A 230,686-nucleotide genomic window follows, 5' to 3' on the forward strand; every position below is an offset into this window, starting at 1 on the left:
TAGATGGGTGGGATGAACATACCAGCATTCCCGCAACGTTAGATGGGAAAGACCGGTTGCTTTTTAAGCAACATTACGATCGACATCAGGATGCTTGGGTAATGAGGGTAACGTGATTGTTGCAATAAGAAGATCCGTCAACCCATAGCTACAATTTATGAGTGACGGTTTCTTCTGTTGCGACTCGATAATATCTGTAGTGCAAAATCAATCAAATTACTGACCACTAGAAGCCAGCTATCAGAATTTTTCCAATACTTTGAACTGCATACAAATCAGCATCATTTCTGGGGAGAACATCTCGTACTCCTCAAAAAAGCGCTGTTGCGTTTTACGCCAAAACGTCAGCGTTCGATCGCCCTCACCTTCAGCGACAGCATGGGCTTCATCAACCTGATCAAACGTTTTCAATTCTACGTCGGTCAACTCTATCGCACAAACCGGTTCATTGCGGCCATTGACCACAACAAAGATATCCCCCGCCTGCGGCACGCCATCTTCATCCAATGCCGCACAGGTCGCTGTTTTCGTACCGTTCAGTACTAATGCCAATACATCATCTGCCACTTGTTCAGTATCACCAAATGCCCAACGCTCGGCATCTTGATATTTTTGTGGGACTGTAGCCATAGTTTCATTATTCCTATTCGTCATCTTATTGATGCAGCGCATATTACACTTTATCTTAACTGGTACGAACTGACTAACTCTCGCATCAGCATAAATTTTCGCTACTATACCTAAAGTAACCAGCGTCGCAGTAAACAAATGAATTCCGCAGAGCTGACCCCGTCAGACATAATACTAAATTGAATAAGGACCCTATGGTGACCAAACGCTTGCATACGAAACATTGGAAAATGTTTGTGGTGTTACTCTGTATCTGTGGCGCATTAATGCTGCTGCGGTGGGCGTCGATGATTTTTGGCTGATATGACTACCGCTAGCGTTTGTCTTTAGGTAAAAATAAGCAACCACACTTTGGGCAAACCAAGGCCGTATTTTTGTGCACTTTTTCTGAGCTCTGCTCAGAGACTGCGCCACAATCTGGGCACTTGATCTTCACTTTTACACTGCTAACCAATCTTTTGACGCTATCAAGAAATGACATATGCTCGCCTCTCAGTTGTACAACCTCGTTAGATTACGTTAACCAACGGCAATAAACCGTGGAGTGGTCAGCGTTTACTCAGATTATCTGTACCGGGCCAGATTTTTGTTCACGAAAATAGCCGGTTTTGCAGGAGACAACGGGAAAAAAACAAGCGGAAAATGGAAAGTACGGGGAAATCATTCACCACGCAGCATGACTTGCATGCTTGGCGTAGTGATGTGGTAGACGGGTTATTGGAAACCTTTGGTCTGGGGTCAGTGATTCCATAATTCTTGGATCAACCCTCTGACCCGAACCTTGGAAGCACCAGCAACCAAACTGATAACACGGTTAGCACTCAACGTAGAAACGTCGGTATTCCATTCATCAAAAGAATGTTCTGCGTAACTATCGTTGAAAACTTTTTTTATCGAGGATTCAGCTTCGGACATCTCACTGAAACTCTTAGCGTTTATTAAGCACTGAGCAATGATTGAGACTTTTTTCATGTTTTATCCTTGATTATCGGTCGCATAGTGTAGCACAATTACACTCTCTCTGATCATATGCTGCTTAAATTGTTTTCAATTGAAGATAACGTTTTGATATTACAGCATATTCAACCAAGACTGACAGGCAAGATCTGGTCCTAACCTCATTGTTCAGTCACTCTAAAACCCTACTACGCGCTCAGAACTTGCTTGAAAAGCATTCATCATTCTAAATCCACCCCAGCAGATTCATTATTTATTCACTATCAGTGCGTTTTTTAGTCAGCTCACATGCTATATTGTAGTGGCTTTGTCATGACAAAGACCTTATCTGTGTGAGTAATTGAGGTGCCGAATGATCAGCAATTTCTTTCTCTATTCACTATTTATTATCTATATCACCGCGGCGCTTATTGATGGCTCACTCCCACTGCTTGACCTAATGTAACCCAAGTACCAGCCTGACAATGGCATCAACGCCAAAGCGCCCCCTCTAGTTACTGTGCATGGCAGCAGCATCTTGTAGTAAGGAGTTCATCTCAATGGTACCTGGTGGCCGTAGTGACCATTTTGGCCCCTGTAACGCCTCTGCATAACCCGCCTGATACAAACGCTCCATCTTGATGGGATCAAAAATCTCTGCGCCATTGGTATCAACATTTGATGGAATCGTTATCCAGTGGAATCCTGAATTTTCAGCCAAAGAGAATGCATAAATACGATACAAATCCCCGACCAATGCCGCTTTGCTGGTTGAGTCAAGAGTACGCATAGCGATATTACGCACCAACCGTGGGGTCGGTTCTGGTTGTGGGCCAAGCTGTCCATTATGGATGATATAAATATCTTCTTTACTGTCTGCCAGGCCCGCTCTGGTACGTACGACTTTTGAACTGTACACACCACCATTATAGAAGACCCGCGCCGCCACACCGCCGTCAACATGCATTTCATCGTAATGCTTACCCTGAGCCACCACATCAAAAAATACCGGTGAGAACGCGACAGGGACTGAAGAGGAAGCCAGCATCACCTTACGAAATAGCATTAAAGCTTCAGGAGTCCCTTTCATCGCAATCAGCCCCATGTTCCAGACAATAAATCTTTGCGAATCGAGATCCACCGTACCCATATACAACCGCCGACCATGCCGATGTGCCTGGGCGATTTCACTCATTAACTCAGGAGTAATATGCCCATCAATCAATTTAGACAACGGGCTGGTATCCGCTAATGATTCGCGGAAAAAGAGGCGAAATAATAGATTATCCAGATGGAAAATATCACGGGTGGTGGTGGTGGTATAAAAGTCATGTAATGCCTGGTCGTGATCACTCCCTAAAAAGGCGAAAGGTGCGATCAACGCGCCAGTGGAAACCCCACTGACCACCTTAAACACGGGGCGCTTACCTGTTTTCGTCCAGCCGTTCAAAAAACCAGCACCGAAGGCGCCATTTGGGCCACCACCAGATAATGCCAGATGGGGATAAACCAATGTTCCATCCGCGGCTCGGAACATCTCTTTCGATTCATCTTTATAAGATTGCAGTAAATCCGCTTCAAATATCGGGCTAATGTGCCCTGCCCCGGCACGGATATCCGGCATTCCAGGGATTTCGGCCGCTGGCATTAACTCCACTGGCACTGGATTTCTAGGTAATTGGCTACAGGCCACCAATAGAGAAACTCCGGTTAGCAACGCCATGGAACGAACTAATTTCCAGCTTATTATCATTATATGTCCTAGCAGATGCGGCCAAATATTACTGACTAAACGTAGACTAATTTGATGATAGTCTCACAAAATCATCCTGTCTGTTATGCCATTGTTGATGAGAAAGATGATACCAACAGTGTTGGCTTAACTTACTGTCAGGGCTGACAATTGGATGGGGAAAATGGTCTGGCGCGCGCACCATGCCGATTCGTTCCATCAATGCTTGTGAACGCAGGTTAATTAAAGCAGTAAATGAAACAATTTCAGCCAGTTTTAATTGATCGAAACCTACCGTCAATACTGCCAATGCAGCTTCCGTTGCCAGCCCTTGCCCCCAAAATGGAAAAGCAAAACGCCAGCCTATCTCGACACAAGGTGAAAAAGGTAATTTAACGGTAGGAATATGTAACCCCAATGCGCCGACAAACTGCCCGCTAGCTTTCAGCTCAACAGCCCACAACCCCCAGCCACACTGTGCTATCAATAATTGACAACGTGAAGCCATCATATCGCTTGCTTCACGTGTTAGAGGGGCTGGGAAAAATGCCATAACGCGAGGATCTGCGTTAAGCGCTGCAAAAGGTGCCCGGTCTGACGGGAGCCACTGCCGTAGCTGTAAACGCTCAGTTTCAAACTCAATAACGTTTTTCATTCTATCGAAGCTAATCCTACTTTGGTACAAGGTGAAGGATTGCCCCACCCTCAATTTTTCTTACCTCTATTTCTGCGATAATGCTCGCCATTGCTGCACAGAAGGCCGCTGCCATTGGTAATTTGCATACTGACGAAGATACTCAGGTAAGTTGTCGCCATTAAGAACTAACCGGTTAAGCATCAGTGCCAAATCAGTATCTGCGATACACCATTCACTGAATAAATATCTTCTGCCATCCGACAGCAAACGCTCCAACCCAGAAATAAGTTTCTTCGCCGCTTGTTGCGCGCTATCAGACAAAGGAGGCAGCCTTAACCCAGCAAAGACCACTTCAGTTGGCCGTTCAGTGCGGACCGGCATAAAATCACTGCGCAGCCATGCCTGTATTTCACGCGCTCTGGCACGCTCTTGCCTATCTTGCGGATACAGCCGAGCGTAATCTGGCGCCGGGAAACGCTCGTCCAAATATTCAGCAATAGCTGAAGACTCAGAGAGTTGAAAATCATCGATAACCAGTGTCGGCACCCGACGTGTCGCCGACAGACGGGCATAAGCCTGTTGCAGATTCTCCCCAGCAGACAAATTAATGACGCTTAATGAGAAAGGCAGTGCTTTTTCTGTCAATGATACGAATACCGACATCACATAAGGACTAAAAAAATCTGAATCGGTATACAACGTAATAGTTTGCTGGCTCATCGAAACCCCGACTGATTATCACTAAGTAGATTGACGTTAATCGGTTTTAGCCAGATTGAATAGCAGCTTCTGCAAAAAAATATTATCGCTAATAACGCCCTATTTTCTGTTTCAAAAACCGCAGATGATCTTTATATAGCAACATTGCACAGACGAAAGCCAAAGTAATGAAATCTAATCCGCAGGTTGTTGGTCATCTAAAATTGTCAGCAGAATATCCGCATCCGGGGTTGTTATATGCTTCCCTTCGAGAAAACCAGCGAGTTTAGCCTCTGCATCATGTTCATACACTTCATAACCTGTGATTCGATAGCCCGGTACGCCATCCTGGCGGCGAATATACTCATCACCATCAATGTAGTACTCAACAACACCACTGGCATCTTCAATCTCATAACGTTTATCAAAAGGGAACTGTTTCATTACTCATCCTAAAAAAACAACATAGCTCTATGATGCCAATTTATAGCTGTTTTAGGAAGTGTTCGGCGTACCGTCTTCCCCACTAGCGCTCAACAACGTTGCTTTAGCAATGAGAAAGGTTGCCCTGTTAATCAGGCAACCTTTATTACTTTTTATCTATTTTTTTTAGACTTAAAATAACTGAATTAACTAATAATGGTCACTTCTTAAACTTTAAAGAAAGCAGTGCATTCTTGCCAACATCCATATATTTGTCAGCTAAAGCTTCAGTCGTGTTAAACGTAGCAATAACTAGTTTCCCATCAATCGTAGTGAGCAACATCACATTCTTGATGGTTCCATCAGCAGCCGGGGTATCCATAGTGATGATATAAGCTTTACGCCCATCAACATCCTTCTCTTCCAGAGTCGGCTTGAATGGCGCAAATTGTTTCTTCATCATATTAACAACTTCAGCGAGCTTGCCATCGGGTATGGCACTATTGCTATCGCTGAATGCGAAGGACACACTGCCCTGTTCAACGGAATAGGCTTCTTGTGGTGCATTCTGCTGAGGGTATTTAGTTGCCAGCATTTCTTTAGACATTAAAGTGAATTCAGCTGGCATCTCAATGTAAGCTTTGCCACCAAAAACTTTAGTGCCTGTTGGTTCAGGTTCAGAACAACCGGCAAGAACAACGACCATAGCAAATAATAGGAAAACACTTTTTTTTAACAAAATAGACACCCCAGAATAAAATGAATGTAGACTCTGGCTAATAATAGCCAGACCCTGTTTTTGATAAAAATTTATTGCCGTTTAATTATATCCACTGGTATTCTTTTTAGTCCATTTAGATCATCCAAGATATGTCCTAATTAATTATTCCCTTTTATCATAAATAAAATTAGAAACACGATTACTATCAATGATAAGGAAAAAGCAACGAATATCATATGCAATAAACACCCCCATTTACTTAATCAGAGCAATGTCACCTTGGCGTAATCCACCCTTATTTATTGCTTAAGAAAGTAAATAAGATGATACAGATGTTGTTAGTTAGTTATATTTACTCTTGCAATAAATCGGGACATTGAGCTCATTTTTTCATCTTTTCCCTCACTAAGAATCAGCTAGCTGGAACAATTTTTACGTGTTACAGACGTGAAAATAAATGCAATTAAGGTAAACTGAGACGCCTAAGTAAGGGGATAGAATGAGTAGTGAAATATTTCTTGCGGTGCTGGGCGCGGCACTGTTACATGCTTGCTGGAACGCTCTTGTTAAATTTGGCAATGATCGTTTTGTCGCTATCTCTTTGATGGCAATTTTCTCCGGAGTGATTTCACTGTTCGGTATTTTTTTTGTGGCGTTACCCTCGCTGAGCGCGCTTCCTTGGTTACTGTTGTCGGTTGCTTTTCACACAGGTTATTGCCTGTTTCTAAGTAAAGCTTATGAACAAGCCGAGTTTGGTCAAATCTATCCTATCGCACGTGGCGTTGCCCCCCTGTTAAGTGCTCTGCTCTCTTGGTTAATCTTGTCGGAAATCCCCAGGTCGTTAGCCTTAGTAGGGGCGGCTATTTTAGTCTCCGGTGTCATCATGATGACATTTGATGGCCGACGTGGCCCTGACAAAGTCAATGGCAGGGCTATTATCTATGCCTTAATTACTGCGACTTTTACTGCCTGTTACACCCTATCTGATGGGGCTGGTAGCCGCGCCAGCATTGAACCACTTAGTTATATTTTTTGGTTGTTTATGTGCAACGGCATAGCCATGTTTGCATTACTTTGGATAATGCACCGCAATGTGGTTTTTCGTCAAATACGCCAGCACTGGCGACACGGCGTGATTGGTGGTGCGATGCAATTACTGGCTTATGGCATTGTCATTTGGGCCATGAAAAGCACGCCAATCGCCCTCGTTGCCGCTCTACGTGAAACCAGTGTCTTGTTCGCCATGATAATCTCAATCTGGATGCTAAAAGAGAAACCATCGATGTTACGACTCATCGCCAGTGCCATTATTCTGATGGGGGTAGCAGTAACTAAACTTGGCTAATACTTAACCAAAAAATGCAAACTCCATTTCTTAGAAAAGGAGAGCACTACTTCTTCAGCAAACGCGCTATACTCATATAAATCCTATAAATAAGGAGAATATATGCTCATAGGATTTGTTTTATTGGTTAGCACCTGCGGTATGGATGCTTGCGAGGCACTGCCCGTGACCGATGATGTGTATACAACACGCCACGAATGCATGGCTGTAGCTACTCGTCTTCATGAACGCAGACCTGATGTAGTTTTGATTTGCGGTGAAGTATACCGCCAGCCTGACAGCGATCAATCTCATTGAGGGTTTCACTGTATTAATTCGATCTGCTGAACATCTGTTCCGATATTATTTTTAATATTAGAGGATGTGCTTTATTTCCTACATTTAATCTGTAAGAAATTGGCAAGTTAACAAAAAAACAACCAAGGTGACGTTAACCACATTCGCCAATCATTAATGCTAATCACCAAAATAAAGTGTTAAATGGCCTGCTGAGTTAAATGTAATATCACAGAAAACCATTGATAAACACACTGCTGATATTAGTTTCCTGACTAAACTACCGAACCAATGATATAAAATATTAACATACTAGATATCACCACAACCACGATATTGTTAATGAACAAAGCAAACATCACACTGAATAGTGCGCCCCATAAATAGGGATTATCCGAGAATGAGCGTAGTGCACCATCCTGAAATAGATAATTGCCCCACAAATTGTGGTTAATAAACAGGGTGTGGCGTACTTAAGTGCCTGGGCGAACTTCCCTCAATAGCACAGAGGGACGATTGACCATCGGAACAACAATTGAAGCGAAGGTGGCAATAATGGAGAAATCTAGCTGCAAGCGGGCAAGATCAGGCATCATTGTGCCACTACAGGCTATTGTTTTCTCTTACCCGAACAATTAGAGCACATTTTATCGGAACAGTAATAAATATCAGGCAAGCCACCACCAGCCCGATCCCCACCCACCCCGTAATAGGCAGTCTTTCTCCCACGATAATCACTGCCAATATGGCAGCAATAACAGGCTCGATGAGGGTAATGGTCGTCGCCATACTTGCCGTTATACGAGCCAGCCCATATCCATAGCAAATATAGCCAAGAAACATCGGGACCAACGCCATATAGGCACCCACTGCCGCATTACTCCAAGATTCCAGCAGCGGGGCTCCAGTCATAAGGAGTACTGGCATTAGTAAAATGCCGCCAAGACCAAAAATCGCCCCCATCGCGGTGCGAGAAGGAAGTCCTCGCTGCATCAAACGGCGAGCAGCCCACGAATACAGCGCATAAGTAAAACCAGCAAGAAGGCCTAGAATTACTCCTATCGTGACATTGGGTGACTGAACCAGAGTGCCGTGCCCCCCACTTTCAGCCATACAAAGCAACACCATGCCTGCAATGCCAAGAGCAGCCCCCAACATCCAGCGAGTCGTCAACCGCTCGCCCTCCAAGACATATTCAATCAGAGCAGATAACAGAGGGGCAGAACCAATAGAAATGACAGTCCCGACAGTGACACCCGCTAAATGCATAGAGGCATAGAATGCCAGCGGATAGATGGCAACAGCAATGACCCCTATCAGCAGTAAACGCCACTGTTGAAGGAGTTTATCTACATAACTAATGATACTCCCAGCGGCTATCATCGCTTGGAGTAGCCCCCCAAGCCCCATCGCAACAGCGCCTATGGCAACAGCACTAACCGCAGGAGCAAATGTTGCCGCCGTTCCTGTGGTTCCCCACAAGATGGCCGCAATCAATACTCCCACCCTGCCCATCATGCGATCTCTTGGCGTGACAGTCATAGCGACTCCATCATTTCGGCGGCCATTGTCATTGCCTGACGAACGCACTCACCATTCCCTTCCAAGCCTGCGCGAGACATACTCCCCTCGAGTAAAAATGAAAAGTGCCTGGCCATCCGTATGGCACGTTGTTCATCACCAGAGAGAAGCACACAAAGATGTTCAGTCAGAATCGACTCTACCTGCTCCTTGTGCCCGCGCACTGCCTGTCTGCCCGGTGCGCCCGCGGGCAGTTCAGCCGCGGCATTCAATAGTCCGCACCCTCTGAATCCACGTTCATAGGCAAATTCAGCATGGTCTGCATAAGCAAGAAAAACAGCCATCACGCTCTCTTTTGGACTCGCCGTTTGTTGCAGACGATTAGCGTACAGTGCGAGCCACTCTTCATGACGAATCTGTAAGTAAGTAGCAACAAGTTCTGCTTTGGACTCAAAGTTGTTGTAGAGACTTTTCTTGGCAACACCAGCCCTTTTAACAATGGCATCAATACCCGTTGCCGCAATGCCATCGTTATAGAACAACACCCTTGCAGCACTCAGCAGCCGATCTCGGGCACTTTCTGATAATTCGCGTGAGGACATGGCCAATTTCTTCCTGCTTTGGATAATTATAGGTATACCAGTCTACCTACTATTATTGTGACGTCAATACGAGCAAGAAAGTATGCTCTATATTAAATATTGGGAACTAATGCCGTACTCAGGCCATAGCGTCAGGTTTGACAGGACATGAGGAAAAAGACTGATGATTGGTTTCACACCGGGTGTTTCATCAATATAAACTCGGCTATTGCCGAGTTTATATGCTTGAGTACTGAGACCGATGATAATTATGTGAGCTTAGCGCCCTTTCTTCTTACGTCCGGGTTGGGTAAAGCGCTTGCGGGAAGCTGAGTTACCATCGGGTTTTTCGGCCTTTTTCGCCCCACTAACACTCGGTTTTTTATCTGCCACGGGCTTAGCCTTGGCTTTTTTCACCGGTTTTTCGTCAGATGATGAGTTTTCAATCAGCTTAAATAACTCGATTAGCTCATCATCAGTCAAATCTCGCCACTCACCCATTGGCAGTCCTTTCAGGGTGACGTTCATGATACGAGTGCGCTCAAGCTTGGTGACTTCATAGCCAAAATGTTTACACATACGGCGAATTTGACGGTTAAGCCCTTGCACCAGCGTGATATTAAATACAAAGGTCGCGACTTTATTCACTTTGCATTTTTTGGTCACGGTTCCCATCATCGGTACACCAGCACCCAGACCGAGAATAAACTCGTCAGTCACCGGTTTGTTGACCGTAACCACGTACTCTTTTTCGTGGTCGTTCCCGGCGCGCAGGATTTTGTTAACCAAATCACCGTGATTCGTCAAAAAAATCAACCCCTGCGAGTCTTTGTCCAAACGTCCGATAGGGAAGACTCGTTTACTGTGATTAACGAAATCAACGATGTTATCGTTTTCCCCCTCTTCGGTGGTGCTTATGATGCCAACCGGTTTATTCAGTGCGATCAGCACCAAGTCGTTTTCGTCACGCGGTTCGATAAGCTGACCGTTAACTTTGACTACATCCCCGCCATATACTTGATCGCCAACAGCGGCCCGTTTGCCATTAATAAAAACATGTCCTTGTTCAATATAACGATCGGCATCACGACGAGAACAGATACCGCTCTCGCTAATATATTTGTTAAGACGAGTGGATGAGTTGGTCAGCATAAATCTTCCGTAAAAATAAGATTATATCACGTTAGGCTATGAAGCCGGCAGAGCAGCTTAGCAGAGAGAATGCAAAGTCATAAAGACGATTTCGAAGGATATGATGGCCGGTGGCAATATCATCGTGCTGCAACACATCCTCGGCCATTCAGATATTCGGGTCACCATGCGCTACTCTCACGTCGCGGCAGACCACCTGCAAGACGCTATTCACTCAACCCATTAGCCCGATTTAAGCATGGCGACAAAGTGGCGATAGGGATGAAATAACAAGTAACGAGGGGTGATGGTAGTCCTATTAAGCAATTGATATCATCTCAAAAAACACCTTCCATTACCTTACTTCCCTAGTCTTTAAATTCATATAGTTAACTGCTAATTCGGAACCATTCGTAAAAATTTCGATACGTTTAATGCGTTCGGGTTGTGTTCTGTAGCAAGGTACGAACAAGCCTGACTGTCAGCTATGAGCGAGAAGCGGACATTCACGGCCATCAATCTAGCTACTTAATAGCTGTGATATATGGTCAAACTTGCGGAGATTGTTCTTGGTGGTTATCCTCTTTCACCGATTTAAACTTCAGTTGCTATCACTCCTGCATCTTAACGACCACTTTTCCTTTCGCATGTCCCTGAGCAAGATAGGCAAGAGCCTCCTTCGCCTCTGCAAAGGGAAACACCTTATCGATCAGAGGATTGAGTTGTTCAGCTTCTATGAGTTTGCCAATTTGGGTAAGCTGATCGCCATCAGGACGGACAAAAAGAAATGAATAGCTCAGGCCCCGTTTTTTCGTAAGACGCATAATCTTGCGGCTCATCAGCCCGAAAACTAAACGCAGGAGGAAGTTTAATCCCCGCGCCTGGGCGAACGCGGCATCTAACGGGCCGATGAGAGAAACAATCTTTCCCCCAGACTTAAGAATTTGGGTGGATTTTTCAATTAAATCGCCTCTTACAGTGCCGAGAACAATATCGTAGCCGCTCAACACCTTTTCAAATTCTTGTTTCTTATAATCAACCACTTCGTCTGCGCCAAGACGACTCACCCACTCGACGTTGCCTGAACTCGTTGTCGTTCCCACCTTTGCGCCAAGGTGCTTCGCCAGTTGGATAGCAAAACTGCCAATGCCCCCGGAACCTGCCGGGATGAAAACCTTCTGACCAGGCCGCAACTTAGCCCGCTCTGTCAGCGCTTGCCAGGATGTAAGGCTCACCATCGGCAAAGAAGCAGCCTGAACGAAATCCAGATTTGAGGGTTTCATTGCTGCGGCGCTTTCAGGCACCACTGCAAATTCGGCAAGAGATCCCGTTCCCCTGTCGAAAATACTGGCAAAGATTTCGTCACCTGGAGTGAAACGCGTCACACGACTCCCCACGGCAACAACAACCCCGGACAAGTCGCTGCCCAATGTGGCGGGAAGCTTAAAATGCAAAACCGGCTTAAATATTCCGGTTGGGATCATGTTATCTATCGGGTTCAGACCAGCCGCGTAAACTTTAACCAGGATTTCATCAGCATTAATTGCAGGATAACCGACGTCATCCAATCCTGATTCAGGGGATTTACCATAGTGTTTAAATGTAAATGCTTTCATCGTCTTAGTCTTCATTTGTCGTTTACCCTGTCGCGTTTGTGAGTGAAATTTTTCTTAGCGGATCTGTTGCTGAGTAAAAAGGCAATCCCCAGGAATAGCTCGATAAACACGGCAAAAAGGATCTGCCCGTTAACGTGTCCTTCGCGCCATTCAACTATGCCCATTACGGCTAAAATAATAGATATCGTGCTGATACCGGCGGCCAGCGCGTAGCGGGTCAGTGACGGCTCTGCATTTCTGGCGAATAAACACATCACCCCTATTCCCGCAAAAAATGCGGCAGAGCGACGACTCACGACTCCTGTACCACTCGTAGATTCAATTCCCCATTGAGTTAAGAGCTGTTCCGGGAAAAACATCCATACTGTGGCCAGGATGAAAAATAACACTGAGGTCAGAATAGCCAGTTGAGAAAATTTCATTTTTATTCTTTCGCATCAAGCTGAAGACTTTTGCGTACCACCTTATCCAGGAATGATGCAGGCGCGAATCTGAGAATAAAATTCAATTTTCCTGCCAGCGCTCCCGCCGTGTAGCGTACCTTCGGATGTAAAGTCTGAGCCGCTTTAACAACCACATCAGCCACAACCTCCGGACTTTCCGCTTCGGCCATTGCCTTGCTCACCACTTTCGCCAGCTTAGCCCGGATCAGGTCATAATCTTCAAGCTTGGCATCCGGTTCTAAGTTATTGGCTTCAAACTGCGTTTTCGTATAGGCAGGTTCGATGACGGAAACTCTGATGCCCTGCGTGCGCAGTTCATGATCCAGTGCCCCCGTATATCCTTCGACCGCATGCTTACTGGCCGCATAAAGTGCCACATACGGCAACGGAACAATCCCCAGTATCGAACCGATGTTAATGATGCGCCCACTGCCCTGACGACGCATATGAGGGATCACTGCCCGCGTCAACCTGACTATGCCCAGAAAGTTGGTGTCGAAAATACGCCTGGCCTGTTCGATAGAACTTTCTTCCGCAGCCGCCGGAGCGACCCCGAAGCCCGCATTGTTCACCAGAATATCGATCCGCCCCTCCAGACGCAGCAACTCCTCAATAGCAGCCTCGACAGAGGTATCGTCCGTCACATCAAGCGTCAATAACGGAAACGGATGCATACCCGCCAGAGGTCCACGTCGGCTTGTCCCATATACCGTATAACCGGCTGCTAAGAGTTTATAAGCAGACGCTTCACCAATACCTGAGGAAGCGCCGGTAACCAGTGCTACACGTTTTTTTGTCATGCTGAATAAGGCCTTCATGATTTTTTTGATGTTTCTCATCACTGATGAGACGACAGGTTGTAAGGGATTTATGTCGGATTTACCTCTGTGCAGAACAGCCGGAAGACCGTTCTGCACAGTGCACCTCATTGATTACAGTGCTTTATATCGTTCGGCGGCTTCATCTTGTTTGATGTCTGAAAGCAGAGCCTGACGTGAAGCATCGAGGGTGTCCCAGCGGGCGGCATTATGTAAAGGCGGGATGGTGACCAGTTCACGGCGATCAAAGCCCACCAGTGCGGCATCCACTAACTCGCCCACTTCCATGAATTTTGCCGAATTACTGATGTCGATACCCGCACGATCCCAAATTTCCGTGTAAGTGCCGGCAGGGAGCACCGCCTGGATATAAATGCCCTTAGATGACAGCTCTACATTCATTCCCTGAGACAGGAAAAGAACAAAGGCTTTGGTTGCGCCGTAAACCGTCATGGCAAATTCAGGAGCGAGTCCGACGATGGAACTGATATTGACGATCGAGCCTTCTCCGGCTTTTACAAATCGTGGAGCCACCGCACTGGCAAGTCTCGTCAGTGCGGTGACGTTAAGCGCGATAAGGCTTTCTACCGAATCTGGCGTTTGCTCTGTAAAACTGCCGGACTGCGCGATACCCGCGTTATTGATAAGAATGCCAATCTGCGCGTCTTCACGCAGGCGGGCTTCGACCACGGCTAAATCACTCGTTTGCGTAAGGTCGGCAGGCAGAACATCGACAGAAATATCATTTTCTTGTCGCAGACGCTCGGCAAGTGTCTCTAACTTTGCTTTGTCGCGCGCGACCAGAACCAGGTCGTGGCCCCGGCGGGCAAACCGTTCAGCGTAAACAGCACCAATACCCGTGGATGCGCCTGTAATGAGAACTGAAGCTTTAGTCATAAGTTGATCTTCTTTGTTAATATGTAAACAGAATTCGCAATGTGCGACCCAGGTAGAACCGTGACACCGATGCTTTACTTGCTAGCCTCAGCAAGCGAGGGGTAATCGGTATATCCCGCTGCGCCACCGCCATAAAGTGTGTCAGGGTTGAGTGAGGCCAGAGGGGCGCCCGTATTGAGCCTTTCGACCAGATCCGGGTTGGAGATGAACGGGCGACCAAACGCGAACAGATCGGCTTTGCCCTGCGCAAGTTGAGTGGACGCCAACGCCAGGTCATAGCCATTGTTGCCGATGTAGGTGTTTTTAAAGCGCCGGCGCAGGGAGTCGTAATCGAACGGTGATACATCACGCGGGCCGCCCGTAGCACCTTCAACCACATGGATGTACACGATACCTAATGCATCGAGTTGTTCAGCGAGGTAATCATATTGTGGCTGCGGATCACTGCACGCAATCGCATTAGCAGGCGAAACCGGTGAAATGCGCACGCCGGTGCGGTCAGCACCAATCTCCTCTTTAACAGCCGCCGTGACTTCTAACAGCAGGCGCGCCCGATTCTCGACAGAGCCGCCGTACTCATCGGTACGCTGATTGGCACCGTCTTTAAGGAACTGTTCCAGCAGATAACCATTCGCGCCGTGGATCTCTACGCCATCAAACCCGGCGGCAATGGCGTTGGCAGAGGCCTTTCTGAAATCGTCGATAATCCCCGGTATTTCCTGCAACTCCAGCGCACGTGGCTCAGAGACGTCAGCAAATCCGTTGTTCACAAAGGTCTTTGTCTCGGCACGGATGGCGGACGGAGCAACCGGCGCAGCGCCACCAGGTTGTAAATCGACATGCGAAATTCGTCCTACGTGCCACAGCTGTGCAAATATGCGCCCACCTTTGGCATGCACCGCGTCAGTCACTTTGCGCCAGCCATCGATCTGAGCCTGCGTATAGATCCCTGGCGTATCCTGATAGCCCTGCGCCTGTTCTGAGATCTGCGTGGCTTCGGTAATCAGTAATCCTGCGGTGGCGCGCTGGGCATAATAGGTCGCCGCCAGTTCGCCGGGAACCAGACCTGCTCCGGCACGGTTACGCGTCAGCGGTGCCATCACGATATGGTTGGCAAGGGTTATTGTCCCAAGATCATAGGGTTGAAATAGTTGTCGGTTCGTCATGTTTATTCCCTCTGCTTAATGGTGGTTGAAGTCATTAACTTAATGATGATGATCATAATCATTAAAGTCAATTTTTTTGATTATGACCATCATCAATGTATACTTGCCCCTATATTTTTAGAGGATTGAAAAACATGAAAGTGTCGAAAGAGCAGGTTCGGGAAAACCGAATCCGCATTGTTGAAACGGCCTCAGAACTTTTTCGTGAGCGCGGTTACAATGGTGTGGGCGTCGCGGAACTGATGTCAGTGGCAGGTTTAACCCACGGCGGGTTCTACAAGCACTTTGGCTCTAAGGCTGATCTAATGGCGGAGGCAATGAGCTGCGGTTTTACGCGATCCGCAGAAGGTACGGCAGGTGTGAACCGGGAAAAATTCATTCAATACTACCTCTCCCGACAACATCGCGATGACATGGGAAAGGGGTGTGTGATGTCGGCACTGGGCGCGGATACAGCCCGTCAGTCTGAGTCAATCAAGGCGACATTTGCGGCCGGGATTGAACGTCAGCTGGCCGTTTTAGGAAATGAAAATAATGGGGAAGGCGGAACGCGTGCTGAACTCATCGACACCATTGCACATCTTGTTGGTGCCCTAGTGCTGTCCCGTGCCTGCCCTGATGATTCCGCTCTGGCAGATGAGATTCTGGATGTGTGCCGCACACGTCTTCTCAGTCAGGATGCACGTAAGGATTAAATTTGCCGGGCAACAGGGAATTTTTTCTGAGCAGTGCATATTAATAAAGTATCCACGTCCGCTTCTGGCACAGAGCAGCCGAAGCAACATCAGGGGACTGCTATGAGCGAGGAGCGGAAGTTGGCCTTACACCGCATTGATGTATAACTGTGTTTGTAAGTGCGCTGTAGTAGCGACTATCTACGCTTTTCAAGGCTGTCCATGAAAATCCCAGCGCGATGACCCCATTACGTCGTAGACGTGCTGATCCGTAAATGGTGGGAATAATGTACGTTTAGAAGCTTCCACTAAAGCATGACAATAACCTTCATCGCCGCTCTTTATGATGAAATTTTGTAGGGTACCATCAATTTTGAAATCGAGGTGTGCATCACATCTTTTACCACCCCAAGCATGGGGCTCAATGAGGGCTGCATCAAGTGCTTTTTTGATACCCAAGGCCTGGTAACCAAAAAGGTCTTTATCTGATACCTTCCCAGAACGGTTGTAGGTGCAAGAGTTAAGTGCGCTATTTTTATGACAATCTTTAGGAGTTAGTGGTGCGCATCCTGTAACAGTTGCCGCCAGTATCATCAACATCAATATTTTAGTCATGCCTAAATCCGTCCATGGTGATTTGCATTAAGTTGTGCTTGCAAATAGTAGTTTGGGTTATTATACCATTCAATCTAGTCCGTGACCTGCCCCCTAATTTTTAACGCAACGCGATGTTAGCGACGTCCATATGTACTCTTTCAAAACTGGTTACGTCAGCTTCTGGCACCAATGGGACGACCAGAGACGAAAGTCAGTACATTATGCCAGGAACTGGGGATAACCAGGCAAACGCTATACAGGCATATATTTCCTGATGGTCAGCTGCGTTCTGACGGAATAAAACCTCTCAACCGGAGTTAGACCAGTTAATTAATTCTTTTTATTGAAGGTATTATATGATTATGAATGGTAAAAATGGTCATTTATATTATCGAACAAAAGGTAATGGTCCTCTTGTAGTACTATTACATGGCTTACTGATGGATGGAAATTCATGGCTCACTAATGGGTTGGTTGAGGCTCTCAGCCACAAATTTTGTGTCGCATATCCTGACATGTTAGGGCATGGAATGAGTGATAAGCCAGTTGAAATTGGTCTTTATGAGCAGGAAAAACAGGCATTAAATATAAAATTATTAATCAATGCATTAGGGTGCCAACAGGCTCATGTAATAGGCTATTCTTCGGGGGCTTGGCTGGCTGCAGGATTAGTAAAATACCATCAAAAAGCCCTGTCTTCACTGGTTATTGGGGGATGGGATGTTGAAAATGGCCTTCCTGAAGGCCCAAATGGAAAACTGGATTTTGATACATTTTTTGCGTACGCAAAAATTACTGCCCCTGAATTAACCGACTGGATAACACCAGCTACAGAACCAGCAGTACGTGCATATTTCAATGCAATCAGCTCGTACGATGGTTTTTATGATTCGGTACAGCTTACTCAGATCAACACTCCTAAATTATTTTGGGCTGGACTGGAAGATGTTTACTACCGACAACTAAATTACTGGACCGAAGCGAACAAATTTGCGTTCATTTCGGCAACGGGAGATCATGTAAGCGCAATACTCAAGCCTGAACCTGCCATCATCAGTGAAATTTGTAAATTTGTTACACAAGCGGAATATCAAACCTCAGTATAGTTTTAACCGCAGGAAAAATCTGAGATTCCGGCGTAAAACCCTGATCTGTGAAATACGCTCTAACGTTTTATTTTTGCTCATGGCTGCTTAAAGTCTTTGCTACGGCAGCTTCGAGCGAGGTGCGGAAGTTAGAACTGAAAAATACATTCCTGGTATCAGCGGATCGAATGTTTCAGAATAGAACGTGGAGATTTAGTCAATCCAGGCTGGGTGAAATTTTTATTTCAGTGATAATCAAAACCCGGACAGCGTTGTCACACAGGAGCAATACGGGCAGTATGGATGCGATCTGAAACAATAATAAATAAGGGATTTTAATGTTCCGAAAATCGACTCTGATAACTTTACCCCTGCTGATGACGTCTATCTTCCTGCTGACAGGGTGCCCCCCTGCACCGGATCTAACACAGTGGCAACGTCCTGATACGGATATCGACGGCGTGCGCGTCGCGATGGGTAAATGCGGCGTGCAACTCCCCGGCTCCGATATTCCCAAAACGGATAATGAGTCCGTTCTGTATTACCAATGCATGGAGAATATGGGGTTTACCCGTAAAGACGGATTCAAAATTTGCAGCGTTCGTGTTTACCATGATACACCAGCCTGCCTCAAGCAAGAGCAGGGGTATCCCTTAAGTCAGAGTCAGCTAGAAGCGCTGCCTTTTGTCGCAGACAGAGGGTTTCATCCGATTAAGCCGGATTCCGGCGTGAGCAAGTTTTCCTTGATTACCTGGCGTAAAGTGGGAGCCTCGCTGCATTTTTCTCATGAAGTTGAAAACGACAAGCAAGCACTGGCGGTGATGTATCAATGCGGTTATCCGCAACCGTTGGGTTCGACGCCTTACGTGCCGACGCTGCGCAAAGCCGCTAATATTCAACGATGCATGCTGGATAAAGGTTTCGAGCCGAAAAACAAACTCAATCTAGTATGTCGCAATTACCCGCAGGTCACTGACTGCTCAAAACATCACTCCTCCCCCTGAACTAGCCCTGAAGAAGCTGTATAGGCACTGTCGTTATCTCCCCCATATATGATCTCTGAGGAAGTTTTTTGGCCGATGATGGGATTTTCCACGACGACATATTCATAATCAAACCTCCTCCAATGATTATGTTGGTCTCTCAAGAGCGAGGATCGGACATAATTGATCTGCCCCAATCCAGATAGGGGTGCCGTTATTTTCTCTTAGGTTCCCAGACACATGTGATGCCGCAAACCTTTTCGATGAACGCACAAAGAGCTGCCGCACCTTCTTCAATCGTGTTGTAAGGCTCCGAACCGTAAATTTCGTTTTTCCCGTTGAACCAACTACGATGTTCTGGCCGTATATCAGCTGAAGTGAAGCGTTTCAGACAATCTGGACTGGTACGAATCCGAAAACCACCATTTTTGTCGCGCTGAAGCATATGTACACCAGTGGTATTGTTACCTTTAGTGTTAGCAAGATTAACCATTTTCGATTCCTATTTGTATTAAGATGATTCTGAGGATAAACACACCACTAATCGTTGTATTTGCTCAACAGGGACCCGAATTTAACGATATTTAGATAATTTTTATAACCCATCGAGTCGAGAGTTACCAGATAACAGGTTGGTGAATTTTAGCAAAACCAGCACCGCTATAACGAATTACATCACGTGGCCACCAGTTGGGTATATATCCCCGGCCATTGGTCGGGTTCGTATGCGGTTGAGTAGGTAATAGCTCCCGTCGTAGTCACTCGGAGATATGAGGGTGTTTTCAGTAATTGACTGTTTTGACGGGCGCTAAATAAAAAAGGCCACCAAATTGGTAGCCTTAAAATTATTCTGTAGTGATCGGGATGTTCTCTGGCTATATCAGTTTTAATCTATAGATATTAATAACGAGCTAATTATATAAAACACATTTATAAATAATCTATTTTAATTCAATTAATTGAACTTATATATTCATTGACGGGAACGATCCCTTCGGTAAAATGAAATCAACATAACTTTCCCTGGTGTTGGCCGAATTGGCATCCCTTACCAAATAAGATAGAGGTAAGGGCTTTTTTTTTGCGCCTAATAATCATATTGGATTGGTCGATGAAATATAATGCAGTGATAGCTAACTACCACGGGTAGGACGACTGAGCCACAATCATCAAAAAGCAACTGTCACGGCAAGTTATAATTTACACTAGCAACATAAACAATTAGTAAATATCGCTCATTTTTATTGAGCTCCTCGCCCCCCCCCAAAAAAAAGAATAAAAAATCACCGAAGTGAGCCTTAAAAATTGTCGTGAATTGATCGCTTAGCGTTGCATAAAACTAGTGACTAAAATTAAATCTATTACACTATAAAAGCACTCGGTGTAGCCCTGACTATAGCAGTTTCAATTAGCTAAACGTGACAGAGCTCGCAAGCACTCTTATCCGAAAGTTATAACCCTTTCGATGTTAAACGTGCCACGTGCTCGACAAATAGTTGAACAGGGTTGGTACTGCTGGTAACAACCCCCGCAGTTTGATTGATAGCATCCAGGTGATCCATTGAATAATCAGAGCGGATAACTTTGCCGAGATGCATACTATAGCGCCCAACCAACCCATCATTCTGTAAACGTTCTTTTGTGAACAGAAATGAGAGGGCAACCATTGAAATATGCAGCGGATCAAAATTATTGAGTCCCTGCTCAATCGGGTTGTAATTAATCACCCCACCCCAAGAATAATAATAAACGCCATTCTCATATTCTTTACCTTCGCCTCCCCAATTGCTTGGCAAACCCTGCGGATATTTGGCATTGAATTTAGCGACGCCTTCGCTGGTGAGCGAGTTAAGCGCTGCGACACTGTCTTGTGGCAGGGAGGGACGACCAGTCATAATGGAAAGGAATGAGCCAAAAACGTTCATCACTGCGCCCGCAATCGCTTCTGGAAGGGAGCCTGGTTTCATCGCCAAACGGACCAGATCGGCAATTTCCGAGCCAAAGTTTGCCCCATTAACGGAGGTAACAGACGCAACCAGTTCGGGATGAATGGCGGCGACGTAGCGGCAGGCCAAAGGGCCTTGGCTGTGACCAATCAGGTTGACCTTGTGGGCTCCGGTTAATTGGGTGACTTGTTTTACAAAACTGAGTAATTGTTCACCACGAGCTTCATTACTGTTTTCTGCCGATATAGAGGCAGTGAATACAGTAGCTCCGGCTTTTTCCAGTGCTTGCTGAATACCGAAAAAGTAAGGATAGATTCCAGCAATCTTATCGAAACCACTGAAACCGTGAACGAGAATAATGGGATATTTTAATGAATTAGACATGATGAATACCTTTTAGGATTATTTGTCCATGTGGTCGAAATAAATAGTAAATCAAGGTGATGACTCCAATCCGTCATTACTGTTGTGTGGCGAGTAATACAAAGAATGCGTAATGGTGACGCTGTTGAACATTAATAGGACATGTGCTTTTCAATGAAGGTATCCACCCATTCCACAAACCAAAAAGCCCTGACTTATGTCGGGGCTTATCATTTTTGAAGTCGGTTACGGTTCCGGCGTCAACACCTAACGATGTGCTGACCACATACCTTTAAATGTACTTCTGTGGTGGCGGGGAGTTCGCAGATGTCGTTTCACTGGTGTTCCACTTGTATCCCCACATATCGGTGCCGGCTTTCTCCACATTCGGCTGGATACTGTTTCACAACGATTGGATTAACCAATCCAGTACCCATGCGAATGTAGAAATGAAAAAAAGGCCAAAATTAAATAGCACCATAATCATTTCATTATTAACTAGTATACGATTCATCAATGATCCATGTATTTATTTTGACACTCATTAAATATTTCAAGTATATGGACGTGAGCATATAAAAACTCACCTGCAAATTTGGAGAAATCATTATGTTTAAAATTATAAAGTTTGGAGCGGTGGCGTTGTTGTTTACAATAGCAATCCCTACGTTTGCTTGTGTCTCTATGGGTGTTAGTCACACGTGTAATAAAGATTGTAATTCTTGGTCAGAGCCTTGGTACGCACTTTGTATATATGGTGGAGAACAACATCGATAGCTAATAAAAAGCCCCTGAGCAATTAACTCAAGGGCTGGAAAGTTGCCTGTTTTTCCCAACCGTTACTTCACATCAGTAAGGTACACTTAGCTTATTTTGGAAAGTCGATAGTGTGGATCTGCCCAGCGCTCATGCGAATGAGCCCTCCAGTAATTACAGCTCCCACCAATAATTCAACGGCATTGCTGAGAGATACTATCCGTCCCGCGAGGGCATATCTCTGAAGAACTTGGGTACGGCATTGGTATCCAACTCCAAGAACAAGCAGACAATGGTAAACACAAAATAACAGCAATTAACATTCTCATAAATCACATCCCTATCATTTGTTAAGGGAATATATCAAAATATTAATAACCCATTTTTAAACGAACAGTGATTTACTTAAAATAAAAAGCCCCGGCGATTAACCGAGGCTTTGAGTTTGGTGCTGTGATAGCTGACCCTGTAACCGTACCAATGATAATGCAATCCTTGCACCAAGGTAACTATCACAGCACTATATAATATACAGTGCAATTATAAACAAACATTAAACATGACCAGTTTTATAGTGGGCATGACTCACAAAACAGCCCCCCTATAACTATTAACTCAAGGGCTGGAATAGTTGCCAATATCTCATAGATATGATTACCAACAGAGAGGCGCACCGGGCAATTTTCCGTAGGGGTCTACGCATCAATTTATAAGCACGCCATCAGCAAGGTTACTTTTCAGATAATTCAGTCTACTAATGCAAACTCCAGAAAAGACAAAACCCCGCACAAAGGCGAGGTTTATTTGACTGAATAAGCGCTACTTCATAACCAACTATTATCATACTAATACACTTTTTGCGGCCGCACCAACACTTTCATCATAAATTTCTGACTTCATTGTTGCAGGGTCCATTTCTAGGCAAACGTCTATCATCGACAAGCAACCATCAACAAATCCTTCGGCCATCTGCATGCTCACCCTGACGGCTCTTTCATCCCGTTTCTGCTGCCGAGCAATGGCCCGTTTTGACTGATTCAACACATAATGCCGTATAATCAGTTCGTACTCATCAGGTCGATATTGATTTAGTCAGGCAACCCGCTAACTGGAAAGGAATTATCTCTCGGCAAAATTGCCCGGCGAGACGCCATATCCCAAGCCATTGAAGCCAATAATTTCATTGAACAAAACTACACTCCTGTCGCGCTACTAGAAAAGCTCAAAGGCACGCAGGAGTACACACTGGCGGCATGGCTAAAACGATATGACGTCATCTATAAGCGCCGAGAATTGGCCGAAAACACCTATAAAGTTCGCAAGGGACAAATAGCCATGATCAGCGAAAAGATAGGCAACAGGGTGTTAGCTAAAATCAGCACGCGACATATTGCCGAGTTTTTAGAGTTTTGGGTGGCACAGGACAAAAAAACCATGGCCGCCACCATGCGATCAGTGTTGTCTGATATTTTCCGAGAAGCGATTGTCGAGGGCCACATAGAAAATAATCCGGTGACACCGACACGCTCAGCTAAACCAGTTGTTAAACGCGAACGCCTAGAACTGGATCAGTATATCGCCATTCGTAATGTAGCCGGTGCATTACCAGCATGGTTTGGGTTATCGATGGACCTGGCACTGGTGACTGGCCAACGGCGTGAGGATTTAACAATGATGCGCTTTGATCAGATCGTTAATGGCAAATTACAGATAGACCAAGGCAAAACTGGAGCAATGATCTCACTACCCTTAGATCTCGAACTTAAAGTAGTTGGCCTACGCCTTAGTACCGTGATTGACCAATGCAGATTAGCCAGTAAAACAGATTTTATGATAAGTGCAGGCATCAGAAAAAATAGCCCTGATGGATCACTACATCCAGATAGCCTGACAAAGAAATTCGTAACGGCGAGAAAAGGAACAGATTTTTGTTTTGATGAGAGTCCGCCAACATTTCATGAGATCAGAAGTCTGGCTGGGCGATTGTATGAAAAGGAAAAAGGTAAGGAATTTGCGATGAAACTACTGGGGCATAAATCGGAGAAGATGACGAACAAGTATCTTGATACGAGAGGGAAAGAATACGTGATGCTATAAAAGACCGAATATCAGATTTCGATAAAATTTCGATAAACCTAAAATCCACATTTAAAATCAAATAGTTAAAAAGAGACCGAATACGATTCCTATATTCGGTCTAGGGAAATGGCTCTTGGGAGAGAGCCGTGCGCTAAAAGTTGGCATTAACGTAGGCTTATTCAGCCGTACTCCTTAAGCGTAGTCGAGTACATGTGTTTCGCCAACTTGGCAATAGAACTAATTAATTACGGTTGTAAACTAATCTGAATGGCGAAAACTCAAACCTATTACTAGTAATAGTAATCATTTGAAAAATACGGGTTAATATTGGTGAGTCTCACAATTTCAGGTTTAATTTTGACACAATGACATTGCACGCTGCTGGAAAGGCGCCAAGCTCATCTTCTGCCCAGGGTTGTTACTGTCATCTAACAACAAAATATCTAACGGCTTCGCTAATACAAGGCCAGATTTCATCTGCTCGGTAGCAATATCATTGAGGGGATATTGCGCTAACGTACTCGGGTTAATCACAAATAAAGCATTACCTGGGCGGCATTCCAGCATCACTTCTTCTCGGGTAAATGCCCATTGCTTACCAAATTCAAATTTACTGACCGTCACTATCTTTCCAGCAGCAATAGCGTTAATTGATAGCATCAGCAACGATAACGTCAGCACAAAACCTTTCATCTTAATTATCCTCAATTAATTGATTGCTTAGATTTTCTCGCATCCAAAGGCTCCAATGCAAGCTCAGTAGCAATATCTGTTACTTATAGCTTTACCCTATACCGGTGCCATAGTGGCAAAAACACTGACTAAGAGTAATACCGCTACACCGAGGATAATTTCCACACAACTATTTACCACTAGCCAATAGTGAGCTTTAGCGGGTAATTGCTTAAGCAATGGAACGATGAGATAACGATTAATCAGTGCAACAATAATCATAAACATCACCAATAACACTTTGCAGAGCAGAAGTATCTGATAAGTAGATGTCAGCGTCAGCGCGGTATCGCCCAGTATAATGATGCTGTTAATAACACCACTCGCCAGTACCAATGCTACGGCCAGATGTCCCCAGCTTGAGAATCGAATCAACGTAGTGATGGCTTCACGTTTGACATCATTATTGCGGGTATAAACGAGGCAAATCAGCAGCGCTGGTAAGCAACCCAGCCAGTAACCCGCACTGAGCAGATGTATGATTTGATTAGTTTGGTGAATCCATCCCACGACTCCAGCATGCATCGCCGCATGCCCGGTAAAAGCAAGACTCGCGAGTAACAGCGTTGAGCAGCCCGCTATCAGTCGATAGTTGCTACGAGTTGAACCCAGCAACACTATCCACATAATCAAAATGGATAAACCCATATGCCATTGCCACACCTGGCCGAAGCGTGTACCAAATACCGACCACCAAACGGTCAATCGATAAGTATCAGCCCAACCATCACCCATCATTCCAGCCTGAACGGCTAAAAGTCCCACGGCAGAGATAAGCCCCAGAAAAGTACTGAAGATCAGTAGAGGTGACAGACGGGTTTTGAGTATTGAAGAGAATCGATCTGGTGCTAATACAGCGGTGAATATACTGATGCCAAACATCAGCATCACCGCCAGAAAATGCAAGAAGCGACACAGAACGAATAGAGCCGCCAGAGACATATTATTTCACAGTGAAGCTGTATGTGCCTTTGGTTTTATGACCATCGACAGACACCACGTGCCATGAAACATTATATTTCCCTGCTGTTAATGCATGATCAATAGGCAAAATCAACTGTGTGTTATTCACCGGATCCAATTTTAACGCACCAGTTTTCACTACATTGTTATCAGGGCCGGTAACTTTCACGCCACTGAAATTGAGTTCAATACCTTCAGAGAAACCCAGCGTCACTGCTTCTGGTGCTGAACCGATAGTGGTATCGGCAGCTGGCGACTCTATTTTCAGGTGTGCGTGAGCCAGAGCTTGCTGGCTAGATAGCCCAACAAACAACACAATAAGCGCCGAAAGCATGCGGCAAGAAGAACGGACTTTGCGAATAAACATAGTATCCCTTAATCAATGGGGAAAAGAATCAATCTGCTACCAACCATATCCTATATTGGCAGCGCGAACCCCTATCACTTCCAGTCAATTGCACTACCTGTGAGATAGCACACAAAACAAAACGCCAAATTCTGAGTGGTGATTGAAATATCACCAATAATTGGGCAGCAATTCAACTCACTGCCTTGTCGTTATTGCAAATGATAACGATTTGAATATAGCAAGTCGAGAAACCATAGCTAAACAATATGCAATTAGCACGAAAACAATAAGATGGAGGGAGTTGTGTAGCTAAGTTAGCGGGGAAAAACGAAAATCGCAGTTCCTGATTCTGTTGATCGAGAATCAAAAACTGCGTCAATCACTCTAACAATACAGATTAAGCTTGAACGTGGCTTTGGGCCGCCATTGTTTTCAGATCTTTATCAACGAAGAACAATGAATTACCGCTGTTACCCACCAAGGCCAGTTTATCAAGAATGGATTTGAACAGTTTTTCTTCTTCATGCTGCTCAGCCACATACCATTGCAGGAAATTGAACGTGGAATAATCGTGGTTTTCCATTGCTGCATGAGCGAGTTCATTAATTTGAGTAGTAATAAGCTGCTCATGCTCGTAAGTCTGCTTGAATACATCAGCCAGAGAAGCAAAATCAATTGGTGGGGCGCTGATCGTACCCAAAACCGGCATAGAGCCTGTCCCGCTGAGATATTCGAACAAACGCTGCATGTGCTGCATCTCTTCTTGAGAATGCTCTTTTAAAAATGCCGCAGCACCTTCAAAACCTTTATCGCTGCACCAGGCACTCATTTGCAGGTAAAGATTCGCAGAGTAAAACTCCAGATTAAGCTGCTCATTGAGCTTTTTTGCCATTTCTGTTTTCAACATAATAATTCCCTTATTTTTATAATGCAGGTAAGCGATGATTATTTTTCGTATTATGCCAAGATAAATACAAAATAAGAACACCCCATTTACAATAAAAACATTAAAAAGATAAAGACAACTCAACCACTTGATTTAAATCATAAAATAATAAATCCCACAAATTACCGTAATTATTATAAGAATCATTCACATTACCGGCAAAATACTAAAAGGAATGATTATTATTTGATTTTCACCTTAAAATAATAATTAATTACAGTGGGTATTAATATTATCCCAATACAGATAACCGATTAATGTGATGGTTTGGTCACATCCGCTACTTGCCAATCCACGTTACCTGCATTACCTTTTGCGCCATACCCCCACAGCCTAAGAAGGAGAAAACGATGGGATATAATCTGACGGAGCTTTCTGACGAAGAAACGGCAAAAATGAATGTTGATTTAGCCGCTTCAGGTGTGGCGTTTAAAGAGCGTTACAATATGCCAGTGATTGCTGAAATGATCGCCCGGGAACAGCCGGAAGAACTGCGTGAGTATTTTTTACAACGCTTAGCTCACTACCGTGCTGAATCAATTAAATTCTCACGCTTACCGTATGAGCCCAAGATAAAGTAAGCGACTAAAAACTCCCGCAGGTATCAAGTTGCGGGAGTGGACCGAATAAGACAATTATGACTTACGCGCAAATCTATCTGTAGCCAGAATCAACTGGTGCAGAATTCCTGGCTCATCAAAGGAATGCCCCGCACCTTCGACAATATGCAATTCAGCCTCTGGCCAGGCTTGTGCTAAATCCCAGGCATTCTGTGGCTGGCACGCCATATCATATCGACCATGAATAATAACTGCTGGAATATGACGAATACGTGTCACGTTATCCAACAATTGGTTATCACTGTCTAAAAAACCTAGATGGGTAAAATAGTGATTTTCAATACGGGCAAAGGCCAGAGCAAAATCATCTTCGCCAAAGGAAGCAGAGCTTTTGGTCGGTAATAATGTAACAGTTTCACCTTCCCATAAACTCCAAATTTTGGCAGCCTCCAGTTGTACCGCCTTGTCAGGTGATGTCAGCCGCTTACGGTAAGCAGCAGTAATATCACTCCGTTCTTCTGGCGATAAAATGGAAAGTATACGTTGCCATTTATCTGGGAAAAAACGAGAGGCCCCATCCTGGTAGTACCAATTCAACTCTTTTTTGCGTAGTGTGAAAATTCCACGCAGAACCATCTCACTGACCCGTTCGGGGTGTGTTTCACCATAAGCCAATGCGAGTGTTGAGCCCCATGAACCACCAAAGATCAGCCACTTATCTACATCCGCCATTTTGCGTAGCCGTTCGATATCATCGACCAAATGCCAGGTTGTATTATTGTCCAGACTGGCGTGGGGTTTTGAACGACCACATCCACGTTGATCAAACAGCAGCACTTTATATTTTTTAGGGTTAAAAAGTTGCCGGTGATAAGGTGCAATACCCCCTCCCGGTCCACCATGTATAAATACAGCTGGTTTACCTTCTGGGTTGCCACAGAGTTCCCAATAAATCTGATGCCCATCGCCGGTGTCTAATAAACCACTGTCGTAGGGTTCATACGCTGGATAAAGCCCACGTAATTGTTCCATTATTTTTCCATGTTTGTTATTAGACATTAAAGTTATCAAAGCCTATACAGCACGCAGGGTCAACGATAAAACATCACATTTACGCCAATCAGCCAATTAATTCCTCCAACTGGCGATAATTACGCCATATCTCAATGCATTCTGCGCAGTTATATCCTCGGGATAACACGATTTAAACGGTAACAAGATAAATTAAGATTTAATAATACTGTTGTTAAACAATAGATTAATTGCATTGATGCTTTATCTCCTTGCAACTTACCCTCATAAGGTGGTTAATAGGTGGGCGTACCAACCTAACCGAAGGTAAAGAGAGGCAAGCCATGAGTAAGGGAATGGACAGCAAAAAGAACGCGAAGAAAAAGCCACTAAAAACTCCAGCTGAGAAAAAAGCGGAGAAACGCGCTAAGAAGTCATCTTCTACCAGCGCAGAATAAACGGGCTTTTCGTCTCGTCAGTCAACCCGCCATATTAGGCGGGTTTTTTGTTGCTATTATTTAGCAATAGTCGGTGGGAGATAGAAATGTATTTTCGTGTTATCGATACCGAAACCTGTGGTTTAGCCGGTGGGATTGTTGAGGTTGCTTCTATTGATTTAGTTGATGGAGCATTGGCTAACCCTATGAGTGATCTGATTAGTCCAGACCGACCAATCAGCATTGATGCGATGGTAATCCACCATATCACTGAAGAAATGGTAGAAGGCAAACCACGAATTGCGGTGGCGATTAGAAGATATCAAGGCAGCCCATATTATGTTGCCCATAATGCGCCTTTTGATCGTGGGGTATTACCGGAGATGGGCGGCCAATGGATTTGTACGCTTAAGCTGGCACGAATGCTCTATCCTGACATTAAGCACAGTAATCAATATCTGCGTTACGCTTTGCGACTGAATGTTTCAGTACCGGATAATCTATACCCGCATCGTGCTTTATACGACTGCTATGTCACTGCGGCGCTATTACAGCGCATTATGCAAGACTCTGGTTGGAACGCCGAACAAATGGCCGAGATAACACAGCAGCCGCTGTTATTACAGACATTTAAATTTGGGAAATACCGGGGCAAAAGCATTGAACAGATAGCCCGGCAAGACCCGGACTATCTGCGTTGGATGTTAGCTTCAATAACTGACCTTACGCCAGATATGCGCCATACCCTGACCTATTACCTGACGTAATATTCCTGACTAGATTAAGCCAAAGCCAGTATGAATGCATATTCCAAAGCGATGTCTTCATACGCTTTGAAACGGCCTGATTTACCGCCATGACCTGAATCCATATCGGTGTAGAGCAATAATTGGTGGTCATCCGTTTTCATTTCACGCAGCTTGGCGACCCACTTTGCCGGTTCCCAGTATTGAACCTGTGAATCATGTAAGCCGGTAGTCACCAGCATGTGCGGATAATCCTGAGCCTTTACCTGATCATAAGGACTGTATTGCTTAATATAGTCGTAATACGTCTTATCGTTCGGGTTGCCCCATTCATCATACTCGCCAGTGGTGAGAGGAATCGATTCATCCAACATGGTGGTTACCACATCAACAAACGGCACCTGTGCCACTACGCCTTTATATAACCCGGGTTCCTGATTGATGACCGTCCCCATCAACAAGCCACCAGCACTGCCTCCCATGGCAAATACACGGTTAGCATCACCATAACCCTCAGTTATCAATGCTTTGGTAACATCGATAAAATCGTTGAAAGTATTTAACTTGTTGAGCAATTTACCGTCTTCATACCACTGCTGTCCCAATTCTCCGCCGCCCCGAATATGAGCCAGAGCGAAGACAAAACCACGATCCAATAGGCTTAATCGGCTACCACTGAATGCGGGATCCATACTGCTGCCATATGAGCCATAGCCATAAACCAACAGTGGATTACTACCTGAAACAAAGTGATCTTGGTGATAAACCAATGAAACCGGCACTTTTACGCCGTCGGTTGCAGTGACCCATATCCGCTCGCTACGATACTTTTCCGGGGTGAAATTCTTCACTTCTTGCTGTTTCAGTAGCTGGCGCGTACCTGTATCCATATTAAGTTCAAACATTGAACTTGGTGTGGTCATAGAGGAGTAGCCATAGCGCAGCAATTCTGTTTCTGGCTCGGGGTTATAAGCCAGCCAGGTAACATAGGTTGGGTCATCAAAAGTAATGTATTTCTCTTCGTCAGTGGCCCAGTGAATCTGTCGTAAATGCGTCAGCCCTTCACTACGCTCTTCCACTACCAACCAATCACGGAATAGGCTGAAGCCCTCCAACATAACATCAGTTGTTGGCGCGATTAATGACACCCATTGAGATTCATCGGCAAAATCACGTTGTTCCTTACCTTCTTCGGCTATTTTGTACAAACCGAAATTCTTGCCATCTTTATTTGAGCGTAAATAAAAATGTTGCTTATAGTGGTCCAACCCGTATTCATGGTCTTTACGGCGCGGTGCAAACATCTGTGGTGCGGATTCAGGCTTATCAGCATCCAGCAACAAGATTTCAGATGTAGTGGTACTGCTCAGATTAATAACAATGAAACGTTCAGATGTGGTTTTTTCCAGCCCAACATAAAATGTATCGTCAGTTTCCTGATAAATAAGTTGGTCCAATTGAGGGTCGGTTCCTACTACATGGCGATACACTTGATAAGGCAGTAATGTTTTTTCATGTTTGCGCACGTAATAGAGCGTTTTTGAATCATTGGCCCACTCAAAACTACCTGAGGTATTGCTGATAACTTCTTCGTGCCAAACATCACTTTGCAAATGTTTCACCCGAATATCATATTGGCGACGCGATAAGAAATCCTCTGCAACCGCTAATAGATGATTATCTGGGCTAACATCCAACCCACCCAAGGTATAAAACTCACTGTCCGCTGCCCGTTGGTTGCCATCCAATAACGTTTCCCAACTGCTATCAGCCCAAACCGGTTGACGCACGTAAATAGCATATTCATTACCCGGCTCAAAACGCGTCTGATAGCGATAGCCATTGCGGATATAGGGGACTGATTCTTCCTGTGGCGGAATTCGCGAAACCATCTCTTGATACAGGGTTTCTCGCAAAGGTTGTTGTGGCTGCAACACTGCGTTGGTGAAATCATTTTCAGCTTGCAAGTAGTTCAGAACATCGGCGTCAGTACGCTCGTCATCACGTAGCCAATAATAGTCATCTACACGGGTATCGCCGTGCATAGTTATTGGATAAGGGCGTTTATCGGCCTTTGGAGGTATGGTCATTGGTTGAGTTATCCATCTGTGTTCGTTAACGCGAGAGTGACACGATTACCTGTGGATGCCAAGCACCAGCATATGCTTATAATTTAGCTGAAGGGAGCTAATTAAATGATAAATATGATTATAAAAGAGACCTGAGAGAGTATCCGCCGTGAGGGGGGATAAACAGGTACCAGATACGTTTCCTCCAGCACCTGTTTGGCAGCTATTAACTTTATGCAGACGTTATTCTACCCAGACCTATTTGAGTCAATTACTAATGAGAGGTATACCTATTTAGGGCCATTATAGGTAATGCTGCCAGCTTTGCAGTCAAGTACCACTTGGTAGGTTTTGTCACCCTTGTTACCACGAACAGTCATTGGAACCTGCCAGACATCATCCTGGCCTGTAATGTCTACCGCGCTAATCCAAACCACTGGGCTATCAGTACCCAATTGTTTCTTATCCGCTTCCCAACGCGTAATTCTGTTTTGCAGAAAATCTCGCTTAACCTGCGTTGCTACCTGAGATTGGTTTAAACCGGGGCAAGCAGGTAATTTCGCTACTCGCGGCTCTTGGGCCTGTACACCACTGGTGATACCCGCCAATGCAGTGATCAATACCAAGGCTAATCCTGTCTTTCTCATCATTCCTCCAAATATTATTATTTCTATCCTATGGTAGGAACGATGATTGAAAGGTAGGTTACAGAGTGAACAGCGTTGCAGGGTAATAATGATAACGCCGTTTAATTAACACCGCGTAAATTCAATCACATAAAACTGTTCCAGCCCAGGATAGATCTCCTTAATCACCTTTTTCAGCTCATCCAATGACATATTTTCTTGCTCCGCATGACGGTCAGACAGTGCCTCCAGCATGATTGGCGTGACTGATTTGACCATAATGTGGCAGAAGAATACGCCATCTTCATTGCGACATACGCGCAAGGTTTCCCCTGGGCGGAAATCGGATTCACTGCTATCCCGGATGGTGATCGTCTTACGATCTGCCAGAATATCCGCCTCAAATCGGCTAAAGAAGGTGATTTCACGATTCATTTTAGATCCCTTTTTCACTTTCTGCTGAAAGTTGGCAAATTAAGCGGCTTGATTTTCTTCAGATTTGTTTTTTTTCTCTGGTACATTCTTTTCCGCTTTCACTTTTGCTTGCCCATCGACAGGAGTCGCAGGGTTAGCACCTCGAAGAATTTGCCCCAACGCCTCTTTATTTTCTGCCAGGAAGAAACTCAGCGCCTCGCGTTGATCTTCTTCAAGGGTTAAGGGAGCCTGTGACAGCCACTCAGACAAATTGTCAGCCAAATCCAGCATTTTATCGTAAGCATCGGCTTCTTTTTTGGTTGTGAAAGTCATTTTTTCCTCACCCTGTCTTACCACGACGAATTTTATTTCAACGGCCATTGCTGTATGTCCTTTTCATGTCTTTCACGCCCACAAGTAACTGTACATATAAACAGTATAGTGTGAGTTGTCGGGGGGATGCAACAGTCATCTCCCCTTCGTGTAATTATTTCAATAAACGGGCTTTGCAGTTTTTGCCTTTAATCTTGCCTTGTTGTAATTGCTGTAAGGCACGTTTGGCACTGGCTTTACGGATTGCAACATAGGCATGGACTGGGAACATATCAATCTTACCGACGTCAGCAGCGGTCAGACCGGCCTCACCGGTTAAAGCACCCAAAATATCACCTGGGCGAATTTTTGCTTTGCGCCCACCATCAATGCATAACGTGACCATTTCAGGCTCTAGCATCGTGTTAGCACTACGGCTCACCTGTTCCGCCGGGGTCCATTTCAGTTTTATTTGCAGATAATCTTCAATGGCATGCGCGCGGGACATCTCTTGTGGTGTACACAAGCTAACCGCCAGACCACTCATCCCTGCCCGACCAGTACGACCAATACGGTGCACGTGAACCTCTGGGTCAAAGGCCAGCTCAAAGTTAACCACCAGCGCCAGATCTTTAATGTCCAGGCCTCGGGCTGCTACATCGGTTGCCACCAGCACACGACAACTGCGGTTGGCAAAACGCACCAGCACCTGATCACGGTCACGTTGTTCTAAGTCACCATGCAAAGCCAGCACACTGATTCCACGAGATTCCAATGCTTCATAGACACTTTGGCAATCTTTCTTGGTGTTACAGAAAACCACACAAGAACTCGGCTGATAATGACTGAGAACTGATATCAGTAGCGGCAAACGTTTTTCGCGGGTGGTTTCAAAGAACACCTGCTCAATGGCAGGAACTTCATCGCCATCATCAACTTCAACATTGATTGGTTGGCGTTGAACTCGCGCACTGATTCGTTCGATACCGACCGGATAGGTAGCTGAGAACAGTAGGGTTTGGCGCTGTGGCGGGGTATAGGCAATGACATCGTCGATGGCATCGGTAAAGCCCATATCCAGCATGCGATCAGCCTCATCCAATACCAGAATCTTAAGATCTTCCAGTACCAGTGTTTTCTTACGCAAATGCTCCTGAATACGCCCCGGCGTGCCCACAACAATGTGTGGCGCATGTACCAGTGAATCCAATTGATGCCCCATCGGTTGGCCACCGCACAAGGTCAGGATTTTAATGTTTTGCGTGAAACGGGCCAATCGGCGCAACTCTTTGCTGACCTGATCAGCCAATTCACGGGTCGGGCACAGTACCAATGCCTGGGTAACAAACTCACCGACCGCAATTTTATCGAGTAAACCAATACCGAATGCCGCAGTTTTGCCACTGCCGGTTTTGGCTTTCGCCCGGACATCCTGCCCGTTGAGGATTGCCGGTAAAGCCGCAGCCTGTACCGGTGTCATCTCGGTATAGCCAAGTTCATTAAGATTGGACAACTGCTCAGCAGGCAGCGTCAGGGAAGAAAAGGAAGTTGTGCTCACGGCAGTAACTCTTATAACTGGATGGAATGGCAGCGACAGCCTGAAGGCAAGCGCAAGATTTTGGCGCGATAATACCAGAAATGGGGGCATTGCCGGAGTTAAACCGCAAAAAACAAACCAAATACGCAATGCGCTGCGCATATATTGATATCGACTCACTGCCATTCGCCAGATACGCAATCGTTTTCGTTGCCATTTTGCCGTATACTGGCGCCCGTAAAATTGATCGCGCGACAAATAAATGTGCAACTATCCCACTGATGTAGGTACCTAACTATGCTAACTATTGGAACCGCTCTGCGCCCAGGCGCTACCCGTGTCATGTTGCTTGGCTCTGGCGAGTTGGGTAAAGAAGTGGCTATCGAATGCCAAAGACTGGGGCTGGAAGTGATTGCCGTGGATCGCTATGCAGATGCACCCGCCATGCATGTTGCCCATCGCAGCCATGTAATTAATATGCTGGATGGCTCGGCGCTGAAACAGTTGGTCGAACAGGAAAAACCGCACTATATCGTGCCAGAAATAGAAGCTATCGCCACCGATATGCTGGTTGAACTCGAGATGATGGGCCAACGGGTCGTGCCTTGTGCCGAGGCAACCCGGCTGACGATGAACCGTGAAGGCATTCGCCGTTTAGCGGCAGAAACCCTGCAATTGCCAACCTCTAGCTACCGTTTCGCCGACACTGATAGCGCATTCCGTCAGGCCGTTAGTGAAGTGGGTTATCCCTGTATCGTTAAGCCAGTAATGAGTTCTTCCGGTAAAGGCCAAAGTCTGATCCGCAATGCAGGTCAACTGCAAACCGCCTGGGATTATGCCCAACAAGGTGGCCGCGCCGGGGGTGGCAGAGTGATTGTTGAAGGCTTGGTTCGTTTTGATTTTGAAATTACCCTGCTGACAATCAATGCTGTTGATGGCATCCATTTTTGTGCGCCTATTGGCCACCGTCAGGAAGATGGCGACTACCGTGAGTCTTGGCAACCACAGGTGATGAGTGAGACCGCCTTGGCGCGCGCAAAAGCGATCGCGTCTCAGGTGGTGAAAGCTCTCGGCGGTTATGGCTTATTTGGCGTGGAATTATTTGTTTGTGGCGATGAAGTGATTTTCAGTGAAGTGTCACCGCGCCCGCACGATACCGGCATGGTGACGTTAATTTCACAAAATATGTCTGAGTTCGCATTACATGTCCGGGCATTTCTTGGTTTCCCGATTGGCACTATCCGTCAATATGGCGCGGCCGCTTCAGCGGTTATTTTACCTGAATTGACCAGCCAGAATATTGCTTATCATGGCTTAGAAACTGCGTTGACTGGCGATACGCAAATTCGCTTATTTGGTAAACCTGACATTGCCGGCAAACGGCGTTTAGGGGTGGCGCTGGCCGTCGCTGATGATATCACTACCGCCATCGAAGTAGCGAAACGAGCCGCAGCGGCTGTCGTGGTCAGTGGGTAACCCTCAGCCCGTTCATCTGGTTATCCCATAAAAAACCCGCCAATTAACGGCGGGTTTAATCAGTTGCTATCCCGAGCTTATCCCTCGTACGGATCCTCAATGTCATCCGCATCTTGCTCATTATCACGGCGATAATCAGATTCATCATGATCATCAAAATCAGTATCTTCAAAGATAGCCATGGCTTGTGGATCATCTTGGTGCCGCTCACGGATTTCTGCGGCCACCAGTGCGATCGCTTCACCACTGCTCATACCTTCTGACATGAATTTGTGAATACGTTCGACAGCTTCTTGCTGTTCCTCATGGGAAAGTGAAGGCATACCCGCTAGCATTGATTCATCTCCAACATATAATTGATTAAGTATACCTGTTTATTCGGGTCTGCGGTGAATTGACTGCCCCAGACGACCCGCCCGCCAATTTATGCTAATCTTCCCTGCGGCGCGCTGCGAACTGCGTCATCGCGCCCCCAATATGTCCATCCGAAAGAAAAGAATAGTGACTCATGAGTGTGAAATCCCTGACCATCAAAGCCTTGCCTTATCAGCCTGACGCCCTGCTCCAACAATTTGCTCCACTCGCCAATCAAAGCTGGGCAATGCTGCTGCATTCGGGATTCGCAGAACATGCTCATAATCGTTTTGATATATTGGTCGCTGACCCGCAGGTAACACTCACCACTCGGGGCCTGCAAACGGAGATAATCAGCGCGCAAGGCCGAGTCTGCTCCCCGGCAGATCCCTTCTGTTTATTACAGCAGCAGCTCGATAAATTCGCCTTGCCACTGCCATCACACCCTGACCTGCCATTTCTGGGCGGTGCATTGGGGTTATTTGGTTATGACCTGGGCCGTCGAGTTGAGAAGTTGCCGACACTGGCCGAACAAGATATCGCATTACCGGATATGGCGGTCGGCTTGTATGACTGGGCGCTGATTGCCGACCATCATTTGCAGAAGCTGACGCTGGTGTGTCATGGGGATGCCGAGCAGCGCCTACTCTGGCTACAGCAGCAACAGAGTCCTAAAGCTCCCCAGTCATTCACACTGACCAGCCCATGGCAGGCCAATATGTCGCGGGCGGAATATGGCGAAAAATTCCGCCAGATTCAAGAGTACCTGCACAGTGGTGACTGCTATCAAATTAATCTGGCACAGAGATTCAGTGCTGAATATCAAGGTGATGAATGGCAAGCCTTTCTGTCGTTGAGTCGCAGTAATCGCGCACCGTTTTCGGCCTTTATCCGCTTGCCACACAACGCCATACTGAGTGTCTCGCCGGAGCGCTTTTTATGGCTGGAAAACCATCAAATTCAAACCCGCCCGATCAAGGGCACACTGCCACGTTTGGAGCTCCCCGAGCAGGACCGCTTGCAGGCTGAACGGTTAGCTAACTCACCGAAAGATCGGGCTGAAAATCTGATGATAGTGGACCTGCTGCGCAACGATATTGGCCGTGTGGCACAACCAGGTAGCGTGCGGGTGCCTGAGTTATTTGTTGTTGAGCCTTTCCCGGCAGTGCACCATTTAGTTAGCACCATTACCGCGACCCTGCCTGCTGAATGCCCGGCGACGGCGCTGCTTCGAGCCTGCTTCCCCGGTGGTTCAATAACCGGAGCACCGAAGATTCGTGCCATGGAGATCATCGAACAACTGGAGCCACAGCGGCGCAATGCCTATTGCGGTAACATTGGCTATATTAGTTGCTGTGGTACGATGGATACCAACATCACCATCCGCACGCTGTTGACCGAAAACGGCAAAATCTATTGTTCTGCCGGTGGAGGAATTGTGGCTGATAGCCAGGAGCAGGCTGAATATCAGGAAACATTTGATAAAATCGCCCGCATTTTGCCGCAACTGGAAATGCCTGGCGTTGAAAAAGACAGCTTATAAGCGAGCCATTCTGTGAGTGAATTATTTATCGGGCAAACTTTGTCTGAATTTATCAGCCGGTTTCAACTGCAACTGCCCCAAGCTGGCAGCTTTACGGCCAATAGCCACCATGCCGCGGTTTTAATTCCGATAATTTGTCGACCAGAGCCTACTTTACTGCTGACACGGCGCTCTGATCATCTGCGTAAACATGCCGGTCAGGTCGCCTTCCCCGGCGGCAAAGCAGACAGGGAAGACAGTTCACTGATTGATACCGCACTGCGTGAAGCGCAAGAAGAGGTCGCTATTCCTGCTTCGGCGGTACATGTCCTCGGGCAACTGGCGCCATTAGACAGTTCCAGTGGTTATCAGGTCACCCCGATTGTTGGTTTGATCCCCGCTAATATTGCCTTTCATGCTAATGAAGAAGAGGTGGCTGGTCTGTTTGAAATGCCCTTACACGAGGCGCTTAGCCTTTCACGCTACTATTCTCTGGATATCCATCGTGGAGGTGTCAATCACCGGGTCTATCTTTCTTGGTATGAGAGCCAGTTTGTCTGGGGCTTGACGGCGGCAATTATCCGGCGGCTGGCACAACAGGTGAGTATTTAATCTAAAACCATCACTCAAGCATGGGTAATGAGTGACACACCTCACAGCGTTGCCGCTAAAAAAGCTGAATTACAGCATAAAGCGATCCCTATCACCCCATCACATCGATTTTTACTCTACTTTCCTTGCACAACCATTTTAAAAAAACTGTAAACTGGCCTGTCAGCGTTATGAAATATCTGTAAAATAACATTCATCACTATAAACCACTAAAAATGTAAGGTTAAAACCTGATAGTGAGCGCCACTGATGTCATCCTAAGCTGCTCTCGATTTAGTTCGTGGGTGATAACACAGGCAGACACCATATGTAGTTAATTTCATATGGTTTTTGATCGTTTTTTAGCCCTAAATTGATCGTGATATGTAACTGTTGCGGCATCAAATCGATGCGGCTAACACCAGTAGGACCCAAATAAACAAGGGTCTGTGATGGCAATACTTCATGTATAAATATTTATCATGCGAAGTAACCTGCTGCTATCCACAGAACTCTTATACTTAATATAGATATTCTCAGTCACATTCATATGCACTGGGAATAACAAAATGCGTTGTTAAGGAGTTATAGCGTGATTAGCGTTTTTGACATGTTTAAGATTGGTATCGGCCCATCCAGCTCTCATACTGTTGGGCCAATGAAAGCTGGCAAGGAGTTTGCTGATTTGCTGGTGACTCAGGGCTTGATGCCATCTGTCACGCGTGTTGCCGTTGATGTTTACGGCTCACTCTCATTGACAGGGAAAGGTCATCACACCGATATCGCCATTATTATGGGGTTAGCCGGCAATATGCCTGACACCGTGGATATCGACAGCATCCCAGCCTTTATCCGTGATGTGGGATTAAGCCAGAAATTGATGCTTGCCAATGGGTTGCGTGAAGTTGATTTCCCACGGGAAGGCGGAATGGTGTTCCGCAGCGATAATCTGCCACTGCACGAAAATGGCATGCAAATCCACGCCTTTGCCGGTGATGAGAAAGTGCTGAGCAAAACTTATTATTCAATCGGTGGGGGTTTCATCGTTGATGAAGAGCATTTCGGCAAAGCTGCGGTAAATGCCGTCAGCGTGCCCTATCCATTTAATTCTGCTGAAGAAATTCTGGCAAACTGCAAGCAAACCGGCATGTCTATCTCCGGTATGGTGATGCAGAATGAGCTGGCGATGCACAGCAAAGAAGAGATTGAAGCCTATTTCACCGCTATCTGGCAGACCATGCGCGCCTGTATTGATCGCGGTCTGAACACCGAGGGCGTATTACCGGGTCCTCTGCGTGTACCGCGCCGTGCCTCCGCATTGCGCCGCCTGCTAGTCTCTTCCGATAGCCTGTCCAGTGATCCAATGAACGTTATTGATTGGGTCAATATGTTTGCACTGGCAGTTAATGAAGAAAATGCGGCTGGCGGGCGTGTTGTTACCGCGCCAACCAACGGCGCTTGCGGTATCGTCCCCGCAGTGCTGGCATATTACGACCACTTTATTGAGCCGGTCACCCCGGAAATCTTTATCCGCTATTTCCTGTCATCAGGTGCTGTCGGTATTTTGTACAAGATGAATGCCTCTATTTCTGGCGCTGAAGTAGGCTGTCAAGGTGAAGTGGGCGTTGCCTGCTCAATGGCAGCCGCAGGTCTGGCTGAATTACTGGGTGCCAGCCCAGAAAAGGTCTGTATTGCCGCTGAAATTGGCATGGAACACAATTTGGGGCTGACCTGTGACCCGGTTGCCGGCCAGGTACAAGTGCCTTGTATTGAACGTAATGCCATCGCATCAGTAAAAGCCATTAACTCTGCACGTATGGCGATGCGCCGCACCAGTGATCCACGCGTCTCCCTCGATAAAGTTATCGAAACCATGTTTGAGACCGGTAAAGATATGAATGCCAAATATCGCGAAACATCCCGTGGCGGTCTGGCTATCAAAGTACAATGTAATTAATTTATTACATTGAAAAAATCGTGTTCATCAAGGGGATGCCGGTGCGCCCCTTGATGCACAGTAAAAGATTAAAAATAACTGTTATGCCTAGCAACCAAAACATGCGGGAATGCAACATATCTCACAACACACAGACCAATCAATATCTCCTTGAGGTATTTGAGGCTGAGTATCGCACGCTTTTTTATTTACCTCAGCGGCGATGGGTGTCGATAATGCATCACTAAGCGCCCTTGACGCCGTCTCCTGGCCGAATGTACCAAATGAAGACAGCATTAATACAAGAACAAAAACTATCTTTCTCATAGAACCTCCATCACGAGCGGGTAGAATGGTGAAAATATAGGTTATACGGCATCAAAAACAGAAAGTTAATTTCTATTCTGGCATTTTAAAATAGATTAAAACCAATATTTTAAACTATTTTCAATGCCTACTTAAATTCTATTTAGATACCCATATAACTGCTTTGAGCATTGACTTGCTTAAGTGATTTTAAGCATAGTATATATCAATTTATTTGGCGTTATTATTTTAATTAATTATTACTTGTTTCCATTCACACGCAAAATAAACATAACCTGTTGATTGTGAACAACTTAATGAGTAATTGTTTATTTTAATAGTCATCAGTATTTACTGGGGTTTTAGTATTATTGCTTTCGTTATTATATATATCAGTTTTATTTAAATTGCAGGCCTGGAAATTAACAATAAAAAACACAGTTAACTATAATTGTTTCGTCTATTAAAAAACAATTAATAGTGTGATGAGTATTATTTATCAGTCTAATAATTTAAAAATTATCAGACTGATAAATTAAACGAACTAAAAAGCGCTGAAATATCCATTAAAAAATGCGGGTCACCTTAAGATGACCCGCATTAGCCGAAACTCTTTTCGTTGTTAGAGTGTTACTCTTCCAGTTCGTTATTCAGTTTGGTGATTCGCACTAACTCGATACGGTAATCCGAAACCTCCATAATCTCAAAACGCAGGTTATGCAGTTCAACCACATCCCCGGCGGTTGGCATATGGCCTGAGTGAGACAGCAGCATCCCGGCGAGTGAGGCATAATCGGCGGTCGGACTTACCAGTTCGTGACAGTCCAGAGCCTGTTCCAGAGAGTGTAAATCCGCGCCTCCTTTCACCAACCAGCCATCACCGTCAGTGATAATGTCTGGTGTTTCATCTTCATCCGGGAACTCACCGGCAATGGCTTCCAACACATCAAGTGGTGTTACCAGACCCTGTACCACACCAAATTCGTCATTGACCACCACTAAGCGGCCTTTTGCTTTGCGTAATACACCCAACAGATTAATCACGTCCATGGTATCGGGTACCACAATCGGTGGCGTTGTCGCCGCAAACTCACAAATAGAGTCACCTCGCTCAATGGCAACTAACAGATCTTTGGCGCGAACCACGCCGATTATCTGATCCAATGAATCACGACAAACCGGGAACAAACTGTGTGGTGTATCTAAGAGCTGCTCACGGATCTCCTCTTGTGAGCGATTACAATCGACCCAGGATATCTCTGTCCGTGGTGTCATCACACTACGCATCGAGCGGGATGCCAATGTCAACACACCACTTATCATATAGCGCTCTTCTTGTGCAAATGCCTCGGTAGGTATCATCTGTTGCGAGTCACCATTTTGTGGTTCCTGCTGCTGACGCCCCCCCATCAAACGAATGATGGCTTCAGCCGTGCGCTGGCGTCTTGGCAAACGTGACTCATGCTTAATGAAGTTACGGCGCGCAATCTGGTTAAACAGCTCAATCAGAATAGAGAAGCCAATGGCTGCGTACAGATAGCCTTTCGGAATGTGGAAACCAAAGCCTTCAGCAATCAGACTCAGGCCAATCATCAGCAAGAAGCTCAGACACAGCACCACCACCGTAGGGTGGGCATTGACAAATCGGGTCAGTGTTTTCGATGCCAACAACATCACGCCCATGGCGATGACAACCGCAGTCATCATAATCGCCAAGTCATTCACCATCCCCACCGCAGTAATCACTGCATCGAGTGAGAATACAGCATCCAGCACCACAATCTGTGCCACTACTGCCCAGAAGCTGGCATAGCCTCGATTGGCACTGTCATCGTGCTGGTTACCCTCCAGCCGTTCATGTAGCTCGGTGGTGGCTTTAAATAGCAAAAACAGCCCCCCCACCAGCAAAATAAGGTCGCGTCCCGAGAAACTAAAACTGCCGACACTAAACAGTGGTGTCGTCAGCGTGACCATCCAGGAGATGACCGACAACAGCCCCAGGCGCATGATCAGCGCAAGCGACAGCCCGATGATTCGCGCTTTGTCTCTTTGTTTGGGGGGGAGTTTATCAGCCAGAATGGCAATAAAGACCAGGTTATCAATACCCAGAACAATTTCCAGCACCACCAGTGTCAATAACCCTGCCCAGATTGAGGGGTCCATTAGAAATTCCATGTCAGACTCCGAAAATAAGAACACGATTTAGATGATGTGCGCACTGCAACAGATACAGCAAAACGCCGTAGCACGGTTGTCAGTATAGATACGCAGAAAGATTGGGTGAGATTATACGCAGCAAAGGTGCGTGATTGAGTAACCAGATTTAAACCCACTGGTTGGGTATTAACGCTAAATAAACAGTAACTTCGGTGACAGTCCATAGGGAGAGCTGAGGCCCTTAACTCCTGACAATTAATAGAGCCGTTAACTTTATCAGGATTTTTTTTATCAGCATAGGGGGATTTATTACCTGACCCACGATAAACAGTCATCTCATCACCTTAAGGTTCATCATCAGCCGCGATTCTATTTTTCTATACCTGAAATTTATCCCTCACCGAAAAGTGGTTATGAATCAATTTTTATACCGATTACACAAATAGTTAACACAAAAAGTCTAATATGACGCTAGCAGCCCAACTGAATACATCTATGTCGTTTATATAACTGTCGATTAATTACCCAAGTAAGCTAAATCATTCATAACATGTCCGAATAAATGAACAGCGTCACATAATTTATTTTTTCACTGACTAAAATAAATCACATCCAACAACATTAAGCGGCCTACTTGAATCGATTCATTTGTGTTGCGAATAAATCATCAGCAGTACGCTGATATTGTGACTATCATAATAGATTCAATGTATACCGAAATGCTGTGGGTGATTACTGGATTTTCTGTTACGTGCTAGGACTCAATTCTGAGTTAACAGAGGGGGTAGCGAGTGAGTATAGCTATTATCATCGGCACACATGGGGCTGCGGCAGAACAACTGCTGAAAACAGCTGAAATGATTTTAGGCGAACAAGCTAACGTCGCTTATATCGATTTCGTCCCCGGTGAAAATGCCGAAACGTTGATTGAGAAATACAACGGTAAATTGACCGGGCTTGATACCAGCAGTGGTGTTCTATTCCTGGTTGATACCTGGGGTGGTAGCCCGTTTAACGCTGCCAGTCGTATTGTTACTGATAAAGAAAATTATGAGGTCGTTGCCGGGGTTAATATCCCGATGCTGGTTGAAACCTTTATGGCTCGTGATGATAACCCATCATTTGCTGAATTGGTTAAAATCGCGGTGCAAACCGGTCGTGAGGGAGTTAAAGCATTAAAAACCGTCGAACCTGATGTGGCTACCACTCAACCGCAACCCCCTGCCGCTGCACGTAAAGTCGCGGCCCCAGCCGTCGCTTTAGGCCCCAATGATCATATGAAGATTGGGTTGGTGCGTATTGATGACCGCTTAATACATGGTCAGGTTGCCACCCGCTGGACCAAAGAAACTAACGTAAATCGTATTATTGTCGTCAGCGACGAAGTTGCTGCTGACAAAATGCGCAGTACGTTGCTAAAGCAAGTTGCTCCTCCCGGCGTCACCGCGCACGTCGTTGATGTTGAAAAAGCGATTCGCGTCTATGACAACCCGAAATATGCCAAAGACAGGGTCATGCTGTTATTTACTAACCCAACTGACGTCGTCCGTGTGGTTGAGGGTGGTGTAGACATCAAGTCAGTCAATATCGGTGGTATGGCATTCCGTCAGGGTAAAACCCAGGTGAATAATGCGGTCTCCGTTGATGAAAAAGATATTGAAGCTTTTAATAAATTAAATGCCCGTGGTATTGAGCTGGAAGTTCGGAAAGTCTCTTCGGATAGCCGACTCAAGATGATGGATTTAATCAGCAAACTTAATAAATAGCTTTATTAAAAACTACGTAGAAAGGTAATGCCCTGTTCTGTTTGGAACACGGTTATTTTTACTCAGCTTTTTTGGTCATAGGAGAAGTACAATGGAGATCACAACTCTTCAGATTGTGCTGATATTCATAGTTGCATGTATCGCCGGGATGGGTTCCATTCTGGATGAGTTTCAATTTCACCGTCCCCTGGTCGCCTGTACTCTGGTAGGTCTGGTTTTAGGTGATATGAAAACCGGTATTATTATCGGTGGTACTTTAGAGATGATCGCTCTCGGCTGGATGAACATCGGGGCCGCAGTAGCGCCTGATGCCGCGTTAGCCTCGATTATCTCTACTATTCTAGTTATTGCAGGTGGCCAAGACATCGGTGCAGGTATCGCACTGGCTATTCCGCTAGCAGCAGCCGGTCAGGTATTAACCATTATCGTCCGTACCATTACTGTGGCCTTCCAGCACGCCGCCGACGGAGCCGCCGAACGTGGCAGCCTACGAGCGATAACCTGGATCCACATTTCAGCCCTGTTCTTGCAGGCGATGCGTATCGCTATCCCTGCCCTGATCGTTGCCCTGTCTGTTGGGACATCTGAAGTTCAGATGCTGCTCAGTTCGATTCCTGATGTGGTTACCAGTGGCCTGAATATCGCCGGTGGTATGATCGTCGTAGTAGGTTACGCCATGGTTATCAACATGATGCGTGCCGGCTACCTGATGCCATTCTTCTACTTAGGTTTTGTGACCGCCGCATTTACCAACTTCAACCTGGTGGCATTGGGTGTTATTGGTGTGGTTATGGCCCTTCTTTATATCCAGCTCAGTCCTAAATACAACAAGTCTCAGGTTGTACAGTCTGGCCCGTCCAATAATGACCTTGATAACGAATTAGACTAGGAAAAGGTGAGAGAAATGGTTGATACAACAACTGTGCTTGATAAAACCACAGCGACTGGTGAAAAGAAACTCACGCCTGCTGATATTCGCGGGGTGTTTATCCGCTCTAACCTTTTCCAAGGGTCGTGGAACTTCGAACGTATGCAGGCGCTGGGGTTCTGCTTCTCAATGGTGCCGGCGATCCGTCGTTTATACCCTGAGAACTCGGAAGAGCGTAAGCAGGCAATCAAACGTCATTTGGAATTCTTCAACACCCAACCTTTCGTTGCCGCGCCAATTCTGGGCGTAACGCTGGCGATGGAAGAGCAGAAAGCCAATGGTGCCGAGATTGACGATGCGGCAATTAACGGGATAAAAGTCGGTCTGATGGGGCCGCTGGCAGGTGTCGGTGACCCAATATTCTGGGGTACTGTGCGCCCGGTGTTGGCAGCTCTTGGTGCCGGTATCGCAATGAGCGGCAGTTTACTTGGCCCATTACTGTTCTTTGTACTGTTTAACCTGGTACGTTTGCTGACCCGTTATTACGGTGTGGCCTATGGCTATAAAAAAGGCGTCAATATCGTCAGCGATATGGACGGTGGCCTGCTGCAAAAACTGACTGAAGGGGCGTCTATCCTCGGCCTGTTTGTTATGGGGGCCTTGGTTAACAAGTGGACCCACGTCAACATACCGGTGGTGGTTTCCAAGATAACCAATCAGAATGGTCAGACCACAGTAACTACGGTGCAAACCATTCTTGACCAGTTGATGCCAGGTTTGGTGCCATTACTGTTAACGTTCGGCTGTATGTGGCTATTACGTCGTAAAGTTAACGCGTTGTGGATTATTATGGGCTTCTTCGCCATCGGTATCTTCGGTTACTGGATTGGCTTCCTGGCACCTTAATGTTCTGATTAGATTTGGTAAAAACCGGGGGTTTACTCCCGGTTTTTTTTAGGGTAGATACCAATACCCAATAGATTTCAAAGTGCAGGAAGGTGGCAGCAACACACCTGTGGTTTGAAAGATGATGGGGATGTATCTCTTGGGAGTTGTTGCATGTCGGTTACTGATCTCGTTTTAATTGTTTTTATCGCCCTACTGCTCGCTTATGCTATTTATGATGAATTCATCATGAACATGATGAAAGGGAAGACCCGGCTGCAAGTTCACTTAAAACGTAAAAGCAAAATCGACTGCGCCATCTTTGTCGGACTGATAGCTATCCTCATTTACAATAATGTCATGGCGAATGGTGCACCGTTAACCACCTATTTATTAGTGGGTTTAGCGCTCATTGCGGTTTATATCTCTTATATCCGTTGGCCCAAATTATTGTTTAAAAATACCGGTTTCTTCTACGCTAATGCTTTTATTGAATATAGCCGAATAAAAAGTATGAATTTATCTGAAGATGGAATTTTAGTCATTGATTTAGAGCAGCGCAGATTATTAATCCAGGTTAAACAATTAGATGACCTAGAGAAAATCTATAATTTTTTCCTTGAAAATCAATAACAAAACAACATCCTTGGGAAATAGGTCTATTGAGTGCCTACTCAACTGATTAATTTCCCAGCAAGACTCTTGTCTCTTATCCTGCTTATTCCCACATTGTTATCGATGTTTATATGTACTATTTCGCACAAAAATCTCGATAATGAAAATCATTATCAGTAATAGTAATTTGTCTTATTATCTTTGGGGTTGTCGCTATAATAATTTATATGTTAAGGTTGCGCCGTTCATGGGGAGTAGCCGGTTTCTGTGCAATTGTACCTAACGTAATTGAAGGGTATTTATTGATAAGCAGAAACGCCCGTATCAACATACTCGTTTCATCTATTGAAACGTGGTACGGGTAGCCAGGTAAGGTTGGCGAGACCATAGACACGTAGCTCCGTCGTTAGGTTGGGGGTGGGTTACGTGTATATGGAGCCGCCCGGCCGAGTTTATTGCTATGAATCTATCTGCAACTCTTATCCTTGCTTTTGCTATGTCTATGGATGCATTTGCTGCATCTATTGGTAAAGGCGCCAGTCTACACAAACCCCGTTTTCGAGAAGCACTACGTACTGGCCTTATTTTTGGCGTAATAGAAGCTATCACCCCACTCATAGGTTGGTGTATCGGCCTGTTCGCCAGTCAATATATTCTGGAATGGGATCACTGGATTGCTTTCAGTCTGCTGTTTATTCTTGGTTGCCGCATGATTTTTGAGGGTGCGAAACAACAAGTTGCAGAGACTGAAAAAATGCGCAGCCACAGCTTCTGGGTTTTGGTCATGACCGCAATTGCTACCAGCCTTGATGCCATGGCAATTGGTGTCGGTTTAGCCTTCTTACAAGTGAATATTGTCCACACCGCCATGGCGATCGGTCTGGCGACCATGATTATGGCTACCTTAGGTATGCTGATTGGCCGTTATATTGGCCCATTATTGGGTAAGCGTGCCGAAATCATTGGTGGGATAGTCTTGATAGCGATCGGCTTTAATATTCTGTATGAGCACATCTATCGGGTCGCTTAATGGCTAAAACGCGTCTATTCTGCCGATAAAATCATTGGGCAAAAATAAACCCCGCATTCAAAGAATCGCGGGGTTTTTTATGGTTCAGATGCCGCTTAGCAAACGGGCATCAACCTCGGATTAGAAGTCCATGGAAACAGACAGTTTTAGCTCACGCGGATTACCTTGATACATATAAGTACCGGTATCTTCAACCGACTCCCAGTAACGTTCGTTGGTCACGTTCTCGAGATTCGCACGCCAGATCAGATTGGTCTCTTTCAGCGGCATGGTGTAACGCATGCCCAGATCCAGACGGGTCCATGGTTTTAGTTTTAAGGTGTTTTCCTGGTTAGCATACTGCGAACCAGAACGTGTGACAGTACCAGTAGCCGTCAAACCTTCTACTGCTTTAATATCGTACTCACCGCCAAACACTAACTGATAGCGAGCCACACCCACAGCATAATTACCATTATTTTGGCTGCTTTGCGCTTCGGTCAGTATCGGGTCCAACCACACGGCACTACCTAACAGACGAGTACCAAATACCGGTTCACCGAATACGTTCAGTTCAACGCCGCGGTTACGCTGTTCACCACCCAAGGCGTAGATATTGGTTGTTGCATCAATGGCACCGGCAGGTCTGGTGATTTCAAACAGAGCCAAGGTACCGCCATAGCGCTTGTTATCGAATTTCACGCCAACTTCATTCTGTTTAGCATGAATAATACCGGTAACATTACCCGCATTGGCGGTATACCAAGGCGCGACCTTCCCCGGCGATAATGCTTCAATGTGGTTAGCATACAGGGAAACATTTTCCCACGGTTTAACCAGCAAGCCATATACCGGTGTCACTTTCATGGCATCTTGCACGTTTTTACTGTCTGGTACACCACTGTCAAAATTGCGAATAACCACTTCCTGACGGCGCAGCCCCAGCATCAGCTGCACTTTATCATCCATTGCCGACAGGGTATCCGACACCGAGATGCTACTGGCCCGAACCTGACTGTTTAGTGTTGGGTCTTGATTAGGGCTAGCAAAAGCAGTTGGGGGGAATGGGATTACCCCTGGGTTATAGATATTGGTGTCTACTGGTCCTGACATATTCCAGGCAGATTTAGCCGTTCGGTAGTTAGCGGCATAACCGAGATTCATCTTATGGGTTACTGGGCCGGTTTCAAAATGACCACGAATCCCCCCTAAACCAGCAATAGAGTCCGAAACATAAGGCACATACAGACGGGTGATGGTGGCGTTGCCATTATTATCAGTCAGCGTTGGTGAGCCATATTGCCCGGTTTCGTCATTGTGGCTGGCACCGAGGGTACCGTATACCGTCCAGTTCTGGCTTAAATCATACTCACTACGCAGCATACCGAAGGTGGTTGCCATATCGGTATAGACCCACTGCTGACCATAGTTTAAGGTGGCTGCCGGTGGTTCTGGAATCACCGTCGCACTACCAATGGCAACATCAGTACGCATACCGTGAACGGTTTGTTTTTGATATCCAATATCTAAAGAAGTACGGGCGCGGTCACCACGGTAATCTAAACCGGTTGAGAGTGCGGTCGTGCGCTCGTTCTGATCATGAATCGCCGTTTCGCCTTCGCGGTGCAGCACATTAACCCGCACACCGAATTGGTCATTGTCACCAAAGCGGCGACCGACATCCAACGCACCACCAACCTTGGCAGAAGAAGTATAATCCACACTAACACGCGTCAATGGAGTATCACCGGCACGTTTAGGCTCCAGGTTAATCATCCCTCCCACACCGCTGCCGCTCGGCGAAATACCGTTTACAAATACGTTCGGGCCTTTAAACACTTCAACTCGCTCGACCATACTGGTATCAACCACCTGACGTGGCAGTACGCCGAACAGACCGCCGAACGAGATATCATCCCCATCGAGATTAAAACCACGAATACGGAAGTTCTGTGAAGCATTACCGTAGCCGCGCACGTTCTGTACTGAAGCATCGTTTTTGACCACATCAGCCAGTGTCCGCGCTTGCTGGTCTTCTACCAATTTAGATGTGTAGCCAATCACATTAAAAGGTACGTTGCGCGCATCTTGCTGCCCCAGGAAGCCAATACGCCCACCGTTAGCTACCTGACCGTCCAGATAGGTTGGAATAAGATCATTACCACCGGCACGGAAGGTCTCTTGCGTCCCGACCACGGTAATAGTATCCGTTGTTTTGCTGCTATCAACCTGAGTGGCATCAGCTGTTGTGCTAGCCTTTTTGCTGCTTTCAGCCGTATTGTCTGTGGCTGTTGCTGCCCATACAGATGCAGACAAAGTCCCTAATGCCGCACCGATCATCACGCACAAAAGACGTGGTGCAAGCCGCTTCTGATTTGCGCGGGTAGAGATAGTTTGATTCATCGTGTTGATGCCCCTGAAGTTTGCAATTTTGTTAATAATGAGAATGCTTATTATAAGGATTCAGAATTATCCTGATAACAGTTGCCGATGCAAGCATTTCTGCACTTCTGCGGGGTTATTTTTTGTATCGTGAAAAAATTAGATCAGTTATGTAATGAACATGATCTCGGTCGGTAATCTTATGGCCCCAAATGAGGGGAAATGATTGCGTAAATTACTTTTATATACGACCAGACTAATTTCCCCTTCCCTACTTAAGTCAATTTTTATGGGTTATTCACGCCACCCCCTATTATTAATAAGGCGATTTATTCTTTCTCCCTGTTATATTGACATCAGTTCCTTACCTGAAGTCCCGTAGTGACAGGCTTGATAAGCGTAACCCTCATATCCATTACAATTCTTATCGTGTATTTATTTCTGGTAAGAAAATTCTCATTACCTAATTTCATCTGTTAGCGATAGACTGCTACATTACTTTTACCGCAATAACAGATTAACCCTTCTGGCTCTCGATCCGCTCAGCCAAAGGTGGCTGAATATTAATTCAAGGAAATACAGGAATGGCTTTGCATCCAGCATCATTTGACGATCATATTTTCCGACTCTTGATTGAAGCCGTTGATGACTACGCCATATACATCATTGATGCTCAAGGACATATCCTCACTTGGAACAGTGGCGCAGAACGCAATGCCGGTTACGCTAGCGAAGAAGTTATTGGTCAATCTTTTGAACTGTTTTATACCCCAGAGGATTTGGCGAACAAATTACCGACCAAAGGGCTGCAACATGCCAATCAGTTTGGCCACTATGAAACCCAGGGCTGGCGGGTGCGTAAGAATGGTAAACGTTTTTGGGGTAATATTACGCTGAGTGCGCTGCATGATTCAGACCATATTTTGCAGGGATTCGTCCATGTTACCCGCGACTTGACGGATAAATGGCAGCGCGAAAATGCGCTGCGAAAGAGTGAGGAACAGTTTCGTCATCTGATCAGTGAAGTTGAAGACTATGCTATTTACATGATCGATACTCATGGCCGAATTCTCACCTGGAATAAAGGTGGAGAACGGAATGAAGGCTATACCAGCGATGAAATAATCGGTGAACATTTTGCGTTGCTGTTCACACAGGAGGATATTTCTGCTGGGGTGCCGGAGAAATCACTCGCCAAAGCCACCGCAGAAGGTAATTACCAGAGCGAAGGCTGGCATGTGCGCAAAAACGGTATTCGCTATTGGGCCAGTGTAGCAATTAACCCAATGCATGATGACAGTGGCAAACTGTTGGGATTTACCAAAATTGTCCGTGATCTCACCGAGCGTCGTCAACGAGAAGAAGCACTGCGCATCAGTGAAGAGCGTTTTCGCTTAATGGTTGATACTGTTGAGGATTACGCTATTTTAATGCTTGACCCTTGGGGCCGGGTCAGTACCTGGAACCACGGTGCTGAACGGAATATTGGCTATGCCAGTAATGAGATAATTGGTCAGCATTTCGGTTGTTTCTTTTTACCCGAGGATATTGCCGCCGGGTTACCGGAGAAGTTGCTGAAGACCGCAGCATCGACGAGTCGAATGGAGCGTGAGGGCTGGCTGGTTCGCAAAGATATGACGCGCTACTGGGCAGTGACAGTCATAACAGTAGTCCATGACAATAATGGGAAACTTCTCGGTTATGCCGAAATAATCCGTGATATGAGTGAGCGCAAACAACGCGAAGATGCACTGCGCGCCAGTGAGGTCGCGCGTTATGAAGAGCGCGAGCAACTGCATCGGGTGTTGTCATCTATCCAGGAGGGGATTATCTCCCTCGACACAGAAGGCCGTGTGGTACTGATGAACCCCAAAGCCGAAGAGATGACCGGGCGTAGCCAAAATGAATCCTGCGGTTTGCCTATTGAAGACGTTTTTATTTTGTGGTCTCCGTTGCAAGATAAAAATCAGTTACTTGCCTTCAATCAGTGTTTGGCCGAGGGGCGCAATACCTTATTACCAGAAGGCAGCCAGTTATTATCAAGCCAAGGAGAACGGCAAGAGATTCGCTGTTCTGCCTCGCCGATCCGCGATCGTGACAATATACTCACTGGCGCGGTCGTGGTATTTCAGGATGTGACTCGCGCCCGCCATGCACAGCGCGAACTGCAATATCAGGCCAATCATGACATGCTAACTGGCCTGATTAATCGGCGTCGACTGGAAGAGCGGCTCACCCAGTCAATCAGCCAATTGGGGGATAACGAGCAGCATATCCTCTGTTATGTCGATTTAGACTATTTCAAAGATGTTAACGATACCGCAGGTCATGAAGCTGGGGATATGGTGCTGAGAATGGTGGCACAAACCATGCAACAAGCCGTTCGTGAAAATGACATTGTTGCCCGTTTAGGTGGCGATGAGTTTGCTATCGTGTTGTTTAATTGTCAAAACAAGCCTGCAACAGACATTCTGGAATCTGTGGTTGCCGATATTGCCGCCATCCAATTTCATTGGCACGGTCAATCGTATACATTTACCGCAAGTCTGGGCGCCGTCCCGCTAACTCGCCAAACTGAGAATGCCGCACAAGCCATGCGTCAGGCAGATATCGCCTGTTATGCAGCAAAACACGCAGGCCGTAACCGGCTATCACTCTCACTCTAAACCCTTCTTGTCTGGGTGGCGATGACTGCCACCCACTCATCAAATTGACCAATCATCAGAAGCGCATTAACTCAACCGCCCTTAATGACACAATTTTATCAGGGTTATTGGTTTGTATGTCGCGCAATTAGACTTTGGTCAAAATATCGCTGTCAGTGCTGTGCTATATAAAGATAATCATCTTATAGCTTGGAACAAATAGATATGCCGTACTTTACGGTTAGTGTTGTTTTGCATAATGCAGTGGAAGGCGATTACGAGTCACTTAATAAGAAAATGATTGATGCCGGCTTTACCCGCCTTATTGGTCGGGAAAAAGTCTATAAATTGCCTGAAGGGGAATTCAATTATGGCAGTGGCACACTAAACAAACAAGAGGTCGCTGATTTAGCACTAAAAATTGCCGAGGAGGTACGGTTCATACCCTCTATACTGGTGACTGAATCCGGTGGTCGAACCTGGCGAAACTTAGATCTTAAATAAACCACTTCAGTAAAATATAAAAAAACCATGAATTTGACTTAAGTTAATTAATGATTCTACACCAGGGAATGTCACACTATAAATATATTAAAATAATAATGAGAGTTTACCTTAGGGGAGTTAGCTAATATTAAGGTATTGGTGATTTTTAAAAATCAAATCTGGATTGATATAATTTATATAAGACTCGTGGCCCGAACACTGTCAGGCCAACGCTAACAGCATAGACTATTGGTCACTGCTCACGGCTGCAATTTCAGCCGTAGGCTCTTCTCTGCGGCGGTGCAACGCAATGACAAAGTCAGTTTCACAGATAAATGCCTGCCGCGCAGCCAACTCCTGCCCCATTTCGATTGATGCCCGCCAGGCAAAAGGGGTCATCTGCAATAAATTAAAACTCTGCTTACCCGGAAGTTTCATTTCATAAGCCAGTTTTTCGCAACTCAGCAAGTCAAACCCCTCAAGGTGCTCTTGTGCATCACCGTGGAGTTGTACTTCTGGGTAGATCAGTGCTTTTAACTGATAGAGATGACGCGGCCCAGGGGCAACAGTAACCACAATCCCGCCAGGTTTCACGGTACGTGATAACTCCGCCGCTTTGCACGGTGCATAAATCCTTAATACCGCATCAAGCGAGTTATGGGCAAAAGGTAAGCGATGGCTGGAAGCTACACAGAAACTCACCTGTTGATAGCGCTTTGCGCCATACCTTACGGCGACTTTTGCCACATCTAAACCGAAAACAGCCATTTGACGCCGCCGATTTAACCTATCTGCCACAGCGCCGGTGTAATAACCTTCACCACAACCGATATCCAGCAACATGGTGGCATCCAGTGGTAACGCTGCATCCAGAAGCTCGCAGACCCTCTGCTGCAAGGGCTGATAATATCCCGCATCAAGAAATGCCCGCCGGGCCTGCATCATCTCCGGGCTATCTCCTGGTTGTTTCGATCCCTTGTGCTGCACTGGCATCAAATTGACGTAACCCTCTTTGGCGCAATCGAACTGATGATTATTGCTGCAACGCCACTGCTGCACGCTAAGCTGCAAAGCCTGATGACAAAGGGGGCACTGATAAGACATGGTTGATTTCCAGATGACAGACAAATAACCGCCAGAATCGCGGACAGACACGACGTTAGTCTAAAGAAGCACTTCCACCGTTGCAAGCCACTGTTTAACGCCATAAATCGGTCGAATATCAGCTATGGTGTACCATCCCTGCCGGGATAGCGTCAGGTTCAACATTCATGGTGCGCAAAATTTGCCCCATAATATCGCTAAATACCGGGGCAGAAACCGCGCCGCCATAGTATTTGCCGCCTTGCGGATTGTTTATCACGACCACCAATGCAAAACGGGGTTGGCTGGCAGGCGCGACACCCGCGGTATAAGCCACATATTTATCAATATACTGGCCATTTGGCCCAATCTTCTTAGCAGTCCCCGTCTTAACGGCAACCCGGTATCCCCTGACGGCCGCTTTCATTCCGCCACCGCCGGGCAGCGCCACACTTTCCATCATATGTTCCACTTGCCGCACCAGATCCTCGGGGAATACCCGTAGCCCTAACACCGGAGGATCGACCTTAGTAATCGATAATGGCCGATAAATACCGAAACTGCCGATGGTGGCATAGACTCGAGCCAGTTGCAGCGGCGTCACCATCAAGCCGTAACCGAAAGAGAAGGTAGCACGATCCAGATCACTCCAGCGTTGCCGCTGTGGCATTAACCCGCTACTTTCACCGGTAAGGCCTAACTGAGTCGGTTTTCCCAAACCAAACAACGCATAGGTTTCCATTAATGCCGAAGACGGCATTGCCAACGCCAGACGAGAGACGCCAACATCACTTGATTTCTGCAATACGCCGGTCAACGATAGCGCGGGATAAAAACCCACATCTTTAATTTGGTGCCCACTCAGCACATAAGGATGGGTATCCAGTACGCTGTCTGGCTTTACCAGATGATGTTGTAATGCAGTCATTACCACCATCGGTTTGACTGTCGAACCCGGCTCAAAAATATCGCTGATAGCCCGATTACGAAAATTCTCTTCCGCCGTGGCTGCGCGGTTATTCGGATTAAAGGTGGGATAGTTGGCCATCGCCAAGACTTCGCCAGTATTAATATCAATAACCACTGCGGAGCCAGAATCAGCCTTATTAAACATGACAGCATTGGTCAGCGCATGGGATGTTTCAGCCTGCAAACGCTCATCAATACTGAGTTCAACATTCTGTCCCGGGTGGCTATCAGTAGAAGAGATATCCTCAACCACTCGGCCAAAGCGATCTTTACGTACCACTCTACTGCCAGCGGTGCCACTTAATAGCGAGTTAAAGCTCTTTTCTACGCCTTCAATACCCTGGTCATCTATATTAGTGAAACCAATTAAATTGGCCGCCACATCACCGGACGGATAAAAACGCCGTGACTCCGCTTTGGTCGCGATACCGGGCAGTTTCAAGCGTTGAATGTACTCAGCAACATTAGGTTCAACTTGTCGGGCAAGATAGATAAAACGGGCATTGGGGTTTTGATTGATACGGTTGATTAATTGACCTATTGGCATATTGAGTTCCTGTGCCAATGCCTGCCAGCGTTCGGTAGTACCTACCCCGCCTTTTTCCAGTACCGTTTTGGCATCAGCCCAAATGGCCTCGACCGGGACACTGACCGCCAACGGATGCCCGCCACGATCAGTTATCATACCGCGTGTATTGGGTGTTGCCACCACACGCACTGAACGCATGTCCTCTTCTTTTACCAGCGGATCCGGTTCAATAACTTGCAGCCAGGCAACCCGTGCCAGCAGGCCAAAAAGTGACATTAAAATACAACTACACAACAAGCCAAAGCGCCAACGAATAAAGTTATTACTGTCAGTTTTTGGTTTAGGAATCATTAAGATCAACCCTGGAGAATAGCGAGCATCATAGCTGCCATTAAACCCTATCCCAGACACTAACGGGTGCCAAAACAGTGATACAAGATGCATTCTTTTGCAACAATTCACTAACGGCGATTTAAAAGAAAAGGTGACTGGTCAATAACTTAAAAATCGGCTTACACTGAGTGGCGTTCTTTTTCTTCATTAGGTAGGTTCTATGACTGATTTTTCACCACAACTTAGCCGGATCACCACCCTCTGCCATGGTTTTGGCAATAAATCGGCCCTGCTACCTTCCTGCCTCTTGCCAGATCAGGCTTCACAAGCCATTAAAAAGCAGGTTCATGGCACTACGATTATCGATGTGACCGCCCCGGGACAAGAGTGTGGTGAAGCCGATGGTTTCTATACCACTCAAGCAGGCATTTTATTGACCGTTCTGACGGCTGATTGTCTGCCAATCATTTTTAGCCAACAACAAGGGAGAGCCATTGCGGTGGTTCATGCTGGTTGGCGGGGCTTATTTGATGGTATTATCTTAAAGATGGTTGAGCGTATTGCGCGCGATGATGACCCTGTAAATTGGGTTGCAGCCATCGGGCCTGCCGCACAGTCTTGCTGCTATGAAGTCAATGAGGAGTTGGTCGAAAGGTTTACTAATAAATTACCACTGGCTAAAAATATCATTTCACCCCGTTTTCGCCACCTCAACTTAGCGGCCATTGCTGAACACCAATTACGAAGTGCAGGTATTCATCAAGTCGATCATGTGGGCAGTTGTACTATTTGTACGACTATTCAACATGATGATAATAAAAGTCACTTCAAATATACCAGTTTCCGCCGAACCAGCCAGCAGCAAGCGATTGACCCAACCCATCCAGGGATTAAAGGCCGTAATCAACATTCCGGCTTAATTATTTTGCCTTAACGGATAGATAATACTTATCGCACCCTGAATACGAAAAAACCCGCACAAAGGCGGGTTTTTACAGCAAAAGAGCTGATTAGATTGCAGTAACGTTTACTGCAGACGGACCTTTCTGACCGTCTTGGATTTCGAACTCTACGTTCTGGCCTTCAGCCAGGGTTTTGAAACCATTACCCTGGATTGCAGAGAAGTGTACGAACACATCTTTGCTGCCGTCAGCTGGAGTGATGAAACCGAAACCTTTAGACTCGTTGAACCACTTAACTTGACCTTTGATCTTTGCCATCTTGAGTATTTCCTTTGGATTGTTTAACTCGCCCGTAGGCGTTTACATAGACAAACTAGAGTCGTTACTGCTTGAGGCACTAAGATAAGGATCGGCAGAGAAGCGGTATTCAACGCTAACGTCTTTACTCAGAACTTCTTTACTGAAAATGCCACACATATACAGAACTGTACCTCGTTTTACCCATATGCGTTATCACATACTCTGTATTCGATGGCAAGCCATTTTTAATCAAGGGTGAACCTGTCGCACATATTTGAAACGCTTGCTCATAAAGAATGCGTAAATATGCTGAAATTTGTTGAAGGTCATCGTATTTTCTGCTCTATTTTTTTATACTGGCCTATCGCGCTTTCTTACTGGTTTTTAACATTTCAGCTAACACTTTTTATAATACTGCTTACGTGGATATTTACTGTTTTCCATCCCCAGCATCGAACCGAAAATCACAGTGGTATAAATTTTATTAGCATTAAATATATAATAATTGAATATATCCCTCCCCAGCGCTGACGGCTCACTCTCTTCATCTAGTGACTGTCACAGGGGCAAGCTTGCTAGCTAACCCCTTACTTAATATCAGGTTATAGTTTGAATCTTATCTTTGCTCAAAAATCAGAAATAATTTATTGGCGACTTTGTTATGAAGCACAATTGCACAACCTACCCCCAACAGTAAGGAGAGCCCCTTGTTATATAAAAATATAAACTCAAATGCCAAATTTAATACTAAAAGATTGGCTCTCCATATGGACTGGTATTGTGCTATATAGGTGCAATACACGAGAAAAATTAGCTGCATCGCACCAACAAGGTGCGATAGCACTTTATTTAATCTGCATGAATATCGCCTAAAGCACGCATTATTAGTTAATTCACCAGGGTGAAATGTAGCCTAGTCCACCTACATTTAGTGTGAGAAATTCCTCTTGATATATTCTTAACTTTTCTGAAACAGAATTTAATAGCACTGATGTACAGTTGAAAACTCTAAATTACTTTATCGTTATAGTGTGGTTTAGGTTCGAGATTATAAGCTCCACGCAATTATAAATAATCTATTAATCACTCTTATTTTGATAAGTACAAAGATTATCTGATGCACAGATATCTTATTTCGCCTTATGGGCATCAGAGAGCCATGTTATGAATTGTAAATATATTATCAACACCTGTATTCTCAGTAGCTTATGGTGGGGTCAGGCCGCTACTGTATTGGCGGAGGAAGACTATCAGCCAACACCGACATCTATAGGGCAGCATAACCCGCAAACCAGCAATGAAAGCTTGTGGCAACGCCTGACGAGCAACATCTCGCTTACCTGGGATTCACCAAACCAGGAGCTGTATATCCCGCTGAATACCTGGCACAACCGCTGGACCTACGATGATGACAAGATAGAGTCATACAATGAGCGGCCATGGGGTATCGGCTATGGCAAGTATCGCTATGATGAGGATAACAACTGGCACTCTGTGTATGCGATGGCATTTATGGATTCGCACAACCAAATTGAACCCATTATAGGTTATGGCTATCAAAAAATGTGGATACCGGGAGCGATGGACGGCTGGCGTTTTGGCGTAGGCTTTACCGCCAGCATTACCGCACGTCATGAATATTATTACATTCCTGTCCCATTGCCTTTGCCACTTATTTCTATTGAATATAATAAGTTTTCACTACAAAGCACCTATATTCCCGGCACTTATAATAATGGTAATGTTTTGTTTACCTGGATGCGCTGGCAATTCTAATGGACTCTATTATTTAACTATTTAAACCATGCAATTAAAGTGGTTATAGGCGACTATTAAGAATTAATCTCAATTAGCGTTAATTGATCCAAAAAAATACGATAGTTCTCATCAATTAAAACTATGCTGAGTATCCGCTTAGTTTATTGCTGATTATTTAAACACAACAAATAGCGTCTTAGGTGATAACAGCCGGGCTTGATTTTTCATACAGTTAATCGCCCGGCACTTTTATGCTAACACTTCAATCAGGCTGCATCTGAGTCATTTACATCCAGTTTATGCCGCTTATGTTTACGCCGAGTGAGTATAAAACCGCACCACAATAGCGCAACCCAAACTGGCATCATTAGCACTGAGATCTGAATACCATCAGTGAGATACATAATGACCAGAATCAACGACAGAAACACCAGGCACAGATAATTACCGTATGGGTACCATAGCGCCTTAAACCGCGGTTCTACGCCTTCTTGCACCTTCGCAGCCCGGAATTTGAGGTGAGCTAAACAAATCATCACCCAGTTAATGACCAATGTTGAAACAACCAGCGCCATAAGCAGTTCAAACGCTTTGCCCGGCATAACATAGTTAATAACAACACCGGCTGAGGTGGCCAACGCCGAAAGTGCGATTGACAGAATAGGCACGCCACGTTTATTAACTCGGGTCAACAACTTAGGCGCATTCCCCTGCGATGCCAAGCCAAATAACATGCGGCTATTACAATAAACACCGCTGTTGTAAACCGATAGCGCGGCGGTCAAAACCACTACATTCAAGATTGTTGCAACCCAATTGCTATCTAACGCATGGAAAATCATCACAAAGGGGCTACCGCCTTCAACCACTTTGCCCCACGGATATAGGGAAAGCAGTACCGCCAATGAACCGATGTAAAAAATGAGGATGCGATAGACAACCTGATTGGTTGCTTTAGGGATACTGTGATGGGGATCTTCAGCTTCAGCGGCCGTAATGCCAACCATCTCCAAGCCACCAAAAGAAAACATAATCACCGCCATCGCCATCACTAATCCGCTCAAGCCATGGGGCATAAACCCACCTTGTGCCCAGAGGTTAGTAACCGATGCCTCAGGCCCACCAGTACCGGAAGCCAGCAGATATGCACCGAACACAATCATACCGATAATGGCAACAACCTTGATGATTGCGAACCAGAATTCAGTTTCACCATACATTCGTACGTTAATAAGATTGATGGCATTTATTAAGACAAAAAATACAGCAGCGGAAACCCAGGTGGGAATCTCTGGCCACCAGTATTGAATATAAATACCGACGGCGGTCAATTCAGCCATACCAACCAGTATAAACATCGCCCAGTAGTTCCAACCAGATAAGAAGCCAGCGAAATCGCCCCAATATTTATACGCAAAATGACTAAATGAACCTGCAACTGGCTCTTCGACAACCATCTCACCGAGCTGACGCATAATGAGAAAAGCGATAAAACCACCGATGGCGTAGCCGAGTATCACTGAAGGGCCAGCCATCTTAATCGTCTGAGCTATCCCTAAAAATAATCCGGTCCCAATCGCACCACCCAAGGCAATCAGTTGAATATGTCGATTTTTTAAACCGCGTTTTAGTGTTGAATCCTGCAACTGCTGTTCCATCCTATCCTCTGCCGCACCTATTACGCACTAACGTGCTAAACAGCGCTTTCATAAATGAATCTGCGGCGGTTTTTTAACACTTAAACCTAATTGCAGCAAGAATAAAGGTGGTTAGCTGACTATCGGAGAAGGATCAATCAGCCGATGTTTACATGGGAAGGATTTGATTAGAGGACAATGATGCTTTGCCTGTTTAGGGTTGTAACGCAGATATGCCACATAACTTACTCAGATTCCTGGCCCCAATCATCAATGTCGCGACATAAGATTGACGCCGGGTGACAACTTCAACCGCCACGCGATTATTTTTATAGCGGATAAGATAAGTTGAAGGCCAGCCTTGGCGCCGCTCACCATAAGACTTTTGATGGTGGTCAATCGCCGCATGGGCAATGACCAGGTGAGATAAATTTGAATCCCCTTTAATAATACGTTTCATCATCAGCTCCAAGAAGTCAGTCAGAGAATCGCTTACCGTTGGTCACGCCACGCGCTCAGCATATGGGTATCCACGCGGTCGAAAATCATCAATATTTACTCAAATATCTTGGCTGAGCAGGTAACAAATCATCGCGGCACGAAGTGGACTTTGGCTATAGGCTTGCCACTCACCTTGCGGATTGGTAATCCGAGCATTCCACTGATTATTATCATTAACTTCAGGGGAATAGAGGCCAATTTTATTGGCATAGATGATAGGCCAGGCATCAGAAGGGTTTTTGCAGTAGTCCTTACCTTTAACTCCACCGTATGGATACCACTTATCGGGATCTTCCCCTGTCAGCAGCGCAATATTTCGGTTCACTTCAGTGTCACTTTCTTCATACCATTTAATCATTAGAATCACCGTTGTCTTGAAAAGTTCTGGCTACATTACGGCGAAAATAAGACAAATTTATGACAATCAGCGCAGTATATTGGGCTAAATAAAGGGGCAAACTCACATCGCGCAAAAAGATAATGCCGGCTATGCAGGAGAAACCATCACTCTAGCTACGACGATATTCTGATACCGCCTGGTGACAGCATCAGAATCGGGGGGATTTATCGCTCTGGAATAAACCCTTTAAAGTCGAGAGGCGAAACAATATCACTATCGTCTTGCTCATGCCTGACACCCGTAGCATTTTCCAGTAAAGCATTGAGCAATTCGGTTTGCCGTTTTTGTTGTTCGGCAATTTCGTGTAACAAACGGATTTGTTCATTTGCTCGTACACTGGCACGGCTCAAAAAGAACCAGACTATCAAGAAGAAAATGACAGTAAGCAGCGATAAAGCAATTGGGATGACACCCAGTGCCCCCATATTTGTATCTAACATTGACTACCCTATGACATACGTGGCTAAGGCGCTATCTTATCACTCTGCCCACCACAAAGGGGATCTGAATAAGTGATTCATACTTAATAACGATAACTAATAGTAATAGTTATCGTTATTATAGCTAAGCATAATAGGCTATCCTTACCATGGAATAATCGAAGTGATAGCACAAATACCGGTAGAAAAAGTCCCCCCCTGATCGCAATAACTATCAAGGGCTAATAGATAAAACAAGCAGCAAACAGCAATGATCCCTACCGTTGCGACAAGTTTCTTAATGTTCAAATCGGGCACCTTCCGTAATGTTTTTTTTAATTATACTGTATTAAACATCAACCATTTATAGCCAAAATGTAATTACTGATGTGCACTATAGCTCTGTAACAACATTTTTTATAAGAATTTACTGTTTAGTCTTATAAATCAATATGATTTAGGATTTTTACTATTAACTAACTTATCATTACTCGTTAAACTGTTAAATATTTATCCTAAAAAATAAGTAAAACTAATTACATGGAGTGACTACATGAGTTTATTCAGACTGGTTTTGGTGGCAGCAATCATATACTTGGGCCTTCTCTTTTCAGGCTATGGCGTGCTTATTGGCAGTGAGAAAAACGCCGCAGGCATTGGTTTGCAGTGTAAATATCTGACGGCAAGAACTGTTACAACCGCTCAATTTATAAACGGTGAAAATGGTGTCATTGGTGTCAGTAACTGCCCATTAGTGAAAAAGATCGGCAATAACGTTTTTGAATAATTGAACTGCGGGTTTGCTATTCATAACCCGCAGTGCATTTCCCCCACGGCCGCTAGCCTGATACTACCGCCCTACTTGCAGACAGCCTTAAACGGTAGCTGTTATTTTTGGCTAAATTTCATATCAATTAATGCAATGGCTTTCTCAATCGCTCGCTTAGTCACTGGGTCCGCCCCTGCCGGGTGTGTAGAGAAATCAATAGCTTTAAGTTGATGGGACATTTTATCTCGCACCTCCACCGGAGCAATGATATCAATCACATCAAGGATTTGCTTAATCACCAGTTGGCAGGCAACCAAGTCTGACACCAGCTCTTGGTCATTAGTAAACATTTCAGACATGCATAATTCCTTCTCAGTAATATCGTAAAAGGATATCACGCTTGCTGAAATATTTCTTTAACCTGCACTGCTCTTGTCGACTCGAGAGACTAACATTATCCTTGGCTAATGAAATACCTACAACCGATGTCGATGATGTGCTTAATCAATTGCCCCCTCTTTTTGAAAGAAAGAAGCAGATATGAGATGGCAAGAAAGCTAACGTCAGTACGAAGAGGATATAAAAAAACCAGGCATGAAATTATCAATCACCTGGTTCTAGAGGAAACTCATTAGATGTAGATCGATCACAATATTCCTAATCTCACAGTTCATCACCTCCTGCGCCTTTACCTTTATGCAGGACCATTACTGGCATCTTTAAAAAAACGGTTACGCCGACAACCGCTATCAGAGTCATAATCACCGTTATTAACATGCGATCACCTCATCATTTTTAATTTCTATTTTTCCAAACTCAACCCTTTATCCTCGGGATAGACCCCTTCCTGATGACACTACCCTTTTACTATGGCACCAGAAAAATCTTTTGCAAACACTGTCTGAAAAGTCTTTATGGTCTATTTTGTTCAATCGGGAGCAATTTGGTGTTTTGTGTTGTTCGATTCAACTTGTGTATACTGCTCTACTCCTATCCAGAAAAAACAGACTAAATAATGTCACAAGAAAATCATCTCGCGTTAGTCTGCGCTCTCAGTAAATGGGTCGAAACCCATCTAGGGCGGGTCATCTACCTTGAAGAGTTAGCCGTGTATTCAGGCTATTCGCTTTGGCATATGCAGAAAATATTTAAAGAAGTGACCGGGGTATCGCTGGGTAAATACATTCGGGAAAGACGCTTAGCGGGCGCGGTTTATCAACTAAGAAGTAGTGATAGTACGATTTTTGATATCGCATTGGACTTTGGCTTTGGCTCACAGTCACATTTTACTTACATGTTCAGAAAACGTTACGGTATCACTCCGTATGATTTCAGGCAAAATACTGATATTGACCTGAATATCGCGTTGCCCTTGCATGCTATTCATCAGAAGCTGGCATAACACTCCGCAATGCCCACGATTCGCCTGAATGCTTACCACTGCTTTCCGGCGAATAACGCTTTTCAGTTCTTTTTATAGCAATTCTGTACATCAATAGGTTGTGCTTCGTTACGTTGGCGATCCGCCATATAGGTCATCGCAAACATGACACTGACGACAATGAGTGCCGCCAACAGTAAACCGATCAATGCGATGACTTTGTTGTCATCAAACAAGCTCTTATCCATACACTCCCCCTAATTTCTATGGCGTATCATTAGATTAACCATAGGATCGCAATCAATGTTATTGCAATCAGCAAACATGATGTTGTAAGTAAAACCACGAGCGCAAATTGCGCATCGCCAATTCCCGCAGAATAATCACTATTCGGGGTAATATTTTGTTGTTTTTTCAAAGCAATACCTACTGATTGGCGCACACCAATCCTAACTCTATATAAGAAAAATCGCATTTTATAATGGATACATTTCTATCGGATATCAACCTAATCATTAGTTATTCCAACGCGATCCTGTCGTACTCTGTGTTATAGATCAAGCCCATCCATTGTAAAGTTAGGGATAGGCGCAAAATACATTAGCTTTGATTAAGTGTTTGTGGCGATAATATAATGTCATCTCTGTTCAGTGGACAATTACTGTATCACCGACGTTATTATACCGTAATTACCCCTGTGGCGAGGCTATACAGAGCGGCTAAAGCGGTAATAATGGCCACGGCAAAAAGACATTTTTCAATCGGCGCGAATATTGCTCTCTTTTGCTCACGCTTCGCGATGATAAACAGCACAGTTCCCGGACCATATATCACTGCTGACAGTAATATGTATTTCAACCCGCCCGCGTAGACCATTAATATGGCATATAGTGTTGCTATCAAAGCAAAAATAAAATCTTTCTTCAGCTCGACCGAACCTACCGAATAGGTTTCTCGGGTCCAGGCCAATTTCAGCCCATAAGCCGCAACCAGCAAATAGGGGATCAAAACTAATGAGCTGGTGAGTTCCAGTGCCAACTGGAACGCATACTCAGTGAAGAGCGTAACAATTAAGAATAATTGGATAAAAATATTCGACATCCAAACCGCTGCCGATGGCACCCCGCGCTTATTCTCCGTTGCAAATATCTGCGGCATGATATTACTTTTTGCTGCGGAATAGAGTGCTTCAGCCGCCAATAGGGTCCATGACAGATACGCACCCATAACGGAGATAATCAGCCCGATGCTGATAAATATAGCGCCCCATCGACCCACTATATGTTCTAACACCCCAGCCATTGAGGGTTGCCGTAAAGCAGCAAGATCAGGACGAAGCAGCACGCCATAGGAAAGCATTGTCACTAATACCAGTAAACATAAAACACCAATAAAACCGAGAACAGTAGCAATACCAACATGCTTTCTTTCTTTAGCGTAACGGGAATAAACACTCGCCCCTTCAATACCCACAAAAACAAATACGGTGACCAACATAGTACTGCGCACTTGAGCAAATAGTGTCTCTGATGTAGCACCAATATCTAATGCCGCATGACCGGTATAACCATAGTCATCCAAATGGGAGAGATCACCGACACCAGACAAAGATTGGGAACCCCAGAAGTTTAATGCAAACGTATCTGTATGAAATGCAAATGCCAGCACAATAACAAAAATAAATATCGGAATAACTTTAGCAAAGGTGGCAATAGTATTGATTGCTGCGGCTTCTTTGATGCCGCGCAACACCATAAAATGAAAACTCCACAAGATTAATGACGCAATTAAGACTGCGGATAACGTATTACCATCACCAAATAGTGGGAAGAAGGCTCCCAATGTTGATTTGATCAAAACAAAATAGGAAACACTTCCGATACAGGCGCCAGCCCAAAAACCAATGGCTGAGGCAAAACCGGCATAATCACCAAACCCAGTTTTAGCATAAATATAAACACCGGAATCCAAATCTGGCTTACGTTGTGCCAAAGTCTGAAAAACAAAGGCCAGAGTTAACATTCCGCCACCAGCAATAATCCACGCGATGATGGCACCCAATCCTCCGGTTGCTCGGCCGAATGTAGCAGGTAAAGAGAAAATACCAGCACCTATCATTGAACCCACGACCAGCGAGGTTAATGACCACAGCGAGAGCTTTTTATTTGATGAAGCCGCCATATTCATTTCCATTTACATTAACTAATCCAATGTAAAACAGAATAACCTAATAGAAGACCCACGCCTATAGATGCAATTCAGAGAAAATGTGAGCCTCCTTTAAAAGCTGAATATTCACTGTTGAGTGGGCGTGACACTAATATTAAGGCGTATATACACTCACAGCGGTAGCCTCTTTATGTATCAGTGACAAAATAGACCTATTAGACATAGGTCTTGATACCATTTGAATTTAAACTGCGCATAGTCGGTTTGTGCTGCCAAACTAGTTAATCAGATTTTTAGTCAAATAATAACGGTGGTACTCACCCAGTACATTTTCTAGCGTCATTTTCAATTGATAACCCTGTTTTTCATAGAACGGGCGAGCCTGGAAGCTGAATGTATCTACTTGGGCAAACTTGCATCCCCGCTGTATTGCTTCCTGTTCGGCTGCGTTCATCAAGTTAGTACCAGCCCCTGAGTGACGTAATGCATCCGATACCCATAACAACTCAATACTCAGGCAATTACCTAATGTATATCCGGTAATCCCTCCCAACTTTTCGCCACCTTCTCCTGTGATAAATACGGCTAATGGTTTACGACCATTATCACCAACAAATTTACGGTTAAAAGCCTTCAACCCCTCAATGATTTCTGCAATATCTTCAGTCGTTGGGGCATCTGTCATGGTCAAATTCATTGCTACTGCTCCTCGCTATTATCTGACTAACAATACTCGATATAATCTTGGCTTCAATGCATATTCTCACAGATAAGAATTCTATTATCGGATAATAAATAGCAAAATAAATGCTATTAAGAACCATTTACATTTATAATGCAGCGAACAGCTTTTCCGACATTTGTACCGATTTCTCCTCTGTAATTGTAAGGATACCCCAATGCTCCGCCGTTTCTTTTCTTATTATGCCCCGTACAAAGGGCTTTTTTATCTGGACTTTGGCTGTGCCATTTTGGCCGGGCTGCTGGAGCTGAGTTTCCCGATGGCGGTAAAACTGTTCATTGATAAATTACTTCCCAATCAAGATTGGGTGTTGATCGTTTGGGCGGCAACTGGCCTGTTGATGATTTATCTGCTCAATACTGCGCTAATGGCGATTGTTAACTACTGGGGGCACGCATTGGGTGTGGGTATAGAAACCGACATGCGTCGCCAGGCTTTTAGCCATCTGCAAAAATTATCATTTAGCTATTACGACAATATGAAGACCGGCCATATTATCACCCACGTCACCAAAGACCTTGAAGAGGTTGGAGAAATTGCCCACCACGGTCCTGAAGATCTTTTTATTGCCATTATGACCTTTATCGGTGCATTCATTTTGATGGCATCCGTCCATTTACCACTGGCGATGCTCACCATCATCATCGTACCCTTTATGACCTATCTGGTCAGCCGCTACGGTTCACAGATGACCGAAACCTGGCGCAAACTGTTTGGTCAAGTTGGCAATTTTAATGCCCGCATTGAGGAAAGTATCGGCGGTATTCGTGTCGTCAAAGCTTTCGCTAATGAATCTCATGAAAAGAAATTGTTCGCCGCAGATAACGAAAGCTACCGCACCACCAAATTGCGGGCTTACCGCATCATGACCACCAGTATGACTATGAGCTACCTCAGTACCCGTCTGGTGCAGTTAATTGTGATGGTTGCCGGTACCTGGTACGTCGTGCATGACCAGTTGAGTTACGGCGGTTTTGTCGGATTTCTGTTATTAGTTGAAGTGTTTTTTCGCCCGGTGGCGAAAATAACCTCAGTCCTGGAAAGTTATCCGAAAGGAATTGCCGGTTTTAAGCGATTCACTCAATTGATAGATACACTGCCTGATATTGTTGACCAACCAAACGCTCGCCCTGTTGGCCATTTGCATGGCGATATTTGTTATCACAATGTCAGTTTCGGTTATTCACCGCAGAATAAAATTTTCACCCATTTGAACCTGCAAATCCGGGCTGGCGAAACCGTGGCATTCGTCGGGCCATCGGGGGCGGGTAAAACCACGTTATGCTCACTGCTGCCCCGCTTTTATGAACTCGATGAGGGGGCAATCACGATTGATGGTATTGATATCCGTGATATGACTCAGCAATCATTGCGTAATAATATCGGTATTGTTCAGCAGGACGTTTTCTTATTCGGCGGATCTATCCGTGAGAATATTGCTTACGGTAAACTCGATGCCAGCAACGATGAAATAATGGTTGCAGCACAACAAGCCCGGCTAGATGAGTTGATTGAAAGCTTGCCTGATGGACTGGATACCGTTGTTGGTGAGCGCGGAGTGAAATTATCCGGCGGGCAGAAACAGCGCTTGTCAATTGCACGTATTTTCCTGAAAAATCCACCGATTTTGATTCTGGATGAAGCCACCTCCGCGCTTGATACTGCCACTGAACAAGCCATCCAGCTTGCGCTAACGGAATTATCACAAGGCAGAACGACGTTGGTGATTGCCCATCGCTTAGCCACGATTCAAAATGCCGATCGTATCATTGTGGTCGATAAGGAAGGGATTGTGGAACAGGGCGACCATTATGAATTGCTGGCCCGTAAAGGTGCCTATGCAAAATTGCATAATGCCCAGTTCAGTGCTGCCTGATACTCAGTAAAAACCCACCCGCTGATGGGCGCGAATGGTAAACTGAAGGAAAATTCAGCCAAAGCCATTCCATCGCGGGCTTAAATAGGGTACAAGGACGCCATGAAAATTCCAAAACGAATCCAACCGCTGGTTGATGACGGCTTGGTTGACGAAGTCATCCGTCGTTTGAAAAGTGGCAAAGAAGCTGATGTATACGTTGTCCGTTGTGGGCAGGATATCCGCTGCGCTAAAGTCTATAAAGAAGCTGAAAACCGCAGTTTCAAACAGGCTGTTCAGTATCAGGAAGGGCGTAAGGTTCGTAACAGTCGTGACGCACGAGCCATGGCCAAAGGTTCTAAATTTGGCCGCAAGCAACAGGAAGAGACCTGGCAAACTGCCGAGGTGGATGCCTTGTACCTGCTCGCCAATGCCGGTGTTCGGGTACCTCAACCTTATGCATGCCTTGATGGTGTTTTATTGATGGAACTGGTCACCGATGCAGATGGCCTTGCCGCCCCCCGCCTGAGTGATGTGCCATTTAGCAGAGAACAAGCGCTGATTGACCATGCGTTGATGATCCAATATGTGGTACGGATGCTTTGCGCCGGTCTGGTTCATGGCGATTTATCAGAGTTTAATGTCTTAATTGATAAAGAGGGCCCGGTCATTATCGATTTACCGCAAGCCGTCAATGCTGCGGCGAACAATCATGCTAAAGCCATGCTGGAGCGGGATGTCGCAAACATGACACACTATTATGGCCAATACGCACCAGAACTGCTTAATCGTAAGTATGCCAAAGAGATGTGGGCACTTTATGAGGATGGTAAACTGCATCCAGAAACGCAACTGACTGGTGAGTTTGCAGAAAGCACCGAAGCGGCTGATGTTGAGGGTGTACTGGAGGAAATCAAAGCGGTTATAGCTGAAGAGCAAGAACGCCTGCGTGAAGCTCAGGATCACGACAACTAGACATTAACTATCCTAAATCGACTCTCTGTGGGGCAGTAATGACTCTCTTCCCTGCCCCACACGCTCTTTACGTATCAGTTCAGCACCACCGCTTCCACGCGGTTTTTCCCCGTGGTTTTCGCCCGATATAACGCTTTATCCGCAGCATCCGACAAGTCTGTCGCCGAAATAGACTCACCCGGCGCGGATACCGAAGCCACACCAATGCTGATGGTCACCCGCCCCTCTGGCGATATCCCATGGGGAATATCTAACTCCTCAATGGAGTGACGCATGCGCTCGGCAACCGCTTTCGCATCCGCCAGGGTACTGGGTGCTAGCAATACAATAAACTCCTCGCCGCCATAGCGCGCCAAAATGTCTGAACCACCACGAATAGATTTTGACAAAGTTTCGACAATGGATTTCAAACAAACATCCCCCATTGCATGACCATAAAGGTCGTTAAAGCTTTTGAAATTATCAAAATCGATCATCAACACAGACAGAGAACCGCCTTCGATCTGGTTTTTTTGCCAGATGTGCTGATAGATATCATCAAAGTGGCGACGATTGGCTACCCCAGTTAATACATCGGTTTGTGACAACGCCTTGAGGATCGATTCTGACTGTTTAAGTTCAGTAATATCGAAAAACGAGCCATACCAAATAACAGCCCCATCATCCTGAAGCGTCGGGAAAGACTCACCATGGAGCCAGTGTGTACCTTTGCCCGGCAACACCACGCGAAAATCGCAGCGCCAGACAGATAGATTCTGTTGAGAGATGGCTACCGCCTGTTTTAGCATATCCATATCGTCAGTATGCACGCGGCTAAACAGAGGGTTTTCCTCTCTGGGCACATACAAAACATCAGCCGGTGACAGAGCAAATATTTTCCTGACACCCTCGCTACAATATTTAAAATAAGATTTACCCTCTGCATCTAAATAATAAGCATAAATCATTGCTGGTAAATTCTTAGTTAAACGATCCATCATCTGCTTACTTTCTTCCAGCTTCATCAGCAGGAATTTTCTTTCCGAAACATCAGCAATCACACTAATATAACCCACGGTCTGGTTATTATCGGCAGTTATTTCATGGACACTAAGTGCTCCCCAGAAACGTTTCCCATCTTGGCGCTGATAACACCACTCGCTGGCATCACGCCGATTAAGCAATAAATAATCCAGCTCAGCTTGATCCTTACCAAACTCTGGAATGTGCAGTATATCCGAAATAGGGCTTCCCAAGACTTCATCTTTAGAATAGCCAAACATTCGCTCCGCACCCACATTAAATATGGTGATCCGACTATCTAAGTCGGTGGTAATAATCGCGACCTGTTTTTCCGCATTCAACAGTACATCCAGTTGAAGATTAGATAATTTATCTTTCCCATTCTCTCTCTTCACTGGTTCACCTTTACGGTGCTGACCAAATACTTTCCCAGTCAAAGCATTCAGGCAGTTATGATAAAAAGAAAATAAAGACATAAAGTAAATCACCTATAATTTAGAACAAGAAAAAATGAAATTATAACCAGTCTACTGATGGCGCTAATAATAACACTGTGAACTATAACATACACCAATGAATCAGTGTAGGTTTGGAATGATGATACTCTCTAATAGATAACTACAGACACTCAACTTGATAATATCATTACAAATCTCGCCAAGAAAACTGAAAGAACAATCCGTTATGGTGATGATGTATTCCTATTGAATAACTGGAGCGAGAATGAAGAAGTTACTGATGTTTTGTGGTGTATCAATGTTGCTATTGAATGCAGCCTCTAGCTTTGCCACACAACCTATTAATAAAGAAGCACAAAAACAATCGGGGGTGAGATGTAAACGCCCACCTGAACCGCCGAAAGACAAGAGTGGCCGCCCGTTGCCGCCAGCGAAAGAACATCATGATAGCCAACCAGCAAAAAACCAGCCGCAACATGATGGCAAGTATCCATGCCCTCCACCGCTATCAGATAAAAACCACAAAGTTTAAAATGTTATATTTATTAGTATCGCTAATAGTATTGTAGCAACAGATAAATTGAAAGCAGGCATATTTTGTTGCTCTGCTTTTTATTTCAAAATAAATAGCCATGTCATAGTTAATAAAGAAACAAAAAATATAAACAATTACTATTGATAGCTACGTTTACCAATCTTATATAAATCGCTATTAAATCTCTTTCATGCAAATCAGACACATAAGAGGAACGCTAGCAGAAAATAATAATCCGTCTTATCCCTCATCCCGATAATTTAAGCTTGGCGCTGGCAAGATATACCTTTATAGCTCATGCTAAATAACGAGATATAACTCTCATCCATGTAACAATAATATCAGTTGAAATTTAATATATAGATAAGGAAATAGTCATGTTCTATAAATCACTGCTTAAGAGTGTCATTGTGACACTCATGCTCGTAACCGTTAACACAGTATTCGCAGCATCATCACCCACCACCCCAACAGAAATGACCTGCAAAGAATTCCTTGATCTTAATCCGAAAAGTATGACCCCCGTCGCTTTCTGGATCCTAAACCGGGATATCCAGTATAAAAAAGGCGATAGCGTAGATTTCCAGGAAATAGACCAGGTCTACACACCAAAAGTGATTGATGTTTGTAAAAAATCACCGAACAAAAAAATTACTGAGATGAAAAAAGAGATTGAGTGGGCACCTAAGAAACCAATGTAATATAATTCTGAGCCTCACATTATTCAATGTGGGGCTAACATTATCTTTTGACTATTATTTGGGAAAAATAATCATGTTAAAGAAGATCATATTGATATCGCTACTGGCATTACCCGTCGACCAAGCATTGGCACTTGACTGCCAGAACGCACTGACACAACTGGATATAAACCAGTGCGCAAATTTAGATTATAAGAAAGCCGATACCGAACTAAACCGTATTTATAAACAAGTTTTGGCCAAAACCCCAGTTGCCCAAAGAGCATTATTAAAGAGTGCGCAACTTACCTGGATAAAATACCGTGACGCAGATTGTACCTTCCAATCCTCAGCCACCGAAGGCGGTTCAGTGCATCCTATGATTATCTCGGCTTGTTTGACCCACAAAACTGAAGCTCGCTCGGCAGAACTACAGTCATTCCTTGATTGTGCTGAAGGTGACCTAAGTTGCCCCTTATAGCGTGCTGTGATTAGCGTTGCCGAATAGTCGAGGGCGTTAGGCCATAGGCCACTTTAAAACAGTTACTGAAGTGGCTGGCAGAGCTGAAACCACACTCCAGGGCAATGTGAATAAGCGGCATCATGCTATGTCTCAATAGCTGGTCTGCGCGAGATAACCGCGCTTTCAACACAAATTGATGTGGTGACAGCCCAGTGCTCTGCTTAAACATCCGTGCGAAATGGAACTCACTCAACCCTGCCTGTTCAGCAAGATCTGACAACAGCAACGGCTGTGAAAGATGTTCGTCAATATACTCTTTCACCCGTTTTAACACTGCCGGAGACAACCCACCGCGAATTACGGGGATCGCCCACTGCAACTGGGTGTAATTTTTTAATAAATGGGTCATCAACAAGGTAGCAGCACTACTGAGGGCTAAATGATTGGCCTGTTCTTGCCAGTTACAATTCAGTAAAAATTGGCGATATAACAACGTTATTTGCGGATCTTCTGCGAAAATTCGTTCATCAACCTGAATTGACTGGGGGCTGCGCTCCCAAATTTGTTCAGCTAGCTGGCGCAGATGCTTATCGGTGCAATACAAATGTACAAATGACAGGTCATCCCGCACATCCCAACTGGATAAGCTGCCCTTTGGCATAATACAAAAACGATCCGGTCCACCGCCATTTTTCCAGCCAGCGCGCGTTTTGTGATAGCACTCATAGCCATCTGCAACATACAGGCTCAAGGTGTGGTGATCAGGGCTTTCTTGTGTAATACAGTCATCACGGTTAGACCAGGCTGCCAATTGAATACCCGAGCCGAGTTGCACACAATCATGCAAGCGCGCTTTGTGTTCTTTTAGGGTTTCAAAGGCTTGATACCGTTCCAACATTGCGCTGACTTCCTTTGGGTACGCGGATGCAACCAGTTTAATGGCTTGCCAGACGGCAGACTATATTTTCCAGCGATTTATCGTAAAAATGCGCAAGATTTTGCAATTTAAAGCAAGCTGCTGAAAGCGCCTCTCCTTCCTATACCGGATACTGCTGTTTTCTAGCTGTGATGAGAAATAACGATGAACGCGCTGCTATATTTGTTAGTTGTACTGATCTGGGGAACGACCTGGATTGCCATTACCCTACAACAGCAAGGTGATGTTGCTATTACTGTGTCCATTTTTTATCGGTTTTTGCTGGCGGCCGGTGTCATGATGCTCGTTTTACTGCTCGCCCGCCGACTGCACCAGCTCACGGTGCGTGACCACCTTTTTTGTCTGGCACAAGGGGTTTGTGTCTTTGCTTTTAATTTTTACTGTTTTTATCATGCTGCGGCTTATATCAGTAGCGGCCTGGAATCGGTTATTTTCTCAATGGCGGTACTGTTTAATGCCATCAATGGCATGCTTTTCTTTCGCCAACGCCTTAGCCCTAACCTGCTGCCAGCCAGTATCCTCGGCATGATAGGTATTGTTGCTTTGTTCTGGCAAGATCTGACCGCCACACAAATAGCCCCGGAATTACTTAAAGGTATTGGCTTAAGTTTGCTGGGTACCTATGGTTTTTCTCTGGGTAATATGATCAGTAGCCGCCACCAACGCAAGGGATTGGATATTCTGTCAACCAATGCTTATGCCATGACTTATGGTGCGGCAGTGATGGGACTTTTCAGTATGATTCAACAACACTCTTTTACTCTCGAACTCACGCCACGTTACCTTGGCTCATTGTTGTATCTGGCTATCTTCGGTTCCGTGATTGCATTTGCCGCCTATTTCAGCTTGATTGGACGAATCGGAGCCAGTGGTGCGGCTTATAGTACCTTGTTATTTCCGCTGGTGGCCCTAACCATATCAACCTTCTATGAAGGCTATCACTGGCACCTGAATGCCATTATTGGTTTACTGCTCATCCTATTGGGTAATTTAGTGATGTTCTCACGCCCAGGCATGATGCAATCCTGGTTTAAGCGCCGCCATCATTGCCAGCCACAAAGATAACCAAGAAAGGCCGATCGTTATCTCATCGAGAGTTCTGATCGGCCTTGCTCATTTTATTTTGCGGTATCTAAAATGGGTTCACGTACAATGAATATGTAAGACAGAGCCCCGAGGACAGTAACGCAAGAACAGATGGTTAATGCCAGGCTAAATGAGTGAGTGGTATCAACTATCCAACCCGTTATCACCGGTGCAAATGATGCAAATATGAAACTGGCAAAATTCTGTATGCTGCCAACCGATGCAGTCATACGAGAAGAGACCGCGACATGTATAAGCCCCCAGCATGATGTCCCAGCGAAGTGAATACAGAACAGTGCCATGCCTATTAATATAACCGCACTCCCGGTAGTGTCAGCACGGACGACGACAGAGGTAAATGCCGCTGACAGCAACATACCGACCGCAATGCATATTTTGCGGCTTTTTAAAGGAGCCATACCCTGGCGGACCAGAAAATCGGTAACGAATCCATTACATAACATGCCTGCCGCGCCGAAAATAAAGGGAATAGAAGCAAACATGCCAGTGCTAGCAAGATTTAAATGATACGTTGTCTGCAAATAGCCCGGCAGCCATGCCAGATAGAGCCATGCAGTATAATTGACGCCACTGAAGCCCAGCATCATGCCCCACATAGTGCGATTACGGAATAAGCCACGCCATTCTTTAAAATTCATAGGCTTACGACTTACATTAACACTGCCTGCATCAAGATATTTTTGTTCTGCTTCGGTTAAATTGATACTGTCACGATTACGGTAAAGCAGATACCAACCGATAGAAAGTACGATCCCCAAAAGACCAATGGTAATAAACATCCCACGCCAACCGATAACCATCATCATGGCGGCCAGAATAGGTGGACTGATGGCTAAACCGATTGTCGACGCAGAATTAAATATCCCCATAGGCAGGCCACGTTCTTTAATATTGAACCAGTCATTTATCACCTTCACACCGCAAGGATTCATGGGTGCCTCACCGATACCTAACCCAATACGTACCAGAATAAATTGCGTAAAGGTATGAACAGCCCCGGATAGCGCCTGAAAGAATGACCATACAAACATGCCTAGCCCTAACATAATGCGCGGGCCTTTACGGTCTAACAACGGGCCACACGGCAGTTGAGCAATACCGTATGCCAGAGAAAATGCGGAAAGCAGAAAACCAATCTCCGTGGCACTTAGCCCTAGCTCTTCACGAATGGTTAAATTCGCTACAGATAAAGAACTACGGTCAAGAAAGTTAATGACTGCGGCCAAGAATAATAAAACCATCGATACGGTTTGAATTCTTTTAATACGACTAGAACGCTCTGTATGTAGTATAGCCTTGGGGGTTTCATCTGATGTTGGGTTTAATACACCCGCATCATTATTTATCACGACATTATTTTTTTCCACGCCCAGCTCCTGAACTTTATAATATATTCACATTGCGATTCATAAAAAAACCTGTCCGATATGAATCTATTAGGAAATAAAAATCTCAAGAAAAAAGACTTATTACAGCGTCAACTATAGAGAGAAAAGTTAACTGAAATTCAGATTAGTGTGGGCATTCTATATACAGCATATCTTTGTGATGAATACGTGAGATGATTAATAGTTTGCTGGATTTTATCTGTCCTTAATGGTTTTTTATGCGGTTTTTTATCCAGTTTTTTATCTTAGTATGCGCTTTCAGCAATACTCTCTAGGTGGTTAATCATTCGCTGTATTGCGTGATCGAGCGAATCATTGATTGCTTAGCAGTATCCAGATGACGCCGTAACTCGCGCACCGCATCCAAATCATTGCGAAAGATTAACGCACTTAAAATCGCCATATGCTCTTCTATCGCCACGATATTGCGCTGCTTTAAATCGCTCTCATCCCATTGATAATGGAAGTGGAAAATAACTGAAATAATCTCCAGAGATTGATTAAAAAATGGGTTATTAGCGGCAGAAAGTATCAGGGTATGAAAATCACGATCTAACTGTGAAAACATGCGATAGCTGCTGCCAATGGTATCCCGCAATTGCCGATGGCGAGCCAATAGCTCTTTGGCTTGCAGCCAACGTTCATCACTATGTGCAAGATTTAAAAAGCGATTTAGCGCATGCGTTTCCAACATTTCACGTAACTCAAATAATTTTTCAGCATAGTTTTGATCAAATTTTTTCATGCTCCACTGACCACGGCGGATATTAACAATGAGGTCATAACGACAAAAACGCAGTAAGAACTCACGAACCACCACGGCGCTGACATTGGCGGCACGAGCAAGTTGTAACTCTGAAAATGAATCTCCTGCACGAAGCTGACGTTGATTAATCATCTGAAAAAAAGCACGTTCAAATACGTCGGCCTGAGCGTCTGGTGACTGACTGATACAATCAAAACCGTCCTCTGATTGGGGTGTTCTGACAATAATGTAGTAGTCGCCGACCTTCTCCAACACGCCACAGTGATCTAAATGACTCAGGGTATTACGCACAGTTGTCCGGCTGATACTGTACATTTCCGCTAGGGAAGCTTGAGAAGGAAGTGGTGATGTAATATGCCCTTTGGCAATAGCGTCGATCATCTGATTGATGACATTGTGACGAAGATTTTGTGTTCTGCTCATGATTATCCTTAGCTGTTTTTTATTCATTTAAAACCAATTTAAAACAGAATAATTCGTCATCCCTCACAAATATCACATTCGATTTAAACCTGGTTGTGATTTTTAATGAATATCAAACCTCACCTTTTGGAGGAATAGTCATGACCACGATGAATACTTTAGTTTGCCTTGAACCAACCAAACTTATTTATCAAAAACGAACTCAACCGTTACCGAGAATTAATGAAGCCTTAATAAAGGTTTTAAATGTTGGTATTTGTGGCACAGATATACATGCCTGGGCAGGTAATCAACCGTTCTTTAGTTATCCCCGAGTATTGGGTCATGAAATTTGTGGCGAAATAATAGCGCTAGGGGATAACGTCAATAATATGCATGCCGGGCAACGCGTTGCCGTTATTCCTTATGTTGCTTGCCAGCACTGTAATTCCTGTCTCAGCGGTAAAACCAATTGCTGCGAAAACATTTCTGTTATTGGCGTCCATCAAGACGGGGGTTTCAGTGAGTATTTATCCGTCCCAGTCAGTAATTTATTGGTGGTCGACGATGTAGATCCCGTCTCGGCTGCATTGATTGAACCTTTTGCCATCAGCGCCCATGCTGTGCGCCGTGCCGATGTTCATCCTGATGAGCATGTTTTGGTGGTCGGTGCTGGCCCAATTGGCTTGGGTGTGGCCGCCATTGCGCAAGCCGATGGTGCCTATGTAGTGATGGCCGACACCAGTGCACAACGCCGTGAACATGTAGAAAACCTGTTGGATATCCGGACATTAGATCCCAGTGATGCCGGATTTGAGCAAAATTTACGCCAGCAATTTGCTGGCATGTTGCCACTAAAAGTTATTGATGCCACAGGTAACCAACGAGCAATGAATAACACCCTCAACTTTATCCGTCACGGGGGCAGCATTGTATTTGTGGGCTTATTCAAAGGTGATCTCAGTTTCCCTGATCCTGACTTCCATAAGAAAGAGACCACCATGATGGGCAGCAGAAATGCCACCTTTGAGGATTTTGACAAAGTGGGGAAATTAATGGCCGCTGGCAAATTATCGGCGGACATGATCCTGACACATCGTTTTGAATTCAATACCTTGGCAGATATTTATGAACAGCAGGTCGTGAAGAATAAAGATCTTATCAAAGGCGTTATTCAATTCTGATCTCACTCATTTTAAGGATATAACACCATGCTAACGTTAAACCGCGAAAACTTTCCTGGCCGTACTCACCCAGATAAAGTGATTCAATTTGGTGAAGGAAACTTCCTGCGCGCCTTTGTCGATTGGCAATTGGACCGACTAAATGAACATACCGACCTTAATGCCGGTGTCGTAGTGGTCCGCCCGATTAACAGTGATTTCCCCCCATCACTTAATACTCAGGATGGCTTATACACCACAATTATTCGCGGTTTAAACGAACAAGGTGAGAAAGTCAGTGATGCACGCATCATTCGCTCGGTTAACCGCGAAATCAATATTTATCAGGACTTTGACAGCTACCTCGCCCTCGCCCGTAATGAAGATATTCGCTGGGTGTTCTCCAATACTACGGAGGCTGGGATAAGTTATCTGGAAGATGATAAGTTTAGTGATACGCCTCCCGCTAGTTATCCTGCGAAATTAACGCGGCTCATGTTTGAGCGCTTTCAACATTTTTCCGGGGCAGCCGATAAGGGGTGGGTGCTATTGCCATGTGAGTTGATCGATTATAACGGCGAAGCATTGCTGGAGTTAGTCCTACGCTATGCGCAGTGCTGGAATTTAGGCGAAGGTTTCAGTCAATGGTTATTACAGCACAATACGTTTTGCTCTACATTGGTCGATCGTATCGTGACCGGCTATCCCCGTGATGAAGCTGTCGCCCTGGAAAACCACCTGGGTTATCACGATGCATTCCTCGATACCGCAGAACACTTTTACCTGTTGGTGATCCAAGGACCGCAATCATTAGCGCAGGAACTACGTCTGAATCAATACCCACTAAACATTCGAATCGTCGATGATATTAAGCCCTATAAAGAACGCAAAGTGGCAATTCTCAATGGTGCTCATACCGCATTGGTGCCGGTCGCATTTCTGGCGGGTTTAAATACAGTCGGCGAGGCCATGGCCGACACGCAAATCAGTCAATTCGTCGCACAACTGATCAGCGAAGAGATTATTCCAGTCTTGGATTTACCCGCGGATGAGCTACAAACCTTTGCTCAAGCCGTGTTGAGCCGTTTTCGTAACCCGTTTATTCAGCACCAACTGCTGTCTATTGCCCTCAATAGCATGACCAAATTCCGTACCCGTATTTTGCCTCAGTTGCTCTCCAGCCAGCAAAATAACGGGCAGTTACCGCCACGACTCACCTTTGCCTTTGCCGCCTTACTGATGTTTTATCGAGGAAAACGTGACGATGAATGTTTTGCATTACAGGATGATGCCCACTGGCTAAATTGTTTCGCCTCTATGTGGCACGACGTTGACGCCGGTTCACTGCCGATGGAGGGATTAGTGCAATTGGTATTAGCCGACGCCACCCATTGGGGGCAAGACCTCAATCACATCCCGCAGCTCACCAATAGCATTACTGAACAGTTGCAAACAATTAAACGTGTGGGGATGCGAGCTGCTTTAGCCGCTTACCGTTAAATATGTTTATCCGGGCAGATGATTTTATTTTCTGCCCGCCATCTAGTGCAGTCACCGTGCGGTTTAAGCACCATCGTGATGGATAAACTCAATACCATACAACCCACCAATAGCATTGATGGTTTCTAATAGATGCGCACCATCCGCTTGATGCGGGACGGTATCGCTCGCGGCTGAATGCGCTGGCCACCACAGGGGAAGCCCGATAAACCATGCTGTAATCTTAGCCATTGCTACCTCTGCGTTATTTATCTAGCGGGATGAAACTGATGCTTTAAGGGTAGATGCTGCCGCGCGCAAAGGTGAAATAACGATTATGGCTTTGGATATGCCAAATTTATCTATGAAGGCCAAAACTTAAGATAAAAATTAATAATTATGCATTTTAAAGATGCCAGCCATCAGCCAAGGCGTTATCTTAATTAGACATTCGCCCTGAAGGAGTTTCGCATGTTTGTTGTCAGTCTGACTTACCATCAACCTATCGATGTGGTCGAAGCACTCACTGAAAGTCATAAAGAGTGGTTGAAAAAGTACTATACACAAGGTGTTTTTATCGCATCAGGCCGTAAAGTGCCGCGTACCGGTGGCATTATTTTGGCCAAAAGTATTGCCCGTGAAGAGCTGGATAAGATATTGGCCGAAGATCCGTTTAATGCGGTTGCCGATTATAGCGTGACCGAGTTTATCGCCTCCATGGCTATCGAGTCGGTGGAAGCGTTGAAAACTCTGTGATGCTTTTATGCGATAAATCCTAACAGCAGCTATGGTTGATGCCATGGCTGCTGTTACAACGTATTGGTAGTTAATTCTGCCCGCTGTTGTCGTTGCGCCATAATACGGTGCAGATTGGCCTCAAGCCATACAGTCAGCCCTTCCACCTGCTCCTGAATCTCTTTCCCCAACGGCGTTAATTTATATTCCACATGAGGTGGTACTACCGGATAAGCAATACGCTCAACAAAACCATCTTCTTCAAGGTGTTGCAGAGTTTGTGCCAGCATCTTTTCACTAACACCGCCAATCTTTCTGCGCAACGCACTGAAACGCAGAGTCTCATTGCTTAACGCAATCAAGGCTAACACCCCCCAACGGCTGGTTACGCGCTTGAGCACTTCTCTTGAGGGACAATCAGCATTGAGTAATTCACCCCGCCGAACTTGTTCGGGAAACGAAACAGTGTGACTCAAATTTTGCGGCTCTATTATTTTCATACTAACCTTTTGGTGCGTACTTACGTAAAGTTAGTATATTGCATATGATGAACTTAAGGGCAACTTTCTGGCCAATTATGCGGTTTTATTCTTTGCCAACTGTCTGTCATCTTTCTCATAACATCAAATCTGGAGTGTCATTATGATCGCAGTAACCGGTGCCACAGGCCAATTGGGCCGCCTTGTTATCAATGCATTACTTAAAAAAGTGCCAGCCAGTGAGATTATTGCTGCGGTACGTACCCCGGACAAAGCCCACGAGCTGGCGGCGTTAGGTGTTCAAATCCGCAAAGCTGACTATAGCCAGCCAGCCACGCTGGATACCGCCTTTCAAGGTGTTGATAAACTACTGTTAATTTCATCGAGTGAAGTGGGTCAGCGTATTGCCCAACATAGCGCCGTGATCGCGGCGGCCAAGCGTGCAGGTGTTAAATTGTTGGCATATACCAGTTTGTTACATGCGGATAAAAGCCCACTGGGGTTAGGCGAAGAACACCGGGCCACCGAAGCACTATTACGTGAATCAGGTCTGCCCGTGGTGTTATTGCGTAACGGCTGGTATACCGAGAACTATGCAGCAAGTATCGCGCCAGCCCTGGCACACGGCGCATTTATCGGCGCAGTAGCTGAGGGGCGTATCGCCTCTGCCGCACGTGAAGACTATGCCGAAGCGGCCGCTGTGGTGCTAACGCAGGGAAACCAGGCGGGTAAAGTTTACGAATTAGCCGGTGACGATATCTATACACTGGCTGAATTCTCGGCAGAAATTGCCCGCCAGTCAGGTAAAGCTGTGGTGTACCACGATTTGTCTGAAGCCGATTTCAAGCAAGCATTGCTCGATGCCGGTTTACCTGATGTTTTCGCCAGCCTATTAGCAGATTCTGATGCTGGCGCAGCTAAAGGGGGGCTGTTTGATGACAGTCATACATTGAGCAAACTGATTGGCCGACCGACAACGCCTTATGCAGATGTCATTGCTGCAACGCTAGCGACACGTTAAATCTATTCAAATATTCTCGGCCGGTTCCCCTTAAGTTACCGGCCGTTCTCCATTAGAACTTATAATAATGCCGGACTAAGACTTGGCAGCATCCAGTGCCTGAGCAAGATCATTGAGAATGTCATCAATATGCTCAATACCAATCGATAGACGCACCATATCCCGTGGTACGCCCGCCTTGATCAGCTCTTCATCGTTAAGCTGACGGTGGGTGGTTGACGCTGGGTGGCAAGCCAGTGATTTGGCATCACCAATATTCACTAAGCGCACGATCAAATTCAGCGCATCTATAAAACGCCCGCCCGCCTCCTGGCCGCCATGAATACCAAATGACAATATTGAGGCTGGTTTGCCACCTAAATAGCGCTGGGCCAGTTCATGCTCAGGATGATCAGGTAAGCCTGCGTATTTAACCCAACTGACTTGTGGATGGTTTTGCAAATAGTGCGCGACTTTCAGCGCATTTTCAGTATGACGCTCCATACGCAAAGCCAATGTTTCCAGCCCCTGCAAAATCAGGAAAGCATTGAACGGCGATAACGCAGCGCCAGTATTGCGCAATGGCACCACCCGGCAACGGCCAATATAGGCAGCCGCGCCGAATTGCTCGGTATAGGTCACGCCATGATATGACGGATCAGGGGTATTTAATTGAGCAAAACGCTTAGGGTATTGCGTCCAAGGGAACTTACCCGAATCCACCACGATACCGCCAATACTGGAACCATGACCGCCGATATATTTGGTCAATGAATGAACCACAATATCCGCACCGTGTTCAAATGGTCGACACAAGATTGGTGTTGCGACGGTATTATCGACAATCAATGGCACACCATGGCGATGAGCCGCATCAGCCAATTTTTTCAAATCAACAATATTCCCAGCAGGATTACCAATCGATTCACAGAAAACTGCTTTAGTTCGGTCATCGATTAAGGCTTCCAATGCGGCGATATCATCATGATCGGCAAAACGGGTTTCTATCCCATAACGCGGTAACGTATGCGCCAGCAGATTGTAAGTCCCGCCGTACAACTTGGCCACCGACACAATATTATCCCCCACTTCGGCAATGGTTTGGATAGCATAAGTAATCGCCGCCATACCGGAAGCCACGGCCAGAGCGGCAATCCCCCCTTCGAGAGCGGCAACCCGTTTCTCCAGTACATCATTGGTGGGGTTCATGATGCGCGAGTAAATATTGCCGGCGACTTTTAAATCAAACAGATCAGCGCCATGCTGGGTATCGTCAAAAGCAAAGGAGGAAGTCTGGTAAATAGGTACCGCAACGGCTTTGGTGGTGGGGTCCGGTGAATAACCTGCATGAATAGATAATGTTTCTAATTTCATTCTTTATCCCTTGTTATATGACAATAGCCAGCGCCGCTGCCAACACGATGATATAACGTGACTAGTCATATTCTTAACTGGCGACGGAGGTGATGAAGAGAACAACAATAGAGGAATTAATGAGCAGTACCTACCTACAAAAGTAATTATTTAGCTATTAATTATAATTAAACGATATCGACATCCTCTCAGCCGCCATTCAGCCAGGTAGCGCTACGTTTCATCTATTCCATCCTGATAGATAACTTTCTCTTCTTATAAATCAATATACTGAATAAAAATATCTCTTCAGGGCTTTTCTGTCCACACCTCGCCGCATATACTGTATGCATAACCAGTTATTTTGTAAATCAGTCGTTTTTTTGTTATCACGCTCTCCCCTTAGATAACGCATTTGGAGGCTTTATGGGTGCATTCGGCAATGCTGCACAGGACTATATTGAAAAGAGAATCGACCTTAATGAACACTGCATTGAGCACCCAGCCGCCACCTTTTTCATGACCGCCAAGGGTGACGCCCTGAGTGATGCAGGTATTAACAACGGCGCACTGCTGGTGATAGATCGCAGTTTGCAGGCACAGCACGGCGATATTGTCGTTGCAACCATCGGGGGTGAGTTCAATATTAAGCGGCTTTATTTACGACCGGTTCCCCGCCTTGAGGCGCTGAATGCAGCCACTCCCCCACTCATATTATGTGAAGGGGATGAAGAGTGGGTTATCTTTGGCGTCATTGTATTTAGCATCAATAAGTTACGATAATGTTTGCTCTCGTTGACGTGAACTCATTTTATGCCAGTTGTGAAACGGTATTCAGGCCTGATTTGTATGGTCGCCCTGTGGTGGTGTTATCCAATAACGATGGCTGCGTGATTGCCCGTAGCCGGGAGGCTAAGGTCGTGGGTATTCCAATGGGGGCACCCTATTTCAAGATACAGCAAGTTATCCATCAGCATCGTGTTGTCGCGTTTAGCAGTAATTACGCACTCTACAGTGATATGTCTGCGCGGGTCATGACTATTCTTGAACAACTGGCCCCAGGGATTGAAATTTACTCAATCGATGAGGCATTTCTCAATCTTAATGGTGTACAGCATTGCATTACACTAGAAGAGTTTGGTCAGGGCGTGCGTGATAAAGTACGCAAATTGACTGGCCTAAATGTCGGTGTAGGCATCGCCCCAAGCAAGACTCTCGCCAAGCTGGCAAACCATGCTGCTAAGTTATGGCATAAAACGGGCGGTGTAGTCGATTTGTCCAATCCCATACGTCAACGCAAATTGCTGGCGCTGATGCCAGCGGCACAGGTATGGGGCGTGGGCCAGCGTACCGCAAAAAAGCTGGCAGTGATGGGGATAACCACCGCCCTTCAATTATCAGAGGCCAGCCCCGCGCTTATTCGCAAAAACTTTAGCGTCGTACTGGAACGGACAGTGCGAGAATTGCGCGGAGAAGCTTGTCTGGCGGTGGCTGAGTTCGCACCTACAAAACAACAAATAATCTGTTCGCGCTCATTTAGTAAACGCATTACAGAATATCAAAGTATGCATGAAGCCGTTTGTAGCTATGCCGAGAAAGCAGCAGAAAAGCTACGCAAGGAGCACCAATACTGTTGCCATGTATCAACCTTTATCAAAACCAGCCCTTTTGCCCGTAACGAGGTCTATTACAGTAACCTCGCCAGCACTCGCCTCAACTTTCCGACCTTGGATTCAAGGGATATTATTGCCGCAGCTCTCAAATGCCTAGCGGCAATTTGGCGACCCGGTCACCATTACCTGAAAGCAGGTATTATGTTGGGAGATTTTTCAAATCAGGGTATCGCGCAATTGGGTCTATTTGATGAGAGCAAACCGTACATTAACAGTGAATCATTGATGGCGGCTATCGACAAAATTAATCAATCCGGTAAAAGTAAAATTGCGTTTATCGGGCAAGGAGTTAATCAAGAATGGCAGATGAAACGTGAAATGTTATCACCTGCATATACTACCCGAATTCAAGATTGTCCTATCGCGGTTATCCGGTAACATAACTTAACGAATACCTCGGTGTACTGCTTATAGATGAATGTCACGTGAAAACGTTGATGGTTGGCAACAGAGGCTTAGTCCGCCCCGCATATAGAAAGGAATATTATGGGTGAATTTACCGGTTTTACTCAACATGGGCTGACATTCTTACAGCACATTGCTCACAACAATAACAAAGAATGGTTCGAGGAACATCGCGATATCTATGATCAGCATCTACTACAGCCAGTGCGAAAACTGGTTACCGACCTGAGTTCAGATATGCTGACTATTGATGAACTGTTTGAAGTTCGTCCGGCGATTGGCAAGACAATTTCTCGCATGAATCGCGATACCCGTTTCTCTCATGATAAGTCACTCTATCGCAGCAATATTTGGTTAACATTTAAAAGATCGCGTAAAAATTGGACGGATGCTCCAACTTACTTTTTCGAATTTGGCCCAGACTGGTGGCGTTATGGGTTGGGGTATTACAGCGCCTCGCGAGAAACAATGGATCTTTTCAGACAACAACTGCTCCGTGCTCCGGCTGATTTTCTCACCATAGCTGACTGTATTTATCCCAATTTCTCGATTGAGGGAGAGAGTTACAAGCGCCCTTTGATTAAAGATCTACCACCGGCATTGGCGGTCTGGTACAACAAGAAGTCGTGGGCATTAATTAGCCACCGCAGAGATATGGATTTATTATTTTCCAGACAACTGGTTGACCGGTTGAGTAAAGACTTTCTCCGTCTTTCACCTATCTATGATTTTTTGATGAAAATTGAAAGCTTGAAGAAAAGTCATAATCACTTTAGCTAGGCGAGAAGATTTACCCTATCCACGGTGCAAAAGTACAATACTCAAATGGGTTTAATCCATTTACAAGCATCAAAACCTTGCAAGCTGCACAGATGAAACATTAGATTTAGAACAGCTTGCTATTAAACGTCCATACGGTCTTATTCATCTTTTACCCCTGCCTTTCAGGGGTTTTACCTTTGATAGCGACTCAACTAATACCCCCACTACTGTAACAAATAGTTATTCATATATTCATAATCAATGGTCAGTTGTAAATAAAAAACTCATGAGCATCATCTTTTGCAACATTCAAACAGATTTGAACTATGTTTTATCTAAATAATAGACAAACAACTAGATGCAAGAGAACTCATTCACTCTTTTCATCAATTATATTTAATGCAGCCCTACAGTAAAAACCCCATCTAGTTGTTTTTGATGTATTTTTATATAACCTACATCACTTTAAATAATAGAATTATAATTGAATAAAAAAATAAATTTAAATATATTAATCATTTAATAAATACAATCTTGCCCCAGGAAAGTGCAATAGCATGAATAATCAGCACCATTATGGGGAATCAATAATTTAATTAATAAAAGTATAAAGTTTTATCTTATGAGGCCGATTACCGTCTGTAGTTATTGTATTCACCTGTTATCAGGGAACTCCCCCATTTACTGAGGTTATTATGAGAGTGAACAAGCCTGTCAGTCGGCAGGAGTATCCCATTGATCGCGATACCACCTTGCAATCCACCACCGATATTCACGGCAATATCGCCTATGCCAATGCCGCCTTTGTTCGCGCCAGTGGTTTTGAATATCAGGACTTACTGAGTCAACCGCACAATGTTGTTCGGCACCCAGATATGCCACCCGCGGCATTTGCTGACATGTGGCAAACCCTGAATGCTGGCTTATCCTGGTCATCACTGGTTAAGAATCGCCGTAAAAATGGTGACTACTATTGGGTACGCGCTAATGCTACGCCATTACGTCATGATGGCCGTCTGACCGGTTATATTTCGGTACGCATTGCCCCCACTCGCGAAGAAGTTAAACAAGCGGAAGCACTGTATGTCGATTTTAATTCGGGTAAGGCCAGGCAGCGCCGCATAGCACTATATCGAGGGTTAGTTGTTCGTACCGGTTGGTTGTCTTTATTGTCGTTGTTCCAAAAATTACCATTACGCTGGCGCTTGCGCGGGGCATTATTGGGGGCAGCTTTACTCCCTACTGTGGCCGCCGGAGTGATAGGGATAACCGGTTTGCCATTATTCGTTTTGGCCGCAGTTAGCGTTGCCAGCAGCGTGGTGACCTCCTGGTGGTTAGAACGTCAGGTTGCCCACCCTATCGCCGCAATTTTGCAACAAGCGCAAGATGTCTCTTCTGGGCAAGCTGTTGATTACGTACAGCTAAATCGCGTTGATGAAATTGGTTACTTGATGCGGAGTGTCAATCAATTAGGGCTGAATCTCCGTTCTCTGACGGATGATGTTAGCGGCCAGGTTGATGGTATTAACACTGCCAGCAGTGAAATTGCCGCAGGGAATCGTGAGTTAAAAGTTAGAACTGAACAGGCTACCGCCAACTTGCAGCATATCGTCAGCGCCACAGAACAATTAGTGGCCACAGTACAGCACAGTGCTAATAGTGCCAATGAAACCACATCGTTGGCCGCGATGAGCAGCCATGCTGCAGAACAAGGCAGCGAGTTGATGCATCAAGTCATTGAAACTATGGGCACGATTAATGCCTCCAGTCATCGTATTGTAGATATTATCAGTGTCATTGAAGGAATCGCCTTTCAGACCAACATTCTGGCGCTCAATGCGGCGGTTGAAGCGGCACGTGCTGGCGAACAAGGTCGAGGGTTTGCGGTAGTTGCCAGCGAGGTACGCCATCTGGCTCAGCGCTCTTCAACCGCGGCCAAAGAAATAAAACAATTAATTGAAACCAGTGTGGAGCGGGTTCGTGACGGTAGCGCCTTAGTGCAAAATGCTGGGGCCACCATGGATAATATCGTCAAACAAGCGGGTCAAGTTTCTACCCTAATCAGTGAAATCAGCACCTCAACCCATGAACAGACACAGGCACTTGGTCAAATTAACCAATCGATCGGTCAGTTAGATCAAATGACACACCAGAATGCGGCCATGGTTGAACAGTATGCCGGAGCGGCAGAAGAATTGGCGCATCGCACCCTGCGCCTAACAGCGGCTGTTCGAATTTACCGCCCAGTAAAATGAGATAGGTTGTTAGATGACATAACGCTGAAATAGTGCCAGCACTGATACTCCAACGCCCTACTTCGGTAGGCTTTGGCGAGGTGTTTAAGAACAGCATCCAGTAATGTTCATATTAAAATTAACGGAGAGTGTCGCAAGATATTCTCCGCTAATGTCAGATAAGATATGACCCGTCATGACTTAAGGCTATTGGCCTGACATCTCAGATGTAATCCTTTATTTTCAGCATAATATAATATGCCCAGTAGCCATAATACTGCCGCGTTTAACGTCGCCAGAAGGCTGAGTATCATTTTTAAAAAAATCACTTCGCTTTAATAAATAAACATAATTACAACGTTCCATCGTGGGATGAAAATTAATCGCTCCCTAAAAAATGATAATAATCAAAATGATGACCAATTCTTAACTCAGCCAGGTTCGGTAACTGTATAAAATATAATAGCAATGAAGATATACATAATTTACTCATAGAGTAACAATTAAAGGATTTGATAAATGAATTATCACACCACATACTTATAAAAAAATTAAACACAAAATAATATATTAAACGATAATTCCCCACAAAAAACACAATGTCATCATGTGCACCAAACTTAGCATTAACGATATTTATCACAAACAAATTAATAATAAGTTTGATAATTAAATAAACAGTAGAATAAGGTTATTTACAAAATATCAAACTGCAATATTACCAATTAATACTTATATATTGTTGCATAAAAATCTAAAAAAACACTTAACTATCGAGGTAAAAATCATGAGTAACAATAAATTACAACTTCGGCATGGCCGGGTCACTGATCCTCAAACACGAGGCTTGGTAGCAACTGATTTAGGATTGATTGCTGAATGGGAAAATAATGAAATGGAAGGAGGAAAAAACTTCCCTGATTTGACAGGCGGTTCTTTCGTCCCCCCTTACGAAATGGATAGTTGGAGCAACCCACCACCCCCTGATGGCCTTATTCTCAGTGGTGGTCACCGCGGTAATCGAGAGGTGGTGAATTTCACCGATAAAGAAATGCAACACAAGCTACGGTCTATCGGTCACCCTAATGATAACTTTACCTGGCCAACTATCGTGGTTAACCCAGGCAGTGACCTTGATATATATTGGGCCTACACTGTTGCTCATGTTACTCGTGGTTATCGTTGGTTTATTACCAAAGATGATTGGAACCCAGCAGAACGTATTACACGGGCTCAATTAGAGCCAGCACCGTTTTATGAGGATATCTATCCTTATGTTCCTTATTACTCGCACAACGATAAGTTAGTGGCTAAAATCGAGCACAAGGTTCATTTACCTAAAGGTAAAAAAGGCCATCACGTCATTATTCTGGCATGGATTGTTGCAGACTCAGGCAATGCGTTTTATCAAGCATGTGATGTCGACTTTGGTCAATAAATAATTAGGCTTTATCTAATTTAGCCAATCTCACTATGCAGGTGGATAAATTTCACCTGTATTTTTATACGATAGCAATAAATAAAAATCCCGCTATAGTAGTCAGGTAGTTACTCAATTATTAAATAAGGAGTTTTATGTCATCACTTAATCAAACATCTGTCCGCGCTCACAAAGGTGAAACTGATGCAAACTTACCTGGTGAAGATCATCTGATCGCCCATGAAGCTTTGCTTGTCGCGTTAATGGTTGAATGTGCTAATGAGTCAGATAACGATCAGTTCCTGGCCAGTGTCCGAGAGACGCTTAGCGGCATCTTACACTCAGCACGTTATCTGGATGCCAGCAAAATAGCCAAAGGCCTGCTCGATGAGGCTGATGATAAAGCCAACCGTTAGTCTATAGCCCTCATCATTGAGGGCTTTTTATTGGTTCATCCTCAGGGTCGTGCCGGTTGTTCAACAATGGCAATAACATGATAATCAACCAATTAAAACGACAACATGATCCATTAAGGTCACACGGTGGTATCGCGTCAGGCGATTAACCTGATTACCCGCATATACAGCAGCACTGTCGTCCTTACTACTGATATCTCCCATCTGAACACCGTATTTTCTGCATCATTGGCTGAAGTATCTACTGGAACATCGCTATCGTGGCGGCTGTACAGGCCTGTGCTAAGGCAAAGGTGAAGGAAATAATAATTGGGTGATCTAGTGACTAAAAAGTCATTTTCGCTCACTCTGTCCATGATTTTTATATGGTTTTACGTTATCGTTATTGTACTTTGCGTATTCGACCTAAAAGATCAATTCGGCAAGGTTTATGAAGCCAAAAAATACAAGGAGGAAAAGTGCTGCTGGATAAATTCTTGCTAGTTGCCATTATGGTTTTATTATCACTTTTTACCTGGTTGTTTTTCTCACCATACCATATGTATTCAATAGTTTATGAGTTTTTAGAGGTATTTGGTTTTAAAGAGGGATACAACAGTTTAGGCATCACTTCAGCCACGGCAACACCGGAATAAACAGATAAATAACAGGTGCCACATCGGGCACCTGTCTTATTTATTTCACAGCCAACTTTATTGACTACTGATTTCATTTTGCTCTTTCGGCGGCAGAACTGAATAACTGGCAACTATCGCCGTAAGAATAATAAACAGATGCCCTTCTGAAGAGTCGAGTAAGAAGGAATTAAACAAGTGGCAAGCCAAATAGGCACCAAGTAATGCAATCAGCACATTTCTAACCTGAGCAGATAAACGCCATGCGGAGCGGAAATAACACCACATCCATCCCAGGAATAAGGCTAACCCGACCAATCCCGACTGAACTGTCTGCATCAGATATTCATTATGTGGATTGATGCTATACGCACTTTGCGAGAAAGAATACCAAAAACCCCCAGCCCCATGACCCAATATCGGCGCATCCTCAATCAACTTCACTGAGGCGAGCATAAATGCGGTACGTAGCCCCATCGAGCTATCACAGGAAACATTAGCATCACCATTCGAGACGGCCAGACAGGTTTTAACCTCAGTCACGCCCTGCTGCAACCGATCTACCGCCCGGTTAGGCACCATAAGTACAATGGCCGCGACGATAAATGCGCAAACGACCATCGCCAAGCGCTGGCGGATTGACAGTGACAGTAGCCCCCACAGGCCAAATGCCGCGGCCAATGCAACATAGCCGGTGCGGCCTTGCACCATAAACACAATGTTATAGATAGCCAAACACATCAACAGACCATAACCCCAACGCTTCCATCCTTGGCTTCTAAAAGCCAGAGCAAGCCAGATAACGGCGGCCAGTGCCATAAAGAAATTATGCGTAATTTGCAGTTTAAACACAGAGGGATTCAGTGGATCGATATGCCCCAACGGCAGATGGAGAAGGCCAACCCACAGGCTGGCTGCCAGGATAACGGCATTTGCCAGTAAAAAACCTTTGGCAAAATAGCCAGCCAATGAACGTGACAGCACAAAGAACATCGCTAACGGTAAGATATACAGTAATTTGGAGTACTTGCTGACCATCACTTTGCCGTATAGGTTATGCTGCCAGAGCAACGACAGTGCCAGCAGCATGAACATAATGGCAGGCAACCAAATCAACGGATTCTTTGCCAACGTTTTCACATAGCGAGTATCGCGGTTCAGCAGCAAACAGATGACAGCTAACACCATCGACAAATTCATTATGAAATTAGAAGTGGGTAGACCAATACCTAACAGGAATGCCGTAGCACAGGAAAACATGCCAACATATCGATGCACTGGCGCTGAGCCGGGCAAAGAAGTAGAAACCGGAGAAATCATAAGTCACTCACTTCGAATTGATAATCAGTTGAGGCTATCAGATACCTTTTCGCAAAGGATAGCAGCCCCAATTTACACCATAACCAACCATCAGATAACCACTAGCTATGGCAATATTTTGTGGCGAGTGCCGTTATGCTGCCAGTGATCTAAACAAGTAACGGAACCACCATAATGGTCGCCACCAAAGCTTGCGTTCAGGCACCGTTGGCACACGTGAATGCACTTTTTTAATTTCCCAGTTAAAGTTAAGAAATATCCGGCTATGGCCATATTCTGCACCAAACCGTGCAATTTCACTCTTCTTCCGGTCATCAATCGGGGCGTTGTGAGTCAAATCACGATCCAGAGAATGGTAGCTTTTCTTCCTATCTACATTACGCTCAATGCATCGGTACTGCTTAGGCAGATAACGTGGTGTGCTACCATGATCTTTATGGAACTTCACAAACCGATAATCCTCCGAGCCATAATGGCCAGCGAACTCTTCATCATACCCATACAACCTAAAGAACCGTGCTCTGGACATGAAGAACAGGTTAGGATGGCCACGATAGGCTTTACCTGTTTTTTCATCTGTGCGGTAGATACGATATAGGGAACGGCCAGGGTTACGGGCATTCACCAAATAACGCAGGGTGTCTGCCGGTAGCAAGCAATCTAAATCAGTAATGATAATCTTATCTGACTTCGCGTATGTCACCCCCAGATTCCGAGAGCCGGCCTGATTCCACTGAATATCAGTGGTTATTCTTAACCACGTGAAATTCAAATCATAATCCTTTACGTCATACTCTAATGGCGAGCAATCATCGACGATGACAAACTCCACTGCATCTTTAATATCATCAGGGTAAGTTTCATATTCCTTCAACAAAGATTCAACAGAATCCATATTTCCCTGATTACAGTAAAAATGAGTTACATAAGTCAGTTTGATATGCTGCTTATCTAACGGATGCCGTGCTTTAACAATTTCTACATCCTTTGTCACAATGTAAACCTCTGTTTTAAGAGAGAAAATAAAGAATAAGATTTTTATAATATCTTGAAAACTGCGAGCTAAATAAGCTCAGTACAATTCGCCAGCAGCTATATGCCAAATAACTTGCGGTAAAGGATAAAGAGTTACCATAATCAGTCAAATATTTTCTTCATATATTCCTACCGCAAGAACAGTTTGAGAGGTGAATAACAATTTAATAACAAATAAGAGATAAATCTGTACTAGTAGATATTTAAGCAATCAACTTCGTCCCTTCTTGGGATAAAAAAAGCCTCACGGTAGCTTAAACTCCCGCGAGGCTTTGTTCTGCTCAACAATTTACATGTTGTCGATGATATCTTGACCAAACTCGCTACATTTGCGCAGTTTAGCGCCATCCATCAGGCGTTCGAAATCATAAGTCACGGTCTTGGCCTGAATTGCGCCTTCGGTGCCTTTGATAATCAAGTCAGCCGCTTCGAACCAACCCATATGACGTAGCATCATTTCTGCGGACAGAATGATTGAGCCTGGGTTCACTTTATCCTGACCAGCATATTTTGGTGCAGTGCCGTGAGTGGCCTCAAACAAAGCACAATCATCACCAATGTTGGCACCCGGAGCAATACCGATACCGCCAACCTGAGCAGCCAAGGCGTCAGAGATGTAATCACCATTCAGGTTCATACAGGCGATAACATCATATTCAGCAGGACGCAGCAGAATTTGTTGCAGGAAAGCATCAGCAATCACATCTTTGATAATGATCTCTTTGCCATTATTGGGGTTCTTGATTTTAACCCAAGGACCGCCATCGATCAGCTCACCACCAAATTCCTCACGTGCTAACTGGTAACCCCAGTCTTTAAAGGCACCTTCGGTGAATTTCATAATGTTGCCTTTATGAACCAGAGTTACTGATTCACGATCGTTGGTAATTGCATACTCAATTGCCGCACGAACCAAGCGCTTAGTCCCTTCTTCTGAGCAAGGTTTGATACCAATACCGCATTGTTCAGGGAAACGGATTTTCTTCACACCCATCTCTTCACGCAGGAACTTAATCACTTTTTCAGCTTCTGGTGAACCGGCTTTCCATTCGATTCCAGCATAGATATCTTCCGCGTTTTCGCGGAAAATCACCATGTTGGTCAATTCAGGGTGTTTTACCGGGCTTGGGGTCCCTTCGTAATAACGCACCGGACGCAGGCACACATACAGATCAAGTTGTTGGCGCAAAGCAACGTTCAACGAACGAATACCGCCACCGACCGGGGTAGTCAATGGGCCTTTAATCGCCACGCGGTACTCACGAATCAGATCCAATGTTTCTTCTGGCAGCCAAACATCTTTGCCATAAACATGCGTTGACTTCTCACCGGTGTAGATTTCCATCCAGGAGATTTTACGCTCACCTTTATAGGCTTTCTTAACCGCGGCATCTACCACGTGGATCATGGCAGGGGTCACATCAACGCCGATACCATCACCTTCAATAAATGGAATGATCGGATTATGCGGAACAACCAGTTTACCCTGAGCATCGACAGTAATTTTCTTACCTTCTGCCGGAACAACTACTTTGCTTTCCATCAACCTTCTCCTTCAGCGCAATTTTGTTAATGCCTTGTAAGATTCGTGTCAATACTACTTGAATATTCGTTCCACGCCAATCCGAAACGGATTGAGGTATAATGCGCTAATCATTCGGAATCGCAATAAACATGAATAAATTCTCTGTTAAAAATCACAAAGTTAACCGATTCAGCACCAAGACGCCGGCCAAACGGGTAAAGCCTGTCGGCCCAAGGAGAGTGTTGTTATTCAACAAACCTTTCGATGTCTTGCCACAATTTACCGATGAGTCTGGCCGTAGCACATTGAAGGAATTTATCCCCTTTAACGACGTTTATGCCGCAGGCAGACTCGATCGCGACAGTGAAGGTTTACTGGTATTAACCAATGATGGCAAGTTGCAAGCCAAACTCACCCAACCGGGCGAGAAAACAGGTAAAATCTATTTTGTACAAGTAGAAGGAATACCTGGCGATGATGCTCTCGGCCAATTACGCCGTGGTGTCACCTTAAAAGATGGCCCTACCTTACCCGCAGGGGCTGAGTTGGTTAATGAACCTGAGTGGCTATGGCCGCGGGTGCCCCCGATCAGAGAGCGCAAAAATAGTCCTACCTGCTGGCTACAGATCACACTTTACGAAGGTCGTAATCGGCAAGTGCGCAGAATGACGGCCCATATTGGCTTCCCTACCCTGCGTCTGATACGGTTTAGTGTAGGAAATTTAAGCCTTGCCGACCTACAGCCCGGCGAATGGAAGGAGATTAACTATGTTTAAGCCCCATGTAACTGTCGCTTGTGTTGTGCACGCTCAAGGGAAATTCTTAGTTGTCGAAGAGACGATTAATGGCAAAAAACTATGGAATCAACCGGCTGGACATTTGGAAGCCAATGAAACTCTGTTGCAAGCCGCAGAGAGAGAGTTGTGGGAAGAGACCGGAATTCGCGCCACACCGCAATCTTTTCTGCGAATGCATCAATGGATAGCCCCGGACAAGACCCCATTTTTGCGCTTCGCTTTCGTTATTGAACTGCTGGCCCCCTTACCCACCCATCCTCATGATAGTGATATTGATTGCTGTCGGTGGCTCTTGGCTGATGAAATACTGCAATCAGCCAATTTACGTTCACCATTAGTGGCCGAGAGTATCCGCTGTTACCAACAACCCGAACGTTATTCCCTTGATCTGGTTGGTTCTTTTAACTGGCCTTTATAAAAAGTAGCGTTGATTTACTCAGGTAATTTCGTCGAGAGCGCGAATCTAGAATGCAGCCGAGCGGTCAACGTGATAAAATCCGGCGCTTGTTTTTATAATGCCTTGTCCGTGGCGATAAAGTGTTCGGATAGTGCTATCCGCCTTGGTCTCTATCAGAAGCTTAGGTATTTACGTTAGTGAGACTCCCATGTCAGATAATAGCCAGAAAAAAGTAATCGTCGGTATGTCCGGCGGTGTCGACTCTTCCGTTTCCGCCTACCTGCTTCAGCAACAGGGTTACCAAGTTGCCGGTTTGTTCATGAAGAATTGGGAAGAGGATGATGGCGAAGAGTATTGCTCAGCAGCGACCGATTTGGCCGATGCGCAAGCAGTATGCGACAAACTGGGCATGGAGTTGCACACCGTCAATTTTGCCGCAGAATATTGGGATAACGTGTTCGAATTGTTCCTGGAAGAATATAAAGCCGGGCGCACACCTAACCCTGATATTCTGTGTAATAAAGAGATCAAGTTTAAAGCTTTCCTTGAGTTTGCCGCCGAAGACTTAGGGGCTGACTATATTGCCACTGGCCACTATGTTCGCCGCCAGGATGTCGATGGCAAAAGCCGTTTACTACGTGGTCTGGATGGCAATAAAGATCAAAGTTACTTCCTCTATACATTAAGCCACGAACAACTGGCCCAAAGCCTATTCCCGGTCGGCGAACTGGAAAAACCCGAAGTGCGCCGTATCGCCGAGCAACTTGATCTGGTCACCGCCAAGAAAAAAGACTCCACCGGCATCTGCTTTATCGGTGAGCGCAAATTCCGTGATTTCCTGGGGCGTTATCTGCCCGCACAACCCGGCCCTATCATGACTGTTGACGGTCAGCATATGGGCGAGCATCAGGGATTGATGTATCACACCTTGGGGCAACGTAAAGGGCTGGGTATCGGTGGCACCAAAGATGGCGGTGATGACCCATGGTATGTGGTAGATAAAGATGTCGCCAATAATATCTTGCTTGTGGCGCAAGGACATGAACATCCACGGTTAATGTCAGTCGGTCTGATAGCCCAACAGTTGCATTGGGTTGACCGTCAACCGATAACCGCCGCTTTTCAGTGTGTGGTGAAAACACGCTACCGTCAGCAGGATATTCCCTGCACCGTCACCCCGCTGGATGATGAGCGTATCGAGGTCAGATTCGATAGCCCGGTTGCCGCAGTAACCCCGGGTCAGTCCGCTGTATTTTATCAAGGTGAAGTCTGCCTTGGCGGCGGTATCATTGAAGAGCGTTATCCACTGACTGACGTAGTAACAAACTAAATCAGCCCAGCAATGAACCAGAACGTTTACAGGAGTGACCGTGGCGAAGAATTATTATGACATTACGCTGGCACTGGCAGGGATCTGCCAGTCCGCTCGCTTGGTTCAGCAACTGGCTCATGAAGGCCAGTGCGATAATGAGGCATTGAACACCATCTTGGGCGGGCTACTACAGACCGACCCACCGTCAACACTTGCGGTGTACGGCGGTAATGAGCAATCGCTGAAAATGGGATTGGAGACGCTGCAAACGGTCTTAAATGCCAATCGTCAGGGGCCAGCAGCAGAATTGACCCGCTATACCCTCAGCTTAATGGTGTTAGAACGCAAGCTCAATGGCAATAAGCCTGCCATGAATACATTGGGTGACCGAATCAATCAGCTTGATCGCCAACTGGCACATTTCGATCTTGAATCAGAAACAATGATGAGTTCACTGGCATCCATTTATACTGATGTCATCAGCCCTCTCGGCCCACGCATTCAGGTTACCGGTTCACCCGCTATTTTACAAAGCACGTTGGTGCAGGCAAAAGTTCGTGCCGCCCTGCTGGCGGGTATTCGCTCAGCAGTGCTTTGGCAACAAGTCGGTGGAAGCCGCTTGCAGTTAATGTTTTCGCGAAATCGTCTTTTTAAACAGGCACAGAGTATTCTTGCTCATAATTGAACCATACCAAAGTAATTGGAGTTGCCACCGATGGAATTATCCTCACTGACCGCCGTTTCACCTATTGATGGTCGCTACGGCGACAAAGTCAGCGCACTGCGCCCAATCTTTAGCGAATTCGGTTTGCTGAAATTCCGCGTGCAGGTCGAAGTACGTTGGCTGCAAAAACTGGCCGCCTGCGCAGAGATCAAAGAAGTTCCGGCTTTTGATGCCGACGCAAACGCTTACCTTGACAAGATCGTGCAACAGTTCAACGAACAGGATGCACAGCGCATCAAAACCATTGAGCGCACGACCAATCATGATGTGAAAGCTGTTGAGTATTTCCTGAAAGAAAAAGTAGCGAGTGTTCCAGCGTTGCACGCAGTCTCAGAATTTATTCACTTTGCTTGTACTTCAGAAGATATCAATAACTTATCCCACGCCTTAATGTTGCAAACCGCCCGTCAGGATGTGGTATTGCCAATGTGGCGGCAGATTATTGATTCAATTAAAGCGCTGGCCCACCAGTACCGTGATTTGCCACTGCTGTCCCGTACCCATGGTCAGCCAGCCACACCTTCAACCATCGGTAAAGAACTGGCTAACGTTGCTTACCGTATGGAGCGCCAGTTCCGTCAACTGTCACAAGTGGAAATTCTGGGTAAAATCAACGGTGCAGTAGGTAACTATAATGCTCACATCGTTGCTTATCCTGAAGTGGACTGGCATCAGTTCAGCGAAAGTTTTGTCACGTCGCTGGGGATCAACTGGAACCCATACACTACGCAAATTGAACCTCATGATTACATTGCCGAACTGTTTGATTGTGTTGCCCGTTTCAATACTATCCTGATCGATTTTGACCGTGATATTTGGGGTTACGTTGCCCTAAATCATTTCAAACAAAAAACTATCGCCGGTGAAATCGGTTCAAGCACCATGCCCCATAAAGTGAACCCCATTGATTTCGAAAACTCCGAAGGCAATTTGGGCATGTCCAATGCGGTGCTCGGACATCTGGCCAGTAAATTACCGGTTTCCCGCTGGCAGCGCGACCTGACTGACTCCACAGTGCTCCGTAATTTAGGTGTTGGTTTGGGCTATGCGTTAATAGCCTATCAGGCGACAATGAAAGGCATTAGCAAGTTGGAAGTCAACGAAACGCACCTACTGGATGAGCTTGATCACAACTGGGAAGTTCTGGCTGAGCCGATCCAAACCGTAATGCGCCGTTATGGCATTGAAAAACCGTATGAAAAACTCAAAGAACTCACCCGTGGCAAGCGGGTAGATGCCGCAGGCATGCAGGCATTTATCGATGGCCTTGCCTTACCTGAAGAAGAAAAAACCCGGTTGAAAGCAATGACGCCCGCTAATTATATTGGCCGGGCAGCCACTATGGTCGATGAATTAAAGTAATTTTTTAATCCCTAATACAGGTGGTAGCCCTATGCCACCTGTATTATCCTCCTGATTTCTCTTATTTTCCTGCGTACTCTCCCCTCCTGTTTAGCAACGGTTTAGCCGTTATCATCGATAATATCCGCGATGCCAAAAGGACGTTACAATTGCAGGAGCTATTATTATATGTTGAAGCAAACCTTATTATCTCTCGCCCTGATGGGTACCTGTACAGCCGCAATAGCAGGTGATTACACTTATGTAGCGGGTGGCTTGCAATACGGTGCCATCAGCAATAAGGCCCGTTTTGATAAACAGTTTGACCAAAAAAAGTACAGCCAGACTGGTAATCGCGAGATGGGCGGCATTTATCTGAATGGTGGCTATGGATTTGATAATGATCTCTTTATTGATGCCCGCCTGAACAGTATTGCCAATAACGATCGCGGCCTTGCACAAGCAGTGCTCGGCTTGGGGTACCACTTTGCTTTTTCACCTAATATCGATTTTTATAGCTTAGTGGGTGGCAGCCGCCATGCGATGGTATTTGATGCCAGCAAAGACGGTAAAAAAACCAATACCTACAATAGCGCTACCGGTGAAATCGGTATTAAGAGCAAACTCACGCAAAGTATCGGTATGGATGTTGCCTATCGCCTGGCAAATTATGACCACCGGGCATTCCATGAAGCGCGAATTACGACGAGCTACGCCTTAACACAGAGCCTTGCAGCGGAAGTAGGTTACACCTACCATAACTGGAAAGTGAGTGATCAAGCAATGCAAGCAGGTTTACGTTACAACCTCTAAGTCATTGATTTTAATTATTTACTTGCCGGGTAATATTGAGTTGCCCGGTTAAGTCTTATCGAGGAATGTGGTATGCGGGTTCTGGTTGTGGAAGATAATGCTTTATTGCGTCACCATCTTACCGTGCAAATGCGTGAAATGGGCCATCAGGTTGATGCAGCGGAAGATGCTAAAGAAGCAGACTATTTCTTGCAAGAGCATGCCCCGGATATCGCGATTATTGATCTCGGCCTTCCCGGGGAAGATGGCTTAAGTCTTATTCGTCGCTGGCGCAGTCATCAAACAAACTTACCTATTCTGGTGCTCACAGCACGGGAAAGCTGGCAAGATAAAGTCGCCGTGCTGGAAGCGGGTGCCGATGATTACGTGACTAAGCCCTTTCATCTTGAAGAAGTCATCGCACGGATGCAGGCGTTGATGCGCCGCAATATTGGTTTAGCATCTCAGGTAATTGAATTCCCTCCGTTTCAGATTGACCTCTCGCGCCGAGAGTTGTGTGTCAATCAGCAACAGATTAAACTGACGGCCTTTGAATACACTATCATCGAAACCCTTATTCGTAATGCCGGTAAAGTGGTCAGCAAAGATACGCTCATGCTGCAACTCTATCCTGATGCAGAACTACGTGAGAGCCACACCATCGATGTATTAATGGGCCGTTTGCGTAAAAAGCTACTGGCAGAACATGAAGGCGAAGTGATTACGACCATCCGAGGTCAGGGATACCGTTTTGACGCCAGCTAGACACTATGTTCAGGAAAAATAGCAAACCGTTCTCTCTTCGTGCGCGTTTTCTTATGGCGACAGCAGGTGTCATTTTAGCGCTGTCGTTATCTTATGGCATGGTTGCCGTGGTTGGGTACATTGTCAGCTTTGATAAAAATACCTTCAGTGCCCATCGCGGTGAAAGTAACTTATTTTTCAGTTTGGCTCAGTGGCATGATAATAAACTGAGTATTTCGGTTCCCCCTGAACTTGAACTGAACATCCCAACGTTGGTGCTGATTTATGACAAAGACGGCAATATTTTGTGGCGTCAGCGCCATGTGCCCGAGCTTGAATCGCATATCGAAAAAAGTTGGTTACAAAAACCCGGCTTCTACGAACTGGATACCGGGACACACATCAGTAGCATGATGTTGGGTGATAACCCCAAAGCCCAAGACCAGCTAAAAAAATATGACGATACTGATAACAGCGCCCTAACGCACTCAATCTCCGTCAATACTTATCCTGCGACCTCACGCTTACCACAGCTCACCATTGTGGTCGTAGATACCATCCCGCAGGAGTTACAACGTTCTGACTTGGTATGGAACTGGTTTAGCTATGTGTTACTGGCTAATTTGCTGTTGGTGGTTCCCTTACTGTGGCTGGCGGCCTACTGGAGCCTGCGGCCAATTAAAGCACTGGTCAGTCAAATCAGTCAGTTGGAAAAAGGTGAACGCGAACAACTGGATGAAAATCCACCGCGTGAATTACAGAGTTTGGTTCGAAACCTCAATATTTTGCTCACCAATGAGCGTCAACGTTACACCAAGTATCGCACAACCTTGTCGGACCTCACCCACAGCCTTAAGACCCCACTGGCGGTATTACAGACCACCCTGCGTTCTTTACGTACCGGCAAGCAGACGACCATCGAAGAGGTCGAACCTATCATGCTAGAGCAGATAAGCCGTATCTCTCAGCAAATTGGCTATTACCTGCACCGTGCCAGTATGCGTTCCGAACAGAATGTTCTGGTTCGAGAGATTCACTCGGTACCGGCGCTGTTAGATAGCTTGTGCAGCGCACTGAATAAAGTCTATCAGCGTAAAGGGGTGGTACTCACACTGGATATCTCACCTGAAGTCACCTTCCTTGGTGATAAAAATGACTTTATGGAAGTGATGGGCAACGTACTGGATAACGCTTGCAAGTATTGTCTTGAATTCGTTGAAATTACCGCCCTACACTCTGAAAAACAGCTAACTATTGTGGTGGATGATGATGGACCGGGTATTCCTGAAAATAAGCGGTTGCTGATTTTCCAGCGCGGCCAGCGAGTTGACACTTTGCGCCCTGGACAAGGGCTGGGGCTATCCGTGGCCGCCGAAATTATTGAACAGTATCAAGGTGAGATTTCCATCACTGAAAGCCCGTTAGGTGGAGCCAAAATGATGGTGACTTTTGGCCAGCAACATGATTATCACGATGATTAACAAAATTTGCCTGCCAGCCCCTGATACTAAAGGCTGGCTTCCGTTATAATCACAAGCAAATTCCCTCCTATTCTGGAATAAACATGGATTACCAACTCTGTCTCGATTGGCCTGACTTTCTGCAACGTTACTGGCAGAAACGCCCCGTTATCCTCAAACGCGGTTTTAAAAACTTTATAGACCCGCTCTCGCCGGATGAACTTGCTGGGCTAGCGATGGAAAATGAAGTCGACAGCCGCTTGGTAAGCCATGAAGATGGTCGTTGGCAAGTGAGCCACGGCCCGTTTGAGAGTTTTGATCACTTAGGTGAAACCAACTGGTCGCTGCTGGTTCAAGCTGTTGACCATTGGCATGAGCCTGCCGCTGCATTAATGCGCCCCTTCCGCCAGCTATCTGACTGGCGTATGGATGATTTGATGATCTCCTTCTCCGTACCCGGTGGCGGTGTTGGCCCACATTTTGATCAATATGATGTCTTTATCATTCAGGGGACTGGCCGCCGCCGCTGGCGAGTGGGTGAAAAAACTGAAATGAAGCAGCATTGCCCACACCCTGACTTGCTACAAGTCGCTCCCTTTGATGCCATCATTGATGAGGAAATGGAGCCGGGCGATATTCTCTACATTCCACCTGGTTTCCCCCATGAAGGCTATGCACTTGAAAATGCATTAAATTATTCAGTCGGTTTCCGCGCGCCAAATGGCCGTGAATTAGTCAGTGGTTTTGCCGATTATATCCTTTCGCGTGAATTGGGGAGCTACCGTTACAGTGATCCTGATTTGCAACTGCGTGACCAGCCAGCAGATATTTTGCCACATGAAGTCGATAAGCTGCGGGCAATGATGTTGGATTTACTCCAGCAACCCGAGCATTTCCAAAACTGGTTTGGTGAGTTTACTTCTCAATCACGTCATGAGCTGGATGTTGCGCCACCTGAACCACCTTATCAGGCCAGTGAGATCTATGATTTGCTACAACAAGGTGAAGCATTACGCCGCCTTAGTGGCCTGCGCGCTTTACGTATTGGTGATAGCTGCTTTGTTAACGGTGAACTGATTGATACGCCGCATATGAGTGCTGCCAATGCTTTGTGTCAACATTTCAGTGTGGATGCTCAACAACTTGGTGATGCATTGGAAGACCCAGCGTTCCTGGCACTGCTGGCGGAACTGGTTAATAGCGGTTATTGGTATTTCAACGACTAATCTCTGTGATATATGATACCAAACGCCCCATTTACGGGGCGTTTGGTATAGGCGGTTAAGCAGGTAGCAGGCAATTTATGACGCTTTAGCTCGTGCTGCTGTCAGTTCAGAAATCCGCATGATTACTGCAACCGCCTTCTCCATCCCTTCCAGCGTAATAAATTCATGTTTACCATGATAATTATAACCACCAGTAAAGATATTGGGACAAGGTAATCCGAGGAAAGATAACTGCGCGCCATCAGTGCCTCCCCGTATCGGCTTCATGACGGGCGTGATATCGCAATCACGCATCGCCTGTTGTGCTAACTCGATGATATGCGGGTGCTTGATTATATGTTCACGCATATTGTAATAACTGTCATCCATAACGATTTCGATGTAGCAGTCACGATGCAAACCTTTACCAACCCGCTTAGCAATATCCACCATATTCTTCTTACGGGCTTCAAAACCATCACGGTTGAAATCACGTACTATATAGTGCATTTCTGCCCGCTCAACAGTGCCTTTAATACTTTGCAGATGATAGAAACCCTCGTAACCATCTGTACATTCAGGAGTTTCACTTGCAGGAAGTTCCTGATGGAAACGGGTCGCCAGTGATAATGCATTTACCATTACCCCTTTGGCACTGCCGGGATGGACATTATTACCAACAACCTTGATCGTTACTGACGCCGCATTAAAGTTTTCAAACTCTAACTCGCCAACACCACCACCATCAACGGTATAAGCCCACTGGGCATCAAACTCGTCCACATTAAAGAAGCGTGCACCTTTGCCAACCTCTTCATCGGGAGTGAATGCAATGCGGATATCGCCGTGAGGCACATTACTGTGCTTTAACCGCACCATTGCAGTAATAATTTCGGCAATACCGGCTTTATCATCGGCCCCCAGCAAGGTTTTACCATCAGTGGTAATTAATGTGTGGCCGAGTAGCTGGTGTAATACCGGGAACATGACCGGTGACAACACCTCGTCGCCTATCCCCAAGGCAATATCCCCACCACGGTAACTTTCTACAATCTGTGGATTAACATTTTTGCCCGAAAAATCAGGTGACGTATCGAGATGTGCAATAAAACCAATAGTGGGGACCGGCCAAGAGACATTTGCAGGTAATGTTGCCATTACACAACTGTGATCACTCAAGGTAACCTGAGAAAAACCCAGCGCCTGCAACTCATGCTGTAATGCCAGCGCAAGCTTGTGCTGCCCCTCAGTGCTCGGCACGGATTTTACATTGGCTTTTGCTTGTGTATCAAAAGAGACATAGTTGAAAAAGCGGTCGAGTAATTTGTCCATGGTTCCCACCCTCATAATAGTGAATATCATTATGGGGAAGTGATCGTGATCAAATATTGCGTCAAGTCAGCTTTAGGCAAACTTAAGCCAGAATAATAAGGTGGGATGCTAAAACCCTGCTGGGTGATTTATTCATCAACCCGCAGGGACTATCGTTTATTTATACGCCATTTTGGCTAATTACTGCTATCACCCTGACGATTCTCGCCCCGGGTAGTCAAAAACTCACGCACATATTCCGGTACTACTTTACTGGCCAAACCATAATGTTTTTCATCAAACTGGCTTTCTACCTGACTGGGTTCCAGATTCAATTCAACGGTATGAGCACCGTGCAAACGTGACTCATGGACAAACCCAGCCGCTGGATAGACGTGGCCTGAAGTTCCTATCGAGATAAAGAAATCAGCCTCAGCCAGCGCCTGATAGATATCATCCATCCCCATCGGCATTTCACCAAACCACACAATATGAGGTCGCAAAGGGGATGGGAACTGGCAGCAATGACAACGCTCGTCAGCCGAAAGATCCCCCGGCCAATCTAATACCTGACCAGACTGCGTGCAACGCACCTTCAGCAATTCACCGTGCATATGGATAACACGCTTACTGCCTGCCCTTTCATGCAAATTATCAATATTCTGGGTAATCAGAACAAAGTTATCACCCAGCACCGCTTCCAAATCTGCCAGCGCCTGATGCGCCGCATTGGGTGCAATTTCTGGCTGCTGCAATTGACGGCGACGAGCATTATAAAAAGCTTGAACTAACTCAGGGTCGCGACGATACCCTTCCGGCGTTGCAACATCTTCCACCTGATGCTCTTCCCATAGGCCATCTGCGGCACGGAAAGTACGGATGCCTGACTCAGCAGAAATCCCCGCACCAGTAAGCACCACCACAAACGGTTTCTTCATTTCTGCTGTAGCAGCACTGTCCCGATGAAAGATACGGGAGCGAAAACGTTGATGCCGCAAATGCTTATTCTTGCGAAACCGACATAGCCGATGGCGAATACGCATAACTTTTGCCTCTATATTGGATATCGTTATTGTTTGTGACGACTCTATAGCTTGTGACGACTATTATTCACTCAAATGCAGAAACGCAGCGCCACGAACGCCGCCCGCATCACCATAACGCGCTTTTTCAATGCGTGGCAATCGGGCCACTCGCAATAAATGCTGGGGTAAGCGTTTTGGTAGTTCCTGATAAATCTTGTCAAAATTAGATAGCCCGCCACCAATGACAACCAGATGTGGATCAAGCATCGTCAATAGATTACCCAAACATACCGCCAGCACATCCATAAAGCGCTCAATATGGGCTACTGCTTTGGGCTCGCCAGTATTATAGTTGGCGATAATCTCAGTGGCGGGCAGCGATTGTTGGTTAAAGTGCTTATACATCCATTCAAAACCACGCCCTGAGATATAATTCTCTATGCAACCGTTATGGCCGCAACCACAGGGTACGCGCGGAATATCTGCGCCTAAAATATCCAACGCATCTACCGGTAACCGAAAGTGGCCGAATTCGCCGGTAATATGATTCCGCCCGCTAACAATACTGCCATTAACAATCAGGCCACCGCCAACACCGGTGCCAAGAATTAGCCCCAGAACTGTTGGATAAGTGCGAAATTCAGGATCCCACGCTTCGGACAGCGCAAAACAGTTAGCATCGTTATCGATTCGAACTTCACGCTCAATCAGGCGGGAAAGATCACCCTGCAATAATTGCCCCATGGCCGATGGCACATTGGCCGTAAATACTGTGCCATCATCGGCATTGGGTAAACCAGGAATACCAATACCCACACTGCCTTTAACACCACAATATGCATCAGCTTCCAGCGTTAAATCACGCAAAGTTTGCAGTAACTGCTGATAATCTTCACGGGGCGTTGGGACTCGTTTATGCCAGATTCGTTGCAGATTGGCATCAAAAACGCCTAACTCAATCTTGGTGCCGCCCATATCAAAACCGTAATACATAGAATTGTCCTTATATACCCTAAATAATTCGAGCGGTAGGAAGACGGCAACTGAGTAAGTCCCCAGGCGCTTACTGAAGCAAGTGACTGGGGGTAAACGAAAGCAGCCAACGCATATGCGGCTTGAAGTATAACGGGGGGAATTATTGCCCGCTTAATACCCGAGCCGGATCAATACGACTTGCGCGACGTGCAGGATACCAACTGGCAATTAAACTCAGCACCAGCGCGGTGGCTAATACGCAGGCTACATCAAACCAGTGCAATTCTGACGGCAGGAAATCAATGAAATAGATATCGCCAGACAAGAATTGATGGCCAATCAGCCGCTCCAGCCCACGGATAATGTTGGTCAATTGCATTGAGACAATTACCCCCACTATCACCCCGCTGATACTGCCGATAAGTCCGGCTAATAAGCCATACCAGATAAAGATTGCACGGATCAGACCATCTTTGGCCCCTAATGTGCGTAACACGGCTATATCGCTACTTTTATCTTTAACAGCCATAACCAGGGTGGACACAATATTAAAACTGGCAACACCTATCACCAGCACCATGGCCAAATACATGATGGTACGAATCATCTGGATATCGCGGTACATATAGCCATAAGTGCCAATCCAACTGCTGATATAAACATATGCATTGCTCACTTCACCGGCACTTCGCACCAGTTTGTTGGCGTTGTATACATCATTGACCTTGATGGCTATACCCGTGACACTGTCACCCATTTCCAAGTATTGCTGGGCATCAGCTAAAGGGACCAGTGCCAGACTGTGATCCAACTGACCACTGAGTTGAAAAACACCGGCGACCTGTAAGCGAATACGCTTAGGTTGCAGCAGTTTCATTTCAGGATCACTATTCGGGATCATTACTGTCAGCCATGACCCCTGCTTCACACCTAATGCGTCAGCCAGACCTTTACCTAAAATAATCTGCTGCTGACCCGCTTTGAAATTATCCCAAGCATGGTCAAGCACAAAGCTGGGTAATGCGCTAAGACGCTGTTCTGCCTGCGGATCAACACCTTTAACCTGTACTGCACGCAGTTGTGTGGCATTTTCAATCAGACCGGTGAAATTGATATAGGGGGCGCCCGCTACGATACCAGGCACTTTTTCAATACGTTGCAGGGTTTGCGGCCAGCCACTGAACGGCTGATTAACCACCGCAATTTCGCCGTGTGGTACCACGGCCAAAATGCGATCTTTCAGCTCACGTTCGAAGCCATTCATCGCACTTAGACCCACGATCAATACTGCAACACCCAAGGCGATACCCAAGGTAGATATCACTGAAATTAATGACACCATACCGCCACGACGGCGGCCACGGCTAAACCGTAAGCCGATTAAAAGTGAAAGTGGCGACACACCCATTACTCAGCCCCCACCAGTGTCAAGTGCTGCTGTAGCTGGCCATCGCGCATTTCCAACTGGCGGCTCATACGTTTTGCTAACTGCAAATCGTGGGTTACCACTAAAAATGCCGTCCCCTGGCGAACATTCAATTCACCTAACAGATTAAAGATGCTGTCAGCATTACGTTGGTCCAGGTTACCGGTCGGTTCATCTGCCAAAACCAGTGACGGGTTGTTCACCAGCGAACGGGCAATCGCCACCCGCTGACGCTCACCACCAGACAACTCAGACGGCCGATGTTTGCTCCGTTTTTCCAACCCTACCGCGGTCAACATCGCCCGGGCTTTATCCTGCGCCTCTGCGGGTTTGGCTCCACCGATTAACAGTGGCATTGCGACATTCTCCAATGCGGTAAAATCAGGCAGTAAATGGTGGAATTGATAGATAAAACCTAACTCTCGGTTACGTAATTCCGCTTTCGCGGTGGAAGAGAGCTGATTCAGTGAACGGCCCTGATAAATAACCTCGCCGGAGGTTGGGGAATCCAGACCACCCAACAGATGCAATAAGGTACTTTTACCTGAACCGGAACTGCCGACAATCGCCATCAGCTCACCAGCTTCGATAGTGAACGACACATTACGCAATACGTCAGTGTGCAATTGCCCTTCCTGATAGCGTTTGCACAAATCTAAACACTGTAATAATGGATGGTTACTCATAGCGTAAAGCCTCGGCAGGTTGTGCGGCGGCGGCGCGCCAGGAAGGATAAAGCGTGGACAACAAGGCAATCGCCATCGCCAACAGAGCAATCACGGTGACCTGTACCGGGTTAATCTCCACCGGCAAGGTGGCACCATCAATCAATAAACCGAGAATCGGGATAATCGTGTTCAATTGGCTGGCGAGTAAAATACCCAGCCCGGCACCAAGTAATGCGCCAATTACCCCGGCGGTAGCCCCCTGCACCATAAAGACCAGCATGATTTGGCGGCGGCTCAAGCCTTGAGTTTGCAAAATCGCCACTTCACCCTGCTTCTCCATCACTAACAGGCCCAGCGAGGTAATGATATTAAAGGCTGCGACGGCAATAATCAGGCTAAGTAGCAACCCCATCATATTTTTTTCCATACGCACCGCCTGGAACAACTCGCCTTTACGCTCCCGCCAATCTTTCCATACCGTGCCTTCAGGCAACGCCTGTTGGCTCAGGCTATCAACAGACAAAGGTTGTGCAAGGAATAGACGCCAGCCGGTAATATTGCCAGCCGGATAACGCATCAGACGTGATGCATCCTGCTGATTAACCAGCATTTGATAGCCATCAACCTCGCTGTCTGCGGCGAATGTTCCAATGATATTAAACAGCCGCTGGCTAGGAATGCGCCCCATTGGCGTGAACTGACTGGCGCTAGGGACCATCAAACGCAATGTTTCACCACGTTTAACACCCAACTGGCCCGCCAGTTTTTCGCCCAGGATAATATTGTAGCTCCCCGGCTGTAAATCCTTCAGGTGCACGTTAACCAAATAATCAGCCAGTGGTTCATGACGCTCGGGATCAACACCCAGCATCACACCAGCCGCCAGATTGCGGGCACTCTGCAACACCACATCCGCAGTGGTTAGCGGCACAATATCAGTAACGCCAGTCAGCGATTTAAGTGCAGAGGCAGGGATCTTATTCGGGTCAAGAGAGCCTTGTGACGTGGTAATCAGCGCCTGCGGCATCAGCCCCAAAATATTATTCTGCAAATCACGCTCAAAACCATTCATCACCGACAGTACCGTGATCAGCGCCATCACGCCAAGCGTGATGCCAATAGTAGAAAGCCATGAGACGAACCGACCGAAGCGGTCAGATGCACGCCCGCGCATATAACGCAGGCCAATAAATAGTGCGACAGGTTGATACATGAAATCTGTTTAGATCCTGTTGCTAAAGCAAAGTGATCGAGGATAATAAAGGGTACTACGCCTTTATGGAACCATTAACCGCCTATATCCTTCATATTTCAAGTTACAGGTGTGTTGGCCGCGCTCGTTTACCCGAATCACTTACTTTAGTAAGCTCATCGGGATTTTCTCGCTTGCCGCCTTCCTGCACCTTGAGATCTATTGGATATATCTCTGGCTTTTATTCCAAATCAGGGTGCCAGTCTGTGGCTATGCCCCCTCACGTGCTAGGATAGCCGCCGAGATAATTTGTCATCTGTTGTGCTGATACTGTCCTGCTGAACGGCAACATGGGTTAACGCTATCCCTGTTACTTGGTCATGCCGGTAGGCAGCACCCAAGTAAAAAGTCGGTAAGCAACTGATTTTGATATCATTTATGCTAGCCCATAGGGTGAAGGCTCATTAATACTCAAGCGCTTAGATAACTAAGTGATTGGGGTGAGCAAGGGCAGCCAACACCTCTGCCTCTTGAAGGGCGGCGGGTATACAAACTAAGAGACTGTTTAACTGCTTATGTCCCAACAATATCGTTATTCATTGCCGCAGCGGCCTGGTGATACCCGTCAATTAGGTCAGTTGACTGGCTCAGCCTGCGCGGTGGAATGTGCGGAAATCATTGAGCGCCATGATGGCCCGGTAATGTTAATTACCCCTGACATGCAAACGGCCCTGCGCTTGCGTGATGAGGTGCAACAATTCTCACTCCGCCCAGTAAGCACCCTATCCGATTGGGAAACACTGCCTTACGACAGTTTCTCGCCGCATCAGGATATTATTTCAGCGCGCCTTTCATGTTTGTATCATCTGCCCGCAATGGAGCGCGGTGTTATTATTCTCCCGATTAATACCCTGATGCAGCGCGTATGCCCACATGAATTCCTGCACGGCCATGCGCTGGTGATGAAAAAAGGCCAGCATCTGTCGCGCGATAAGCTGCGGGCGCAACTTGAGCAGGCAGGATACCGCAGTGTTGATCAGGTAATGGAACATGGTGAGTTTGCGACCCGTGGGGCATTGCTTGATTTGTATCCGATGGGCAGTGAAGAGCCGTATCGAATTGATTTCTTTGATGATGACATTGACAGTCTGCGCGTGTTTGATGTTGATTCGCAGCGCACGCTGTCTGAAGTTGAACAGATAAACCTCCTGCCTGCGCATGAATTTCCGATAGACAAAACCGCAATCGAGTTATTCCGTAGCCAATGGCGTGAACAATTTGAAGTTCGCCGCGACGCTGAACACATCTATCAGCAAGTCAGTAAAGGCATCTGGCCTGCGGGTATCGAATATTGGCAACCCTTGTTCTTTAGCCAACCGTTGCCCTCACTGTTCAGTTATTTACCTGAAAATACCTTATTGGTAAATACCGGCGATCTGGAAGGTTCTGCTGAGCGTTTCTGGCTAGATGTGAATCAGCGCTTTGAAAGCCGCCGTGTTGACCCAATGCGCCCATTGCTGGCACCCGATACGCTCTGGTTACGGGTTGATTCACTGTTCACTGAGCTAAAAAAGTGGCCTCGGCTGCAGTTCAAGACAGACCCACTGCCGACTAAAGCTGCCAATACCAATTTGCACTATCAGCCCCTGCCTGATGTGGCTGTGCAAGCACAGCAAAAAGCGCCACTGGATAACCTGCGCCGCTTTATCGAAACATTCAGTGGCAGTATCGTGTTTTCAGTCGAAAGCGAAGGCCGACGAGAAACGCTACAAGACCTGTTGGCCCGGATAAAAATCAGCCCGAGCCTGATTACAGCGTTACCACAAGCGGCGGCTCCCGGTCATTATCTGATGATCGGCGCCAGTGAACGCGGCTTCCTCGATACCGATAAACAATTAGCGCTGATTTGTGAAAGTGACCTACTTGGCGAGCGCGTCAGCCGCCGTCGGCAGGATAATCGGCGTACCATCAATACCGATACCCTAATCCGCAATCTGGCCGAGCTGCGCCCCGGTCAGCCAGTGGTTCATCTGGAACATGGTGTCGGCCGCTATCTGGGCTTAACCACGCTCGAAGCTGGCGGCATCAAAGCTGAATACCTGATACTGACCTACGCCGGTGAAGATAAGTTGTATGTGCCAGTCTCATCTTTGCATCTGATTAGCCGTTATTCCGGCGGTGCTGATGAAAATGCGCCACTGCATAAACTGGGCGGAGAAGCCTGGGGTCGGGCACGACAAAAAGCGGCCGAGAAAGTGCGAGACGTGGCAGCCGAACTGCTGGATATCTATGCCCAGCGCGCCGCCAAGTCTGGTTTTAAATTCAAACATGACCGCGAGCAATACCAGTTATTTTGCCAAAGCTTCCCGTTTGAAACCACGCCAGATCAGGAACAGGCCATTAATGCGGTTCTCAGCGATATGTGTCGGCCGCTGGCGATGGATCGCCTGGTATGTGGCGATGTTGGTTTCGGTAAAACCGAAGTGGCAATGCGTGCTGCGTTCCTCGCAGTTGCCAATAATAAGCAAGTAGCCGTATTGGTCCCCACTACACTACTTGCCCAACAGCATTTCGATAACTTCCGTGATCGCTTCGCCACTTGGCCGGTCAGGATAGAAATGATGTCCCGTTTCCGCAGTGCCAAAGAGCAGCAAGTGATTCTGGAGCAAGCCGCTGAAGGTAAAGTCGATATCATTATCGGCACCCATAAGTTGCTGCAAAGTGACCTGCGCTGGCAAGATCTCGGCCTGCTGATTGTCGATGAAGAGCATCGCTTCGGTGTTCGTCATAAAGAGCGGATCAAAGCGATGCGTGCCGATGTGGATATTCTGACCCTAACAGCCACACCGATTCCGCGTACCTTGAATATGGCGATGAGCGGCATGCGCGACTTGTCGATTATTGCCACCCCACCGGCGCGGCGCCTGGCAGTGAAAACCTTTGTACGGGAGTACGACAGCCTGGTTATTCGCGAAGCCATCCTGCGTGAGGTTCTGCGCGGTGGGCAAGTTTATTACCTGTACAACGACGTGGAAAATATTGAGAAGGCCACACAACGTCTGGCGGAGCTGGTTCCTGAGGCGCGTATCGCTATCGGTCACGGCCAGATGCGTGAACGGGATTTGGAGCGGGTGATGAATGATTTCCATCATCAGCGCTTCAACGTTTTGGTCTGTACCACCATTATCGAAACAGGTATTGATATTCCTAGCGCCAATACCATTATCATCGAGCGCGCGGATCACTTTGGCCTGGCGCAGCTACACCAATTGCGCGGCCGGGTTGGGCGTTCACATCATCAAGCTTATGCTTACCTACTGACGCCGAATCCGAAAGCGATGACCACGGACGCTAAAAAGCGGCTGGAAGCGATTGCCTCACTGGAAGATCTTGGTGCCGGCTTTGCGCTGGCAACCCATGATCTGGAGATTCGCGGCGCGGGTGAACTGTTAGGTGAAGACCAAAGCGGCCAGATGACCACCATTGGCTTCTCACTCTATATGGAGCTGCTGGAAAGCGCGGTTGATGCTTTGAAAGAAGGCAGAGAGCCATCTCTGGAAGATTTGACCAGCAATCAGACTGAAATTGAATTGCGCATGCCGGTGCTGCTGCCAGAAGATTTCATTCCAGATGTGAATGTTCGACTTTCATTCTATAAGCGTATCGCCAGTGCCCGCAATGAGACGGAACTTGATGAGCTAAAAGTGGAGTTAATCGATCGTTTTGGCAAACTGCCCGACCCAGCACGTTATCTGTTGCACACCGCAGAGTTACGCCAGCAGGCACAAAAATTGGGCATCAAACGAATTGAAGGTAATGAGCGCGGTGGCTTTATTGAATTTAGTGATAAGAACAAAGTCGATCCTGTCTATCTGATTGGGCTATTACAGCGCCAGCCACAGATATACCGCCTGGAAGGGCCAACCAAGCTAAAGTTTATGCAAGATTTAACTGATCGTTCACAGCGACTGAAATTTATCAGTGAGTTGTTGGCCGCCTTTGCGCAGCATCGGGTAGGTTAATCAGCGAGTTAATGCGGGTTTCTCAGCAATGAGAGACCCGCGTTAATGCTAATGCCACTCGCTTAAATTTTTTGCCGGGTTTGCGGCAAAAACATGTTCTGTTTAAACGATCAGAATTAGCACTAAATCGCGGGTTCTTGGTACCAGGTCTTGGACAACAGATTTTGTATTATGCTCGGTCGTTCAGTATTAGTTGACCATTTTTATCGATCGGGATCTGCGTACCTGGATCACGATCCATACGAATTTTTCCCTGCTGATCACCAATTTTGTAGGTTACGTCATATCCCAGCATTTTTTGTGACTTGTCATAGACAGTCTGGCAACGCTGTTGAGTGGTGGTATAGGTATCACCTTCCTGCATATTACTTTGCACGCGGTTACCGGCATATCCGCCAGCCAACGCACCGGCAACAGTAGCGATATCCTTCCCTCGCCCGCCCCCTACCTGATGTCCCAGAACCCCACCAGCAACCGCACCCAACACTGAGCCAGCAATCTGATTCTCGTCTTGTACGGGTTTACGGTGAGTAACCGTGACATTACGACATTCCTGCCGAGGCGTTTTGACCGTTTCTTTAATCGGTGTCGCCGCAATAACTTGTGCATATTGCGGCGCGCCAGAGAAAACATTCATACTCGCAACTGCGGCAATTCCCAGAGCGGCCGCAATACCGATACCCACGCCTGCTAACATTGATTTGTTCACAGGAAATCCTCCTGAAAGTGTTACCACGCATCTTCTGCCCCAGAATTCCAGCGTAAAAACAGAAAATCTGACAGTTTCCGACACCAAAGGCTGTCTCTGATTAGCGGAATACGGCGTGCGTGACTCGCCGTCTGTAAACACCATGGAGTCTGCACAAAGTCGTTTGAGCTAGCAATAAGACAAATGGACTAAAAACCCAGATAATAGGTGTAAATGAATATGTTTAGGAGGAATCCGACTGTGGGTATTTGCGACCGCGAAATTTTATGCTGCAAATTTCACATTACGGGCGAACATTTTTAACGTTAAGTGCCTGAGATTGAGCAAACAAAAACCGCCACCTTTGACTAACGGCAGCGGTTTGTTTAAGTGAGAAGACGATTAGTGCAACTTCAAGCGCGGGCGAATAACCCGATTAATCCCACCCACCAGCATCATCAGGCCAGTCTTGGTATAACCATGTAATGCCACCTGGTGCATACGATACAGTGAGATATACACCACACGAGCAACACGCCCTTCGACCATCATTGAACCGCGCATCAGGTTGCCCATTAGGCTACCCACAGTGCTGAACTTCGACAGAGAAACCAGTGAACCGTGGTCTTTATAGATATACGGCTTCAACGGTTGCTCATTAAGCAACGCCAGAATATTGCTGTAGCAACGGCTGGCCATCTGGTGAGCCGACTGCGCGCGCGGGGGAACAAAACCGCCACTTGCCTGCGGGCAAGAAGCACAGTCACCAATAGCAAAGATATTCGCATCACGCGTCGTTTGCAGCGTTGGTTCCACCACTAACTGATTAATACGGTTGGTTTCCAGCCCAGCGATATCTTTCATAAAGTCCGGTGCTTTGATCCCCGCCGCCCACACCATCAGGTCAGCGTTAATGAACTCACCCTCTTTGGTGTTCAGACCTTTTTCGTCCGCACTGGTCACCATGGTTTTGGTCAGCACGCGCACGCCGAGTTTAATCAATTCCTGATGCGCGGCCGCTGAAATGCGCGGGGGTAATGCGGGTAGAATCCGCTCGCCAGCTTCCACCAGCGTCACATTCAGTGCTTGATTGTCCAAACCCTCAAAACCGTAGCTATGCAGTTGTTTCACCGCATTGTGCAGTTCCGCAGAGAGTTCCACACCGGTAGCCCCCCCACCGACGATCGCAATGTTAACTTTCCCTTTTTCACCCGGTTGCGCTGAATATTTCAGGAACAGGTTCAGCATTTCATTATGGAAACGGTGTGCCTGATGCGGGTTATCAAGGAAAATGCAGTTCTCTTTTACGCCTGGCGTACCAAAATCGTTAGAGGTACTGCCTAAGGCCATGACCAGAATGTCATAGGTCAATTCACGTTGGGTCACCAGCACATCACCGTGTTCATCGCAAATCTCAGCCAAACTGAGTGTTTTGGTTTCACGGTTAATGTCAGTTAAGGAACCTAACTGGAAGTTAAAGTGATGGTTACGCGCATGAGCCAGATAGCTCAATGCATCGACGCCATCATCAAGAGAACCAGTGGCTACTTCGTGTAACAGTGGTTTCCACAGATGACTGTGATTGCGATCAACCAGAACGATGTCCGCTTTCTTGCTGCGGCCCAGCTTATGGCCCAGACTCGTCGCCAGCTCAAGACCGCCGGCACCACCACCAATAATAACGATTTTCTTCTTCGGCGTTGTCAAAATGACCCCCTAAATGTGAACCAATTGTTAGCTAAGGGTAAAAGAATAATATCCTTAGATAACATAGGGTTCGCTGATGCTGAATCAATAATCTGTAGCCAGAATATCATGCAGGGTTATTTGGTCATACCAAAATTGATATATATCAACTTTTTTTGATTAAAGTGGCAGCATAGGGAATCTTTCTGGAATAGGATTCAAATAGTTAGCGTTTAGTCACAGTTTAGAATTTTTCTATTTGCAGCGAGGAAAAATCTTATTTTGCCGTTTTTAAGCAACAAAACGGCCTGGATAAAGGATTTAAACTCCCTTCCCCAAACCGGTTAGCAGAACGTTATAAGCTTTACAATTAACCAATCTTTAACAAACCGACAGTTTTAGGCTCAGCAGTCACTTTACGCTAGCCAAGAGTTTTAAAGGCTTTAATGCGCTGAAGGTGGGGTGAAAGATCCTTAAACTTGTGGTTTTGTTTCTCGTCCCAAACAATTTCATAATAAGGATGTAGGTCACCCGCAGTTCGCTGGCTATCAAGCATTTCATCATGACGAGACAACACCACCAGGCAACGATCGCGATTTTTCTCGCGAAAGTCATTAATACACTTGCTGGCGATATCAACATACTCTTCTGGGCGGTCGATTTTACCGCCCATATTGTCCTGCGGATACAGATTCGGGTTGAAAGCAACCTGTCGAATACCGCACAGGAAACCAATGCGCTCGGCCCAAAACCCGCCTAAACCAACACCACAAATCAGTGGTTTGACATCACCGCCCTGCTGAATGGCTTTATCCACTTCTTTCAGTAAATGCTGCATATCATGTCGAGGATGCAAGGTGCTGTAACTGATAAAACGCACATCTGGATCGATAAATTGCAGTTGCAGGACTTTCTCGTGATTACCGGGGCTATTGGAATCAAAACCATGTAAATAGACAATCATATTTATCCTCGCGACTTATACTTGTCATACGTCAAGCTGCATGTGCGTTAGCTACACTCAACTACTCGGCCCATCCGTGAGCCTCACCTCGTTGAGGCCGCTGCAACTCGAATTATTTAGAGTATATAACTTATTTCAATTGGCTCTTATGTGCATCCCAACGTGCGCTGAGTGCAGTTAATGCCTTATTCGCCTGTTGCCAGCGTGATGACCCCATCAATGATTGACGCTCAAACTGCCCAGAATGATACAAGCGCGCAACCTGATCCGCTTTGACCGGAGACAGGTTATCTAGCACGCTGATAGCACCCTGGCGGTTATTACACACCAAAATCATATCGCAACCGGCATCCAGCGAAGCCTGCCCGCGCTCGGCGTAACTGCCCATTATCGCAGCACCTTCCATCGATAAATCATCTGAGAAGATAATGCCATCAAAACCTAATTCCTGACGCAATATCTGCTGGAGCCAATACGCCGAGCCGCTGGCCGGGCGCGCATCAGCTTCAGTATAAATCACGTGAGCAGGCATGATGGCATCCAGCAGTCGCCGCTCGATCAACTCGCGAAATATAACCATATCATGAGTACGGATTTCTGCCAGTGGTCGATTATCATGTGGCGTCTCCTTATGGGAATCGGCGGTGACCGCACCATGACCGGGGAAATGCTTACCGGTGGTCTTCATCCCGGCACTATGCATTCCTCGGATAAAGCATTCCGCCATTGCCAGAGCCTGTTGTGGCTCGCTGTGGAAAGAGCGCTCACCAATAGCGGCGCTAACATGGCCGATATCCAGTACTGGCGCAAAACTGATATCGATATCCATCGCTATCATCTCTGCCGCCATCAGCCAACCGGCCTCTTGCGCCAGCTTAGCTGCCGTAGCTGCATCATTAATAGCGGCAAACGACTGGGCCGCAGGCAGGCGAGTAAAGCCATCACGAAAACGCTGCACCCGGCCCCCTTCCTGGTCAACGGCCACCACCAGACGCTCACGAGAGGCCGCCCTGATTTGACGAACTAGCTCACGCAACTGCTCCGCATCATGAAAGTTACGGCTGAACAAAATCAGACCGCCCACCAGTGGGTGTTTTAAAATCTCACGCTCTTCAGCATCCAGCTCATAGCTGGCGACGTCTAACATTACTGGTCCCACAACAACCTCACTTCATTCAATAAAATACCCCTCGGACGGGGCCGCCACAGGGGGTCGATTTGCCTGGCTGCTACGCCAATTTCTTTGGGTAACGCTACGAATTAAAACGATAAATTAAACCGCTGGCGCAGTGGCGACGCCCATTGTAAAAATGTCTCATCACCCGTTTGCTGCCAGCGCACCTCAAACCACATCAGCATCAGGTAATCAATCCACGGTAACCAGCGCTGTATCTGCTGTGATAAGCGTTTGATGTCAGGGTATCCCTGCTCACTCGCGCAGTAGTGCTGTAAAAAGGCATGTTGTTGTGGCAATAACCAGTTATTGCCGCGAAACAGCGCCGCAATATCCAATGCGATATCCCCATCGGCAGCATATTCCCAATCAATCAGTTTCAGCCCGGTTGGGGTCATTAACACATTGCCGGGATGGACATCCATATGCAACGGCGCCAACTTAATAGGCTGCGGTAGCGGGCGGCGCAGAAAGTCATGTTGGCGGCGCAACCAGGCAGGTGAGCGGCGCGTTGAGTCAATCAATTGCCCATAGCGGGTTAACTGACGGCGCAAGTCGAAACGGTTGCCGCTGATGGGCAGATGATGCAGACGGGCCAATAACTGTGGCAACTGCCCATTATCTGATAATTCAATAAACTGCTCATTAGTGACAACGTCACCTTCAAGCCAATTAACCACTAACCAGTACTGATCGGCGGCAATAATGGCCGGTGAGAAATGCTGATTGGCCACGTGTCGTAACAGTTTTCGTTCCCGCCGCCGGTTCACCCCCAACTGACGTTTGGCTAGTGATTGTTGACGTGCCAACCAGTCAATATTGGGTGCTGTAATACGCCAGCTTTCACCGGTTAGCCCCGCGACCGGACTAAAGTGATAATCGGCGATTTTCATCGCCGGATTTATGCTGTCAATGAATGCATACAGAGAGGGATCAGCGCTGAACCGGGCCATTACCTGACCAAATGATTTCGCCTGATTGCGCCTGCATCAATTGCATTTCAATGGTTGGCGACTTCACATCACCACTCACATCGCTGTACAGCACATATTGAGCGCCGACATAGCGGGCCAAACCAATCGCTTTGCTGCGCGACCCCAGGCTATCTTCTTCCGAAAGCCCCAGCGTTTGCTTAGCAACGGCTAATTGTTGCGGCGAGATCAAGACAAACTTTTTATTCGACGCTAGCACTTGATGTAATGCGGCGGTGGCTTTCGCCGTTTGCAATGCACCATTGGTGTTGTTTTTAACGCTATCCAATAGCAGAATGCTGCCATTCGCCACTTCGTTGTTATTCACCATTTTCGCCACCAACGGCTCGACACTGATAGCCCAATCGATAGATTGCACTTTCGGTGGCTGCGGCACGGTGTCTACCGGCGGAGGTGTCTCAACGACAGGGGGGGTTACCGGTTCAATGGTGACGGGCGGTGTCGTTGGTGCAACAGGCGTCCGGGACGGACAACCGGTCAGCACTAGCGCTGCTAAAACCACAAATAAATACCTTTTCATTGCCCTACTCCAATGGTGAAAATCAATCGGTTATAAAAATAAATGAAGGCGTGCACTGCGCGCATTAAAATTATTATTAACTGACTGAATAGTGACATCGTCCCCTGGTGCTATCATCATAAAACGCGGCGCTTCCAGCGGCGGCACATCTAAGCCCTGGGTATCATACCAATAAAAACGGTAGTTGATTCTTACCGGCTTATTCTGGCTATTCGTGATAACTGAACGCGCAACATTATTGCCAGAAGAGAGTGATACTGTGGGTTGAGAAGCCAAAATACCTGCCGTCAGAACCGACGAATCCATTACCACGGTTTGCTGTTTATTTACTGCAATCCCTTTCGGGTTGCTGCACCCCAATAATGTCGCGATACACGCCGACACCATCACCGGTAATAAAAACGCCTTAACACGGCGCATAGGCTTACCTCATTTAGACTCAATCATTATGCCGCTATTGATGCAGCATCATTATTTATGTGACAACAATGAACCCAGATAGCGACCACCAACCAGGTGCATATGAATATGATAGACCACTTGCCCGGCATGTTGGTTGCAGTTGATGATCAGGCGATAACCCTCTTCGGCAATGCCTTCTTGTTGTGCAAGTTTAGCCGCCACGGTAATCATACGACCCAGTGTGGCTTCATGTTCTGCCGTGACATCATTCACAGTTGGAATAAGAATGTTGGGAATGATTAAGATATGGGTGGGTGCCTGTGGGGCAATATCACGAAACGCCGTCACCAGCTCATCCTGGTAGACCACGTCGGCAGGAATTTCACGGCGGATAATTTTGCTGAAAATCGTTTCTTCGGCCATTACGCATTTCCTTTATCATTATAAAACGGAGAATGCGTAGTATGAGCGACAAATTCTATTGATTTCAACCTCAATAATCAGCCTCTGGCATAAGCCGCCGCTTTTTCAAACAAAGCGGGCTCTGGGCGAATCCCCGTATACAGCACAAATTGCTCAACCGCCTGAATAGCAAATACTTCTGCGCCAGTAATAACGGTTTTCTGCTGTGCTTTGGCGTAACGGATAAGTGGGGTGACTGCCGGCAGTGCCACCACATCAAAAATGATATCCGCACTATCTATTTCACCCTGAGTAAATGCCAGAGCATCGGCATCCTTCCCCCCCGACATCCCCACCGGCGTAGCATTAATCAACACATTAGCCCGAACATCCTGCATATCAGGGCGATAAATATAACCTGATTGATCCGCTAACTGCTTACCTGTCACTTCATTTGTCGCAATGATATAACCCTGCTTAAAACCTGCATTTTTTAATGCAAAAGCCACTGCTTTTGCCATGCCACCACTGCCACGTAAAGCAAAAACCTGCTTTGATGACACCTGATATGTCGCAAGCAACATGGCGATGGCGATATAGTCGGTGTTGTACGCCTTAAGGTAGCCTGCGGTATTGACCAGAGTATTTACTGAGTTAATGGCTTTAGCTGATGGGTCCATCTCATCCACCAGCGGAATCACCGTCTCTTTAAAGGGCATTGAGATGGCACAACCACGAAATCCCAGCGCCCGCACACCACCGATGGCGGCAACAAGATCAGTGGTGGTAAAAGCCTTATACAGATAATCGAGGTCTAAGGCATCGTACAAAAAGTTGTGAAAACGGGTACCAAAGTTACTGGGCCTGGCCGCCAGAGAAATACACACTTGGGTGTCTTTATTCAAATACCGGGTCATCTTCTCACCTTAAATAGTCATTACGCCCTGCCCGTACAAGCTTTTCATACCGAAGGACGGTGGGCGATAAGCCCTTGCTGTACTAAAAATTATCGGCTAAAAAGGTGATATTAAAAACTGCTGAGATTCATTCAATAGAGATCCTCTTTTATGGTCAGTCGACGTCTTGAGCAACAATATTTACGCTTATTGGGCGTGGTTGGAGTGCAACAGGTTACGATTACACTGCAAGAATTAGCCGACAAGCTTAGCTGCACTAAGCGCCATATGCGGACATTGTTGGTTAAAATGCAACAGGCTGGCTGGTTAATATGGCAGTCTGAAGCTGGCCGTGGTCGCCGTTCACATTTACAACTATTGCGGAACACTCATCAACTATTGATTGAAAAAGCGGAACAGTTATTGGATTCAGGCGATTTCAACGAGGCCATTGCGCTACTGGGAGAAGATAAGCAGCTTATTACCCCGTTGCTCCGAACCAAGTTGGGGTACCGGATACGTGATGACTATCAAGCCTTGCGAATTCCCTACTACCGCGCCATGGCTAACCTTTATCCTGGAACCCCACTGCGCCGATCTGAATTACATTTAGTTCGGCAGATCTTTAATGGCCTGACGCGGATAAATGAGGAAAACGGCCAAGTTGCCACCGATTTAGCCCATCAATGGCGCATGTTGGACCCATTACACTGGCGCTTTTACTTACGCCCTGGCGTACAGTTTCATGATGGTCGCGAGCTTTCCAGCCATGATGTGGTCAACTCATTGATGCGTTGTACTGACTTGCCGCTATTTTCACATATTCAATACGTCAGCGCATATGGGCCACTGAGTGTCATTATCGAACTGAATCAACCCGACCCGCAGCTTGCGCTATTGCTGACTCACCACGCAGCACTGATTTTGCCGAGCGACCACGCCTCACGACCCGATTTTGCGTCTTATCCGGTAGGCACCGGCCCTTATCGGGTCGCCGAAAATGATGATTGGCATTTGCAGATAAAATCCTTTGACCACTATTTTGGTTTTCGTGGCCTGCTGGATGAAGTTGAAGTCCTTATCTTCCCTGATCTGGCCCGTCAGCATACGCAAACGCCAACTGTACTCGCTGAGCAACTGAGTATTGATCATATTCAGAGTGCAACGTGGCTAAGCTCCAGTATCAGTGATATTGATTATGTCGCTGGATTCGCTGCCAGCCTGACGGGTAAACCTTCAGATTCAACCCAAGAGATGTTTTTGGAACGGGGTGGATATTTTCTGTTATGTGACAGCCGCTCACCCCATTGGCACCACATAGAGCAACGCCGTTGGCTGCGAGAGGTACTCAATCCATATAACGTTACCCAACGGTTGATTGAACCAATTCGCCCGTTCTGGGTACCCGCCAGCAGTGTTTTACCGACATGGTTCCACTCAATGCATTCAGGAGATAAAAGTTCTCCTTTCGCCGCGACGACAATGGCTGATGACAGCCCGGTGTTAACCTTGGCCTATCATGCCCAACACCCAGAATATACGATGCTGGTTACGGAAATGTCGCATATTTTGGCGGCACAGGGGATTAGGCTAGTGGTATCAGAGCTTGATTACGCCACCTGGGCCAAGGGCGATGCCGATGTTGATTTGTGGCTGGGGACGGTGAATTTTGCAGTTCCAGAAGAGTGGAATATCGGGGCATGGTTACTGGGTATGCCGCTATTGCGCCAATCTATTGTAGGTGGTGATGAGATGCGTTTGCAGACATACCTGCACAACTGGCGTAACCAGTCCCTCAGTACCGAGCAATTAGTCAGAGAGGTTATAGCTGACGGCTGGTTACAGCCATTATTCCATCACTGGATGCGCCTGAAAGCCCCACCGCAGGCTCAGGGCGCACATCTGAATAACCTTGGTTGGTTTGATTTCCAGACGACATGGTTAGAACCACAGTAACGTTTTTCCAACAAAAAAAGGGAGGCTTTCGCCTCCCCTTTGCACTCCCCAAACCTGAATTAATGGTTACGAATATACTCGTCCATATCTGTTTTCAGGTTATCTGATTTAGTCCCGAAGATAGCCTGAACACCAGACCCTGCCACCACTACACCCGCAGCACCCAGTCGCTTCAGACCAGGTTGGTCAACCTTGGAGACATCCGCCACGCTGACACGCAGACGGGTAATACAAGCATCCAGGTTAGTGATGTTCTCTTTACCACCAAACGCATTTACCAGTGCCGCTGACATTTCTGTGCCGCCCTGGACAGTTTGCTCAGTGGTTGTCTCTTCACGACCCGGTGTTTTCAGGTCCAGTTTGGTAATCAGCACACGGAAGATGGTGTAGTACACCAGACCGTAGCAAATACCCACCAGAGGGAACAGCCAGATACGGCTACTGTTACCACTGAGAACAATGAAGTCAATCAAACCATGGGAGAAGCTGGTACCGTCACGCATTCCAAGCAGAATACAGATTGGGAACGCCAGACCAGCCAAAATTGCATGGATAACATACAAAATTGGTGCCACGAACATGAAGGAGAATTCAATTGGTTCGGTGATACCCGTCAGGAATGAGGTCAGTGCTGCGGAGATCATGATCCCGCCCACTTTAGCGCGGTTTTCCGGCTTGGCTGAATGCCAAATCGCAATCGCAGCGGCTGGCAGACCGTACATTTTGAACAGGAAGCCACCAGACAGTTTACCGGCAGTTGGGTCACCCGCCATGTAACGTGGAATGTCACCGTGGAACACCTGACCTGCTGCGTTGGTGTATTCACCAATTTGCATTTGGAATGGTACGTTCCAGATATGGTGCAGACCGAATGGTACCAGCGCACGTTCAACTACGCCGTAGATACCAAAAGCAACGACTGAGTTCTGGTAAGCCGCCCATTGGGAGAAGGTCTGGATCGCAGTACCGATAGGTGGCCATACGAAGGACAGGATCACACCAACGAAAATAGCGGTGAAACCAGAAATAATCGGAACAAAGCGTTTGCCCGCAAAGAAACCGAGATATTCAGGTAACTGAATACGGTAGAAGCGGTTGAACATGTAGGCGGCTATAGCACCTGCAATAATCCCGCCCAGTACCCCAGTATCGGCTAAATGTTTGGCCGCAATTTCTTCTGCTGGCAGATGCAAGACCAGAGGCGCTACCACAGCCATGGTTTTCACCATGATGCCGTAAGCAACAACTGCCGCCAACGCGGATACACCGTCGTTATTGGTAAAGCCGAGTGCAACGCCAATAGCAAAGATTAATGCCATGTTAGCAAAGACGGAACCGCCCGCTTCTGCCATTACGTGAGAGACTACTGTTGGTAGCCAGCTAAAATTCGCGGAACCGACACCCAGCAGAATACCTGCGATGGGTAAGACGGATACCGGTAGCATTAGCGATTTACCTACCTTTTGCAGGTTTGCAAATGCGTTCTTAAACATAGTTGAGTGTGCTCCTGAGTAATAGTGCTTTTCTGCTGTTTCTCGCGTTTATTGGCATTACAAAGGGGGGAGTAAGCCTTTGCGAATAAGGGTGTCTAAAGCACCCTTTTAATTTTTACGAAGAGTAAAATAAATAGCCTGCTTAATGTTTGATGGCAGTCACGTTTCTTTCAAGAAAGCGCTTAATTTGCATCAAATCGCGCATTTTTTGTAAAAAAACGTCAACAAGACCTGCCCTCACCCAATAAATCGGGTGAGAACATTACTCGTTCCGGGGATTAATTACGAGCTTAAAAAAAAGTATTATGAAGGAGGCTAACTATTTTCACTGGCGAGCCGGGAAGGGTCCAGATGAAATAACCGGCAGAAGTTGTCAGTCGTCGCCTGCGCCAGTGATTCAAGACTCACGCCTTTCAGCACTGCCATATACTCTGCAACATCACGGACATAGGCTGGTTGATTCTCTTTGCCACGGTGGGGAACCGGGGCCAGATAAGGTGAATCGGTTTCTACTAATATCCGATCCAGCGGAACATAACGGGCCACATCACGCAGTTGTTCCGCATTACGAAAAGTGAGAATCCCCGAAAATGAGATATAAAAACCGAGGTCTAATAGCGTTGCTGCCGTGGCTTTGTCTTCTGTAAAGCAATGTAAAACACCACCACACTCCTGCGCCTGCTCTTCCTGCAAAATTGCGAGTGTATCTTCACGCGCATCGCGGGTATGCACAATCACCGGTTTGTTTAATTCGCGACCAATACGAATATGTTCACGGAAAGAGGCTTGTTGCAGCGGGATATTATCTTGCTGATAAAAATAATCCAGCCCGGTCTCGCCCATCGCCACCACATTATCTGCCGCAGCCAGGCTTCTGAGTTGCTGGAAATCATAGCCACCATCGAGATTCAGCGGATGGACACCACATGAAAATGCCACATTTGGGCGTTCGCCAATAAGGGATGTCATGGCAGAAAAGCCCGGTAACGTAGTGGCTACCGCCAGGACGAAACCGACATCTCGCGCACTTGCTTTGGCTAATACATCATCGACGCTGCTGTGCAACGTCTGGTAATCAAGGCTATCAAGATGGCAGTGTGAATCTACTAACAACATAATATTAAACTCTTCCATACTTTTCATAATTGAAGCCGCAGGGGCGCTCGCTATATTCGTTACTCGGCCCATCCTTCGGCCAGCCGCTGCAACGCCAATTACGTTGAGTGTACAATCAAGGTGAGGTGGAATAGGTGCCGGTGGATAACGCGGTTTCCCAGTTAAGTAACAACTCAGTGAGTAACAATTCACGGTTGACACCGACGACAGATAGTAATTGATGACGGCATTTTGCCAGTTGTTGCGTTGACTGAAGCAACACCAGTGTGGTGGCTACGCGTGCCAACTGTTGTACCAGCGACAATTGATCCTGATTAACAGCAAACTCACCAGCACCTTGTTGCCATTTCAAAGCATCCAGCAGCAGCGAAGAGAGCCATTGGAGGCGTTCAGCTGCATCATCATGGTTCAACTGCACTAACAATGACAGTAGATCCGAACTGTTCAATGCACTACTGAGCGCGCTACACAGCGCAGTTCGTAGAGTCCAGCGCTCCGGTTGCAACAACCGCTCGGCTGCCAAGGGTGCGCCCTCACTCAATTTAAGCGCGGCCAGCGCCGTCACCGGTTCTGCTTGAGTCTGGCGTTGCAGCCATTGCAAACTGAGTGCGGTATCTGGGCAGGCTAAATACCAGTAAAAACAGCGGCTACGCAGCGTAGCTAACAAACTGGCGGGTTGATGGCAGTCCAGCAGGAAATAGGTTTTCTCCGGTGGCTCTTCCAAGGTTTTCAATAAGGCATTTGCCGCCGCATCGGTCAACAGTTCGGCGTGTGGCAACCACACCACCTTAGCCCCACCTTGTTGTGCATGGGAATAGAGCTTATCTATCTGCTGACGCACCAATTCGACCCCAATACTGCTTTTACCTTTTTCCGGTGCCAGTACATACCAGTCCGGGTGGTTACCCGCCAGCATTAAACGGCAGCTATGGCATTCACCACAACTTTTCTCACCTTGCCGCTGCTGGCACATTAGCCAGCGACTGAGGCCATAAATCAACGCCTCTTCGCCATTACCGGGCAAGGAGTGGAGTAATAACGCGTGGTGCCCGCGCCCGGCAGTATGCTGCCCTATCAACTGGCGATAAGGGGCCGTAAGCCACGGATACCATTTCATTATGCGGTTTCCCGGCTGGCCAGCCATTGAGTCAGTACCCGGCTGATTGATGTGCTCACTTGCTCAAGAGATTGGGAGGCATCGATGGTTTTTATGCTGCTATCAGCGGCGGCCAGTTCGAGATAGCGTGCCCGCGTGCGTTCAAAAAAGGCCAGCGACTCTTGTTCAATACGATCCAACTCGCCACGGGCACGAGCGCGTGCTAAACCGACCACAGGCGGCAGATCAAGATACAGCGTTAGATCAGGGCGGAATTCACCCAATACGGTATCACGCAGTGACGTCATCAGTTGGCTATCAATGCCACGCCCTCCTCCCTGATACGCCTGAGATGAGAGATCATGGCGATCACCCACCACCCAACTGCCTCGAGCCAGCGCCGGTTTAATTACATTCTCAACTAATTGTACTCGCGCGGCATACAGCATCAGCACTTCGGCTTTATCTGTCAGGACTTCACCATCAATACCTTGTTTAATCAAATCACGCAGTTTTTCTGCCAATGGTGTCCCACCCGGCTCTCGGGTAAAAACAATATCGTTAATCCCTTGGGCGCGCAGCGTGGCAACCACGGTGTCTCTGGCGGTGGTTTTCCCTGCCCCTTCCAGCCCTTCAATAACGATAAATTTACTGTTCATTTTTATCCTTAAGCGATTGACGATAGACCCGTACCGCTTGGTTATGACTGGCTAAATTGGTGGTAAATGTATGCCCGCCCTTACCATCTGCCACAAAGTAGAGATAGGCGGTTTTGGCCGGATGCGCGGCAGCCGTCAGTGATGCCAGCCCCGGCATGGCTATTGGGGTGGGCGGCAAACCAGAAATCACATAGGTATTATAAGGTGTTGGTGTATCTAAGTCTTTACGACTAATGTTGCCATTATACTTGTCACCCATACCATAAATGACTGTAGGGTCAGTTTGCAGGCGCATACCAATCCGCAGACGGTTAATAAACACCGATGCGACTTTAGTGCGTTCTTCATTTACTGCGGTTTCTTTTTCGATGATAGATGCCATGGTGACCAGCTCACCCGGTGTCTTATAGGGTAAAGATTCCTCTCGCCCTTGCCAAATTTCATCAACCGTCTTTTCCATCTTCGCATGGGCACGTTTGAGTAAGGCCAGATCAGTCGTCCCGGCGGTATAGGAGTAGGTATCAGGATAGAGCCAACCCTCAGGGTGATCACTGTCTTTTAACCCCAGTAACACCGCAATCTCACTATCACTTTTGCCGGCCAAAACATGTTTTACGTATTTCGACTGCTGCAACTCATCCAGCCAGTCACGTAGCCGCTTGCCCTCAATAAAGCGCACGGTAAATTGTGCTTCTTTACCACTGGCGAGTAATTCCAGCATGCCGCGCACCGTCATGCCAGGGGTAAAACGGTAAGTCCCCGCCTTAAATTTTGCCAACTCAGGCTCTATACGTAACAGCCAGGGGAACAAACGGGTGTTTTTAATCACGTGGTCACGTTGCAGTAAATTCTCCAATGCGACCCGCCCCGTACCGGCGGGGAGTTTAAAGATGGTTTCTTGCTGGATAGCCAGCGGCTGGTCCGCAAAGTGTTGTATTTTCTGATAACCCAACAGCACTAATCCCAAACAGATAGCGGCAAAAAGGATTACAACTCGGGTGCTTTTTATTTTCATCGGGTGGCCATCTTCAAATTAAAGGTAGTCATCTACGCTATACATTAAAACCAACATGCTGCTGAGACCATCAGTTATGCATCGCAACAATACTGATTCAGGAAATCAAACAACTGACGCGAGTGATAAAGCCATTTATCGGCGCGGTTCACAGACAGTAGCGGCATCAGCGCGTTGCACACGATAATTTCATCCGCATCAGCCAGTGCCTCCAGTGGCTGCGCCACAATCGCTACCTGCTGCCCATGCCCGGCCAGACAGGTAATAATCATCTGGCGCATGATGCCATCAACACCCGACTGGCTTAAGTCCGGGGTAAATATTGCGCCACCTTTACGCCAGAATAAATTAGCCGCACAGCATTCCACCAGCAGGCCCGCAGTGTCAAGCACCAGTGCCTCATCAGCCTCTGTCTGCTCAAGATGCGCACGAATCAACACTTGTTCAAGGCGATTCAGGTGCTTAACACCCGCCAGCAATGGGCTGCGAGCTAATGTCACCGGGCTTAATGCCAATGAAATACCCCGCTCACGCCAACTATGATAATGCGCCGGATAATCACTAAGCGAAATAATGCGCGTAGGGTGCTGACAAGCAGTACCGCTGTAGCCGCGCCCACCGCTACCCCGGCTAATAATCACTTTCAGTACCCCATCTTCAGTATGGTTTGCCGCCTCGACCATTTCCTTAGTCAAGGCATTCCAGTTTACTGTCGGCATCAACAAGCGTTCGGTTGCCTGTTGCAGGCGCAGTATATGTTTATCAAGCCACACTACCCGACCATGAGATACCCTTGCCGTCGTAAAGCAGCCATCACCAAACTGCACTGAGCGGTCTGACGCTGAAATCAAATTTTGCTCTATACCATTAATCCAGAACATTCAGACTCTCTTTAAATGGGAGGGGTATTGTTTGCCATACATTCAGTTGCTAAATATACCTTGCCAGTAAATATATACTGTACATAAATAAAAATTGTACATGGCGACAGTAGCAGATTTAGTCAATGGCTGTTTTCAGATTTATCTCTTATTAAGACAGTGATTATGGCGGGATGTTATCTCTTTCTTACTTGGCACTGTGGCGCGACGTTAGCGGTGACAGCACTCACGTTGAGCCATTAAGTGATGCGGGGTTAACCTAATAAAAGACCCGGAAAACCGGGCCTTTTTAGCAGCAGAAGCTTAACAGCAGAAGTTAGACCTTGCGGAAAACTAAAGAACCGTTAGTGCCACCGAAGCCGAAGGAGTTACACAAGGTGTACTCCATATCTTTTACCTGACGGGCTTCATGCGGAACAAAATCCAAATCACAACCTTCATCCGGGTTATCCAGATTAATGGTTGGCGGAATAGCTTGATCACGCAACGCCAGCACAGTGAAGATAGACTCAACCGCACCGGCTGCACCTAACAAGTGCCCAGTCATGGATTTGGTGGAACTGACCATCACTTTGCGGGCATCTTCACCAAATACAGACTTAACTGCCTGCGTTTCGGCTTTGTCGCCAGCAGGAGTCGATGTGCCATGGGCATTGATATAGCCGATTTGAGATGCGGTCACACCCGCATCACGTAATGCATTCACCATTGCCAGCGCTGCTCCTGAACCGTCTTCCGGTGGAGAGGTCATGTGATAGGCATCGCTGCTCATCCCAAACCCAACAACTTCAGCATAGATTTTTGCACCACGTTTCTTCGCGTGCTCGTACTCTTCCAGCACCATCATGCCTGCGCCGTCACCCAGAACGAAACCATCACGGTCTTTATCCCACGGGCGGCTTGCGGCTTGCGGATTATCGTTACGAGTAGACAATGCACGAGCGGCACCAAAACCACCGACACCCAGTGGAGTACTGGCTTTTTCAGCGCCACCTGCCAGCATGACATCCGCATCATTGTAAGCAATGATACGTGCCGCTTGACCGATGTTATGCACACCAGAAGTACAGGCAGTCGCGATAGAAATGCTCGGCCCACGCATACCACACATAATGGTCAGATGGCCGGCAATCATGTTAACAATGGTTGATGGCACGAAGAACGGGCTAATTTTACGTGGCCCACCATTCACCAGCGCAGTGTGGTTCTCTTCAATCAGACCCAACCCACCAATACCAGAACCAATAGCGGCACCGATACGAGGAGCATTGGCTTCGGTTATTTCAAGCCCTGAGTCTTGCATGGCTTGCATGCCAGCAACAATGCCGTACTGTATGAATGCATCCATTTTGCGTGCATCTTTACGCGAAATGAACTCTTCACAATTAAAATCTTTTACTAAGCCAGCAAATTTCGTTGCATAGGCACTAGTATCGAAATGGTCGATCAGGCTGATGCCACTCTGCCCGGCAAGAACAGCGTTCCATGTGGATTCTACTGTATTACCGACAGGAGACAACATGCCCAGTCCAGTCACAACAACTCGACGCTTAGACACGGTTGTCCTCCAAGGAGGGAAAATAACACTTAGGACAAAAAAAACTTAGGCGGTCGAGTGACCGCCTAACTATCTAAACTTAAAGCATGTTCGCTTACTGCTGGTTAGCGTTGATAAAATCAATAGCTGCCTGAACAGTAGTGATTTTCTCTGCTTCTTCGTCTGGAATCTCAGTATCAAATTCTTCTTCCAGAGCCATTACCAGCTCAACGGTGTCCAGAGAATCCGCGCCAAGATCTTCAACGAAAGAAGCACTGTTCTTCACTTCGTCTTCTTTAACACCCAGTTGTTCAACGATGATTTTCTTAACGCGTTCTTCGATAGTGCTCATACTCTTAAATTTCCTATCAAAACTCGCTTTCGCGATGGTTTTCGTAGTGTATAAAATGTTGAAAAAGATGCAACTAAATCTCGGCTGGTCAAACCACGATTTTACGCTATTTTGCGGTTTTCACCTCAAATAATGCAAATACTTTCGTGATTTTTAAATCATATACATGCCGCCATTGACATGTAACGTTTCACCAGAGATGTAGCTGGCCTCGTCAGAGGCTAAAAATGCAACAGCGCTGGCGATTTCTTTAGCTTGCCCAAGCCGGTTAGCTGGTACTTGGGCTAAAATGCCTGCGCGTTGTTCATCTGTCAACGCCGTCGTCATGTCCGTCTCAATAAAGCCAGGTGCCACAACGTTGACAGTAATGCCACGTGAAGCAACCTCACGCGCCAAAGACTTGCTAAAACCGATCAGACCCGCTTTAGCTGCCGCGTAGTTAACCTGCCCCGCATTGCCCATTGTCCCAACCACAGACCCGATGGTGATGATACGCCCAAACCGCTTTTTCATCATAGCGCGCATTACCGCTTTTGACAGGCGGAATACAGAAGTCAGATCGGTGTCAATAATATCTTGCCACTCTTCATCCTTCATACGCATCAGCAGGTTATCACGCGTAATACCTGCATTATTCACTAAAATATCAACTTCGCCAAATTCCGCACGAATCGCTGTCAAAACAGCATCGATTGACGCGGGTTCCACGACGTTCAACATATAGCCTTTGCCATTGCTACCCAGATAGGCACTAATCGCTTCTGCACCCTTCTCACTGGTCGCAGTGCCAATAACCCGGGCACCACGTTCGACCAATAATTCTGCAATCGCACGGCCAATCCCACGGCTCGCGCCGGTTACCAGCGCAATTTTTCCTTCGAAGCTCATGTTATCCTCTTTCTTAGTTTTCAAGCGCGCTGGTCAATGTAGCAACATCGTTTACCGGTGCTGCGGTTAAAGTATCCACGATACGCTTGGTCAAGCCAGTCAAGACTTTACCTGGCCCAACTTCTAACAGCAGCTCAATACCTTCTGCTGCCATAAATTCAACACTCTCAGTCCAACGTACCGGGTTGTAGAGTTGGCGCACCAGCGCACTACGGATAGCGTCTGGTGAAACTTCCGTTTTCACATCAACATTATTGACAACCGGGAACAATGGCGCCTGGAATTCAATGTTTTCCAGTGCTTCGGCTAACTTATCAGCCGCCGGCTTCATTAACGCACAATGAGATGGCACACTGACCGGTAAAGGCAAGGCACGCTTGGCTCCGGCCGCTTTACAAGCAACCCCTGCGCGTTCTACCGCTTCTTTGTTGCCGGCAATCACGACCTGGCCTGGCGAGTTAAAATTGACAGGCGAAACAACCTGACCTTGTGCTGATTCTTCACAGGCTTTAGCAATGGATTCATTATCCAGACCTATGATGGCGTACATTGCGCCGGTGCCTGCTGGTACCGCTTCTTGCATCAGTTTGCCGCGCAATTCAACCAGAGTGATCGCCTGTTTGAAATCAATCACACCCGCGCAAACCAGCGCTGAGTATTCACCCAAGCTATGACCTGCCATCATTGTCGGCAGCTTGCCGCCTTGATGTTGCCAGACACGCCAAATTGCAACAGATGCCGCCAGCAATGCCGGTTGTGTCTGCCACGTTTTATTCAATTCGTCTGCCGGGCCTTGCTGCACTAGCTGCCAAAGGGAGTAACCCAGTACCGACGACGCTTCACTGAAAGTCGCTTCAACTATCGGAAATTGTGCCGCCAAATCGGCCAGCATGCCAAGGGATTGAGAACCCTGGCCTGGAAATACCATTGCAAATTTCGACATTCTGCTTTCCTGTTAAATCAAAAAAGGTACTGTTAAATCAAAAGCGAACCAGCGCAGAGCCCCAGGTAAAGCCACCGCCAAACGCTTCCAGCAGCACTAACTGCCCACGTTGAATACGCCCATCTCGCACCGCTTCATCCAGCGCCGCAGGGACAGATGCCGCAGAGGTGTTGCCATGACGATCAAGAGTTATCACCACTCTATCCATCCCCATGCCTAACTTCTTCGCCGTTGCGGTAATAATACGCAGGTTAGCCTGATGCGGCACTAACCAATCCAGCGCACTGCGCTCCAGATTGTTGGCCTGCAATGTCTCATCCACAATGTGGGCAAGCTCAGTCACCGCGACTTTAAATACTTCATTACCGGCCATGGTGACATAGGCTGGTTGCTCTTGTTTTTGGCGATCTTGGTACGGCAGTGCCAGCAACTGACCATAGCTGCCGTCGGCATGCAAATGGGTTGACAGTATGCCAGGCTGTTCAGATGCGCCTAAAACCACAGCACCTGCACCATCACCAAACAGAATAATCGTACCGCGGTCTTCTGGGTCCAGCGCGCGCGATAACATATCGGAGCCAATCACGATGGCATGCTTAACCGCACCACTTTTCACATATTGGTCAGCCACACTCAGAGCATAGGTAAAGCCCGCACAGGCTGCTGCCAAATCGAAAGAGGCTGCATCTTTAATACCCAGCATTTGCTGTACCTGACAGGCCGAGCTTGGGAAAGCATGGCTTGAAGAGGTGGTAGCAACAATAATCAGCCCAATCTGGTCCTTACTAACGCCAGACATCTCCAGTGCTTTTTCAGCCGCATGGAAACCCATGGTTGCGACTGTTTCATCCAGGCCGGCAATACGCCGCTCACGAATACCTGTACGGGTGACAATCCACTCGTCCGAAGTATCCACCATTTTTTCTAAATCAGCATTGCTGCGCACTTGTACGGGCAGATAACTCCCCGTACCGAGAATCTTAGTATACATGTACGATCAGTCACTCTTGGGTAATACCGCTTCAAGGCGCGCGGCTATCCGTTGAGGGACTTGCCGCTGCACCGCCTGCACCGCCTGTTCGATTGCGACTGCGAATGCACGTTGATTCGCCGCGCCATGACTCTTGATTACAATGCCCCGCAATCCTAACAGACATGCACCATTATACTGGTCGGGGTTCAAATGACCGAACCGTTTTGCCACACGTTTTTGCAGCCAGCGCCCAATGAGTTTAAGCCACCAGGACTGTTTACTGCCTTCGCCCGATGATTTGAGCAGTGACAAGAACATTCTTATCACACCTTCCATGGTCTTTAGAGTGACGTTACCCACGAAGCCGTCACAAACCATCACATCGGTCTTACCCGTAAGCAAATCATTGCCTTCCAGATAACCAATATAGTTGATCGCCGGTGTATTTCTTAATACTGCGGCGGCTTCGCGGATATTATCTAACCCCTTGGTTTCTTCTTCGCCGATATTGAGCAAAGCAACACGCGGGTTGGTAATACCGACAACTTCTTCTGCCATCACCGAACCCATGACAGCAAACTGCACCAACATTGTACTATCACATTCAACGTTAGCCCCTAAATCCAGCACCACCGTCTTGCTGCGTTGCTGGTTTGGGATGACAGTCATTAACGCCGGGCGCTCTATTCCATCTAATGGCTTAATCATCATCTTCGCCAGCCCCATCAAGGCTCCTGTATTCCCTGCACTCACACAGGCTGCCGCGTCCCCGTTTTTGACCAACTCCAGCGCTATGCGCATCGAGGTACCACGACTGGCACGAATAGCTTGTGAGGGTTTAGCATCGCTGGCAATAACATGCTCAGCAGGGATGACCTGTAACCTCACCAGCAACAAAGGATCGGCATTAACAAGTAACGGAGTGATGGTGTCGGGATTCCCGACCAGCAGGAGTTTAAGCCGTGGATTAGAGGCCAGTGCCTGCAATGAAGCAGGCACTGTGACGTGGGGACCGAAATCCCCACCCATTGCATCTAACGCTAGGGTTAGACAAGTCAAGGTATCGCCTTGCTAAAGATTAGCAAGTACTACTCAGCCGATAACCTTGCGGCCACGGTAGAAACCGTCGGCTGTGATGTGGTGACGCAGGTGAGTTTCACCGGAAGTTTTGTCCACAGACAGAGTGGCAGTGGTCAGCGCATCGTGTGAACGGCGCATGCCACGTTTGGAACGAGTTGGTTTGTTCTGTTGTACGGCCATTGACCTTACTCCTTAATTACTTTCTTTAAACTGGCTAATACGGCAAATGGATTCGGTTTCTCCACCTCTTCAGGCAGTTTACCAAATACCATGTCCGCCTCGGACACTTCACAGTGTTCAGAATCATGTACCGGAACGACAGGCAGTGAAAGAATAATTTCGTCTTCAATCATAGCCAGCAGATCAACTTCGCCAAATTCGTCGACTTCGATCGGCTCGTACGCTTCCGGTAATGCTTCAGCCTGCTCATCATTGACGACCGGGCTAAAACAATACGTTGTATGAACATGTTGTGCAAACGTGTTACTACAGCGCTGACACATCAATGTTACATCGACGTCCGCGTGACCTGTAATAACCGCCAGGCGCTGATTATCGATATTAAACGATAATGAGGCCACGACATCGCTGTCCACACTTACCACTGAATCGGCTACACGTGTAACCTGCTCAGGAGAATAGATACCTGCGTAATCTAAACGTTTCTGAGCGGTACGAACCGCATCAATGGTCAGGGGTAATTTTACCTTTTGCATAGGGCGCGCATATTAACTTTGTAACGACATAGAGTCAAAGAAAAAGGCCTTTTTACTGCACCTTTCACCAATATTCGCTTCCGAAGCGGCAGACAGTTTAAAATGCCTGATTAAATTACGCTACGGTTTATGGAAAATATTATGCTGCAACTGGTTCTTGCTTCAACCTCATCATATCGTCGGACTTTGCTGGAAAAGCTGCAATTACCTTTTGTTACTGCGGCACCACAGACCGATGAAAGCCCACAGGCAGGTGAAGAAGCCAGCGCGCTAGTGCAGCGGTTGGCGAGTGCAAAAGCACAGGCACTGGCCGGGAGTTTTCCACAACATCTGATAATCGGCTCTGATCAGGTCTGTGTCATTGACGGATTAATCGTCGGGAAACCCCACAATTATGCAAACGCAATGAAGCAATTGCAGCAGGCCAGTGGACAATGTGTCACTTTTTATACCGGTCTGGCCCTATTGAATACAGCAACCAACAGCATTAACTGCCTGTGCGAAACTTTTGACGTTTATTTCCGAACGCTAAGTGAAGCAGAAATAGACGGTTATTTGACGCGAGAGCAACCATGGGATTGTGCCGGCAGTTTTAAAAGTGAGGGATTGGGTATTACCCTATTTGATAGATTATCAGGCCGCGACCCAAATACACTTATCGGTCTGCCGTTAATCGCCCTCACCGAGATGCTGATTGAGCAAGGAGTAAATCCGCTCCTGTAAATACTGCATAACAAAACAGGGCGCAATTGATACTTGCACCCTGTTACTTCAATTATTTATTACGGCAATTTATTTTTCTGCTGCTTTCTTTCGTAATATCAACAAACAGTGGCGTAACTGATTATCCAGTGGCGCTTCAATGCGCATGGTTTCACCGCTATTGGGATGCTCAAAACGTAATGCTGCAGCATGCAAGAATAAACGATGCAGCCCGGTTCCTTGCAATTGTTGATCAAATTCACTGTCGCCATAGCGATCATCAAAAGCAATTGGGTGACCCGCATGGAGCGCATGTACGCGGATCTGGTGAGTACGACCAGTAATCGGGCTGGCCTTGACCAAGGTTGCATGCTCAAAGCGCTCTTCAACTTTAAAACGCGTTTCTGACGGTTTGCCCTCGCTGCTGACTTTCACCACTCGCTCGCCACTTTGTATAATATTCTTCAACAAAGGTGCCTGCACCGCTTTACAGTGAGATTGCCATTGACCACGAACCAATGCCAAATAGTCTTTCTGCATCCCTTTTAACCGCAGTTGCTCATGCAAAGAACGCAGCGCAGAGCGTTTTTTCGCTACCAATAAGACACCGGAGGTATCACGGTCAAGGCGATGAACCAATTCAAGGAAGCGGGCTTCGGGGCGCAATGCACGCAAGGCTTCAATAACACCAAAACTCAAACCACTGCCACCATGAACCGCCGTGCCAGAAGGCTTGTTCAACACCAACAGATAGTCATCTTCAAATAAAATACAGTCGGCCAACGCCGCAACTTTATCAAGTTTGGCAGAGACCTGAACCTCTTCGCGCTCAGCGACGCGCACTGGCGGTATCCGGACCACATCCCCGTCAACCAGTTTATATTCTGGCTTAATGCGCCCTTTATTAACGCGAACCTCACCTTTGCGCACGATGCGGTAGATCATACTCTTTGGCACACCTTTCAATTTAGTGAGCAAAAAGTTATCGATCCGCTGACCGGCTTCGTCGGCAGAAATGGTGATTAATTGTACTACTGGATTATTCGTTTTCATGGTGCGCGATTCTAAATACACCGAGGAATTAGCGCCACCCCTTTTTCTGTGCTTAACTGTCAGTCTGGCTATTTAAAGATAACGTTTGCGCGCATTTATTGTTTAATAAGACAACGATAGCCGCCAACGCTGTGAAAACAGTAAAAGAATCTTTACGTAGACAGGTAAAGTCATCTTGCTATATCAGTGTCAGCAATGGAATAATGTCACTAATTCTGCGTTGATTCTCGTTAGACCAAGAGACTTGTGGAATAATAAACTTTGCCTGATCACACAAAAACGCAGCAATGGCGTAAGACGTAATGTGAAATCAAGCAATTAGCGGGCTGCGGGTTGCAGCTTGGCCGGCAAGTGGGTCTGCTCTGTTGTCTTATATTCAGAAGCGCCCCTTTATATAAAAGCGCTGTTTTTCAGAAAGAAACACAGGCTTACCGAAATAATGCGCCCCTATGCAGGCGACAACCGTGAGGTTGACGGCTTTGCTAGAAGACTCGGGGTCATCGGTTTACCCGGCCATAGAGGTTATTTTGCCCGCAGTTCTAACGCCAATGTAAAAATAACGAGTAAGTTAAAGATGAAAAGAATGTTGATTAACGCAACTCAGCAAGAAGAGTTGCGTGTTGCCCTTGTAGATGGACAGCGGCTGTATGATTTGGATATTGAAAGCCCAGGTCATGAACAGAAAAAAGCGAATATTTACAAAGGCAAAATCACCCGAATAGAACCCAGTCTGGAAGCCGCTTTTGTTGATTACGGCGCTGAACGTCATGGTTTCCTCCCACTAAAAGAAATTTCTCGCGAATATTTCCCTAGTAATTATTCCTCTCATGGCCGCCCAAACATCAAAGATGTGCTGCGCGAAGGCCAAGAAGTTATCGTTCAGGTTGATAAAGAAGAACGTGGCAATAAAGGTGCCGCACTAACAACTTTCATCAGCCTGGCTGGCAGTTATTTGGTTCTGATGCCGAACAACCCACGTGCCGGTGGTATCTCCCGTCGCATTGAGGGTGATGACCGCACCGAACTGAAAGAAGCCCTATCCTCCCTGCAATTGCCTGATGGCATGGGTCTGATTGTCCGTACTGCCGGTGTTGGCAAATCTGCTGATGCACTGCAATGGGACTTGTCATTCCGCCTCAAGCATTGGGATGCGATTAAAAAAGCCGCTGAAGGTCGCCCTGCGCCATTCTTAATCCATCAGGAAAGTAACGTAATTGTCCGCGCTTTCCGTGATTATTTGCGCCCGGATATCGGCGAGATCCTGATCGATAACCCTAAAGTTCTCGAACTGGCAAAAGAGCATATCGCCGCTCTGGGTCGCCCGGATTTCAGTAGCAAAATCAAATTGTATAGTGGTGAAATCCCCTTATTCAGCCACTACCAAATTGAGTCTCAGATTGAGTCAGCGTTCCAGCGTGAAGTACGTCTGCCTTCCGGCGGTTCTATCGTTATTGATACCACCGAAGCCCTGACGGCAATTGATATCAACTCCGCGCGTGCAACACGTGGTGGCGATATCGAAGAAACCGCGTTTAACACCAACCTTGAAGCCGCTGATGAAATTGCCCGCCAGTTACGTTTACGTGACCTCGGTGGCCTGATTGTTATCGACTTCATCGATATGACACCAGTGCGCCATCAGCGTGAAGTTGAAAACCGCCTGCGTGATGCCGTTCGCCAAGACCGTGCCCGCATCCAGATTGGCCGAATCTCTCGCTTCGGATTGCTGGAGATGTCCCGTCAGCGTCTTAGCCCGTCACTGGGTGAGTCAAGCCACCACGTGTGCCCACGCTGTAGCGGTACCGGTACCGTTCGTGACAACGAATCACTGTCACTTTCTATTCTGCGTCTGATTGAAGAAGAAGCGCTGAAAGAAAATACCCATGAAGTTCACGCCATTGTACCGGTACAGATTGCGTCGTATCTGCTTAACGAAAAACGTGAATCCGTCAATGCCATTGAAAAACGTCAAGGTGGTGTACGTGCGGTGATCGTGCCAAACGATCAGATGCAAACACCGCACTATTCTGTTCTTCGGGTACGTAAAGGCGAAGAGGTTCCTTCTCTCAGCTACCTGCTACCACAACTGCATGAAGCAGAAATGACGCAGCCGTTAGAAGAAGCAACGATTGAGCGTAAACGCCCAGAACAACCAGCGTTGGCGACTTTCTCTCTGCCAACCGAAGTACCACCGGAAGCCGCACCTGCTAGCGTCAGTGCTAAACCAAGCGTTGCGCCACAAGTAACCGCATCTGCTGCTACCTCAGAACAGCCTGGCTTCTTTAGCCGTTTGTTCAGTGGCCTAAAAGGTATATTCGGCACATCAGCAGAAGAAGTTAAACCGGTAGAGGTCGAGAAAACCGAAACTACCGAAAACCGCCGTAATGATCGTCGTAATCCTCGTCGCCAGAACAATGGCCGCAAAGAGAGAGGCGACCGTACACCACGTGAAGGCCGTGATAACAGCACACGTGACAACAGTGGCCGTGATAGCAATAGCCGTGACAACAGTGGTCGTGACAATGCGAACCGCGAAGGTCGTGAAGATCAGCGTCGCAACAAGCGTCCAGTGGCGCAAACTACTGCGCCGCAAGCACAAACTGACGTTGTTGAAACGGATAAAGCGCCACGTGACGAGCAGCAACCACAGCGTCGCGGTGATCGTCAGCGCCGTCGTCAGGAAGATAAACGTCAGGCACCACAGGAAGTCAAAGCAGAAGTAGAAGTGGCAGCAGTCAGTGTGGTCGAAGAGGTGCAACCTGAGCAAGAAGAACGTCAACAGGTTATGCAGCGTCGTCAACGCCGCCAATTGAATCAGAAAGTCCGTATTCAATCTGCCAATGATGAGCTGAATGTGCTGGAAAATGCAGCCCAGGAAAATCCTGTTAGTGCACCGCTAGCAAGCATTGCAGCGCCAGTTGTGCAGGAAGAAGTGAAATTACTGCCACAAACGACTGTTCAAGCGGATGATGAAGCTACTCACGATCGCAATGCCAATAATGAAAATGGTATGCCACGTCGTTCACGCCGCTCACCTCGTCATCTGCGCGTCAGTGGCCAGCGTCGTCGTCGCTATCGTGATGAGCGTTACCCGACACAATCTGCTATGCCACTGGCCGGCGCTTTCGCCTCACCAGAAATGGCTTCAGGCAAAGTGTGGGTCCGTTATCCAGTAGCTCAAACAGTTGAACCTGCTTTTGTAGAAAACCCGGTTGAACAACCATTGCCAATAGCAGTTGCAGCAGTAGAGACCCCGGTTAATATTCCGGCCGTGATTGTAGCAGCCCCAGTCGTTGCCGCACCTGTCGTCGTCGCCGTGACTGAAACTGTCACTCCGACACCTGCTGCGCAACATAAACCAGGTGGTTCTTCATCTTCAGCCGCAGCCGTTCCTGGCCGTGCTCCTGTTGTCGTGCCAGTGGTTGTAGAACCTGTTGCCGTTGAGCCAACTGCTGTAGAACCAACCGTTGAAGCTGTCGCTGAGGTGGTGCAAGCTGAAACTACCGCAGCGGTTGAAGCAGTATCCGACGTTGAAGAAACTGGCGTTGCGGAAGCTACCGCTGAACCTGTGGTTCAGGAAACGGTAATTGAGGATACAACTGCTGAAGAAGCGGTGGTGGAAGAAACCATTGTTGCTGAAACTGCTGTTGTTGAAACAACTATTATTGAAACAACTATTGTTGAAACACCGGCGGAAGATGCGGTTGTAGCTGAAACTGTGGTGGAAGACGCTGTAGCTGAAGCACAGGCAGTGACCGAAGTCATTGTTGAAACATCGACAATTGAAGAACCGCTAATTGAAGAAACCGCTGTCGAAGCCAGTGTCAGTGACACGGTTGTGGTTGAGGCTCCTGTTGCTGTTGTGCCACAACAGTCGACTATCGCTCACCCTGAAGGTGTGGTGTTCAAACATTACGCTTCAGCACCGATGACCAAAGCACCGGCACCGGATTACGCGCCAGAGTCACCGACTAAAGGTCAGTGGGAACGTCCAGCCTTTGATTTTGCAGGTAAAGGTTCTGCTGGTGGCCATGCGGCGGCAACTCAGGCAACCGCGCCGGCAACAAAACCGCAATCTGTCGAATAAATGTAATATTATTCCGACCAGACATTGCAAAGACAAAACCCGCCATCAGGCGGGTTTTTTTATATTGGTGATATCTTTAACCAGAGATCACTCTCAGGCTATCTGTTTCAGTTTCTTTATTTCGAGGTTTTCCAGTTTGCCTTCAATAGCTTTGACAAACGCTTTGAAGTGCTCGGTTTTATTATGTCTTTCCAATGCATCATCAGATGCCCAGCGTTCGAAAAACACAAAAGAACCTTTCTGGTCGCTTTCGGCATGGAGATCATATTGCAGATTCCCCTTCTCCTCACGACTCGGTTCTATTACCAAATGAACCGCTTCTTTTACTGCATCAATAAATTCAGGTTTTGCCACTAAACTGGCGATGACACGGACTTCCATAGTTATTCTCCCATGCTGTACATTCAATTAGCGTATTTTACTGCTAATCAATAGCTCACCCTAACGGGCAATTTTATCCCGAGCCCCTCTATAAGATGCCCTTTTTGCCTTGTTTTCAACTTAACCCTAACAATCAGATGCATCCTGCGCACTTTCCGCTTATCCTTAGACCCCGCCGGAAACAGTATAAAAACCCCAATATCTCATCATGACTGCGGAGCTAGTTGAATGACTGCACAACCCCAAACCCTGAAAATTCGCCGCCCGGATGACTGGCATATTCACTTACGTGATGACGAAATGCTCAGTACCGTGCTGCCCTATACCTCCGAGGTGTTCGCCCGGGCCATTGTCATGCCCAATCTGGCTCCACCAATTACGACTGTTGCCAGTGCTATCGCTTATCGGGAACGAATTTTAGCCGCAGTACCTGCCGGGCATAACTTCACGCCGTTGATGACCTGTTATCTGACCAATACACTTGATGTCAAAGAACTGACCACCGGCTTTGAACAAGGCGTATTTACTGCGGCAAAACTGTATCCAGCGAATGCTACGACCAACTCAAATCATGGTGTATCCGATATCCCGGCGATATACCCGTTGTTTGAGCAAATGCAAAAGATAGGTATGCCGCTGCTGATCCACGGTGAAGTAACAGAAGCTGCCGTTGATATTTTTGATCGCGAAGCGCGCTTTATTGAACAGATTCTGGAACCGATACGTCGCCAATTCCCTGAATTGAAAATTGTCTTCGAGCACATAACCACCAAAGATGCGGCCGATTACGTGCTGGCAGGCAATCGTTTCCTTGGTGCAACTATCACCCCACAGCATCTGATGTTTAACCGCAATCACATGCTGGTCGGTGGTATTCGCCCCCACTTGTTCTGTCTGCCAATATTGAAACGCAGCACGCATCAAGAAGCATTGCGCCAGGCCGTTGCTAGTGGTTCAGACCGTTTCTTCCTCGGAACCGATTCCGCTCCCCATACCAAACATCGTAAGGAGTCATCCTGTGGCTGTGCTGGCGTGTTCAACGCACCATCAGCGCTGCCAGCTTATGCTACTGTGTTTGAAGAGATGAATGCGCTACAGCATCTTGAAGCATTCTGTTCATTAAATGGTCCACGCTTCTATGGCTTGCCGATTAACGAAGAGGTTGTTGAATTGGTTAAGGCCCCCTTCCAACAACCAGAAGAGATCCCATTAGGGGATGAATCTGTGATTCCTTTCCTGGCCGGTCAGACTATCAATTGGTCAGTTAAAAGCTGATAAGCGCCGCTGTAGGGGCTAACCCTTTACAGCGACGATTTTTATATCAGTCACTTGCAACCCGAATACTTGTACTGTATAAATAACCAGTATAAATATTCGGAGGGCCAAATATGCGTGTTGAAGTGAGTATTGATAAAAAAAACCCGTTACCCGCAGGTGCTATCGAAGCACTAACCCATGAATTGAGTAAAAGACTCAACACCAAATTCCCGGACACCACCACCGCAGTACAAATACGTTATGCCGGAGCAAATAATCTTTCCGTTTTAGGTGGTGCCAAAACAGATAAAGATTTGATCTCTGAAATATTACAAGAAATATGGGAAAGCGCTGACGACTGGTTCGACGCGGAGTAACCCAATGTAATGCTGTTTTGCCGGGGAGTCGCTCCTCGGCTTTTTTATATAAGCGTCTAAACTTTCTTTACTCACCGACTTCTTTTAACCCATTTATTGTTGATTAAGAAATCATCATAAAATAAATAATTTGTAAAGATCTTGCGATAATCTCCAAATTTATCGGCGGTTGCGTATACTGAAAAAGCTCACTTGATAATGAGCCGCATTGATCCTCATTAGTCACTCCAGTCAGTAACTACTATATAAGGGGTCTTTATGGACAGAAATGATGAAGTTATTCAGACTCACCCGCTTGTAGGCTGGGATATCAGCACTGTAGATGTATACGACGCTATGATGATACGTCTTCATTACCTGTCTTCCATGGATCAACCGCCAGAAGATGCGCTGGTTGATAGAACGCTCTGGTTAACCACCGATGTTGCACGCCAATTAATAAATATCTTAGAAGCAGGCATTGCTAAAATTGAGTCATCGGAATATCAAGATCGCGATCACCGTAAACATTAATTTTTTTCCACCAGAAAACGAGTTTAATGTTCGCCAAAAAAGGCACGAGTGAATATCACTTAGTGCCTTTTTATTAACCATTCCCACCACTCTATGGCTAACAGCGCTTTTTCTCCTCTCAGTCCCGTGCTATTACTATCGTTTTAATTTTTATCAGCACTGTTGCTACCTTTAATTCAAATCGTTCGGGTTATTGCCGCGATAAATACACATTGCTAGCACAAACCCTATTGAAAAAGCCAGGTGGCGATATTCCCCGGGATGCAAAATATGGATTATGATCTAATTGTCATTGGTAGCGGTTCGGTCGGCTCTGCCGCAGGCTACTATGCGTCACAAGCTGGTTTAAACGTACTGATGATTGACAGTGCCATGCCGCCTCATCAAGCAGGCAGTCACCATGGTGATACACGGATCATTCGCCATGCCTATGGCGAAGGTGAGAAATATGTTCCCTTAGTTTTGCGTGCCCAAACATTGTGGGACCAGTTATCAGCTCAAACAGGTGAATCATTATTTCAGGCCAGTGGCGTGCTTAATCTTGGGCCAGATGACTCTATTTTCCTGCAAAATGCGCAGCACAGCGCTCAACAATATAACTTGCCGGTTGAAACCTTAAACGCGGCCCAGATCCGTGAAAAGTGGCCGGTATTTACCGTACCAGATAATTATATTGGTGTGTTCGAACCACAATCAGGTTATCTACGTTCTGAATTGGCGATTAAAACGCTGATTAAAGCCGTCACAGAAGCAGGCTGCGGTATTTTATTCAATTGTCCGGTTACCGCTATCGAACCGCTGGATGGTGGTGTAGATGTCGTGACTATAGATGGTACCTACAGTGCTAAGAAAGTGATTGTCACTGCCGGAACCTGGGTCAAAGAGCTGTTACCCGAATTACCGGTGACCGCCATACGTAAAGTGTTTTCATGGCACCATGCCGATGGCCGCTATAGCGAAGGAAATCATTTCCCGGCATTCACCGTCGAGACACCGGATAATATCCATTATTACGGCTTCCCCTCGCAAAATGACGAGTTAAAACTAGGCAAACATAATGGTGGTCAGCCTATTGAAACAGCGGCACAACGTAAGCCCTTTGGCAGTTATGCCGAGGATGGAACCGAAGTATTTGGTTTTTTACGTAACTTCTTACCGGGAGTGGGTGTCTGTCTGCACGGCGCGGCATGCAGTTATGACATGAGCCCTGATGAAGATTTTATCATCGATACATTACCCGATAACAAAAATATCATGGTGGTAACAGGCTTAAGCGGCCATGGATTTAAGTTTGCAACTGCATTGGGGGAAGTCGCTGCACTCTTCGCACAAGATAAACCCTCACCTATTGATATTTCAGCCTTTTCGCTATCCCGCTTCGCCAAATCGTAATGCTGTAACCCGCTAGTTCAGCACTTGATTGTTACCGATGACTGTTTCTTTTTATTTCAGTCATCGGTATATCTCGCTCTCATTTTCACCTCATTATTAATATAAAACACCGCAAATTTAATAATTAGCAGAGTCTTATATTCGTAAAAGCCGCTAAAAACAATCGTGAATCCCGAATTGACGTTTTAGGCATCAGGGGATTACTTTATCCTTGTATGCGGCCAGGTATGGTTGCTGTTAGACAAGGATGTATGCCACATGAAAATATTAATTATCGATGAATGTTTTTATACCCGATCAGGGGTAAATACTTATTTAAATAACGCTTCATATCTCGATTTAATGGATGTTCCTACGGTGGAACAGGCTACATTAGCTGTTCATGAGTTTGATCCTGAGGTAATTATTGTTAACCTTACCCAATATTGTCGCTATGGTGGACATTGCCCGTTATTAGCACAATTTTTGAGTTGTTGCCTGCGGGCTAAAGTTTATATTTATCTGGATGCGTCATATCCGTTTAGTGAAACGCCGATACCCCTGACAGATTCTGTCTCTATTTTGGCTAAAAAACGCTTACCGGAGTTGTTACAAAGACTATCGGACTTTTCAAGTGAGGGTATCGGTAAGCCACATCCCCCCTGTCCAGCATCCCTATTCAGTCCACAAGAGCATAAAGTCATGTGCTACTGGATGATGGAGATGCCCAATTACCGCATTGCCAGGAAGTTAAATATCAGTGACAGTACAGTTTATTCGCATAAACGGCATATTACCGAAAAAATAAAAGTCAGAAACCGTTTGGAATTATGCTTTATTTACAATGTATTTAAATATTTATACTAAGGCGTTGGTGTATAGAGAGTCGCAATAAAGGGAGTATTCCCTTTCAGTAAATTTTCTGTATATGTGATTTTTGTTCTTAACAAATAATGTAACCGGATTAATATAGTGAGTTATCGCTTGCAGTTAAAGAATCGGTTACATTTCACTTAATATCACCAATACATATCAATCTTTTCCATTCGTACCACAATGCCCATATTATCCAAAGAAATGACTTATTTCATCATGCTGTAACTCAGGAATTTAGCCTGCCAGCTTATTGTTTATAAAAGTTAAAATCCTTATAATGGGCGATAATTCTAGCCTCAGGCACCCTGCATGTTAAATAAATTGCTATCGATGGTTATCAATAATGTACGGGAACATCTACTGCTCTATATCTGCTTGTGGCTGATTCTGTTAGCACTGGATATTTATTTCTTTTTCTATTAACGCGTTTTCTCTACCTTTTCTAGCCGGGCCACCAGATAGCTTCCCACCTGTGGCCCAGCAATAAATACGATATCCGCAGTTTGCACTACTCTACCTTGGCCGGTTTGCCATCACTCAATAACACGGCGATTTTATAACCGGCTGGTGTTAACTCTAATACTATTTTGGCAATAATGGTTAACGGAACGGAAAGCAGCATACCAATTGGCCCGAGTAGCCACCCCCAAAAAATCAAGGATAAGAACACCACCAAGGTTGATAGACCCAAACCACGCCCCATCATCCGTGGATCAATAATATTGCCACCAATCAGGTTAATCAAAATATACCCGCAGGTAACGGCAAAAGCATCAGCAAAACCATTAAACAACAGTGCCTGAACGATGGGTGGGATAGCCGCCAATACGGAGCCGATATTAGGAATGTAATTGAGGACGAAAGCCAGTAGCCCCCAAAGGAAAGCGAATCTGACCCCCATCGCTGCCAGGAATAACCAAATAACAATCCCCGTCGCAATGCTAATAATCGTCTTGATCACCAGATAATGAGTTACACCATTTAGTGCACGCTTGAGAATCGCATTCCCTTGCTCTGGGTTATCAAACATCAACTGCATTTTATAAGGCAGTCGTTCCACTTCAAACAACATAAAGACCACCGTCATCAGCAGCAAGAACATACTAGCCATGGCACCAGAAAGGTGGCTCAGTAGACGGGTCACAAAGTTCATCGCGGTGCTAGGATCGACATGCTTCATAATGTCATCCACCGAGAACTCAATATTAAAGCGCATTGCAAACTCTTGCAGGTCGCGCATTTTTTCCAGCATCATGCCACGATATTGCGGCAACGAGCGGGCAAACTCATTTAATGAAGAACCCAGGCGGCCAAAGAGCAATGCCATGAGTAAAATAATAATGCTAACCAATAAGACAATAGCTAAGGTGCGGGGAATTCTTATTTTCTCCAACAGTTTCACTAAAGGATTTAATACGATAGCAAGAAATATAGCCAACAAGAATGGAACCACGATCGGCGATGCCGCTTTAATTCCCGCCATAATCACCACCAGCATAGCCAGCATCGTGACTAACCGTAGCCCTTGGCTACTCACTCCAGGTATTGTCATTATCAATCCTTGTATTGGAATCGCCATTGCGCTAAAAATGGCATAAAAAAGACGCTATCGAATAAAATAACCGACAACGTCTAACTTTAATAGTACATCCAGTAGGTTAACCCTACGACTATTTTTTATCTGTGCTCTTTTCTGGTATCGGAATGTGCATGGTAGTTTGCAACAATCCTTTCGATTTATTAAAAATCTTGATGCCGTTTTCGCGCCCAGCACGCCGGGAGCGTTGCTCTTCCTGCGGCAACTTCAGCTCTTCCTGACAGATATCACTACAGCAACCAGCAAACTTTGCCGCACAGGTCGGACACTGAATAAATAGTAAGTGGCAGCCATCATTCTTACAGTTGGTATGCGTGTCGCAAGGTGTACCGCACTGATGGCAGTGGGCTATCACATCATCAGAGATCCGCTCCCCCATCCGCTCATCAAAAACAAAGTTTTTACCGATAAATTTCAGCGGCAACCCCTGTTCTTTTGCTTTACGGGCATATTCGATAATACCGCCCTCAACGTGATAAACGTTTTTGAAGCCATTGTGCAGCATATAGGCGCTGGCTTTCTCACAGCGAATCCCACCAGTGCAATACATAACAATATTTTTCTCTTTGTCATGTTGCAGCATATCAACCGCCATTGGCAATTGCTCACGGAAAGTATCAGAAGGGACTTCAATGGCATTTTCGAAATGGCCTACTTCGTACTCATAGTGATTGCGCATATCAACAAACAAAGTATCGGGATCATCAATCATCTGATTAACCTGATCGGCCTTCAGATAATGCCCTATATTACTGGGATCGAAACTCTCGTCATCAATACCGTCCGCCACAATGCGTTCGCGAACTTTCATGCGCAGCACCCAGAATGACTTCCCATCATCTTCATGAGCCACATTCAGCCGCACCTGATCTAGTGCAGAATGTGCGGCAAACAACACGGTTTTGAACTCATCATAACGATTAGCGGGCACACTGATTTGTGCATTGATCCCCTCTTTAGCCACATAAACCCGACCAAACACGCCGAGTTTAACAAATTGACTATAGATGTCGTCACGGAAGGTTTTGGCATCTTCCAGAGTGAAATATTTATAAAAAGAAACTGTGGTGCGCGGTTCGGTTTCAGCCAACATGCGCGCTTTAAGTTCCTCATTAGAAATTCGGTTATGTAACACTGGCATGGTGTACGTTCCTGTCTTTCGAAGAGGTTACTGATAAAAATTTAATTATTGATCAATGGGTTAGGTAATTCATTAGACGGCTAATCACGTTAATTCATTGTACAATAGAACTGATGTTTCACCACGGGACAGCCGTGCGGCGCATATAATACCTGAAACATTACTGCGGAACATCTTTAGCGGTAATCACTATCAGTAAAAGCGGAAAGAACGATCCCAGTGAGTAAGGCAATTCCGGCAGCAATCAGCAAAGAGAGGGTTTGCCAGTAAGCCCCCATATAACCCAATATGCCACCGACGACCAATAAACCCGCACTGAGTCTTGCTACTGCCATCGACGGCTCTCCGATAAGAATGAATGAAACTCATTTATACATCGGGAATATCATAACGTAGAAATAAAAATCCCTCTTCAATTGAGAGGGATTTAAGTCAAAATTGATAGCCTGCTAGCTAATCACTTCCAATCTGGCTGGTAGCCCTTGCCGAACCGCGGCACCACTGACCCAATCCAGCCAGGTATTGGGGACTTCTCGCGTTGGATCAGTAAACCCCAAGTCATTCAGATTGCTCCCCTGACCGATACGCGGGTCTGACGCCATGATCACACCATCCAACGAATGTGTTCTGGCACCCATCTCGCGATGTCCATAACCATGTTCAATAGCAACCACACCAGGCATAACACCATCCAATAAACTTACCTGTACCTTCATCTGACCACCGGGGGTCATCAGGCGTACACTGTCACCGTGCTGTATCCCGTAGCGCTGAGCATCGGTTGGATTAATCGCCACCAAATTGGTGGGTTTGACCGCGCGTAAGCGCTCAATCATCGCAGTAGAACTGCTCATGAGATGAGACTTGAAGGACATCAAGCGCAAAGGCCAGTCAGTTGCCGGATAATGGGTAAAGACATCGGAACCATCGGCCAGACGAGGTGGATACCAAGTCGGACAGCCGCTATAACGCTCGCCGGTTATCGCATGGTGATGTTGCGCGACATTTTCGTTCCAGATTTGCAGTGGCTTTTTCCACTGCGGCCCGGTGGCATCGCCATTCCAACTTTTCTCATAAGGCGCAAAACGCCCACCACGCGCCAACAGGTAAGCCACTCGGCGCTGCTCATCAATATGCAGACTGCGTTGTAAGTCGGGCCATAAGCGATCGACGCCCGTTAATTTCAGTTCTTCATCCGAGGCTGGTGGCAGTGGTTTTTCACCGCCATAAGCAATATTGGCCGCGGCCCGTAAATAGTAATCCTCGGCCCGCTCCAGCGGCAAATTGTTTCCCTGGCTGTCCTGCATCGCATTGGCACCGAACCCCGGTAATTGCAATGCCTTGGCCACTGCAATCAGGAAGCTCTCCATGGCCACAGGCTCGCCTTGAGCCGTGCGGGCAGTACGTGATGTCACCACGGGCCAGCGGGCAGTGCTAGCTTTGACCAGTACCCCGGCCCAGGGCGCACTGAATCCCCAACTCTCAAAATTATGGGTATCCGGTACGATATAATCCGCCAATGCGGTGGTTTCATTCATAAAAGCATCAATGGCAATAAACAGCGGCAATTGACGTGGATCTTGTAGTTTCGCCTCAATCAAGTTGCGCAGCCCCGCGACCCCGTACAGCGGATTAGTCATATGGCTAATCCATGCCTTAAGCGGATAGGGATAACCCGCCAATGCCGGTGCCAATTGTTCGGTCAATTGCCCACCGACAAAGGGATACCATGGGCCACGGGCCGGATAGCCAGGCTGACCCTGCTGAATCTTTTGCTGATACTCTTGCGATTGTTCATAGGGCTGCTTGCTGCGCGATAGCGGTAAGCCTTTTGGTTTTATCATTCCAGCGAAAGTAGCTAACTGATAGCAAGGACCATCAGCAAAACCATCAAACTTACCCCCCCCAACCGAAACTCCCCCCTTAAGATTCAAATTACCAATCAGGGCATTGAGCATCATGACCGCCCAGGTGGTATAAAAACCGTTACCCCCCATCATGCCACCATGGGAGATAACCGCAGCCTGACGCTGGTAAGCCGTAAACTCTTTCGCCAAACCAACCATCGTCTCTGCTGGGACGCCGCATTGCTGGCTGTATTCTTCCAGAGTAAAACGCTCTGCCGCTTGCCGCAAACACGCCATACCTGATTGCACCTGCACAATTTGACCATCATGTAAGGTGACCTCGCGCGTGACAAACAATTGAGCGTGTAATGCTAATGCAGCAGGCTGCAATGTACCGTCAACCCCTTGCACTAATACCGGACTCTCTTCAGCTTCGGCCACTGACTCACCACTTAGCTGACTGGCACGTAGGAACTGGCCTGCCAAGGGATGGGTTTCAGTGGTTATCACCAGATGGCTGGCATTGGTCCAACTGCGCTCACCCGCCGCTTGCATGGCGACCTCACCGGGAACGGACAAATAAGCGTGGTTAAAACGATTCTGTTCGATAATCCAACGAATCATCCCCATTGCCAGTGCCGCATCCGTCCCCGGCAACACCGGAACCCAGCGGTTATGCTGATTAGCCAATGTGGTTGTCAGTGGCAGCGCGGGGGCGACCACCACATAATTGAAATCATCACGCTGGCGAGCATTGGCTAACTGACGCCCTTGCCGCTTAAATGGGTTGCCAGATTGCGCAGGCGACGTCCCCAAAAATAGGGCAAAACGGACGTTATCCCAATCAGGCTTAACATGGGCATTTTTATCTAAATCCCCCATCAACGCACCTGAACCGGCACGATACGCCAAACCACAATATGCCCCGTGGCTACCGAGATTTTTAGTGCCGAACGCTTGATGAGCAAAACGTCGGATAAAAGCATCGCGCCCATCATCACCGGCGTTAGTCACTAGTAACTGATTGGCTTTCGGCCCCAATGAGGGCTGCTGAGTATCAATGGGGGTAATCAGGTCACGGATAGCCCGCAACCCTTCAACCGGCCCCTCGCCAAAGAGATCACCGCCTTCGGTCACTTCCGCCACCAATTGCTCAAAGCTGATACGCTGCCATTTGCCACTGCCCCGTGGCCCGGTGCGCTTCATTGGCTCGGTAATACGATAAGGGCTATCGACCCCTTCTAATAGCGTCGCGCCGCGCGCGCAAGCCGTTGAACGCCCGGCCATGCCTGACTCTCCACCTAAACGTTGCAGCGCTTCACTTAGTGGTAACTGATACGGAAAATGGTGGTCATGAGACAACGGATGATAAGGGTTACCGGCGATGCGCAGGATTTTATTGTGCTGGGTATCGACTCGCACCCGTAAGCCACACAAGGTCCAACAACCAAAACATTGTGTCATTGAAACCGCTTGTTGCGGATTGGCCTGCCACTGCTGCCCAATACGTCCTTCTGGTGCTAATGCGTTGGCACTAACAGGATCGAGTGTAAGCTTTCCGGCACTACCATCAATCAGGCCAGCCAATGTTTTGCGTGCCACAGCATGATAACTGGCAGCAAATGCAACCACGCCACCCAAGGCTAAACTGCCTTTTAACCATTGACGCCGTGTAGACTTAGCCATGATGCATTTCTCCTTCCACTGTTTTCTCGCCTGAAACTGTTTTTTCACTTGAGACTATTTTTTCACTTGAGAATTGTTGTTCAAGCCATCTGACACCTTCACGGATAGCAATAATCACCGCTATCCATAATCCGCATGTACCCACCACGGCCAGCAATCCTTCACTCCCCAGCGGCAACGAATAGGGATTGGTTAACACATTGTATTTAGGCAACGTTTGAGTATGCATCAGCAATAGCCAACGTACCGACCAACACAACGTCAGGGCTGCCAGTGCCTGAGCCACTACCATCCCGCTTGATAAGGTTTTTTTCCTGTTGAACAGCGCCATTGCCAAAAGCAATAGCCACAGCACCACAGGAAATGCTGCCAAAGTCTGGGCATGCATAGCCCAGTAGCGCAGAGCCTGTGCCGAGGCATTATCACCACTGGCCCACAGCACAGTAACCAACGCCAGCATCATTAAATTGATGGGTTGCCAGCGCGCCAATGACACCTGATAGTGCGGCTCACGCCATAGCCAGGTAGCCAGTAAAGGCGGGATCGTCTGCCAGGCAGTCAGGAAGATAAACAGTGGCAACCATAAACTAAACCACAGGGGTTGGGCGCGCAGGATTGACACCTCGCGGCCGGTATAGAGCAAAATAGTGATAGCAGAAAACGCACAGAGTCCGGCTAATCCTGTCAATAATCGCGCTAATGGTTTTGCCCGCAATCGGCTGTAGGTCAGCGCCAGAAAATAGGACAACACCAGCAGGGTAAACAAGGGTAAGAAAAGAGATCCCCATGACATCCACGACCACGGCGTAAAGTGGGCATAGAAGTGCCAGACGCGGGCCGGTTGATGTAGGTCCGCATTGAGCGCCAATGGCGCAACCACCACCGCAGTCACCGCCAACATCAGTGCAGCAAACTCCAATGGATTCTGCTGATGGCGAGAGAACATCCGTTGCCAGCAGGCAAACAACACGCCACTACAAGCCAGCCCGATAAAAAAGAAATACTGCACCGCCCAAGGCAACCAGGCGATATCTTGTGGGCGAGCTAAAATTTCACGGATCATGGGTGTACCTCCTGCCAGAGCGCGGGTTGGCCCTGCAATGGTCGGGTGAAAATGTCATTTAGCCCGAGGTAAAACACTTGAGGGTGAGTGCCTTGCTCCGGTTTCAGCACTTTAATGTCAGCGGCATGTTCTAGTAGCATTTGGCGCAATATACTGTTGCCATCGCGTAAATCACCGATAATCCGCGCCCCGCCGACACAAGACTCCACACAGGCAGGCAGCAATCCAACATCCAGACGATGAACACAAAAAGTACACTTGTCCGCAGTTTGGGTACTGTGATTGATAAAACGAGCTTCATACGGGCAGGCCTGAACACAGTATGCACAACCAACACAACGGGTATTATCGACCACCACAATGCCATCTTGACGCTGATAAGTGGCCTGTACCGGACAGACTGGCACGCAAGGCGGGTTATCGCAGTGGTTACACAGGCGGGGTAGCAATACATTGGTGACACTTTCTGCCCCAGACAGGGCAATTTGATACTGATTAACTGTGGTACGGAACTGGCCTTGTGGCAGTTGGTTTTCAATCGCGCAACTGACAGTACATGCCTGGCAACCAATACAGCGGCGCAAATCAATCAACATGGCGTAGCGCCGTTTGATATCACCTTGTTTGCGTGCCGGTTCCATCCGCCAGCCCGCATCCGCCAATGGTACCAATGCTGCGCCAGCAGTTAAGCCCCCGAGCCGCTGTAGAAATGCTCTTTTTCCTTGATCCATTTTTCTTCTCATCTGCTTAATAACAATGCTCTTAATTCAAGGATTGTAGAAATCGACGAGCAGAAGCCCTATTGTGGTTTTCCACATTCCCTTTAAGGACTTGATCCAGGACAATTGCGCACTGCGACGGGGATCATAAAAAGGAACATGCATGAGTTTCAGAGGGCTGGTGATAGTGCTGTTTTGGTGGTTTTCAACCGCCCATGCCAATGATTGGACCATTGGCGTGCTGGCATTACGCGGTGATGCTCAGGCGCAAGCACATTGGCAACCGTTGGCCGATCGCCTTAATCAGCACTTGCCTGGGCAGCACTTTCAGTTATTACCCTTGGATTTAAATGCGATGAAAAGTGCGGTGCAGCAGAACCGAGTTGATTTTCTGCTGACCAATCCAGCGCAATATGTGCAAATTGATAACCACTATCCTCTGCGTTGGTTGGTCTCTTTGCGTTCCAATCATGAGCCAGACAGCACCAGCCGCAATGTGATCGGTAGTGTTATTCTGGTACGCGCTGACAGTGATATCCATAATCCCCAAGGGTTGATTGGCAAACGCGTTGGTGCCGTCTCTCCCGATGCCTTTGGCGGTTACTTGTTGGGATACAAAGTGCTACGCGATGCGGGGCTGCAACCAGAACGGGATTTTCAATTGCATTTTTCTGGCTTCCCGGTGGATGCGTTAATTTATCTACTGCGTGATCGCGCTATCTCCGCGGCTATTGTGCCCACCTGCCTGCTGGAAGATATGCAGGCAGAAGGATTAGCGCATACCGCTGACTTTAAGCCGCTATTGGCGAAGAGAACCGCCATTCCATGCCTGAGCAGCAGCGAGTTATACCCGAATTGGTCGTTTGCCGCGTTATCACAGGTACCGGATGAATTAGCCGATAATGTTACGCGGATTTTGCTCAGCCCCGATGGGGACAAAACACCACAATGGGGTGCCCCCTCCTCCACCAGTCAGGTCGAAAGTTTATTACGTTCAATTAATCAACATCCCCAACAGCCGCAGTTCTGGCAACAGACTCTTGAGTGGGCACAACAACATCGGCTGTTGATCGTCGCCATCGCGGTGATTCTGTTATTGCTCGCGGCCAATCATATCTGGGTGGCGTTTCTGGTGCGTCGTCGCAGCCAGCAATTGGAGCAACTTCACCAGCAACTTAGGGCTAGGGAAAGTGCGTTGGAACAAGCTCAGCGCCTGAGTATTCTCGGTGAGATGGCCGCGGGATTCGCTCATGAACTAAATCAGCCGCTCAGCGCTATTCAGCATTACGCCGATGGCTGCGCTATTCGCCTGCAACGGGAACAGGCTGATCACTCATTACTGCCCATTTTGAGTCAAATCAGTCATCAGGCCCAACGCGGGGCTGATACCATTGCTAACTTACGGCTGTGGGCAGGAAAACAGCCGGCCATGAACAGCTCTGCCGCCTGCCAACCATTACCTGCCTTGGTTAATCACCTCTGGCAGTTACTGGCAGCCACCAATCCAGCGCCGTGTTGCACGTTGCACACTGATATCGAGGCATCATTAGCGCTGCATTTACCGCCCACGCTGCTCGATCAGGTCTTGTGTAATCTGATCACTAACAGTTTGCAGGCCGGTGCCCACCAGTTATGGTTCAGTGCTTATCAGCAAGCCGATGTGGCAATATTAATTTTGCAAGATGATGCCGGTGGCCTGACGGCCGAACAGCTCAACCAGCCTTTGACCCCATTCCGTTCCACCAAAAGTGATGGCCTCGGTCTCGGCCTGGTCATTTGCCAGCGATTAATCTGTCGCCAGGGCGGAAATCTGGCACTACTTAACCACATGGCCGCCAATGATAAGATTGGACTACGCGTTACCCTGACACTGCCACTTAACCCAAGCAAGGAGCTTACTCTTGTCACTGATTCATCTACTTGATGACGATATTGCCGTCACCGACGCTTGCCGTTTTTTGCTGGAAAGCCTGGATTACAAAGTGAAGGTATGGCATGACGGTGAGCGTTTCCTGGCCCAAGCTGATTTATATCAATCTGGTGTATTACTGCTCGATATTCGTATGCCGCTGCTAGATGGTACGCAAGTCTATAACCAGATGCGCCAGCGAGACAGCACGCTGGCCGTCATATTCCTTACCGCCCATGGAGAAGTGCCGCAGGCGGTTGAGCAGATGAAACTGGGGGCGGTTGATTTCTTACAAAAACCAGTCGCGACTGCGCCGCTGATTACCGCCTTACAACAGGGCTTCCAGCACACAGAGCAGTTGACAGCCCGCCGACAGGTACAACTGCGTTATGCCTCGCTGACGCCACGGGAACAGATGATTGCGCAATGGGTTATGCAGGGTTTGATTAATCGGGATATCGCCGACAAAGCTTGTGTGTCTGTCAGAACCGTAGAAGTGCATCGGGCTAAAGTGATGGAAAAGATGGCAGTTAACAGTCTGGCTGAGTTAGTCAGCTTACTGAATCCGTTCAAATAGCCAAATTCAATCATGGTTATTTAACCATCAGATAGGTGATTTAATCGGCGGGAACTTCAACCGAAAGGCATAAAAATGGCTTTTTGGTGCGGTCTGTTTTCCTGTAAGCCACTAAAAATGTCACAATAGGCTACCTTAAATGACAGATGAATACGTTGGTATGGATGACCGGCAACTGCCTATTGAGGTTCGCTAAAGAACCACATATCCGCTATCAAGAGTAAATAGTTAACTGTCCGACTGAATTACAATAACGCAGAGAACAGATATGCAAGTTCCTTCTTTTGAACGCTCACTGCTACACCCTCGTTATTGGCTGACCTGGCTTGGCCTCGGTATCCTCTACCTATTGGTGTTGCTCCCCTACCCAGTTATCTATGTCCTGGGCACCTCCCTTGGCCGCTTTTCTATGCGTTTTCTCAAACGGCGTAAACGGATAACACAGCGTAATCTCGAGTTGTGCTTTCCTGATATGCCACAGGCTGAACGCGATGAACTGCTGGTTAAGAACTTTGAATCAGTAGGGATGGGGTTATTTGAAACAGGCATGGCTTGGTTTTGGCCGAACTGGCGCATTGAGCGCTGGTGTAGCGTTAGTGGTCTAGAACACATTCAACAAGCACGAGAGGAAGGCAAAGGGGTTTTATTGATCGGCTTGCATTTTCTTACGCTGGAACTGGGTGCCCGCATCTTCGGTATCTACAATCCGGGCATCGGTGTCTATCGCCCGCATGATAATAAAGCCATGGACTGGATGCAGACTTGGGGCCGGATGCGTTCAAATAAAGCCATGTTAGACCGCAAAGATCTGAAAGGAATGATCCGCAGCCTAAAACAAGGCGAAATTATCTGGTATGCGCCGGATCATGATTACGGTCCGCGCAGCAGCGTATTTGTGCCCTTGTTCGCTGTCGATCAAGCGGCAACCACCACTGGGACTTACCTGCTGGTACGTATGGGTAAACCGGCAATTATTCCTTTCACGCCGCGTCGTTTACCTAATGGCAAAGGTTATCAACTGCTGTTGCAACCCGCGGTAGAGAACTTCCCGTTAGATAATGAAGTGGCGGCGGCCGCGTTTATGAATAAAGTGATCGAAAAAGAGATTGCCCAAGCCACAGACCAATATATGTGGCTACACCGGCGTTTTAAGACCCGGCCAGAAGGCGCGCCTTCATTGTATGAATAGCATGACTTATTCAGAAATAGAATATTGCTAATGGTAATGAGAATTAATTTATATCAATTTTTTTGATACACTTCGTCAGATTTATCCGCTAGGCAAATAAGATTTATCTGACGATACTGAGAGTAATTAATCTTAGTTATTATCCGGTTATTTTCTTTTTTAATAAGGATATATATGCTCGCAACACTTAATCTCTGGTTCACTCGATTAACAGACCATCCTAACGGCGGCAAACTATTATTACGCCTAACGTTCGGTGTCTTGATGTTATTTCATGGTGTCGCCAAAATTCAGCATGGCACAAGTTGGATAGCCGCGTCTTTACAGGCGCAAGGCATCCCCAGTTTTGTCGCCTATGGCGTTTACATCGGCGAAATTGTCACCCCGATCCTGATTATTCTTGGTCTGTTTACCCGCCCTGCGGCGTTCGTTTACGCCGTTAACCTGCTGGTTGCAGTATTAATGGTCGGTACGGGGAAATTCTTTACCCTGACCCAAGTCGGTGCTTGGGGTTTGGAAAACGAAGCTATGTATTTCCTCGGTGGTGTCGCTATCATGCTACTGGGTAGTGGCCGTTATTCCGTGACTAAAAATGAAGCTTACCGCTAATCACTGGCGCTAAATAACAAATATCAGACTAACCACTTCGCCTTTGGCGGGGTGGTTTTTCCTGTTTTCTGTGCCAGCTGTAACATCATGCTAATGCCACAACTTCTGTGTTATTACCAAATAGAATAAGCATATCCATCCATTTCAAACCACCTTTCCATTTTATAAAAACTAATATTTATCTCATTGATGTCGCTGCACTATGAGCGCATACTTATCAGGCTAAGTATCTGCTTCTCGTGCTTTGCCGCCCCTTCAAACGCCCTACTGACGAATAAAGAGACGCAAAGCAATCACTTGCTTAATCGGTAATTTATGACCTCGGCGCCACAACCTGTTAACTGGAAAAGAAACCTATTTGTCACCTGGTTAGGCTGTTTTCTAACCGGTGCTGCATTTAGTTTGATCATGCCATTCTTGCCATTGTATGTGGAGGAGTTAGGCGTGAGCGGTCACCAGTCATTGAATATGTGGTCCGGTCTGGTATTCAGTATTACTTTTCTGTTTTCTGCCATTGCCGCCCCCTTCTGGGGGAGCCTGGCTGATCGTAAAGGGCGGAAAATCATGCTATTACGCTCAGCGTTAGGCATGGGGATCGTGATGGTTTTAATGGGTATGGCACAGAATATCTGGCAGTTTCTGGCATTACGTGCACTGCTGGGACTACTGGGTGGTTTTATTCCAAATGCCAATGCACTGATCGCCACTCAAGTACCGCGCAACAAGAGTGGCTGGGCTTTGGGGACGCTCTCAACCGGTGGAGTGAGCGGTGCATTAATCGGGCCACTGATCGGCGGGTTGTTAGCGGATAACTATGGCCTGAGACCGGTATTCTTTATTACCGCGGCGGTGTTGTTGCTCTGTTTTGCTCTAACCTGGCTGTATGTCAGGGAGCAGTTTGCACCGGTACTGAAAAAAGACATGCTTAACGGGCGGCAAGTATTTAACTCCCTGAAGAACCCGAAGTTAATCCTGAGCCTGTTTGTCACCACCATGATAATCCAGATTGCTACTGGCTCAATTGCGCCGATCTTGACGCTGTATGTGCGCGAACTGGCCGGTGATATTCATAATTTGGCTTTCGTCAGCGGCATGATTGCGTCAGTCCCAGGGGTTGCTGCATTGATGAGCGCGCCGAGATTAGGAAAACTGGGTGATAGAATCGGCCCAGAGCGCATTCTGATTGCCATGCTGGCTCTGTCAGTGCTTATCCTGATCCCGATGGCTTTCGTGCAGACTCCATTGCAATTGGGTATTTTGCGCTTCTTGCTGGGGGCAACGGATGGTGCATTGCTCCCAGCGGTACAGACGTTACTGATTTATAACTGCACCAATCAAGTGGCTGGCCGGATTTTCAGTTATAACCAATCGTTTCGTGATGTCGGTAATGTCAGCGGCCCGCTACTCGGGGCTGCGGTTTCTGCCAGCTATGGTTTCCGCGCTGTATTCTGTGTAACTGCCTTGGTGGTGCTATTTAACGCGATCTATTCTTACTGGTGTTTACAGCGCCAGCCCTTAAAAGCACGGCAGCGTGAGGTTCAACAACAGCAAGATAGCTAAAGATTAGAGGGGTAACCCAACCGCCGGATACCAGCATAAACCATCCTAAGTCCCTAAACAAAAGCACGTATATTCCTGCTCTTTTCTGCCCGAATCCTCCTGAGATGCACTGACAAAGACCCCATCAAACGTTAATCCCTCGCCAAGTTGCTGTTTATTGTGTTTTTATGCGAAAATTTTTTATTTCAGCACTCTCTCATGTCAAAATAGCCATAACCTATTGATTTAACTTATTGATAAATAATATTAATAATAAGATTAAATAATGAAACTTAGTCCCTATCTTTTGTAGTGAAATGCACTCAAAGTCAGAAAGATAACCCTGATAAATGCGATGTGTATCGACTTTTCATCTAAAAATACGATATAACCCCGATAGGCAGCAAAAAATGACGTTATTATTGCGTTAAATTCTACTGTAACGAGTGTTAACCCTGATAACTGGCCGTAGTGCCAAAGGGGTGAACATTCGATGATGGCTTATTCGCCCGACTTTAACGGCGATTCTATGGGAAGACTTTATGCAAACCTCTGTTAACTCCGAAGGTGGCCGCACGTTCTTTGGCCATCCTTATCCGCTCAGCGGCCTGTTTCTTTCTGAAATGTGGGAGCGTTTCTCGTTCTACGGCATCCGCCCACTGTTAATTCTGTTTATGGCCGCCACTGTATTTGACGGTGGTATGGGCCTGCCTCGTGAGCAAGCCTCCGCTATCGTCGGGATTTTTGCCGGTAGCATGTATCTGGCAGCATTACCCGGTGGCTGGCTGGCTGATAACTGGCTCGGCCAGCAACGTGCAGTCTGGTATGGTTCTATCCTGATTGCACTGGGTCATCTGTCGATTGCGCTATCAGCGTTCTTCGGCAATGACATGTTCTTTATCGGTTTAGTGTTTATCGTGCTGGGTACCGGTCTGTTCAAGACCTGTATCTCAGTCATGGTCGGCACCCTGTATAAGCCAGGTGATGCCCGCCGCGACGGTGGTTTCTCTCTGTTCTATATGGGTATCAATATGGGGTCATTTATCGCGCCGCTACTGTCAGGTTGGTTGCTGCGATCCCACGGCTGGCACTGGGGTTTTGGTATCGGCGGTATTGGTATGCTGGTCGCACTGGTTATTTTCCGTGGTTTTGCTATCCCAGCGATGAAACGCTATGACGCAGAGGTCGGGCTAGACTCAAGCTGGAATAAACCGACCAATCAGCGTCAAGGGGTTGGCAAGTGGGTTGCAGGTATTATGGTGCTAGTGGCGGTGCTGATTACCCTGATATCACAAGGGGTTATCCCGATAAACCCAGTATTGATTGCCAGCTTATTGGTCTATGTTATTGCGGCCTCAGTAACACTCTATTTCGTTTATCTGTTTGCCTTTGCCAATATGAGCCGTAAAGATCGCGCTCGCCTATTGGTGTGCTTCATTCTGTTAGTGTCTGCGGCGTTCTTCTGGTCAGCCTTCGAGCAGAAACCAACCTCATTCAATCTGTTTGCCAATGATTACACTAACCGTATGGTTATGGGCTTTGAGATCCCAACGGTCTGGTTCCAGTCAATCAATGCGCTGTTTATTATTCTGTTGGCGCCGGTATTCAGTTGGGGCTGGCCTGCATTGGCGAAGAAGAAAATTCAGCCCAGCAGTATCACTAAATTTGTCATCGGTATTTTATGCGCGGCGGCCGGTTTCGCTGTGATGATGTATGCCGCTCAGCATGTGCTTAGCAGTGGTGGTGCCGGTGTTTCACCGCTGTGGCTGGTGATGAGTATACTACTGCTGACACTGGGTGAATTGTGCCTTAGCCCGATCGGTTTGGCCACCATGACCCTACTGGCACCAGACAGAATGCGCGGCCAGGTGATGGGCTTGTGGTTCTGCGCCAGTTCTCTGGGTAATCTGGCAGCAGGCCTGATTGGCGGACATGTTAAAGCTGACCAGCTTGATATGCTGCCGACACTGTTCGCCCGTTGCTCAATTGCACTGGTTATCTGTGCGGCAGTGTTAATATTGCTTATCGTACCGATTCGTCGGCTGATGAATAATACTCAGGGCCAACAAGCGGCCTGATGCATATACTGCAACCACTGTTCACGCAAACCCGCCCTTGTGGCGGGTTTTGTTTTACAACTGCCATTCCTGTTGCTGTAACACCACACGATAACCATCACTATCTTCGAATGTTTTGCCACTGACATCCCAGTAAGGATTATAAGCAGTGACCTTACGAAAACCTGCCGTCACCATCTGCTGGCACTGAAGACTCCATTGCGCTTCATCCGGTATATAAAATACTAATAAGTTGTCCTGCGTCGGTGCCGCCCCTACCCGGACGCCGCGATGATGCGTAAACTCTAAATGGTAAGTGTGGTGTGGATGTCCGAGAATAATACCGTCAAACCCCTGATGATCGACAAAATGACCCAGTTGACTAAATCCTAACCCACGACAGTACATCTCGCTGATTAATTTAAGATTATCGGAGGGTCTGGCAACACGCATTATCGCGGTTTTCGGTAACACTGATGGTGGCTTACTTAAGTGGGTATCGGATAATCTCACTGCTTTTGATGGCATCGGCTCTCTCCTGATAACACATTCTAACCTAGAGATTAAACATGAAAATAAGACCTGCGCAACCTTCAGACTACCCGGCCATCTTACAATTGCAGCGACAAAATACCCCAGAAAATTTAAGCCCGGAGCAGCGCAAACAGGGTTTTATTGTGTCACAAATGGATGAAAAGCAACTGGATTCAATTAACCAAGATTTGGGGATTCTGGTTGCAGTTGATGATGGGCAAGTCGCGGGTTTTGTCTGTCTGGCCCACACGCATAAACAACCACGGCCACCGGTGGTTGATGCCATGCTGGAAGCCATAAGCCATCAACAGTATCAAGGCCAACCATTAGCACAATTGCGGGTATTTCTTTACGGGCCGGTGTGTATCGATAGCCGCTGGCGCGGCAAAGGGGTGCTTAAACAGCTGTTTAGCGCCGTTAAAAATCATACCTGTCATCAATTTGATGTAGGGGCCGCGTTTGTTAACAACAATAATCCACACTCATTGGCAGCCCATGTCAAAGGGTTACATATGACACCGATCAATGAATTCGTTTGTCAGCAACAACACTACCAACTGCTGATTTTTGCTACCAACGAATGATGTTACTCATAAGGACCATGACGAGCATCGATTGGCAGCATAAAAGTATCAACTATCATTGACAGCGGAACGTCTATCACCGTGACATATTTCCATGGTCCCTCACGCATATCCCATTGCACGCCAGGATAGTATTGATGCCCATGGCCCTGCCCCGGCACCGTGCGGCTGATAATGCTGCCACAGCCGGACAACAACATAATACCGATCACCAGCATAACAATGCGGGCCATGCTGGTAGGGCAATGGGTCAGTTTAACGATGGGATTCATACAGTTACTCTTCAGGTTTAGCGCGATACACAGCTTATCATAGCGCCATGTAAACAACGGTTAAGGCCCAGTCGGGATAATGTTAAGAATAGAGGGTGTTAAAGCGCCATTCAGTATTAGCTAATACGTATCACCTTTCAGGCCGTACTAATGGCAATAAAAAACGGGCAATACATAATGTACGCCCGTTTTTACTCAATATTACCGTTACTTCATATCAGCGTTACTTCGCTGCTGGAAACGCCTTTATATTATGCGCGAGTTGGCGATAATACCCGTTCCAAATCTGATACTGCTCCGGCTGCTGCCAGACTTGCTGGTGCAAACGCGAAATCAATACCGGGTCGCTGAGTAATTCCAGACGCTGTAATTTAGCCAATTTATCCGGCCCAGCCTCCAGCGCGAGTGTCAGCCGCTCGCCACGCACCTGCTCGATAATCGCACGGGTATGGTGGCGAGCTGTCGCCATCGCACTGGCCAGCGCGTTATACGATGGGTTCATCACCGCATGCAAGAAACCATTACTGAGCGCCCGCTGATGGTTAAGCTTCAGGTACTCTTCCGTCGCCAGCAATTCTCGTGGTGGATTATACTCTTCCGGGATCAAAAATAATTTAGCCCGTTTACTGGCCATCCCCAATGTCCGACGGCTGGAAACCACAGAGACTAGCGGTGACAGAATCAACGAAAATACAATCGGCGATAACCACCACAAGAAGCGCAGATCCAGCCAGGCCACGCCACCGGCCCAAACCAGACCCAGTAACAATTGCGAGCCGTGACGAACCATAGCTTCACTCCACGGCGTGGCATCATCATCACGTTGTGGTGAGTTCCATTGCACTGACCAACCGAGGAAGGCGCTGACCACAAACACGGTATGGAACAGCATCCGCACAGGGGCCAGTAACACGGAGAACAACATTTCAGCCAGCATCGACAGCAATAGACGCAGCGCCCCACCGTACTCTTTCGCCCCTTTTGCCCAGATCAAAATGATGCTGAGTAATTTTGGCAAGAACAGTAATACCAAAGTGGTGGAGAACAAGCCAATTGCCAGCTCGGGCCGCCACTGGGGCCAGACTGGGAACAGTTGACGCGGTTGCAGGAAATACTGCGGTTCCATCAAGGTATGCACCGCTTGCAAAGCAGTACACAGCACCAGGAACATAAACCACAACGGCGCAGACAGATATGACATCACACCGGTGAGGAACACAGCCCGGTGAACCGGATGCATGCCCTTAACCAGGAACAACCTGAAATTCATCAAATTACCGTGGCACCAACGGCGGTCTCGTTTTAGTTCATCAAGCAAATTAGGTGGCAGTTCTTCATAGCTACCCGGCAAATCATAAGCAATCCACACTCCCCAGCCGGCACGACGCATTAATGCCGCTTCCACAAAGTCATGCGACAAAATGGAACCTGCGAACGAACCTTCACCCGGCAATGGTGCCAGTGCACAATGCTCGATAAAAGGCTTAACCCGAATAATGGCATTGTGGCCCCAGTAATGGGATTCGCCTAACTGCCAGTAATGTAAACCAGCCGTAAACAGCGGACCATAGACTCGCGTGGCAAATTGCTGGATACGGGCATACAGCGTGTCCATACCTGAGGCTTTCGGCGCAGATTGGATAATCCCGGCATTTGGATTGGCTTCCATCAGCCGCACCAGCCCGGTCAAACACTCACCGCTCATCACGCTATCGGCATCCAGAATCACCATATAGCTGTACTGACTGCCCCAACGGCGGCAGAAGTCATCGATATTACCGCTTTTGCGTTTAACCCGACGGCGGCGGCGGCGGTAGAAAATGCGCCCATGCCCATCGACATCACGACACAGCTCCAGCCAGGCTTTCTGCTCTGCCACACAGATATCGGGGTCATAACTGTCACTCAGCACATAAATATCGAAGTGCTCAAGCTGACCCGTGGCGGCGACTGACTCATAAGTAGCACGTAGCCCCGCAAATACCCGCTCCACGTCCTCATTACAAATTGGCATAATCAGCGCGGTCCGGTGAGCTGGATTGAGCGCCTCATCTCCTTTGATAGTAGAGGATATGCTGTATTTATCTTTGCCAATCAGCAATTGCAGGAAGCCCATCAGCGCGGTCCAGAATCCGGCAGAGACCCAACAAAACAGCACGGCAAACAGAATCAGGATGCCGGTTTGTAGCAGGTAAGGCAGCAATTGCATTACCGAAACCTGCCAGTTTTGTTGCCAGATCTCAAAAGGATCGATTAACGCCCACCCCTGGTAGGGCAGAATGGTCTTCATATAACTGGTCGCAATGGTGGTTTGCAACACAATGAGTATCAGCAAAATATAGCGGCGCAGAGAACCTACGCTACGCCATTTCTTCTCGGCGATGGCCTGCTCATGGGTTTGTGCCCGTGACACCGGGTTACGACCCAATAATGAATCCCAAAAACGCCCCACCGGATTGGTCCGCCATGCCTGCGGTGCCATACTGGTGCGTTTGATGGGCGGCATCGCATTAATGATCGTGCGCCCTTCGCAATCTGACTCCAGTTGTTTCCCTTGCGCCAAGGCCTCCGGCCACGCCGCACGCAGACGGGCATTGACTGATGCTAACGCACTGTCTTCCTGGCTAAAAACTCCCGTTGGTGGCGCACTGGCCGCCAGTTGCTGATGCAAATGCTGCATCGCTTCAGGGGGGCTATCGAGTAATACATCTTCAGGTAGAGCATCACGCAGCGCCCCTTGCTGCTGAGCAGTCAGGGGCAAGTCCGCAATATAATCCTGTACAGGAGATTGATTTGACTTATTCATCGGCAGGTAGCTGATAGCTCCAGGTTTCAGTCAGGGTTTTATCACCGTTAACCAGCGCAGCACGCATTTCTATCGGTTTTTTTGCGTCCTTAACTTTCAGCCGCAATGTTAAACGCCAGCCCTTAGTAACCGGGTTGTAGCGCACACTGTTCTCGATCAATTCACCGTTGTCGTCGATACTGACCTGTGAAGCTAGCGGTGTATTTTCATCAAGTGATTTCAACACTGGACCGACAAAATCAACCAGGAATGCCACACTGCCATCAGGCTGACGAATCAGATTCGACTGTTTCACATCACCGGTTGAACGTAAGGTCTGTTTGACATAGGCCACGTCCGGCGAATGCAATTTCTCTTCATCGCGCGTGAAGTGCAGGCGGTAATTCAGATCAAGTGATGTTTTTGCATCCGGCAACACGTCTGGTGACCAGAAGGCCACGATATTGTCGTTGGTTTCATCCGCCGTTGGAATTTCCACCAGCTCAACTTTACCTTTGCCCCAATCACCACGCGGTTCAACCCAGGCACTCGGACGCAAATCGTAGCGGTCGTCTAAATCTTCATACTGCGAGAATTCACGACCCCGTTGTAGCAAACCAAACCCTTTTGGATTTTCCACCGTATAGGTGCTGACCGACAGGTGTTTTGGATTATTCAGTGGTCGCCAAATCCATTCACCATTACCCGCATGAATAGAAAGACCATTGGAATCATGTAATGCCGGACGATAGTTCAACACTGCTGACGGCTGGCTTGGCCCAAACAGGAACATGCTGGTTAATGGTGCAATACCCAGCTTCTCAACCTTGTCGCGCAGGAAGACTTTGGCCTGTACATCAATAGTGGTGTCGCGCCCCGGATAAATGACGAAACGGTAAGCACCGGTGGCACGAGGTGAGTCCAGCAGAGCATAGATAACCAGATGTTTGTCATTTGGTTTAGGCCGCTCAATCCAGAACTCACGAAAACGTGGGAACTCCTCGCCAGAGGCCAATGCAGTATCAATGGCCAGCCCGCGTGCAGAAAGGCCATAAACCTGACCTTTACCAATCACACGAAAATAGCTGGCACCAAGCATACTTACGATTTCGTCTTTCTTATCCGCTTTATTGATCGGATAAAGCACTTTAAAACCAGCAAAACCTAAGTTCTTCACTGACTCGGCATCATGCTTGACCGAACCAAAGTTAAAATAGTCAGGGCTATAATTGATGGGTTTAACACTGGTCGCAGTAACTTCGTTGATCTGCACTGGTGTGTCGAAGTACATGCCTTGGTGATAGAACTCTAACTTAAATGGCGTATCCAGTTTGGTCCAATACGATTTGTCATGGTTAAACTGAATCTGCTGATAGTCGGCAAATTTCATTTCGCGAAATTGCGATGGAAGGTTACTTTTTGGTGCCTCGAAGCTTTTACCCGCCAATGTCTGTGCCTGTTTAGCCACATCATCTAACGAGAAAGCCATTGCCTGAGAAGTGAATAATGACAGCAAGAGAGTTACCCCCAGCCATCTGACGCTGTTCGCGCGTGACCCTTTAGACATTCTATTAACGTTCGAAAAAATATTAACTCGCACATCTCCCCCTGTTCGGGTGCTTAAATCATCACAGCCAAATTATTGACGGTTTATCCCACATACCGTACAGATAAATTCAGGTTAGCGTAAATGCCTGAGTTATGCTGACGGTTGATTGTTTAAACCCGTGGCTAAGCCACAAGACTATCTTGCCCAGCTAAAATACGCTATGGAAAATCATTAGCCCTTATAGTAGTGTTTCTCGCCTTACTGATCCATTGAATAACGTATATTGTTATCAATAAACGTTTAGTATAAAAACAACTCCGTGGGTAAAACTGGCGCGTTATTCTAATTCCGATAACAAATAGTGAATAAGTATGAAAAAAAATACTAACCAACGGGAGTACTTTCTAGACGCTATCCGCGCCTATTTGATGTTACTCGGCATTCCTTTTCATCTTTCTCTTATATACTCCAACCATCATTGGGCAGTGAATAGTACGCATCCTTCACATCTATTTACCTTACTAAACGATTTCATTCACGCCTTTCGCATGCAGGTATTCTTTGTTATTTCCGGCTATTTTTCGTTCATGTTATATCAACGCTATGAGCGCCAGCGCTGGCTTAAGGTCCGCCTGGAGCGGGTGGTTATTCCGTTACTCACCGCCATCCCATTAATAACATTGCCACAATTTTACCTCCTTAAAAATTACACCACCAAATTACAAGATTGGAATTCATTTACAATTTATCAAAAAATAAATATTGCTATTTGGGAAATGGTTTCACACTTATGGTTTTTGTTAACCCTCGCATTGCTGACGACAATCTGTTTTTATCTGTTCAAAAAAATCAAGAATAACCAACAGTCAGTTCCAGTGTTGATAAAGGAAATGAATAATATAGGAAAAATCTCACTATCATTGTTTGGCTTTGTATTAATCTACGCGGTCATTCGTAGAATAATATTTCTTCTTAACCCGGAAATACTCTTTAATAGTGTCTTCAATTTCTTTGTTATGGAGACTTTGTTTTATCTACCGTTCTTTCTATTGGGTGCTTACAGCTTTATCTATCCGCCACTCAAACGGGTATTTCTTACCTTATCACCTGGTGCATTTTTGGCCTCAGTGTTGTTATTCATCGCCTATTCGATAAACCAACATATTAATACTGCTGAGTTTTTTGCCTTTGAGCTGGATCTTATCATCAAGGCATTGATGGGCGTGACCATGACCAATGTGGTCTACTCTATTGGGTACCGGTTATTAAACTACCCCTCACCACGTATCACCTATCTGGTTAATGCCTCACTTTTCATCTACCTGGTGCATCATCCGCTAACCTTGATTTATGGTGCCTTTATTACACCGCTAATTGACAATAATGGCCTTGGCTTTGTAGTGGGCATGGCCTTTGTTTGCCTGATTTCATTCATGTTATATGAGATTCATCGCCGTATTCCATTGCTGAAATTCTTATTTTCTGGCAAGCCGCAGCAGCAAACGGTGTAATCAAATTATTATTCAAACGAATAATGTTATTGCTAAGCGATATGAATATCGGCATACCGCTTAAGCGATAAAACGGCTACACTGTGAAACCATCATGTAGATGGCGGGATGGCTAATGCCTCACTGCTTGCTCTGCTTTCAGAGCAACTATCCTGTTGATTCCTTATCAGGATTTGTTTCACTTGCAGTGACAACAAAAAGAGGAATTGTGATGAAAAAGCAAGAATCTACTGAGAATAATCCCAAGTCTGATGCTGTTGCAGTCACCGAGTTCGCTACCCTGTTTGCCTTGGTTAGCCGCCTTAGCGGAGCGCTGGACAGCGCAATCACCGGAAAAGATCGCAGCGTATTAGTTAACGAACTGTCACAGCTTTCTGTCGATAATCTTCCTGAACAGGAAAAAGCACCGACAGCAGAAGCACTGAGAAGAGCGCTGGTAACACTCAAACGCGACTAGTTCTACTATCCAACGCTCACCCTTGATTCCCCGCTGGGCAATTAAAGGTGAGCGACCCCTCTTTTATCCTCATAATTTTAATCATTATATAGACTTAACGTCTTTTACATTTCAGCAAAGCTGCAAATGATTCCATTCCAAAGAACTGACAAAATCAGTGGTTCAAGTGAGTAAGTACCACAACGCTATGAACTAAAGAAATGCTGATTTAACACATTGAATTAGGTCATCTCTTCGCATTAGATGAGGTAAATCTGTGTATAATAATTTTTTATAACTTTGGCCTGTTATTCATTTATTTTCGCCTTAAATCAGGAGAACTCCCACCTTGGACGCCATCGCAATTAATAGCCTCTTTTTGATCGGCGCAGTGCTGGTGGGAGCCAGTATTTTACTGAGTTCACTCTCTTCCCGGCTGGGTATTCCGATTCTGGTTATCTTTCTGGCCATCGGTATGCTGGCAGGCGGCGACGGTATTGGCGGGATTGCTTTCGATAACTACCCAGTGGCGTATCTGGTCAGTAACCTTGCGTTGGCGGTTATCCTGCTAGATGGCGGGATGCGCACTCGAGCCTCATCATTCCGTGTTGCCCTATGGCCTGCGCTCTCTTTAGCAACCGTCGGTGTGGTGATTACTGCCGGTCTGACGGGCCTGGCTGCGGCCTGGCTGTTCGATTTAGATATTATTCAAGGGCTGCTCATTGGTGCGATTATTGGCTCGACCGATGCCGCTGCGGTATTCTCACTGCTTGGGGGTAAAGGCCTCAACGAGCGCGTCAGTGCCACTTTAGAGATAGAATCAGGCAGCAATGACCCCATGGCGGTGTTTTTAACCGTTACCTTGATTGCCATGATCTCCGCAGGTGAAACCAGCCTCAGTTGGATGTTCCTGGTGCACTTAATCCAACAGTTTGGTCTGGGAATTATCATCGGGTTAGGCGGTGGCGGTTTACTGCTGCTCTTTATAAACCGAATAGAGCTAGCGAATGGTTTATATCCCCTGCTGGCAGTTAGTGGTGGGATTCTGGTTTTCTCATTGGCAACGGCCATGAACGGCAGTGGTATTCTGGCAGTATATCTCTGCGGGCTATTACTGGGTAACCGCCCTATCCGTAACCGCTCCGGTATATTACAAACTTTCGATGGGCTGGCATGGCTGAGTCAGATCGGGATGTTCCTGGTGTTGGGGCTGTTGCTTAATCCAAGTGACCTATTGCCGATAGCGATCCCAGCGCTGCTCCTCTCATTGTGGATGATTTTGTTCGCCCGACCACTGTCGGTGTTCATTGGTTTACTGCCGTTCCCAAGCTTTAATCTGCGTGAACGGATCTTTATTTCCTGGGTGGGTTTACGCGGTGCAGTGCCGGTTATTCTAGCCGTATTCCCGATGATGGCCGGCATTCCCAACGCGAATTTATTTTTCAATGTGGCCTTTTTTGTCGTGCTGGTATCACTGCTGCTACAGGGTACCAGCCTGTCATTTGCCGCACGTAAAACTAAATTGGTGGTGCCTCCAGCACTAGCACCGGTCTCGCGCATTGGGTTAGATATTGATATGAATAACCAATGGGAACAGTTCATTTACCAGTTGAGTTGTGACAAGTGGTGTATCGGTGCTGCGCTGCGCGATTTGAAAATGCCTAAAGGGACACGTATTGCGGCGCTGTTTCGTGGTAAAGACTTATTGCACCCCACCGGCAGTACCCGTCTGAAAGAAGGTGACATCTTGTGTGTTATCGGTCAGGAACACGACCTGCCAGCATTGGGAAAACTGTTTAGTCAGTCGCCCAATATCCAACTGGATGAACGCTTCTTTGGTGACTTTATTCTTGATGCCGATGCCAAGCTCCACGATATCTCTCAGATTTATGGCCTTAATCTGGAACCCGGAATCGATAAACAGCAAACATTGGGCCAATTCGTCCTCTATTTATTTGGTGGAGAGCCTGTTATTGGCGATCAGATTGAGTGGGATGGCTTGACCTGGACGATTGCCGAAATGGAATCGGATCGGGTAAGTCGGGTCGGGGTGAAAATCGTTACCGATAAAGCCTGATGTTATGATGAATAAGTGATAGGGATACCGTACAGGGGAACGCAATGAAATTGTCTATTTATGACCATCTGACAGTATCAATTTTATGAACCTACCTCCTGCTGATTGGGATAACCAGCGTACATTTCTGGCCATTATGCGTGAAGGCAGTTTATCTGCCGCCGCACGGAGTCTGAATGTTTCGCAACCGACAGCCCGCCGGCATATTGAGTCGCTGGAACAATGTCTTGGGCAAAAATTGTTTAACCGCACGTCCACTGGATTAATCCCAACGGAAACAGCGCGGGCACTGTTACCCCATGCCTTGGAAATGGCCACCGCTGCCGACGCTTTTGTACGAGCCGCCTGCGCCGATATTGGGTCAGCTAAAGATACCGTGCGCATTGCCACCAGTGAGTTACTTGGCGTTGAAATCCTGCCGCAACGCTTAGAACCTCTGCGCTTACACTATCCTGAGCTGGTGCTGGAATTAAGTCTGGGTAGCAAGATAGAGGGGTTAACCCGCCAGGAAGCCGATATTGCAGTAAGAACCTTACGCCCCAAAGCGTTGCCAGTTATTGCGCAACGGGCGGGTTATTGCGAAGTTGGGCTGTTTGCTACTGAAGATTACATTGAGCGCCATGGTATGCCGCAGAGTCTCGGAGCATTAGCGTTTCACGCGTTAATCGGTCCGGATCGTAACACCTACGATGTCCAGGTTCTGCGTGAACAGGGAATCGATTTTAAACCGCACCAATACCGCCTACGTACTGATAGCCATTTGGCACAGTTGGCGGCAATACGCAGCGGTTTGGGCATTGGTGCCTGCCATGAACCCATAGCTCGTCAATCTGGGTTAGTGCGGGTGTTAGCACAAGAATTCTCGTATCCACTGGAGTTTTGGCTGGTGATGCATGAAGATCTACGCAATACCCAGCGAGTCCGCGTGGTATTCGATCATTTACTCAATACACTGCGCCAATATCTGGCTGAATAAGCGCTAAGTGCAACAGGGCCTATGCGACCCTGTTTTGATTAATTAAGACAATTTAAAGTGGATAACGCAATATAGCGCTCAACTGATTACCGGCTAAATCGCTTTCCCGCACCGCCAAAACTCGAGCTCCGGTTGCCAATGCACGTCTGGCAATCTCATCGATAACCCCATATGTCAGAGCATCATCTTCTGACGCAAAAGTAATAATACCCTGATCATTGATAGTTCCTGGGACTTGGCTTTCAATATCAACCAGTAATAAATCAATAGCACCGAACGTTGCCGCCCGTGCCGCATCCGACAAATCATGAGTGACTCGACGTTCTCCTGCGCGCTGTTCAAATAACGGCTTCAGCCCCTCTATTTGCGCCCGATAGAAATTATCCAATACCGGGCGCGCTAATGTGGCAAGTTCCGAAATATTAAGATGTTCTGCATTGGTAGATAACGTTTCATCCACCAGATTTGATAATGAATTTGTCGCCCGATAAATTGACGTCAAAGGTTCAGTACTGACTAAAATAAGCGGATAGTTATGACGGGCAAATAATGGCCGCAGGGCATTATCTATTTGCCGGGTATATTGTGCGAGCCTTACTTTTTCATGTACGCCATCATACTTACGTGCATTTAATGAAGCTTTACCTACTGCATTTAACACATTGTCAGGTAGGTTGGGAACAGAAACGATAGCGGGTGGTGCATCGGCAAAAAACTCAATCAAACGCACTTCATTTTCTGATAATGCCAGAATATAAGCGGAGTGTGGAAATGTCAGTGCGCGTAATAACGGTTTGAGGTGGAAACGCTCACTGATCTCTACTTGGTCTTGCAGTTTATTAGCCAAACGGTAGGTTCGCAAAGTATCAGGCGTCGCAAGTATTGCGAGGCTGTAAGCATGCAGATCCCAGAATGACTCATCCTCTAATACGGAATATAACTCTTCTTCCAATAAAGCCAGACGCCGTTTATCAAAGTTTACGGCCTCAAGCTGTTGTAATGCCTCTTTTATTAAGTTCCCCAGCTGGATTTTACTGCCAGCTAACTGTTGATGTAACGGTGATGTTTCAAGATAGATGGAAACGCAGGCATCGGAGCGTACATCAGAAAGACTAAGAAATTCTTCACGACTTGGAATGTCAACATGTAGCATAGGTCACCTTCAAGAAATAATGGACACGATACTTATATCTTTATCAAGTGCATGTTTATTATAGCCAACCAATGCCACTTTGCTTTCTATCGACATCGAAAAAATCGTTGCACGCTAAAATTGTTAAAATACATTTAACTGCTGGTATTAGCCCTAATATCTCAAATTCAATTAAGGCTAGTACATCCCCCACATTGATAACTTTGCACTATTTATTCTTTATTCGTTATTCTGTCTTATTCTGTTTTATTCGATTAACCAAAATGATCCCCGCACAAACCAATACCAGCGCAAGGGCATTCTTCCATTCTAAAATGCTTTCATTGAGGAAAATGGCGGACAGAACCGCACCTGAAACCGGGATGAGAAAATTGAACGGTGCAACCATCCCTACCCGATTATATTTGAGTAGCAAGCTCCAGAGTGCAAAAGCGGCCGATGACAACAGCACCAGGTAGGCCAATAACAATAAAGCCCGCCAGCCAATGTCACTCAAATGGCCACCAAAGAGATAACCGCCAAGCGTCAACACCAACCCTCCGATGGCAAGTTGGTAGCCTGTCATCACCGTGGTATCCATGGTTTGTGAAATACGTTTGCCGTAAATACTGGCGGCAGAAAGGATGAAAGCAGCCAGTACCACACTTCCCTCACCTAACAGTGAAAAATTAAAATCCATCAAATCGGCGCCAAAATTCACCACCATCACGCCAGCAAAACCCAGTGCGCAGCCAATGATTTTATTAAATGATAATCGATCATTTTTATAAATATAATGCGCCAACAAGACACTGAAGAATGTCCCCGTTGCATTCATGATGGAACCTTTCACCCCGGTAGTATATGCCAGCCCAATATAGAAAAAGACATACTGTAACGTGGTCTGTGTTAGACCTAAAATGGCAATCTGCCTATATTGGCCCTTGTTAAGTCGGCCAATAGCTTTACCACTGGCAACAGCAAAAATGAGTAGCACTAACCCGGCCAATAAAAAGCGATAACCCGCAAACACCATCTTGCTCGGAATGTCATCTGGGGCGATATGAAACAGTGCATAACCATTTTTAATCGCAGGGTAGGCACTGCCCCAAAGAAGGCAACAGAAGGTTGCCACGAGGAAAACAAATTTTTTATTGGTAAAAAGCGCAGGACTGCGGTCCACGTGAACATCCTTTTCAATCAAAAAATGAAATGATGTTTCGTTATAACTATTTCCTGTTGAAAAGTCCCGTCTGATGTCACTTTTCTCTTAAAAAGATCCATCAACTCTCCGAGTACCGCACCTATAGCACGTGGCCATCAAAAATAGATTGTCTATCTTTTTGCTATTTGTAGAATAATTGAACGACGATGCTGACATTCATTAGTTATTCATGGCGTTGTCTAACCTCGTTCAATGTTTGCACTAACGGACAGAGATCGTGTACGATGCTGGTTTAATTAAATAACTTTGGTTTTCATCATGTTAAAACTATTTAACGTAAACTTTAACAGTATGCCTGAAAGAAAGTTAGACGAGATCTTCACACTTAGAAAAATAACATTTAAAGATCGCTTAGATTGGAAAGTAACCTGTACTGATGGCAGAGAAAGCGACCAATATGATGATGAGAATACAAACTATATATTAGGAATAATAGAGGACACTATTGTTTGCAGTGTCAGATTTATTGAAATGAAATATCCGACAATGGTGGCAGGGCCATTCGCACCTTATTTTTCCGACATTGACCTTCCGGTCGATGGTTTTATAGAATCCAGCCGTTTCTTTGTTGAAAAAAAACTAGCAAGAGATATGGTAGGCAATAATAGTGCACTCAGCGTATTACTTTTTTTAGCAATGGTTAATTATGCCAGAAGCCGTAATTATAAAGGTATACTGACTGTTGTCAGCCGAGGGATGTATGTATTACTGAAGCGTTCCGGCTGGAATATTACAGTTTTAAACCAAGGTGAGTCAGAGAAAAATGAGGTTATTTATCTTTTACATCTGGGTGTCGACATTGATAGCCAACAACAATTAATAAAGAAGATACGCAGAACGCATCACGTTGAACCTCATATACTTGAAACCTGGCCATTAGCGGTGCCAGATATAGTTAAATAGGTTTAATTAACTTTAACTCTATGCCAAGTCTTATCGCATGCTTGGCATTTAAAACACCAAGTTTTCTGACAACATTACCAATATGAAACTTAACTGTACTTCTTTTTATTCCCAATATTATGGAGATTTCCGAGTATGTTTTGCCGACACTAGCCCAATATAAAATTTCGTTCTCTCTAGGCGAAAAGATTTCCCTTTCGTCACCAGCACAATTCAACTTATTGTTTTTACTGTTATTTTTGTGGTAAAGACCCAACATTTTATCATGAGTCAGAATAAGCAGCATTTGAATTTTCTCTTTATTGGTCTCAATGCTCTCATCAAAAGAAATGCTATCATCACTTCCATTAGAAATATTCAGCGTTGCCATATTATGATTATTATCATGAAGAACAAATGTATAACCATTAATGATATTATATTCTCTGGCAAGGTTAAATACGGCTGAGTCGGTTGACTTTATATTAATCACCGAATTGTCGTCCCAAGCAAACGGAGCAACTTTGTCTTTTGCCGTCAAAATAACAGGATCGATAAGGTGGTAGTTATTTTTTTTATATGTTTGTATCCAATCCATTGGATAGTTTGAAATAATAGTCGGGTGTAAGGGTGTTTTCTTATTCATTACCAAATAGGAATAACGCAGATCACCATAAGCTTTTATTCTTCTTTGAATATAGTTCTTTATATCTTCATTAATACTTTCATTGTCAAAATAATCAATTATCATAACAGACCAAGTTTACTATATATGTTGAGCAACGATACAATTTTATGACATTGTTTTCAATAGAAATCAGTGTATAAAATAGACTTACAGAGTTTCCTCACAAACGCCCTGCTAACATTATATGAACAAACAACCTAGACTAAAGGATAGTTTCCCAAACTAGACTTAAGGCTAGCTATTATTATAGCCCTATGTTTATTAGACTGTTTTTGCTTTAAATAATTAGTTTTAGATATTATAGAACTAATATATTAGCGCACAGACGCTAAGAAAGTTAGTCAAAAAAGAATATATTTTCGCCAACACCAGGGGACTTTTAGTCCCACAAGACCTGCTCTGCCTAGCCATCTGGATGCATTTACATTCAGATGGCCATAATATCGCCCCGCCCCCTTCTCATCGTTTAAAAATCATACAAATAATCAATGTGTGCAGTAAATCCATGCTCCTTGCGATTAATAAATGATTCCTAATACATATAAACATTAACCTTATTTATATAATTTTGATAAACTTGACTTAAGTCATATCACTAACCCGAATTAATTGTATGATTAATAAACGGTTATAATGTTTTCCCTGGTGTTGGCCGAATTGGCATCCCTTACCAAATGAGATTGGTAAGGGTTTTTTTTGTCTATCATTCAGCCTGCTGCATCACCCGAGCTAATGTAATAGCACGGATAATCACCGCACGATCAACCTGTGGGTTACCACTTTCCAATAACTGCTGCCAAATAGCGATGGCCTGCGCGTATCTATCATGGGTAAAGTTATCAGCGGCTTGCAGCATTAGCGCAGTATATTGCATGGGATCTTTAGTCAAAGCCTGCTGTAACCAGTACGTCACATCACCCGTCATTTTTTGCCCTGACCGGTAATAGAACACCGTCGCTCGTGCGGCATCAAAGTGGGCACTGGCCCCCTGCAAACGTTCAGCCTGCTGCAAGGCGATCAATGCATCCTCAAATTCGTTACGATATAAATAATGTTGAGCTAAACTGTACCATCCATCCCCCTTATCGGGAGCCAAACGAATACGTTGTTGTAACCGAGATAGCGTGGGATCACTGCTCTGCTTATCGAGCATATTATTCAACCGCTGGGCTTCCTGTAGCCGCAAAGCCTCTTGCTGCACGGCGGTATAATGGCCCAGTTGCCGGTATCCCAACATAATTAGAATCAGCACCACCAGGCTGAAGCCCAGTGGCCAGCGCCAGCTCAACCGACCATATTGCACCAGCCACGGCCACCACAAACTCACTACCACCAACAGCACCAGTATCGCCAGCCCTATCGATAGCACCATTATCGCGGCCCTCTCACACCTGAGACAGATTGCCGGCGTATCCTAAAAATCAACCCACCTAACACGCAGACCAGCAACCCCCCAGGCCCAAACCATAGCACCAGTGTGGCACTGCGCAACGGAGGACGATACAGAACAAAGTCCCCATAGCGCTGGGTCATTACGGCCATTATCTCCTGAGAGCTGTGTCCTGCTTCTACCAACTGATAGACCTCTAATCGCAAGTCTTGCGCTATCGGCGAGGTCGACTCCAGCAAGTTCTGATTTTGGCATTGGGGACAACGCAACTCCTGCGCCAATGCCAATGCTTGTTGCTGATGTTGCGGCGAACTAAAATGATAGGTATCCACCAGATCAGCCGCAACACCAGATGAAAAAACCAGTGATAACATCAGGAATAAAACTTTCATGGGGTTCCCACCCTCGCCCATTGCGCCAGTAGCGGCATAAACTGTTGTTGCCATATCTCTGTCGTCATTTCACCAGCATAGCGCTGGCGAATAATGCCATTTGCATCAATTAGCCAGGTCTCAGGTGTACCATATACCCCCATCGCCAGTGCTAATGTGCCATGCGGGTCATAAAGGTTCTTCTGATAAGGATTGCTGTAGCGCCGCAGAGTATTTAACGCCGCCTGACGGTCATCGCGGTAATTCAGACCATAGAACTGCACACCATGCAGCGTCCCGGCTATCTGCCCCAGTAGGGCGAGCTCTTGCTTACAACTGGCACACCAACTGGCCCATACATTAATCACCGTCACCTTACCCAACAGTTGCTCTCGCGTTATGTTCTGCCCGGGCTGTTGCAATTCGGATAAAGAAAAAGCGGGAAACGGCAGGTCTTGCTCGGCCAACTCGATACGATGCGGATCCCGCGTTAAGCCGCTATAAAGCAAGCAGCCCAGCAGTAAGGCAACCAGAGGGACAATCAACCAAGGCCAACGTTGTTTCATTTATCCCCCGCGAGGTCGCTAACAGGGTGGATTCTGCGCCATAGCGCCAATAAACCACCAACTACCATCATCAGTGCGCCCCCCCAAATCCAGCTAACCATCGGTTTATGCGACAAACGTACGCTATACTCCCCCGCGCCCAAACTATCCCCCAGAACCACATAAAAGTCGGCCAAGGGGCTACTGGCTATCGCCGGCTCTATCATCAACATTCCCCGCGCTGTATAGTGCCGCCGCTCCGGTAACAACGTGGTTAACGCTTGCCCATTCTGGCTGACCACAATATGCGCCTGCTCACTGGTATAGTTTGGGCCGATCACTAATTCAGTTTGACGATAGGTAAACTGATAACCCGCCAGCGTGACCTGACTGCCTGGTGCCATACGTCGCCCCTGCTCGACGGTGTAATATGAAGCAAACAGCATTCCCAGCAGGCTGACCGCAACGCCACCGTGTATCAACCATAAATAGCCACGTATCTTTGGCGCAAATAATGGCGCGAACAACGTCCAGAGGGCCAGAGTGACACCTATCAGCATCCCCACCTGCCACGGTGATTCGAATAGACCTAAACTGAGCACCCCACCGGAGATAGCTAATACAGCAGGTACGACAAGACGCCAGCCATTGATTTTGCGGCTTTGCCGCCAATAGGCAAACGGCGTTATGCCCATCAGCAATAGCAACAGCAGCACAAAAGGTGTCAGGGTTTGATTAAAATAGGGCGCACCAACAGACAGTGATCCTAACCCCAGCACACTGACAATTAATGGATACAATGTGCCAATCAATACGGTTACCGCAGCAATGCTTAGCAGCACCATTGCCGCCAGCAGTAATGACTCCAGTGAGAAGAGGTTGAAAGCAGCAGAGCGATTGTTGCCCCGCACCCGCAGGGCAAATAGCGTCAATGAACTCAACGTCACCATGCCAAACAGCGCCAGTAAAGCCTCACCGCGCGCCGTATCAACAGCAAAAGCGTGAACTGAGGTCAACACCCCAGAGCGCACGATAAAAGTGCCTAACAAGCAGAGTTGAAATGTCACCAGCGACAGCAAAATGCCCCAATGATGATATAAGCCCCGTTTCTCAATAACAGCCAGAACATGTAACAGTGCAGTTGCGGTGAGCCATGGCAGTAATGACGCATTTTCAACCGGGTCCCAGAACCACCAGCCGCCCCACCCCAATTCGCTGTATGCCCACCATGCCCCCAACAAAATGCCAAACGTGAGAAAACTCCAGGCAGCCAATACCCAGGGACGGCAGTAGTGCACACTATTGTTGCCATTGCGGCCTGCAAGCAACGCCGAAACGGCAAAAGCAAAACTAACGGCAAAACCGCTATACCCCAGATACAACAAGGGTGGATGAAATATCAGCGCCAGATCCTGCAACATTGGATTTAAATCACGCCCCTGCGCCAACGTCGGGAACAATCGCTCAAAAGGATTGGAGAAAAAGAGGATAAAAACGCTCAGGATAAGCAGTAGCCCCCCCATCACTGCCAACGCGCGAGCAAAAAAACGCAGCGGAAAATGACGGCGAAAAAGCGTCAACGCGGAACTCCACAGGCTCAGAGCAAACAGCATAAACAACAAGGAGCCTTCATGCCCGCCCCAGATTGCCGCAACCTTATAAAATAGAGGGAGCTGGCTATTACCGTGTTGTGCTACATAAAGCAGAGAAAAATCATCGCTAACAAAGCACCAACCCAGTAACAACAGTGCCAATGTAATGAATAAGGTCACGGCGTAACTGAACGACGGTAACCAATACAACAAAGCCAATCGCCGCCCATGGAGAGCAATAATAGGCACACCAGTGAGCAGCAGCGCCAATGACGCAGCCACCAACAGTGACAACAGCCCCAACTCACCTACCATACATTTTCACCCATCACCGGTTCGCCTCCTCACACAACCGTCATCTGACCGGCATAAAGAATAAAGAAACGTAAAACCAATACGCCAAACAAACTCAAGCCGGATACCGTCACTAGAAATGAAACCCGATGGCGCATTCCATGGCTACAAAAACGGTTTAAAACTAATGGCAGCACCATGCCGCAACCGATAACCCAGAACCAAAACATCGCGGCCCAAAAACCACCGCCCAACGCGACAGCGACCGCGACTTCTTTCTGACCACCGCCGAACCACAGCCCGGTGAAGAATGCTAGCAGCAGAAATAGCTCCAACCACACCACCGGTTTTTCCAGCCGATGAACAAATGCCAGTGCCGGGCTATCTATGGGTTCTTTAAAAAAGGTCACTGCGCACAACACCATGGCGGCAATACCCGAAGAAACGCCGGAGAACAGAAATAACACCGGCAATACCGGATTATTCAACAAGGGGTAACTCTTCAGGGCCGATAACAGGAAGCCGGTATATGCCCCCAACGCCACAGCCAGAAACATCATCAATGGTTCCAACTTGCGTTCAATCGGTGCCAGTTTATGCAGTACCGTGCCAACCCAATTCAATTTGCGGTAAGGCTGTAATAACGCCGTCAGCCCGTGGCGAAATATCACCGCCAGCCAGACCAACAGCACCACCATATAAATTTGAAACAGCATGACACCCAATGACATCACCGAGCTGGTACTGTAGAAAAACATCAGCTTCCAGAAAGTCCACGGCCGGGTAAGGTGCAGTATCAAAATAAACAACCCCATAATCACCGCTAAGGGCGCCATCATAGCGGTCGATTTAACTAACCCACTGCGCGCCGCCTCACCGCCCAGAACCCGTTGCTTAACCAATAGGCTAACTACCACCATGCCCGCCGATACTCCTATCAAAAACAGATAGATGGCTATCGGCCAATCCCACACTAACGAGGCAAAGTGAAACGGGGTATTCAGTTCAGGATTCATCCGGTTATCTCCCCATACTGAAAGGGAACACGATACAATTTCGGTTGTGTCCCAAGATGTAACTTGGCGCGATACACAGTGCGCTGATGCAATAATTTCACCAGTTCACTGTTAGGGTCGTCCAAATTGCCAAAGGTGAGTGCCTTGGTTGGGCACGACAAGACACAGGCGGGCTGTTTACCCTGCTTTAGATTAGTTTTCCGACAAAAATCGCATTTATCGGCAGTTTTCGTCACCGGATGGATAAAGCGCACCCGGTACGGACAGGCGGCGATACAGTACTGGCACCCTACGCAGAGGTCGGGATCGACATCAACAATCCCAGTCCCGCTATCGCGATACGAGGCTCCGGTTGGGCACACATCGACACAGGGCGCCTTATCGCAATGCTGGCAGGAGTGACGATAGAACTGATATTTTACAGCAGGAAACTCACCGATCGGTTGGCTACGGATGATGTTTAACCGTGAGACCCCAGCGGGTACATGATTAACCTCACGGCAAGCATCCATACAGGCCGTGCAACCAATACAACGGGTTTCATCATGTAGCATCCCGTAACGAATGCCATCAACAGTGCCGCTGAGTGCCAGTGAACGTCCAGCAGAACCGGTCAGGAAAATCAGCGCCCCCATACTGGCGATAAAGTGACGACGGTTCGTATTCATGGTGTTTCCTTCGATATCAGCTCCTGCTGACGGCGATGACAGTCAACACAGAGTTTGACCCGCCCTTTATCGTCAAGGCCATGCATCGGGTCGGTTTTAGGATGCAACTGATGACAACTGACACAAGAAAGCTTCAACATGTGCACATCATGGGGCCAGAACGCCTCGCGTAATTTCTCCGGCAGATGGCAGCTCATGCAGACACTGTTTTGTTGTGAGACGCTGTACATCGCTTTATCGGCATTAAACATATCGCGGTTAAAACGCATCACATCTTTAATACCATTACGGTGCAGCACCGATGCCTGCCCATGGCAGTTGGTACAGGTTAAGGCCAACTGCGTATTCGGATTTACCGCGCCAGCATGTTTGCCATGCAACTCATCTTTTTGTTCTTTATGACATTGGATGCAAGCAGCATCCGGGTTGCGCTGCGGCTCAACAATATGGCGCAACGCGGGCATTTTCGCCGTCGTGTTCGGTGTTGTGGCGAGAGTGGGCAGCGTGCACAGAATCAACACTACCAGCAGCGCGGCTGAACCGAATGAACGTAAAACGCGCATAGTTATTCCACCTTTGCTATGGCCCAATCTGGGGCCGTTTGTCTCTGGAATAGATCCGGTGAGCGTATTGTCACACCGGAACGCCTCTTACTGGCTCAACCGGCCCGCTTTTCTGGCTTGATCATCCCAGGCTGGTACCACTTGTTGCAGAAACTCCTGCTTCTCGCGGTTCAGCTTATCCATATCCATTCCCAGCGCTTTCTGGGCATTGAGTTTGGTCGAAATATCCGGCAGCGGAATTTCGTGGCTAATCCCTTTTGTCGCCAGCAGACGTGCAAGTTTGGTGCGGGCATCGGCAGCTTTATTCAACGCGCCCCCCAATACACGCAGACCAACATCCGGTGCATGCATATGAATACCGTGGGAAGCAATGGCATAATCCCAGCGCCATTGGGCATGGCGGATATCTTGCAGAATAGGTTGCATTTCTTGTTCGGTTGCCCCGGCATTCCAAGCAGCTTTTGCCTCGTAATGCGCGTGAACCAGTTGTTTCTCAACATTCAGTTTTAACTCCTGAATGCTGGCTTTGCGTTCAGCAACAATATCTTGCAAGGTTTTTTTATCCTGGGTATGGCAGTTAACACAGGTAGTTTCAAAGCTATCAAACGGGTTGCGGATCTGGTGGTCGGTATACACCTTACCTGCCGCATTTTGGATTTTCGGCATATGGCAATCGATACAACTGACATTGTTTTTACCGTGGATCCCCGCACGCCAGGTTTCATACTCAGGATGTTGGGCTTTCAACATCGGGGTTTTTGACAGCGGATGAACCCAATCGGAGAAAGCGATTTCATCGTAATACTTCTCCATTGACGCCACATCAGTGCCTTGATCCCATGGGAATTTCACCGCTTTATCTTTACCGGCGAAGTGGTACTCAACATGGCACTGGCTGCACACCATGGATTGTTGATCCAAGCGGCTGGCATGTTCGAAAGGTTTATTGATAGATTGCAAAGCACGCTCAGCATAGGGCCGGGAGAGGACTAAAGCTGGCTTCCCGGCAGCAAAATCAGCAGAAGCGGTATTATGGCAATCGGCACACCCCAACTGATTGACGACTTCCGGGCCACCTCTGGCCCAAGTCCCTTTGAAATACCCTTCTTCACCTTGTTCATTGATCAAGCGGGCAACATCCGGGCTTTTACAGCTCCAGCAGGCCATCGGCAAGGGGCCATCCTCTGCGGTCTTCGGTGCTGCGGTACGTAAGGTTTCCCGCACATCAGTGACAGCATAATAGTGCCCACGAGGTTTGTTATAATCTTTGGCAAACGGATATCCGGCCCAAAGGATCACCAAATTGGGGTCATCCGCCAGCGCATCTTCTCGTGGCCCACTCTCTTTGGTTTTCAGCCATGAGGTGAATTGGTCAACATGCTGTTCAGCGAATTTATCGTTGCGGGCCTCAATCGGCGGCGTAGGTGCCGCCGACAAAGAAAATACCGCGCCTATTGCCAAAAGAGCCATTATCCCTACCAACACCTGTCTTATAAATTTGCTCACAATATTTACTCCAGTGTGTTTTTCCATACCGGACGCTATCAGTGCCCGCACCAGATGGTTTTTTTATTTTTAAACCCGCAATCAGGTGAGAAATAGCGAGCCAGGAGGCGAAGCATGACTGATATCACCCTGTGGGTTAGGCAGATAGTAAGGAGGATTTGCAGCAAATGATTTGTAGTAGTAAGAATGCTTGTTTTAGATCAAACAATTTTTGTGTGGGTATTCGCTTTTATGAACCAGCTCAAAAAAAAAGCATCTCATCGATCAATTTTTACATAAAAGTCAATCATATACCTCTTTGTAGGTATACCAAGACCATTAGAGCTCCTCGCTACGTAAATATAAGGGCTACCAGTTTCACAACTCACTTCAACCGCCAAGATATAGGTAACCAGCAACCACAACACAATCAGGCAAGCGAGTATCACTTGCATCATAACTTTCGATTTATTTCGAATTGCTATTTTATTTGCTATCGATCTCAAATGCCGGATCGCTATCCGGGCTGCAAAAATGGTGCAACCAGGGGTTTCCATCATTCTCGACAGTGGCAGTACCACATTAAATGTTGCGCAAGAGCCGGCAAAACAAGATGGAATAACGGTACTGACCAATAATCTGCCGGCTGCCTGGGCACTTTCCAGCAATAAAGAGATTACGTTAGTGATATGTGGTGGTACTTTTCGCCATAAAACCCGTTCATTCCATGGTTCCCATACTGAATCTGAGTTGATGGTTAATCAATATTCTCGCTAATGGGGCGATTCACACGGGATACGGCATACCAGACGGCATACTGAATAATTTTGTTTGGGATAAGTAACTGGGGGAAAAACAAGAGGATAAAGAGAAATGATGGCGGAGGAGGAGAGATTCGAACTCTCGAACGGTTACCCGTCGACGGTTTTCAAGACCGTTGCCTTCAGCCACTCGGCCACCCCTCCGCAACGAGCCGAACTATAAACAGAGCTCTGCCGCTTGTAAAGCCTGTTTGTGCTTAATTGACCAAAAAATCCGCTAGCTGATTGTCGAGTGCTGAATTTATCGTCATCCCTTATGCTAACTGGCCATTAGGCGTACAGCAGCCGGTTTATTTACTCTCGCACAGATGGCACCTCACCAAATAACAGCAGAGACTTCTTTGGGGTAGTGGCAAATATTTGCTAAATTAGCGGCCGTTTCATTGATTGAATTACCGAGGTTGTATGTTGGAGTTTAAAGGCCAGGTTATTGATACCGATGCACAGGGTTATCTGAAAAATAGCACGGACTGGAGCGAGGCTTTAGCGCCCATACTGGCTGAACAGGAAGGGATTATACTCACTGAACCACATTGGGAAGTGGTGCGCTTTGTGCGTGCATTTTATCAAGAATTCAATACATCACCTGCAATCCGCATGCTGGTAAAGGCCATGGCACAAAAGTATGGTGAAGAGAAAGGTAATAGCCGATATCTGTATCGTTTATTCCCCAAAGGGCCAGCAAAGCAAGCAACCAAAATTGCAGGATTACCCAAACCCGTTAAGTGTATTTAACGACAGATAACAGTATTTAACGACGGATAGCTGTGTTCTGGTACTGCTCGTGAGTTAATAGCGGATGTTAAATTTTTCAAACGCGGTGCTCGGATAAGGTTCCGTCAGCAGGCGATCCACCCGCGCACCGCGTGGCCCCCCCTGCTTAATCCACTCCAGCAGGTGTTCAACCGCATGTTGCTCGCCGTAAGCCACCACTTCCACACTGCCATCATCACAATTTTTAGCGTAACCCGTCACACCCAGCGCTTGTGCCTGACGTTGCGTGCTATAGCGGAAACCCACGCCCTGAACAACGCCATAAACATAGGCGGCAGTGCATACTTTTGGCATATAGACTCCTCATCTACGTGATAATTTGCATTTTCCGGCTCATACTCCGACAATACTGCTCTTTTTTACCTAGCTGGCAGCAACTTAATTATGACCGTAAGCCTGATTCTTGCCAAAGGACGTGAAAAGTCCTTACTTCGTCGCCATCCGTGGATCTTCTCTGGGGCCGTTCAACGCCTTGAGGGGAGTGCCCTGCCCGGTGAAACCCTCGATATCCTTGATAGCCAGGGTAAATGGCTGGCCCGTGCCGCCTACTCTCCTGAATCACAAATTTTGGCACGAGTCTGGACGTTCCAACAAGATGAAGTTATTGACCGCGAGTTCTTCATCCGCCGTCTACAGCAAGCGCAGAGCTGGCGTGATTGGCTGGCAAAGCGTGATGGTTTGAACGGCTATCGCCTGATCGCCGGTGAGTCTGATGGCCTGCCGGGTATCACCATAGACCGCTTCCAGAACTTTCTGGTATTGCAGTTACTGTCGGCCGGCGCTGAATATCAGCGGGAAACGCTGGTTAGTGCCTTACAACATTGTTACCCAGAATGCTCTATTTATGACCGCTCCGATGTTTCCGTACGTAAAAAAGAAGGCTTACCTCTGACGCAAGGTACAATCAGTGGTGAAATGCCGCCTGACCTGCTGCCAATAACCGAAAACGGCATGCAACTGTTGGTTGATATTCAGCACGGCCATAAAACAGGATTTTATTTAGATCAGCGCGATAGCCGCCTGGCGGCGCGTAACTACGCCGATGGTCGCCGTGTTCTGAACTGTTTCTCTTATACCGGTGCCTTTGCTGTCGCAGCGCTGATGGGAAATTGTAAGCAAGTTATCAGCGTTGATACGTCACAAGCTGTACTGGATATAGCCAAACAAAACATTGAACTCAACCAGTTGGATTTGAGCAAAACCGAATTCATTCGGGATGATGTGTTCCAATTGCTGCGTAACTACCGCACGCAAGGGGAAAAGTTTGACATGATCATTATGGACCCACCGAAGTTTGTGGAGAACAAAAGTCAGTTGGCAAGTGCGTGTCGTGGCTACAAAGATATTAATATGTTAGCGATACAATTATTGCGCCCAGGCGGGATCTTGTTAAGTTTCTCCTGCTCTGGTTTGATGCCAACAGATTTATTCCAGAAAATTTTGGCCGATGCTGCGTTAGATGCAGGGCATGATATACAATTTATAGAACAGTTCCGTCAGGCAGCGGATCACCCGGTTATCGCGACATATCCAGAAGGTCTGTACCTGAAAGGGTTCGCGTGCCGGATAGTATGACTTGAAATGCCCTACACTGCCCTCATATAGAAGGCAGAGTAATGTTTCTCAGGAGGTTATCATGATTGCCAGCAAATTTGGTATTGGGCAGCAGGTCCGCCACAGCCTACACGGCTATTTGGGTGTAGTGATTGATATCGATCCTGAATATTCTCTCGAGCCACCGGAACCTGATGAGGTTGCAAACAACGCTATGTTGCGTTCGTCACCTTGGTATCACGTGGTTATTGAGGATGATGAGGGGCAACCGATACACACCTATCTAGCTGAAGCGCAACTAACCTATGAAGATATGGATGCTCACCCAGAGCAACCTTCATTGGATGAACTGGCGGCGTCCATCCGCCATCAGCTACAGGCTCCGCGTCTACGCAACTAAATCTTGAGATTTATCGATAAAACCCGGCGCTTAGTACCGGGTTTTTTATCGCCAAAATTAGCAACGTCGCGTATCACTGTTTTTCTAATCCCAGGCGCGGTATTTCAATCTTCGGACAACGGTCCATCACCACCTTTATTCCCGCATCTGCCGCCAAGGTAGCCGCCAACTCATTAATAACACCAATTTGTAACCACAGAACCTTGGCGCCGATAGCAATAGCATCTTGCGCAACGCCGTATGCAGCCTCGGCATTACGGAAAACATCCACCATATCGATAGCATGAGGAATATCCGCCAGTTCTGCATATGCCTGCTGGCCCAATAATGATTTCCCCGCCAATTTAGGGCTAACAGGCGTGACTTGATACCCCTGCTGTAGCAGATAAGCCATAACACCATAACTTGGCCGCGATGGGTTATCACTCGCCCCGACTAATGCAATTGTTTTTACCTGTTGGAGAATGTCAGCAATATCTTTATCGTGCATTTTTCAGTTCCTCTGATGCGCTAAAAGAATATCCCAATCCATGTGCACCCGGAGGGATACTACCAATATTAGGCGATCCTCTAAGTGTACATCATGGGGAAAATGGATCATAAATGCGGTCAGATTGATTTGGTTTAAGAGATGTCGCAGTAATTACTGTTAGAGTGCCGGCTTTATCCTTATAATTCATCAGGATAAAAACGTTATATTTATACTGATCATTTCAAAAAGTAAATAAATGTGGGCGAACGGAAAGACTTTGACACATAATCTAGCCTGTCTGACAATGTACGCGGATATCACCCTCAGGAGCAGCACATGAAATTTGGTCTGGTGGTCGTAGGGATTTTGGCCGTTTGCTGTAGTGCTTCAGCTATCGCCACGACCTTAAAACTCGCGCCGGAAATTGACCTGTTGGTGGTCGATGGGAAAAATATGTCAGGATCCTTGCTAAAAGGAGCCGATAGCTTGGAATTAAACAGCGGTCAGCATCAAATTCTGTTCAAAGTGGCTAAACCACTGCCAGCCGATCCGAAAGTGTTGTATGCCTCTCCGCCATTAGTGGTGGTGTTTAATACCCGCAATGTTCGTTCAGTCGCCATAAAATTACCGGTCATTGATACCGAACGAGATGGGCATAAGTTTTCTAAAAACCCGGTATATCAGCTTATTGGAGATAATGGCCGCCCATTATCTGTGCGCCACGATGTATTACATCAGGACAATCTCAACACTGCCAGCACACTTGAAACTGCAATGGCCAGTTATAATGTTGGCCAATTTAGTGCTTCAGTTCCCTCTTTTGCCACCATTCCACCGTCAACTGTGAGTGCAGTGCCGGGGACCACTATTGCCGTGGCAGGGACAAATACCGCGCAGAATACCACCAGCCTGCAAGGGGAAAATGTTGCCGAACAGATGCTGCAATATTGGTTCCTGCAAGCCAACGCCGAAACTCAACAACGCTTCCTACTCTGGGCTAAAAAGCAACCGGGCAAATGATCCGTTTACGATAAGGCGGTTCTTAAACATCAGGTTATGCTTGTTTCCTCGCATTTCTTTGCGTTACCGCTATGCACAAAATCTCTGTTTCAGTAATCTGTTAGCAAACCGCTAGCATTTATTGAAGGATATCTTGATGGAACTGACTACCCGCACTATTGCGGTACGCAAGCATATTGCCCTTGTTTCCCACGATCACTGCAAAAAATCGCTGCTCGAATGGGTTATGGAAAATAAACAACTGCTGTCCCAGCACGAACTTTATGCCACAGGTACCACCGGAAACCTGGTACAAAAAGCCACCGGCATTGACGTTAACTGTTTACTAAGTGGTCCGATGGGGGGAGATCAAGAAGTGGGTGCGCTGATATCAGAGAAAAAAATCGATATTTTGATTTTCTTCTGGGACCCACTGAATGCTGTGCCGCATGATCCCGATGTGAAAGCCCTACTACGTCTGGCAACAGTCTGGAATATACCTGTCGCCACCAACCGCTCGACCGCAGACTTCTTAATTGGTTCTAACTTGTTTAGCAGCGAAGTTACCATCGCAATCCCTGATTATGATCATTACTTAAAACAGCGACTGCAATAAGCATTACGCCCGGTGCCACAACCACCGGGCGTAATGTATGCGATAGCTCCGTTAAGGTTTACGCTGAACAGGAACACCTAACTCGCTAAGTTGCTTAACAAAAATAGAGGGTTTTGCTGTATCTTGCAGTAACCAGACCTGGTGCTTCGCACGAGTCATTGCGACATATAATAAACGCCGCTCCTCCGCATCTGGGAAATCTTCCGGTGCCGGTAACAGCACATCTTCCACAATTGATTCCCGCGCTACTGCCGGAAAACCATCATTACCTTCATGCAGCCCTGCAATAATCACATAGTCGGCTTGCTGCCCTTTACTGGCATGGATAGTCATAAAATCAATCGTCAGTTTTGGCCAGCGAGTTGCCGCTTTTTGCAAAATCTCAGGCCGTAAATGGTGATAGCGGGCCAAAATCAAAATGCGCTCATCATCCTTAACAAAACCGCTTAATTTATCCAGCAAGGTGTCAAGCTGTTGGTCCGGTAAAATGATGACTGACTTTTTGTTACCTTTACTCAAGCTGTTAAGTGGCTTTTTCAATTGATGTGGGTTTTGCTGAATAAACCGGTTCGCAATTTCACCGATCCTATCATTAAAGCGGTAAGTGGTATCCAAGGCACATTCAGCCCCTTCACCGAAGTACTGGCTAAAAGCTGTAGTGAGCGAGAGCTGCGCGCCACTAAACCGATAAATCGCCTGCCAATCATCACCCACCGCAAATAAACAGGTTTGCTTATTTTGTTTGCGCAGTGCTGCCAGCACCATAGCGCGTTGCGGTGAGATATCCTGAAACTCATCCACCAAAATATGCTTCCACGGACTAACAAAACGCCCTTTATCCAGTAAGTTAACTGCCTGATGAATCAAGCCGGAGAAATCAACTGCACCTTCTTCTTTCAACGCCGTTTTCCACGCTTTCAATAACGGTGCCATTAACCGTATACGTTTCTGGAAGAGATCACGCACTTCTTCATCGGCCTGCTCAATCATTTCGGCTTGACTACCACCGTGCATTCGCATCAGCCCTACCCAACGCTCCAGCCGCCCCGCCAATCTGCCTGCTAAACGTTTATCTTGCCAAAACTCACCCTCATCAACCTCCCACTCAAGCTCATCAGTTAGCCATTCACGCCACCCTTTTGCCTGCGCTTTTTTCTCACTACACTGCTGTTGCCAATTCTTAATCAATAACGATCTTCTGGCCTGGCTGTCTGATTCTAATTTACTGATTAGTGGTGTTTTACGGCTGCCTTGCTGGATAATCTGCAATGCCAGTGCATGGAAGGTTTTAGCCTGAATATCATCCACAGCTAACCGTTGCTTAATGCGATGATTCATCTCATCAGCCGCCTGACGGCCAAATGCGAGCAGTAAAATCTGCTCCGGTAATGCTTCATTACGGCGTAACAACCAACCGGCACGGGCTACCAGCACCGATGTTTTACCACTGCCGGCACCTGCCAGAACTAATACCGAGTCTTCGCCATTAACCACCGCCCGGCTTTGCGATTCATTCAGAGGGGAGGTTTCTACACTTTGGAAGAAATCTTGATGCTCTTCCAACATTCGGTTGGTCCATTGCTGATTCCGGCGTTCTACACTGCGACTACCTTGCTGCAACCAGCGCAAACAGATCTCATAATCTGCACGACAGGTCTCAAATTCGTTCAACCGCTGCACCGGTATTGGCAATGAGGCGAAAGCCTCGCGAATAGAGTGCTGCACCTGTCCTAACTCACTGCGTTTAAACCATTTATCCTGTTGCTCAATCCGCTTGATTGATTCCACTTGTTTATGTAAAACCTCAACACAAACCAAGCTCATCTCTTCACTCCATTGCTGCCAGATGCCCAGTAAATGTTGATAGAAACGTTGAGTTTCCTGCCATTCGGTGCCATGTAAACGGACAACTTGTTGGTCTGGCAATTCAAATTCCAGTTCGCCCCAGACAATACCGCGCTTACATTCAATGTTAACCAACTGGTTAAAAGGAATTAGGTACTGATGTTTATCACCGCATACTTCGATGCCAGCATTGAGCAAGCGCACCCGGTTGTAAGGGTGCTGAGCCAAATGCTTGCCAAAAGATGTCGCTTTAAGTTCCATATCTGCGCGCCATTACTCGTATTAAGTGAATTGAAATAACACAATGGAGTGTAAATAAAATAATTGAGTTTAAACAACAGGTATCCGATAGTTGACAACGGAAACTAACCCGCCCTATTCATATAGAATGGTTGGCGTTTGTTATCACTCATCCGCGTTGCGGTTTTTTTATTCAGCTAGGCAGATAAATCACTATGCGTACTGTACTGAATATTCTTAATTTTGTTTTAGGTGGTTTCTTCACCACACTGGGCTGGCTATTCGCCACAGTCGTCAGTGTCGTTCTGATTTTTACCTTACCATTAACGCGCTCTTGCTGGGAAATTACCAAATTATCATTTCTTCCATATGGCAATGAGGCGATCCATGTCAATGAATTATACCCAGAAAAAAGTAATGCTCTGATAACTGCAGGCGGCTCGTTACTGAATATTGTCTGGTTCATTTTATTTGGTTGGTGGCTGTGTTTATCCCATATCGCCACAGGGATTGTGCAATGCATAACCATCATTGGTATCCCGGTCGGTATTGCCAATTTTAAAATTGCTGCTATTGCTTTGTGGCCCGTGGGCCGCCGTGTCGTTTCAGTCGAAATGGCACAGCAAGCGAGAATGGCTAACGCTCAACGCCAATATCAGCAACGCTGAATTTTCAGTTTTAGAGGTTTTTTGTGCTCACTTTCGTCACTGGTTTACGCCGTTATGTCTACAATAGTAGCCTGCTTTATCATGCCCGTATTTTTATCGCGTTGGCGGGAGTAACGGCGGTTCCGTGGTGGATTGGTCAGCCCAAACTGACAATTCCGTTAACACTCGGTGTCGTCGCGGCAGCACTTACTGATCTTGATGACCGCCTGACAGGGCGATTACGCAATTTATTCATTACGCTGATCTGTTTTTTTGTCGCCTCCGCATCGATAGAGTTGTTATTTCCTTATCCCTGGTTTTTTGCCCTCGGTCTGACCTTTTCAACCTGTGGTTTTATTCTGCTGGGGGCTTTGGGGCAACGCTATGCAACCATTGCCTTTGGCGCATTGCTAATTGCTATCTACACCATGTTGGGTACCTCGATGTACCATATCTGGTACCAACAGCCGCTACTGCTGCTGCTCGGAGCTGTTTGGTATAACGTACTGACCTTGTGCGGACACCTTATTTTCCCTATCCGCCCCTTGCAGGATAATCTAGCTCGTTGCTACCAGCAGCTTGCTCACTATTTGGAAGCAAAAGCTAATCTCTTCGATCCTGATATCGAATCTGATGTCGACCAGCCTCTTATTGATGTGGCGATGGCCAACGGCACACTGGTATCAACCTTAAATCAGGCCAAAGCCTCACTGGTGACTCGCTTGAAAGGTGATCGGGGCCAGCGTGGGACCAGACGGACACTTCACTACTATTTTGTCGCACAAGATATTCATGAACGCGCCAGCTCGTCACATGTCCAATATCAGGTTCTACGAGAGAAATTCCGTTACAGCGACGTACTATTCCGCTTTCAGCGCTTACTGAGTATGCAAGCCAGAGCCTGCCTGCAACTTTCGCAATCCATTCTGATGAGACAAAAGTATCAGCATGATCCTCGCTTCGAGCGAGCCTTTACGTTTTTAGATGCGGCACTGGCCAGAGAACTCGCGCAAAACGAGAATATCCCGCAAGTTAAAGCCCTTTCCCACTTACTGAGAAATTTACGGGCTATTGATGCCCAATTGGCGGGAATTGAATCCGAACAAGTATTAGCCGAAGGCCCTCAGCCCGAGAGCCGTTTGTCTGACGACCACATTACCGGATGGAGTGATATCAAGCTGCGTATCAGCCGCCATCTCACCCCACAATCTGCACTATTTCGCCACGCAGTTCGCATGTCAGTGGTGCTATGTCTCGGTTATGCGTTTATTCAACTAACAGGCATGCGCCACGGCTATTGGATCCTACTGACCAGTCTTTTTGTCTGCCAACCTAACTATAATGCGACGCGCCGCCGCCTTGCATTGCGTATAATTGGCACGCTAGCGGGTATTCTTATTGGTTTGCCTATCCTGTATTTTGTGCCTTCCATTGAGGGGCAACTCATCCTTATTGTCATTACCGGGGTGCTATTTTTTGCTTTCCGTAATGTTCAGTATGCTCATGCAACGATGTTTATTACCCTGCTGGTTTTGCTCTGTTTTAACCTATTAGGGGAAGGATTTGAGGTTGCCGCACCTCGGGTATTTGATACCCTGCTAGGCTGTGCCATCGCCTGGGTAGCGGTGAGTTTTATCTGGCCGGATTGGAAGTTCCGCCACCTCCCTGCGGTGGTTCATAAAACGCTGAATGCCAACTGCCGCTATTTGGATGCAATTCTGGTGCAATACTATCAAGGCAAAGATAATAGCCTGCCCTACCGTATAGCCCGCCGTGATGCACATAATTGCGACGCGGAGTTAGCCTCAGTGATCTCAAATATGTCTGCCGAACCCAAAAATGACAAAGAAACTCAGGAGGCAGCATTCCGATTGCTCTGTCTGAACCACACGATGCTGAGCTATATATCCGCGCTGGGTGCTCATCGAGAGAAACTGAGCAACACCGCCACCCTGAATCTGCTTAATGATGCGATTTGTTATGTCGAGGGTACACTTGAGCAAGAGCAGCCTGACAGCGCGAAAATGGCCCAGGTGCTAGCCAGCTTATCTACCCGGCTACAGAACTGTAATCCTGAGCCGGAGAGCAAAGACCAATTGGTTTTACAACAAATAGGTTTATTGCTTGAACTGTTACCTGAACTCAGTGAACTGAATAGGCACATCAGCCAGACTAATTAAGATTGGGGCCATTCCCGATGGCCCCGCTATGCTGTTTCAAACTGCGTAATGTTGGGCGAACGGATGTGTATCTCAAACCATTCAATAAGTTCACTACGCATCAATAAAGGCAGCACAGCATAATGGTGGCCACTTATCGCCCCAGCAAGCGCCAATAATACATTAACCCCGAGTGAGCGCCTTAATGCACGTAACTTCAGATAACAGCATTTGGCCCCTTCACGCCGCAGTTCCGCCGCATTCTTGATGCCGGCTTTCCACAATAGTCGTTCAAGGCTGGCACTGAGATTCGGCAAATCTTTCAGACGAACTGTTGGCCCTTTTTTGCTTAAAATCTCAGCTTTCGCCCCTTGATAAGCGCGTGTAGCAAAATGACTTAGTGTGCACTCATCACTCCATAATGCAGAGTCTACCCAATAATAACGCAGCAATACCGGTAACCCGCGTTTAGCGTAGACAAAGTTACTCATCCCCCGACTGCGGAATAGCGTTTCTATCTTATTATTAGCGCGTAAATACAGTTCGCCGTCCGAAATCACCGCAAACATAATGCCGTTCGCCAATAGGCCATAGCCACCAAATTGCGAACGAACTGTGATCTTGCCTAAAAAATCGAAACGATCCTGTGCTTGCATGATTTTGTTTTCTGATGCGTTTTCCATAACTACTCCTTTAGTAAAAATCCAATCCAACGTCCCTATCCAGTTGCAATAAGTGTAAGAGGAACAACCAATTAAAAAATACGCAATATGGATTACCTAGCCAAACACAAAATGAATTTGCACGGATTTACATCACAATTATGCGAAGCGTCTTGTAAAAATTTAGTTGATCTTCGAACAAACAGTGACTACTGTATATGCATACAGCACACTACAGGCGAGGTTCATAATGCGTACTCAATCACTAAAACCTTATAATGCTAATTATCATTCTCTTATTAGCCGTGAAACACCGGAAAGAGCTGATGCTCCAACAGATAGTGGCCTTATCAGTGAACTTGTGTACAGTGAAAACCAGCCTGCGGTAACTCAGTTATTGCTTCCTTTATTGCAACAACTTGGTAAGCAGTCTCGGTGGCTTTTATGGCTGGCCCCACAACAGAAATTAAGTCGTTTATGGTTACAGCATTCAGGCTTACCAATAGATAAAGTCGTTCAGTTACGGCAAATCAATCCATTGTCGACTGTTGATGCAATGGAGAAGGCATTATTGACGGGAAATTACAGTGTCGTTCTTGGTTGGCTACCGGAGTTGTCAGAAAATGATCGAATCAGATTACGTTTGGCAGCAAAGTTAGGGAATGCTTATGGGTTTGTTATGCGTCCGTTGAATGACATAAAACTGAACCAAGGACAGTGCGCAACGTTAAAAATTCATTCTTCTTTGTATCATTAAGTAAATTTAGGATTTATCCCATGAATTATTACAATATTTAGCGCTTACTCCTGTAAAACCGGCATAAAGCGAGTCAGAATGCGGCTTGCAGCAGAAAATAACGTCTAGAAAACGCGGGTTTTTACCGCTAAATCGTTAAAGATAATGCACTATTTCGCTTTTTTTTCAGGCGGTTTATCACATCACACTTGTAACTTTCTCGCCACGTTGTAGACTTTACATCGCCAAGGTTGCTCTAAAACGCCAAATTATACTGGCAGCGTGATTAACGGGAGCGTTAAAACCTTGGCGAAGAATTTTAACCAAGGGCTTAGCTTTTTAAAGCTCATTGCCTATTTGGATGATAACGAGGCGTAAAATGAAAAAGACAGCTATCGCATTAGCAGTGGCACTGGCTGGTTTCGCTACAGTAGCGCAAGCCGCACCGAAAGATAACACCTGGTACACCGGTGGTAAACTGGGTTGGTCCCAGTATCAAGATACTGGCACTGGCGGTATCTATGGCAACGTTGGCAACGACGGTCCTACCCATAAAGACCAACTGGGTGCTGGTGCGTTCTTGGGTTACCAAGCAAACCAATACCTGGGCTTTGAAATGGGATACGACTGGCTTGGCCGTATGCCTTACAAAGGCGACGTAAATAACGGCGCATTCAAAGCACAAGGCGTACAGCTGGCTGCTAAACTGAGCTACCCAATTGCTCAGGACTTGGACCTGTACACCCGTCTGGGTGGTCTGGTTTGGCGCGTAGATTCTAGCGCTTACGATGCTCCTACTGATAGCCGTGCTAGCAACCATGACACCGGTGTTTCTCCACTGGTAGCGCTGGGTGCAGAATATGCATGGACCAAAAACTGGGCAACCCGTATGGAATACCAATGGGTTAGCAACATCGGTGATAAAGCTACCGTTGGTGCTCGTCCAGACAATGGCATGCTGAGCCTGGGTGTTTCTTACCGTTTCGGTCAGGAAGATGCAGTAGCGCCAGTAGTTGCTCCAGCACCAGCTCCAGCTCCAGTTGTTGACACTAAGCGTTTCACACTGAAATCTGACGTGCTGTTCGCTTTCAACAAAGCAACTCTGAAACCAGAAGGCCAGCAAGCTCTGGACCAACTGTATGCACAACTGAGCTCTATCGATCCTAAAGACGGTTCTGTAGTTGTTCTGGGCTTCGCTGACCGTATCGGTCAACCAGCACCGAACTTAGTTCTGTCTCAGCGTCGTGCTGACAGCGTGCGTGATTACCTGGTTTCTAAAGGTATCCCTGCTGACAAAATCACCGCTCGCGGTGAAGGTCAAGCAAACCCAGTTACTGGTAACACCTGTGACAACGTGAAACCACGTGCTGCTCTGATCAATTGCCTGGCACCAGATCGTCGCGTAGAGATCGAAGTTAAAGGCTACAAAGAAGTTGTAACTCAGCCACAGGCTTAAGTTTACTCCTTTCGTAAAAAACCCCGCATTGCGGGGTTTTTTTTGTCATCAATGATAACAAACCAGGCCACATCTCTTTTCTTAATGGCTCTATATCAATATCAACTTTTATCTAATTCATACCAAGACAGGTTAAATCTCTTTACCGAGAATATCCTGTAAGTCCTGTTTCAAAGATGACATCTGGTTGGCATATTTCTCTTTACGCTCAGCATCTTCAATTAACTGCACCACTGTATCTGACAGAGTATTGCCACGGCGCCGGGCTAGAGCTGCCAAACGCTGCCAAACCAGAAATTCCAGATCGATCGACTTTTTGCGCGTATGCTGATGCTCAGCATTGAAATGGCGCTTACGTCTGGCGCGGATAGTCTGCTTCATCCGCGTCGCCAGTTGTACGTTCATATGAGTGTCAATCCACTCCAGCACCTTTACTGGTTCACTTTCCAGTTTCATCAATTGCTCTACTGCGTCTGTAGCTGCACTGTTTTCAATGTGGCGGGTAATGGCTTCACCTTCACGGTGTTTTTTTACCAAATACGCCCATTTCCAACCACTTTCCAGATTTTCCAGTTGTTGATATTTCATCGTGAGCTCTTTAGTGACCGTGTAACTTAAGTCAAGCATAACAGTTTTACGCAGAATTTCACCCTACTAAAAGCCTATGATTAGTTTGTTTTTTGTACGGAATACTGCCGATGTCTTACTCCTTGCTACCAACTGCCACTCTACGTATATGCAGCCTGCTTTATTCTTGTATAATCGCCCTTTCCCTTTTTGACGATTGCATCTATTACTTTGACCAATAACCGACTTGAATGGCAGTCAATGCTGCCGAACGCAACGCCCTATGAAGCGTTATTTACTACTGCCTCCCAGTTGGAGCCGGTTTCTTTCTCGGCGATTCAGCCCCGGTTAGAGAATGGCATGACGCTATTTTGTCATCCACAATCTCAACCGCGTTTTATGCTGATTAAAGCACAGGAGAGTACTGAGTATCTGGCATTGATCGCGCAGGCAGTTAAAGAGCTGCAACCTGAAGCCTCTGCCGTGTTTGGTGGCGATTATCAGATTGATACCAATCTAGTGACCTGGCAGCCGGCACAACGTGGTGACGAGCCTTTTGCGGCACATTCACGCTGTCTCTATCAGGAATGGATAGAACCAGAACAACTGTTTGGTTGTGTTAGATGGCATAAAGATCAAATCAGTCTGCAACCCGGCTTGGTTCATCAGGCTAATGGCGGCATATTGATCCTGTCAGTACGGGCATTACAAGCTCAACCACTGATGTGGCTGCGTCTGAAACAGATGATTGTCCAGCAGCGCTTCGATTGGTTGTCACCTGATGAAACTCGCCCTCTGCCAGTACACATTCCCTCTATGCCACTGGATCTGCGCCTGATTCTCGTTGGCGACCGTCTGGGCCTTGGCGATTTCCACGATATGGAACCCGAGTTAGGTGAATTGGCTATCTATGGCGAGTTCGAAGTCGAGCTGCCGCTGGTCGATATCGATGGCATGACCCTATGGTGTGGCTATATCAATGCGTTATTGCAGGAAAAGCAGTTGCCATCTTTATCTGCCGATGCCTGGCCAGTTCTGTTTCGTCAGGCAGTGCGCTACAGCGGTGATCAGGGCAGTCTGCCGCTGTGCCCAGTATGGCTAACTGGCCAGTTGGCAGAAGCAGCGCTGTATGCTGAAGAAGAGTCAATTACAGCCAATGCGCTGGACATTGCCTTGAATGCCCGTGATTGGCGTAATAGTTATCTTGCTGAGCGGATGCAAGATGAGATTGAACTAGGGCAAATTTTGGTTGATACCGAAGGGTTAGTCGTCGGTCAGATTAATGGTTTGTCGGTACTGGAATACCCAGGTCACCCTTATGCTTTTGGCGAACCTGCACGTATCAGTTGTGTGGTTCACTTGGGTGATGGCGAGTTTGTTGACGTTGAACGTAAAGCAGAACTGGGCGGTAATCTACATGCTAAAGGCATGATGATTATGCAAGCATTCTTGATCTCAGAATTGGAACTTGATCAGCCGCTACCCTTCTCGGCTTCGATTGTTTTTGAGCAATCCTATGGTGAGGTCGATGGTGATAGCGCATCACTGGCCGAGCTTTGCGCCTTGATCAGTGCCCTTTCGCAGCAGCCTATCAACCAGCAAATTGCGGTCACAGGCTCTGTTGATCAGTTTGGTAATGTGCAGCCTATTGGCGGCGTAAATGAAAAGATCGAAGGCTTCTTCGAAGCTTGTCAGCGTCGCGGGTTGACGGGCACTCAAGGGGTGATTCTACCGACGACCAATGTCCGTCATTTATGCCTGAATCAGGCAGTGATTGAGGCGGTACAAAATGGTCAGTTCCATCTCTGGGCGGTTGATAGCGCCGCTGAAGCACTGCCGTTATTGACAGGCATGGTGTATGCCGACGAGCAGCAACCAAGCCTGTTAGGTATAATTCAAGAGCGAATCTCACAGGTTAATCCGCAGGACAGACACCGTTGGCCTTGGCCATTACGCTGGCTAAACTGGTTCAACCAGGGCTGATCGGACTTGCTCAGCGTACAGGTGTACGCTATTCTGCGCACTTCACTAAAATAAGGCTTACTGAGAACATGGTAGATAAACGCGAATCCTATACAAAAGAAGACCTTGAAGCATCAGGCCGTGGCGAACTGTTTGGCGCTGGCGGACCACCATTGCCAGCAGGTAATATGTTAATGATGGACCGTGTCGTCAAGATGACAGAAGACGGCGGTACCTATGGCAAAGGTTATGTGGAAGCGGAACTGGATATCAATCCAGATCTATGGTTCTTCGGTTGCCACTTTATCGGTGATCCTGTAATGCCAGGCTGCCTGGGCCTTGATGCTATGTGGCAATTGGTTGGGTTCTATCTTGGCTGGTTAGGTGGCGAAGGCAAAGGTCGCGCGCTGGGTGTCGGTGAAGTTAAATTCACCGGTCAGGTACTGCCTGAAGCCAAGAAAGTAACATATCGTATTAATTTTAAACGCGTTATTATGCGTAAATTAATTATGGGTGTCGCGGACGGTGAAGTTTTGGTTGATGGCAAAGTGATTTACACTGCCACCGACTTGAAAGTCGGTCTGTTTAAAGACACCAATACTTTCTAATATCTGTTATCCCTGTGCAGGGGCAGTTACTCCCCTGCACCATAATAATGATGCCACGAGGCATTTTTTTTAACCCAGGTGACTACAATAAATGTAGTCACCTGTTGAATGTTAATTTTCAGCCCACGCTCAGCCAAAGCCACAATAATGATGTGAGGAATGGAATGCAAAGAACCCGCCTTGAAGACATGCCTTGCCCGGTTGCCCGCTCTCTTGAACGCGTCGGCGAATGGTGGAGCATATTAATCATCCGCGATGCCTTTCAAGGATTAACGCGGTTTGATGAATTTCAGCAAAGTTTGCAGCTATCACCCACTATCCTCACCCGCCGCCTAAAGTATCTGGTGGAAAGTGGGATCCTTGAAAAGCGGCTCTATAATCCGCGTCCTGCCCGCTATGAGTATTTACTGACTGAGCGTGGCAATGATTTTTTCCCAGTGATGGCGGCACTATTCCAGTGGGGTAATCAGCATTTTGCACCACTTGGTCCTGCGGTAGTACTCGCAGATCGCCGTACGGGTAATCCGGTAGAAACTATTTTACTGGACAGAAATACCGGGCAACCTATTTGTGCACAAGATGTCACTCTTGCGGCAGGCTCCGTCAAGAGCGATATAATTAATAAACGGTTGGCACTGATGCATGGCAAACAGTCAATAGATACCAGGCAACAGTCTCACTCAATTAAGTCTCAAAAGGAAAAACAATGAATACGCGCCGTGTAGTAATTACAGGTATGGGTGTGGTTTCCCCGTTAGGCTGTGGTAGCGAAACTGTTTGGCAACGTTTGCTGGCAGGGCAATCCGGCATCCGTATTCTGCCGGATGAGATTGTCGGTGATTTGTCAGCTAAGATTGGTGGGCAAGTGCCTACACTTGATGCAGACTCAGAGGCAGGCTTTGATCCTGATAAAGCTGTTGCGCCAAAAGATCAGAAGAAAATGGATCGTTTCATTGCGTTTGCGATGGCGGCGGCAGATGAAGCTATTACCCAAGCCGACTGGCATGCTGACGATGTAGAAAAACAGGAACGTACCGCTACCGTGATTGGTTCTGGTATTGGTGGTTTCCCTGCAATTGCCCATGCCGTACGCACCACCGACACTCGCGGGCCAAAACGCCTCTCCCCTTTCACCATACCTTCATTTTTGGTGAATTTGGCTGCGGGTCATGTTTCTATTAAACATCATTTTAAAGGGCCAATTGGCGCGCCCGTCACCGCTTGTGCGGCGGGAGTGCAAGCTATTGGTGATGCGGTGCGGATGATCCGCAACGATGAAGCGGATGTTGCCTTATGTGGTGGCGCTGAAGCCGCGATTGATAAGGTCAGTTTGGCTGGTTTTGCTGCAGCTCGTGCTCTATCAACCGGTTTTAATAGCACACCTGAGAAAGCCTCCCGTCCCTTCGACAGTGCTCGCGATGGTTTTGTGATGGGGGAAGGTGCCGGTTTACTGATTATTGAAGAATTGGAACATGCTCTCGCCCGTGGCGCACAACCGTTAGCTGAGATTGTCGGCTACGGTACCAGTGCCGATGCCTACCATATGACCTCTGGAGCTGAAGATGGTGATGGCGCATATCGCGCAATGAAGATCGCTTTGCGCCAGGCTAAAATTAAGCCAGAACAAGTTCAGCATCTTAATGCGCATGCAACCTCAACTCCGGTGGGGGATCTTGGCGAAATCAATGCGATTAAACACTTATTTGGTGAAGGTAATACCTTAGCCATTACCTCAACCAAGTCAGCCACTGGGCATTTGCTGGGGGCGGCTGGCGGATTGGAAACCATCTTCACGGTACTGGCACTGCGTGATCAAATTGTGCCTGCCACTCTGAATTTGGAGAATCTGGATGCCGCGGCCAAGGGGTTGAATATTGTGGCAGGTAAAGCCCTCCCCCATGAGATAACCTATGCACTGTCAAATGGCTTCGGTTTTGGCGGGGTTAACGCGAGTATCTTGCTAAAACGCTGGGCTGAATAATTTGGTCAGACCTCGATGAGTTGACGCCAGTCAATGATTCGGGTGAGCGAATGCAGCCAACAATGCTGCAGCGACAAGTACCACCTGTATTACTCAAAGTAATTGGTGTTGCAGCTAGGCGGCAAATGAGTGAATCCCGATGAGTTGACACTAGTCAATGATTCGGGTGAGCGAATGCAGCCAACAACGCTGCAGCGACAAGTACCACCTGTATTACTCAAAGTAATTGGTGTTGCAGCTAGGCGGCAAATGAGTGAATCCCGATGAGTTGACGCCAGTCAATGATTCGGGTGAGCGAATACAGCCAACAATGCTGCAGCGACAAGTACCACCTGTATTACTCAAAGTAATTGGTGTTGCAGCTAGGCGGCAAATGAGTGAATCCCGATGAGTTGACACTAGTCAATGATTCGGGTGAGCGAATGCAGCCAACAACGCTGCGGCACCAAGTACGAAGAGTAAAAATGAAAACCTCCGCAATATGCGCATAAAGCGGAGGTGATCCCTTAGTCTGACAGAGAGCCGCTTAAGCGGTCACAGCCCTGTCCTCCATGGCTTGTCGCCAACCTCCTAACCAATGCGATCTGGCGTCTAAAGCTTGATAGGGACAAATTTCCCTTGAACGCCCTGAAATACCTGCTTGATACCCGCGTGACAACGCCCTTTCCAGGCGATCTCTTTTCTGTCTCTTCATGCCTCGTTTCCCTCATCTTTCGGTCTGGTGGAAAGAAAACAGTGACCACTTTATGTGCAGTCACAATTAAGTGATAGACCTTAGGAAACAGAAAAGCAATGCGCAAAATTCACGCCAATGTCATATTTGTGAGCTATGTCCGCTGAATTTGCTAAGTGATTGATTTGGGATAACTGAAAGCAATATATTGATATTAAACAAAAAACCCTCTTTCGCAGTAATTTTTCATTAGCAACGAAAGAGGGTTTGACTGATATTAGACTAAATTAGAACAAAATATTACTTAACGTTTTGTAACTGAGCAGCAATAACCTTGGCTTCCTGCTGCCAGCCCTGCGCCAAGGTTCGGATCAGAGCATCGTAGCCGTCTTCACTCTGTTTAAGCTCGAGATCGAATGGCTGCTTAATCAACTGTCCCTGATGTTTCAGTATCCACACACCACGAATGACGGCGCGACCATCATAGCGGCCATGGAAGCCGGTTACAGTCACATTGAGGACATCCTGATCGCTATCCAGTGGTTGTGAAGAGACCAACCAACCCGGCAGCGCATTACTCAGATTGGTTACCAAGGTTTGCTGCAACTGTTGATCCAGTGGACTGGCCCACAAGTTGTTGCTGGCAATGACATACTGTACATCATTGGTTTGGTATACCACTCCCGTCGCAGCCAGATAATCAGCAACACCAACATGTTCAATCCATAATTGCCTTGAAGCAACACTACTACTGACCGTAGCAGGTGCGCTGAGTGCCGGTAACTGATAGTAGGTTTTGCCGGGTTCGCTACTGCAAGCGCTAAGTAACAGCGCTGCGAGAACTGCCATCCATTTCATCATTTTTTGGCCTTCTTAGGCTGAGGATCCTGACTTCCTGCCGCTTCAAATACCAGCGCGTTACTCTTCTCATTCAGCGTACGCAATACTGGCTGTAATTCACGCAAGACCTGATCTAACCGTTGCATATCACCCACCATCTTGTTGTAGGCCGGTGAACCTGGCTGGAAGCCTTTCATGCTGCGATTCAACTCATTCAGGGTTTTTTGCAGATCTTTGGGGAGATCCTGCATCGCCGGGCTTGAGGTGATTGCAGTCAATGCCGCCAAGGTTTTCTGAGTTTCACGCATCGTTTTCTGACTTTCAGCCAGTGTCTTCGTGACTTCATTCACCATTGGATCCAGAGGTAGACTATTAATCTTATCCAGTGTTTGCATCAATTTCTGCTGAATTTGCGCTAAACCACCACTGACTGTGGGCAGCAATGGATAGCCCGCCACTTCCAACGGCCCTTTCCACGGTTTGGCATCTGGGTAGAAATCCAGATCAATAAACAGCGCCCCCGTCAGCAAGTTACCTGATTTCAATGAGGCACGTAGCCCGCGTTCTTTGGCTGTTTTCAATATTTGCGCAAAGTTGGTATCCGAGCCTAAATCATCGCGGAAACGGCCTGGCTCAATGCGAATAAGCACCGGAATACGGAAATCATTATCAACTCGCTGCCTCATACCTTCGGTGAAGAACGGCACATCGGCCACAGTACCCACACGAATACCACGGAACTCTACCGGCGCACCAGACTGCAAACCACGTACAGAGTCGGAGAAGAACAACAAGAAATCTTCATGTTCAGTGAACAGAGAATTTTGAATGCTGCTGCGATTATCAAACAGTTTGAATTCAGCTTTATCTGCCGTGACCGGTTTGCCCAGATCCAAACCATCAGGCACATCGAAACTTACGCCACCACTGAAAAGGGTTGCCAGCGATGCCATTTCAACTCGCATTCCTTGTGATGATAGATCGACCGCTACACCACTGTCCTTCCAGAAACGGACATTACTGGTGACCAGACTGTCATAAGGCGCACCAATAAATAACTGATAACGCATTAAGCGTGACTTGGCATCGAAGGTGCTGGTTTCTACCGATCCGACCCGGTAGCCACGGAACAATACCGGGTCGCCAGCATTCAACTGCCCAGCCTGTTCGCTGTCCAGAATGATACGCACCCCTTTAGCATCAGGTGAGGCCAGCGGTGGGGAATCCAATAAGGTGAATTCACTTAATGATTTACCTTTGCTACCCGGTTGCAGCTCAATGTAAGCACCGGAAAGTAGTGTTCCCAGGCCAGATACACCCTCACGGCCAATCTGCGGCTTCACCACCCAGAAGACGGTATCGCCATGTAACAGGGTATTCATGCCTGAGCTGAGCCGTGCCTGCACGATAACATGGTTCAGATCCTCACTCAGCGTGACCTGCTCTACGATACCGACATCCACACTACGACTTTTTATTTTTGTTTTACCTGCTTCAATACCTTCGGCATTCAGTGTGGTCAATACCACCTGTGGCCCCTGGTGGCTGAAATGATAAAACAAAATCCATGCGCCAATCAGCACAGTGACAATCGGGATGATCCACACCGGCGACCATCGCTTGATTTTTTCAATTTCCGCCACATTCTGGCTGGGATTATTGTCCGTCACCTTGCGGCTCCTTTTGGGTTGATTCACTGATTCGATCCCAGGTTAAACGAGGATCAAAGGTTAATGCAGCAAACATTGTCAGAACCACTACCATGGCAAATAGCAGTGCACCAATCGCTGGATAAATACTCATCAGTTGCCCAATACGGACTAATGAAGAGAGCACAGCAATAACAAAGACATCGATCATTGACCAACGGCCAACAAATTCCACGATTTCATAGATGAAATGCATCCGTTCAGTATCGCTATTACCTTTACCTTTTGCATCCCAACACAGCCAGGCAATCGCTAACATTTTTAACGATGGCACCATGATACTGGCGATAAAAATCACCATCGCCACCGGATAAGAACCTTCGCTCCACAAGAAAATGACCCCCGCCATAATGGTAGAACCCATTTGACTCCCCAGACTTTCGGTAATCATAATCGGCATCAAATTAGCCGGAATATAGAGCAGAATCGAGGTGATCAATAGGGCCATTGTCCACTGCAAGCTATGGCGACGACGAACATAGCCATGAGTATGGCAGCGCGGGCATTGCACCTGGGATTGCGGCAAAATTGCGGTACAACAAGAACAGGATCGCAACCCCTGACGCAAACCAGTACGGCCCGCAACCAACGGGAGCTTCAGTTCAGGAGCCGGGGCAATATCCTGCCACATCCAATGACGATCGACACATTGGAAGGCGCGGACTTGTAATACACAAAATAGGCAATAGGGGATAAAACTGCTGCCAATACCGATGTCGCCATACGCCATCAGTTTGACAAAGCTCACCAGCACACCGGCGAGGAAGATCTCAACCATGCACCAGCTTTTAAATTGGAATAACGCTTTCGCTATTGCGGCTTTCAAGTGGGCTGGCATCCGCACCCGCAGGCAAAGCAGGATGATGGCTACCATACAGAATGCCGGTATCAACTGAACCAGTACCATAAATAACGTTGCCATGCTGGCATAGTTATCTGACACCATGACTCTGGGTATTTGGAGTAAGGTAATTTCGCTGGTGATCCCGGCCACACGCATGTTGACGAACGGAAACATATTAGCCAGTAATAGCATAAATAATGCGCTAACCGCGTACCCCACAGGGCGCTTGCGTGGCTCATCCCACCTGGTAGTCAGTGTGGTTTTGCAACGCGGACATACCGCTTTAGTGCCATAAGGCAGGGAGGGTAAGGCCACTGACATGTCGCACTGCCGGCACAGGATGACATTCCCTGACTGCCCGCCGTGTTTAGGCTCAATAACAGAATACAATATCTATGTCCTTACGGCTGGCCTGTATATCCCTTCATCTTTCAACATGCAGATGGTTGGCTGTTCCGTTACTCCGCCATCCATGGTTCTCGCCTCTATCAGGCCGCTGCAAGCTACCTTCCTGCACGTTGAAATCTATTGGGTATTGTTGAACACCGTTCTATCAAGAGACTTACTATAACAATAGACATAATATCGTATTGCACGTCATCTGGTAGAACGGCGGTTACACATTTTTAACCGTTTTTCTGAGCTTCCAGCTCTTCCCAACGACCAAATGCTACTTCTAACGCCTGTTCAGCATCAGCTAATGCTTTCAAGACCTGTTGTGTCTCTTCATGCGGGCGTGAGAAAAAATCTGCGTGACCAACTTCAGCCTGTAACTCACTGATTTCATTTTCCAGTTTTTCTAGCTGTTGCGGTAACTGATCCAACTCACGTTGTAAGTTATAGCTCAACTTACCCGGGCGCTTAGCGGCGGGAGCATTACTCTTAACCGGTGTCGCAGTTTTGGTTTCTTCAACTTTAGCCGCTACCTGACGGATAGGTTTTGCCTCAGCACGTTGCTGATGCGCGTCATAATAGCCGCCAACAAAACTATTGATCTGGCCATTACCTTCAAAGATCCAACATTCAGTCACTGAGTTATCAACGAATTGACGGTCATGGCTTACCAACAGCACTGTGCCCTGATAGCTATCAACCATCTCTTCCAACAACTCCAGTGTTTCCACATCCAGATCGTTGGTCGGTTCATCGAGAATCAGCAAGTTGCTAGGCTTAAGGAATAATTTAGCCAATAACAGGCGATTACGCTCACCACCAGACAGCGCTTTCACCGGTGTCATTGCGCGTTTAGGGTGGAACAAGAAGTCTTGCAGGTAACCGAGGACATGGCGCGAGCGGCCATTTACCATCACTTCTTGCTTACCTTCTGCCAGGTTATCCATCACCGTACGTTCGGGATCAAGTTCTGCCCGATGCTGGTCAAAATAAGCCACTTCCAACTTGGTGCCACAATGTACTTTGCCGCTGTCCGCTTTAAGCTGACCGAGCATCAGTTTCAGTAATGTCGTTTTACCGCAACCATTTGGGCCCACCAGCGCGATTTTATCGCCACGCTGTACTTGTGCGGTAAAATCTTTCACTAATACTTTGCCATCAATCTGATAGTTAACATTCTCCAGATCAAAGACAATTTTGCCTGAACGCACAGTCTCTTCGACTTGCATCTTGGCTGTGCCCATCACTTCACGGCGTTCAGAACGCTCCATGCGCAGCGCTTTCAGCGCGCGCACACGGCCCTCGTTACGGGTGCGGCGCGCTTTGATACCTTGGCGTATCCACACTTCTTCCTGCGCCAGTTTGCGGTCAAATTCAGCATTTTGCAGCTCTTCAACCCGCAGTGCTTCTTCTTTGCTGGCAAGATACAGTTCGTAATTCCCTGGCCATGACACCAATTTGCCACGATCAAGGTCGACAATACGGGTCGCCATCGCGCGGATAAAGGAACGGTCATGAGAGATAAACACGATGCTGCCCTGGAATTCTTTCAGGAAGCCTTCCAGCCAATTAATGGTTTCGATGTCCAAATGGTTGGTCGGTTCATCCAGCAGCAGCACTTTCGGCGAGCTTACCAGCGCACGGCCTAGTGCTGCTTTACGCAACCAACCACCTGACAGTGATGAAAGTTCGGCATCAGCAGATAAACCAAGTTGAACCAGCACTTCCTGAATGCGGCTGTCTAATTGCCACAAACCTTGATGGTCCAGAATCTCCTGCAATGCCGCCAGACGATTGAGGTTCTTCTCACTTGGGTCTAACTCAACCTGATGCAAGCTTGCGTGGTAGGCTTTTAAATGTTCAGCCTGTTCTTGCACGCCTTCAGCCACAAAGTCAAACACGGTACCGGCCACATTGCGTGGTGGGTCTTGTTGCAGACGCGCCACAATCAAATCTTGCTCATAAATGATGCGGCCATCATCCAGTGCGACTTCTTTGCTCAAAATTTTCAATAAGGTGGATTTACCTGCGCCATTACGGCCCACCAGACAAACGCGCTCGTTTGCCTCAATATGCAATTCAGTATTATCCAATAAAGGTGCATCGCTGAACGACAGCCAGGCACCGGACATGCTAATTAACGACATAGTTTCTACTTTTCCTCGTGGCTGTGGGTGACCAGCCAACAGTTGTGGATTTGACGATTACGGGCAAAGTCTTCTGATTGTGTCTGAGCTGTTATCTCTTTCGCTTCCAGCCCTAACGCCTTTATCCCGTCCAAATCCATCTGGAAACCGCGCTTATTGTTCGAGAACATGATTGTTCCCTTACGGCGCAGTAACCGTTTAAGTTCTTTCATCAGCACTAAGTGATCGCGCTGAACATCAAAGGTGGTCTCCATACGCTTGGAGTTGGAGAAAGTCGGTGGATCAATGAAGATCACATCGAACTGCTCATCGGTGTTACTGAGCCATGAAAGGCAATCAGCCTGAATCAAGCGGTGTTGTTGGCCAGTTAAGCCATTCACCCGCAAATTCTTCTCGGCCCACTCCAGATAGGTACGCGACATATCAACCGTCGTGGTACTGCGCGCACCACCCAAGCCGGCATGAACACTGGCCGTACCGGTATAGGCAAACAGGTTAAGGAAGTCTTTACCCTGGCTCATTTTACCTAGCATCTGGCGAGCGATACGGTGATCAAGGAACAGGCCGGTATCGAGGTAATCGGTCAGGTTAACCCATAGCTTGGCGTTATATTCACTCACCAGCAGGAATTCACCTTTTTGTGCCAGCTTTTCGTATTGGTTTTTGCCCTTCTGGCGCTCACGGGTTTTTAATACCAATTGATTGGATGGGAGATCCAGTACCGCAAGGGTGGCATTAATCACATCAAATAAGCGCTGGCGGGCCTTTTGCGCATCAATCGTTTTCGGCGGCGCATATTCCTGTACCACCACTTTGCTGCCGTAACGATCGACGGCCACATTATAATCAGGCAAATCGGCATCATACAGACGGTAGCATTCGATACCCTGCTGTTTGGCCCACTTATCCAGCTTTTTCACGTTTTTACGTAGACGGTTGGCATAATCTTCTGCCACCTGAACACCCGCAGCACCCTGTGGATTCGCCGCTAACTGATAGTTTTTCTGCACGCAATCCAGCGGGCCATTTTTCGCTTTAAATTCACGTTCCGCCCGCAGTTGCAGGCAACTCAGCAATTCCGGTGATGCACTGAACAGCGATAAACGCCAGCCACCAAATGCCGATTTCATGATGCGACCGAGCATATTATGCAATGCAATCAATGCCGGCTCGCTTTCCAACCGCTCACCGTAAGGCGGGTTACTGATAACCGTGCCTACCGGCCCTTCCGGCAGGGGGTTCACTAACTTACTGACATCATTGGCATTGAAGCTAATCAGCTCTGATACCCCAGCGCGGCGGGCATTAGCACGCGCCATTTCGATAACTCGTCTGTCGATGTCTGAACCGAAGAAGCGAGAAGTGGTTTCCTGCAAACCATTGCGGGCACGCACTTGCGCCTCGGTGGTCAATTCACGCCATAGCACTTCGTTGAAGGCACTCCAGGCGGTAAAGCCCCAATGGGCGCGATGCAAACCAGGGGCGCGATCAGAGGCTATCATTGCCGCTTCAATCAGCAATGTACCGGAACCACACATCGGATCGACCATCGGTGTACCTGACTGCCAGCCAGAACGCTGGATAATTGCCGCTGCCAGGTTTTCTTTCAGGGGAGCCTGACCGGTCAGATCACGGTAGCCGCGCTGATGCAGCCCTTCACCACTGAGATCCAATGCCACACTGGCCATATCCCGTTGTAGGAAAACATTCACCCGAATATCCGGTTGCTGCTTGGCAACCGTTGGGCGCTGCTCCAACTTACGGGTAAAGCTGTCAACAATGGCATCTTTTACTTTCAATGCACCGTACTGGCTGTTGCGGATTTCATCATTCACGCCGCTAAAGTGCACAGCAAAGGTTTTATCCACACCAAAAATTGACGGCCAGTCGATCGCCTGCACCCCGAGGTACAAGTCCAAATCGCTGTAAACTTTAAATTCGTTAAGCGGTAACAAGATGCGCGAAGCCAGGCGGCTCCACAGCAGGCTTTGGTACATGAGTCGATCGTCACCCTGAAAATGTACCCCACCCTGTACTATTTTACAGTCGTGAGCGCCCAGCGCTTCGAGTTCGCTTTTTAACAGTTCTTCCAGTCCACGCGCCGTGCTGGCAAACAGAGAGTTCATATCGCACTATCACCAAAAAGAAAATTGTTGCGCATTATAGCTAATCCCAGCAGCTTGTCATAAAGTTGCTCCTTCTTATTTAATACTCGCACGGAGGCAATGGTGATTACCCTCTCCCGACTCTACGTTCATCCGGTGAAATCCATGCGCGGCTTGCAGCTTTCTCATGCTCAAGTCAGCAGCAGTGGGCTGGCCTTTGACCGCGTATTTATGATTACCGAACCGGATGGCACTTTTATTACTGCGCGCCAAAATCCGCAGATGGTGTTGTTCACCCCGGCATTAATGCCGAACGGTTTATATCTCACGGCGCCCGATGGCGAGAGTGCCAGTATCCGCTTTAATGATTTTTTAGCCAATGCTGAACCGACGGAAGTCTGGGGAAATCATTTTACGGCGCTAATTGCCCCTGAGACCATCAACAACTGGCTCAGTGGCTATTTTCAGCGTGAAGTGCAATTACGCTGGCTCGGTGCACAGTTAACCCGCAGGGTGAAGCCGATGCCAGAGATTCCACTGTCTTTTGCTGATGGCTTCCCTTACCTGCTCGTTAACGAAGCATCATTTAAAGAACTACAGCAACGCTGCCCTGGCAGTATTAAATTAGAACAGTTTCGCCCGAATTTAGTCGTAACCGGTGCCAGTGCATTTGCCGAAGACAGTTGGCAGGTGATTCGCGTTGGAGATATCACCTTTGATTTGGTTAAGCCATGCAGCCGTTGTGTATTAACCACCGTCAGCGTAGAACGCGGGCGGAAACACCCAACCGGTGAGCCATTACGAACACTACAGACATTCCGAACTGCGGAAAATGGCGATATCGATTTTGGCCAGAATATGGTGGCCAGGAACAGCGGTATTATTCGGATAGGTGATGAAGTAGAAATTCTGTCAACCAAACCACCTCGGCCATACAGTGCAGGTGCCATAGTTGAAAGCCTGGCGGCACCACTTGATCAATCCAAAGCGGTATCGATTGAATATAACGGCATTCGCTTTAATGGTAATAATCAGCAGGTATTGCTGGAACAATTGGAACAACAAAATATCCGCATTCCTTATTCATGCCGGGCTGGGATATGTGGCAGTTGTAGAATTACATTAGTGAATGGCGATGTTGCACCTTTAAAACAGAGTGCCATTGGCAACGACGGAACTATTCTTTGTTGTAGCTGTATTCCCACAGGGGATATTACCCTCAGCGGTAAATAAGATAATCCCGATAAACTTACTCTCTGCACGCAGCTAACCACTTTACTGCGGTATGAAGGGGAATTATACCGCTCGGTCGAAAGCTGGGGCGGTATAAACCTCTGCAATGATAAGGGGCAACAAACGGTCATTCATTATCTTAATGGCATCACCTAATACCATCTGCCGTCCAGCTAATACCACTTGTGATTGTGCTAATAAACACAAACTTGCCGAATCACCCGACTCAACCACTAACAAGCGAACATCTTCACCACTATCCAATACTTTAACTAACGCCAACTCACCATTTTTTGGCATCAGCGCTTTAGGGTATTGTACAAAATACCAACTTTTGGGCATTAGTGGTTTTAGGAAACGAAATGCGACCAATGCATTTAACACTAATTCTGAACGTTGTTCATGGCTCAATTTAATTTGGCGACATTGATCTTCGAATTCAAAATAGAGAGCGGCATCGTCGACACAGAATGCGGATTCATCGAAAGCATCTGGGGTTAGCATTTTAGACGGGAAACGCGAGCGAAATATCATACCATTAGCTAAATCCAACATCAGTCGGTCGTGTTCGGTATCAAAATACCAACGCCATTTATCATCTGGTTTAATTCGCATATTTTTCCTTCCCGCCATGCTGCTAACATCATTGACTCAATAACTGAGTTCTTCGCCCATCAAATGGGATTAATTTCATATATCCGCATCATACTTCAAACAGCATGTGCGTTGGCGGCTCTCGTTACTCAGCCCATCCATGGAGCTCGCCTCTACGAGACCACTATAAGTCGCGTTCAAATCAGTTCACGACCACTTTGTTATTCGATTACCGGCTACCTGCAACTCACATTATTTAGGTATAGGGCTTTCGCTGTATATTTAATCTACTGGAGTAAAATATAGACGAGCCGGAGGAAGAAATAAACCCCCCGGCCAGTAATGAAGTTAAATAATTAGATATGAGTGATGATATTCTTAATCAAACCAGGCCCACGGAAGATAAAGCCGGAATAAATTTGAATCAATGAAGCACCTGCCGCCATTTTTTCGCGAGCGGCAGTAACCGAATCAATTCCACCTACCCCGATAATTGGCAGACGCCCTTGCAGCTCTTGTGATAAGCGACGAATGACTTCCGTGCTGCGTAATTGTAATGGTCGGCCACTTAAACCACCGGCTTGTTCGCAATAATTTAATCCCTGAATGAGAGAGCGATCTAACGTTGTATTAGTGGCAATAACGCCATCTATATTATGGCGAACTAAACTGTCAGCTATTTGGATCAACTCTTCCTCGGTAAGATCCGGCGCGATCTTTACTGCCACAGGAACATATTTATGATGGCGCTGATGTAATTCAGTTTGTTTATTTTTAATTGCTGCCAACAAATCATCTAACGCTTCACCATACTGCAAAGATCGTAACCCTGGGGTATTAGGTGAGGAGATATTAATCGCAATATATCCCGCGTAAGGATAAATTTTATCCATACAAATCAAGTAATCTTCTTTACCTTGCTCTACCGGGGTGTCTTTATTTTTCCCGATATTAATACCTAATATTCCGCCAAAATGTGATTTTTTGACATTTTCAATTAAGTTATCAACTCCGTGATTATTAAATCCCATCCGGTTGATCAAGCCTTCAGCTTCAACGATCCTAAACAACCTTGGCTTATCATTACCTGACTGTGGCCGGGGTGTCACCGTACCCACTTCGATAAAACCGAACCCCATCGCGCCCAGCGCATCAATACACTCACCGTCTTTATCCAGCCCCGCCGCCAAACCTAATGGATTTTTGAATGACAATCCCATACAGCTCACTGGTTTGGTTGGTACCGACTGGCGAACCAGGAATTCGAGTGGTGTGCCAGTAACACGTTTTAACTGCCGGAAAGTGAATTCATGGGCACGTTCTGGATCAAGCTGAAATAGTGCTTTTTTGACGAGTGGGTAGTACATGTGATCTCCTGACCGGCTTTCAACCTATGGATAGACGCGGGAATGGTAAATTTATCTATCAGGAAAGTAAACGATTGCTCAGTAAAGCCACGCAAAGAATCTCTTTGTTTAACTATATTGATAACAAGGTGTTAACTATTTGTAGGTCAAGAACCATAAAAAAGAGGGCATTGCTGCCCTCTGTGCTGTGAAGGTAACGTTAGTGGGCAGCGCTATTGGCTGATTCAGCTATTATGCGGCCAGTGCTTTAGTTATCTTCTCGTATAAATCACCGGACAGATTATCTAGCGTTTTAAGTTGCTCCAGCGCCTGGCGCATTAGAGCCTGACGGCCAGCATCATAACGTTTCAAGCGAATCAACGGCTCAATCAGCCGTGCAGCCACCTGCGGGTTACGGGTATTCAAATCACTGAGAATTTCGACTAGGAATTGATAACCACTGCCATCGCTGGCATGGAATGCCGCCGGATTACCCGAAGCAAAACTACCGACTAACGCACGAGTGCGATTTGGATTGCTCAAACTGAATGCCGGATGCTTAAGCAAAGCCCGCACCTGTGTCAAAACATCAGCCGCCGGACTCGTCGCTTGCAGTGCAAACCATTTATCCATAACCAAACCATCATGATTCCAACGCATATCGAAGGCTGTAAGCAACTCATCACGGCAAGGTAATTGTGCAGAGACTGCCGCCGCCAATGCGGCCAGCGAATCAGTCATATTATCCGCCTGGTGGTATTGTGACGAGACCAGCTTGTTAGCAAAATCTTCATCAGCAAAAGCCAGATAATTCAGGCAGGTATTACGCAATGCACGCTTGGCAATATCACTGTGTTCAATACGATACACAGGTGTCATATTCGCAACATATACGGCTAACAGTTCATCAGACAATGCCTGAGCCAAACAACGAGTAATAGCCTCATGAACCGCACTGATCGCCAGCGGATCAATGGTAGTAAACAGCTCTGCTATTTCATTTTCTGACGGTAAGGTCAAGATCTGCGCTGCCAGAGCCGGATCAAGATTTTCATCGAGTAATACTGCCCGGAAAGCATCCGCAACGTGAGTGGGTAAACTCAGCGGCTGTTTCTGCTGATACTTGGCAACATTAAGTTTGATATAGGTTGCCAGCAAGCTCTGGGCAGCATCCCAACGAGAGAATTCATTACGCGCATGCTGCATCAGGAAAGTGAGCTGCTGATCACTGTAGGTATAATCCAGTTTGACTGGGGCGGAGAATTCGCGCAGCAAAGAGGGGATCGGCGTATGTTCAACATTATCAAAGGTAAATGTCTGCTCAGACTCCGTCACATTCAGGACATGATGGACGGGCAAGCCGTTTTTCTGTAGCGCAATCACATTACCGTTACTGTCATATAGTTCAATATCTAATGGAATATGCAGCGGCAGTTTTTCCGGCTGGTCAGCGGTTGGTAAGGTTTTCTGGCTGACGTGCAGATGGTACTGCTGCTTCTCAGCATCATAGTCATCACGAATGGTCAGAATCGGAGTGCCGGACTGGCTATACCAGCGACGGAATAAAGAGAGATCGACATTCGATGCATCTTCCATTGCTTGTACAAAATCATCGCACGTTGCGGCACTACCATCATGGCGTTCAAAATAGAGCTGCATACCGGCCTGGAATTGTTGTTCACCCAGTAGGGTATGCATCATGCGGATAACTTCTGAACCCTTCTCATACACGGTAAGGGTGTAAAAGTTGTTCATCTCGATAACTTTGTCTGGTCGAATAGCATGGGCCATTGGGCTGGCATCTTCGGCAAACTGTGCGGCACGCATTACGCGTACGTTCTCAATTCGATTAACTGAACGTGAACCTAAATCAGAGCTGAACTCTTGATCACGGAATACCGTCAAGCCCTCTTTCAGGCTTAACTGGAACCAATCACGGCACGTGACTCGATTACCTGTCCAATTATGAAAATATTCATGTCCGATAACCGCTTCAATGTTCAGATAATCTTTATCTGTTGCTGTTTCAGCTTTTGCCAGAACATATTTAGAGTTGAATACATTCAGGCCTTTATTTTCCATCGCACCCATATTGAAGAAATCAACCGCGACAATCATATAGATGTCGAGATCGTATTCCAGACCAAAACGAGTCTCATCCCATTTCATGGAGTTCTTCAACGACGTCATCGCCCAGTCGGCACGATCTAAATTACCGCGGTCAACAAAAAGCTCTAATGCGACTTCACGCCCGGAGCGGGTAATGAACTTATCGCGCAAGACATCAAAATCACCGGCAACCAGAGCAAACAGATAACAAGGCTTAGGGAATGGATCTTGCCATTTTATCCAATGACGACCATCTTCCAGTGTCCCCTGCCCCACAGGGTTACCATTGGAAAGCAAATAAGGATAACGAGATTTGTCAGCCACGATGCGGGTCGTAAAACGGGCCAAAACATCAGGACGGTCTAAATAGTAAGTAATATGGCGGAAACCTTCAGCTTCACACTGGGTGCACAGCGCGTCACCGGAAAGATATAATCCCTCAAGTGCACTGTTGGTCGCAGGATGAATATCATTGACGATTGTCAGTGTGAAATGTGCGGGTAATTGCTCAATGACCAGCGAGTTATCCTGTAGCTGATAATGAGGCCAAACTTGCCCATCAACACTGATACTGACGAGCGTGAGATCCTCACCATTTAGAATCAACGGCGTCACATCTGCTACCTGACGTTTTACTTTACTGACCGCCGTTACCGTCGTTTTTTGCGCATCCAGTGCGAAGTCCAAATCGATATCGGTAATGGTGTAATCCGGCGATTTATAATCGTGACGGTATTTAGCTTGCGGCTGTTGTGTCATAGGAACCCTTTTGACGTCATCAGTGAATATGATTATCAGGTCTGTATTAATAGTCGTATAAGGCCAGTATCACGGCGACCAGAACATTGCTGTCAGCCCATTAGCCTCAGACTCAGATAGCTTTTTAATGTATCACAATTGTAAAAAAAACCTAGGTGAGAGCGAGTGCTATTACGGCAGATAACGCATTGAATGTGCTTTTTTCGAGCCGCCTCGCAGCTCATTTTCCTTCTTGCATTTGGCGAGCAAAATATCCGTTGATTTGTTCGGTATCGTCATTTCTGACAGCAGAATATGCCAATACCATCAGACGAAACCCGACATCATGCACATTGGCCTTCATACATTAATAAGATTGAACATAGATTCAGATCTTTTTGTCGTTGCCCCCCTAACTCATCGTTTTCTTTAACGCAAAATAGCCATCCATTCCATATAACAATAAAAAATAAGCTCAACACACTGAAGATTCAACACTTCATAATACATATTATCGATTTAACAAAAACAATAGAGACGTCGTTTTATTTAAAAAAAATTATGTTCTATTTCAATGGAGGATTGTTAAGATATTCAAATGTAAAAGGAGTTATTATGACCAGCAGAATCAATTCACGTGTCATTCATCAAGCTGCAAGAAACATTTCTCCTGTCGGAGGCTGGGCCGCTGAAGCCGGAGGAACTACCGGAGGCAGCGAAGCCACCAGTGATGATATTTATCTGGTTTTTTCGGTATCAGAACTTAGACGGGCATTATCGGAATCAGGAGAGCGGCCGAAGATAATTCAAGTATATGGTCTGATTGATGTGAGTGAAGGTCTTCCTTATCAGGACCAAGCAGACCAGAAACAGCGTGGTATTGTTTATCTCAATGCCAATACCACGTTAATTGGTGTCACCGAGAATGCGAAATTTATCGAAGGTTCAATCATTATCCAAGATGCCAGTAATGTTATCGTTCATAACATCTATATTGAGAACCCAGTAGATGTCGATCCCCAGTTTGAAGAAGGTGATGGGTGGAATGCTGAATGGGATGGTTTAAATATCATTAATTCACACCATGTCTGGATCGACCATGTCACGTTTAGTGATGGCCGTTTTACGATTGATCAATACACCGAGAAGGATGGCTGGAAGTTTGTTCAGCATGATGGCGCGTTAGATATTAAACGCGGCTCTGACTATGTCACGATTTCTCACTGCCGTTTTGAATTACATGACAAAACTATTTTGATTGGTCATAGCGATAGTAATGCTGAGCAAGATGCAGGAACCATGCACGTTACATTCTTTAATAATTACTTTACGCGGATAATCCAGCGTACTCCGCGAGTTCGTTTCGGCAGCATACATCTCTATAATAATTTATTTGAGCAAGATAAATCAGATCCTATATATCCCTACGAATACAGCTATGGCTTGGGTTATCAGTCTAGTATTTTATCAGAGAAAAATATATTTTTGGTTAATGACCTTACGGCTGAATGTCGGGTAATGAAGGCGTTTAATGGCGGCGATAAAGTTAATGATGACAGCTCGACTTTTAACCATAGCCTTGCTGAACTCAACAATTGTGGGTTTGACGCTGATATCGGCTGGGTCCCACCCTATGCCTATGATGTTGTAGCGCTTAGCCAAGAATTCATCGACCATATCCGCAATCAAGCGGGATCGGGTCTACCCTACGGCCATCTTCCCTGATCGCACTTATCTAAGTCGATGTCTAAACATATAGTATGATGTTTGCTATTTCCCCACATTACTCTGCGTTGATTGTGATATCTCAATGATGGGGAAATACCCGCACCAGGCTGCCAAGGTGACCTCTGATAACTAACAGGAAACAAAGATTTACCTTTTGTTGCCCGGTAGTGCAATTTAATAACCCTATATTTTATAAGTCAATTTATCCTTTATTCGCTAAACAGCTAAAAATCTGACCTTAAGGGCCAACACCACTAAAGAAAATAACCGTTTCACTGATAATGGCACGTTTAATCCTAGACCTGTGATTAGCATTTATGGTGTGATGAGGCTTCAATAACAGGATAATACCGGTATACTCCTGCGACTTTATAGATTATGTCCAAAGTAATTGGTGTTGCCGGTCGGCGGCCAGTGAACGCATTACGATGAGCTTACATAAGTAGGTCATTCGGGTGAGTGAACGAAGCAGCCCTGACAACTTCAAGTACCAAAGGGATATGCTGACTGCGGAAAATGCTCCTACGAGGATGCTGTATAGCGCCATGACCCAAGACGCCTCACCGATTTTGACTTCACTGCTTGATACGGATGCTTATAAGCTCCATATGCAACAAGCCGTGTTCCATCGCTATCGCCATATTACCGTTGCCGCTGAATTCCGCTGCCGTGGTGATGAGTTGCTGGGCGAATATGCCGATGAAATCCGCCATCAGATAGCGCTAATGAAACAATTAGCGTTAACCGATGATGAGTTTACCTACCTCTCGGGGTTACCCTTCTTTCAAGATGATTACCTCAATTGGTTGCGGGATTTTCGTTTTAACCCTGAGCAGGTCACCGTATCCAATAATGACGGTAAATTAGATATTCGGATTGCCGGTTTATGGTGCGAAACGATTTTATGGGAAGTCCCTTTGCTGGCGGTGATCAGTGAAATCGTTCATCGGCGCCGGTCAGTCGGTGTCACAACAGCCGAGGCCGTCACGCAACTGCGCAACAAACTTCAGCAGTTTAAGATTCTCAGCGCGGATATCGATATTAGTCATTTCAAGCTAATGGATTTTGGCACCCGTCGCCGTTTTTCACGCGATATACAGCATGCTATTGTCAGCAGCTTAAAAGATGAGTTCCCCTATATTGTAGGTACCAGCAACTATGATTTAGCCCGCAACCTGGCATTAGCTCCGGTCGGTACTCAAGCCCATGAATGGTTCCAGGCTCATCAGCAGATAAGTCCGATACTGGCCAATAGTCAGCGCGTGGCACTTCAAGTCTGGTTAGATGAGTACCCAAATCAACTTGGTGTCGCACTGACTGACTGTATTACCATGGATGCCTTCTTGCGCGATTTTGATGAGACATTCGCCAATCGCTATCAAGGATTGCGCCATGACTCAGGTGACCCGGTAGAATGGGGTGAAAAAGCTATCGCCCATTATGAAAAGCTGGGTATTGACCCAATGAGTAAAACATTGGTGTTCTCAGATAATTTAGATCTGGAAAAAGCGTTGTCACTCTATCGCCATTTCTATCAACGAATTAAATTGGTGTTCGGTATCGGTACCCGTTTAACTTGTGATATTCCCGGCGTTAAACCGCTCAACATTGTCATTAAACTGGTTGAATGCAACAACAAGCCGGTCGCAAAGCTCTCGGATAGTCCGGGTAAAACTATCTGTCAGGACCCGGCTTTTGTTGATGAGTTACGCGAAGCATTCGCCCTGCCGTTAGTCAAAAAGGCCAGTTAGTATCGGCCTGCATAATGAGGGTTCGTCGGGGCGTTAATATAGCCCGGCGAGCCACTTCACTTAGCCGTTTTTCCCTCACAACCACTTCCCAATTAAACCCAGCTCTGATTTGTGCCGCCTTTATTAAGGATAACGACAGAAATGTTGCACTGATCTGGTGATTTCTACTTGTGTCCTGCACTGCCGCAAGTAACATAGCAACATCCCCATTTGGTTGGGTTGTTAACTATTTCTATATCAAAACTATTAAAGAGAGAAATCTATGAGCGTAGTGCCTGTAGTCGACGTACTGCAAGGCCGTGCTGCGGTTGACAGTGAAGTCACCGTACGCGGTTGGGTGCGTACCCGGAGAGATTCTAAAGCGGGTATCTCCTTCGTTGCCGTTTATGACGGTTCCTGCTTTGACCCGTTACAGGCCGTCGTGAATAATGCTTTGCCTAATTATCAGGATGAAGTACTGCATCTGACTACCGGCTGCTCAGTAGAAGTCACTGGAACAGTGGTGGCATCACCAGGTGAAGGCCAGAGCTTTGAAATTCAGGCAACTGCTATCAAAGTGGTCGGCTGGGTTGATGATCCCGATACCTATCCGATGGCGGCAAAACGTCACAGCATCGAATACTTGCGCGAAGTGGCTCACTTACGCCCACGTACAAACCTGATTGGTGCTGTTGCCCGTGTCCGCCATACCTTAGCGCAGGCAATTCACCGTTTCTTCGATGAAAACGGCTACTTCTGGGTTTCTACCCCACTGATCACCGCTTCAGACACCGAAGGTGCTGGTGAAATGTTCCGTGTGTCGACGCTGGATCTGGAAAACTTGCCACGCACGGATACTGGAGCTGTCGATTTCAGCGAGGATTTCTTCGGTAAAGAAGCATTCCTGACGGTATCCGGTCAGTTGAATGGAGAAACCTACGCCAGTGCATTGTCCAAAGTTTACACTTTCGGCCCCACTTTCCGGGCAGAAAACTCCAACACTAGCCGTCATTTGGCGGAGTTCTGGATGGTTGAACCTGAAGTCGCATTTGCTTCTTTAGATGACGTCGCCGCATTAGCCGAGAAAATGCTGAAATATGTTTTCCAGGCTGTGCTCAATGAACGTGCTGATGACATGAAGTTCTTTGCTGAGCGGGTAGATAAAGACGCGGTAGATCGCCTACAACGTTTTGTCACCTCTGATTTTGCTCAGGTTGATTACACCGACGCTATCGAGATTTTGCTAGCATCGGGCCAGAAATTTGAAAATGACGTGTCATGGGGCATAGATTTGTCTTCTGAACATGAGCGTTATTTGGCTGAGAAACATTTTAAGGCACCGGTAGTGGTTAAAAACTACCCGAAAGACATTAAAGCTTTCTATATGCGGATGAACGAAGATGGCAAAACCGTTGCAGCGATGGATGTATTAGCGCCGGGAATTGGTGAAATCATCGGGGGTTCACAACGTGAAGAGCGCTTAGATGTGTTGGACGCACGTCTGGAAGAGATGGGCCTCAATAAAGAAGATTATTGGTGGTATCGTGATCTGCGTCGCTACGGTACGGTACCGCATTCAGGATTTGGCCTTGGATTTGAACGATTGATCTCCTATGTAACAGGGGTGCAAAACGTTCGGGATGTCATCCCATTCCCACGCACGCCGAGAAATGCCAGCTTCTAAGTTCGTCATTTCGAAAAAAAATGTTTATTTGTATAAATAAAAGCCAGCTCAGCTGGCTTTTGTCATTTTTTAAAGTTCGATCTAAGTCACAAAGTTCCCCAGTATTTACATTTAGTAACACATAGTATCTCAATGAAACACATTCAGGTAATTGGTAGCATTTTCGGTGTGGATTATCAGGTCTGTGAATGGAACACTGCGTTCAGACACAGACGACACCAAACTCTCAACAATAGTTCCAAAAAAATTATTGGCGGCAGTGGCAGGTGTCCGAATAACACCAATGAGGGTAATAATAATGATGAAGCGCAATATTCTTGCAGTAGTAATCCCAGCATTGTTAGTTGCTGGCGCAGCTAATGCAGCAGAAATCTACAACAAAGACGGCAACAAACTTGATCTGTACGGTAAAGTTGATGCGCGTCACCAGTTCTCTGACAACGCTGGCCAAGACGGCGACGAAACTTATGTTCGTTTCGGCTTCAAAGGTGAAACCCAAATTACTGACCAACTGACCGGTTACGGCCAGTGGGAATACAACGTTCAGGCTAACCACGCTGAATCTCAAGGCGACAAAGGCAACAAAACCCGTCTGGGCTTTGCTGGTCTGAAATTTGCTGAGTTCGGTTCATTGGACTACGGCCGTAACTACGGCGTAATCTATGACGTCAACGCATGGACTGACATGCTGCCAGTGTTCGGTGGCGACTCTATCTCTAACTCTGATAACTACATGACTGGTCGTTCTACTGGTCTGGCTACTTATCGTAACACCAACTTCTTCGGTCTGGTTGATGGCCTGAACTTTGCTCTGCAATATCAAGGCAAAAACCAGAATGACCGTGCTGGTTCTATTGACCCAGTTACCGGTGTTTACACTGGCGCTAACCTGAAAGACCAGAATGGCGACGGTTTCGGTATCTCTTCAACTTATGATATCGGTTACGGTGTGAACTTTGGTGCTGGTTTCTCTTCTGCAAACCGCACTAACGAGCAAAAAGCATTCAGCACAGCTAACGGTGAAAAAGCTCAGGCATGGAACGTTGGCGCTAAATACGACGCTAACAACGTATACTTGGCTGTAATGTATGCTGAAACTCAGAACCTGACTCCATACGGTGATTTTAGCAATACTATTGCTAACAAAACTCGTGATATTGAAATCACTGCACAGTATCAGTTTGATTTCGGTCTGCGTCCTTCTTTAGGCTACGTACAGTCTAAAGGTAAAGACCTGGATTACGTAAACTACAACAACCACGACCTGGTTAAATATGTTTCTGTTGGTACTTACTACGCATTCAACAAAAACATGACTACCTATGTAGATTACAAAATCAACTTGCTGGATGAAGACAACTTCACCCGTGATAACAAGCTGAACACTGATGACGTTGTTGGTGTTGGCTTGGTATACCAGTTCTAAGTTAAACTTAATCACGCAGTTTATCTGCTGACATAAGTTGAAAAAAGACAGGGCTTCGGCTCTGTCTTTTTGTTTTTATCCTTAGTCAATAGAGGGATATTACGCTGTCGAATGCACTATTTTGCCGATTTTTCACCCTGAATTCCCCCGCCTAACAACATTCATTTCTTTTTATCGCAAACGGTTGGCAAAGGCTGCAACTGGCGCTACCCTGATAGTTCTGTTTGCTTAACGCTAAGCCATGGAAGCCTCTGACATGTTTGAAAAAATCACTGCTGCACCTGCTGACCCGATTTTGGGCCTGACCGATATTTTCCGCGCGGATGACCGCCCTCATAAAATCAATCTGGGGATTGGTGTCTACAAAGACGAAACCGGTAAAACGCCGGTGCTGACCAGCGTGAAGAAAGCTGAGCAGTATTTGCTGGAAAACGAAGTTACTAAAAACTATCTGGGTATTGATGGCCTGCCGGTTTTCGCCAGTTGCACGCAAGAACTGTTGTTCGGTGCCGATAGCGCTATTATTGCCGATAAGCGTGCGCATACCGCTCAAACCCCAGGTGGTACCGGTGGGTTACGTATTGCTGCTGATTTTATCGCCCATCAGACCAGCGCTAAACGTGTCTGGGTCAGTAATCCTAGCTGGCCGAACCATAAAAATATCTTCGCCGCTGCCGGGCTTGAAGTGGTTGAGTATGCCTATTATGACGCTGCGAACCATTCACTGGACTTCGATGGGCTATTAAAAAGCCTCTCAGAAGCTCAGGCTGGCGACGTAGTGCTATTCCATGGCTGCTGCCATAACCCTACCGGTATCGACCCAACCGAAGCCCAATGGAGCCAATTAGCTGAGCTGTCAGTTGCCAAAGGTTGGCTGCCACTGTTTGACTTCGCCTACCAAGGTTTTGCCAAAGGTTTGGAGGAAGATGCTCAGGGGCTGCGTATTTTCGCTGCTAAACATCAGGAACTGATCGTTTGTAGCTCTTATTCGAAAAACTTTGGTTTGTATAATGAGCGTGTCGGGGCTTGCACCATTGTTGCCGCTAGCAGCGACGTGGCCGATATCGCCTTCAGCCAGGTTAAAGCCGTTATCCGTGCTAACTATTCCAACCCACCAGCCCATGGGGCGTCAGTGGTTGCCACCATCCTGAGCAACGCGACATTGCGCGCCATTTGGGAACAAGAACTGACCGATATGCGCCAGCGCATTCATCGTATGCGTCAGTTGTTTGTGAATACATTGCAGGAAAAAGGTGCGAAGCAGGACTTCAGCTTTATCATTAACCAGAATGGGATGTTTTCATTCAGTGGCCTGACTAAAGAGCAGGTTCTGCGCCTACGCAATGAGTTTGCTGTTTATGCTGTCAACTCTGGCCGAGTAAACGTTGCAGGTATGACACCTGATAACATGGCTCCGCTGTGTGAAGCTATCGTTGCTGTGCTGTGATTAGGCATCAATGACCTACCGTAAAAAGGGTGCATATGCACCCTTTTTATTTTGTTTCAAATGTCAGAATATGAGTCTTAATGGAACATATATTTGGCAAATTCGCTCATCGGCATGGGCCGCCCATACATATAGCCTTGCAGATAGTCGACGTTATGGGTCTGTAAATAGCGCATTTGAGTGTCGTTTTCGACTCCCTCTGCAATGGTCTGCAACCCCAGTCGGGTCGCGAGATCGATAACATTCCCGACAATGTGGCTCGACAATGCATCGGAACCAATCATGCCAACAAAACTTTGGTCAATTTTCAGAAAATCCACTTTAAAGTTCTGCAAATAAGTCAGACTTGAATGCCCGGTACCAAAATCGTCGATAGCAATAAATACCCCCAAAGCATGCAACTCGGCAAATAATCGGTCAGTAATCTCATCGGCAACGATTAATTTCCGTTCGGTTAATTCCAATGTGATATTGATTTTATTACCACCAAAGGCCTGAATAAAACGGCGGCAATCATCTACCAGACTCAGATCACGGCAATGGTTAGCACTGATATTAAAACCAAAGTGAAAACCTTCCGGTAACTGATTTACGTAAGGTGCAAAAGTGGTACTAACTTGCTGCATGATAGCGCGAGTCATCGGAACAATAAGTTCACTGTCCTCGGCCATCGGAATAAATTTATTCGGCTGAATTAAACCATTAACAGGATGCTGCCAACGCATTAGAACTTCACAACCCACCCAGCATTGCTCTTTGCCTGATACTATCGGCTGCATATAAGCAACAAACTCGTTGTTTTCTAACGCCTGTTTTAATACCTGTGTGGGTGATGCCGCCCTACCCGATAACCAGAAAACCAGCGCGGCTGAACCGATGCTCATTAAGATGAAAAATATCAGGCTACCTTGATTATATTGCCAGGCATAGGCCAAATATTGCTGGTTAGAGAGCGTCGTATTTAATGAATAAGCAAACTTGTCTGAGGCCAGATATAACGGTTCGCTTCCCTCGGGGGGGGGGCCTGGATGTACCATACCCACCGCATCCATCCATTTATCACCCACTCTCAGATACAACTGTATATCACCACTTAATAAGTTAAGGATGCTGCGCAGATAATAGCCATCGACCGCAACCAGTATGCTGTAATCACCTCGCGCCAGCCGATACACCATCAAAGCACGATCTGGAGTGACATCATTACCCTGCATTAGCTCCAGTTGACCATCAACGAACACATCTAGATCAAACGGCGTGGAAAGTGGGCCATATATCGAGGAACAATAGATGGTCGTCCCCTTAGCTAAAGAGACTGAACGCACATCCGGTATAATGACAACTTGATCCCGCAGATTTTGAACAACTTGCATGCAAGGTTTGCCTAATCCGGTTTCTACCTGAAGCGCCGCATGCTGCAAATTATTAAATATCTGCTCGAATCGAGCCCTACCTTGTAATAACTTAGCTTCAGCATCCTGATGCATATTGGCTTTGGTTTGCGCATAAATCACTGCCGCCCCTAACAACAGAAATAAGAATAATACCATGAAAGAAAAACTTAGCCGGGACAGGAATTTATTCAGTCTGAAACGACGAAACGGCATAGTGGCTTCCATTGAAAGGCGCTCGTAATATTACGAACTCAAAACGGCAGCAGAAACAGTGCCGGGTCAATAAACGTGACGACTGTTTGTTGGTCAGGCTTTATCCATCTCGCAAAGATAATATAAGCACCGACCGCTATCATCATTATGATCACAGCACCAATAGATAAATAACTATTGCTTCAAAAAATATGTAAATCACTATTCAATATAACGTAAAAAGGCACCAGACGGTGCCTTCTTTGAAATTCTAGCTGTTTATGATGTCGACATCACCAAATAGCCGGTTCTTCACGTATAAACGGGTTAGTCTGCCGTTCATGGCCTAACGTAGACATTGGACCATGACCGGGAATAAACGTTATGTCATCACCTAAAGGCAACAATTTAGTCCGAATGGAGTTAATCAGTTGTTGGTGATCACCGCGTGGGAAATCACTACGCCCAACACCACCGTTAAAGATAACATCACCGACCAGTGCCAGACGCCCCTGTTGGTCAATGAAGACAATGTGACCTGGCGTATGCCCAGGGCAATGCAATACCGATAACTCCACTTCACCAACAGTGATTTTGTCACCCTCGGTCAACCAACGGGTTGGGGTAAAAGCTTCACATTCGCTCAAACCAAACATTCTGCTCTGCGCCGGTAGCCCTTCCAACCAGAACGTATCTTCTTTTTCAGGGCCATAAATCGGGATATCAAAATGAGCGGCTAACTCAGCAGCAGCACCCACATGATCCAGATGGCCGTGAGTCAACAAAATCTGGCTGACCTTTACGCCCTGACGTGCAACTTCAGCAATGATCTTGGCTGCATCACCACCAGGGTCTACCAATGCGGCCTGCTTTGTGGCTTCACACCAGATTAAAGTGCAGTTCTGGCTAAAGGCCGTCACCGGAATAATTTGATATTTCATAAAACTCCACCCCAAATGCAACTGGCAATATACCTATCATCTTTCAACCATACATCTGTATGGGCTGCGGCCGTTTACCCGAATCACTGATAGCATCAGTTTATCGAGCCAGGACTTTGAGGCTCGTCCTGTGGTTGGCAT

Annotated in this window: 219 protein-coding genes, 1 tRNA gene and 4 pseudogenes (1 of these 224 running past the window's edge); 95 read left to right on the plus strand and 129 right to left on the minus strand. The window is 46.7% G+C overall.

Annotation, left to right across the window (positions count from 1 at the left end; translation table 11 throughout):
• Positions 1 to 116: the end of a DUF1480 family protein gene (locus tag Q2T72_RS12510; protein ID WP_083158647.1), read on the plus strand. The gene continues 127 nt to the left of window position 1, outside the view; 116 of the gene's 243 nt are visible here — the last part of the coding sequence; its start codon lies off the left edge, out of view; the stop codon is at positions 114 to 116.
• 124 nt (positions 117 to 240) lie between these two features.
• On the opposite strand, the gene Q2T72_RS12515 is transcribed toward Q2T72_RS12510, so the two are convergent.
• Positions 241 to 630, minus strand: coding sequence for an ASCH domain-containing protein (locus Q2T72_RS12515; RefSeq protein ID WP_083158646.1), 390 nt, complete (start codon positions 628 to 630; stop codon positions 241 to 243).
• Between the two features lie 194 nt (positions 631 to 824).
• On the opposite strand from Q2T72_RS12515, the gene yniD reads away from it, so the two are divergent.
• A complete protein-coding gene (gene yniD / locus Q2T72_RS12520; protein WP_086018937.1) occupies positions 825 to 932 on the plus strand; it encodes a small membrane protein YniD in 108 nt (35 codons plus the stop codon).
• Between the two features lie 11 nt (positions 933 to 943).
• On the opposite strand, the gene Q2T72_RS12525 is transcribed toward yniD, so the two are convergent.
• From Q2T72_RS12525 to Q2T72_RS12555, 7 genes are all read right to left on the minus strand, one after another.
• Positions 944 to 1,111, minus strand: coding sequence for a YnfU family zinc-binding protein (locus Q2T72_RS12525; protein ID WP_227746530.1), 168 nt, complete (start codon positions 1,109 to 1,111; stop codon positions 944 to 946).
• Between the two features lie 257 nt (positions 1,112 to 1,368).
• On the minus strand, positions 1,369 to 1,602 hold the full coding sequence (locus tag Q2T72_RS12530) for a hypothetical protein (protein ID WP_005182969.1): 234 nt from the start codon (positions 1,600 to 1,602) through the stop codon (positions 1,369 to 1,371).
• Between the two features lie 475 nt (positions 1,603 to 2,077).
• A complete protein-coding gene (locus tag Q2T72_RS12535) occupies positions 2,078 to 3,319 on the minus strand; it encodes a patatin-like phospholipase family protein (protein ID WP_083158645.1) in 1,242 nt (413 codons plus the stop codon).
• A gap of 46 nt (positions 3,320 to 3,365) precedes the next feature.
• Positions 3,366 to 3,953: a GNAT family N-acetyltransferase gene (locus tag Q2T72_RS12540; RefSeq protein ID WP_083158644.1), complete on the minus strand. Its 588-nt coding sequence runs from the start codon at positions 3,951 to 3,953 to the stop codon at positions 3,366 to 3,368.
• A gap of 66 nt (positions 3,954 to 4,019) precedes the next feature.
• Entirely contained in the window at positions 4,020 to 4,655 is a 636-nt protein-coding gene (yfcF, locus tag Q2T72_RS12545; RefSeq protein WP_372569251.1) for a glutathione transferase, read from the minus strand.
• Positions 4,656 to 4,829: 174 nt separating this feature from the next.
• Positions 4,830 to 5,078 carry a hypothetical protein gene (locus Q2T72_RS12550; RefSeq protein ID WP_083158642.1) on the minus strand — a complete coding sequence of 83 codons (249 nt, stop codon included), beginning with the start codon at positions 5,076 to 5,078 and terminating at the stop codon, positions 4,830 to 4,832.
• A gap of 199 nt (positions 5,079 to 5,277) precedes the next feature.
• Positions 5,278 to 5,796: a hypothetical protein gene (locus Q2T72_RS12555; RefSeq protein WP_083158641.1), complete on the minus strand. Its 519-nt coding sequence runs from the start codon at positions 5,794 to 5,796 to the stop codon at positions 5,278 to 5,280.
• Positions 5,797 to 6,277: 481 nt separating this feature from the next.
• On the opposite strand from Q2T72_RS12555, the gene Q2T72_RS12560 reads away from it, so the two are divergent.
• Both Q2T72_RS12560 and Q2T72_RS12565 read left to right on the plus strand, forming a co-directional pair.
• A complete protein-coding gene (locus tag Q2T72_RS12560) occupies positions 6,278 to 7,123 on the plus strand; it encodes a DMT family transporter (RefSeq protein WP_083158640.1) in 846 nt (281 codons plus the stop codon).
• A gap of 102 nt (positions 7,124 to 7,225) precedes the next feature.
• Entirely contained in the window at positions 7,226 to 7,420 is a 195-nt protein-coding gene (locus Q2T72_RS12565; RefSeq protein WP_083158639.1) for a hypothetical protein, read from the plus strand.
• A 254-nt stretch (positions 7,421 to 7,674) separates the two neighbouring features.
• On the opposite strand, the gene Q2T72_RS12570 is transcribed toward Q2T72_RS12565, so the two are convergent.
• The 4 genes from Q2T72_RS12570 to rluF all read right to left on the minus strand — a co-directional run bounded on the left by Q2T72_RS12570 (position 7,675) and on the right by rluF (position 10,653).
• On the minus strand, positions 7,675 to 7,842 hold the full coding sequence (locus Q2T72_RS12570) for an AzlD domain-containing protein (protein ID WP_372569252.1): 168 nt from the start codon (positions 7,840 to 7,842) through the stop codon (positions 7,675 to 7,677).
• Between the two features lie 160 nt (positions 7,843 to 8,002).
• Positions 8,003 to 8,941, minus strand: coding sequence for a DMT family transporter (locus Q2T72_RS12575; RefSeq protein ID WP_372569253.1), 939 nt, complete (start codon positions 8,939 to 8,941; stop codon positions 8,003 to 8,005).
• Positions 8,938 to 9,522 (minus strand): TetR/AcrR family transcriptional regulator, encoded by a 585-nt coding sequence (locus Q2T72_RS12580; RefSeq protein WP_083158637.1) that lies wholly within the window; start codon positions 9,520 to 9,522, stop codon positions 8,938 to 8,940. Before Q2T72_RS12580 ends, Q2T72_RS12575 begins: the two co-directional genes overlap by 4 nt.
• A gap of 258 nt (positions 9,523 to 9,780) precedes the next feature.
• Complete coding sequence (gene rluF, locus Q2T72_RS12585) at positions 9,781 to 10,653, minus strand: 23S rRNA pseudouridine(2604) synthase RluF (protein WP_083158636.1); 873 nt, start codon at positions 10,651 to 10,653, stop codon at positions 9,781 to 9,783.
• Between the two features lie 100 nt (positions 10,654 to 10,753).
• Between rluF and Q2T72_RS12590 the strand changes: the two genes are divergently transcribed.
• Positions 10,754 to 10,879 carry a tyrosine-type recombinase/integrase gene (locus tag Q2T72_RS12590; RefSeq protein ID WP_127891197.1) on the plus strand — a complete coding sequence of 42 codons (126 nt, stop codon included), beginning with the start codon at positions 10,754 to 10,756 and terminating at the stop codon, positions 10,877 to 10,879.
• 364 nt (positions 10,880 to 11,243) lie between these two features.
• On the opposite strand, the gene Q2T72_RS12595 is transcribed toward Q2T72_RS12590, so the two are convergent.
• The 5 genes from Q2T72_RS12595 to Q2T72_RS12615 form a co-directional block, all read right to left on the minus strand.
• Positions 11,244 to 12,263 (minus strand): NADP-dependent oxidoreductase, encoded by a 1,020-nt coding sequence (locus tag Q2T72_RS12595; RefSeq protein ID WP_372569254.1) that lies wholly within the window; start codon positions 12,261 to 12,263, stop codon positions 11,244 to 11,246.
• Entirely contained in the window at positions 12,260 to 12,670 is a 411-nt protein-coding gene (locus Q2T72_RS12600; RefSeq protein WP_372569255.1) for a hypothetical protein, read from the minus strand. The genes Q2T72_RS12595 and Q2T72_RS12600 overlap by 4 nt, the downstream gene beginning before the upstream one ends.
• A 2-nt stretch (positions 12,671 to 12,672) precedes the next feature.
• Positions 12,673 to 13,491, minus strand: a complete 819-nt coding sequence (locus Q2T72_RS12605) for an oxidoreductase (protein ID WP_057621284.1) — start codon at positions 13,489 to 13,491, stop codon at positions 12,673 to 12,675.
• A 132-nt stretch (positions 13,492 to 13,623) separates the two neighbouring features.
• Positions 13,624 to 14,406 (minus strand): SDR family oxidoreductase, encoded by a 783-nt coding sequence (locus tag Q2T72_RS12610; protein ID WP_057621277.1) that lies wholly within the window; start codon positions 14,404 to 14,406, stop codon positions 13,624 to 13,626.
• A gap of 74 nt (positions 14,407 to 14,480) precedes the next feature.
• Positions 14,481 to 15,572 carry an alkene reductase gene (locus Q2T72_RS12615; protein WP_372569256.1) on the minus strand — a complete coding sequence of 364 codons (1,092 nt, stop codon included), beginning with the start codon at positions 15,570 to 15,572 and terminating at the stop codon, positions 14,481 to 14,483.
• A gap of 134 nt (positions 15,573 to 15,706) precedes the next feature.
• Between Q2T72_RS12615 and Q2T72_RS12620 the strand changes: the two genes are divergently transcribed.
• Positions 15,707 to 16,267, plus strand: coding sequence for a TetR/AcrR family transcriptional regulator (locus Q2T72_RS12620; protein WP_372569257.1), 561 nt, complete (start codon positions 15,707 to 15,709; stop codon positions 16,265 to 16,267).
• A gap of 189 nt (positions 16,268 to 16,456) precedes the next feature.
• Here the strand turns inward: Q2T72_RS12620 and Q2T72_RS12625 are convergent, their stop codons facing one another.
• Positions 16,457 to 16,861 carry a cell envelope integrity TolA C-terminal domain-containing protein gene (locus Q2T72_RS12625; protein WP_083158633.1) on the minus strand — a complete coding sequence of 135 codons (405 nt, stop codon included), beginning with the start codon at positions 16,859 to 16,861 and terminating at the stop codon, positions 16,457 to 16,459.
• Between the two features lie 150 nt (positions 16,862 to 17,011).
• Here Q2T72_RS12625 and Q2T72_RS12630 point away from each other — a divergent pair.
• From Q2T72_RS12630 to Q2T72_RS12640, 3 genes and pseudogenes are all read left to right on the plus strand, one after another.
• Positions 17,012 to 17,164, plus strand: a pseudogene (locus tag Q2T72_RS12630) (recombinase family protein); the annotation flags it as partial.
• A gap of 41 nt (positions 17,165 to 17,205) precedes the next feature.
• The gene (locus Q2T72_RS12635) at positions 17,206 to 17,949 is read left to right on the plus strand and encodes an alpha/beta fold hydrolase (protein WP_372569258.1); all 744 of its coding nucleotides are present in this window, start codon (positions 17,206 to 17,208) and stop codon (positions 17,947 to 17,949) included.
• A 317-nt stretch (positions 17,950 to 18,266) separates the two neighbouring features.
• On the plus strand, positions 18,267 to 18,932 hold the full coding sequence (locus tag Q2T72_RS12640) for a hypothetical protein (protein ID WP_083158631.1): 666 nt from the start codon (positions 18,267 to 18,269) through the stop codon (positions 18,930 to 18,932).
• Positions 18,933 to 19,125: 193 nt separating this feature from the next.
• On the opposite strand, the gene Q2T72_RS12645 is transcribed toward Q2T72_RS12640, so the two are convergent.
• The 3 genes and pseudogenes from Q2T72_RS12645 to Q2T72_RS12655 all read right to left on the minus strand — a co-directional run.
• Positions 19,126 to 19,404 carry a hypothetical protein gene (locus Q2T72_RS12645; protein ID WP_372569259.1) on the minus strand — a complete coding sequence of 93 codons (279 nt, stop codon included), beginning with the start codon at positions 19,402 to 19,404 and terminating at the stop codon, positions 19,126 to 19,128.
• A 958-nt stretch (positions 19,405 to 20,362) separates the two neighbouring features.
• Positions 20,363 to 21,241, minus strand: a complete 879-nt coding sequence (locus tag Q2T72_RS12650) for a triacylglycerol lipase (protein WP_083158629.1) — start codon at positions 21,239 to 21,241, stop codon at positions 20,363 to 20,365.
• A 1,575-nt stretch (positions 21,242 to 22,816) separates the two neighbouring features.
• A pseudogene (locus tag Q2T72_RS12655) lies at positions 22,817 to 23,068 on the minus strand (antiterminator Q family protein); the annotation flags it as partial.
• A 6-nt stretch (positions 23,069 to 23,074) separates the two neighbouring features.
• On the opposite strand from Q2T72_RS12655, the pseudogene Q2T72_RS12660 reads away from it, so the two are divergent.
• Positions 23,075 to 24,073: pseudogene (locus tag Q2T72_RS12660) on the plus strand (tyrosine-type recombinase/integrase); the annotation flags it as partial.
• 333 nt (positions 24,074 to 24,406) lie between these two features.
• Here the strand turns inward: Q2T72_RS12660 and Q2T72_RS12665 are convergent.
• The 4 genes from Q2T72_RS12665 to ftnA all read right to left on the minus strand — a co-directional run bounded on the left by Q2T72_RS12665 (position 24,407) and on the right by ftnA (position 27,006).
• Entirely contained in the window at positions 24,407 to 24,748 is a 342-nt protein-coding gene (locus tag Q2T72_RS12665) for a YebY family protein (RefSeq protein ID WP_193784646.1), read from the minus strand.
• Positions 24,749 to 24,844: 96 nt separating this feature from the next.
• Positions 24,845 to 25,729, minus strand: coding sequence for a copper homeostasis membrane protein CopD (gene copD / locus Q2T72_RS12670; RefSeq protein ID WP_372569260.1), 885 nt, complete (start codon positions 25,727 to 25,729; stop codon positions 24,845 to 24,847).
• A gap of 1 nt (position 25,730) precedes the next feature.
• A complete protein-coding gene (yobA, locus tag Q2T72_RS12675; protein ID WP_083158610.1) occupies positions 25,731 to 26,117 on the minus strand; it encodes a CopC domain-containing protein YobA in 387 nt (128 codons plus the stop codon).
• A 379-nt stretch (positions 26,118 to 26,496) separates the two neighbouring features.
• Positions 26,497 to 27,006: a non-heme ferritin gene (ftnA, locus tag Q2T72_RS12680; RefSeq protein WP_083158609.1), complete on the minus strand. Its 510-nt coding sequence runs from the start codon at positions 27,004 to 27,006 to the stop codon at positions 26,497 to 26,499.
• 389 nt (positions 27,007 to 27,395) lie between these two features.
• Here ftnA and Q2T72_RS12685 point away from each other — a divergent pair, with 389 nt between their 5' ends.
• Positions 27,396 to 27,626 (plus strand): DNA polymerase III subunit theta, encoded by a 231-nt coding sequence (locus Q2T72_RS12685; RefSeq protein WP_083158608.1) that lies wholly within the window; start codon positions 27,396 to 27,398, stop codon positions 27,624 to 27,626.
• 54 nt (positions 27,627 to 27,680) lie between these two features.
• On the opposite strand, the gene pip is transcribed toward Q2T72_RS12685, so the two are convergent.
• The gene (gene pip, locus Q2T72_RS12690) at positions 27,681 to 28,637 is read right to left on the minus strand and encodes a prolyl aminopeptidase (RefSeq protein ID WP_083158607.1); all 957 of its coding nucleotides are present in this window, start codon (positions 28,635 to 28,637) and stop codon (positions 27,681 to 27,683) included.
• Between the two features lie 523 nt (positions 28,638 to 29,160).
• Here pip and exoX point away from each other — a divergent pair.
• Entirely contained in the window at positions 29,161 to 29,820 is a 660-nt protein-coding gene (gene exoX / locus Q2T72_RS12695) for an exodeoxyribonuclease X (protein ID WP_083158606.1), read from the plus strand.
• Between the two features lie 14 nt (positions 29,821 to 29,834).
• Here exoX and Q2T72_RS12700 read toward each other — a convergent pair whose 3' ends face one another.
• The 5 genes from Q2T72_RS12700 to dbpA all read right to left on the minus strand — a co-directional run bounded on the left by Q2T72_RS12700 (position 29,835) and on the right by dbpA (position 34,778).
• Positions 29,835 to 31,889, minus strand: coding sequence for a S9 family peptidase (locus Q2T72_RS12700; protein WP_372569261.1), 2,055 nt, complete (start codon positions 31,887 to 31,889; stop codon positions 29,835 to 29,837).
• Positions 31,890 to 32,158: 269 nt separating this feature from the next.
• The gene (gene yebF, locus Q2T72_RS12705) at positions 32,159 to 32,515 is read right to left on the minus strand and encodes a protein YebF (protein WP_265331620.1); all 357 of its coding nucleotides are present in this window, start codon (positions 32,513 to 32,515) and stop codon (positions 32,159 to 32,161) included.
• A 105-nt stretch (positions 32,516 to 32,620) separates the two neighbouring features.
• Positions 32,621 to 32,929: a N(4)-acetylcytidine aminohydrolase gene (gene yqfB, locus Q2T72_RS12710; RefSeq protein WP_372569262.1), complete on the minus strand. Its 309-nt coding sequence runs from the start codon at positions 32,927 to 32,929 to the stop codon at positions 32,621 to 32,623.
• A gap of 39 nt (positions 32,930 to 32,968) precedes the next feature.
• On the minus strand, positions 32,969 to 33,289 hold the full coding sequence (locus tag Q2T72_RS12715; RefSeq protein WP_083158602.1) for a YebG family protein: 321 nt from the start codon (positions 33,287 to 33,289) through the stop codon (positions 32,969 to 32,971).
• A gap of 106 nt (positions 33,290 to 33,395) precedes the next feature.
• On the minus strand, positions 33,396 to 34,778 hold the full coding sequence (dbpA, locus tag Q2T72_RS12720; protein WP_083158601.1) for an ATP-dependent RNA helicase DbpA: 1,383 nt from the start codon (positions 34,776 to 34,778) through the stop codon (positions 33,396 to 33,398).
• 276 nt (positions 34,779 to 35,054) lie between these two features.
• Between dbpA and purT the strand changes: the two genes are divergently transcribed.
• Positions 35,055 to 36,233, plus strand: a complete 1,179-nt coding sequence (gene purT, locus Q2T72_RS12725) for a formate-dependent phosphoribosylglycinamide formyltransferase (protein WP_083158599.1) — start codon at positions 35,055 to 35,057, stop codon at positions 36,231 to 36,233.
• A 77-nt stretch (positions 36,234 to 36,310) separates the two neighbouring features.
• Here purT and Q2T72_RS12730 read toward each other — a convergent pair whose 3' ends face one another.
• Positions 36,311 to 36,568 (minus strand): YoaH family protein, encoded by a 258-nt coding sequence (locus Q2T72_RS12730; RefSeq protein ID WP_083158598.1) that lies wholly within the window; start codon positions 36,566 to 36,568, stop codon positions 36,311 to 36,313.
• Between the two features lie 173 nt (positions 36,569 to 36,741).
• On the opposite strand from Q2T72_RS12730, the gene pabB reads away from it, so the two are divergent.
• The 3 genes from pabB (at position 36,742) to Q2T72_RS12745 (ending at position 40,657) form a co-directional block, all read left to right on the plus strand.
• Complete coding sequence (gene pabB / locus Q2T72_RS12735; RefSeq protein ID WP_083158597.1) at positions 36,742 to 38,130, plus strand: aminodeoxychorismate synthase component 1; 1,389 nt, start codon at positions 36,742 to 36,744, stop codon at positions 38,128 to 38,130.
• Between the two features lie 12 nt (positions 38,131 to 38,142).
• Positions 38,143 to 38,721, plus strand: a complete 579-nt coding sequence (locus tag Q2T72_RS12740; protein WP_083158596.1) for a CoA pyrophosphatase — start codon at positions 38,143 to 38,145, stop codon at positions 38,719 to 38,721.
• A gap of 571 nt (positions 38,722 to 39,292) precedes the next feature.
• Positions 39,293 to 40,657 carry an L-serine ammonia-lyase gene (locus Q2T72_RS12745; RefSeq protein ID WP_083158595.1) on the plus strand — a complete coding sequence of 455 codons (1,365 nt, stop codon included), beginning with the start codon at positions 39,293 to 39,295 and terminating at the stop codon, positions 40,655 to 40,657.
• An 87-nt stretch (positions 40,658 to 40,744) separates the two neighbouring features.
• Here Q2T72_RS12745 and Q2T72_RS12750 read toward each other — a convergent pair whose 3' ends face one another.
• Positions 40,745 to 40,963, minus strand: a complete 219-nt coding sequence (locus tag Q2T72_RS12750) for an ST-I family heat-stable enterotoxin (RefSeq protein ID WP_072086298.1) — start codon at positions 40,961 to 40,963, stop codon at positions 40,745 to 40,747.
• A 609-nt stretch (positions 40,964 to 41,572) separates the two neighbouring features.
• Positions 41,573 to 43,117 carry a TerC family protein gene (locus tag Q2T72_RS12755; protein WP_083158594.1) on the minus strand — a complete coding sequence of 515 codons (1,545 nt, stop codon included), beginning with the start codon at positions 43,115 to 43,117 and terminating at the stop codon, positions 41,573 to 41,575.
• Positions 43,118 to 43,890: 773 nt separating this feature from the next.
• Between Q2T72_RS12755 and manX the strand changes: the two genes are divergently transcribed.
• From manX to mntP, 5 genes are all read left to right on the plus strand, one after another.
• Positions 43,891 to 44,865, plus strand: coding sequence for a PTS mannose transporter subunit IIAB (gene manX / locus Q2T72_RS12760; RefSeq protein WP_083158593.1), 975 nt, complete (start codon positions 43,891 to 43,893; stop codon positions 44,863 to 44,865).
• 91 nt (positions 44,866 to 44,956) lie between these two features.
• On the plus strand, positions 44,957 to 45,754 hold the full coding sequence (locus tag Q2T72_RS12765; RefSeq protein WP_004701713.1) for a PTS mannose/fructose/sorbose transporter subunit IIC: 798 nt from the start codon (positions 44,957 to 44,959) through the stop codon (positions 45,752 to 45,754).
• Between the two features lie 15 nt (positions 45,755 to 45,769).
• Entirely contained in the window at positions 45,770 to 46,639 is an 870-nt protein-coding gene (locus Q2T72_RS12770) for a PTS mannose transporter subunit IID (protein ID WP_083158592.1), read from the plus strand.
• Between the two features lie 153 nt (positions 46,640 to 46,792).
• The gene (locus tag Q2T72_RS12775; protein WP_083158591.1) at positions 46,793 to 47,251 is read left to right on the plus strand and encodes a DUF986 family protein; all 459 of its coding nucleotides are present in this window, start codon (positions 46,793 to 46,795) and stop codon (positions 47,249 to 47,251) included.
• Positions 47,252 to 47,693: 442 nt separating this feature from the next.
• Complete coding sequence (mntP, locus tag Q2T72_RS12780) at positions 47,694 to 48,263, plus strand: manganese efflux pump MntP (protein ID WP_083158590.1); 570 nt, start codon at positions 47,694 to 47,696, stop codon at positions 48,261 to 48,263.
• A 120-nt stretch (positions 48,264 to 48,383) separates the two neighbouring features.
• Here the strand turns inward: mntP and Q2T72_RS12785 are convergent, their stop codons facing one another.
• Positions 48,384 to 50,645, minus strand: a complete 2,262-nt coding sequence (locus Q2T72_RS12785) for a TonB-dependent receptor (protein ID WP_372569264.1) — start codon at positions 50,643 to 50,645, stop codon at positions 48,384 to 48,386.
• Positions 50,646 to 51,208: 563 nt separating this feature from the next.
• On the opposite strand from Q2T72_RS12785, the gene Q2T72_RS12790 reads away from it, so the two are divergent.
• Together Q2T72_RS12790 and Q2T72_RS12795 are read left to right on the plus strand one after the other, a co-directional pair.
• A complete protein-coding gene (locus Q2T72_RS12790; RefSeq protein ID WP_372569265.1) occupies positions 51,209 to 53,290 on the plus strand; it encodes a PAS domain S-box protein in 2,082 nt (693 codons plus the stop codon).
• Positions 53,291 to 53,494: 204 nt separating this feature from the next.
• The gene (locus tag Q2T72_RS12795; RefSeq protein WP_083158588.1) at positions 53,495 to 53,773 is read left to right on the plus strand and encodes a hypothetical protein; all 279 of its coding nucleotides are present in this window, start codon (positions 53,495 to 53,497) and stop codon (positions 53,771 to 53,773) included.
• A gap of 228 nt (positions 53,774 to 54,001) precedes the next feature.
• On the opposite strand, the gene rlmA is transcribed toward Q2T72_RS12795, so the two are convergent.
• Both rlmA and ftsI read right to left on the minus strand, forming a co-directional pair.
• The gene (rlmA, locus tag Q2T72_RS12800) at positions 54,002 to 54,859 is read right to left on the minus strand and encodes a 23S rRNA (guanine(745)-N(1))-methyltransferase (RefSeq protein ID WP_083158587.1); all 858 of its coding nucleotides are present in this window, start codon (positions 54,857 to 54,859) and stop codon (positions 54,002 to 54,004) included.
• Between the two features lie 118 nt (positions 54,860 to 54,977).
• On the minus strand, positions 54,978 to 56,687 hold the full coding sequence (gene ftsI / locus Q2T72_RS12805) for a peptidoglycan glycosyltransferase FtsI (RefSeq protein WP_083158586.1): 1,710 nt from the start codon (positions 56,685 to 56,687) through the stop codon (positions 54,978 to 54,980).
• A 202-nt stretch (positions 56,688 to 56,889) separates the two neighbouring features.
• Here ftsI and pgeF point away from each other — a divergent pair, with 202 nt between their 5' ends.
• On the plus strand, positions 56,890 to 57,603 hold the full coding sequence (pgeF, locus tag Q2T72_RS12810; protein WP_372569266.1) for a peptidoglycan editing factor PgeF: 714 nt from the start codon (positions 56,890 to 56,892) through the stop codon (positions 57,601 to 57,603).
• 76 nt (positions 57,604 to 57,679) lie between these two features.
• On the opposite strand, the gene cspE is transcribed toward pgeF, so the two are convergent.
• Positions 57,680 to 57,889: a transcription antiterminator/RNA stability regulator CspE gene (gene cspE / locus Q2T72_RS12815; protein WP_002221949.1), complete on the minus strand. Its 210-nt coding sequence runs from the start codon at positions 57,887 to 57,889 to the stop codon at positions 57,680 to 57,682.
• A 42-nt stretch (positions 57,890 to 57,931) separates the two neighbouring features.
• A complete protein-coding gene (locus tag Q2T72_RS12820; protein ID WP_002211058.1) occupies positions 57,932 to 58,048 on the minus strand; it encodes a DUF2627 domain-containing protein in 117 nt (38 codons plus the stop codon).
• 987 nt (positions 58,049 to 59,035) lie between these two features.
• Between Q2T72_RS12820 and pagP the strand changes: the two genes are divergently transcribed.
• Positions 59,036 to 59,647, plus strand: a complete 612-nt coding sequence (gene pagP, locus Q2T72_RS12825; protein ID WP_083158584.1) for a lipid IV(A) palmitoyltransferase PagP — start codon at positions 59,036 to 59,038, stop codon at positions 59,645 to 59,647.
• Between the two features lie 248 nt (positions 59,648 to 59,895).
• Here the strand turns inward: pagP and Q2T72_RS12830 are convergent, their stop codons facing one another.
• The 5 genes from Q2T72_RS12830 to Q2T72_RS12850 form a co-directional block, all read right to left on the minus strand.
• Complete coding sequence (locus tag Q2T72_RS12830) at positions 59,896 to 61,287, minus strand: amino acid permease (protein WP_372569267.1); 1,392 nt, start codon at positions 61,285 to 61,287, stop codon at positions 59,896 to 59,898.
• Between the two features lie 193 nt (positions 61,288 to 61,480).
• Positions 61,481 to 61,729 (minus strand): DUF4060 family protein, encoded by a 249-nt coding sequence (locus Q2T72_RS12835; protein ID WP_372559219.1) that lies wholly within the window; start codon positions 61,727 to 61,729, stop codon positions 61,481 to 61,483.
• A gap of 96 nt (positions 61,730 to 61,825) precedes the next feature.
• Positions 61,826 to 62,125, minus strand: a complete 300-nt coding sequence (locus Q2T72_RS12840) for a phage protein NinX family protein (RefSeq protein WP_083158581.1) — start codon at positions 62,123 to 62,125, stop codon at positions 61,826 to 61,828.
• Between the two features lie 206 nt (positions 62,126 to 62,331).
• Complete coding sequence (locus tag Q2T72_RS12845) at positions 62,332 to 62,607, minus strand: YebO family protein (protein ID WP_083158580.1); 276 nt, start codon at positions 62,605 to 62,607, stop codon at positions 62,332 to 62,334.
• A 144-nt stretch (positions 62,608 to 62,751) separates the two neighbouring features.
• Positions 62,752 to 62,895, minus strand: a complete 144-nt coding sequence (locus Q2T72_RS12850; RefSeq protein WP_072081862.1) for a PhoP/PhoQ regulator MgrB — start codon at positions 62,893 to 62,895, stop codon at positions 62,752 to 62,754.
• A gap of 244 nt (positions 62,896 to 63,139) precedes the next feature.
• Between Q2T72_RS12850 and Q2T72_RS12855 the strand changes: the two genes are divergently transcribed.
• Positions 63,140 to 63,373 (plus strand): YobH family protein, encoded by a 234-nt coding sequence (locus Q2T72_RS12855; RefSeq protein ID WP_102970397.1) that lies wholly within the window; start codon positions 63,140 to 63,142, stop codon positions 63,371 to 63,373.
• A 101-nt stretch (positions 63,374 to 63,474) separates the two neighbouring features.
• Here Q2T72_RS12855 and Q2T72_RS12860 read toward each other — a convergent pair whose 3' ends face one another.
• The gene (locus Q2T72_RS12860; protein WP_083158579.1) at positions 63,475 to 63,714 is read right to left on the minus strand and encodes a DUF2766 family protein; all 240 of its coding nucleotides are present in this window, start codon (positions 63,712 to 63,714) and stop codon (positions 63,475 to 63,477) included.
• A gap of 656 nt (positions 63,715 to 64,370) precedes the next feature.
• On the opposite strand from Q2T72_RS12860, the gene Q2T72_RS12865 reads away from it, so the two are divergent.
• Complete coding sequence (locus tag Q2T72_RS12865) at positions 64,371 to 64,757, plus strand: helix-turn-helix domain-containing protein (RefSeq protein WP_038632374.1); 387 nt, start codon at positions 64,371 to 64,373, stop codon at positions 64,755 to 64,757.
• A gap of 62 nt (positions 64,758 to 64,819) precedes the next feature.
• Here the strand turns inward: Q2T72_RS12865 and Q2T72_RS12870 are convergent, their stop codons facing one another.
• From Q2T72_RS12870 to Q2T72_RS12885, 4 genes are all read right to left on the minus strand, one after another.
• Positions 64,820 to 64,984, minus strand: a complete 165-nt coding sequence (locus Q2T72_RS12870) for a hypothetical protein (protein ID WP_083158578.1) — start codon at positions 64,982 to 64,984, stop codon at positions 64,820 to 64,822.
• Between the two features lie 29 nt (positions 64,985 to 65,013).
• Positions 65,014 to 65,211, minus strand: a complete 198-nt coding sequence (locus Q2T72_RS12875; RefSeq protein ID WP_083158577.1) for a hypothetical protein — start codon at positions 65,209 to 65,211, stop codon at positions 65,014 to 65,016.
• 203 nt (positions 65,212 to 65,414) lie between these two features.
• Positions 65,415 to 66,917 (minus strand): basic amino acid/polyamine antiporter, encoded by a 1,503-nt coding sequence (locus Q2T72_RS12880; RefSeq protein ID WP_372569268.1) that lies wholly within the window; start codon positions 66,915 to 66,917, stop codon positions 65,415 to 65,417.
• Positions 66,918 to 67,182: 265 nt separating this feature from the next.
• The gene (locus Q2T72_RS12885) at positions 67,183 to 67,602 is read right to left on the minus strand and encodes a GNAT family N-acetyltransferase (RefSeq protein ID WP_083158575.1); all 420 of its coding nucleotides are present in this window, start codon (positions 67,600 to 67,602) and stop codon (positions 67,183 to 67,185) included.
• 202 nt (positions 67,603 to 67,804) lie between these two features.
• Between Q2T72_RS12885 and Q2T72_RS12890 the strand changes: the two genes are divergently transcribed.
• Both Q2T72_RS12890 and Q2T72_RS12895 read left to right on the plus strand, forming a co-directional pair.
• Positions 67,805 to 69,523 carry an ABC transporter ATP-binding protein gene (locus Q2T72_RS12890; RefSeq protein ID WP_372569269.1) on the plus strand — a complete coding sequence of 573 codons (1,719 nt, stop codon included), beginning with the start codon at positions 67,805 to 67,807 and terminating at the stop codon, positions 69,521 to 69,523.
• Between the two features lie 102 nt (positions 69,524 to 69,625).
• Positions 69,626 to 70,477 carry a PA4780 family RIO1-like protein kinase gene (locus tag Q2T72_RS12895; protein WP_083158573.1) on the plus strand — a complete coding sequence of 284 codons (852 nt, stop codon included), beginning with the start codon at positions 69,626 to 69,628 and terminating at the stop codon, positions 70,475 to 70,477.
• A gap of 74 nt (positions 70,478 to 70,551) precedes the next feature.
• Here the strand turns inward: Q2T72_RS12895 and Q2T72_RS12900 are convergent, their stop codons facing one another.
• Positions 70,552 to 71,955 (minus strand): sensor domain-containing diguanylate cyclase, encoded by a 1,404-nt coding sequence (locus Q2T72_RS12900; RefSeq protein WP_193784643.1) that lies wholly within the window; start codon positions 71,953 to 71,955, stop codon positions 70,552 to 70,554.
• Positions 71,956 to 72,202: 247 nt separating this feature from the next.
• Between Q2T72_RS12900 and Q2T72_RS12905 the strand changes: the two genes are divergently transcribed.
• The 3 genes from Q2T72_RS12905 (at position 72,203) to Q2T72_RS12915 (ending at position 73,633) form a co-directional block, all read left to right on the plus strand.
• Positions 72,203 to 72,469, plus strand: coding sequence for a hypothetical protein (locus Q2T72_RS12905; protein ID WP_083158572.1), 267 nt, complete (start codon positions 72,203 to 72,205; stop codon positions 72,467 to 72,469).
• A gap of 380 nt (positions 72,470 to 72,849) precedes the next feature.
• Positions 72,850 to 73,173, plus strand: coding sequence for an acid-activated periplasmic chaperone HdeB (gene hdeB, locus Q2T72_RS12910; protein ID WP_372569270.1), 324 nt, complete (start codon positions 72,850 to 72,852; stop codon positions 73,171 to 73,173).
• Between the two features lie 73 nt (positions 73,174 to 73,246).
• Complete coding sequence (locus tag Q2T72_RS12915) at positions 73,247 to 73,633, plus strand: lysozyme inhibitor LprI family protein (RefSeq protein WP_372569271.1); 387 nt, start codon at positions 73,247 to 73,249, stop codon at positions 73,631 to 73,633.
• A gap of 10 nt (positions 73,634 to 73,643) precedes the next feature.
• Here Q2T72_RS12915 and Q2T72_RS12920 read toward each other — a convergent pair whose 3' ends face one another.
• Positions 73,644 to 74,513 carry a helix-turn-helix domain-containing protein gene (locus Q2T72_RS12920; protein WP_372569272.1) on the minus strand — a complete coding sequence of 290 codons (870 nt, stop codon included), beginning with the start codon at positions 74,511 to 74,513 and terminating at the stop codon, positions 73,644 to 73,646.
• Between the two features lie 183 nt (positions 74,514 to 74,696).
• On the opposite strand from Q2T72_RS12920, the gene Q2T72_RS12925 reads away from it, so the two are divergent.
• The gene (locus tag Q2T72_RS12925; protein ID WP_372569274.1) at positions 74,697 to 75,617 is read left to right on the plus strand and encodes a DMT family transporter; all 921 of its coding nucleotides are present in this window, start codon (positions 74,697 to 74,699) and stop codon (positions 75,615 to 75,617) included.
• A gap of 53 nt (positions 75,618 to 75,670) precedes the next feature.
• Here Q2T72_RS12925 and Q2T72_RS12930 read toward each other — a convergent pair whose 3' ends face one another.
• Entirely contained in the window at positions 75,671 to 76,900 is a 1,230-nt protein-coding gene (locus Q2T72_RS12930) for an MFS transporter (protein WP_372569887.1), read from the minus strand.
• Between the two features lie 430 nt (positions 76,901 to 77,330).
• Positions 77,331 to 78,236 carry a GntR family transcriptional regulator gene (locus Q2T72_RS12935; protein ID WP_083158567.1) on the minus strand — a complete coding sequence of 302 codons (906 nt, stop codon included), beginning with the start codon at positions 78,234 to 78,236 and terminating at the stop codon, positions 77,331 to 77,333.
• Positions 78,237 to 78,376: 140 nt separating this feature from the next.
• On the opposite strand from Q2T72_RS12935, the gene Q2T72_RS12940 reads away from it, so the two are divergent.
• Both Q2T72_RS12940 and Q2T72_RS12945 read left to right on the plus strand, forming a co-directional pair.
• Positions 78,377 to 79,399, plus strand: coding sequence for a zinc-binding alcohol dehydrogenase family protein (locus Q2T72_RS12940; protein ID WP_083158566.1), 1,023 nt, complete (start codon positions 78,377 to 78,379; stop codon positions 79,397 to 79,399).
• A gap of 27 nt (positions 79,400 to 79,426) precedes the next feature.
• Positions 79,427 to 80,878, plus strand: a complete 1,452-nt coding sequence (locus tag Q2T72_RS12945; protein ID WP_372569275.1) for a tagaturonate reductase — start codon at positions 79,427 to 79,429, stop codon at positions 80,876 to 80,878.
• Between the two features lie 63 nt (positions 80,879 to 80,941).
• Here the strand turns inward: Q2T72_RS12945 and Q2T72_RS12950 are convergent, their stop codons facing one another.
• A complete protein-coding gene (locus Q2T72_RS12950) occupies positions 80,942 to 81,109 on the minus strand; it encodes a hypothetical protein (protein WP_193784642.1) in 168 nt (55 codons plus the stop codon).
• A 219-nt stretch (positions 81,110 to 81,328) separates the two neighbouring features.
• Here Q2T72_RS12950 and Q2T72_RS12955 point away from each other — a divergent pair, with 219 nt between their 5' ends.
• Complete coding sequence (locus Q2T72_RS12955; protein WP_083158564.1) at positions 81,329 to 81,613, plus strand: YciI family protein; 285 nt, start codon at positions 81,329 to 81,331, stop codon at positions 81,611 to 81,613.
• A 53-nt stretch (positions 81,614 to 81,666) separates the two neighbouring features.
• Here the strand turns inward: Q2T72_RS12955 and Q2T72_RS12960 are convergent, their stop codons facing one another.
• Entirely contained in the window at positions 81,667 to 82,092 is a 426-nt protein-coding gene (locus tag Q2T72_RS12960; RefSeq protein WP_083158563.1) for a helix-turn-helix domain-containing protein, read from the minus strand.
• A 142-nt stretch (positions 82,093 to 82,234) separates the two neighbouring features.
• Here Q2T72_RS12960 and Q2T72_RS12965 point away from each other — a divergent pair, with 142 nt between their 5' ends.
• A complete protein-coding gene (locus Q2T72_RS12965; protein ID WP_372569276.1) occupies positions 82,235 to 83,092 on the plus strand; it encodes an SDR family oxidoreductase in 858 nt (285 codons plus the stop codon).
• A 75-nt stretch (positions 83,093 to 83,167) separates the two neighbouring features.
• Here the strand turns inward: Q2T72_RS12965 and Q2T72_RS12970 are convergent, their stop codons facing one another.
• Entirely contained in the window at positions 83,168 to 84,445 is a 1,278-nt protein-coding gene (locus Q2T72_RS12970) for a bifunctional O-acetylhomoserine aminocarboxypropyltransferase/cysteine synthase (protein ID WP_372569277.1), read from the minus strand.
• Between the two features lie 405 nt (positions 84,446 to 84,850).
• Here Q2T72_RS12970 and umuD point away from each other — a divergent pair, with 405 nt between their 5' ends.
• The 4 genes from umuD (at position 84,851) to Q2T72_RS12990 (ending at position 89,519) form a co-directional block, all read left to right on the plus strand.
• Complete coding sequence (gene umuD / locus Q2T72_RS12975) at positions 84,851 to 85,207, plus strand: translesion error-prone DNA polymerase V autoproteolytic subunit (protein ID WP_032905840.1); 357 nt, start codon at positions 84,851 to 84,853, stop codon at positions 85,205 to 85,207.
• Positions 85,207 to 86,475: a translesion error-prone DNA polymerase V subunit UmuC gene (gene umuC / locus Q2T72_RS12980; protein ID WP_083158560.1), complete on the plus strand. Its 1,269-nt coding sequence runs from the start codon at positions 85,207 to 85,209 to the stop codon at positions 86,473 to 86,475. Before umuD ends, umuC begins: the two co-directional genes overlap by 1 nt.
• Before the next feature lie 108 nt (positions 86,476 to 86,583).
• Positions 86,584 to 87,282, plus strand: coding sequence for a DUF2461 domain-containing protein (locus Q2T72_RS12985; protein ID WP_083158559.1), 699 nt, complete (start codon positions 86,584 to 86,586; stop codon positions 87,280 to 87,282).
• A 677-nt stretch (positions 87,283 to 87,959) separates the two neighbouring features.
• A complete protein-coding gene (locus Q2T72_RS12990; RefSeq protein WP_372569278.1) occupies positions 87,960 to 89,519 on the plus strand; it encodes a methyl-accepting chemotaxis protein in 1,560 nt (519 codons plus the stop codon).
• Between the two features lie 44 nt (positions 89,520 to 89,563).
• Here the strand turns inward: Q2T72_RS12990 and Q2T72_RS12995 are convergent.
• Positions 89,564 to 89,812: pseudogene (locus Q2T72_RS12995) on the minus strand (IS4/IS5 family transposase); the annotation flags it as partial.
• Between the two features lie 473 nt (positions 89,813 to 90,285).
• Between Q2T72_RS12995 and Q2T72_RS13000 the strand changes: the two are divergent.
• The 3 genes from Q2T72_RS13000 to Q2T72_RS13010 all read left to right on the plus strand — a co-directional run bounded on the left by Q2T72_RS13000 (position 90,286) and on the right by Q2T72_RS13010 (position 91,969).
• Positions 90,286 to 90,936 carry a lytic polysaccharide monooxygenase auxiliary activity family 9 protein gene (locus Q2T72_RS13000; protein ID WP_083158557.1) on the plus strand — a complete coding sequence of 217 codons (651 nt, stop codon included), beginning with the start codon at positions 90,286 to 90,288 and terminating at the stop codon, positions 90,934 to 90,936.
• Positions 90,937 to 91,073: 137 nt separating this feature from the next.
• The gene (locus tag Q2T72_RS13005; protein WP_083158556.1) at positions 91,074 to 91,334 is read left to right on the plus strand and encodes a hypothetical protein; all 261 of its coding nucleotides are present in this window, start codon (positions 91,074 to 91,076) and stop codon (positions 91,332 to 91,334) included.
• A 458-nt stretch (positions 91,335 to 91,792) separates the two neighbouring features.
• Positions 91,793 to 91,969, plus strand: a complete 177-nt coding sequence (locus Q2T72_RS13010) for a hypothetical protein (protein WP_193784641.1) — start codon at positions 91,793 to 91,795, stop codon at positions 91,967 to 91,969.
• Between the two features lie 57 nt (positions 91,970 to 92,026).
• Here the strand turns inward: Q2T72_RS13010 and Q2T72_RS13015 are convergent, their stop codons facing one another.
• The 3 genes from Q2T72_RS13015 to icd form a co-directional block, all read right to left on the minus strand.
• On the minus strand, positions 92,027 to 93,268 hold the full coding sequence (locus tag Q2T72_RS13015; RefSeq protein WP_372569279.1) for an O-antigen ligase family protein: 1,242 nt from the start codon (positions 93,266 to 93,268) through the stop codon (positions 92,027 to 92,029).
• Positions 93,269 to 93,401: 133 nt separating this feature from the next.
• Positions 93,402 to 94,262 (minus strand): glycosyltransferase family A protein, encoded by an 861-nt coding sequence (locus Q2T72_RS13020; RefSeq protein WP_083158555.1) that lies wholly within the window; start codon positions 94,260 to 94,262, stop codon positions 93,402 to 93,404.
• A 330-nt stretch (positions 94,263 to 94,592) separates the two neighbouring features.
• Complete coding sequence (gene icd, locus Q2T72_RS13025) at positions 94,593 to 95,846, minus strand: NADP-dependent isocitrate dehydrogenase (protein ID WP_005183101.1); 1,254 nt, start codon at positions 95,844 to 95,846, stop codon at positions 94,593 to 94,595.
• A gap of 131 nt (positions 95,847 to 95,977) precedes the next feature.
• Between icd and rluE the strand changes: the two genes are divergently transcribed.
• The 9 genes from rluE (at position 95,978) to Q2T72_RS13070 (ending at position 104,621) form a co-directional block, all read left to right on the plus strand.
• Positions 95,978 to 96,604, plus strand: a complete 627-nt coding sequence (gene rluE / locus Q2T72_RS13030; protein WP_083158554.1) for a 23S rRNA pseudouridine(2457) synthase RluE — start codon at positions 95,978 to 95,980, stop codon at positions 96,602 to 96,604.
• Positions 96,597 to 97,043: an NUDIX hydrolase gene (locus Q2T72_RS13035; protein ID WP_083158553.1), complete on the plus strand. Its 447-nt coding sequence runs from the start codon at positions 96,597 to 96,599 to the stop codon at positions 97,041 to 97,043. The genes rluE and Q2T72_RS13035 overlap by 8 nt, the downstream gene beginning before the upstream one ends.
• A gap of 187 nt (positions 97,044 to 97,230) precedes the next feature.
• Positions 97,231 to 98,352: a tRNA 2-thiouridine(34) synthase MnmA gene (gene mnmA, locus Q2T72_RS13040; protein ID WP_372569280.1), complete on the plus strand. Its 1,122-nt coding sequence runs from the start codon at positions 97,231 to 97,233 to the stop codon at positions 98,350 to 98,352.
• A gap of 40 nt (positions 98,353 to 98,392) precedes the next feature.
• Positions 98,393 to 99,019: a high frequency lysogenization protein HflD gene (gene hflD / locus Q2T72_RS13045; RefSeq protein ID WP_083158551.1), complete on the plus strand. Its 627-nt coding sequence runs from the start codon at positions 98,393 to 98,395 to the stop codon at positions 99,017 to 99,019.
• Between the two features lie 30 nt (positions 99,020 to 99,049).
• Positions 99,050 to 100,420 carry an adenylosuccinate lyase gene (gene purB, locus Q2T72_RS13050; protein ID WP_083158550.1) on the plus strand — a complete coding sequence of 457 codons (1,371 nt, stop codon included), beginning with the start codon at positions 99,050 to 99,052 and terminating at the stop codon, positions 100,418 to 100,420.
• 168 nt (positions 100,421 to 100,588) lie between these two features.
• Positions 100,589 to 101,212 carry an outer membrane beta-barrel protein gene (locus Q2T72_RS13055; RefSeq protein WP_372569281.1) on the plus strand — a complete coding sequence of 208 codons (624 nt, stop codon included), beginning with the start codon at positions 100,589 to 100,591 and terminating at the stop codon, positions 101,210 to 101,212.
• Between the two features lie 72 nt (positions 101,213 to 101,284).
• Complete coding sequence (gene phoP, locus Q2T72_RS13060) at positions 101,285 to 101,956, plus strand: two-component system response regulator PhoP (RefSeq protein WP_042569971.1); 672 nt, start codon at positions 101,285 to 101,287, stop codon at positions 101,954 to 101,956.
• Positions 101,957 to 101,961: 5 nt separating this feature from the next.
• Complete coding sequence (gene phoQ / locus Q2T72_RS13065) at positions 101,962 to 103,416, plus strand: two-component system sensor histidine kinase PhoQ (RefSeq protein WP_083158547.1); 1,455 nt, start codon at positions 101,962 to 101,964, stop codon at positions 103,414 to 103,416.
• Between the two features lie 83 nt (positions 103,417 to 103,499).
• Positions 103,500 to 104,621 (plus strand): JmjC domain-containing protein, encoded by a 1,122-nt coding sequence (locus tag Q2T72_RS13070; RefSeq protein WP_372569282.1) that lies wholly within the window; start codon positions 103,500 to 103,502, stop codon positions 104,619 to 104,621.
• Positions 104,622 to 104,696: 75 nt separating this feature from the next.
• Here Q2T72_RS13070 and pepT read toward each other — a convergent pair whose 3' ends face one another.
• The 6 genes from pepT to lolC all read right to left on the minus strand — a co-directional run bounded on the left by pepT (position 104,697) and on the right by lolC (position 111,218).
• Positions 104,697 to 105,932: a peptidase T gene (pepT, locus tag Q2T72_RS13075; RefSeq protein ID WP_083158545.1), complete on the minus strand. Its 1,236-nt coding sequence runs from the start codon at positions 105,930 to 105,932 to the stop codon at positions 104,697 to 104,699.
• Positions 105,933 to 106,108: 176 nt separating this feature from the next.
• On the minus strand, positions 106,109 to 106,954 hold the full coding sequence (gene cobB / locus Q2T72_RS13080) for a Sir2 family NAD+-dependent deacetylase (protein ID WP_372569283.1): 846 nt from the start codon (positions 106,952 to 106,954) through the stop codon (positions 106,109 to 106,111).
• A 63-nt stretch (positions 106,955 to 107,017) separates the two neighbouring features.
• Positions 107,018 to 107,929, minus strand: a complete 912-nt coding sequence (gene nagK / locus Q2T72_RS13085; protein ID WP_083158543.1) for an N-acetylglucosamine kinase — start codon at positions 107,927 to 107,929, stop codon at positions 107,018 to 107,020.
• Positions 107,930 to 108,071: 142 nt separating this feature from the next.
• Positions 108,072 to 109,319 carry a lipoprotein-releasing ABC transporter permease subunit LolE gene (gene lolE, locus Q2T72_RS13090; protein ID WP_372569284.1) on the minus strand — a complete coding sequence of 416 codons (1,248 nt, stop codon included), beginning with the start codon at positions 109,317 to 109,319 and terminating at the stop codon, positions 108,072 to 108,074.
• On the minus strand, positions 109,319 to 110,023 hold the full coding sequence (lolD, locus tag Q2T72_RS13095) for a lipoprotein-releasing ABC transporter ATP-binding protein LolD (RefSeq protein WP_083158541.1): 705 nt from the start codon (positions 110,021 to 110,023) through the stop codon (positions 109,319 to 109,321). Before lolD ends, lolE begins: the two co-directional genes overlap by 1 nt.
• On the minus strand, positions 110,016 to 111,218 hold the full coding sequence (gene lolC, locus Q2T72_RS13100; RefSeq protein ID WP_083158540.1) for a lipoprotein-releasing ABC transporter permease subunit LolC: 1,203 nt from the start codon (positions 111,216 to 111,218) through the stop codon (positions 110,016 to 110,018). The genes lolD and lolC overlap by 8 nt, the downstream gene beginning before the upstream one ends.
• A 554-nt stretch (positions 111,219 to 111,772) precedes the next feature.
• Here lolC and mfd point away from each other — a divergent pair.
• On the plus strand, positions 111,773 to 115,219 hold the full coding sequence (gene mfd, locus Q2T72_RS13105) for a transcription-repair coupling factor (RefSeq protein ID WP_372569285.1): 3,447 nt from the start codon (positions 111,773 to 111,775) through the stop codon (positions 115,217 to 115,219).
• A gap of 169 nt (positions 115,220 to 115,388) precedes the next feature.
• Here mfd and Q2T72_RS13110 read toward each other — a convergent pair whose 3' ends face one another.
• The 9 genes from Q2T72_RS13110 to Q2T72_RS13150 form a co-directional block, all read right to left on the minus strand.
• The gene (locus tag Q2T72_RS13110; protein ID WP_005183154.1) at positions 115,389 to 115,928 is read right to left on the minus strand and encodes a glycine zipper 2TM domain-containing protein; all 540 of its coding nucleotides are present in this window, start codon (positions 115,926 to 115,928) and stop codon (positions 115,389 to 115,391) included.
• Positions 115,929 to 116,309: 381 nt separating this feature from the next.
• Positions 116,310 to 117,614, minus strand: a complete 1,305-nt coding sequence (locus Q2T72_RS13115) for an NAD(P)/FAD-dependent oxidoreductase (protein ID WP_083158537.1) — start codon at positions 117,612 to 117,614, stop codon at positions 116,310 to 116,312.
• 400 nt (positions 117,615 to 118,014) lie between these two features.
• On the minus strand, positions 118,015 to 118,557 hold the full coding sequence (gene ycfP, locus Q2T72_RS13120; RefSeq protein ID WP_083158536.1) for an alpha/beta hydrolase YcfP: 543 nt from the start codon (positions 118,555 to 118,557) through the stop codon (positions 118,015 to 118,017).
• Positions 118,558 to 118,687: 130 nt separating this feature from the next.
• A complete protein-coding gene (gene nagZ / locus Q2T72_RS13125; RefSeq protein ID WP_193784640.1) occupies positions 118,688 to 119,704 on the minus strand; it encodes a beta-N-acetylhexosaminidase in 1,017 nt (338 codons plus the stop codon).
• A gap of 113 nt (positions 119,705 to 119,817) precedes the next feature.
• Positions 119,818 to 120,624 (minus strand): thiamine kinase, encoded by an 807-nt coding sequence (gene thiK / locus Q2T72_RS13130; protein WP_372569888.1) that lies wholly within the window; start codon positions 120,622 to 120,624, stop codon positions 119,818 to 119,820.
• Between the two features lie 40 nt (positions 120,625 to 120,664).
• Positions 120,665 to 121,243: a penicillin-binding protein activator LpoB gene (lpoB, locus tag Q2T72_RS13135; protein ID WP_083158533.1), complete on the minus strand. Its 579-nt coding sequence runs from the start codon at positions 121,241 to 121,243 to the stop codon at positions 120,665 to 120,667.
• 30 nt (positions 121,244 to 121,273) lie between these two features.
• Positions 121,274 to 121,663: a YcfL family protein gene (locus tag Q2T72_RS13140; RefSeq protein WP_083158532.1), complete on the minus strand. Its 390-nt coding sequence runs from the start codon at positions 121,661 to 121,663 to the stop codon at positions 121,274 to 121,276.
• Between the two features lie 51 nt (positions 121,664 to 121,714).
• On the minus strand, positions 121,715 to 122,068 hold the full coding sequence (gene hinT, locus Q2T72_RS13145; RefSeq protein ID WP_083158531.1) for a purine nucleoside phosphoramidase: 354 nt from the start codon (positions 122,066 to 122,068) through the stop codon (positions 121,715 to 121,717).
• Between the two features lie 77 nt (positions 122,069 to 122,145).
• Entirely contained in the window at positions 122,146 to 122,964 is an 819-nt protein-coding gene (locus tag Q2T72_RS13150; RefSeq protein ID WP_083158530.1) for a shikimate 5-dehydrogenase, read from the minus strand.
• A gap of 150 nt (positions 122,965 to 123,114) precedes the next feature.
• Between Q2T72_RS13150 and Q2T72_RS13155 the strand changes: the two genes are divergently transcribed.
• The gene (locus tag Q2T72_RS13155) at positions 123,115 to 124,899 is read left to right on the plus strand and encodes an SgrR family transcriptional regulator (protein ID WP_372569286.1); all 1,785 of its coding nucleotides are present in this window, start codon (positions 123,115 to 123,117) and stop codon (positions 124,897 to 124,899) included.
• Positions 124,900 to 124,958: 59 nt separating this feature from the next.
• Here the strand turns inward: Q2T72_RS13155 and ptsG are convergent, their stop codons facing one another.
• From ptsG to yceD, 14 genes are all read right to left on the minus strand, one after another.
• Positions 124,959 to 126,392 (minus strand): PTS glucose transporter subunit IIBC, encoded by a 1,434-nt coding sequence (gene ptsG / locus Q2T72_RS13160; RefSeq protein WP_083158528.1) that lies wholly within the window; start codon positions 126,390 to 126,392, stop codon positions 124,959 to 124,961.
• A 315-nt stretch (positions 126,393 to 126,707) separates the two neighbouring features.
• A complete protein-coding gene (locus Q2T72_RS13165) occupies positions 126,708 to 127,508 on the minus strand; it encodes a metal-dependent hydrolase (protein ID WP_372569889.1) in 801 nt (266 codons plus the stop codon).
• 115 nt (positions 127,509 to 127,623) lie between these two features.
• Positions 127,624 to 128,625 (minus strand): DNA polymerase III subunit delta', encoded by a 1,002-nt coding sequence (gene holB / locus Q2T72_RS13170; protein ID WP_083158527.1) that lies wholly within the window; start codon positions 128,623 to 128,625, stop codon positions 127,624 to 127,626.
• Positions 128,625 to 129,263 (minus strand): dTMP kinase, encoded by a 639-nt coding sequence (tmk, locus tag Q2T72_RS13175; RefSeq protein ID WP_083158526.1) that lies wholly within the window; start codon positions 129,261 to 129,263, stop codon positions 128,625 to 128,627. Before tmk ends, holB begins: the two co-directional genes overlap by 1 nt.
• Positions 129,253 to 130,278, minus strand: coding sequence for an endolytic transglycosylase MltG (gene mltG, locus Q2T72_RS13180; protein WP_083158525.1), 1,026 nt, complete (start codon positions 130,276 to 130,278; stop codon positions 129,253 to 129,255). Before mltG ends, tmk begins: the two co-directional genes overlap by 11 nt.
• 74 nt (positions 130,279 to 130,352) lie before the next feature.
• Complete coding sequence (gene pabC / locus Q2T72_RS13185) at positions 130,353 to 131,159, minus strand: aminodeoxychorismate lyase (RefSeq protein ID WP_372569287.1); 807 nt, start codon at positions 131,157 to 131,159, stop codon at positions 130,353 to 130,355.
• Positions 131,160 to 131,475: 316 nt separating this feature from the next.
• Entirely contained in the window at positions 131,476 to 132,717 is a 1,242-nt protein-coding gene (gene fabF, locus Q2T72_RS13190; RefSeq protein WP_372569288.1) for a beta-ketoacyl-ACP synthase II, read from the minus strand.
• 94 nt (positions 132,718 to 132,811) lie between these two features.
• The gene (gene acpP / locus Q2T72_RS13195; protein ID WP_002220787.1) at positions 132,812 to 133,048 is read right to left on the minus strand and encodes an acyl carrier protein; all 237 of its coding nucleotides are present in this window, start codon (positions 133,046 to 133,048) and stop codon (positions 132,812 to 132,814) included.
• Between the two features lie 153 nt (positions 133,049 to 133,201).
• Positions 133,202 to 133,936, minus strand: coding sequence for a 3-oxoacyl-ACP reductase FabG (gene fabG / locus Q2T72_RS13200; RefSeq protein ID WP_083158522.1), 735 nt, complete (start codon positions 133,934 to 133,936; stop codon positions 133,202 to 133,204).
• 13 nt (positions 133,937 to 133,949) lie between these two features.
• Positions 133,950 to 134,879 carry an ACP S-malonyltransferase gene (gene fabD, locus Q2T72_RS13205; protein ID WP_083158521.1) on the minus strand — a complete coding sequence of 310 codons (930 nt, stop codon included), beginning with the start codon at positions 134,877 to 134,879 and terminating at the stop codon, positions 133,950 to 133,952.
• Between the two features lie 37 nt (positions 134,880 to 134,916).
• A complete protein-coding gene (locus Q2T72_RS13210; RefSeq protein WP_083158520.1) occupies positions 134,917 to 135,870 on the minus strand; it encodes a beta-ketoacyl-ACP synthase III in 954 nt (317 codons plus the stop codon).
• Between the two features lie 6 nt (positions 135,871 to 135,876).
• A complete protein-coding gene (gene plsX, locus Q2T72_RS13215; RefSeq protein WP_083158519.1) occupies positions 135,877 to 136,911 on the minus strand; it encodes a phosphate acyltransferase PlsX in 1,035 nt (344 codons plus the stop codon).
• Positions 136,912 to 136,944: 33 nt separating this feature from the next.
• The gene (gene rpmF / locus Q2T72_RS13220) at positions 136,945 to 137,112 is read right to left on the minus strand and encodes a 50S ribosomal protein L32 (RefSeq protein ID WP_002210931.1); all 168 of its coding nucleotides are present in this window, start codon (positions 137,110 to 137,112) and stop codon (positions 136,945 to 136,947) included.
• A 5-nt stretch (positions 137,113 to 137,117) separates the two neighbouring features.
• Positions 137,118 to 137,648 carry a 23S rRNA accumulation protein YceD gene (gene yceD / locus Q2T72_RS13225; RefSeq protein ID WP_083158518.1) on the minus strand — a complete coding sequence of 177 codons (531 nt, stop codon included), beginning with the start codon at positions 137,646 to 137,648 and terminating at the stop codon, positions 137,118 to 137,120.
• A 141-nt stretch (positions 137,649 to 137,789) separates the two neighbouring features.
• Between yceD and Q2T72_RS13230 the strand changes: the two genes are divergently transcribed.
• Positions 137,790 to 138,371 (plus strand): nucleoside triphosphate pyrophosphatase, encoded by a 582-nt coding sequence (locus Q2T72_RS13230; RefSeq protein ID WP_083158517.1) that lies wholly within the window; start codon positions 137,790 to 137,792, stop codon positions 138,369 to 138,371.
• Positions 138,372 to 138,440: 69 nt separating this feature from the next.
• On the opposite strand, the gene rluC is transcribed toward Q2T72_RS13230, so the two are convergent.
• The gene (gene rluC / locus Q2T72_RS13235; protein WP_372569289.1) at positions 138,441 to 139,403 is read right to left on the minus strand and encodes a 23S rRNA pseudouridine(955/2504/2580) synthase RluC; all 963 of its coding nucleotides are present in this window, start codon (positions 139,401 to 139,403) and stop codon (positions 138,441 to 138,443) included.
• Between the two features lie 574 nt (positions 139,404 to 139,977).
• Here rluC and rne point away from each other — a divergent pair.
• Positions 139,978 to 143,490, plus strand: coding sequence for a ribonuclease E (gene rne / locus Q2T72_RS13240; RefSeq protein WP_372569290.1), 3,513 nt, complete (start codon positions 139,978 to 139,980; stop codon positions 143,488 to 143,490).
• 93 nt (positions 143,491 to 143,583) lie between these two features.
• Here the strand turns inward: rne and Q2T72_RS13245 are convergent, their stop codons facing one another.
• Positions 143,584 to 143,871 carry a putative quinol monooxygenase gene (locus Q2T72_RS13245; protein WP_372569291.1) on the minus strand — a complete coding sequence of 96 codons (288 nt, stop codon included), beginning with the start codon at positions 143,869 to 143,871 and terminating at the stop codon, positions 143,584 to 143,586.
• A 228-nt stretch (positions 143,872 to 144,099) separates the two neighbouring features.
• Between Q2T72_RS13245 and pyrC the strand changes: the two genes are divergently transcribed.
• The 6 genes from pyrC (at position 144,100) to Q2T72_RS13275 (ending at position 148,688) form a co-directional block, all read left to right on the plus strand.
• Positions 144,100 to 145,146, plus strand: coding sequence for a dihydroorotase (pyrC, locus tag Q2T72_RS13250; RefSeq protein ID WP_083158515.1), 1,047 nt, complete (start codon positions 144,100 to 144,102; stop codon positions 145,144 to 145,146).
• Positions 145,147 to 145,259: 113 nt separating this feature from the next.
• A complete protein-coding gene (gene dinI / locus Q2T72_RS13255; RefSeq protein WP_083158514.1) occupies positions 145,260 to 145,505 on the plus strand; it encodes a DNA damage-inducible protein I in 246 nt (81 codons plus the stop codon).
• 258 nt (positions 145,506 to 145,763) lie between these two features.
• Entirely contained in the window at positions 145,764 to 146,018 is a 255-nt protein-coding gene (gene bssS, locus Q2T72_RS13260; protein WP_083158513.1) for a biofilm formation regulator BssS, read from the plus strand.
• 270 nt (positions 146,019 to 146,288) lie between these two features.
• Complete coding sequence (gene solA, locus Q2T72_RS13265; RefSeq protein WP_083163567.1) at positions 146,289 to 147,410, plus strand: N-methyl-L-tryptophan oxidase; 1,122 nt, start codon at positions 146,289 to 146,291, stop codon at positions 147,408 to 147,410.
• A 258-nt stretch (positions 147,411 to 147,668) separates the two neighbouring features.
• On the plus strand, positions 147,669 to 148,256 hold the full coding sequence (locus tag Q2T72_RS13270) for a LuxR C-terminal-related transcriptional regulator (RefSeq protein WP_083158512.1): 588 nt from the start codon (positions 147,669 to 147,671) through the stop codon (positions 148,254 to 148,256).
• A 318-nt stretch (positions 148,257 to 148,574) separates the two neighbouring features.
• On the plus strand, positions 148,575 to 148,688 hold the full coding sequence (locus Q2T72_RS13275; protein ID WP_005183270.1) for a DUF2770 family protein: 114 nt from the start codon (positions 148,575 to 148,577) through the stop codon (positions 148,686 to 148,688).
• Between the two features lie 85 nt (positions 148,689 to 148,773).
• On the opposite strand, the gene Q2T72_RS13280 is transcribed toward Q2T72_RS13275, so the two are convergent.
• The 6 genes from Q2T72_RS13280 to ttrB form a co-directional block, all read right to left on the minus strand.
• A complete protein-coding gene (locus Q2T72_RS13280) occupies positions 148,774 to 149,817 on the minus strand; it encodes an AI-2E family transporter (RefSeq protein WP_083158511.1) in 1,044 nt (347 codons plus the stop codon).
• 118 nt (positions 149,818 to 149,935) lie between these two features.
• A complete protein-coding gene (locus Q2T72_RS13285; RefSeq protein ID WP_372569292.1) occupies positions 149,936 to 151,003 on the minus strand; it encodes a rhodanese-related sulfurtransferase in 1,068 nt (355 codons plus the stop codon).
• 176 nt (positions 151,004 to 151,179) lie between these two features.
• Positions 151,180 to 151,338 carry a hypothetical protein gene (locus Q2T72_RS13290; protein ID WP_193784639.1) on the minus strand — a complete coding sequence of 53 codons (159 nt, stop codon included), beginning with the start codon at positions 151,336 to 151,338 and terminating at the stop codon, positions 151,180 to 151,182.
• A gap of 114 nt (positions 151,339 to 151,452) precedes the next feature.
• Complete coding sequence (ttrA, locus tag Q2T72_RS13295; protein WP_372569293.1) at positions 151,453 to 154,536, minus strand: tetrathionate reductase subunit TtrA; 3,084 nt, start codon at positions 154,534 to 154,536, stop codon at positions 151,453 to 151,455.
• The gene (ttrC, locus tag Q2T72_RS13300; RefSeq protein WP_372569294.1) at positions 154,529 to 155,599 is read right to left on the minus strand and encodes a tetrathionate reductase subunit TtrC; all 1,071 of its coding nucleotides are present in this window, start codon (positions 155,597 to 155,599) and stop codon (positions 154,529 to 154,531) included. Before ttrC ends, ttrA begins: the two co-directional genes overlap by 8 nt.
• Complete coding sequence (gene ttrB / locus Q2T72_RS13305; protein WP_083158507.1) at positions 155,596 to 156,330, minus strand: tetrathionate reductase subunit TtrB; 735 nt, start codon at positions 156,328 to 156,330, stop codon at positions 155,596 to 155,598. The genes ttrC and ttrB overlap by 4 nt, the downstream gene beginning before the upstream one ends.
• 151 nt (positions 156,331 to 156,481) lie before the next feature.
• Between ttrB and ttrS the strand changes: the two genes are divergently transcribed.
• The 6 genes from ttrS (at position 156,482) to Q2T72_RS13335 (ending at position 164,219) form a co-directional block, all read left to right on the plus strand.
• The gene (gene ttrS, locus Q2T72_RS13310) at positions 156,482 to 158,242 is read left to right on the plus strand and encodes a tetrathionate respiration histidine kinase TtrS (protein WP_372569295.1); all 1,761 of its coding nucleotides are present in this window, start codon (positions 156,482 to 156,484) and stop codon (positions 158,240 to 158,242) included.
• Positions 158,220 to 158,804 carry a tetrathionate respiration response regulator TtrR gene (gene ttrR / locus Q2T72_RS13315; protein WP_372569296.1) on the plus strand — a complete coding sequence of 195 codons (585 nt, stop codon included), beginning with the start codon at positions 158,220 to 158,222 and terminating at the stop codon, positions 158,802 to 158,804. The genes ttrS and ttrR overlap by 23 nt, the downstream gene beginning before the upstream one ends.
• A 268-nt stretch (positions 158,805 to 159,072) precedes the next feature.
• Positions 159,073 to 159,993 carry a Kdo(2)-lipid IV(A) acyltransferase gene (locus Q2T72_RS13320; RefSeq protein WP_083158504.1) on the plus strand — a complete coding sequence of 307 codons (921 nt, stop codon included), beginning with the start codon at positions 159,073 to 159,075 and terminating at the stop codon, positions 159,991 to 159,993.
• A gap of 174 nt (positions 159,994 to 160,167) precedes the next feature.
• Positions 160,168 to 160,602, plus strand: a complete 435-nt coding sequence (locus tag Q2T72_RS13325) for a DoxX family protein (RefSeq protein WP_083158503.1) — start codon at positions 160,168 to 160,170, stop codon at positions 160,600 to 160,602.
• 315 nt (positions 160,603 to 160,917) lie between these two features.
• Positions 160,918 to 162,162, plus strand: a complete 1,245-nt coding sequence (gene mdtG / locus Q2T72_RS13330; RefSeq protein ID WP_083158502.1) for a multidrug efflux MFS transporter MdtG — start codon at positions 160,918 to 160,920, stop codon at positions 162,160 to 162,162.
• A 521-nt stretch (positions 162,163 to 162,683) separates the two neighbouring features.
• Complete coding sequence (locus Q2T72_RS13335; RefSeq protein WP_372569297.1) at positions 162,684 to 164,219, plus strand: peptide MFS transporter; 1,536 nt, start codon at positions 162,684 to 162,686, stop codon at positions 164,217 to 164,219.
• A 54-nt stretch (positions 164,220 to 164,273) separates the two neighbouring features.
• On the opposite strand, the gene Q2T72_RS13340 is transcribed toward Q2T72_RS13335, so the two are convergent.
• A complete protein-coding gene (locus tag Q2T72_RS13340) occupies positions 164,274 to 164,651 on the minus strand; it encodes a VOC family protein (protein WP_372569890.1) in 378 nt (125 codons plus the stop codon).
• Between the two features lie 116 nt (positions 164,652 to 164,767).
• Here Q2T72_RS13340 and Q2T72_RS13345 point away from each other — a divergent pair, with 116 nt between their 5' ends.
• The gene (locus Q2T72_RS13345) at positions 164,768 to 165,316 is read left to right on the plus strand and encodes an N-acetyltransferase family protein (protein ID WP_372569298.1); all 549 of its coding nucleotides are present in this window, start codon (positions 164,768 to 164,770) and stop codon (positions 165,314 to 165,316) included.
• A 2-nt stretch (positions 165,317 to 165,318) separates the two neighbouring features.
• Here Q2T72_RS13345 and Q2T72_RS13350 read toward each other — a convergent pair whose 3' ends face one another.
• The 3 genes from Q2T72_RS13350 to Q2T72_RS13360 form a co-directional block, all read right to left on the minus strand.
• The gene (locus Q2T72_RS13350; RefSeq protein ID WP_083163564.1) at positions 165,319 to 165,549 is read right to left on the minus strand and encodes a YceK/YidQ family lipoprotein; all 231 of its coding nucleotides are present in this window, start codon (positions 165,547 to 165,549) and stop codon (positions 165,319 to 165,321) included.
• A gap of 262 nt (positions 165,550 to 165,811) precedes the next feature.
• Complete coding sequence (gene mdoH / locus Q2T72_RS13355; protein ID WP_372569299.1) at positions 165,812 to 168,394, minus strand: glucans biosynthesis glucosyltransferase MdoH; 2,583 nt, start codon at positions 168,392 to 168,394, stop codon at positions 165,812 to 165,814.
• Positions 168,387 to 169,940: a glucan biosynthesis protein G gene (locus Q2T72_RS13360; protein WP_083158497.1), complete on the minus strand. Its 1,554-nt coding sequence runs from the start codon at positions 169,938 to 169,940 to the stop codon at positions 168,387 to 168,389. Before Q2T72_RS13360 ends, mdoH begins: the two co-directional genes overlap by 8 nt.
• A gap of 353 nt (positions 169,941 to 170,293) precedes the next feature.
• Here Q2T72_RS13360 and mdoC point away from each other — a divergent pair, with 353 nt between their 5' ends.
• From mdoC to Q2T72_RS13380, 4 genes are all read left to right on the plus strand, one after another.
• On the plus strand, positions 170,294 to 171,433 hold the full coding sequence (gene mdoC, locus Q2T72_RS13365; protein ID WP_372569300.1) for a glucans biosynthesis protein MdoC: 1,140 nt from the start codon (positions 170,294 to 170,296) through the stop codon (positions 171,431 to 171,433).
• Between the two features lie 211 nt (positions 171,434 to 171,644).
• A complete protein-coding gene (locus tag Q2T72_RS13370; protein ID WP_193784638.1) occupies positions 171,645 to 171,890 on the plus strand; it encodes a hypothetical protein in 246 nt (81 codons plus the stop codon).
• A gap of 328 nt (positions 171,891 to 172,218) precedes the next feature.
• Positions 172,219 to 173,946 carry a potassium/proton antiporter gene (locus Q2T72_RS13375; RefSeq protein ID WP_083158494.1) on the plus strand — a complete coding sequence of 576 codons (1,728 nt, stop codon included), beginning with the start codon at positions 172,219 to 172,221 and terminating at the stop codon, positions 173,944 to 173,946.
• Between the two features lie 85 nt (positions 173,947 to 174,031).
• The gene (locus tag Q2T72_RS13380) at positions 174,032 to 174,922 is read left to right on the plus strand and encodes a LysR family transcriptional regulator (protein ID WP_372569301.1); all 891 of its coding nucleotides are present in this window, start codon (positions 174,032 to 174,034) and stop codon (positions 174,920 to 174,922) included.
• A gap of 52 nt (positions 174,923 to 174,974) precedes the next feature.
• Here Q2T72_RS13380 and Q2T72_RS13385 read toward each other — a convergent pair whose 3' ends face one another.
• Together Q2T72_RS13385 and Q2T72_RS13390 are read right to left on the minus strand one after the other, a co-directional pair.
• Positions 174,975 to 176,075, minus strand: a complete 1,101-nt coding sequence (locus tag Q2T72_RS13385; protein WP_083158492.1) for a hypothetical protein — start codon at positions 176,073 to 176,075, stop codon at positions 174,975 to 174,977.
• 226 nt (positions 176,076 to 176,301) lie between these two features.
• The gene (locus Q2T72_RS13390) at positions 176,302 to 177,237 is read right to left on the minus strand and encodes a DMT family transporter (protein WP_372559297.1); all 936 of its coding nucleotides are present in this window, start codon (positions 177,235 to 177,237) and stop codon (positions 176,302 to 176,304) included.
• A 300-nt stretch (positions 177,238 to 177,537) separates the two neighbouring features.
• On the opposite strand from Q2T72_RS13390, the gene Q2T72_RS13395 reads away from it, so the two are divergent.
• Positions 177,538 to 178,182, plus strand: coding sequence for an acyl-homoserine-lactone synthase (locus tag Q2T72_RS13395; protein ID WP_193784637.1), 645 nt, complete (start codon positions 177,538 to 177,540; stop codon positions 178,180 to 178,182).
• On the opposite strand, the gene Q2T72_RS13400 is transcribed toward Q2T72_RS13395, so the two are convergent.
• The 9 genes from Q2T72_RS13400 to nrfA all read right to left on the minus strand — a co-directional run bounded on the left by Q2T72_RS13400 (position 178,175) and on the right by nrfA (position 186,758).
• Positions 178,175 to 178,912, minus strand: coding sequence for an autoinducer binding domain-containing protein (locus Q2T72_RS13400; protein ID WP_372569302.1), 738 nt, complete (start codon positions 178,910 to 178,912; stop codon positions 178,175 to 178,177). The two genes, Q2T72_RS13395 and Q2T72_RS13400, sit on opposite strands and share 8 nt — an antisense overlap.
• Before the next feature lie 640 nt (positions 178,913 to 179,552).
• Positions 179,553 to 180,221: a cytochrome C heme lyase gene (locus Q2T72_RS13405; RefSeq protein WP_372569303.1), complete on the minus strand. Its 669-nt coding sequence runs from the start codon at positions 180,219 to 180,221 to the stop codon at positions 179,553 to 179,555.
• Positions 180,221 to 180,631: a heme lyase NrfEFG subunit NrfF gene (gene nrfF, locus Q2T72_RS13410; protein ID WP_372569304.1), complete on the minus strand. Its 411-nt coding sequence runs from the start codon at positions 180,629 to 180,631 to the stop codon at positions 180,221 to 180,223. The genes Q2T72_RS13405 and nrfF overlap by 1 nt, the downstream gene beginning before the upstream one ends.
• On the minus strand, positions 180,628 to 181,176 hold the full coding sequence (locus tag Q2T72_RS13415; protein WP_083158487.1) for a DsbE family thiol:disulfide interchange protein: 549 nt from the start codon (positions 181,174 to 181,176) through the stop codon (positions 180,628 to 180,630). The genes nrfF and Q2T72_RS13415 overlap by 4 nt, the downstream gene beginning before the upstream one ends.
• The gene (locus Q2T72_RS13420) at positions 181,173 to 183,062 is read right to left on the minus strand and encodes a heme lyase CcmF/NrfE family subunit (RefSeq protein WP_372569305.1); all 1,890 of its coding nucleotides are present in this window, start codon (positions 183,060 to 183,062) and stop codon (positions 181,173 to 181,175) included. The genes Q2T72_RS13415 and Q2T72_RS13420 overlap by 4 nt, the downstream gene beginning before the upstream one ends.
• A 29-nt stretch (positions 183,063 to 183,091) precedes the next feature.
• On the minus strand, positions 183,092 to 184,057 hold the full coding sequence (nrfD, locus tag Q2T72_RS13425) for a cytochrome c nitrite reductase subunit NrfD (RefSeq protein ID WP_083158486.1): 966 nt from the start codon (positions 184,055 to 184,057) through the stop codon (positions 183,092 to 183,094).
• Positions 184,054 to 184,725: a cytochrome c nitrite reductase Fe-S protein gene (gene nrfC / locus Q2T72_RS13430; protein ID WP_083158485.1), complete on the minus strand. Its 672-nt coding sequence runs from the start codon at positions 184,723 to 184,725 to the stop codon at positions 184,054 to 184,056. Before nrfC ends, nrfD begins: the two co-directional genes overlap by 4 nt.
• The gene (nrfB, locus tag Q2T72_RS13435; RefSeq protein ID WP_083158484.1) at positions 184,722 to 185,288 is read right to left on the minus strand and encodes a cytochrome c nitrite reductase pentaheme subunit; all 567 of its coding nucleotides are present in this window, start codon (positions 185,286 to 185,288) and stop codon (positions 184,722 to 184,724) included. The genes nrfC and nrfB overlap by 4 nt, the downstream gene beginning before the upstream one ends.
• Before the next feature lie 87 nt (positions 185,289 to 185,375).
• Positions 185,376 to 186,758, minus strand: a complete 1,383-nt coding sequence (gene nrfA / locus Q2T72_RS13440) for an ammonia-forming nitrite reductase cytochrome c552 subunit (RefSeq protein ID WP_372569891.1) — start codon at positions 186,756 to 186,758, stop codon at positions 185,376 to 185,378.
• A 510-nt stretch (positions 186,759 to 187,268) separates the two neighbouring features.
• Here nrfA and Q2T72_RS13445 point away from each other — a divergent pair.
• The gene (locus tag Q2T72_RS13445; RefSeq protein ID WP_372569892.1) at positions 187,269 to 187,550 is read left to right on the plus strand and encodes a hypothetical protein; all 282 of its coding nucleotides are present in this window, start codon (positions 187,269 to 187,271) and stop codon (positions 187,548 to 187,550) included.
• A gap of 100 nt (positions 187,551 to 187,650) precedes the next feature.
• On the opposite strand, the gene Q2T72_RS13450 is transcribed toward Q2T72_RS13445, so the two are convergent.
• Positions 187,651 to 187,738, minus strand: a tRNA-Ser gene (locus Q2T72_RS13450).
• A gap of 261 nt (positions 187,739 to 187,999) precedes the next feature.
• Between Q2T72_RS13450 and tusE the strand changes: the two genes are divergently transcribed.
• Entirely contained in the window at positions 188,000 to 188,329 is a 330-nt protein-coding gene (tusE, locus tag Q2T72_RS13455) for a sulfurtransferase TusE (protein ID WP_083158481.1), read from the plus strand.
• A gap of 54 nt (positions 188,330 to 188,383) precedes the next feature.
• Here the strand turns inward: tusE and yccX are convergent, their stop codons facing one another.
• On the minus strand, positions 188,384 to 188,662 hold the full coding sequence (gene yccX / locus Q2T72_RS13460) for an acylphosphatase (RefSeq protein ID WP_083158480.1): 279 nt from the start codon (positions 188,660 to 188,662) through the stop codon (positions 188,384 to 188,386).
• A 90-nt stretch (positions 188,663 to 188,752) separates the two neighbouring features.
• On the opposite strand from yccX, the gene rlmI reads away from it, so the two are divergent.
• Together rlmI and hspQ are read left to right on the plus strand one after the other, a co-directional pair.
• Entirely contained in the window at positions 188,753 to 189,943 is a 1,191-nt protein-coding gene (gene rlmI, locus Q2T72_RS13465) for a 23S rRNA (cytosine(1962)-C(5))-methyltransferase RlmI (protein ID WP_083158479.1), read from the plus strand.
• A gap of 61 nt (positions 189,944 to 190,004) precedes the next feature.
• Complete coding sequence (gene hspQ / locus Q2T72_RS13470; protein ID WP_083158478.1) at positions 190,005 to 190,322, plus strand: heat shock protein HspQ; 318 nt, start codon at positions 190,005 to 190,007, stop codon at positions 190,320 to 190,322.
• A 73-nt stretch (positions 190,323 to 190,395) separates the two neighbouring features.
• Here hspQ and Q2T72_RS13475 read toward each other — a convergent pair whose 3' ends face one another.
• Positions 190,396 to 190,812, minus strand: coding sequence for a CoA-binding protein (locus Q2T72_RS13475; protein ID WP_083158477.1), 417 nt, complete (start codon positions 190,810 to 190,812; stop codon positions 190,396 to 190,398).
• A gap of 318 nt (positions 190,813 to 191,130) precedes the next feature.
• Here Q2T72_RS13475 and Q2T72_RS13480 point away from each other — a divergent pair, with 318 nt between their 5' ends.
• On the plus strand, positions 191,131 to 191,814 hold the full coding sequence (locus Q2T72_RS13480) for a DUF2057 family protein (RefSeq protein ID WP_193784636.1): 684 nt from the start codon (positions 191,131 to 191,133) through the stop codon (positions 191,812 to 191,814).
• Positions 191,815 to 191,950: 136 nt separating this feature from the next.
• On the plus strand, positions 191,951 to 192,409 hold the full coding sequence (locus Q2T72_RS13485) for a methylglyoxal synthase (protein WP_083158476.1): 459 nt from the start codon (positions 191,951 to 191,953) through the stop codon (positions 192,407 to 192,409).
• Positions 192,410 to 192,460: 51 nt separating this feature from the next.
• On the opposite strand, the gene helD is transcribed toward Q2T72_RS13485, so the two are convergent.
• A complete protein-coding gene (helD, locus tag Q2T72_RS13490; protein WP_372569306.1) occupies positions 192,461 to 194,515 on the minus strand; it encodes a DNA helicase IV in 2,055 nt (684 codons plus the stop codon).
• A 194-nt stretch (positions 194,516 to 194,709) separates the two neighbouring features.
• On the opposite strand from helD, the gene Q2T72_RS13495 reads away from it, so the two are divergent.
• Positions 194,710 to 195,162 carry a YccF domain-containing protein gene (locus tag Q2T72_RS13495; protein ID WP_083158474.1) on the plus strand — a complete coding sequence of 151 codons (453 nt, stop codon included), beginning with the start codon at positions 194,710 to 194,712 and terminating at the stop codon, positions 195,160 to 195,162.
• 23 nt (positions 195,163 to 195,185) lie between these two features.
• Positions 195,186 to 197,321, plus strand: coding sequence for a YccS family putative transporter (gene yccS, locus Q2T72_RS13500; protein ID WP_083158473.1), 2,136 nt, complete (start codon positions 195,186 to 195,188; stop codon positions 197,319 to 197,321).
• A 26-nt stretch (positions 197,322 to 197,347) separates the two neighbouring features.
• On the opposite strand, the gene Q2T72_RS13505 is transcribed toward yccS, so the two are convergent.
• Positions 197,348 to 197,983 (minus strand): TfoX/Sxy family DNA transformation protein, encoded by a 636-nt coding sequence (locus Q2T72_RS13505; protein ID WP_083158472.1) that lies wholly within the window; start codon positions 197,981 to 197,983, stop codon positions 197,348 to 197,350.
• A gap of 229 nt (positions 197,984 to 198,212) precedes the next feature.
• Here Q2T72_RS13505 and sulA point away from each other — a divergent pair, with 229 nt between their 5' ends.
• Together sulA and ompA are read left to right on the plus strand one after the other, a co-directional pair.
• Positions 198,213 to 198,719, plus strand: coding sequence for an SOS-induced cell division inhibitor SulA (gene sulA, locus Q2T72_RS13510; RefSeq protein ID WP_083158471.1), 507 nt, complete (start codon positions 198,213 to 198,215; stop codon positions 198,717 to 198,719).
• A gap of 358 nt (positions 198,720 to 199,077) precedes the next feature.
• A complete protein-coding gene (gene ompA, locus Q2T72_RS13515) occupies positions 199,078 to 200,154 on the plus strand; it encodes a porin OmpA (protein WP_083158470.1) in 1,077 nt (358 codons plus the stop codon).
• A gap of 132 nt (positions 200,155 to 200,286) precedes the next feature.
• On the opposite strand, the gene matP is transcribed toward ompA, so the two are convergent.
• Entirely contained in the window at positions 200,287 to 200,742 is a 456-nt protein-coding gene (gene matP / locus Q2T72_RS13520) for a macrodomain Ter protein MatP (RefSeq protein ID WP_083158469.1), read from the minus strand.
• Positions 200,743 to 200,952: 210 nt separating this feature from the next.
• On the opposite strand from matP, the gene Q2T72_RS13525 reads away from it, so the two are divergent.
• The 4 genes from Q2T72_RS13525 to fabF (Q2T72_RS13540) all read left to right on the plus strand — a co-directional run bounded on the left by Q2T72_RS13525 (position 200,953) and on the right by fabF (Q2T72_RS13540) (position 205,272).
• Positions 200,953 to 202,704, plus strand: a complete 1,752-nt coding sequence (locus Q2T72_RS13525) for a Lon protease family protein (RefSeq protein WP_193784635.1) — start codon at positions 200,953 to 200,955, stop codon at positions 202,702 to 202,704.
• 68 nt (positions 202,705 to 202,772) lie between these two features.
• A complete protein-coding gene (fabA, locus tag Q2T72_RS13530; protein ID WP_083158467.1) occupies positions 202,773 to 203,291 on the plus strand; it encodes a bifunctional 3-hydroxydecanoyl-ACP dehydratase/trans-2-decenoyl-ACP isomerase in 519 nt (172 codons plus the stop codon).
• Between the two features lie 164 nt (positions 203,292 to 203,455).
• On the plus strand, positions 203,456 to 204,001 hold the full coding sequence (locus Q2T72_RS13535; RefSeq protein WP_372569307.1) for a winged helix-turn-helix transcriptional regulator: 546 nt from the start codon (positions 203,456 to 203,458) through the stop codon (positions 203,999 to 204,001).
• On the plus strand, positions 203,998 to 205,272 hold the full coding sequence (gene fabF / locus Q2T72_RS13540) for a beta-ketoacyl-ACP synthase II (RefSeq protein WP_083158465.1): 1,275 nt from the start codon (positions 203,998 to 204,000) through the stop codon (positions 205,270 to 205,272). The genes Q2T72_RS13535 and fabF (Q2T72_RS13540) overlap by 4 nt, the downstream gene beginning before the upstream one ends.
• A 526-nt stretch (positions 205,273 to 205,798) precedes the next feature.
• Here fabF (Q2T72_RS13540) and rmf read toward each other — a convergent pair.
• From rmf to rlmKL, 6 genes are all read right to left on the minus strand, one after another.
• On the minus strand, positions 205,799 to 205,966 hold the full coding sequence (rmf, locus tag Q2T72_RS13545) for a ribosome modulation factor (protein ID WP_005170911.1): 168 nt from the start codon (positions 205,964 to 205,966) through the stop codon (positions 205,799 to 205,801).
• Positions 205,967 to 206,245: 279 nt separating this feature from the next.
• Positions 206,246 to 206,806, minus strand: coding sequence for a membrane integrity-associated transporter subunit PqiC (gene pqiC, locus Q2T72_RS13550; RefSeq protein ID WP_083158464.1), 561 nt, complete (start codon positions 206,804 to 206,806; stop codon positions 206,246 to 206,248).
• Complete coding sequence (pqiB, locus tag Q2T72_RS13555) at positions 206,803 to 208,455, minus strand: intermembrane transport protein PqiB (RefSeq protein ID WP_193784634.1); 1,653 nt, start codon at positions 208,453 to 208,455, stop codon at positions 206,803 to 206,805. The genes pqiC and pqiB overlap by 4 nt, the downstream gene beginning before the upstream one ends.
• Positions 208,442 to 209,728 (minus strand): membrane integrity-associated transporter subunit PqiA, encoded by a 1,287-nt coding sequence (gene pqiA / locus Q2T72_RS13560; RefSeq protein ID WP_083158463.1) that lies wholly within the window; start codon positions 209,726 to 209,728, stop codon positions 208,442 to 208,444. Before pqiA ends, pqiB begins: the two co-directional genes overlap by 14 nt.
• Before the next feature lie 236 nt (positions 209,729 to 209,964).
• Positions 209,965 to 211,878: an ABC transporter ATP-binding protein gene (locus Q2T72_RS13565; RefSeq protein WP_372569308.1), complete on the minus strand. Its 1,914-nt coding sequence runs from the start codon at positions 211,876 to 211,878 to the stop codon at positions 209,965 to 209,967.
• Between the two features lie 5 nt (positions 211,879 to 211,883).
• Entirely contained in the window at positions 211,884 to 214,004 is a 2,121-nt protein-coding gene (rlmKL, locus tag Q2T72_RS13570) for a bifunctional 23S rRNA (guanine(2069)-N(7))-methyltransferase RlmK/23S rRNA (guanine(2445)-N(2))-methyltransferase RlmL (protein WP_083158461.1), read from the minus strand.
• A gap of 99 nt (positions 214,005 to 214,103) precedes the next feature.
• Between rlmKL and Q2T72_RS13575 the strand changes: the two genes are divergently transcribed.
• Positions 214,104 to 215,216, plus strand: coding sequence for a YcbX family protein (locus tag Q2T72_RS13575; protein ID WP_372569309.1), 1,113 nt, complete (start codon positions 214,104 to 214,106; stop codon positions 215,214 to 215,216).
• A gap of 63 nt (positions 215,217 to 215,279) precedes the next feature.
• Here the strand turns inward: Q2T72_RS13575 and Q2T72_RS13580 are convergent, their stop codons facing one another.
• The 3 genes from Q2T72_RS13580 to pepN form a co-directional block, all read right to left on the minus strand.
• On the minus strand, positions 215,280 to 215,831 hold the full coding sequence (locus tag Q2T72_RS13580) for a cell division protein ZapC (RefSeq protein WP_083158459.1): 552 nt from the start codon (positions 215,829 to 215,831) through the stop codon (positions 215,280 to 215,282).
• Positions 215,832 to 216,166: 335 nt separating this feature from the next.
• Complete coding sequence (pyrD, locus tag Q2T72_RS13585; RefSeq protein ID WP_005184626.1) at positions 216,167 to 217,177, minus strand: quinone-dependent dihydroorotate dehydrogenase; 1,011 nt, start codon at positions 217,175 to 217,177, stop codon at positions 216,167 to 216,169.
• A 231-nt stretch (positions 217,178 to 217,408) separates the two neighbouring features.
• A complete protein-coding gene (gene pepN, locus Q2T72_RS13590; protein WP_083158457.1) occupies positions 217,409 to 220,024 on the minus strand; it encodes an aminopeptidase N in 2,616 nt (871 codons plus the stop codon).
• Between the two features lie 594 nt (positions 220,025 to 220,618).
• Here pepN and Q2T72_RS13595 point away from each other — a divergent pair.
• From Q2T72_RS13595 to Q2T72_RS13615, 5 genes are all read left to right on the plus strand, one after another.
• Positions 220,619 to 221,728 (plus strand): polysaccharide lyase family 1 protein, encoded by a 1,110-nt coding sequence (locus tag Q2T72_RS13595; protein ID WP_372569310.1) that lies wholly within the window; start codon positions 220,619 to 220,621, stop codon positions 221,726 to 221,728.
• 548 nt (positions 221,729 to 222,276) lie between these two features.
• A complete protein-coding gene (gene pncB, locus Q2T72_RS13600) occupies positions 222,277 to 223,482 on the plus strand; it encodes a nicotinate phosphoribosyltransferase (RefSeq protein ID WP_083163557.1) in 1,206 nt (401 codons plus the stop codon).
• Between the two features lie 262 nt (positions 223,483 to 223,744).
• Positions 223,745 to 225,145 (plus strand): asparagine--tRNA ligase, encoded by a 1,401-nt coding sequence (gene asnS / locus Q2T72_RS13605; protein WP_083158454.1) that lies wholly within the window; start codon positions 223,745 to 223,747, stop codon positions 225,143 to 225,145.
• Between the two features lie 301 nt (positions 225,146 to 225,446).
• Positions 225,447 to 226,571, plus strand: coding sequence for a porin OmpF (ompF, locus tag Q2T72_RS13610; RefSeq protein ID WP_372569894.1), 1,125 nt, complete (start codon positions 225,447 to 225,449; stop codon positions 226,569 to 226,571).
• A 256-nt stretch (positions 226,572 to 226,827) separates the two neighbouring features.
• Positions 226,828 to 228,018, plus strand: a complete 1,191-nt coding sequence (locus tag Q2T72_RS13615; RefSeq protein ID WP_372569311.1) for an amino acid aminotransferase — start codon at positions 226,828 to 226,830, stop codon at positions 228,016 to 228,018.
• Between the two features lie 77 nt (positions 228,019 to 228,095).
• On the opposite strand, the gene Q2T72_RS13620 is transcribed toward Q2T72_RS13615, so the two are convergent.
• Together Q2T72_RS13620 and Q2T72_RS13625 are read right to left on the minus strand one after the other, a co-directional pair.
• On the minus strand, positions 228,096 to 229,625 hold the full coding sequence (locus Q2T72_RS13620; protein ID WP_372569312.1) for an EAL domain-containing protein: 1,530 nt from the start codon (positions 229,623 to 229,625) through the stop codon (positions 228,096 to 228,098).
• 272 nt (positions 229,626 to 229,897) lie between these two features.
• Complete coding sequence (locus tag Q2T72_RS13625; RefSeq protein ID WP_083158450.1) at positions 229,898 to 230,545, minus strand: MBL fold metallo-hydrolase; 648 nt, start codon at positions 230,543 to 230,545, stop codon at positions 229,898 to 229,900.
• Between the last annotated feature and the right edge of the window lie 141 nt (positions 230,546 to 230,686).

Origin of the sequence: Yersinia sp. 2466 StPb PI (genome assembly GCF_041538325.1) — a bacterium.
Taxonomy (GTDB): domain Bacteria; phylum Pseudomonadota; class Gammaproteobacteria; order Enterobacterales; family Enterobacteriaceae; genus Yersinia; species Yersinia enterocolitica_E.

What these genes read in the sequence shown, in the direction of transcription:
- Q2T72_RS12515 (WP_083158646.1), bottom strand. Translation starts at nt 630, where the DNA reads ATGGCTACAGTCCCACAAAAATATCAAGATGCCGAGCGTTGGGCATTT.
- yniD (WP_086018937.1), top strand. Translation starts at nt 825, where the DNA reads ATGGTGACCAAACGCTTGCATACGAAACATTGGAAAATGTTTGTGGTG.
- Q2T72_RS12525 (WP_227746530.1), bottom strand. Translation starts at nt 1,111, where the DNA reads ATGTCATTTCTTGATAGCGTCAAAAGATTGGTTAGCAGTGTAAAAGTG.
- Q2T72_RS12530 (WP_005182969.1), bottom strand. Translation starts at nt 1,602, where the DNA reads ATGAAAAAAGTCTCAATCATTGCTCAGTGCTTAATAAACGCTAAGAGT.
- Q2T72_RS12535 (WP_083158645.1), bottom strand. Translation starts at nt 3,319, where the DNA reads ATGATAATAAGCTGGAAATTAGTTCGTTCCATGGCGTTGCTAACCGGA.
- Q2T72_RS12540 (WP_083158644.1), bottom strand. Translation starts at nt 3,953, where the DNA reads ATGAAAAACGTTATTGAGTTTGAAACTGAGCGTTTACAGCTACGGCAG.
- yfcF (WP_372569251.1), bottom strand. Translation starts at nt 4,655, where the DNA reads ATGAGCCAGCAAACTATTACGTTGTATACCGATTCAGATTTTTTTAGT.
- Q2T72_RS12550 (WP_083158642.1), bottom strand. Translation starts at nt 5,078, where the DNA reads ATGAAACAGTTCCCTTTTGATAAACGTTATGAGATTGAAGATGCCAGT.
- Q2T72_RS12560 (WP_083158640.1), top strand. Translation starts at nt 6,278, where the DNA reads ATGAGTAGTGAAATATTTCTTGCGGTGCTGGGCGCGGCACTGTTACAT.
- Q2T72_RS12565 (WP_083158639.1), top strand. Translation starts at nt 7,226, where the DNA reads ATGCTCATAGGATTTGTTTTATTGGTTAGCACCTGCGGTATGGATGCT.
- Q2T72_RS12575 (WP_372569253.1), bottom strand. Translation starts at nt 8,941, where the DNA reads ATGACTGTCACGCCAAGAGATCGCATGATGGGCAGGGTGGGAGTATTG.
- Q2T72_RS12580 (WP_083158637.1), bottom strand. Translation starts at nt 9,522, where the DNA reads ATGTCCTCACGCGAATTATCAGAAAGTGCCCGAGATCGGCTGCTGAGT.
- rluF (WP_083158636.1), bottom strand. Translation starts at nt 10,653, where the DNA reads ATGCTGACCAACTCATCCACTCGTCTTAACAAATATATTAGCGAGAGC.
- Q2T72_RS12590 (WP_127891197.1), top strand. Translation starts at nt 10,754, where the DNA reads ATGATGGCCGGTGGCAATATCATCGTGCTGCAACACATCCTCGGCCAT.
- Q2T72_RS12595 (WP_372569254.1), bottom strand. Translation starts at nt 12,263, where the DNA reads ATGAAGACTAAGACGATGAAAGCATTTACATTTAAACACTATGGTAAA.
- Q2T72_RS12600 (WP_372569255.1), bottom strand. Translation starts at nt 12,670, where the DNA reads ATGAAATTTTCTCAACTGGCTATTCTGACCTCAGTGTTATTTTTCATC.
- Q2T72_RS12605 (WP_057621284.1), bottom strand. Translation starts at nt 13,491, where the DNA reads ATGACAAAAAAACGTGTAGCACTGGTTACCGGCGCTTCCTCAGGTATT.
- Q2T72_RS12610 (WP_057621277.1), bottom strand. Translation starts at nt 14,406, where the DNA reads ATGACTAAAGCTTCAGTTCTCATTACAGGCGCATCCACGGGTATTGGT.
- Q2T72_RS12615 (WP_372569256.1), bottom strand. Translation starts at nt 15,572, where the DNA reads ATGACGAACCGACAACTATTTCAACCCTATGATCTTGGGACAATAACC.
- Q2T72_RS12620 (WP_372569257.1), top strand. Translation starts at nt 15,707, where the DNA reads ATGAAAGTGTCGAAAGAGCAGGTTCGGGAAAACCGAATCCGCATTGTT.
- Q2T72_RS12625 (WP_083158633.1), bottom strand. Translation starts at nt 16,861, where the DNA reads ATGACTAAAATATTGATGTTGATGATACTGGCGGCAACTGTTACAGGA.
- Q2T72_RS12635 (WP_372569258.1), top strand. Translation starts at nt 17,206, where the DNA reads ATGAATGGTAAAAATGGTCATTTATATTATCGAACAAAAGGTAATGGT.
- Q2T72_RS12640 (WP_083158631.1), top strand. Translation starts at nt 18,267, where the DNA reads ATGTTCCGAAAATCGACTCTGATAACTTTACCCCTGCTGATGACGTCT.
- Q2T72_RS12645 (WP_372569259.1), bottom strand. Translation starts at nt 19,404, where the DNA reads ATGGTTAATCTTGCTAACACTAAAGGTAACAATACCACTGGTGTACAT.
- Q2T72_RS12650 (WP_083158629.1), bottom strand. Translation starts at nt 21,241, where the DNA reads ATGTCTAATTCATTAAAATATCCCATTATTCTCGTTCACGGTTTCAGT.
- Q2T72_RS12665 (WP_193784646.1), bottom strand. Translation starts at nt 24,748, where the DNA reads ATGAAAGGTTTTGTGCTGACGTTATCGTTGCTGATGCTATCAATTAAC.
- copD (WP_372569260.1), bottom strand. Translation starts at nt 25,729, where the DNA reads ATGTCTCTGGCGGCTCTATTCGTTCTGTGTCGCTTCTTGCATTTTCTG.
- yobA (WP_083158610.1), bottom strand. Translation starts at nt 26,117, where the DNA reads ATGTTTATTCGCAAAGTCCGTTCTTCTTGCCGCATGCTTTCGGCGCTT.
- ftnA (WP_083158609.1), bottom strand. Translation starts at nt 27,006, where the DNA reads ATGTTGAAAACAGAAATGGCAAAAAAGCTCAATGAGCAGCTTAATCTG.
- Q2T72_RS12685 (WP_083158608.1), top strand. Translation starts at nt 27,396, where the DNA reads ATGGGATATAATCTGACGGAGCTTTCTGACGAAGAAACGGCAAAAATG.
- pip (WP_083158607.1), bottom strand. Translation starts at nt 28,637, where the DNA reads ATGGAACAATTACGTGGGCTTTATCCAGCGTATGAACCCTACGACAGT.
- exoX (WP_083158606.1), top strand. Translation starts at nt 29,161, where the DNA reads ATGTATTTTCGTGTTATCGATACCGAAACCTGTGGTTTAGCCGGTGGG.
- Q2T72_RS12700 (WP_372569261.1), bottom strand. Translation starts at nt 31,889, where the DNA reads ATGACCATACCTCCAAAGGCCGATAAACGCCCTTATCCAATAACTATG.
- yebF (WP_265331620.1), bottom strand. Translation starts at nt 32,515, where the DNA reads ATGAGAAAGACAGGATTAGCCTTGGTATTGATCACTGCATTGGCGGGT.
- yqfB (WP_372569262.1), bottom strand. Translation starts at nt 32,929, where the DNA reads ATGAATCGTGAAATCACCTTCTTTAGCCGATTTGAGGCGGATATTCTG.
- Q2T72_RS12715 (WP_083158602.1), bottom strand. Translation starts at nt 33,289, where the DNA reads ATGGCCGTTGAAATAAAATTCGTCGTGGTAAGACAGGGTGAGGAAAAA.
- purT (WP_083158599.1), top strand. Translation starts at nt 35,055, where the DNA reads ATGCTAACTATTGGAACCGCTCTGCGCCCAGGCGCTACCCGTGTCATG.
- Q2T72_RS12730 (WP_083158598.1), bottom strand. Translation starts at nt 36,568, where the DNA reads ATGCTAGCGGGTATGCCTTCACTTTCCCATGAGGAACAGCAAGAAGCT.
- pabB (WP_083158597.1), top strand. Translation starts at nt 36,742, where the DNA reads ATGAGTGTGAAATCCCTGACCATCAAAGCCTTGCCTTATCAGCCTGAC.
- Q2T72_RS12750 (WP_072086298.1), bottom strand. Translation starts at nt 40,963, where the DNA reads ATGAGAAAGATAGTTTTTGTTCTTGTATTAATGCTGTCTTCATTTGGT.
- Q2T72_RS12755 (WP_083158594.1), bottom strand. Translation starts at nt 43,117, where the DNA reads ATGGAATTTCTAATGGACCCCTCAATCTGGGCAGGGTTATTGACACTG.
- Q2T72_RS12765 (WP_004701713.1), top strand. Translation starts at nt 44,957, where the DNA reads ATGGAGATCACAACTCTTCAGATTGTGCTGATATTCATAGTTGCATGT.
- Q2T72_RS12770 (WP_083158592.1), top strand. Translation starts at nt 45,770, where the DNA reads ATGGTTGATACAACAACTGTGCTTGATAAAACCACAGCGACTGGTGAA.
- Q2T72_RS12775 (WP_083158591.1), top strand. Translation starts at nt 46,793, where the DNA reads ATGTCGGTTACTGATCTCGTTTTAATTGTTTTTATCGCCCTACTGCTC.
- mntP (WP_083158590.1), top strand. Translation starts at nt 47,694, where the DNA reads ATGAATCTATCTGCAACTCTTATCCTTGCTTTTGCTATGTCTATGGAT.
- Q2T72_RS12785 (WP_372569264.1), bottom strand. Translation starts at nt 50,645, where the DNA reads ATGAATCAAACTATCTCTACCCGCGCAAATCAGAAGCGGCTTGCACCA.
- Q2T72_RS12790 (WP_372569265.1), top strand. Translation starts at nt 51,209, where the DNA reads ATGGCTTTGCATCCAGCATCATTTGACGATCATATTTTCCGACTCTTG.
- Q2T72_RS12795 (WP_083158588.1), top strand. Translation starts at nt 53,495, where the DNA reads ATGCCGTACTTTACGGTTAGTGTTGTTTTGCATAATGCAGTGGAAGGC.
- rlmA (WP_083158587.1), bottom strand. Translation starts at nt 54,859, where the DNA reads ATGTCTTATCAGTGCCCCCTTTGTCATCAGGCTTTGCAGCTTAGCGTG.
- ftsI (WP_083158586.1), bottom strand. Translation starts at nt 56,687, where the DNA reads ATGATTCCTAAACCAAAAACTGACAGTAATAACTTTATTCGTTGGCGC.
- pgeF (WP_372569266.1), top strand. Translation starts at nt 56,890, where the DNA reads ATGACTGATTTTTCACCACAACTTAGCCGGATCACCACCCTCTGCCAT.
- cspE (WP_002221949.1), bottom strand. Translation starts at nt 57,889, where the DNA reads ATGGCAAAGATCAAAGGTCAAGTTAAGTGGTTCAACGAGTCTAAAGGT.
- Q2T72_RS12820 (WP_002211058.1), bottom strand. Translation starts at nt 58,048, where the DNA reads ATGTGTGGCATTTTCAGTAAAGAAGTTCTGAGTAAAGACGTTAGCGTT.
- pagP (WP_083158584.1), top strand. Translation starts at nt 59,036, where the DNA reads ATGAATTGTAAATATATTATCAACACCTGTATTCTCAGTAGCTTATGG.
- Q2T72_RS12830 (WP_372569267.1), bottom strand. Translation starts at nt 61,287, where the DNA reads ATGGAACAGCAGTTGCAGGATTCAACACTAAAACGCGGTTTAAAAAAT.
- Q2T72_RS12835 (WP_372559219.1), bottom strand. Translation starts at nt 61,729, where the DNA reads ATGATGAAACGTATTATTAAAGGGGATTCAAATTTATCTCACCTGGTC.
- Q2T72_RS12840 (WP_083158581.1), bottom strand. Translation starts at nt 62,125, where the DNA reads ATGATTAAATGGTATGAAGAAAGTGACACTGAAGTGAACCGAAATATT.
- Q2T72_RS12845 (WP_083158580.1), bottom strand. Translation starts at nt 62,607, where the DNA reads ATGTTAGATACAAATATGGGGGCACTGGGTGTCATCCCAATTGCTTTA.
- Q2T72_RS12855 (WP_102970397.1), top strand. Translation starts at nt 63,140, where the DNA reads ATGAGTTTATTCAGACTGGTTTTGGTGGCAGCAATCATATACTTGGGC.
- Q2T72_RS12860 (WP_083158579.1), bottom strand. Translation starts at nt 63,714, where the DNA reads ATGTCTGAAATGTTTACTAATGACCAAGAGCTGGTGTCAGACTTGGTT.
- Q2T72_RS12865 (WP_038632374.1), top strand. Translation starts at nt 64,371, where the DNA reads ATGTCACAAGAAAATCATCTCGCGTTAGTCTGCGCTCTCAGTAAATGG.
- Q2T72_RS12870 (WP_083158578.1), bottom strand. Translation starts at nt 64,984, where the DNA reads ATGGATAAGAGCTTGTTTGATGACAACAAAGTCATCGCATTGATCGGT.
- Q2T72_RS12875 (WP_083158577.1), bottom strand. Translation starts at nt 65,211, where the DNA reads ATGCGATTTTTCTTATATAGAGTTAGGATTGGTGTGCGCCAATCAGTA.
- Q2T72_RS12880 (WP_372569268.1), bottom strand. Translation starts at nt 66,917, where the DNA reads ATGGCGGCTTCATCAAATAAAAAGCTCTCGCTGTGGTCATTAACCTCG.
- Q2T72_RS12885 (WP_083158575.1), bottom strand. Translation starts at nt 67,602, where the DNA reads ATGAATTTGACCATGACAGATGCCCCAACGACTGAAGATATTGCAGAA.
- Q2T72_RS12890 (WP_372569269.1), top strand. Translation starts at nt 67,805, where the DNA reads ATGCTCCGCCGTTTCTTTTCTTATTATGCCCCGTACAAAGGGCTTTTT.
- Q2T72_RS12895 (WP_083158573.1), top strand. Translation starts at nt 69,626, where the DNA reads ATGAAAATTCCAAAACGAATCCAACCGCTGGTTGATGACGGCTTGGTT.
- Q2T72_RS12900 (WP_193784643.1), bottom strand. Translation starts at nt 71,955, where the DNA reads ATGTCTTTATTTTCTTTTTATCATAACTGCCTGAATGCTTTGACTGGG.
- Q2T72_RS12905 (WP_083158572.1), top strand. Translation starts at nt 72,203, where the DNA reads ATGAAGAAGTTACTGATGTTTTGTGGTGTATCAATGTTGCTATTGAAT.
- hdeB (WP_372569270.1), top strand. Translation starts at nt 72,850, where the DNA reads ATGTTCTATAAATCACTGCTTAAGAGTGTCATTGTGACACTCATGCTC.
- Q2T72_RS12915 (WP_372569271.1), top strand. Translation starts at nt 73,247, where the DNA reads ATGTTAAAGAAGATCATATTGATATCGCTACTGGCATTACCCGTCGAC.
- Q2T72_RS12920 (WP_372569272.1), bottom strand. Translation starts at nt 74,513, where the DNA reads ATGTTGGAACGGTATCAAGCCTTTGAAACCCTAAAAGAACACAAAGCG.
- Q2T72_RS12925 (WP_372569274.1), top strand. Translation starts at nt 74,697, where the DNA reads ATGAACGCGCTGCTATATTTGTTAGTTGTACTGATCTGGGGAACGACC.
- Q2T72_RS12930 (WP_372569887.1), bottom strand. Translation starts at nt 76,900, where the DNA reads ATGGTTTTATTATTCTTGGCCGCAGTCATTAACTTTCTTGACCGTAGT.
- Q2T72_RS12935 (WP_083158567.1), bottom strand. Translation starts at nt 78,236, where the DNA reads ATGAGCAGAACACAAAATCTTCGTCACAATGTCATCAATCAGATGATC.
- Q2T72_RS12940 (WP_083158566.1), top strand. Translation starts at nt 78,377, where the DNA reads ATGACCACGATGAATACTTTAGTTTGCCTTGAACCAACCAAACTTATT.
- Q2T72_RS12945 (WP_372569275.1), top strand. Translation starts at nt 79,427, where the DNA reads ATGCTAACGTTAAACCGCGAAAACTTTCCTGGCCGTACTCACCCAGAT.
- Q2T72_RS12950 (WP_193784642.1), bottom strand. Translation starts at nt 81,109, where the DNA reads ATGGCTAAGATTACAGCATGGTTTATCGGGCTTCCCCTGTGGTGGCCA.
- Q2T72_RS12955 (WP_083158564.1), top strand. Translation starts at nt 81,329, where the DNA reads ATGTTTGTTGTCAGTCTGACTTACCATCAACCTATCGATGTGGTCGAA.
- Q2T72_RS12960 (WP_083158563.1), bottom strand. Translation starts at nt 82,092, where the DNA reads ATGAAAATAATAGAGCCGCAAAATTTGAGTCACACTGTTTCGTTTCCC.
- Q2T72_RS12965 (WP_372569276.1), top strand. Translation starts at nt 82,235, where the DNA reads ATGATCGCAGTAACCGGTGCCACAGGCCAATTGGGCCGCCTTGTTATC.
- Q2T72_RS12970 (WP_372569277.1), bottom strand. Translation starts at nt 84,445, where the DNA reads ATGAAATTAGAAACATTATCTATTCATGCAGGTTATTCACCGGACCCC.
- umuD (WP_032905840.1), top strand. Translation starts at nt 84,851, where the DNA reads ATGGGTGCATTCGGCAATGCTGCACAGGACTATATTGAAAAGAGAATC.
- umuC (WP_083158560.1), top strand. Translation starts at nt 85,207, where the DNA reads ATGTTTGCTCTCGTTGACGTGAACTCATTTTATGCCAGTTGTGAAACG.
- Q2T72_RS12985 (WP_083158559.1), top strand. Translation starts at nt 86,584, where the DNA reads ATGGGTGAATTTACCGGTTTTACTCAACATGGGCTGACATTCTTACAG.
- Q2T72_RS12990 (WP_372569278.1), top strand. Translation starts at nt 87,960, where the DNA reads ATGAGAGTGAACAAGCCTGTCAGTCGGCAGGAGTATCCCATTGATCGC.
- Q2T72_RS13000 (WP_083158557.1), top strand. Translation starts at nt 90,286, where the DNA reads ATGAGTAACAATAAATTACAACTTCGGCATGGCCGGGTCACTGATCCT.
- Q2T72_RS13005 (WP_083158556.1), top strand. Translation starts at nt 91,074, where the DNA reads ATGTCATCACTTAATCAAACATCTGTCCGCGCTCACAAAGGTGAAACT.
- Q2T72_RS13015 (WP_372569279.1), bottom strand. Translation starts at nt 93,268, where the DNA reads ATGATTTCTCCGGTTTCTACTTCTTTGCCCGGCTCAGCGCCAGTGCAT.
- icd (WP_005183101.1), bottom strand. Translation starts at nt 95,846, where the DNA reads ATGGAAAGCAAAGTAGTTGTTCCGGCAGAAGGTAAGAAAATTACTGTC.
- rluE (WP_083158554.1), top strand. Translation starts at nt 95,978, where the DNA reads ATGAATAAATTCTCTGTTAAAAATCACAAAGTTAACCGATTCAGCACC.
- Q2T72_RS13035 (WP_083158553.1), top strand. Translation starts at nt 96,597, where the DNA reads ATGTTTAAGCCCCATGTAACTGTCGCTTGTGTTGTGCACGCTCAAGGG.
- mnmA (WP_372569280.1), top strand. Translation starts at nt 97,231, where the DNA reads ATGTCAGATAATAGCCAGAAAAAAGTAATCGTCGGTATGTCCGGCGGT.
- purB (WP_083158550.1), top strand. Translation starts at nt 99,050, where the DNA reads ATGGAATTATCCTCACTGACCGCCGTTTCACCTATTGATGGTCGCTAC.
- Q2T72_RS13055 (WP_372569281.1), top strand. Translation starts at nt 100,589, where the DNA reads ATGTTGAAGCAAACCTTATTATCTCTCGCCCTGATGGGTACCTGTACA.
- phoP (WP_042569971.1), top strand. Translation starts at nt 101,285, where the DNA reads ATGCGGGTTCTGGTTGTGGAAGATAATGCTTTATTGCGTCACCATCTT.
- phoQ (WP_083158547.1), top strand. Translation starts at nt 101,962, where the DNA reads ATGTTCAGGAAAAATAGCAAACCGTTCTCTCTTCGTGCGCGTTTTCTT.
- Q2T72_RS13070 (WP_372569282.1), top strand. Translation starts at nt 103,500, where the DNA reads ATGGATTACCAACTCTGTCTCGATTGGCCTGACTTTCTGCAACGTTAC.
- pepT (WP_083158545.1), bottom strand. Translation starts at nt 105,932, where the DNA reads ATGGACAAATTACTCGACCGCTTTTTCAACTATGTCTCTTTTGATACA.
- cobB (WP_372569283.1), bottom strand. Translation starts at nt 106,954, where the DNA reads ATGCGTATTCGCCATCGGCTATGTCGGTTTCGCAAGAATAAGCATTTG.
- nagK (WP_083158543.1), bottom strand. Translation starts at nt 107,929, where the DNA reads ATGTATTACGGTTTTGATATGGGCGGCACCAAGATTGAGTTAGGCGTT.
- lolE (WP_372569284.1), bottom strand. Translation starts at nt 109,319, where the DNA reads ATGGGTGTGTCGCCACTTTCACTTTTAATCGGCTTACGGTTTAGCCGT.
- lolD (WP_083158541.1), bottom strand. Translation starts at nt 110,023, where the DNA reads ATGAGTAACCATCCATTATTACAGTGTTTAGATTTGTGCAAACGCTAT.
- lolC (WP_083158540.1), bottom strand. Translation starts at nt 111,218, where the DNA reads ATGTATCAACCTGTCGCACTATTTATTGGCCTGCGTTATATGCGCGGG.
- mfd (WP_372569285.1), top strand. Translation starts at nt 111,773, where the DNA reads ATGTCCCAACAATATCGTTATTCATTGCCGCAGCGGCCTGGTGATACC.
- ycfP (WP_083158536.1), bottom strand. Translation starts at nt 118,557, where the DNA reads ATGATTGTCTATTTACATGGTTTTGATTCCAATAGCCCCGGTAATCAC.
- nagZ (WP_193784640.1), bottom strand. Translation starts at nt 119,704, where the DNA reads ATGTTAGACGTCGCCAGCTATGAGCTGGATGCTGAAGAGCGTGAGATT.
- thiK (WP_372569888.1), bottom strand. Translation starts at nt 120,624, where the DNA reads ATGAAAATCGCCGATTATCACTTTAGTCCGGTCGCGGGGCTAACCGGT.
- lpoB (WP_083158533.1), bottom strand. Translation starts at nt 121,243, where the DNA reads ATGAAAAGGTATTTATTTGTGGTTTTAGCAGCGCTAGTGCTGACCGGT.
- Q2T72_RS13140 (WP_083158532.1), bottom strand. Translation starts at nt 121,663, where the DNA reads ATGCGCCGTGTTAAGGCGTTTTTATTACCGGTGATGGTGTCGGCGTGT.
- hinT (WP_083158531.1), bottom strand. Translation starts at nt 122,068, where the DNA reads ATGGCCGAAGAAACGATTTTCAGCAAAATTATCCGCCGTGAAATTCCT.
- Q2T72_RS13150 (WP_083158530.1), bottom strand. Translation starts at nt 122,964, where the DNA reads ATGACCCGGTATTTGAATAAAGACACCCAAGTGTGTATTTCTCTGGCG.
- Q2T72_RS13155 (WP_372569286.1), top strand. Translation starts at nt 123,115, where the DNA reads ATGGTCAGTCGACGTCTTGAGCAACAATATTTACGCTTATTGGGCGTG.
- ptsG (WP_083158528.1), bottom strand. Translation starts at nt 126,392, where the DNA reads ATGTTTAAGAACGCATTTGCAAACCTGCAAAAGGTAGGTAAATCGCTA.
- Q2T72_RS13165 (WP_372569889.1), bottom strand. Translation starts at nt 127,508, where the DNA reads ATGTTGTTAGTAGATTCACACTGCCATCTTGATAGCCTTGATTACCAG.
- holB (WP_083158527.1), bottom strand. Translation starts at nt 128,625, where the DNA reads ATGAAATGGTATCCGTGGCTTACGGCCCCTTATCGCCAGTTGATAGGG.
- tmk (WP_083158526.1), bottom strand. Translation starts at nt 129,263, where the DNA reads ATGAACAGTAAATTTATCGTTATTGAAGGGCTGGAAGGGGCAGGGAAA.
- mltG (WP_083158525.1), bottom strand. Translation starts at nt 130,278, where the DNA reads ATGAAAATAAAAAGCACCCGAGTTGTAATCCTTTTTGCCGCTATCTGT.
- pabC (WP_372569287.1), bottom strand. Translation starts at nt 131,159, where the DNA reads ATGTTCTGGATTAATGGTATAGAGCAAAATTTGATTTCAGCGTCAGAC.
- acpP (WP_002220787.1), bottom strand. Translation starts at nt 133,048, where the DNA reads ATGAGCACTATCGAAGAACGCGTTAAGAAAATCATCGTTGAACAACTG.
- fabG (WP_083158522.1), bottom strand. Translation starts at nt 133,936, where the DNA reads ATGAGCTTCGAAGGAAAAATTGCGCTGGTAACCGGCGCGAGCCGTGGG.
- fabD (WP_083158521.1), bottom strand. Translation starts at nt 134,879, where the DNA reads ATGTCGAAATTTGCAATGGTATTTCCAGGCCAGGGTTCTCAATCCCTT.
- Q2T72_RS13210 (WP_083158520.1), bottom strand. Translation starts at nt 135,870, where the DNA reads ATGTATACTAAGATTCTCGGTACGGGGAGTTATCTGCCCGTACAAGTG.
- rpmF (WP_002210931.1), bottom strand. Translation starts at nt 137,112, where the DNA reads ATGGCCGTACAACAGAACAAACCAACTCGTTCCAAACGTGGCATGCGC.
- yceD (WP_083158518.1), bottom strand. Translation starts at nt 137,648, where the DNA reads ATGCAAAAGGTAAAATTACCCCTGACCATTGATGCGGTTCGTACCGCT.
- Q2T72_RS13230 (WP_083158517.1), top strand. Translation starts at nt 137,790, where the DNA reads ATGCTGCAACTGGTTCTTGCTTCAACCTCATCATATCGTCGGACTTTG.
- rluC (WP_372569289.1), bottom strand. Translation starts at nt 139,403, where the DNA reads ATGAAAACGAATAATCCAGTAGTACAATTAATCACCATTTCTGCCGAC.
- rne (WP_372569290.1), top strand. Translation starts at nt 139,978, where the DNA reads ATGAAAAGAATGTTGATTAACGCAACTCAGCAAGAAGAGTTGCGTGTT.
- Q2T72_RS13245 (WP_372569291.1), bottom strand. Translation starts at nt 143,871, where the DNA reads ATGGAAGTCCGTGTCATCGCCAGTTTAGTGGCAAAACCTGAATTTATT.
- pyrC (WP_083158515.1), top strand. Translation starts at nt 144,100, where the DNA reads ATGACTGCACAACCCCAAACCCTGAAAATTCGCCGCCCGGATGACTGG.
- dinI (WP_083158514.1), top strand. Translation starts at nt 145,260, where the DNA reads ATGCGTGTTGAAGTGAGTATTGATAAAAAAAACCCGTTACCCGCAGGT.
- bssS (WP_083158513.1), top strand. Translation starts at nt 145,764, where the DNA reads ATGGACAGAAATGATGAAGTTATTCAGACTCACCCGCTTGTAGGCTGG.
- solA (WP_083163567.1), top strand. Translation starts at nt 146,289, where the DNA reads ATGGATTATGATCTAATTGTCATTGGTAGCGGTTCGGTCGGCTCTGCC.
- Q2T72_RS13270 (WP_083158512.1), top strand. Translation starts at nt 147,669, where the DNA reads ATGAAAATATTAATTATCGATGAATGTTTTTATACCCGATCAGGGGTA.
- Q2T72_RS13275 (WP_005183270.1), top strand. Translation starts at nt 148,575, where the DNA reads ATGTTAAATAAATTGCTATCGATGGTTATCAATAATGTACGGGAACAT.
- Q2T72_RS13280 (WP_083158511.1), bottom strand. Translation starts at nt 149,817, where the DNA reads ATGACAATACCTGGAGTGAGTAGCCAAGGGCTACGGTTAGTCACGATG.
- Q2T72_RS13285 (WP_372569292.1), bottom strand. Translation starts at nt 151,003, where the DNA reads ATGCCAGTGTTACATAACCGAATTTCTAATGAGGAACTTAAAGCGCGC.
- Q2T72_RS13290 (WP_193784639.1), bottom strand. Translation starts at nt 151,338, where the DNA reads ATGGCAGTAGCAAGACTCAGTGCGGGTTTATTGGTCGTCGGTGGCATA.
- ttrA (WP_372569293.1), bottom strand. Translation starts at nt 154,536, where the DNA reads ATGGCTAAGTCTACACGGCGTCAATGGTTAAAAGGCAGTTTAGCCTTG.
- ttrC (WP_372569294.1), bottom strand. Translation starts at nt 155,599, where the DNA reads ATGATCCGTGAAATTTTAGCTCGCCCACAAGATATCGCCTGGTTGCCT.
- ttrB (WP_083158507.1), bottom strand. Translation starts at nt 156,330, where the DNA reads ATGGATCAAGGAAAAAGAGCATTTCTACAGCGGCTCGGGGGCTTAACT.
- ttrS (WP_372569295.1), top strand. Translation starts at nt 156,482, where the DNA reads ATGAGTTTCAGAGGGCTGGTGATAGTGCTGTTTTGGTGGTTTTCAACC.
- Q2T72_RS13320 (WP_083158504.1), top strand. Translation starts at nt 159,073, where the DNA reads ATGCAAGTTCCTTCTTTTGAACGCTCACTGCTACACCCTCGTTATTGG.
- Q2T72_RS13325 (WP_083158503.1), top strand. Translation starts at nt 160,168, where the DNA reads ATGCTCGCAACACTTAATCTCTGGTTCACTCGATTAACAGACCATCCT.
- mdtG (WP_083158502.1), top strand. Translation starts at nt 160,918, where the DNA reads ATGACCTCGGCGCCACAACCTGTTAACTGGAAAAGAAACCTATTTGTC.
- Q2T72_RS13335 (WP_372569297.1), top strand. Translation starts at nt 162,684, where the DNA reads ATGCAAACCTCTGTTAACTCCGAAGGTGGCCGCACGTTCTTTGGCCAT.
- Q2T72_RS13340 (WP_372569890.1), bottom strand. Translation starts at nt 164,651, where the DNA reads ATGCGTGTTGCCAGACCCTCCGATAATCTTAAATTAATCAGCGAGATG.
- Q2T72_RS13345 (WP_372569298.1), top strand. Translation starts at nt 164,768, where the DNA reads ATGAAAATAAGACCTGCGCAACCTTCAGACTACCCGGCCATCTTACAA.
- Q2T72_RS13350 (WP_083163564.1), bottom strand. Translation starts at nt 165,549, where the DNA reads ATGGCCCGCATTGTTATGCTGGTGATCGGTATTATGTTGTTGTCCGGC.
- mdoH (WP_372569299.1), bottom strand. Translation starts at nt 168,394, where the DNA reads ATGAATAAGTCAAATCAATCTCCTGTACAGGATTATATTGCGGACTTG.
- Q2T72_RS13360 (WP_083158497.1), bottom strand. Translation starts at nt 169,940, where the DNA reads ATGTCTAAAGGGTCACGCGCGAACAGCGTCAGATGGCTGGGGGTAACT.
- mdoC (WP_372569300.1), top strand. Translation starts at nt 170,294, where the DNA reads ATGAAAAAAAATACTAACCAACGGGAGTACTTTCTAGACGCTATCCGC.
- Q2T72_RS13370 (WP_193784638.1), top strand. Translation starts at nt 171,645, where the DNA reads ATGAAAAAGCAAGAATCTACTGAGAATAATCCCAAGTCTGATGCTGTT.
- Q2T72_RS13380 (WP_372569301.1), top strand. Translation starts at nt 174,032, where the DNA reads ATGAACCTACCTCCTGCTGATTGGGATAACCAGCGTACATTTCTGGCC.
- Q2T72_RS13385 (WP_083158492.1), bottom strand. Translation starts at nt 176,075, where the DNA reads ATGCTACATGTTGACATTCCAAGTCGTGAAGAATTTCTTAGTCTTTCT.
- Q2T72_RS13395 (WP_193784637.1), top strand. Translation starts at nt 177,538, where the DNA reads ATGTTAAAACTATTTAACGTAAACTTTAACAGTATGCCTGAAAGAAAG.
- Q2T72_RS13400 (WP_372569302.1), bottom strand. Translation starts at nt 178,912, where the DNA reads ATGATAATTGATTATTTTGACAATGAAAGTATTAATGAAGATATAAAG.
- Q2T72_RS13405 (WP_372569303.1), bottom strand. Translation starts at nt 180,221, where the DNA reads ATGGTGCTATCGATAGGGCTGGCGATACTGGTGCTGTTGGTGGTAGTG.
- nrfF (WP_372569304.1), bottom strand. Translation starts at nt 180,631, where the DNA reads ATGAAAGTTTTATTCCTGATGTTATCACTGGTTTTTTCATCTGGTGTT.
- Q2T72_RS13415 (WP_083158487.1), bottom strand. Translation starts at nt 181,176, where the DNA reads ATGAAACAACGTTGGCCTTGGTTGATTGTCCCTCTGGTTGCCTTACTG.
- Q2T72_RS13420 (WP_372569305.1), bottom strand. Translation starts at nt 183,062, where the DNA reads ATGGTAGGTGAGTTGGGGCTGTTGTCACTGTTGGTGGCTGCGTCATTG.
- nrfD (WP_083158486.1), bottom strand. Translation starts at nt 184,057, where the DNA reads ATGAATCCTGAACTGAATACCCCGTTTCACTTTGCCTCGTTAGTGTGG.
- nrfC (WP_083158485.1), bottom strand. Translation starts at nt 184,725, where the DNA reads ATGAATACGAACCGTCGTCACTTTATCGCCAGTATGGGGGCGCTGATT.
- nrfB (WP_083158484.1), bottom strand. Translation starts at nt 185,288, where the DNA reads ATGCGCGTTTTACGTTCATTCGGTTCAGCCGCGCTGCTGGTAGTGTTG.
- nrfA (WP_372569891.1), bottom strand. Translation starts at nt 186,758, where the DNA reads ATGGCTCTTTTGGCAATAGGCGCGGTATTTTCTTTGTCGGCGGCACCT.
- tusE (WP_083158481.1), top strand. Translation starts at nt 188,000, where the DNA reads ATGTTGGAGTTTAAAGGCCAGGTTATTGATACCGATGCACAGGGTTAT.
- yccX (WP_083158480.1), bottom strand. Translation starts at nt 188,662, where the DNA reads ATGCCAAAAGTATGCACTGCCGCCTATGTTTATGGCGTTGTTCAGGGC.
- rlmI (WP_083158479.1), top strand. Translation starts at nt 188,753, where the DNA reads ATGACCGTAAGCCTGATTCTTGCCAAAGGACGTGAAAAGTCCTTACTT.
- hspQ (WP_083158478.1), top strand. Translation starts at nt 190,005, where the DNA reads ATGATTGCCAGCAAATTTGGTATTGGGCAGCAGGTCCGCCACAGCCTA.
- Q2T72_RS13475 (WP_083158477.1), bottom strand. Translation starts at nt 190,812, where the DNA reads ATGCACGATAAAGATATTGCTGACATTCTCCAACAGGTAAAAACAATT.
- Q2T72_RS13480 (WP_193784636.1), top strand. Translation starts at nt 191,131, where the DNA reads ATGAAATTTGGTCTGGTGGTCGTAGGGATTTTGGCCGTTTGCTGTAGT.
- Q2T72_RS13485 (WP_083158476.1), top strand. Translation starts at nt 191,951, where the DNA reads ATGGAACTGACTACCCGCACTATTGCGGTACGCAAGCATATTGCCCTT.
- helD (WP_372569306.1), bottom strand. Translation starts at nt 194,515, where the DNA reads ATGGAACTTAAAGCGACATCTTTTGGCAAGCATTTGGCTCAGCACCCT.
- Q2T72_RS13495 (WP_083158474.1), top strand. Translation starts at nt 194,710, where the DNA reads ATGCGTACTGTACTGAATATTCTTAATTTTGTTTTAGGTGGTTTCTTC.
- Q2T72_RS13505 (WP_083158472.1), bottom strand. Translation starts at nt 197,983, where the DNA reads ATGGAAAACGCATCAGAAAACAAAATCATGCAAGCACAGGATCGTTTC.
- sulA (WP_083158471.1), top strand. Translation starts at nt 198,213, where the DNA reads ATGCGTACTCAATCACTAAAACCTTATAATGCTAATTATCATTCTCTT.
- ompA (WP_083158470.1), top strand. Translation starts at nt 199,078, where the DNA reads ATGAAAAAGACAGCTATCGCATTAGCAGTGGCACTGGCTGGTTTCGCT.
- matP (WP_083158469.1), bottom strand. Translation starts at nt 200,742, where the DNA reads ATGAAATATCAACAACTGGAAAATCTGGAAAGTGGTTGGAAATGGGCG.
- fabA (WP_083158467.1), top strand. Translation starts at nt 202,773, where the DNA reads ATGGTAGATAAACGCGAATCCTATACAAAAGAAGACCTTGAAGCATCA.
- Q2T72_RS13535 (WP_372569307.1), top strand. Translation starts at nt 203,456, where the DNA reads ATGCAAAGAACCCGCCTTGAAGACATGCCTTGCCCGGTTGCCCGCTCT.
- fabF (WP_083158465.1), top strand. Translation starts at nt 203,998, where the DNA reads ATGAATACGCGCCGTGTAGTAATTACAGGTATGGGTGTGGTTTCCCCG.
- rmf (WP_005170911.1), bottom strand. Translation starts at nt 205,966, where the DNA reads ATGAAGAGACAGAAAAGAGATCGCCTGGAAAGGGCGTTGTCACGCGGG.
- pqiC (WP_083158464.1), bottom strand. Translation starts at nt 206,806, where the DNA reads ATGATGAAATGGATGGCAGTTCTCGCAGCGCTGTTACTTAGCGCTTGC.
- Q2T72_RS13565 (WP_372569308.1), bottom strand. Translation starts at nt 211,878, where the DNA reads ATGTCGTTAATTAGCATGTCCGGTGCCTGGCTGTCGTTCAGCGATGCA.
- rlmKL (WP_083158461.1), bottom strand. Translation starts at nt 214,004, where the DNA reads ATGAACTCTCTGTTTGCCAGCACGGCGCGTGGACTGGAAGAACTGTTA.
- Q2T72_RS13575 (WP_372569309.1), top strand. Translation starts at nt 214,104, where the DNA reads ATGGTGATTACCCTCTCCCGACTCTACGTTCATCCGGTGAAATCCATG.
- Q2T72_RS13580 (WP_083158459.1), bottom strand. Translation starts at nt 215,831, where the DNA reads ATGCGAATTAAACCAGATGATAAATGGCGTTGGTATTTTGATACCGAA.
- pyrD (WP_005184626.1), bottom strand. Translation starts at nt 217,177, where the DNA reads ATGTACTACCCACTCGTCAAAAAAGCACTATTTCAGCTTGATCCAGAA.
- pepN (WP_083158457.1), bottom strand. Translation starts at nt 220,024, where the DNA reads ATGACACAACAGCCGCAAGCTAAATACCGTCACGATTATAAATCGCCG.
- Q2T72_RS13595 (WP_372569310.1), top strand. Translation starts at nt 220,619, where the DNA reads ATGACCAGCAGAATCAATTCACGTGTCATTCATCAAGCTGCAAGAAAC.
- pncB (WP_083163557.1), top strand. Translation starts at nt 222,277, where the DNA reads ATGACCCAAGACGCCTCACCGATTTTGACTTCACTGCTTGATACGGAT.
- asnS (WP_083158454.1), top strand. Translation starts at nt 223,745, where the DNA reads ATGAGCGTAGTGCCTGTAGTCGACGTACTGCAAGGCCGTGCTGCGGTT.
- ompF (WP_372569894.1), top strand. Translation starts at nt 225,447, where the DNA reads ATGAAGCGCAATATTCTTGCAGTAGTAATCCCAGCATTGTTAGTTGCT.
- Q2T72_RS13615 (WP_372569311.1), top strand. Translation starts at nt 226,828, where the DNA reads ATGTTTGAAAAAATCACTGCTGCACCTGCTGACCCGATTTTGGGCCTG.
- Q2T72_RS13620 (WP_372569312.1), bottom strand. Translation starts at nt 229,625, where the DNA reads ATGCCGTTTCGTCGTTTCAGACTGAATAAATTCCTGTCCCGGCTAAGT.
- Q2T72_RS13625 (WP_083158450.1), bottom strand. Translation starts at nt 230,545, where the DNA reads ATGAAATATCAAATTATTCCGGTGACGGCCTTTAGCCAGAACTGCACT.